Here is a 230,686-nt window from a genome sequence, read left to right as displayed (position 1 = left end):
AAATGAAAGCGAACCATATCTCAACTGCTAAGAGAAACCATCTATTGAAATGAATCACAGCACAACCCTAAAACAAGCCGCAATCGCTTTAATTTTTTTAAACTAGCAATATCCTTTAATTGAACTCAAACCAGCTATTAGCATGGCTTAAAGATGGTCTAATCCCATTTCATACGGCAAGTTAGAGGAGCCTTGAATACCTACGTAACTCCTTTCAATTTTTCAAAAATATCCATAAAAAAAGCGCCCATCATTTTGATGGACGCTTTTGTGTACTCTAGCAACGGGTTAAGGCTGCTATTTCTTTTACTGTTTAATTAGAAAGAATATCTAACACCTACTTGAAGCTTCCAAGTTTCACCGTAGTAGTAGTTATAGTCGAATGTATCCACTGGATATTCACCTTTCACTTTTACAAAAGAGTACGATGGCACGTTGCTAGCATCTTTTCCTTCATATTTTAAAATTCTACTGTTGTTTGAGACCGCATTTCTTTGAGAAACACCCCATTCAGAATTTATCATATTACCAATGTTCAGGAAATCCAAGCTAAACTGCAAAGTATTTCTTGTTTCGCCGATATTGATATAATACTCACGTACCAATCTCAAGTCAAAATTATGAACCCATGGGCTACGAACCGCATTTGCTTCAGCGTATTTACCTTTATTGTTTTTCAAATATTTATCTTGTTCCATAAAGTTGAAGAAGGCATCTTCATCAGCAGTACTGACAAATTTGATATCGCCTCTACCACTTGGGATATAAATCAAATCCGTAGAAGCACCATCGCCGTTCATGTCATTTGAATACGTATAGCTGTATCCATTAGGAGAAAAACCTGAATAGAATACATTGATCAACGTTGCAGATTTTGCGAAGTCATTAGACCAAGGCAATTTATATCCTGCAGATCCAATCAATTTACTTGGTACAACATACTGTGAACGTTGAAGTTCTGGCAAGTGTGCTCCGTTAACTCCAACTAAATTGGTATAGGCTGATGAAGCATTACTACCTGGCATACCAGAAATCTCTTTTGATTCGGTATAGGTATATGCAAGCATCAATCTCAAATCTTCAACTGGTTCTGCATTAACGGTAATATTACCTATTGCTCCCCAACCTTTACTTGTATTTGACAACACATAAGCGTTTCTAGAAGTATAAGTAAGATCAGTACTAGCTGGATAAATATATCTGTCATCAGAACCTGAAAAACGATCCCATGATCCATCAGGTTGTTTCAAGTTATAATTTTTAAGCATAACACCATTCATGTTTTTTGTGTATATACCTTCCACTGTAACTGACAATGGGAAAGACACTGGAACATCATAATCAAGAGCCAAAGATGATTTCCATACTTGTGGCATTTTGAAATCAGGATCTACACCATTCACATCACGTGGCAATAGACCATCTTCAGGTCTAATCGTACTTGGCAAGTTCAATCTATCAATCATTTCAGCCACATCAGTAATCATAGGTCCTTGCAAACCAGCTAAAGCAGGACTTTGTGATTTTATTGATCCATCAGAATTATACGTCGTTGTCGCAGCATAACTTCCTTGTACCATTCCAGAGTTGGTTGGCATATTCGTGAAGAACACCAATGGCAATCTTCCTGAGAAAATACCTGTTCCACCACGAAGTTTCATAGTTTGATCACCTTTGATATCCCAGGTGAAACCAACTCTTGGAGACACTTGAACATTGGCATCTGGCCATTTCCCAGTATCAATTTTTCTACCTCCAAAATCTAACTCATAGATGGCGTTGTTTCTAATAAGATTGTTTTCATACTTTAAATAATCAGCACGAATTCCGTAAGATAATTTGAAATTTGGATTCACTATCCCAATCATCCTGAAGGTAAACTCCAACCTGGTTAAAAGCAACCTCAGCAGTTGGATTTCTTTCACCATCGTAACCATAGGTTATAGCAAAATCTGTTGGTGCAGCTTGACTAAGGAAATCCTCAATACTGGCATAACGATAATAACCTGTACCATTTCTCATATAGGAGTTGTTTGCCAATTGGTGCTCAAAACTTAATCCTCCTGTAATTTTATGATTATCTAAATAATAGGTTAAATTATCAGTAATTGTAAAGGTATTGTTGTTAACAGCATTGTTCCATGTGAACAGTTCATAACCAGCAGACATATAAGGCTCAAGAATTTGATTCCCATCTGCAGTTTTGCCGTTCATAATATCAATGAATGGAAATGGAGAAGAACCAGTACCACGTGCATCTTTTATTTTAGAAGAGGTCACAAGCAACTGATTAGAAAGTTTATCTGAAATTCTACTATTTAAATCTAAGGATATTGAATTCACAATATTATCCATAGAATACGTAGAATTAGAGAATGCCATTGCATATTCTGAAATACGGTTAAATCCATTAAAACGGTAACCAGCATCCGCTGAGTTGCCATTGGTACCATTCCATCCTTGATTTTTAGCGTAGTTATAACGTACACTCAATTTGTTGGTAGCATTGATATTCCAGTCTAAACGAACAAGAATTTTCTTATTGCTTTCATCTGAAGGATAATTAGTGTATGATCCTGGATCATAACCATAGTTAGAGATTAAATGCTGTTTTACGCGTTCCATATCAGCGATACTGGTACGTGAAAGGGACAAATCAAGATTGGAAACACCATCTTCCGAAGGTCTATAAGATACAACCTGTCCTGGACGTTTTTCTTGCTCAGCATTCACGAAAAAGAATAATTTATTCTTGATGATCGGACCGCCTAAAGTCAAACCATAAATCGTTTTTGACTGATCGTCACGATCCCCAAATTGAACATCACCAATACGGTTACCTCGCATATCTTGGTTGTTAAAATAAGTGTAAGCAGATCCTTTAAATCTGTTGGTTCCCGATTTAGTAATCGCATTGATACCACCACCAATAAAGTTTGATTGACGCACATCAAAAGGAGCAACTACAACTTGAACCTCTTCAATAGCATCTAATGATATTGGACTTCCACCAGCTGGTAAGCTAGAGCTCAATCCAAAGTTATTGTTAAAGTTTGCACCATCTACCGTAAAGTTACTTGAACGACCGTCACCTCCAGCAATACTCATTCCATTTGAATAAGGAGAAAGTTTAGCAATGTCAGTAATACTTCTGTTAATGGTTGGCATAGCAGTCAACTGCTCATTTGAGATGTTGGTAACTGCCCCAGTTTTCTCTGTTGAAAACCTTGTTCTTTTAGCAGAAATGACCACCTGACTTAAGGAAACCGTTTCTTCACTTAAAATCACATCGTGAAGATAACCAGCACCAAGACTGATTACAATATCACTCGTTGTGTTTGTCCCATATCCAATATAAGACACTTCTACTGTGTATGGTCCGCCAACACGCATCCCAGGTAAATTGTATCGACCGTCATCATTGGTAATCGATCCGTAAGTCGTTCCTGAAGGTACGTGGGTAGCAATAACTGTTGCACCCATAACCGGACCTTCAGCATCCGTAACCCGACCACTCATGCTGGAAGAAGTTACTTGAGCCGTCATGACTGCAGTAGTTAGTAAAGCTACAGCCATCATTAAGAATTGAGTAAGTTTTTTCATTTTTAATGTTTAAAATTAGATTTTAAATTTTGCGCAAAATTAAGCCATTATTATGATTTAATATGACTAAAACGTTAAGAAATTTTTAACAAGACGAAGTTATGAGCTTTACAGGATGTAATGCGTGCATAATAAAATAAGTTTTACAAAAGTTTTAAACAAACTTTAACTAAAACTCTTATAATACTCTAATAAATTGAGGGTAGAACTATCATGATCCGCAATTTGAGCTGAAGCATCAAATTCCTTTAATATTTTAGTAGCCAGCTGTTTTCCAAGCTCAACCCCAAATTGATCATAGCTAAAAACATTCCAAATGACGCCTTGCACGAAGATCTTGTGCTCATAAAGGGCTATTAGTTTGCCTAAGCTTTCAGGGGTCAATTTATCAATCAATAAGGTATTGGTCGGTTTGTTGCCCTCAAACACTTTAAAAGGTGTCAATTGCTGTATAGTTTCTTCAGAAGTGTTTTGACTTTTAAACTCACTTATCACCTCTTCTTTCGACTTTCCATTTAAAAGTGCCTCAGTTTGAGCTATAAAGTTTGACATCAATTTATCTTGATGGTCTTTATTGCCGTGAAGTGATTTCGCAAATCCGATAAAATCGGCAGGAATGAGCTTTGTGCCCTGATGGATCAATTGAAAAAATGCATGTTGCGAATTGGATCCAGGTTCTCCCCAAACGACATTCCCAGTTTGATAGGCGACCTTGTTGCCATTTCTATCGACGCTTTTGCCGTTGCTTTCCATATTGGCCTGTTGCAAATACGTAGCAAATTGATTTAAATATTGTGAATAGCCAATGACAGCTTCGCTTTCAGATTCAAAGAAGTTGGTGTACCAAATACCGATTAAGGCCAGTACGACTGGAAGATTCTTATCAAAGCTTTCTGATTTGAAATGTTCATCCATGGCATGCGCCCCAGATAATAACTTATCAAAATTGTCATAACCCGTGGCTAAACTTATGGATATCCCAACAGCACTCCACAATGAAAAGCGCCCGCCAACCCAATTCCACATCGGAAAAATATTGTTTTCATCTATTCCAAAACTTTTGACATTTTCAATGTTTGTGGATACCGCCACAAAATGTTTGGCGACATCGTCTTTAGAAGCCGATTTCAAAAACCATTCTTTGATGGTATTGGCATTGGATAAAGTTTCTTGTGTCGTAAATGTTTTGGAAACAATGACAAAAAGCGTGGTTTCCGGATGGAGCTTTTTCAAAACCTCGTTCACATGATCACCATCCACATTGCTCACAAAATGGGTGGTCAGGTGATTCTTGTAATATTGAAGCACATCTACCACCATGGCAGGTCCTAAATCAGAACCACCAATACCAATGTTCACAACATCTGTGAATGCTTTATTGGTATAGCCTTTTCTATTTCCTTCAACAATATCGGCTGTAAAGTCTTTAATTTTTGTTTTTACCTCATGGATCTCAGGCATGATATCCTCACCTTCTACTTTTATGTTAGCAGATTTTGGACTTCGCAAAGCGATATGCAAAACTTCTCTGCCTTCTGTTTCATTGATGACATCACCTAGAAACTGTTTTTCAATCGCAGACTTTAACTGTGTTTCTTCCGCAAGTTCCAATAGCAATTCCATAGTCCTGGCATCCATCCTGTTTTTAGAATAATCCAGATAAAAATCTTCCCATTTGATGGTCATTTCCTTCGCACGATTTTCATTTTCAGAAAACCAGTGGGTCATGTGCACATCCTTTATACTTTTATAATGTTCTTGGAGCTTTGTCCAGGCTTCAGTATGTGTTGGGTTGATTTTTGGTAATGCCATGAATTAGTTTTTAGTAATGGAGTAACCTTGTTCTATCGTTGATTCATTCTGATATTCGTAAGGGATTTTGTCCAAACGCTCTCTTAAAGGAATAATGAAATCTTGGTACTTAACAACCAGATGATTTGGAATCGACTCAGCAGTTGGTAGTTTTTCCTTAAAGGGATCTACCTGTTGGCCATTTTTCCAAAAACGATAACAGACATGTGGTCCACCGGTATTTCCGGTCATGCCCACATAGCCAATCACATCGCCTTGCTTTACATATTGTCCTTTTTTGACCGCTTGATTGCGCATATGTAAATATTGGGTGCTGTAAGTGTCACTATGTTTGATCTTCACGTATTTCCCATTGCCACCTTTTTGAGTGGATTCCGTGACCGTCCCGTTGGCCGTGGCCAAAATAGGCGTCCCAATTGGTGCAGCAAAGTCGGTACCTTTATGTGGCCGTAAAGCATAGCCATAATAGGCAATCCGTCGATTGAGGTTGTAGCGTGATGAAATGCGGCTAAACTGAACGGGGGCCTTTAAGAAGGCACGCTTTAAACTCTTGGCTTTTTCATCAAAGAAATCCGCACTTTTTGTAACAGAATCCGTTTCAAATTTAAAGGCGTAAAAATCTTCACCTTTATGTTGAAAATAGGCAGCATCTATACCTTCCAATCCTGCATAAATTGAATCTTCAATATAACGTTGTCTGTAAACAATCTTGAATTTATCGCCTTTTTGAAGTTTCCAGAAGTTAATGGTCCAGGCATAAATATCTGCCATTTCTCCAATCAACGATTGTGGTAAGCCTTGAGAATCCATGGTTACGGACAGACTATTATTGATTTCACCAGAGGCCTCTTTCGTCACAATCGTAACTGGTTTTTTCTCTTTATAGGTCACGATCGAATCCGCAAAATGGATCACTACGTAATCTATATTATTCTCCTGATAAATAAAACATTGTGGGGTTTGCAAACTGTCTTTTGACATTAGCAAGGTATAAGGCCTTCCTATTTGGAGTTTTCTGATGTCGTAGGAATCCTTGGCACTTTCGGCAATTTGGTAAATTTTTGGATAGCCTAAATTATTCCTTTGTAAGATGGTTCCAAAACTATCTCCCGATCTAATGGTGTCCCGTTTTACGATATAGTCATTGAGATTAAACCCAAATTCTCTTAATTCAACAGGTGCTATATACGTTTGAAAAGGTTCTGGATTATTATCTACATCTTCTTTGCACGACCACATCACCAATCCTAATAAAACTGCTACTACTATACTTTTTTGATACATTAACTCCTTCATTTTTATAATTCCGTTCCCCAATTTTCCAATTCCTTTTCTGTCCAAAGTTGAGGAAAAAATATGCGCCTTTGGTATTTTGGATGCATGTATTTTTTCCAATCACTTCCTCCGGTACCTTCACCACCTCCAGATCCACTTTCTATATAGTGTTTGGCCGCGTAATAGTGTGCAAACACCCAAGTTATATTTACGGTATGATCATAATGCCGCATGGCTTTCACCAAATCCTCATTCTCTTGGTCGGCTTTTGGCAGTTCTTTAAATCTGGTCCAGAGATTTTTTGTGTTATGACCTTCCATAAATCTTAAAAACTCGTCTTTATAACGGTTTTCAAAATTGACCAATGTGGTGGATTTCTTACCAGTGTGATAATCCTTACCAGCTGCTTGCCAATACAAGTGCTCAAAGGCATGCGTATAAGGCGTATTTCTATCAATATCCTTACGGAAACGATAATCAATGAGATTAATCAACTCAGTTGAAGCAAATTCAATCAATCGGTACTGTGCACTTTGAAATCCGCTGGCAGGCGTTAAGGTGTTTCTGAATTTCATGTATTGATCCACATCCATACCTTCTCTCATGATATTGAATGACGTGGTCAGCATATCAAAATACCTACTGACCCGCATCAATTTGGATGCAAAAAACTCAGTGGTCAGTGCCGTGCTCTCTGAAACCTGCTCTATTTCCCAAAGAATCATTTTAAAAAGCAATTCGTTGATTTGATGGTAACCAATAAACACCATTTCATCAGGAAGAGTGGTCCGCTGTATTTGTAAATTCAACAGCGCATCGGTTTGGATATAATCCCAATAGGTCATAGGCTTACTGTAAAGCAAGCCTTTTAAATGGGTTTGGGTATCCTGGTCGATGGCAGCATATTTCTGCTGAAGTTCCTTTAGGATAGGGTCTAAATTTTCTGAATTGGACATGCGTTTTAAAACTGTACTTTAAATGAATGTTTTAAGCCTTTAAAGGCCTCTAAATCTGCTCTCAAGGAACCCACAGCCAAGTCGGCTTGAATTCGCAACGGAATTTTATTGTCGTCAGCACTGACCCATAAGGTCAAGCTTTCCTGCTCCTTAAATACCCGGCCCGCCATAACATAGGGCCTAAACTTAAGGGTATTTATGGTACCAAATGCGGTTTTCAGCTCTTCCCTTCCTAGAAACTTGAGCTTGAAATTATAATTCTCTTCATCAAAAAACATATTTAGACTCACCACATCACCTTCCTTAATCGTCTCTGTTTTATAATTGTTTCTCAAATAGTAAAACGCCGACACCATGTCTTGAACGTTCTCTTCAATAGCGTATGATTGTTTTGTTTTTGTTTTTTTATTATTGACATGTGCCTTTGAAGACGCGTGGTCAAATTCAATTTCAATATCCTTGGTATGCCCGCCTTCATCAATATTCCTGATAAACTTATAAGGCATCCCTGTTTTTTTGTCAAAATAGCTTTCATACCGGTCCTTTACCTTGAAAAACCATCTGATTGCTCCTGTGGTCCACCCTTTGCCCACCACATGAAAAACATCTCTTCCGTTCAACCGAGATTCCTTTACTTCCAATGTAGCATTTCCTGCTTTTAGGAAACCACTGTAACTCATTTTAAACTTGAACCATTCTCCTTCTTGAAAAGCATGTTTTTCTTGAGCAGTGACGCTGAGGATTACGAAGAATAACGCTATAACTAATTTTAGTTTTTTCATATTTTAAATAATTGTAAATAAAATCTTCACTAAGATTTCGTATATATCCTCAAGAATTACAATTAGTGTTCCAAAAGTATTAAAACAATAAAACTCCGTCAAATTAATGCGGAGTTTTAAACGTTAAATATTTGTTAGCGTTTGGCTTATAAAGTGCCTCGTAATTCCTGCTCTCTTTCAATGGATTCAAAGAGCGCCTTAAAATTACCCGCTCCAAATCCTTTGGCACCCATACGCTGGATGATTTCAAAGAACAAGGTTGGTCTATCCTCCACCGGTTTGGTGAAAATTTGTAAGAGATACCCCTCTTCATCGGCATCAATCATAATGCCCAAACTTTTTAGTTTTTCGATATCTTCACGCAATTCATGGCTATACGTTTCCAAACGTCCAGGAACCGCATTATAATATTCCTCTGGTGGTGTGGACAAAAACTCAACACCTCGTGATTTCAATTGGGAAACCGTGGTTATGATATCATCGGTGGCAACGGCGATATGCTGCACTCCCGGACTTTCATAAAAATCGAGATATTCTTCAATTTGCGAACGTTTTTTACCTTCCGCAGGTTCGTTGATCGGGAATTTGATGCGGCCGTTGCCATTGCTCATCACCTTACTCATCAAGGCTGAATATTCGGTATGGATCTGTTTATCATCAAAAGATAAAAAGTTAACAAAGCCCATGACGTCTTCATACCATTTGACCCAAGTATCCATTTCACCCCAACCCACATTACCGACCATATGATCTATGAATTTAAGACCCACAGATTCTGGATTGTAATCAGACTTCCATTCTCTAAACCCTGGCATAAACGTACCTTTATAGTTTTTACGCTCCACAAACATATGGACGGTTTCACCATAAGTGTAAATTCCGGCAGTGACCACTTCGCCATGTTCATCTTTTTCAACTTTAGGTTCCATATAAGATTTGGCACCGCGCTTGGTAGTTTCTTCATAAGCACTTCGAGCATCATCCACCCAAAGGGCAACAACTTTTACGCCGTCGCCATGCTTGACAATATGATCATTGATTGGCGATTTACTATTTAAAGGCGTGGTCAATACCAATCGGATTTTATCCTGTTTGAGCACATAACTTACCTTGTCCCTTGATCCCGTCTCCAATCCTTTATAAGCATAGGATTGAAATCCGAAAGCCGTTTTATAAAAATGCGCCGCCTGTTTCGCATTCCCTACGTAAAACTCTACGTAGTCTGTTCCAAGAAGAGGCAAAAAGTCTTCTGCGCCTTCAAAAATTTTCTCTAGTCCGTATTCTACTGATTTCATAATAAAAAGCCCCTCTTAATCTCCCCGAATGGGAGAAACTCAAACGTGGGCAAAAGTTCGAATATTTGGTTATACTTAAATTAATTTTACATTTCTAAAGTCACCTTCATGATTTAACGGCTTCTAAGCCCTCCCTTCGGGAGGGTTGGGTGGGATTAAAGCCACGATTTAAAATAATCCTCATCCGCTATTTTTAACGCTTCTTCCGTGATTTTTAAAGGCTTGAAGGTATCGACCATCACGGCCAATTCATCGGTTTTTGTTTTTCCGATGCTGCGTTCTACTGATCCTGGATGCGGTCCGTGCGGAATGCCCGCAGGGTGTAATGAAATATGGCCTTCATCAACGTCATTTCGGCTCATAAAATCACCATCCACATAATAGAGGACCTCATCACTATCAATATTACTATGATTATAAGGTGCAGGAATGCTCAACGGATGGTAATCATACAACCGCGGTACAAAACTGCACACCACAAAAGCATCCGTTTCAAAAGTTTGATGGACTGGGGGCGGTTGATGGATGCGTCCGGTGATTGGTTCAAAATCGTGGATTGAAAAGGCGTAAGGATAATTGTATCCGTCATATCCCACCACATCAAAAGGATGCGAGGCATAGACCATTTCAAAGATATCATCCTGTTTTTTAACCTTGATCAAAAAGTCTCCTGTTTCATTATAGGTTTCCAATTCTTCCGGGCGTCGGATATCACGTTCGCAATAGGGCGAATGCTCGAGCAATTGTCCAAACCAGTTTCTGTAACGTTTAGGCATATAAATTGGTCGGCGGGATTCTACGATAAACAAGCGGTTGTCTTCCGTATCAAAATCCATTTTATAGATGATGCCTCTTGGCACTAACAGATAATCGCCATATTTAAAATCGAGATTCCCGAGATGCGTTCTTAATTTACCAGTGCCTTTATGAACGAAAATCAATTCGTCCGCATCGGTGTTTTTATAGAAATAGTCTTTGGTGGACTGTTTGGGTGCTGCTAAAATAATACTGCAATCGGAATTGGTAAGCACTGTTTTTCGGCTTTCCAGATAGTCATTTTGTGGTTTTACCTCAAAGCCTCGCAAACGGTACGATTGGACATGATTGGCTTTGGCAATTTTGGGCGCCACATTATATTGCTTTTGAATGGCTTTTACCTGTGTTGGGCGCTGTTCGTGATAGGAGTTGGTGTACATCCCATCAAAACCGATCGTTCCAAACAACTGTTCCGCATACAAAGTCCCATCCGGCTTCCGGAATTGAGTATGTCTTTTTGGGGGAATTTTCCCGAGTTTATGATAAAATGGCATTTTTTCTTGAGTTTTGAGTTATGAGTTCCCGCCTTCGCAAATGCTGCGGACGGGCAAGCTGAGTTATGAGTTCAAAATTATTTTTCAATTTCAACTTCAACTTCGATTTCAACTTCCCGCCTTTGAAACAGGCAGTAAATTTTCTACAATAATAGAATGTTGATTATAAAGATACGAAATTGATGAGATTCCTGCTTTCGCAGGAATAAAAATTGGTGAGATTAGCTTGCGCTGAACCTAAAAGGTTTCCTGCCTTCATTTCGACAGGCTCAATGCAAACGCAGGAATAAAACAAGGCGTGCTTATTCTGGATTCCTTTTCATAAGGAATTGAAGATAAAGAAGTAAACCGGTCCAGGATTGTGTGGTCATGTCACAAATATAGAAAAAAGAATTTGAAATAATCTAAATTCTATGCTTGCAGAAAGTTTTTTCTAAAACAATCTAAAAATAATTCCGATTACGGTTTTCCCGTAGTTCTCAGCACTGATGATACTTCGCAAGGCTAAAAAACCTAACCAATTTATTATCAATATGAAACACTAAAATAAATGCAAATAAAACTTGTATTTATCGTTTTTTTTTTTTATGTTTGACACGTTGATGATGGTTTTTGGAGTAATTACAAAGTCACTTCTTGGCCATTTGAAACAAACTGGATTGATCCAAAACCAGCTGGTTTATTTTTTTAAGACTTTGTAGATTTTGACTTTGTAAAACACGACTTTGTAATTTTTAAGACTTTGTAGGAAAAACAAATTAATAACCAAACCTATTAAAAAAATGTAGGTTTTAAAAATTTAGAAATTATGAAAAAAGTATTAAGTTTATTAGTCGCAGTTCTATTTTTTACTAGCTCCTTTAATGCAAACGCTTCTATGATGAATAATCAAATTGAAGATTCACCTGGAGACTGTTTTGAAATGGCAATGGGTATCTATGAAGCAGCAGTATTCACGTGGAACGACAGGGCGCGAGCTTTAGAATTGGGTGCCTGGGTCTATGAAGACTGCATGGAAAGCGAGTCTGGACCTTATTAAAATAATAAATGAAAATTAAACTAACTTTTCTATTACTGTTTTTAACATTCATTGGGTTTTCTCAAAATCAAGAAAACTCCGGATCTGTTTTTTATAAAATCAATGCTTCTAAAAAGAAGAGCGATCAGGGTGTTAAAGACAGTAATATTGACTTTTATAATAGAACCATTTCCAGATTGGATGAGTTAAAATATCATCTTGAATTCAATAAAGAAAAGTCTCTTTTTAAAATAGAGAGTGCTTTGGTTAATGATACTGACAAAAGTGATTTCTTTCTGAAATCTGCCAAGTTATTAGGCGGTGAGGAAATTTACTACACAAATTTAAAAAATCAAAAAGTTACCATTCAAAGAACAATGCTTGGTGAGATCTTTTTAATTGAGGATGCGATACGAACAGATTGGAAACTGACTTCTGAAACAAAATTAATAGCAAACTACAAGTGTTTAAAAGCAGAGATGATCCTTGAGAAAAATAAAATCTACGTCAATGACATTAAAATTACGGCATGGTTTACCACGGAAATCCCGCTGCCTTTTGGCCCAAGAGGTTACAGTGGACTTCCAGGATTAATTTTAGAATTAAACTATGGTGATATTAATTATTATGCAACAGAGATAACCTTTGAAAACCAAGTGCAAATCAATAAACCGACTCAAGGAATCAAAATAACATCTGAAGAATTTGAAGCCTACATTTCACAAAAAATTGACGAGTATGGTTTTGAGAACAAATCTAAAAATTGAAGTTTTGTGAAATTATTTCATATAAAAAACACAATCCTGCTACTTTTAGCAGGATTTTCTTCTTATGCCCAACAAGTCAAAGTCTCTGGCAAAGTCACAGACACCCTTCAAAATCCATTGGCATACGCAAACATTTTAGCCATTCCTGAAAATGATAATGAGGAGGTGCGTTTCGCCATTACCGAATACAATGGCAGCTACCAACTTAGCCTCTCCAAAAACCAAACCTACAACCTTACCGTAAGCTTTCTTGGTTTTACACCTCATACCAAGGTTTTGACCACCACAGAAGACAATCTCATACAGAATTTCGTCCTTAAAGAAAATCCAGACCAATTGGATGAAGTCACCATTAACTACACGCCTCCCATTGTGGTCAAAAAAGATACGATCACCTATGATGTAAGCAAATTTGTTACCGGTGAAGAGCGAAAACTACGTGATGCGCTTAAAAAATTACCAGGAGTGGAAGTTGATAGAGCGGGCAACGTTACCGTACAGGGCAAAAAAGTGACCAAGGTGCTGGTGGAGAACAAAACCTTTTTTACAGGCGATAGCAAATTGGCGGTCAATAATATTCCTGCAGACGCGGTTGATAAAGTAGAAATACTTGACAATTATAATGAGGTTGCCATGCTCAAAGGCTTACAGGACAATGAAGACATGGCCATGAACATTAAACTAAAGGAAGACAAAAAGAAATTTACCTTTGGAGACATTGAAGCCGGTGCGGGTATCAAAGACCGTTATTTGATCAACCCAAACTTATTTTATTATAGCCCTAAAACCAATGTCAATTTTATTGGAGATCTCAACAATCAAGGCATTAAAAGTTTTAGTTTTAGGGATTATTTGGAGTTTGAAGGTGGTTTTGGTAAACTCTTAAGTGATGCCAGCAGCTATTTTGATCTTTTCAATAGTGATTTTGCACGCTACCTCAACAATCAAGATTATACCGCAAATACCAATCAATTTGGGGCTTTAAATATTAGACAGGCCATCAACAACGTCACGGATGTTAGTGGTTACATTATCAGTTCAAATAGTAAGACCGATACCGAGAGCCATATTACAAATGAGTATTTGAACAACGAAGACCCCTATTTTGAAAACCGTACCACGACCAACAACTTCAATAACTTTTTCACCATTGGTAAACTCACCTTGAATTATAAGCCAAGTTTTGAGGAAGATTTTGCCTACAATAGTTTTATTAAAGTCACCAATAATGACAGCAAGGGATTGATCAATACCATCAACCCCATTCAAAACAATAGCATTGCCAGCAATACTGATATCAATGCCCTAAACCTTAAACAGAACATTACCTATAGCCGGAAACTATCCAAAAACCATACGGGCACGTTAGAAGCTACCTATACCTTTCAAAATGATAAACCGCTAACGGAATGGTTGACCAACCAACAAATCCTACAAGGTTTGATTCCTTTGGAAGAGGATGAACTTTATGATATTTTACAGACCAAACGCAGTAGCGCACACAGCGTCAATGCCATTGTAAAAGACTATTGGGTACTCAACAATTTTAATCATATTTATACAAGTGTGGGCGTCAATGCCGCTTTTACCGATTTTTACAATCAGGATGTACAACAGCTGAGCAATGGCACCATCAACAACTTTAATACGGCAGGTTTTGGCAATGATTTTGGATATGATTTCTTGAACACCTTTGTGGGCTTGGAATACAAATTCCAGTTCGGGATTGCTACGTTCAAACCGATGCTATACACCCATTTTTACAGTTGGCAGACCCAACAGTTTGATGAAAAAAGCAATCACACCAAAGCTCTGATATTACCCCAATTTACCACCAAAATTGAATTCAATAACAGCGAAAAAATCAATTTCAAATACAGCTTCAATGCACGTTTCCCGGGTATTGAACAATTGGCCAACAATTTCGTTTTGAACAATTTCAATAGCGTTTATAAAGGCAATGCCACTTTGGAAAATCAATTATACCATACGGTGAGTTTGAACTATCACAAGTTCAGTCTATTTAGAAACCTGAACCTTAACCTCAATACAAATTTCAATAAAAAGGTGGAACACTTTAAGAATGTTACCCAATTACAAGGCATTGAACAATACAGCACGCCTGTTTTCTTTGATTTGCCAGAACATAGTTGGAGCGTTAACGGCGCCATTTCAAAAAAAATCAACAAGATTCGTTACAAATTACGAAGCAACTTCAACTATAATGACTTTTACCAAATTTTGAACGACGACACGGATCTGAATATTTCAAAATCCGTTTCCTCAACAGTCAGCGCGGAGACTTTCTTTAAAAAATTGCCAAATATAGACATTGGCTACAAAAAAGATTTCAATGCTTACCGATCTTCAAATGTGATAAGCAATTTTGAAAACGATAATTTTTTTGCCATTCTACAATATGATTTTTTAAGGGACTTCATCTTTAAGGCAGATTATGCCTTTGATAGCTATCACAACAAAAGTAACAACACCAAAAACACCTTTGACACAGCCAATGCGTCCTTATTTTATCAATTGGAGGATAGTCCGTGGGGCTTTGAAATCAACGCTACAAATTTATTTGATATGCGGTTTAAGCAACAGAATTCATTCAACAGTTTTTTGATCAGTGACAGTAAAACGTTTATAATGCCGAGAATTATAATGTTTAAAGTGGCTTATAAGCTCTAAAATTTTAAATAGTTGTCACCCTGAGCGCAGTCGAAGGGCTGGATAGGCCAAATTATGGTTTAAGATTACAAAGGGGTTCGACTGCGCTCACCCTGACATTGACGCTCACACTGACATCGGACTGTCACCCTGAGCGCAGTCGAAGGGCTGGATATGCCAAATTATGGTTTAGGATTATAAAGGGGTCCGACTGCGCTCACCCTGACATTGACGCTCACCCTGACATTGACGCTCACCCTGACATCAGACTGTCACACTGAGCGCAGTCGAAGTGTTAAAACCAAAACCCTAAGTTGAACAACCAAATACTTTCACCAAGTTCAGGAGAATAGGTGTATTTTGCTTCCAATGGCCCTAAAAATGTTTCCAGTCCATAACCAAGTGCATACCCCGAATAAGTAGGAGATGAGAACCAAGTACCCGACTCAAAGAGACCATAGCCTATGTTGGCATAGTTGGCTGCGACGGTAATATGGTGCTTTTTAAAAAGCTCATAATCCAAACTCAACGTGGTTTTTACAAAACTATCTCCGGTGAGGGTGATATAATCATAGCCATAAAATGAAATAAAGTTATTGATGAAATTATTGCCATAACCGCCCAAAGCAAAATCGAGCGACTGTGTATTGTTATCGCCAATTTTAAATCCACCTTGGGTAAAAATATTGGTTGATAATTTATCGGAGATTCCAAAAGCATAGCCTATATCCGCTTTGGCAATAGAGAAATTATTGAAATCTTTATTGAAATGAGATGCGTGAAGATAAAGATGAAAATCCCCACTAAAATAAAAACCTGTTTTTGGATAGTATTTATTGTCATAAGTATCCAATCTTAAGGTTCCAAAAACGGACAAATAATCTGTATTTTCAAAAAATCGTGTCCCACCTGGGATATTGGCAGACACAGTTTCCGATTTTATTTTCAAGCGCTTATGTTCTCCGCCTAAACTTAGTGCGAAATCTTTTGCAAACATGGTTTGAATATAAATCTGGTTGGTTTGATCCTCAATTTCAACACCAATCTTGTTTAATCCCGCCAAGGATTGCTCTTGATCATTCAAAAACAATTTCACATTGACATTTCTGTTAAATTGATTAAATCTTGAACGCAGGCCAATACTCCAGTAAAAGCCCTTATCTATATAATACTCAAAATTATAGCGTACCTGATCGCCCAAGATCAAATCTAAGGACACGACATCATCATCTAACAAAGCCCGTTTTTTAGTAAAATTCACCAACGCTGCACTTTTATATAGATCATCATAATGGATCCCAAATTTTAAAAAGTTGGTAACATTACTTTCATCCAGCGTAGCCAATAAATTAAAGACATTGGGTCTATCGGTCTTTTCAAATTCAAAATAGAAGGTGGTAAAGTTATTGGTCGCTACCAAGTTATTTACACCCTCATTAAAATTAGCATAACTCACTTTAGTATCTTCAACAAGCTTCAATTTCCCCAAAATATAGGCGCGAGTATATCTATTATTTCCATATATCTTAATCTCGTTAATAGCGATACTATCCTTAGAAGTAAGGTCCATCTCTACGCCTCTTGAGCTTTTGTATTTTGGAAGTTGTCCTAATTCATCAAGTTTTATGCGCGTTGCCCTTGCACCACTTTCAATAATTTTTTTGCCTTCGCTAAAGGACACCACGGTATAATCGGTTATATCTGGCTTAATGTAGATGTCGGTTTTTTCAACTTTCTTGATCATATCACTAATAGTCCGATAGTTATTGATCTGAAGTAAAATTGAAGGTGCCGAATTTAAGTCTTCCCGTTTGGCCAAACCGTCCTGCACATCCACGCCAATAATTAAATCCATCCCTTTGGCCTTCAGCTCATCAATAGGATAATTATTAATGACACCGCCGTCAATAAGTACACGATCATCTATAATAACCGGCTGAAATAAAGAGGGGAACGCCCCGCTTGCCGTAACAGCTTGGGCTAAATTTCCATGATCCAAAATAATAGCTTTCCCCGTTTCCACATCGGTAGCCACACAAAAGAAAGGAATTGGCAACTTGTCAAAATCGGGAATATCGGTGACATGCAAGGTTAGTTTCGATAACAGATTAAATACATTTTGACCTCTTGATAGCGCTGAAGGCAGTTTCAGCTTGAAGTTTGTAAATGGCAGCGTCACGGCGTACCGTTCTGAATTGTCCCGCTCATAAAATGTTTTGGCAGACCTTGGAAGATTATCGTTAATAACGTCATCAAAATTGAGGGAACTAAAAATAGAATCCAATTGTTTTCCAGAATAGCCAGAGGCATATAATGAGCCTATGATGGCACCCATGCTGGTTCCTGCAATATAATCAATCTTAATACCCAAGCTGTCAATCACTTTTAACACGCCAATATGCGCAAATCCCTTGGCGCCACCACCACTCAAAACCAAACCTATTTTGGGCGTTTTTTGTGGTTTCTGCGGAATGCTGTCCTGACCGTTCATTGATAGGGAAATGAAAAGGGTGAGAACGATTATGTACGTGAGTTTTTTCAAATTATTTATTTTTTAAACCTCCAACTCCAAATACTTTCAGATGTGAATCTTGTAGATTAATTTACCTCCCGACATTTCGGGTTCTGTAGGTTACTTATTATAAAAATCAAGGATTTTCTTTGCTCTGGATGCACCAACAACTTGCTGCAATTCCTCAAAGCTCGCATTACTGATTTTTTTAACGGTTTTAAAATGTGTCATCAAATCAACTATAGATTGTTCACCAATGCCAGGTATCAACTCCAACTCCGTGGTCAAAGCGCCTTTGCTGCGTCTGTTACGGTGGTGTTCGATCCCAAAACGATGGGCTTCATTACGCAATTGCTGAATAACTTTTAGTGTTTCGCTTTTTTTATCTAAATATAACGGAATTGGATCATCTGGATAGAATAATTCTTCCAAACGTTTCGCAATTCCGATGATTGCAATTTTTCCTCTTAAATTTAAAAGATCCAGACTTTTTAAGGCGGAAGACAATTGGCCTTTTCCACCGTCAATAATGATGAGATGTGGCAAGGACTGTTCTTCTTCCAACAAGCGCTTGTAGCGTCGGTAAACGACTTCTTCCATGGAGGCAAAATCATCTGGTCCGTCCACGGTTTTGATATTGAAATGTCGGTAATCTTTTTTACTAGGCTTCCCATTTTTAAAGACCACACAAGCCGCCACTGGGTTAGTGCCTTGAATATTGCTGTTATCAAAACACTCAATATGTCGGGGTTCTTCCTTAAGACGTAAGTCGACCTTCATTTGTGCCATGATTCTGTTGGCATGGCGATCGGGATCAATAATTTTGACTTGTTTAAACCGCTCCAGACGGTAATATTTGGCGTTGCGCTCTGACAGGTCAAGAATGCGTTTCTTATCACCCAATTTTGGAATACTGACTTTAAGGTCTTCACCCAAATCCAAATCAAAAGGGACATAAACCTCTTTGCTTGTAGAATGGAAACGCTGTCTGATTTCAGTGATGGCCAATGGCAACAATTCTTCATCAGTTTCATCCAATTTCTTTTTAATTTCCATGGTATGGGATCGGATGATGGAACCGTAAGACAACTGAAGGAAATTGATATATGCATAACCTTCATCAGAAACTATTGAAAATACATCAACGTTACTTATTTTAGGATTGACCACCGTAGATTTTGCTTGGTAATTCTCAAGAATATCAATTTTTTCCTTGATGCGCTGTGCATCTTCAAATTCCATAGCCTCAGCATGCGCTTTCATTTGTTGTTTGAATTGCGACAAGGAATCTTTAAAATTCCCTTTTAAAATTTCTCTGATCGCTGTGATGTCTTCTTGGTAATCGGCTTCAGATTGATAGCCTTCACACGGCCCTTTGCAATTGCCCAGATGGTATTCCAAACAGACTTTAAATTTACCCGTATGGATCTTCTCCGGAGCCAAATCATAAGTACAGGTTCGCAACATATAAACCCCTTTGATCAGATCGAGAAGCGTTTTTACCGTTTTCATACTCGTATAAGGTCCAAAATACTCAGAACCATCCTTAATCACTCGACGTGTTGAAAATACTCGCGGGAAACGTTCTTTTTTGATGCAGATCCATGGATAGGACTTATCATCCTTGAGCAATACGTTATAACGGGGTTGGTACTTTTTGATGAGATTGTTCTCGAGAAGCAGGGCATCGGTTTCCGTCTCAACCACAATATGTTTAATGGTGACAATTTTCTTGACCAGTACTTTGGTCTTGCCATAATCATGGTTTTTTGTAAAATAAGAACTGACACGTTTCTTAAGATCCTTGGCTTTACCTACATATAAAATCTTATCATTGACATCAAAATATTGATACACTCCAGGTTCATGGGGCAATGTCTGCAATTGGATTTCTAAAGTAGGCTTACTCATATACCAAAGATACTATATCTTCAAAACTTTTCAATAGAAAGCATTTTAAGACTTTCAATAAAAGAATGATTTTTTATTATCTTGCAACCCAATTGTAATTAAGACAGATGCCCAAAAAAACTATAGGCAGAATTGACAAAGCAGATTTCCCAGCACTCGATCTTTTTGATATTGACGTCAAAATAGATACAGGTGCCTATACCTCCTCCATCCATACCCATAAAGTATGGATAGACAATGAAGAGTTGGTGTGTTTGTTTTACGATAAAGGCCATCCACATTATAACGGAAAGGAGATTCGATTTAAAGAATATACCTTGGCAAAAGTCAAAAGCAGTAATGGTGTTGTTCAAAACCGATATAAAGTAAAGACCAACATTATTTTATTTGAAAAGAAATACAATATCTCGCTTACTTTAAGTACGCGGGAAGACATGAGATTTCCGATTTTAATTGGTCGGAAATTCATAAGTAAAAAATTTATCGTGGATGTCACACAAAAAAACATATCTTATAACAACAAAAACAAATAAGCATTGGGTGCGCATCTTTATGCGATCACATTAATCCTTATCACTAAAAATTTAAAGCAAATTAGACCCAATGAACATTATTATTTTATCCAGAAACCCTCATTTATATTCTACTCAACGCCTCGTGGAAGCTGCCAGACAGCGCAAGCATACTTGTGAAGTGATAGATCCTTTAAAATGTGATATTATTATTGAAAAGAAAAATCCTGCCATTTTGTATAAAGGCCGGGTTTTAGAAAATGTCGATGCCATTATTCCTAGAATTGGCGCTTCAGTGACTTTTTATGGCACTGCAGTAGTACGACAGTTTGAAATGATGAAGGTGTTTTCAGTGGTTGAATCCCAAGCTTTGGTAAGGTCACGCGACAAACTGAGAAGTCTTCAGGTACTTTCTCGTGCGGGATTGGGAATGCCAAAAACAGTGTTTTCAAATTATACCAAAGATGCTTCTGAGGTTATCGCATCAGTGGGCGGGGCGCCATTGGTAATCAAACTTTTGGAAGGCACTCAAGGGTTGGGCGTTGTTTTGGCCGAAACCAACAATGCCGCAGAATCTGTGATTGAAGCTTTTCACGGGTTGCAGGCGCGCGTCATCATTCAAGAATTCATCAAGGAAGCTAAAGGAGCAGACATCAGGGCTTTTATAGTTGATGGCAACATAGTTGGTGCCATGAAACGACAAGGTAAAGACGGTGAGTTTAGATCTAACCTTCACAGAGGTGGCACTGCAGAAATCATTCAATTGACTGACGAAGAAGAAAACGCTGCCTTGAAAGCTGCTAAAGCACTCGGATTGGGTGTTTGTGGCGTGGACATGTTGCAATCTGCGCGTGGCCCATTAATTTTGGAGGTCAATTCTTCACCAGGTTTGGAAGGGATTGAAGCGGCCACCAAAAAAGATATCGCCAAAAGTATCATAAGATATATTGAACGTAACGTTTAACTTTATTCATGCTGAAAGAAAATAGAAATACAATCACCATTTTAGGGGAAGAAATTCCATTGGGCGCCTCACGGGAAATCAATTTTAATATTGCTAAACTCCATACCGCCACAAAGATCGAGATTCCCATAATCATTGAACGCTCCAAAACACCGGGGCCGACTATTTTGTTTTCTGCAGGCATTCATGGCGATGAAATTAATGGGGTTGATATTGTCAGGCAATTGATTGCAAGACGTATCAACCGCCCAAAACGAGGCACGATAATTTGCATGCCCATTTTGAATATTTTTGGATTTTTAAGTAGCAAACGCGCCTTTCCAGATGGTCGCGACTTGAATAGGGTGTTTCCAGGTTCTTCCAATGGTTCATTGGCAAGCAGGGTAGCACACCGGCTGATGCATGAAATTATTCCGGATGTCGATTTGATCATCGATTTCCATACGGGCGGTGCCAGCCGATTTAATGCTGCACAGATAAGAATCGTCAGAAACCAACCAGAGCTGAATGATTTAGCGCGTATTTTTGGCGCGCCATTCGTCTTATATTCCAACCATATTGGCAAGTCTTTTAGAAATGCCTGTTTTCAATTAGGGAAACCGATTTTACTTTATGAAGGTGGAAAATCATTCTTTGTAGATGACAACATCTCGAAAGTTGGTGTGGAAGGCGTCAAACGCATCTTGGCACATTATGACATGTTGCATCATCGGATTAAAGCAAATCCCCCAAAGTTGCCGACGGTGTTTATAGAAGAAAGCAAATGGATCAGGGCCAAACAATCTGGGATGTTCAAATCGATAGTCAAGGTAAACACAAAAGTTAAGGTGGATGATGTTTTAGGACAAATCACGGATCCCTACGGCAAAGTCTACCATGAAGTTAAAACGACACTAGATGGCTATGTGATTAATGTGAACGAAGCTTCATTGGTCTATCAAGGTGATGCACTTTTTCATATAACGAAGGTGGTAAGCGACTAATGACATGGCAATGAATAAATCAGAATTAAGACGGATTTACAAACAAAAGCGCAAGGAATTTTCTTCAGAAAACATTGAAACGAAGAGTTTGGCTATTTCTAACCAATTGCTGCAACTTCCAATTTGGAATCTTTCTTTTTATCATATTTTTCTGAGCATCACTGAGCATAAAGAAATCAACACGGATTATATTCTCAATATTTTATCGGGGAAAGATAAAAATAGTGTGATTTCAAAGACCCATTTTGAAAGTTTGAAAATGATTCATTATCTCTTATTGGACACTACCGTGATCAAAAAAAACTCCTGGAACATTCCGGAACCGGTTGATGGTATTGAGATTGATTCCGCTAAAATAGATGTGGTTTTTGTGCCGCTGTTAGCTTTTGACAAACAAGGCCATCGGGTGGGCTACGGGAAAGGTTTCTATGATAAGTTTCTTTCGGAATGCAGACCTGAAACTCTTAAAATAGGGCTGTCACTTTTTGAAGCCGAAGAAAAAATTGAAGATGTTTCTGAGAGTGATGTGGCTTTAGATTATTGCGTCACGCCACAAACCATTTATTCTTTTTCTACATAAACAGCCTCAGCAATTTCTTCTTCATCTTGATGAAAGGCCTTTTTATTGAAGACGATCAACATGCCAATTCCAGAGCTTATTGCCATATCTGCCACATTGAACACCGGTTCAAAGAAGGTAAAATAATCACCACCATAAAACGGAATCCACTCTGGTAGAACACCTTTCCAAATTGGAAAATGAAGCATATCTACCACCATCCCATGAAATAAGGTATCATAACCCGTTTCTGGCAGAAATGTCGCCACTTGGCTATAACTGTCGTCGAATATGATGCCATAAAAAACAGAATCAATGATATTACCCAAGGCGCCGGCGAAAATTAAGGCGATGGCCACAATAAGAATATGAGGCCCTTTTTTCTTTACCGAAGTGACCAACCAATAGCCAATTCCAATCACCGCAACAATACGAAAAATTGTTAATGCCAATTTTGCGGTGCGATCTGAAATCCCAGCGATAAAATCACTCAGCTTTGTACCCCAAGCCATCCCATCATTTTCTACAAATAAGATATGAAACCAGTCAAACACTTCAATTCTATGGTGTAGAGCAAAGTGGGTTTTAATGTAAAATTTACTGACTTGATCAATCACTAGGATGATGATGATCAATAAGGTCGCTTTTTTTAGGGACATAACATTTCCCACGAAAGTGAGACTCTTTTTTAATGACGATTACAGTTCGGCTATCTTATGATTCTAATGGCAGCCGTCTCATTCTAAATAAAGTGCAAAAATAGCATTTTTATTGAAAAACCTGCTTTTATGATATAACGTATCAAACAAAAAAACACCTCTATTTTAGAAGTGTTTTTTGTTTAAAAGCAATGCAAATGTCTTTTCACGAGAACCGCTAGGCTGAATCTCTGATTTCCCATTTTCATGGGAATGTTACTGTTGCATGTTTTTAGCTTCAATACTTAAAGTAGCATGAGGCACCAATTTTAAGCGCTCCTTACCAATCAACTTACCAGTTACGCGACACACACCAAAGGTTTTGTTCTCTATGCGTATCAAAGCGTTTTTAAGGTCTCGAATAAATTTCTCTTGACGAATGGCCAACTGTGAGTTAGCTTCCTTACTCATGGTTTCACTACCTTCTTCAAAAGCCTTAAAAGTAGGCGATGTATCATCCGTACCATTATTAAGGTCGTTCATGTACGCACTTTTGATAAGGTCTAAATCACGAATTGCCTTCTGTATCTTTTCTTGAATCAATACTTTAAATTCTGCTAAATCTTTATCAGAATATCTAACGTTTGCATCTACATTCATAATTTTAAATTTTTTTAATAAACAACTTGGTATTTACATCATCAAAAGCAATTTCTATACCATTATCTAAGTGTTCCAGAATTTCCAACTTTTCGGTTAAGGTTTCGGTTTTTATGTAATCTAAGTTTTTGTTTATTGCGTTAATAATATGTTCATCTTTCTGGAAGTGTACTACAATCCTGTCAGTAAGCTCATAACCCGAATCCTTTCTTAAATTTTGAATACGGTTTACCAACTCTCTTGCAATCCCTTCTTTTCTTAATTCATCTGTAATTGTCACATCTAGGGCAACTGTCAATGGACCAGAACTTGCAACAAGCCAGCCCTCAATATCTTGTGAGGTAATTTCTACATCTGAAAGTTCCAATTTAATACTTTTTCCATTAACTTCCATATCTAAACTACCGTTTTGTTCGATTTCTTTGATATTCTTGGCGTCAAAACCTCCAATCGCCTGAGCCACTGCCTTCATGTCCTGTCCAAAACGAGGTCCAAGCACCTTAAAGTTAGGTTTTATCTGTTTGACCAAAATATCAGAAGCATCTTCCAAAACCTCAATTTCCTTGACGTTAACCTCAGATTTTATTAAATCTGCCACCGCTAAAATCTCTTGCTTCTGTGCTTCACTTGAAATAGGAATCATGATTTTTTGCAGGGGCTGACGTACTTTGATCTTTTCTTTAGCTCTTAAAGACAATACTAAAGAAGAGATGTTTTGTGCAGCTTCCATTTTACGCTCCAATTCCTTATCAACAAGCGCCTCATCATAAACGGGGAAATCTGATAAATGCACACTTTCAAAAGTTTCCTTTTGAGTGACCGCATTTAAATCGAGATATAGTCGATCCATATAAAACGGTGCAATTGGTGCGCCAAGTTTTGCAATGGTCACCAAACAGGTGTACAAGGTTTGGTAGGCCGATACTTTATCTTGTTGATAATCGCCTTTCCAGAAACGTCTTCTGCTCAATCGCACATACCAATTACTTAAATGATCTTGTGTGAAATCTGAAATGGCACGAGCAGCCCTTGTCGGTTCATAATCTGCATAATACTCATCAACCTTTTGAATCAAGGTATGTAGCTCAGATAAAATCCAACGATCAATCTCGGGGCGATCTTCCAAAGGGATTTCAGCTTCAGAATAATTGAAATTATCGAGATTAGTATACAGTGTAAAGAAGGAATAGGTATTGTAAAGTGTTCCAAAGAACTTGCGTTTTACCTCTTCAATGCCTTCCAAGTCAAATTTTAAATTATCCCACGGATTGGCGTTAGAAATCATATACCAACGTGTGGCATCGGCTCCGTAATCATCCAAGGTGGTAAAAGGATCTACAGCATTTCCTAAACGTTTGGACATTTTCTGTCCGTTTTTGTCCAATACCAATCCGTTAGAAACCACATTTTTATAGGCCACCGAATCAAATACCATGGTGGCAATAGCATGCAAAGTATAAAACCAGCCACGGGTTTGGTCAACGCCTTCTGCGATGAAATCGGCAGGAAAAGCTTTTTTATCATCGATAAGATCGGCATTTTCAAAAGGATAATGCCATTGTGCATACGGCATAGCGCCAGAATCAAACCAAACATCAATCAAGTCCGCTTCACGCTGCATTGGTTTTCCTGTCGGCGAGACTAAAACGATGTCATCAACGATGTTTTTATGTAAATCTATTTTTGCGTAGTTCTCTTCCGATTGGTTTCCAACCTCGAACTCTTCAAAAATGTCTTTTGCCAAAACGCCTGCTGATACAGCCTTTTGCATCTCAGCCTTCAATTCGGCAACCGATCCAATACAGATTTCCTCCTTACCATCTTCGGTTCTCCAAATTGGCAATGGAATACCCCAATAACGTGAACGAGATAAATTCCAATCGTTCGCATTGGCCAACCAATTCCCAAAACGCCCCGTTCCGGTAGATTTTGGTTTCCAATTGATGGTTTCATTCAGTTCAAACATTCTGTCCTTGACATCAGTTACTTTAATGAACCAGGAATCTAATGGGTAATACAGAATTGGTTTGTCGGTACGCCAGCAATTTGGGTAACTGTGTTTATATTTTTCGACCTTAAAAGCCTTGTTTTCATTTTTTAATTTAAGTGCCAAGCGCTCATCAACACTCAAATACTCTTTAAGATTGGAAATCACAGATTGCAAACTCACTTTCTGTTTTTCGTATTCAGAAACTAGTTCGCCATCTTCTAAATATTCCGATTTCACATATTCGCCAGCAAAACCATAAAGTTCATCTTTGACTTCTTTTCTAAATCGCCCTTGTAAATCTACAAGTGGCACCAGATTTCCGTTTTCATCTTTTACCAACATTGGTGGGATTTCCGGAACGGCCTGTTTGGCAACCAAGGCATCATCCGCACCAAAAGTTGGTGCTGTATGGACAATTCCTGTACCATCTTCAGTAGTTACGAAATCCCCAGCAATCACTCTAAAGGCATTTTCCGGATGGTCGTTTGGAAGTGCGTATGGTAATAACTGCTCGTAGGTAATTCCGACTAAATCTTTTCCTTTGAATTCCTTAACAATGAAATATGGGATTTTTTTGTCGCCTGAAGTATATTCCAACAACTCTGGTTTCGTTTCAACTCTTTTGAATTTCCCATCAAATTGATTGTTAACCAATGGCTTGGCAAGAATGACATTTAGCGGTTCAAACGTGTATTGATTATAGGTTTCAACCAAGACATAATCATTTTTTGGTCCAACGGTCAAGGCCGTATTACTTGGCAATGTCCATGGTGTGGTCGTCCAAGCCAAAAAGTAGATATCACCTTCATCTCGTAAAAAATCTGGAAGTGAATCGGCATTGGCTTTAAACTGCGCCACTGCTGTGGTATCCGTCACATCCTGATAAGTACCAGGTTGATTGAGCTCGTGACTGCTTAATCCTGTCCCTGCTTTTGGCGAATACGGCTGAATGGTATAGCCTTTGTATATAAGTTGCTTGTCATAGATTTGCTTGAGCAACCACCAAACGCTTTCCATATATTTTGGCTCATAAGTAATGTATGGATTATCCATATCTACCCAATAGCCCATTTTTTCAGTAAGCTCATTCCACGCATCTGTGTAACGCATGACTGCTTTACGACAGGCAGCGTTGTAATCTTTTATGGAAATGGTTTTGCCAATATCTTCTTTGGTAATTCCCAATTCTTTTTCCACACCCAATTCAATTGGCAAGCCGTGGGTATCCCATCCCGCTTTACGCTTTACCTGAAAGCCCTTCATGGTTTTATAACGTGGAAAAATATCTTTAATGGCGCGCGCCAAAACGTGGTGTACTCCAGGGAGTCCGTTTGCTGAAGGAGGCCCTTCAAAAAATACGAATGGTTTGCTACCCTCTCTTGTGGTAACGCTTTTATCAAAAATGCCGTTTTCTTTCCAATACTTGCCAATTTCCTCTGCAACGTTCGGTAAGTCAAGCCCTTTATATTCAGTGAATCTCATGATATCATTAATTCTAATCGAAGTGCGAAATTAATGATTTTTGAGAAATTAGAAGTCCTAAATGTCGGAAAAAGAAAACTGCGGGATTTGAGGCTGAAAAGTATCCTTTGAGGCTTTAGATTTGTTGGTAAAAAAGACTGAAAAAGGCAGGTTATTTAGATTTGTTGGTGGAAAACACCAACAAAGGCAGATTATTAACGCTCTTTATTGAAGTTTTTCTGGAAACGCTTTGCCTTTTCCAACAACAGCTTTTGGGTTTCGGCATTCGTTTTGGTTTCGGAAATAACTTTATACTTTTGAACATACATTTTATTGGATGCACCTCCAAGGTTGGTGTCTATGAACATTAAATCGCCATCTTTAAAATAATAAGTCTCAGAAATGGTTTTATCGGTCATTTCAACATTTTTTATTTTATACAGATGGTTGCTCTGTCCATCAAAATATACGGTATACTTGAATTTACCAATATCCTTAAAACCTTCCAAATCGGTCAAAGCACCTTCAATGGTTTCTTCTTTTAAATCGGAATTGGCATCAACGTGTGAAATATAAGTATCAATTTCTTTTGTGATATCTGCAATGGATTTGCTAGGTTTTGGTCCGCAGGAGGTGAATAAAACAATAGCAAATAGGATTTGAACGGCTTTGAATTTCATTTAGTGGTTGTTTAAGTATTTTTAGAAATTTGATATTATTCTTGATTGCGTTAAAAATGATGCATTGGAGTTTCTCGACTATGGTTTTAATTCCTCAAACCAAAAAACTCACCAAATCCTCAATTTTAGAAATCAATTGGATCTTGATTCCTGTGTTTTTAAGTGCGATTTTATTGTATTTGGATACAAAAATAGTTGAAAAACCTAGCTTTTCCGCCTCCAAAATCCGCTGCTCTACCCGTTGTACAGGACGGATCTCTCCAGAAAGTCCAACTTCAGCGGCAAAACAAAAATCTTTAGGAATGGCAACATCTTCATTTGATGATAATACCGACGCTACAACTGCCAAATCGATGGCAGGATCATCCACTGAAATTCCTCCAGTAATATTCAAGAAAACGTCTTTAGCGCCCAATCTAAATCCGGCACGTTTTTCTAACACTGCCAAAAGCATGTTTAAGCGTTTGGCATTAAAACCGGTCGCGGATCTTTGTGGCGTTCCATAAACGGCTGTACTGACCAACGCTTGCACTTCAATCATGAGCGGACGCATGCCTTCTAAAGTAGAGGCTACGGCATTTCCTGAAAGTTCTTCGTCCTTTTTGGAAATTAAAATTTCTGAAGGATTGGAAACTTCTCGAAGCCCAGATCCTTGCATCTCATAAATCCCCAGTTCATTGGTAGATCCGAAACGGTTTTTATGGGCTCTTAAAATCCGAAATACATGGTTGCGATCGCCTTCAAATTGGAGGACAGTATCCACCATATGCTCCAAAATTTTAGGACCGGCAATATTCCCATCCTTGGTAATATGTCCAATTAAAATGACTGGGGTTCCCGTTTCTTTTGCGAATTTTATAAGCTCCGTAGTGCATTCCTTTATTTGAGAAATACTCCCAGCAGACGATTCTATATATTCAGTATGTAGGGTTTGAATGGAATCTATAACCACAATATCTGGCTCAAGAGCTTCAATTTGCTTAAAGATATTTTGGGTCTTTGTTTCGGTCAGGATATAACAGTTAGCACTGCTAGGATTGATGCGTTCTGCCCGCATTTTAATTTGTTGCTGGCTTTCTTCACCAGAAACATACAGGGTTTTATAAGGCAGTTTCAATGAGATTTGAAGTAGAAGTGTACTCTTTCCAATCCCCGGCTCTCCTCCCAACAAAATCATTGATCCGGGAACAATGCCGCCGCCAAGAACGCGATTGAATTCCTCATCTTCAGTGTTCATTCGCGCTTCCTGGGTCACATCAATCTCAGTGATGCGCAAAGGTTTGGATGCGCGTTTTACGGCTGAGGAAGGGCTTTTCCAACTGGATTTTTCTTCCTTTTGGATGACCTCTTCAACAATGGTATTCCATTCTTTACAAGCCGTGCACTGACCCTGCCATTTAGAATATTGACTGCCACAATTTTGACAGAAAAAAGTTGTTTTTATTTTAGCCATCCTTTAAAGTTTGAGCTAAATTAAAACTATTTGCGGTATTAGTTCTTATTATAAATCCTAATTCAGGTTTTATTAGTCAATATCACTTTCCTTATCATCACCGGCTACGGCAAGGCCTTCTACTTTTAAAAGAATGAGATCTTTGTTGATATGTGGTGTGGACTCTAAATCTAGCGCAGATTCGTATAGCTTTTTAGCACGTTTAGTTTTGCCGATTCTTTCAGCATGGAGCGCCATATAATAGGTACCGTAAGACGTAGTTGGATCTTGTTTGTTGGCCAATTTCCCAATTTTTTCTAGAGATGCAACATCATCGCGTTGCTCAGCTGCTTTTACTATTTTCTCAAATTCATCTTCCGAAATAGGCTTGGAGATTCCAAACAAATCCTCAATTTTTTTATAACGCTTGCTGATGTAGGTATCCAATGTGCCCTCATAAGTAAGAATGTCCTCTTTAAATTCCCGATCACTGATGGGTTTATAAAGCTCAAATATCTTATCCAAAGCTTGGGATAAACCGCCAGTCACCAACGTATAGTGAGAGTGGCCTTCAAAATCATCGAAATAGTACTTCAAAGCCTTATTGTCAACTTGATTCAATTTTTGATTCGCTTCAAGAATGCCATTTCGAAGCGGTGCAACGTCATCACTACTGGTGACCATATAGTAAAAAACATCTTCTTTTAACCATTTCAATCTGTTGCTGATATTCTCATCCATATCCCCTTTAAAATCTGGACTTAAATTGACATAGGCCTTAAATATCGGATCATCTTTCAACAAGAACGCGTTCATAAAATTAGCCATGAGATCATGACCAACAGCCACTTTAAATTTACTGGTCTTATAATTACGATCAATGTGTGGGATCAATTCTGTACTGATGAAATCGTAAAATCGAGCACCAAACTCAATAGGTAATCCTGTCACTTCATCATGATAACTATCATAGAAGCGATCTTTTCCTTGTACGAGGCCCACCACAATGGATTCCGGCATTTTGTCAAAATAAGTTTGGAAAGCGACTTGTCCTACAACAGGTTCAAACAAGTAATCGCCATCAAAAACTATAATCACTGGGTACTTCAAATTGGATGAAGGATCGTAGTTATTTGGAAGTCGAATTTTTAAATCTCTAGTTGTATTTAATTTTCGGGACTGAAAGCTTTCATAAATTGTTTGTGCATTAATAGATATAGCGCACAGCATGATGAAGAGAAAAAGTAGGGCTTTTTTCATCGTAAGTAGGTTTAAGGTTTGGGATGGTAAATATATACAAATATAGTTGATCTGTATAAATTATTCGATGAAATGCACGAATGCGGCTAATTTTTATCTTTTATAGTGTAGATTTTGTCTAATAACATATCCTTGTCAATAAAATCAGAAGCATTTAAAAGCAGTCCTTGTTGATAGTTGTGCAAGGCCTTTTTAAGATTATTTTCATTTTCATAATACATTCCTGTATAATAGGCACTGATCATGGAATCTGGAAATTCCTTTCGCGCCAATCTCGACAAATCCCTCAAGGCATCACGATCATCTTTCTTCAGTGCAGCCGCCGCGACTGCTCTGATATCGTTCTCAACCACTTTCTTTTCAAATCCGTAAAAGAACTTGATGTCTGCATACTTCTTTTCGAGATATTTAAACGGCCCTTCTGGATAAGTCATCACAAGGTCTGCATATTCTTGTTTGTTGATAGGCTTGTATAGAGAAAATATTTCATTCAGGGCTTTTGGAATGCCCAAGCCCACCAGTGAATAATGGTCGGCGTCCTGAAAATCATCAAATCTATAATGCACTTTTGGATTATTAACAGCTCCCATTTGCGCATTATGCGAAACAATTTTTTCTTTTAAATCAACAATATCATTATCAGCTGTTGCTATATAGTAGAAGGTGTCGGTTTTAATGGTTGAAAGGCGCTCTTGAACCCTAACGGCCATTTCTGGTGCCAAGTCTGGACTTAACAAAATAAACGCCCTAAAAATTGGGAAGTCTTTAAACAAATAATAATTAATAAAATTCGCGCTCAAATCGTGTCCCGCCACAATTCTGAAATTTGAAACATTGTATTTGCTTTCTATGTATGGGATAAGTTCCATGCCTATAAACTCAAAAAAGGAAGCCCCTTCATGGGCAGGAAAATAGATTTCCTTGTCATAAAAAAGGTCCTTCTCACGACTGTTTCTTTGGTTGACACCAACCACAATTGCTTTGGGCATCTCTCCCCAATAAGCCTGATAATCGGCATTTCCGGCAAAAGGTTCAAACAAATAATCGCCATCCAAAACAATTATTAAAGGGTATTGTATTTTATCCTCAGGATCATAATTCCGAGGTAACTGAATCTTAAGTTCTCTCCTTTCGCCCAATTTTTCGGAATCAAAAGGTTGATAAATAACCTGGGCACCCATTGAGATGCTGATGAGAAACAATAGGACAAGGGTTATCTTTTGCATATAATTTGTGATTAATATTAGCTACGGCAAGGTAAAAAAATATTCGGATTGTTTCACCACGCCATTTTAATTGTTTAGTAAAGACTCAACCTTTCTTGATCGCCTTTTGCTTCGCATTATAGACCGGCAAAAACAAAAAAGAAAGACTCCCCAGCACAATAATCATAAGGGTTTGAGAGACCCACATGATCCACCCAAAGGCAATACTTGGATTTTCTGGAATATCAAAAATAGAAAAAGCTGCACCAATAGCCAGTGGATAGACAAAAATACCGCCATTAGTTGCGGCTATGGTAAAACTGCCTGCAATAAATGCGATTAGCAATGCACCAATGGAAACACCGCTTAAATCATCTACCGCTAAAGTGGTGATATAAAACATCAACACATACATGGTCCATATAAACAGGGTATGGAAAATGAAGAGCCACTTATGCTCCATCTTAAAAATACTCAAGATCCCTTCCAATAAACCACGGGCAAAATTTCGCACTTTTAAAGCTATTTTGGATTGGCTTTTCTTTAGATAGACAAAAACTAAGATCGAAAAAACAATCCCAATGGTTCCAAAAATAATGAGCTTCTTTGGCTGAAAAGCGGTCTGTAAAAGTTCATAAATAAAATCAAACTGGATTAAAAGCGTGATGGCAACAATGCTTAGGAGTATGATCATATCTGCCATCCGTTCTGCTATAATAGTGCCAAAAGCCTTCTGAAATGGGACGTCCTCATAATTTGTCAAAACTGCAGCCCTTAGCACTTCGCCAGATCTTGGGATACCGAAATTTGCCAAATAAGCAATAAAAACGGCCATGATGCTGTTGGGAAGCTTCACACTGTAGCCCATAGGCGTCAGTAAATATTTCCATCGGTACGCTCGAGATAAATTACTGAGCAAACCAAGAAGCATCCCTAAAACAATCCAACCATAATTTGCCGATTTGAAATACGGTATGATTTGATCAATAGGTAATTTTGAAAAGGTATACCAACCAAAAAAAACGGCCAATAAAACCGGGAGCCCGATCCTTAATGTTTTTTTGGTCTTGGCGTTCAATACTATTTGAGTAAGTTGGTAGCTTCATCAGGAAAAACCAATGAAGGCTTAAAGGTTCTGGCTTCTTCTAATTCCATAAACGCATAAGTAATTAAAATAAGGGTATCTCCAACCGCTACTTTTCTTGCAGCAGCGCCATTGAGGGTTATTTCACCGGAATTTCTCGGCCCAGGAATCACATAAGTGTCCAAGCGTTCGCCGTTGTCATTATTGACAATCTGTACTTTTTCGCCTTGAATAATATTGGCAGCATCCATTAAATCTTCGTCAATGGTTATGCTTCCTATATAATTAAGCTCAGCACCTGTACATTTGACACGGTGTATTTTCGATTTTACAACTTGTATTTGCATTTGGCAAAGGTAATTAATTAAGCGCTATATTATCTATAAGTCGGATATCTCCGGCATAAACAGCAATAAAAGCTCTATATGATTTAGTTTTAGTTTTTCTTTGGATGGTTTGTAAGCTTGCTTCATCAGCAATGGTGAAATATTCCAAGGTCAGCAAATCCTGTTCAGCAAACTGTTTTTCAACCCATTCCGCAACTTTCTTTGCACTTTCCGTGCCAAAACGATTTTTGGCAGTTTTTAGTGTTTTGTAGATAAAAGGTGCTGCTTCTCGCTGCGCTTTGGTTAAGCGTTCGTTTCTTGAACTCAAGGCCAAACCATCTTTATCTCTGAAAATTTCAACACCTACGACTTTAATAGGAAGATGATGTTTTTTTATTAACTCTTGAATAATCCGGAATTGCTGAAAATCCTTCTTGCCAAAGTAGGCCGTATCTGGTTGTACGATTTCAAACAAACGTTTTACAACGGTCCCCACGCCATCAAAATGGCCTTTTCTAAATTGGCCTTCCATTTGATCTTCCAAACCATTAAAATTAAAGTGTTCAGACGAAATACTATTTCCATAAATATCATCGGCCGCCGGAGCATAAACAATCACATCTTTTGAAAATATTTGCAATAGTTCTAAATCGCTTTCTATGGATCTCGGGTATTTTTCGAGGTCCGCGGTGTTGTCAAATTGTGTCGGATTAACAAAAATGCTCACCACCATTCGAGCGTTTTCCTCTAGTCCTTTTCTAATTAACGACAAATGTCCGTCATGCAAAGCACCCATTGTAGGCACAAAACCAATGGTTTGGTTTTCACGCCTCAGCCCATCTACAACCTGTCTTAAATCTTCCTTTTTATGGCAAATTATCATTATATAACAAAATATTAACAGCGTGCAAACTTAAGATTTTACTATCAATCTGCATAAAATTTTGTACTTTTGCGTGTTTTAAATTTTAATTTTTTTAAACTCCGTGATTTATGAAAGATAAGAGGATATTGTACGTGTCTTCCGAGGTTGTACCTTATTTACCTGAAACTGAAATTTCTTCAATGTCATTTGAAGCTCCAAGAATGGTGAATAAACAAGGAGGACAAATACGGATATTCATGCCCAGGTATGGAAACATAAATGAACGTAGACATCAGTTGCATGAAGTAATAAGACTATCAGGGATTAATTTAGTCATCAATGACTTGGATATGCCTTTGATTATAAAAGTGGCCTCCATTCCTAAAGAAAGAATCCAGGTTTACTTTATTGACAACGAAGAGTATTTTAAGAGAAAAGCCACCTTAACGGATGAAGATGGAAGTCTTTATCCTGACAATGATGAGCGTGCCATATTTTTCGCCAAAGGCGTTATTGAAACCGTAAAAAAACTCAATTGGGCACCGGACATCATCCACGTTAATGGATGGTTGGCGTCTTTACTTCCTGTTTACCTCAAAGAATATTATAAAAATGAGCCTTTGTTCACCGACAGTAAAATTGTGACCTCCATATACGATCAAAGTTTTGAAGGCACGTTAAGTACTGGGATGATTAACAAAGTGAAATTTGACAATATTGATGACGCAGCAATTAAAATCTTAGAAAAGCCAAGTTTCATCAATTTGATGAAGATTGCGATTGATTACTCTGATGCCCTCATAAAAGGCTCTTATGAGCTGGATCCTGAATTGGAGGATTATTTAAAAGCATCGGAAAAACCGGTTCTGGACTATTATTCCCAGGAAGACTTTGCTGAACCCTATGCAGATTTCTATAACACCAAAGTTCTTAAATAGTATAACAACACACTATTCGCTTCTAAATCCACTTACAGATAGTAATGAAAAACAAAAAAATCGCCTTAAAAAACCTATTTATCCTTGCTGTATTGATGACAGCATTCATTGCATGTGACAAGGATTTTGTATCTCTTGATTCAGATATTTCTGGTCTAAATAACTTTGATGTGGCTGACCTCAAGTATGATGTCATCGCTTATACCAATAAGCTAGAGCCTGTTCAGACCAACAATTTACCGTCCAATTTATTTGGTTTTTACAAAGACCTGGTGTACGGAAATAGCACCGCTAGTTTGGTTACGCAATTGTCGCCAGTCACAGCAGATCCACAATTTCCTAAGAAAATAAGATTGGATTCTGTAGTATTGACTATTCCTTATTTTAGTAAATCTACTGGAGTTGAGAATGATGTTACCTCTTATAAATTAGATTCTATTTATGGAAATGGTCCTATCAACTTTAAACTTTATGAGAACAACTATTTTTTGAGAAGTTTTGATCCGAATGCAGGATTTAACCAGCCTCAAAAATATTATTCTAACCGATCAATGTCTGCGTCAAGTCAAATCCCTTTAACTTCCTTACAAGGCACATTATTGAAAGATTCTATCAATTTTAAACCAAGTAACAAGGAAATCATACTTAAAAAAGGGGAAGAAATCACACGTTTGGCGCCATCGTTACGCTTTAAAATGGACACCACATTTTGGTCAAATAAAATTTTACTTAAGGGAGGTGACCCAGTATTGAGCAACGAAAATAATTTTCAAAATTATTTTAGAGGTATTTATTTTGAAGCGGAAGCTATCAACAATGATGGCACTATGATGATGCTTAATTTTGGATCTACCAATGCCAATATCACTCTTCATTACAGTTCACCACCTGCAGAAACAGCAACTGATGGCGTGCGGATTACAGGAACTTATAGATTAAATTTCCCGAGTTATAATCCAAACCCAACTAGTCCGACAAGTAATATCATTAATTTTTTAGATAACGATTTCTTTTTGAATATTCCTAATGGCAACCCAATTGCTGGCGATGAGAAATTATATCTGAAAGGCGGACAGGGCGCCATGGCCGTTATCAAACTATTTGAAGGTACTGATATGGATGCGAACGAAGGCACAATGACCGCTTTTGAAACGTTCAAAAACGATTTTGTTCAAACAGATGCTTCAGGAAAATTTGTAAAAGCGAAAAGGTTGGTCAATGAAGCCAATTTGATTTTTTATGTAGACCAAAGCCTTACGCAAGGTCAAGAACCAGATAGAGTTTTTATATACGATACCAAAAACAACATTCCCTTGGTGGATTATTACTTCGATTCTGCGGAGATTTCCAGAAGCAATCACCTTGGCGTGTTACAACGTGTCAACGACGAAGCTAATTCACAAGGTGTTAAATACAAAATCAAAATTACTGAACACATTAAAAATCTTTTACTGAAGGATTCCTCAAATGTTAGTTTAGGATTGGCGGTCTCTACCAATGTTAATGTAGAAGACGCCATATCACAAGGTTCTGTTCTAACTCCAACTAACAATTCTACCAAAAAACTACCTGTAAGCTCCATTTTATCTCCAAAAGGCACTGTCTTATACGGAAGTAACATAATAGGTGCCAATGAAAATAAAAAGTTATATTTGGAGATATTTTATACTGAACCAAATAACTAATAATCAACTTAATACCTAATAAAAGATGTGCGGAATTGTCGGATATATTGGCCATAGAGAGGCTTATCCTATTGTTTTAAAAGGATTGCAACGCTTAGAATACAGAGGCTATGACAGCGCTGGTATTGCTTTATATGATGGTAAAGACCTCAACTTATGCAAAACAAAAGGTAAAGTTGCTGATTTAAAGGAACTCTTAGAAAAAGAAATGTCCACCAGTGGAAAATTGGGCATTGGACATACACGTTGGGCCACTCACGGTGTTCCAAATGATGTCAATTCACATCCCCATTATTCCAATTCAGGTAATTTAGTGATCATTCATAACGGGATCATTGAAAATTACGATTCGCTAAAAAAAGAACTTATCAAGCGTGGGTTTACGTTTCAATCAGATACAGACACTGAAGTGCTGATCAATTTGATTGAAGATGTCATGAGCAATGAAAAGATCAAACTTGGAAAAGCAGTCCAATTGGCTTTGAACCAAGTTATTGGTGCCTATGCCATTGCAGTATTTGACAAAACAAAACCCAATGAAATTGTTGTAGCAAAATTAGGAAGCCCCTTAGCAATCGGGATTGGTGAAGGTGAGTTTTTTATCGCCAGTGATGCTTCTCCTTTCATCGAGTTTACTGACAATGCCATCTATCTTGAAGATCATGAAATGGCAATCATCAGATTAGATAAAGACATCAAAATCAGAAAAATACAGGATGACTCTTTGGTCAATCCATATATCCAAAAACTTCAACTCAATTTAGAACAAATCGAAAAAGGTGGTTACGACCATTTTATGCTTAAGGAAATTTACGAACAACCTTTAGCTATAAAAGATACTTATAGAGGCCGCTTATTGGTGGAAGAGGGCATCATTAAAATGGCTGGTATTGAAGACAATATGAAGCGTTTTCTAAATGCCGACCGCATTATTATTGTCGCCTGTGGCACCTCATGGCATGCAGGATTGGTGGCTGAGTATATCTTTGAAGATTTGGCAAGAATTCCTGTTGAAGTGGAGTATGCGTCAGAATTTAGATATAGAAACCCCGTTATTACTGAAAAGGACGTGGTGATTTCAATTTCCCAATCTGGTGAAACCGCAGATACATTGGCAGCTATTAAATTGGCAAAATCAAAAGGTGCTTTTGTATTTGGTGTCTGTAATGTTGTAGGCTCATCCATTGCAAGAGAGACCGATGCTGGTGCTTACACCCACGCAGGTCCTGAAATTGGGGTTGCCTCCACAAAAGCATTCACAACTCAAATTACAGTTCTCACCTTAATAGCTTTACGTTTAGCAAGAGCAAAAGGTACGATGTCAAGTTCAGACTATCGCAGACAGTTGATAGAATTGGAACTTATTCCAGAAAAAGTAAAACAAGCTTTAAAAGCGGATAAACACATCCAAGCCATTGCAGAATTGTATAAAGATTCGCGTAACATGCTTTATTTAGGAAGAGGTTATAATTTCCCTGTAGCTTTAGAAGGCGCCTTGAAATTAAAGGAAATCTCCTATATCCATGCCGAAGGCTACCCTGCTGCAGAAATGAAACATGGTCCTATTGCACTTATCGATGAAAACATGCCTGTCATTATCATCGCTACCAAAAAAGGACACTACGAAAAAGTCGTCAGTAATATTCAAGAAATCAAAGCCAGAAAAGGTAAAATTATAGGTATTGTAACTGAAGGTGATGTGAGTGTTAGAGAACTCGCGGATCACGTGATTGAAGTTCCTGAAACTTTAGAGAATTTATCGCCTTTATTAACTACTATTCCATTGCAACTATTGTCGTATCATATTGCAGTCCTGCTAGGAAAAAATGTAGATCAACCAAGAAACCTTGCAAAATCTGTCACTGTAGAGTAAGAATTCACATCGTGTTACTTTTACAGTAATGGCATATAACATCAGGCTAAAAGCTACTTTATAGTGGTTTTTAGCCTTTTTTTTGTTGTAATTGACAAATAGCTGCCACCTTTATTGCCAAATAATACTATGCATGCATAATTTTTTATGAAAAACAATTCAAAGTATCATTTTATTATTTATATTGGTATCCAAAATTAACTAATCTCCTAAAATGAAAACAATTCTTAAGATTATGATGCTGTTAAGTGTTACCCTCACTTATTCGCAAACCACAGTATCCGGAAAAATAACCGATGGAACCGGTCAACCCTTACCAGGTGCCAATGTTATTATTGTAGGCACGTCAACTGGTACAATTTCAGACTTTGATGGAAACTACAGTTTAACCACTTCTCAAACACCACCATTTTCAATTCAAGTAAGTAGTGTAGGATTTGAATCGGGAACAAAACAGGTGACCACAACAACCCAAAACCTTGACTTTCAGCTTCGCGAAGGCACGTCTTTGGATGAGGTGATTATTTCAGCTTCCAGAACACCGGAGCGCGTTTTTGAATCGCCAGTAACTGTTGAAAGATTTGGTCTTAAAGAAATTAAAAACACAGCATCTGCTGGATTTTATGATGGACTGGAGAATTTAAAAGGCGTTGATGTCAACACGAACAGTTTAACGTTTAAATCCATTAATACCAGAGGTTTCGCAACTTTTGCAAATACACGTTTTATGCAACTGGTGGATGGAATGGACAATTCCTCTCCTGCTCTGAATTTCCCAATTGGAAACTTAGTTGGAATGAATGAGACCGATGTATTGAGCGTCGAGTTATTGCCTGGTGCCGCATCTGCTTTATATGGTGCGAATGCCTTTAACGGTATTCTCTTTATGCGTAGTAAAAACCCTTTCGATTTTCAAGGTATCAGTGGTTACCACAAACAAGGTATCACTTCTCAAGATGCCAGTGGAGATAACACCTATAGAGATTCGGGTTTAAGGATGGCTTATAAATTCAGCGATCATTTTGCCGCAAAAGTAAACTTTGGATGGTTAAAAGGAACCGATTGGACCGCCAATAACTATGGTGGAAAACCTAGCGGTGGTGCCACGAGGGCAAGTATAGATTACGATGGTTACAATATTTATGGTGATGAAGTATCTACCAATATTAGAGCCGCTTCTGGAGGTTTAGGAGTTATTCCGGATGTTATTGTGAGCAGAACAGGATATGGAGAACGTGATTTAACCGATTACAATGCCGAAAGCATCAAAGCCGACTGGGGTCTTTATTTCAGACCTTGGGCCAATGATTTTGAAATTCAATATGTTGGTAAAATTGGTACAGGTTCTACTATTTACCAAGGAACAAATAGGTATGCCATTGATAATTTCACACAGCAACAACATAAGATTGAAGTAAGGAATGACAATTTCTTCGTAAGAGGTTATGTGGTTGCCGATAATGCTGGAGATTCATATGACATGGTTTTTACGGGGATTAATATTAACCGTGCTTGGAAACCCGATGCACAATGGTTTGGAGAATACATTCAAACTTATGCCGGCGCAACTTTTAGTGGTGCAACAGAAGCACAAGCCCATGCCGCAGCAAGAGCAGTTGCAGAAACAGGAAGATTAGAGCCAGGCACACCTGCTTTCCAATCGGCTTTCGATAGAATTATTAAAGATCCTGATTTTGCTACAGGTTCTCAATTTAAAGATCAGTCCAAATATTATCACGCTGATGGTAACTACAACTTCAGTCACTTATGGGATGTCATTGACGTTCAAGTTGGAGGGTCTTACAGAAAATATGAATTGAATTCTTCAGGAACAATCTACACGGATTTTGACGGCTCTATTCCTTATTCAGAATTTGGTGTCTATACCCAATTACAGAAAGAATTTGACTTAGGCGCAGAAATGAAATTGAAATTGACAGGTTCTGCACGTTATGATAAATCGGAATTTTTTGATGGTTTTCTTTCTCCTAGAATCTCTGCAGGTTTTACGGTGAACCAAAATCATAATATTAGAGCTTCTGTACAAACAGGTTTTAGAAATCCAACTACTCAAGATTTATTTATTGGTTTAGATGCCGGTCGTGCCGTATTGGTAGGTTCTGCCCCAAGTAACTTAGACCGTTACGTTAGAGATTATCCAGTGAGTGCTTCAGGTCAGATTGGATTCGGACAACCAGCTCAAATTACCCAAACAGGAGGTGCGGCGTATACAAATTCATATTTAGCATCTTCTGTAACTGCTTTTGCCCAATCTGAAAATCCTGCCGATTTAAAAATTGGAAATTCAGCACTTGTAACTCCAGAAAAGATTACAACTGCCGAAGTTGGATATAGAGGTAAGCTCAATAGCGTGATCGTTGACATGAGCGTTTATTACAACAAGTACCAAGATTTCATTTCCGGTGAAGTTGTAGTTGCTCCTTTATATGGAACTGCTGGCGACAATGCCTTATCTATAGCTGCTATTGCCAATGGGGATTATAAAGTTTATCAAACCTACACCAACTCAAGAGCAGATGTTAATTCTTATGGTGGTTCTATTGGTGTATCAACAAAGGTTTTTGGAAATTTTGATTTGGGTGGCAGTTACACTTATACAAAACAAGATTTTGACCAGGCAGCATTCCCTGATTTTAAAACAAGCTTTAACACTCCAGAGCATAAAACGAAAGTCAATTTCGGAAACACGGAGTTGTTTAAAAACTTTGGATTCAATACAGCTTGGAGATGGAGTGACGATTACTACTGGCAAGCTACGTTCGGAGATGGTGCAATCCCAGCCTATCATTCACTTGACGCACAAATTAACTTTACCGTTCCTACGATAAAATCTACATTTAAGGCAGGTGCAACCAACGTTCTTGGTAAAGAGTACTTTACGGCTATTGGTACCGGGTCAATCGGATCTATGTATTATGTGTCTTGGACTATCAACAACCTATAAAAAAACGATATAATGAAAAATATAAAATATTTACTACTGTCCGCTATCCTAGTTGCTTTTACAGCTTGTAGTGATGATGACTATGATTACAACCCAGCGCCCGAACCATTACCGGAGCTGACCGCTGGTTCCGTTGACTTTTCAAAATATGTAGCGGTAGGCGCATCTTTTTCTGCCGGATATACAGACAATGCTCTTTTTATCAAAGCGCAGGAAAACTCCTTCCCTAATATTCTATCTGGAATATTTGCCAATGTTGGTGGAGGTGCATTTACACAACCATTAATGAAAGATAATATTGGAGGCTTTGTTATGGGTTCTACTGTAGCGGTAGCACCGAGACTCTATTTAGATTTAACAGGAGCCAGTCCAGCGCCAAAATTGCTAAATGCTGTTCCAACAACTCAATTAACTGAAGTGTTATCAGGTCCGTTTAACAATTATGGCATCCCTGGAGCTAAAAGCTTTCATTTAGGGATCCCTGGATATGGTGCTTTAAATCCTTATTTTGGACGTATGGCGTCTAGCGCGTCAGCCACTGTTCTTGGTGATGCTGTAGCCCAGAACGCAACATTTTTCACACTTTCAGAAATTGGTGGAAATGACGTGTTGGCTTATGCTACTTCAGGAGGTACTGGAATCTATCAATTAGGCAACTTAAATCCTGCAACTTACGGCAGTAACGACATTACAGATCCAAATGTGTTTGCCGCTTCATTTTCGGCCGCAGTCAACGCATTAACAAGTAATGGTGCAAAAGGTGTTGTTACCAATGTACCTTACATTACGAACTTAGCGCATTTTACAACCGTACCACACAATCCATTAAGCCCAGCAAATCCTGCTTTTGGTCCTCAAATTCCAATGTTGAATAGCATTTTTGGAGCTTTGAACCAAATTTTCGCGGTAATTGATCCGTCCAGGGTTATCGTTTTTTCAGAAACGGCCGCAAGTGCTGTGGTTATTAATGATGAAAGCTTAACGAATATTGCACCACAAATTGCAGGCGCTTTAAATGCGAGTCCAACCTTTCCTGCATTTATCGCACAATTTGGTTTACCACCTCAAGCAGCACCATTAGTAGCTAATTTATTAGCGAGCACTTATGGTCAAGCAAGACAAGCTACTGCCGGTGACTTATTGGTTTTACCAAGCAGCAGCGTTATTGGTACTGTAAATATGGCATCTGTAGCCGCTCTAATGGCTCAAGGATTACCTCAACAACTTGCCGGACAGTTTTCTGTAGAAGGCGTTACTTTGCCTTTAGCTGACAAATGGGTACTTATCCCAAGTGAGCAGGCAAATATCAAAGCAGCTACTGATTTATACAACCAATCTATTGCAGCCATAGCTGACCAAAAGGATTTAGCCTTAGTAGATTTTAAAGGCATTCTACAAACTGCAACGGAAACTGGTTTTTCTGATGGTGACTTTATATTCACTACAAAATTAGTTAGTGGTGGATTGATAAGCTTAGATGGCGTCCACTTAACATCAAGAGGGTATTCACTCATGGCTAACGAATTTTTAAAAGCTATTGACGCCAAGTACGGCTCCAATTTTGTTGCGGCTGGCTATAAAGCTAAACCAGGAGAATATCCAACAAACTATAACCCAGCATTAAGATAATTGAGACTAAGACTCATAGATTAAAACACCTTTCAAAAGAAGGTGTTTTTTTTTGCTTAAAAAACGCCGAAAACCACTTTTTAATTAGTTAAAAAATCATATCTTTGCAGCGCGAAAAACGAAGTACCCAACTTGATTGGGTAAGTATATTTTCGCTTTATATTTAATTCAACATTAAACAGATAAGTAATGTCAAAAGTTACAGGTAAAGTTGCACAAATCGTTGGCCCAGTAATCGACGTAGCGTTTGAAGCGGGTTCAGAGCTTCCAAAAATCTATGATTCTTTAGAAATTAAAAGACCTGATGGTTCTTTATTAGTATTAGAAGTCCAATCTCATATTGGTCAGGATACTGTTCGTACCATTGCGATGGATTCGTCTGACGGACTCAGCAGAGGTACTGAAGTACTTGCTACGGGTGCTCCTATTCAAATGCCAATTGGTGAAGATGTTTACGGACGTTTGTTTAATGTTATTGGTGATGCTATTGATGGATTGGGTGATTTACCTAAAGCCGGCGACGCTGGTTTACCTATCCATAGGCAAGCCCCTAAATTTGAAGATCTATCAACTTCAACAGAAGTACTATTCACAGGGATCAAAGTAATCGACTTGATTGAGCCTTATGCAAAAGGTGGTAAAATTGGTTTATTTGGTGGTGCTGGTGTTGGTAAAACGGTTCTGATCCAAGAGTTGATTAACAATATTGCAAAAGGTCACGGTGGACTTTCAGTATTTGCTGGAGTTGGAGAAAGAACTCGTGAAGGAAATGACCTTTTGAGAGAGATGTTAGAGTCTGGCATTATTAGATATGGTGACGACTTTATGCAATCTATGGAAGAAGGCGGATGGGATTTATCTAAAGTGGATAAAAACATCATGAAAGAATCCAAAGCAACTTTCGTATTTGGACAGATGAACGAACCTCCTGGAGCTCGTGCGCGTGTGGCATTATCAGGATTGACTATTGCTGAGTATTTCCGTGATGGTGCTGGTGAAGCGCAAGGAAAAGACGTGTTGTTCTTCGTTGATAACATTTTCCGTTTTACACAAGCGGGTTCTGAAGTATCAGCATTGTTAGGTCGTATGCCATCTGCGGTAGGTTACCAACCAACATTGGCAACTGAAATGGGTGCCATGCAAGAGCGTATTACGTCAACAAAAAGAGGTTCCATTACATCAGTACAAGCGGTATACGTTCCTGCGGATGACTTAACGGATCCTGCACCTGCTACTACGTTTGCCCACTTAGATGCTACTACTGTATTGTCTCGTAAAATTGCTGAGTTAGGTATTTATCCTGCGGTGGATCCATTGGATTCTACTTCACGTATCCTAACTGCTGAAATTTTAGGGAACGAGCATTATACCTGTGCACAAAACGTAAAAGAGTTATTGCAACGCTATAAAGAATTACAAGATATTATTGCTATTCTAGGAATGGAAGAGCTTTCTGAAGAAGATAAAATGGCTGTTGGACGCGCAAGACGTGTACAACGTTTCCTTTCACAACCATTCCACGTTGCTGAGCAATTTACAGGGATTCCTGGAGTGTTGGTTGATATTAAAGAAACCATTAAAGGATTCAACATGATCATGGAAGGTAAATTAGACCACCTTCCGGAAGCAGCCTTCAACCTTAAAGGAACAATTGAAGAAGCTATTGAATCAGGCGAGAAAATGCTTGCTGAAGCGTAAATGAGTCCTCAGTCTTCAGTTTTCAGTCTTCAGTGGCTGCAGACTGAGGACTGTAGACTGCAAACTATAGAAATATGTATTTAGAAATTGTATCCCCTGAAGCCTCACTTGTTAGTGGTAATGTTGAAAGCGTTACCGTTCCAGGTATTGAAGGTGAATTCCAAATGTTGAACAATCACGCCGCTATTGTTTCCATTCTTGGAAAAGGTCCGGTGAAATTCAAGGGCAATGCTACTATTGCGGAAGGACAGGAAGCAAACTTCACACAAGAAGACGGAAGTTGGGTTATGTACATTAACAGTGGTACTGTTGAAATGAAAGACAATAAAGTGATTGTATTGGTTGACTAATCAAAACTCACTTATTTTGAATAAAAAAAATCACGCCCGAAAGCGTGATTTTTTAGTTTTAGACTTTAGAATTTAACCAAGTCGCACGGTTCTCTTTTATCTTTTTGGTCAGTTCCTTGGCGTTATCTTCCATCAGCTTCAGTTCGTAAACCACATCTGTGGCAATGGTGAGCATTTTTTCATTTTGAGATCCAAAACGCTCATATATTACCGTAATCTTCTCTCCTACTTTAAACGTATCTAATATGGAATTGATGCTTGCATTTCCGTCCAAGTTAATTTCTCCAATTTTGAGAATTTTATCCCCTTTTTGAAATCCCGATGTATAAGCGGAAGATCCTATTTTAGGATTGGTCATAATTCTCTGACTCCTAACTGACGCACCAAAATCAATCTCGTTTTTGATTTCCAAGCTCAAGCCCACCTGTTTAAAAGCCTTTTTGTAATCTGGCATGCCACTTTTAAAAATGTAATTATTAAAAAAGTAATCGCCAAATTCCTTTCCTGCAAACTGATTTAAACTTTCATGCAGGTTCTCGACGGTATAGGGAATTTCAGTTTTCCCATAGGCGTTCCAAACCAAGGTCATATAATCATCAAGATTCAAATTCTTTTCTCTTAAGGATAAATCCAACGCCAATCCCAACATACTTCCATATGAATAATAGGAGATAAAGGTGTTTTCTCTGTTGGTATCATCCACTGATCTCGCAGCATCTACAAAAGGCGCTTGGTAGCTCATCTCAATAGGTGTAAAAAACTGTCTTCCCGGAGAAGTCCATACATAGTTAAAGGTTCTTACCAGTCCGTCAATATATTTTTCCTGACTCATAATTCCAGATCTCACCAAAGACAAATCATCATAATAACTGGTAAACCCTTCAGCAAACCATAAATCGCCACTCATATTAGCTCTTGAAAAATCAAACGGTTCCAAGGATTTTGGACGCAGCCGCTCCACATTCCAAATATGAAAAAATTCATGGGCAACAGTTCCAATATTCATTTCAACACCTCCTTTTGACAAACTTCTTGAACTTGGAATTGACGTAGAATTCCGATGTTCCATCCCATCTCCAGTAGCATTTGGCATATAACAGGCCAAGAAAGTATATTCACCATAATCAAAGCGTGGTAATTCACCAAATACTTGCTTCTGTTCTAAAACCACGTTTTTGACTTTCTCGAAGTAAGCATCCAATTGTTCATCAGAAGCGGCATCATCATGTAACACAAAAACTATGTTTTGATCTTTTACCTTAAAAGCACGTGTTCTGAAATTGGCAATCTCTACTGGACTGTCCATTAAATATTGAAAATTCTGAGCATAATAGGTGTTATCTTGTTGATGCTTGAGTTGGGTGGCAATTTTCCAATTCAGATCTTCCCTAATATCGAAAGTCACCTCTATTTCTTGTGCTTCAAGTTCTGGAACATAGATAAAGGTGGCTGGTAAATTTAAATGGGCATGTGTTTCGTCAATCTGTGCATACGTGCCATCGCCGTGATTGGCAAATAAGGTATAACTCACCTTAATGGTACCATCATGACCTTTAACCTTCCAAGAGTAAGGATCTGGCCTCGTCGCTATCAGTTCCTTTCCTTTTCCGTCGGTTACTTTTACATTGTAAACATTCTTCGCAAATTCATGCAAGGCGTATCGACCAGGTGAAGAACGACTCATGGCAAAAGTAGCTTCATCTGCTTGAAGATTAGTAAAGGTTGCGTTGATGTTTGCTTCGTGATGTGTCGCATTTTCAAAAGAAATCTTGTATTTCGAAGAGATTTGTGCCTGAAAAGCAAAGGAAGACAGAAAAAAAATGAAGGAGAAAATAGTTCGAATCATGGATTTTGACATTTTGATTCTCAAAGATACAATGTTTTTTAATCCTTTTCAGACCTACAACTCCCGATGTTATTTGATAAAAAACCTCGCAGAACCGACTTATTTCTCAGAGGTTCTCGAAACTGGCGAGGTCTAAGGGAAGTTAATCTTTAATGAATTCCAAAATATCACCTGGTTGACACTCTAAAGCTTCACAAATAGCTTCTAAAGTTGAAAAACGGATTGCACGTGCTTTGCCTGTTTTTAGGATGGAAAGATTGGCGGTGGTAATGCCTACCATATCGGCAAGTTCATTACTTTTCATACCCCTTTTCTCAAGCATTATATCTAGATTAACTATTATCGGCATGGCTATATCGTTAATTCGCTGTCATCCTTAAAATTCTTTGCATTCAAAATGACATCACTTTGGATGATAAAAAATAAGCCAATAGTGATTATAAAAAAAGATAGCGTGATGTCAGAATCATATAAGGCTATCTTTCCCGTCATAATTTTAACTAACCAAACCATTAATAATAGTACTAAACTAAAAATACCCGTTACAACAAAATATAATCCACTCCTTTTTAAGTGGTTCACAACTATCAAATCAAAATACTTATTTACTAATAAATATCTGGCCACTTTCCTTAAATGGTAAAGCCCCAAAATAAAAATGATATAAGTCAAAAAACTTAAGATCAAAACCAGCCATAAGGCCCAACTCCATTCTACGACAGGCTGATCAATCATTTGAATTTTAGTATCTCCAAAAGGCATCACAATAACAAGAGTAATAACACCAATGAATTGGAAGATAAACAAAACATCTACCAGCGTTTTAAAAAGTATATTTCGTTTCATAATTATATCGTTAATTCATTGTCTACCTGATTTGCCTGAGCTTGCTTAAATATTTCTGCTAGGATATAAAACGCCAATCCAGCCGGAATCAATAATGAAAAGCCTTCTTTCAATTGCTCCATCGCTACAAATCTGCTTCCCTCCACAGCGGCCAAAATCATTTTTAGTATAAAAACATTTATGGCATACCCAATGAATATATTACCCACCTTCTTAAATGAGCTTATATTTTTATCACTAAAGTAATTGCCTTTTTCTATTTCTTTTAAAATCGAAAGAAAATAAGTAAATCCATAAATCAAATAGCCTCTCCAGAAAAAGAGTCCCGCGCTTATAGCATAATAACTCCATTGCAAAGCGTTTTCTGAAGTCCACCATGGCGCATTCTTATCCGCTGTTAGTGCCCAACTTTGAAACTCCTTGAATTGCTCAAAATTGAACTCTCGTAGTTCATTCAATAAAATGGACACCGAAGTCAGAATAACAACATAGGTGACAATACTCAGGATTTTGGTATGATCTTTCATAAAATTATCGTTTAACAATAACGAATGTAAATAAAATTATCGATAAACAATAACATTAAAAATTTATTTTATAGGCAAGTAGATTTTAAAACCATCTAAAGGCCTCGTTTCTTAATGAAATCATACACAAAGAATTAAGTGCAGACGAGGATTTCACATAAGCAAAAACATTTTCTGTCATTCTTATAGCATGGTTTATAATATATAATAATTTTATAAATCCATTTCCTATATTTGTTTTATGGCTGATGCTCATATAATTGTTTCAGGTAGTAAACGTCCGTTTTGGCAAATTTTTATTGCCTCGCTCATTTTCACCTTCGCTGCCGTACTTTTGTTATGGATTATTTATAACACTTTTCTTAGACCAGAAATATACTTAACCTCCATTATCTCATCAAGAGTTGTAATTTATCTTATTGCTATAGGTACTTTCTTTTCTTTTAGAAAGAGTGTATATATTGATCTCGGTCAGTCCAGGTTCCGATCAACATTTGAAATTGGCCCTGTAAAACTGGGACAATGGAAAACCATCCATAGTTATGAATACGTCTCTGTTTTCCATCAACCATTAAAAAATGGTGACAGAATTTTTGAAATAAATCTATGGTATGACACTAATAAACATTGGGAATTATATGAAAAAAATAACGCCAAGGAAGCGTTTGAAATAGGCTATGAAATTTCAGAGTATTTACAGATCGATCTATTGGATGCCACGGTTCCCAATGACTTTCGATTTATAGATAAATCACTTTTAAGACAGAAAATAAATGGTGAAATAAGTTAAAAAAATACACTATAGATTAATATTTAGACCAATTAAAAATCCATTTTTTCAATTAAATAATCCTCTTCAAATGGAGGGTTTGTCCTCTAAGGATTATCTAGGGGCTTATTTTCAACAGAAAACTACCCTTGTCCTATGAAAACCGAAACATTTACAATCGTTGCGATATTTCAATATTCTACGGAAGCACAGATCATCAAAGGCAGATTGGAATCGGATGGCATTAAAGTCTTTCTATCTGATAATCTTACCATTGATACAGATCCATTGGTCAGTAAAGCCATTGGAGGTATTAAACTGAAAGTCCTCTCCCACCAAGCCATAGAAGCTCAAACAATTTTGAATTCCATTCAACCCTACTCTTTGGATGATAAAGGAAACTCGATTAAATGTCCGAATTGCAGGAGTACTCACGTCGAACTATTCTCTACGATTAAAGACCTGAAATCACTTTTCTGGTTTCTTTTTGGAATCCTATTTTCATCACTGCCATTTTATACCAAACATAAATATAGGTGTGAAATGTGCGACACAGAGTTTGATTTAAAATAAAGTAACCTCAGCCAAACTCAGAAATCAAATTAGAAAAACAACATCTTCTGTAACAAAAAACCGAATTTTACTACCTATAAATAGAAGATTGACAATAACCTTGGAACTTCTCCTTAAAAAAAATTGAAGTGACGGTTTTAATAGTCTTACATTAGAAATCTAACCCATGTTTCTATTGAATAGAATTACCTAAAGCATTGGAAGATCATGGTGAATACGCTTTCAATATTATTATCAAAATAAATGGTCTAAGATTTTTAAAGTCTTATATTCCATTTTTAAATTAAAAATTATCCGACTATGATGGAGTGGTTTTCAGATTTAGAATTGTTCGCCAAGTTTTACTGGGTCATCGCCCTTATTGGCTCTCTCGTGTTCCTTTTCATTGTTATCATGACCCTTATGGGATTTGATGGTGGCGAGGATTTTGATGATGTTGACACATCGATTGATACCGATACTGGCATTGAATTTCAATTCATTTCACTTAAAAATCTCATCGGTTTTTTTACCATTTTTGGATGGACGGGAATTGCCTGTATTGGCGAAGGATTTTCAAAACCCATTACGGTCTTAATTTCGGTAATTGCCGGTTTGATCATGATGACCATTATGGCTGCGATGTTCCATTATATGAAAAAACTCACCGATAGTGGCACACTCGATTATAAAAATGCCATTGGCGCCATTGGCGAAGTTTATTTGACCATTGGCGAAAACCGTTCAAGAATGGGCAAGGTCAGTGTGCGTGTTCAAGGCACTTTGAGAGAGCTTGAAGCACTTTCAGATTCCTTTACCGAATTGAAATCTGGCACCATTATTAAAGTTGTGGATGTCACCAGTAACGGTATCCTAATTGTTGATCAAACCATTAAACCAATAGAACCCTTTAAACCAAAAACCTATGAGATTCCTGCTGACACAAGAGACGTTTAATTTAGGACTGCCCATTGCAGTCGTTGTTGCGATCCTCTTTATTTTTGTATTTTTAATCATCCTTATCAGACGCTACAAACGCTGTCCTTCTGACAGAATATTAGTGGTTTACGGTAAAGTTGGTGGTGGCCAATCTGCCAAATGTATTCATGGTGGCGCTGCCTTTATTTTTCCTGTGATTCAAGATTATTCGTTTTTGACCTTGACGCCTATGTCTATTGAGGTCAACTTGGTAAATGCACTTTCAAAACAAAATATACGGGTCAACGTCCCTTCCAGATTTACCATTGGTATTTCAACAGAACCGGGCGTAATGCAGAATGCTGCCGAACGTTTATTGGGTTTAGGAATGAGTGATATCCAAGAATTGGCCAAAGAAATCATTTTCGGTCAATTGCGTTTGGTTGTAGCTTCCATGGACATTGAAGAAATCAACAACGATAGAGATAAATTTTTGACGAACATTTCACAAAGTGTAGAATCGGAATTGAAAAAAGTAGGTCTTAAATTGATCAACGTCAATATTACTGATATTGTTGACGAATCTGGATATATTGAAGCTTTAGGAAAAGAAGCTGCCGCCCATGCCATCAATGCGGCTCGTAAGTCGGTTGCCGAAAAAGTAAGAGATGGATCTATTGGTGAGGCCAATGCCGTACAAGACCAAAGATCTCAAGTAGCTGCGGCGAATGCTCAAGCAGTTGAAGGTGAAAATACGGCCAAAATTGCGGTTGCAAATTCCGATTCCTTAAGACGTCAACGTGAAGCAGAAGCAGACCGTGTGGCTACCGCATCTGAAAAAGTACAAACAGCAAAAGGACTGGAAGAATCCTATGCTGCCGAGAAAGAAGCGGAAATAGCTAGAGCGGAACGCGTGCGCTCCTCTCAAATGGCTGACATTATTGTACCAGCCGAAATAGACAAACAAAAAGTAGAAATTGATGCCGAAGCTGATGCAGAACGTATCCGTAGAAGAGCGAAAGGTGAAGCGGATGCTATTTTATTCAAGGCGCAGGCAGAAGCCCAAGGTCTTTACGAAGTCTTGACCAAACAAGCAGCAGGTTTAGATCAAATTGTGAAAGCCGCCGGTAACAACTCCAAAGATGCGGTATTGCTATTGATTGCTGATAAACTACCAGAATTGGTAAGAACACAAGCGGAAGCCATTAAAAACATCAAAATTGATAAAGTAACCGTGTGGGAAAACGGCGGCAACGGCGATGGGAAATCATCAACTGCAAATTTCCTTTCAGGCATGTACAAATCAGTGCCACCATTACAGGACATGTTCAATATGGCCGGAATGGATTTACCAGAGTATTTAAAAGGAAAAGAACTCTCTGATGTCCAAAAGGAGGCTCCAAAAAGTAAAAGCACTCCAAAAAAGGATGAATAAGCATTTTTAAAGAATGAAATATGCTGTTTTATTTGGATTATTAACCACTTTGGGATGTACGACTATGAGTCCAGTTAAAAACGCCTTATCTTCGGATGATGTCAAAATAAATAGAATAATGAAAGACCTGCCTTCGCACGAAGTGCAGGTTTTCTTTTCTGAAGTCGTTCGTGATAAAAATGGCCAGGTCAGCTTTAAGGAAGATCAATTTCAGGTAAACGATAACAATTATTTTTATCCTGCCAGTTCTGTGAAATTACCAATAGCCATATTGGCTTTGGAAAAGTTGAACGAAAACAAATTGCTCGATAGAAACACGACCTATCAAATAGAAGGAGATAGCCACACCTCAACCTTCTCCAAAGATATTATCGAGATTTTTGCGGTAAGCAGTAACGCTGCTTCCAACCGATTATTTGAGTTTTTGGGTCAGGATGAGATCAACCTTCGACTTAACGCTAAAGGCATTCCCGCTAGAATCTCACACCGTTTGTCCACACTAAATTCTGACGATTTGGTGACCAAGTCTCTTTCCTTTTACAATGATGAAGAAATTATTTTGAAGACAGAATCCCTCAACAACCTAGCCATTGCTCCCTTGTACTTGAATCTGATAAAAAAAGGCATTGGATACACCGTTGGCGACAGTTTAGTCAATCAACCGATGGATTTTTCAGATAAAAACTATTTGCCAATAAGTTCCCTACATGGCATTCTAAAGCGGTTGATATTCCCAGAACTGTTTCCTAAAGATCAGCAATTTCATCTCTCAGAAAATGATCGGCAATTTTTGATTCATGCCATGGGAATCCTTCCAAGAGAAGCCGGTTATATTACAGAAGACTATTATGATAGCTATGACAAGTTTTTCGTTATTGGCGATAGTAAAAATCCCATCCCTGAACATCTGAAAATTTATAATAAAGTAGGTTATGCATATGGCTATTTAACCGATTGCGCCTATATCGTAAATAGCAAGACAAAAAAAGAATACCTTATCACAGCCACCATCCATGTCAATAAAAACAAAATTTATAATGACGGTATTTACGAATATGATGATGTCGGCATTCCTTTTTTGGCAGCATTGGGGCGGCAATTGGTTCTGGAAGGTCATTGAAAATGGAGAGTTTTTGTTATTTTCAAAACAAACGGATATAACATACAGACCAACTGATGACTAGCGTGAAAACACCCAAATATTTAACATTCCTTTTCAACCATTCAGCTACGATTGCTTAACTTTGCAAGCTAAACCTTAATGTATTGGCACTAGATCTACAAGACATCCCTCGTGTAAAAACTATTACCAAAGAGGATTTTATAAAGCACTATTTCAAGCCACAAAAACCTGTTGTGATTGAGCGCTTTATTGAAGAATGGCCTGCCTATGAAAAGTGGCGACTAGACTACATCAAGGAGATTGCAGGAGATAAGATCGTACCACTTTATGACGATCGTCCTGTACATCATAAAGATGGATTTAATGAGCCTCATGCCAAAATGAAAATGGCAGATTATATCGATCTTTTAAAACGTGAACCGACTAAATTTCGAATTTTTTTATGGAACGCCCTAAAGGAAATACCTCAATTACAAAAGGATTACTCGTACCCTGATTTTGGGCTAAAGTTGATGAAGGGCTTACCTATGCTATTCTTTGGCGGCGAAAACTCTCATACATTCATGCATTATGACATTGATCTCGCCAACATTTTCCATTTTCACTTTGAAGGAAAAAAACTGTGCATTCTCTTTGATCAAAAGCAAAATGATTATCTCTATAAGATTCCACATTCGCTGATTACCCGTGAGGACATTGATTTTTCAAATCCAGATTTAGAAAAATGGCCAGCGCTTAAAAAGGCAAAAGGTTATAGAACAGAATTAAAACATGGCGAAGTACTTTACATGCCAGAAGGGTATTGGCATTATATGAAATATCTCACTCCAGGGTTTTCAATGAGTTTACGCGCTATTGCCAGAAACCCAAAAAACTTTGGGCAAGCCGTTTATAATATTGTGGTCATGCGGCATTTTGATACTTTAATGCGCAAGCTACAAGGTCAAAAATGGATTGATTGGAAAAATGAAAAAGCCATTAGCAGAACCCTAAAGAGTTTAGGCTAAATACTTAGTGCAGTATTAAAAACATAACTATCTTTGCACGAAATTTTAATCAAATATTTTTATAATGAAAAAACTGATTGTAATCTTAAGTATCCTAAGCGTTTCGTTTGCAAATGCACAGGCTTTTAAAGGAAATACTGATAATAAATTCCAAATTGGTGCCAACTTCCAAGATAAGGCCACAGGGATTGGTGTAAGCTATGATTATGGTCTTGGTGAAAATATCTCTATAGGTATAGTAGGTGCCTACGCTTTAGGTGTAAAGGAAGAATTGAATGCTAGTTTTGGTGACCGTTTTGATGTTAAGGGCCGTTTCAACGCGCATTTAGGAAGCGTTCTTAATATTGATGAAAATTTTGATGTTTACCCAGGCTTGAACTTAAGTTTAAAGAATTTTGGTGGCCATGTGGGTGCACGTTATTTTTTCTCTAATGGATTCGGAATTTTCACAGAGGCAACTTTCCCAATTGCTAAATACAAGACCAACATTACCAATCCAGCGGAATATATCTACAATCAATTTGTACTTAATATTGGTGCGTCATTTAACTTATAAACAACATTCTAATTGATATTTAAAACTGTATGGTTCTTCGGAATGGTACAGTTTTTTTGTTGGTGGTGGTCCGTTGTCAAAAATCAACATTCTTCAACCCTTAACCTGGCTCTAAAAAATGGTACATTCAGAGAATTCGATAATCAATCTTGGCTACTTTTCACTCACCTCTGAATACTCCTCTCTAATACCTAATTCCTCATCCCTAATCCCTACTCAAAACACCTCATTCACCTTATCATAAACCAAATGACTTTCCCATCCTCTATAAAACAGATAATCTGCCAACTTTTTCTTTTTCTTTAAGACATTCGTTTCTTTGATACTTTCTGCCTTCTTTTCAGCTAGAGCATGAAAGGTTTCCATATATTCTTGGTCGGATATGGTTTGAAGCGCCATGGTAATTAAGGTTTTACCGATATCTTTTTGTTTCAGCTCACGAGTTAAACGCTGTTTCCCCCATTTTTTAATTCTGAATTTTCCGCTGACGAAAGCTTTGGCGTAACGCTCTTCATTTAGAAAATTGTCCTGCATCAATTTTACCACGATATGGTCAATAGCTTCAGGAATCATATACATGTCACGCAGTTTTTGGATGACCTCCTTATGACAGCGTTCTTGATAACTGCAGTAGCTCTCCATTCTCTTCAAAGCTTCATCGACGGTATAGGTTTTTTTTGTGAACATATGCAAAAATAGTAACTAATTCATTAATACCCATAAAAATGTAACATGTTGATTGTAAGACTTTTTAGCTTATATTTGATGACCTGTGTTAGTAATACGTATTAATTAATTTCCTCATGATTAAAAAATACACCCTCTTATTGGTAGCATTCTTATGCATTGGTTTGTCTGGGTATGGGCAAGGCTCGGAGAGTTTTACGAACATTCCAACATCAAGTCCTAATACCTATCAACCCCGAAGTTGGACGGGAGATGATGGAACAACTATTTGGAATGCGACCAACGCACGCACGGATCAAATATTAAATGGTAGAGCAATTTGCCTAAACAATACTGGATCCATAACCTCTCCAATTTATTCTGGAGGAATTGGAATGTTATCCTTCACCTATGCAAGAGCATTTACAGGTCTAGGTCCACGTAGCATAACGGTTTGGATCAATGGGGTTCAGTGGGGCTCTGAGATTATTGTTTCACCAAGTTCTGACATTCCGACAATATACAGTAGTAATGTAAATATTGTTGGAACAGTATTCCTTGAATTGCGCACTTCAGGTAATCAGATAAAAATCGATGACATTTCCTGGACAGCAGCGTCTACAGCTACGGTAGATTACTGCAACCTCCAGTTTCCTCAAAATGGAAACATCACAGTAGGAAACGGATTTGATGTTTATGCCCAAGTTTACAAAGCTGGAATCACCGAAGCTGCGGGACAGGGTGCTGGCATTTCGGCTTGGATCGGCTATAACATCCTAAACAATAATCCAAACTCAGCAGAATGGACATGGCTGCCTGCAACTTTTAACGGACAATCAGGAAATAACGATGAATATGTTGCCAACATCGGTACGACATTAACTTCTGGAACCTATTATTACGCAAGTCGATTTCAATTAGATGGTGGACCATACAGCTATGGTGGTTATAGTGGATCAGGTGGTGGTTTTTGGGATGGTACCTCCAATTTGAGCGGCGTATTGAGCGTGGATACCGTCGATTTCTGCAACCTACAATTCCCAGGAATCGGAACCATCAATTTAGGAGATGCTTTTGATGTTTACGGACAAGTATATGAACAAGGGATCACCCCAGGAACTGGCCAAGGCCCTGGTATTATAGCAGAGATTGGTTATAGTCCTACAAACACCAATCCAAACACATGGACCAATTGGATTCCTGCGACTTATAATGCCGCTTGTTTAGATTGTAACGATGGACAGAATGATGAGTATGCCGCTAATTTAGGTGCTGCCATTACCAGTCACGGAATCTATTATTACGCCACACGTTTTCGATTGAATAGCGGCATCTGGTCATACGGTGGCATTATGGCGGATGGTTCAGCAGGCAGCTTTTGGGATGGGTCGACCTATATTTCTGGAGTGTTGAATGTGATGGCACCTGAAATTAGGGTGGAGGGTAACTTAGGCACATTCCCTGAGATTGTTAATGGGGATAATTCCCCGCAGGGTACTGATAATACATTATTTGCTGCTCAATTTATAGGTGCTACCCAATCCAAATCCTACCGCATTCAGAACCTTGGCAACTTTGATCTAACCGTTTCCAACGTTACGATTATTGGCGCCCATCCTGGAGATTTTACAATAATCATAAATCCCGCTGGATCAATTTTTCCTGGAGAATTTTCAATTTTAGAAATTGAATTCTCGCCTTTAGCGGCTGGTAATAGAAATGCAGTCGTGTCCATCTCTAATAATGATCCTGATGAAAACCCCTATACTTTTGACATTCGAGGCACAGGACGTTGCGTTACGACGACCAGCTCAGTTAGTCCATCGATAGGACCCATTGGAACCATCGTGACTGTTACCGGAACAAATTTTGACGGCTCTACCCTTGCTAGTATGAGCGGTATTGCAATGGCAACAACCTTTATCAATTCGACCACCATTGAAGTGACCATTCCAGTTAATGCGGCAACGGGTCATATCGTAGTGGTCAACAGCATTGGATGTATCAGTACCATCCCATTTACTATTATAGACAACCTCATTGGAGGTTGCGAAGGAAGCGCTAGTCTTTCTGATTTATTTATCAGCGAGGTTACTGACGCCACAGTAGGCGGGTTAAGTTATATTGAAATCTATAATGGTACAGGCGCAACGGTACCATTGGGAGAGTATTCTTTAAGCATCTATAACAATGGATCAAGCGCTCCCACTCATACGTTTTCACTTCAAGGTGTCCCTTTAGCAAACAATTCAACCTATGTCGTAGCCATTGGGGTTGCTACAAATCCAACCAATTCGAACTCATGTTCACAAGAAGGTGCAAATGGTCAATTTGCGGCTTTAACAAACACTTTTATAAGCGGCATTAACAAAAAAGATAATGAACACGACCTCATCAGATTATTAAAATCCAATGGGACGGAAGTTGTTGATCAATTTGGCGTATATATGGATAATACATGGATGGATGCGACACTGATTACCGGAGATCGAGGATTTAACTTTAGACGTTTGAATACTGCTTCTTTGCTCCCAAATCCCACTTTTAATCTTAGCGAATGGAATATCATTGATTGGGTAGGTTCAGGTCCCAGCTCATGTGGCACAAATGATTATTCAGATATTGGACACTACGATTATTCAGGAGGCGCCTCGCCTATGCTAAACGTTCAGCCAATTGCACCAAACTCAAACTGCATTTTAACGGCAACATTACAGGTTTCGGGAACAGAAGGTGTTCCGGGTGGATTTCCGTTAACCTATCAATGGTATTATAACGCACCTGGAACCGTAAATTGGGTCGAAATATTGGAAACAAATCTTGACTACTCCGGTCAACAAAGTAGTGCTTTAACCATCCTGAGAATCCTTAATTTGGACGGTTATCAATATTACGCGCAAATCCGTGAGAGTAGTGCAACATGCTATTCTGCCAGCAATGCCGTTAGATTGGAGATCAATCAGACAACCTGGGATGGCTTAAATTGGAATCCGTCAATTCCAGACCAACATACAACTGCAATTATTAATGGGAATTATACAACAAGTCCTACATCTGGAAACTTTACTGCTTGTAGCCTCGTTGTAAATTCTGGGTTTACCTTAAATATTACGGATGAGTATTATGTGGAAGTAATGACTGATGTGCTTGTCAATGGAAATTCGCCTATGAACTTTGGTGAAATCGTGGTCGAGAGTAAAGGAGCGTTTGTGCAACGCGGGGATGACGGCGATGCAGGACGTTTTACATTGGAAATCCCAGCCTCTGCAAGGGTTAGAAAATCTACTGCACCAAAGCAGAATTGGTATGACTATACCTATTGGAGTTCGCCCGTAACCAATGAATCCGTCGAATCTGTATTGAGTATGGCATCTCCCAATAGACGGTTTTATTTTGAGGCTGCAAACTATGAAGACATCAATGGTGATGATGTTGATGATAATGGTGACGATTGGCAGTTAGCCACCGGAAGTATGATTCCGGGTGTAGGCTATGCCTCTACTTCTAACAACTCCGGAACATTCCCGCGAATTGATGCCACCGTGTTTAATGGCGAATTCAATAACGGAAATATCTCAGTCACCATTCATACAAATGCCATTGCGACCGACAAGGACTGGAATTTTATTGGGAATCCATACCCATCTGCTATTGATTTTAAACTCGTTCATAGCCAAAATTCGGATGTCATATCTGGCGCAGCATATTTATGGAGTCAAGCCAGTCCACCTTTGGCAAGTAATCCCGGCAATCAAGTGCTTAACTTCAATAGAAATGATTATGCCATAATTACTACTGGAAGTGGAAATACAGCTGGTGGAACAGCCGAAATGCCCTTGGATTATATTCCGACAGGTCAAGGCTTTTTTGTTATAGGAATCAATGACGGCGGCATACTAACCTTCAAAAATTCCATGAGGATGGCCGACGCCAATAGCAACTCTCAGTTTTTCAGAAATGCTCCTTCAGACGTACCAAATAAATTCTGGATTAACCTTACCTCAGATAATGGGGTCTTTAATCAAGTTTTGGTGGCTTATGTGGATGGTGCAACTGATGGGGTTGACGGATTTGCCTATGATGCTGAGCGCAATCTGTCAACGGGTTTGAGTGCCGTCATATACACGGAAATTCCTGAAAGTAATAAGAAATATGCCATTCAAGGAAAAGCAGTTAACAGTTTAAGTTTAGAAGAAGAAATTCCCTTAGGATTGAAGACTTCAATTTCACAGCCAACCTTGTATAAATTGTCCGTTGCCCAGACTCAAGGTCAATTTTTTGACGAAAACAATCTCTTTCTAAAAGATGAATTCCTGAATATTCATCATAATCTATCGGTCTCTGATTATAATTTCACCTCAGCAACTGGCGACTTTAACAATCGCTTTGTTATTGTATTTCAAAACAAAACCTTGTCCGCGGTCAACTTTATTATGGACACCAAAGATTTATCTATTATTGAACTTAGTAACGCCCAAGTTGAATTCTCTGTTGGACAAAATCTGAGTATCATATCCGTAGAAGTTATGGATATATTGGGTAGAACTCTAAATCAATTCAAAGGTAACAATACCACTGAAATTTACGATCTAAGCCATTTAAGTCAAGCTGCTTATATTGCCAAAGTCGAACTTTCCAACGGACAAATTATTACCAAACGGTTTGTTTTAAGTTCTGGGTTCTGAGCTTTTAAGTTTCGAGTTTGGCATTAAATTGAACCGTCTTGGTTCTTGAATCCAAAGTCTTAAAGCGTATATTTTAAAGCCACTATAAAATTACGACCGGGAGCCGCAATTCCTGACGAGTAAGGTTTATAGCGTTGGTCGGTAATATTTTCCAGACTGGCAGTTAAAGATATGGCATCGCTAAATTCATATTGGGTTCTTAAATTTACTGTGTACCATGATGGTGCATAAGGATTGCCACTAGCATCCAATGCGTAGATATAATCCTTACTCTGTTCAGAAGGCGCCAATTGATTATAAGACAAGGCGGCATTATATCTAACAAATCCATCCACTTGGAATTTTTCATTTTGCCATATTAAATGGGTGGCACCAAACTGTGGCGCAGCGTGGCGCAAGGGTTTTTTTTCGCCATTATTGCCCTCTTCTTCACCTCCAATGATGTTATAATAAGATTTCAATTTTAGCGCTTTGGTAAAATTGACATGCATTCCAACTTCAACACCATATATGCGAGATTCTGCTGCATTCTGAATGGCCTGCACAGTGCTCAACTCGCCATCATACATAATTTCGGAGGCACCATTCAATGTGAAATCACGTCGTACCAAAGTATTGTCCAAATGTGTATAATATGTCGCCATATCTAAAATAAACACATTTTCGAAATTCAGTTTGACACCCAATTCAAGTCCGTAAGCATATTCTGGTTTTAGATTATCATTTGGGACCACTACTGCTCCAGGTTCAGAATCAAAGACTTTTCCAAGATCATCTATATTGGGCGCTCTAAATGCCGATGATGTATTTAATCGTATCCCAAGGGTTTGGTTTGGGTTCCAATTGACACCTGCCGTTCCCGTAAAAGCTCCGGTATTGATTCTGGTGGCAGTATATGGCAACTTGAGATAGGCATTGTTTTCTGTAAAATCTGCATGGACAATCACATGATTGTAGCGAATGCCTGTTTGAAATACAAATTTTTGATTGGGTTTGAACTTAAGACTTGTATAAGCGGCCATTGATTGCCAATCTGATCCATTGGGATAGCGCGAAACTGTTGGGACACTCGTACCTGTTTGGATGTTTTCTTGCATCCCGCCAGAAATGACCTGATTGTAAATATATTCCAATCCGTAAAAAAATTCCGTTCTTTTTCCAAATTGCTTTTCAAGATCCAAATTAAATGATAGGGCATCTACTGCTTCCTCCTTGATATGTCTTTCAGTTTTACCGAAATCTCTATCCATTCTACTTTCCTGAAAATTTTGATAGGCTACTGTAGATTGTATTTTATCATAAAGATTGGAATTGCTACTTAATTTTGTCACTTGCAAATTCCCCATAAACCAACGTTGTGGTCCATAATTCCATTCCGCCGAGCGTAAAGTTCCATTTTTGTAACGAAGCAATCGGTCATATCTTGAATACTCGGATGTGGTAGTATAATACAAACCTAAATCAAAGCTCCAATCTTGTTTGGGCTCATATCGAATCTTCTGTAAAAGGTTAATTTGGTCATAACCAGTAGGAATTTGTATTAGAGGATCATCATTTGCGACGATCCGGTCAACACCCTCAGAAGTTTGCACATATTCTGACCGGATATAATCTATGGGACCATGGTTTCCCATTCGTAAATCATCAAAATCAGTATAACTCACACTGGTGAAAAAAGCCCATTTTTTTAATCCGAAATTCAAATCAATATGTCCAGTTTTCTCCTTGTTGGCCGTGGCATATCGTCCTACAACACTTCCTTTAAAATATAGCGAATCAGAATAAGACAGTTGTGGCGTTTTTGTGTAGAAACTCATCACTCCGCCAATGGCATCACTTCCATAAACCACTGAACCCGCGCCCAAGGTGACCTCTGTATTTTGAATGGTAAAGGGATCAATAGAAATTACATTTTGTAAATTACCGCCTCTAAAAATGGCGTTGTTCATGCGTACCCCATCCACCGTCATCAAAAGACGATTGGCAGACAAACCTCTTATCATCGGACTTCCACCACCCATTTGACTTTTTTGAACAAACACATTGCCGCTATTCTCCAATAGATCTGCACTGGTTTGTGGGTTTGAAAATCCTATGGCCTTTGCATTGATATTGATAATTTTTTGTGGAATATCTCGTTTACTTTGTTGAAATTTTGAAGCCGAGACCACAATTTCATCCAAACCTTCAATTTTCGGTTTTAAATAAATTGTTCTATTGGAAATATCCGAAGTGATATAACTGCCGCTTTTATAAAGCAAGTGCTCTATAAAAATCAATTCATCTGCTAAGAATCGGCTCAAATTGGCAACACCATCAATATCTGAAGTTGTTGATCTGCTTTTTGAAGCATTGTAAATAGCCGCTCCAGCAATTGGAAGGTTTGTGAATTCTTCTAAGATTTTAACGTTCTGTGATTGTCCCGAAGCCATAGCGATTAGGAAAGCACTTATCAAAAAGAAAAATCTCATAGTGTAAAACTTGGTTTAACGAAACACTTCATTAAATACTTGAAGTGATTTTGGTTTTCTAAAATCGGATAGGTGTAATTCAAAATAAAGCAGTAATAAATTCAGAAAGGCCTGTCTTTGTTTTGAATGCAGCTTTAGAGAGTTCAGACCATCAAACTTTATGCCCAATAGCTGTTTCATGAGTATTAAATTTTCGCCTGAGATGGTGTAAGGTGTTTGTTGCTTGAGCTCGAAACTTCCGGAGCGTAAATTAAAGTATGGAAAGTCAGATTGTGAGGTGTCTGGATAAAAACCCAGATGTTTAGAAAGTTCTAATAAAAACAACAAATGGAAGTTCGCGAAATCGGTTTCATGATCCAACCACTGAAGCGTGGTTTCCAAAAATTCATACAAAGACGGATTTGCTTCTTCTTCTTTTAAGGTAGTCGACAAAACTTCTGACAAAAACATAACTATCGCGCCTTTTATGATATTGGTATGCATGCTATGGTAGACCACACCTAGTTTGACATCAGTAATATAATGCAAGGACTGGTTAGCCCTGTAATTCTCTTCAATTTCTAATTGTGATAAAGGCTGGTAATACGCAATTTTAGAATTACTTCTTTTGCTTTTTAAAACACCGCGCAATAAATAGCTGACAATACCTCTGTTTTGGGTATAGCATTTTACGATCACATCATGGTCTCCATATCTTATCTTGGAAAGAACGATCGCGTTGGTTTTAACTAACATAGTCTGTTCAAATGAGTGGGTTACCTGATGATCAATAATTTTAAGACCTTGGTTTCAAAAGAATCCAAGTCAGAAATCAAAATCAAATAAACTCCTGAAGCCACAATATTATTGGCTAGGTTTTTACCGTTCCAAATGGCAGTTCCGCCATCAATTGCAAAATTATAGTTGGAACGAGAAGCTCTTAAATTGGTTCTTGATTGCGCTTCAGCAACGAGATTACCTTCAATATCGGTGATTTTTATATTGACATTTTCAGTGATGCCTCTAATTTTGACACCTTTATTAATATCATTCAAACTGCTGGCACCAAGAATATCATATTCTGGCCTTACAGGATTTGGATAAACAAAAGCACTTGCCAATTCCTCTTCTGGTTTGGAACCTCCAGAAGAAAAAGACACCAATCCTTTTGATGTCGCAATATAAACTTTGCCATTTTGCGCATCAATAGAAATGTCTTTAATAAAATTGGAAGGTAATGGGGAGTTTTTTGTGGTAAAATGGTAGATGGTTTGTTGTCCATCAGGAGAAAAATAAAAAATGCCGGCATCTAAAGTTCCAATCCACTTATTATTGGAGCCATCCACTTTAATATCTGTAATATATTGGCTGGACAATAGCTCCTGCGGAATGCCATCGTCAAGCACTACAATTTCCTTCACACTCTGGTTGGGCGAATCGAAAAAACCACCAGTGTTATAAAGCACTCTCAAGCCTTTTATTGTACCAATCCACAGTTGATTGTTGTTATCCACTGCAACCGCTGAGACCACCTGGTCGGGCATATTCTGCTCTTCAGAATTTATATAACCTATCTTGTTGCCGTTTTCGTTAAAACCAATGAGGCCTTTCTTATACGCACCAATCCATTTGGTGCCACTTCTATCGATCACCAAATCACCAAAGCCAAATTCGTCAAGAAGAGGGTTTTGAATGATTTCACTAAAACTATAACCCCGCCATTGTCCAGTGCTTGGGTTGTAAGACTTTAAAGCCTTATCAACACGACTGGTCATGGTCCATAATACCCCATTCCTATCAAATTGAGACCCCGTTTGTCTGACGGAAGGATCGTTAGCAGCAATAGGTTCCAAGCCACTATTGTTCTGATCCAATAATACGGTTGCCACTTCATTATTGAGCTCTAAAATTCCTTGTTGACAGGCGCTTATAAATACTTGGGTCGGATTAAAGGGATTCACAGCTATATAATTCAGGTTCTGGGCATTTAAAAGACTGCTAAAAGGCGTGTTTATCCAATTTTCCTCAACTAAATGACTAAGACCGTAGCTACGCAATGGGTATGGATTGTAGGAAACGGTATAATCTCCATAGGTGACCCACAAATTGTTATTCCCAGCTTCAATTTTAAAAGCATCATTCATAAGTGGTCCTTCTGGCCTGACCACATCGTAGGCCATCGTATTTGAAAAGTTGGTTTTTAAAACACCTGAACTGCTTGTTCCTATATAAATATGATTTTCAGTGATTGTGGCAGTAGTAAAACGCGTGTTCAACTCCGATTGAAGCGTCGCTGTAGCCAATGTGGCAAAATTACTATTGTAAACATACACATGGTTTCCAGTGGTAATTACTAAATTATCATTTACAGCTTTTGTATCTAATGGCAAATCAGAATATGTAAATAAGTTAGTGAACCCACCATTGGAAACTTCGTAGACTACATTATTAGCGTTGATGGCATACAATCGACTACCGACACTTTCAACCGAAACAAAACTCCCGCTGCCTAAGGTTTGCCACTGCTGATAGTCTATAAGATTCGGATTAGATAATGCTGCTGCTTTTATAGCATTATTATTCCCACAAGCCGCGTAAATGGTATTATTCAGCACCGTAGTTTGGTTCACATTAATTTGACTCCCACCATTACCAATAAAATAGGAATCCCCAAACTCCAGCCGTTGCAAGTTATAAATCGAAATACCAAAGTCAGTAGAGATATAAGCCAATCCATCAAGAACATTAAAATGATTGATGCGCTTAAGGTTTGGAGGAATGGTTTGTTTATCAAGAATATCGACCACCGACAGTATTTCATTTTCTGGACCTGAAACTATTTCAATGAGACCGTTTTCGTAGCCAATCAATAAGGTGTCATAAGCGTCACTATAGGCAATCGTAGAAATGGTTTCTCCGGATAAGCCTTCTATTGTGGTTATGGTTTCTATTTGATTGGATGACAAATCATAGGTGAAAATTGCATTCTCAGAAGCTCCATAAACTTTATTGTCACCAATAGCAATATCCTTAATATTATAATAGGAAAAATAACCTTGCCATAATGTTGAAAAATCCTGCGCCTGGGAAGAAAGCACTAGGAAAAATAAAAAAACGGAGGTCACCTGTTTTATCATAGAATACTAATAGATGTCAAAGATATTTATTACTAACGACATTTTTAGTCTATTCATATATTAAGAACATAAATAAGGCTCCAATAACATCTTATTGAAGCCTTTAAATCAGTCATATTTTAATAAATTATACTACACCTTGTGACAACATAGCATCTGCTACTTTAACAAACCCGGCAATATTTGCACCCTTCACATAATCAACAAAACCATCTTCCTGCTTTCCGTAAGTTACGCAAGACTGATGGATATCTTCCATAATGGTCACTAATTTCCCATCAATCTTCTCTCTATCCCAAGAAAGTTTTAAAGCGTTCTGGCTCATTTCCAAACCAGAAGTTGCAACGCCACCTGCATTTGCTGCTTTTCCTGGTCCAAATAAAACCCTTGCCTTTTGAAATACCTCAATTGCTTCTGGCGTACATGGCATATTGGCGCCTTCGGCAACGACGATAACATTATTTCTTACAAGTAGCTTAGCTTCTTCCTCATTCAATTCATTTTGTGTGGCAGATGGTAAAGCGATATCGGCTTTTACTGACCAAGGTCTTCCTTCGTGGAATGTTGCCGATTTATACGTTTCTGCATATTCGCTTATTCTTCCACGTTTCACATTTTTTAACTCCATAATAAACGCGAGTTTATCAACATCTATTCCATCCCGATCATAAATATACCCAGAAGAATCAGACATGGTCACTACTTTCGCACCAAATTCCGTTGCTTTTTCACAAGCATATTGTGCTACGTTTCCAGATCCTGAAATGGATATCGTTTTTCCTTTTAAGGTTTCATCCTGAATCGCCAACATGCTTCTTACAAAATATACGAGTCCATACCCGGTCGATTCCGGTCTGATCAAAGAACCACCATAAGACAATCCTTTACCGGTCAAAATTCCGGTGAACTCATTTCGCAATTTTTTATATTGCCCAAACATATAGCCGATTTCTCGAAAACCAATACCGATATCGCCAGCAGGAATATCTGTACTCTCACCGATGTGTCGGTATAATTCATTCATGAAAGATTGACAAAAACGCATGACTTCGTTGTCACTTTTCCCTTTAGGATCAAAATCAGACCCCCCTTTTCCACCTCCCAAAGGAAGCGTAGTAAGCGAGTTTTTAAAGGTTTGTTCAAATCCTAAAAACTTTAGAATACTTAAATTTACGGTTGGGTGAAATCGCAACCCTCCTTTATAAGGTCCTATTGCCGAATTGAATTCAACCCTAATGCCTCTATTTACCTGAATCTTGCCTTTATCATCAACCCATGGAACCCTGAAAATAATTGTGCGCTCAGGTTCAACCATGCGCTCCAATAGCATCTTATCTTGGTATTTTGGGTTTACTTCTATGTAAGGTAAGATGGTTTCTGCTACTTCGTGGACTGCTTGTAAGAATTCTGGTTCATTGGGATTATTTCTACGTACATAATCTAAAAAAGATGCTGTTTGCTCTGTCATTTATTAACTTATTATCAGTATTTATTGCATTTAACCCCGCAAATATAGGCATATTAAAGATTTTAATGAATTTTTCTCAATGAAATAATAAAACATTTATTAAAAATTATGATATCCATAAATCTATGGTAATCCATTGAGCAATTTTTATATTTCCACCTAAAAAAGTAAGCAAATAAATCAATATCATAACAATCAAGATTTTTTTTTTGTTATAATCTTCACGTTGCTAATGTTTTGTTTGGAACTTAACTCAGTTTTCATATATTTGTTAATACCAACTCCGTTAAATAAACAACACTATATGGCGCCTAGTTTGAAACAGTTATCCATAGTATCTGTATTTATTATGGGTATTTCAACAGGCTTTTCTCAAAACAGATTCACAAATGAACTCGGTATTATTGTTGGGCCTACAGCTTTTCAATCGGATTTCGGGGAGCGTCGTGATTTTGAAAGTACCGCAGGAAACACAGGTTTTGGGATTGGGATTGTCCACTTCATGAATTTTGAGGATACCCCTGGATACAAGCCTTATGATTATTTTAACCATCACTTTAAATTACGCAGCGAACTTTCTTTTAACACCACCAAGCTTAAACATTTTGGTAAATGGGCAGATCCCTCAAAAACAGGGGTAAATGCCGATAAATTAAGAGCACATACTGGAGAAACCCAAAATATTGATATTGGGATGCAACTGGACTACTTTCCTTTCAGTCTTCGAGAGTTTTCCTATGCCACGAATTCCTTCACACCATTTATAAGTTTTGGAATACATTATACTTTTTATAATCCTAAGGTTTCCACCTCGTACGGCGATGGCAATGCGAAAAACTTGGATAACTTTTATGGCCCATGGCACCGTTATTCTAACGGAACAATTAGAGATACTGAGTTTGTAAATATTCAAAGTGGAACCACTTTTTCCCTTGTGGGAAGTGTCGGCACCCGATATAAAGTTTCTTATTACTCGGATTTCATGCTCGACCTAAGATGGCAACACTATTTTAGCGACAAGGTGGATGGCTTAAACCATATATTACCTTCTAATAAATCCAATGATTATATGGTATGGTTAAACATAGGTTTTATCCATTATTTTGACTAAAATCAAATAATCCACCCATTAATTTCAAAATCGGTTCCTGTTATTAAATCAGATTTCTTTAGCCTATGGCCTGTTTTAAATCGGCAATCAAATCTTCTTCATCTTCAATCCCAACACTCAATCTTATTAAGGAGTCCACAACTCCAATTTTTTCACGCTCCTCTTTCGGTATGCTGGCATGCGTCATACTAGCTGGATGCCCTGCTAGAGATTCAACACCGCCTAAAGACTCTGCCAAAGTGAAGATTTTCAAATTTTCAACAATCTTGATGGCTTCTTTGTAATTGTTTCCTTTTGTGGTAAAAGATACCATTCCACCAAAGTCTTTCATCTGAGCTTTTGCAATATCATGATTCGGATGGTCTGAAAAACCTGGCCAATACACGTTTTCAATCTTTGGATGCTGTTTTAAATACTCAGCTACGGCCTTTCCGTTTTCACAATGACGCTGCATTCTAATGTGCAAGGTTTTAATCCCTCGCAACACCAAAAAACTGTCTTGAGGCCCACATACCGCACCGCTTGCATTTTGGATAAAATACAATCGATCTGCGAGCTCCTTATCTTTTACAATCAGCGCTCCCATCACCACATCACTATGGCCTCCCAAATATTTTGTAGCGGAATGCATTACGATATCTGCACCCAAGTTCAAAGGTTGTTGTAAATAAGGTGTCGCAAAAGTATTGTCAACCGCCAATAAAATATTATGCTTTTTTGACACTGCCGCTGTGGCTTTAATGTCTATAATATTCATCATTGGATTTGTGGGTGTTTCCACCCAAATCAGCTTTGTATTTTTGTTGACATAAGATTCAATCTTGGAGGCGTTCTCCATCCCAACAAAATGGAATTTGATTCCAAAACCTTCAAATATTTTTGTAAACAAGCGATAAGTACCGCCATAAAGATCATTTGTTGAAATGACCTCATCTCCAGGTTTTAGAAGTTTCATGACCGCATCAATAGCAGCCAAACCAGATCCAAAAGCCAAACCATGTGTGCCGTTTTCGATACTTGCAAATGAGTTTTCCAATGCCGTGCGCGTTGGATTACCGCTTCTTGAGTATTCATACCCTTTATGACCTCCAGGCGTGGTTTGCGCATAGGTTGTTGTTTGATATATTGGCGGCATCACAGCACCATAAGCTTTGTCATACTCCTGATTTCCATGAATGGTTTTTGTGTTGAATTTCATAACAGAACATTTTGTTGACAACAAATTTAAGCTTTAAGTGCTTGGTTACAAAAGGATGTAATATCTTTATTGATTGTTTAACAAAACCTCAAATACCTTGAAAAAACTAAGTTTATTTCTGATGATAGCTTTGCTGATATCAGCTTGTAACAAAGACGTCAAATTAACATTCAAAACCCAACACATCGAAAAATCAACTGATGCAATAATTGTTATTGACTATCCAAAAGCCATAGGAACAAAAGATGTTTCCCATAAAATAAATCAGCAGATAGAACACGTCATTGCCAATGAAATGAATATGGCCGACACTCCAGAAAATGACATTTCTATTTCTGAAGCCGTTTCACAATTTGACAAAGAATATAAATCGTTTAAAAATGATTTTCAAGACAGCAGTCAAAAATGGGAAGTTAAAGTGGACGGTCAAGTAATTTATGACGCTCCAGAAATCATTTGCGTAAGTCTTCAAACTTATACGGATACTGGCGGTGCCCATGGAAACGGAAGAACTACATACTTAAATTTCAACCCAGAAACAGGAGCTCTATTTGAACAAAAAGATCTTATCAAGAACTTAGACCAGTTTAAAAAAGTTGCTGAAAAAGCATTTAAGGATCAAACGAAACCAAAGGATAATGATGAGACCATGGAAGATTTTTTCTTTGGTGAGGATTTTCAGTTACCATCAAACATAGGCTACACCAATAACGGCTTGGTATTACTTTACAACAATTACGAGATTGCATCTTACGCGCAAGGTATAACAGAAATCGTCTTGCCTTACGATCAAATCAAGGAACATCTAAAAGTGAATCCCTAGTATTTTACTTTAAAACAGTCCGGAGTTATTTAAAATCGCGCCTATTTCACCAAAAACTTCAAGAAATTGACATCGCAGTTGAAGTGGCTTTATTTTGACGACCATCATTTTAAACCTTAAAACAAACTATTTTGAAAAAAATATATCATTTAAAATCGTGCAGTACGTGTATCAGAATCATCAAAACACTTGAATTGCCTTCTGATTTCGTTTTTCAAGATATTAAGAGTGATGAGATTACTACCGAACAATTGGAGGAACTTCACATGTTATCGGGCAGTTATGAGGCTTTATTTAGCAAAAGAGCGCAACGCTATAAAGCCTTGGGTCTTAAAGACAAAAATCTGACGGAAAAAGATTTCAAAAATTATATACTTGAACATTACACCTTCTTGAGCAGACCCGTTGTGGTTTATAACGATCAGATATTTATTGGAAACAGCGCCAAAACCGTAGAAGCTGCAAAGAAAGCAATTCATGAAAGCTAAAGCACTTCAATCTGTAACTCTCAGAAAGAACACTAGAACCTAATTATTTTCGAGATTCCGTCCGAAAAGGGCGAAATATAAAACATTAATCGAGTCACCAAAAACCTGAAAGTCTTAACTTAAGTTTATTGGCTTCTTGCCAAATTTACGCGTATCCTCCTTGGTCAAGATTTTAAAATCCTTGGATTTAGGGAAGGTATCCATCTCTTCCAAAAATTCTGCCGGCAACCCCGTTAATTGACGGGATTTCAAATTAATCCAAGCACCTAAAAGCTCACAATTTGCCAAGTTCTCTCCCTTTTGATTGTAGATATTATGTTCAATCCTAAAAAACATACCGTCTTCACTCAAACCCGTAACTTCAAGACTTACACGTATTGGCGTGCCCAAAAAGGCTTCCTTAAAATAAAAGATATGCTCATAAAAAACAACAGGGCTGATTTGAAATTTTGCGAGATTAGTCAATGAAAACCCATGGTCTTCAAAAAAAGCCACACGCGTATGGCTCATAAAATTTACATAAGCAGAATTCGCCAAATGTCTGTTGGCATCAACATCACTCCATCGTATTTCAAAATTCTTTAGATACATATTTTTCAGAATATAGATGATAGATTTTAGAACATAGAGCTGATTTTAAAGTCTTAAAAATCACCACTAATTCAATAACCCTATCTCTTGGTTACAAATTAAAGAATACAAATTTAGAATTTTTAAATGTCTAAGTCACAATTCCATCGACTTATTAGCTCAAGAAAACTGATGATTTTCATTACCTTTGTGCAACTTTTAAAATAAGTCCATGATACAATCCATGACCGGGTACGGAAAATCTGTAATTCAGCTTCCTACTAAAAAAATATCTATAGAGATCAAGTCGCTTAACAGCAAAAATCTCGACCTGAATACCAGAATGCCATCTTTATACAGAGAAAAGGAATTGGATATTCGCAAATTAATCGCTTCAAAGTTGGAGCGTGGGAAAGTTGATTTTTCATTGTATATGGAGATTACTGGCGAAGAGACTTCAACACAAATCAATAAAACCGTAGTTAAACAGTACATCAAGCAATTGAAAGAAGTGGTGGATGGAGACGAAACAGAATTGCTCAAAATGGCCATTCGTTTACCAGATGCTGTGACTACGGAACGTGATGAGATGGATGAAGACGAATGGGGCGAAATTGCAGCAGAAATTAATACGGCTTTAGATAAAATTCAGCAATACCGTTTGGATGAAGGCAAAAGTTTAGAATCCGAATTTTTTGATCGTGTTGAGAATATATCCGATTTACTGGAACAAGTTATTGCCATGGACCCTGAGCGTATTGAAGCGGTGAGAGAACGTTTGCACAAAGGTGTTGCAGAATTAAAGGAAAAAGTAGACGAAAACCGATTTGAACAGGAATTGGTTTTTTATATCGAAAAATTCGACATTACTGAAGAAAAAGTACGCCTAAAAAACCATTTGGACTATTTCATTAAAGCACTTAAAAGCGATGATTCCAACGGTAAGAAATTAGGGTTTATCAGTCAGGAGATGGGACGTGAAATCAACACCATCGGTTCAAAAAGCAACCATGCACCTATGCAGAAATTGGTGGTTCAGATGAAAGACGAATTAGAAAAAATAAAAGAGCAACTGTTGAATGTTCTGTAGTCGGTAGTTGGCAGTTGGCAGTCCTCAGTAGACAGTCTTCAGCAGGCAGTTGACGGCTAGAAGTAATTGGAAAACCATATATTAAAAAAACACTTAATTAGTGACAAAACTTAAAGACATCCCAGGTCAAGGGAAACTCATCGTATTCTCAGCGCCTTCTGGCTCAGGCAAAACAACACTTGTGAGACATCTACTCCAACAAGAAGAACTTAATTTGGAGTTTTCCATTTCGGCAACTTCAAGAGAAAAAAGAAATAACGAGACCGACGGTAAGGATTACTACTTTTTAGACGCGCAAGCATTTAAAAACCGGATTAAAAATGATGAATTTTTAGAATGGGAAGAAGTTTATCGTGACAACTTTTACGGCACCTTGAAAACCGAGGTGAAGCGCATCTGGGCCAAAAGAAAAAATGTCATCTTTGATATTGATGTTTCGGGAGGTTTACGTATCAAACGAAAATTTCCTGATCAAACCATTGCCATTTTTGTAAAACCACCAAGTATAGACGAATTAAAGATTCGTTTAAAAAAGCGTCAGACGGAAAGTAATGATAAGATCAATATGCGCATTGCTAAGGCTTCCGCCGAATTGGCGACTGCACCTTTGTTTGATGTCATAGTAATTAACGATGATCTTGAAAATGCCATTTCGGAATCGTACAAATTGGTATCCGATTTTGTCAACGGAGAAAATAAAAAATAAATTAAATTATAGAGATGAAAATCGGACTCTACTTTGGCACGTTTAACCCCATTCATATTGGCCATCTCATCATTGCCAATCATATGGCTGAACATAGCGATCTTGACCAAATTTGGTTTGTGGTCACGCCCCAAAGTCCGTTTAAAGTCAAAGCGTCCATGCTTGATAATCATGATCGTTTTGAGATGGTGTATCGAGCCACGGCAGACTACCCTAAATTACGCGCCAACGATATTGAATTTGGAATGCCTCAACCCAACTATACCATAAATACACTTGCCTATCTTCAAGAGAAATTTCCAATGCATGAGTTTGCATTGATTATGGGTGAAGACAATCTAAAAAGTCTCCACAAGTGGAAAAACTACGAATTGATTTTGGCCAACCACCATATTTATGTGTATCCAAGATTATCAGAAGGGAGTGTTGAAACTCAATTTGATCAACATCCTAAAATCCATCAGGTTTCTGCTCCTATCATGGAATTATCCTCTACGTTTATAAGACAATCCATAAAAGAGGGCAAAAACGTTAAACCCATGTTGCCCGAGCATGTTTGGGAATATCTGGATGAAATGAATTTTTATCGTTAAAATCACTGCCTTTCGACTGCGCTCAAGATAAACTACAGCAGGGATCTCAAATAAACTCGAAATAACATAAAAACCTCTCAGGCTTTCAAAACCTGAGAGGTTTCCCCAATTACAATACAGGAATTTCAATCGTATTTATCTCGTTCTTATAAATGATAATATCAGATTGAATCTCATTTTTATTCAAATGAAACGTTTCTTCAAAAAGACCTTGATAATATACAATCCCCTCTAATAAATTACTCTTAAAAGCCGACCATTTCTTGATGTTTTTAATAGTTAGTTCATCAGTAAAGGTCGCGATATCATTTTTCAAATAATCAACATACATTTTTAATTCCTTAACAAACATATTCGGTCGGTAAGCTTGCGATAGAACCGACGTTCCTCCATAAATATGCTGAACCATTTGAGACAATGAGACTTCTTTATCAAAATAAGCTAAATTGGGTCCTGGACAGATGACCACACCTTGTTGCTGGCCTTTTATAGGAATTTCGTTTTCAAGATAGGAGGCATTGGCCAAACCAACACAAAGACATGCCTTTTCTGTAATTTTACTTTTAGCGATTTCATACTGCGAAGATGCCATAGTCTCTTTTTTCAAATCCAATTCTGATAGTTTCACATCTTGATATTTCTTTGATGCGGTGCAAACACCTTCCGCTCCAAACTCTTTGCTTAAAGCCAAAAACTTTTTAGGGCATGAACTACCTGCTTTATTACTATCAATCCGCCCTTGCTTATAAAACTCATTTGAGGTGCCTTTAAGTGTATTAAAAGGCACACCCAATGGCGAAATGTTACTTAAATATAAATCCGCTTCCTTAGCATCTGCCATAAGTTTTCGCGTTTCATTATCTACAGAAGTCGCTTCTGGAACTAATAGGAAGGGTGTGCCCCAACCTACAGAATCCACCTGATAGTTATCCATTAAAAACTCATGTTCAGCCGCAGTACCAACGCCGCCTTGAACCGTAATCTTGATTTCTAAAGGATGTTCGGGAACATCTATCTGTTTATCTACCAAGGTCTTTACAAAAACATCATGTGTATCTTGTAGTAACTCCGCTTTTTTCCTTTTAAACTCCTCCAAAATTGGTCCTAATAAAAACCCTTCGGTTGCAAACGCATGGCCACCACAATTCAAGCCGGACTCTACACGGTATTCTGAAACCCAAAGTCCTTTTTTGGCTAAATATTTGCCTTGAATCAATGCGGAACGGAAATCGCTCACCTTCAAAATAATTTTCTTTTTTAATTGGCTTTTGCCATCCGGATAAAAATCCTTGAAATTTTCAAAATAACTATATAATCTTGGATTCATCCCAGCAGAAAGCACAACGGAGGACGACAAATTACTATTTGCAAAACCACGGAGCGACGCATGGGCATCATTAAATTCTACCGGTAATTGCTCAGATCCCTTGAAATTATCTTTATCAATTTTGGTCATGATGTTCACATCAATTTCTCCGGCAGACAAATGCGTATCGATATAGTTTTTAATAGTTTCCTTTATCAGCATTCCCTCTTCCAGCATTGTTGAAAGGCCTTCTTTTATGCTCGATTTATTAGGAAGCATGCCTACAAAGTTTTCTAGGGCAGATTTACTCTCTGATAATTCTTCCTTGAATTTCCCGAACTTGTCTTTAACGATGGTGTCCACTAAATTTAAATACGCCGTGATGCGTTTGGCGCGATAATCTTCTGCTTTTTTGGAAATCTCCTGATAGGGTAAACTGAATTTCTGACTATAAAAAGCATTCATTTTTTCTATAAGGTCGTCATCAATAATAGAAATGACGGACGAAATACCGAATTGCGCAACGCGAATGGGACTATCTATGGTATAAGCTAAACCCATGACAGGAATATGAAAACTGTGGGCTTGTTTGATGACTATCATAATATATATATGTGATTTTAACAATAAATAAGTCCCAAAATTGGTAAAATTATTTAATCCATAAGATGACAATTATCATGCGTTATTCCGTATTAATTGCTTTATTTTCAGAAAGATGAACCTAGGTTCAGATTTTGTAATATCCTTTATAATTTGAAACTTATAGAAGGATCGAGATACATGCCAAGTTTTTTATGCTGCGAGCTAACATTATAATGAAGAAAGATTTAAAGGGAAAATAATAGAATTTATAAGATTTATAAAACCATTAAGAATGTTAAATAAGAAAGGTCTAAAATAACAAAGCATTTTAAATTAAGGATAAAAAATCTCAGAGGTTCTATACCTGATATTCAAGCGAAAACTGCCTTAGTAGGTGTTTTAAAAGTGATAAAACGCATTTTCATAATGCGTCAATTCTTCCTTTGTTTTATTCTTCAAAATGGCGATAATATCAAATCGTGATTCCAAATCAATATCGTTTTCAATGATAAAAGCATCCATCGCTTTGACCAATAGTTTTATTTTACTTGGCGTGACAAAATCTTGGGGATCACCGAAAAAATCGGAATTTCGGGTTTTGACCTCCACACAAACCATCATATTATTATGCTTTGCTATAATATCAATTTCAGCTTTTTGGAAGAAATAGTTTTTGCGCACAATCTCGTAACCTTTTGAGAGAAGGTATTCTGCAGCTAGTTTTTCGCCAATTTTCCCGAGTTCGTTGTGATGTGCCATTATTCCTGCGAAGGCAGGAATCTCCTCCTGCTATTTTGAACTAATTTAAAATGTCACGAATATAGTTTTCAGTGTAAAGTCAGCAGTTAGCAGTCGGCAGTGAGCTACTAAGAAAAACTCTACTTGTCAAATTTCACCGTTGATGCCGCTTTCCCAACGGAAAGTTCAATGTTCCGACCAAAAATCATCGCTCTATTATCATCTTCATGTCCGGCCGGCATTTTAAATGCAATAGGAAAATCATAATCAGCCAAGGCGTCTAAAATCAATTGTTCAATAGAGCTTCCCCATGGGGTAGGGTTTTCCCTGACTTTAGAGAAATCGCCCACAATAACACCTTTACAATTATCAAAATAACCGGCACGTTTTAAACTTTGCAACATCCTATCGGTATGATAGGCATATTCACCAATCTCTTCAATAAATAGGATTTTTCCAGAAGTATCAATGCTGGTATTTGACCCTAACATACTATGCAATAGTGTCAAATTCCCACCAACCAATTCGCCGCTGGATGTTCCCACTTTGTTATACTCGGATGCTTCCAAAGTATAGGCCAAAGGTTTTCCGAAAATAGCATCCTTAAAAGTGGTCACGGATTCTTCAATGCCTTTCAAGTCTTTAGAAATGCCTGCAGCCATGACCGCATGTATGGTTTCAAACCCTAAAGTGTGCAATTGACTGTGTAATGCCGTAATATCCGAATAGCCTATCACCCACTTCGGTTTCTTCTTAAATTTGGTATAATCCAATTTATCCAAAATCCGTACGGTTCCGTAACCGCCACGTGCTGCCCAGATGGCACTAATGGTTGGATCGTCCATCGCCTGTTGAAAATCGGCACATCGCTCCGCATCGGTTCCTGCAAAATGATTACTTTCAGAATATAGGTGTGCTCCCAATACGGTATGCAATCCCCAACTCGCCATCAAATCTTGGGCATTTTGGATCTCTGCATTTCTATTTTTGAGAACACCAGACGGTGCCACAATAGCCACTGTGTCTCCAGCCTTTAAATATGCAGGACGCACAAGCGTTTGTTGTTTCATAAATGACGATTTTTCTTGTGCAAACACGTCTTGTGGGCTTAGCCACAAAACAAGGCAACTTAAAACGAGGGTAAATGAGATTTTCGACATAATGTAAAAATACATTTTTTTTCCAAATAGAGGTCAAAATGCGTACTTTTGTGGCTTCTAAAAACAGTGCGTCGTGGTGAGTGAAACAAAGCAATCTGTCAGTTCAAAACTGCAGTTTGCAATTCAACTTACTCATTTCAATGACCCATAATTAAAATACTATTTGATGAATCAACCTAAAAAGTCTGCCTCTTCGCCAGACAGGTATACCATTACAGCAGCATTGCCCTACACCAACGGCGCCATCCATATTGGTCATTTGGCCGGAGTGTATGTGCCTGCCGATATTTATGCGCGCTATTTAAGACTCATTGGAAAAGACGTGGCCTTTATCTGCGGAAGCGATGAACACGGCGTCCCCATTACTATAAAAGCAAAGAAAGAAGGCGTGACACCTCAGGATATTGTTGATAAATACCACGCCATTATCAAAACATCTTTCGAGGATTTCGGAATCAGTTTTGATAATTATTCACGAACCACGTCTAAAATCCATCATGACACGGCCCAAGAGTTTTTCAAAACGCTGTATGATAAAGGTGAATTTATTGAAGAAACTACCGAACAACTTTATGACGAAGAGGCCGATCAATTTTTGGCCGATCGTTTTGTAACGGGAACTTGCCCAAAATGTGGTTATGAGGAAGCCTATGGCGACCAATGCGAAAAATGCGGAAGCAGCTTAAATGCTACGGATTTGATCAATCCAAAATCGGCTATCAGTGGCAACGTACCCACTTTAAAACAGACCAAACATTGGTTTTTACCTTTAGACAAGCACGAAGCCTTCTTAAGAGAATGGATATTGGAGGGGCATAAAAAAGATTGGAAACCTAACGTCTACGGACAAGTGAAATCATGGATTGACGATGGTTTGCGCCCAAGAGCAGTCACCAGAGATTTAGACTGGGGCATCCCTGTGCCTGTTGAAGGTGCTGACGGTAAAGTTTTATATGTGTGGTTTGATGCGCCTATTGGCTACATTTCCTCTACCAAGGAATGGGCCGAACGTGTTGGAAAAGATTGGGAACCTTATTGGAAGGACGAAAACACCAAATTGGTGCATTTTATAGGAAAAGATAATATTGTGTTTCACTGTATCATTTTCCCCGCAATGTTGAAGGCTGAAGGTTCTTACATTTTGCCTGATAATGTTCCGGCCAACGAATTTTTGAATCTGGAAGGGAATAAATTATCCACTTCAAAAAACTGGGCCGTTTGGTTGCCAGAATATTTGGAAGATTTTCCAAACCAGCAAGATGTCTTGCGTTATGCATTAACAGCCAATGCACCAGAAACTAAAGACAACGATTTTACTTGGAAAGATTTCCAGGCCAGAAACAATAATGAATTGGTGGCCATTTTTGGGAATTTCATCAATCGTGTGGTGGTATTGACTGATAAATATTATAACGGCGTTGCTCCTGAACCATCAGACTTTAGCGTTGTTGATGAAGAAACATTGGCAGCAGTAAAGGCTTATCCAGATGTCATTGCAAGTTCTATTGAACGTTACCGATTTAGGGAAGCGAGCCAAGAACTCCTTAACTTAGCCAGATTAGGCAATAAATACTTGGCAGATGAAGAGCCATGGAAATTAGTTAAAACTGATGAAGCGCGCACCAAAACCATCATGTTTGTGTCTCTTCAAATAGCGTCGGCTTTAGCAACATTGAGTGAACCGTTTTTACCATTTACGTCTGATAAATTAAAAACCATTCTGAACATTCATTCCGGTGATGTCAAAAACTCATGGACGGATATCTCCTCCAAAAAAGTATTACTCCATACAGGACATCCTATTGGAAAAGCAGAACTCTTATTTTCAAAAATTGAAGACGATGCCATTCAAAGTCAACTGGACAAACTTATTGCCAGCAAATTAGCCAATGAAGCCGCTAATAAAAAAGTTGAACCACAAAAAGAAACCATCGCTTTTGAGGATTTCTCGAAGTTGGATATTCGAGTGGGCACTATTTTGGAAGCTGAAAAAATGCCGAAAGCCAATAAATTATTGGTTTTAAAGATCGATACTGGCATTGACATACGGACCATCGTTTCTGGAATTGCTGAAAGCTTTACTCCGGAAGAAATCATTGGAAAACGCGTCACTGTATTGGTCAATTTAGCGCCAAGAACTTTAAGAGGTGTTGAAAGTCAAGGGATGATTTTGATGACAGAATCTGAAGACGGAAAACTGGTTTTTGTCAATCCTGACACATCATCTGAAGCGAAAGTTCCTAACGGATTGCAGATTAGCTAAATTAACAATTTTACGTAAACAGCTATTTTATTTTGTAAATGGCTTAAAACAGTTCCTTAACTTTGATAAACAAATTAATAAATACGTCTACCATGAAAAATCTTATACGTTTATCATTTTTGACTTGCATACTACTTTTTAATTGTAAATCGCAAGTGCCACCACAAGAGCCTTCCAATAAAGGCGAAACAACTTTTATTGGCACAAAATGGGTATTGACAAAACTCAATGGAGACGTGTTGAATCTCACCAAAACTGAATTGGAACAACCTTATATAAAACTTAGTGCCAAAGATAATGGCGTAGGTGGCAATGGCGGTTGTAATTCATTTGGAGGTACATTTACATTAAAAGATGACCAACAAATTGAGTTTTCTCAAATGATGGCAACAATGAGATATTGTGAAGGAAGCAGTATTGAAAACGTGTTCATGGCCAATTTACAAAAAGCAGTCAGCTACACCATAGTGAATGGCGAATTGACCTTTAAAGACGAAAATGGCTATGTTTTGGCATCATTCGAGCAAGGTGAGGAAAAAACAGACTAGTTAAACTGGCGGTTAAAATTCACTTAAATCTTTTCCTTTCTTATCAAATTTCAATAAATTAGTTAACATTAAAACACTTAAAATGAATAAAACTATCATCAACACCTTATGTATCACCCTTGTTTTCCTCATAACAAGTTGTAATTCTGGAAACAAAAAAGAAACACAAATAACTGAAGAGCCACAACAAGAAGTAGAAATGGAAACCACTGGCGACAACAGTATGACCTCCTTAGATTGGGATGGCGTATATGAAGGCGAATTGCCTTGTGCAGATTGTGAAGGCATCAAAACCGTAGTCACAATCAACAGCGACAAGACCTACACCATCCAAGAAACTTATTTAGGAAAAGAAACCACGCCAATTGAAACTAAAGGTACTTTTGAATGGGATGATCAAGGGCAAAAAATCCTGTTATCAAATGACAGAAATCCGTACTTTGTAGGTGAAAACACCTTGACCTTATTGGATCGTGATGGCAACAAAAACACTGGAGAACTAGAATCGTTTTACGTATTGAGGAAAGTGATGGATTAATACAAAACCTCAAAATCATAAATTTAAGAACTGTTTGAAATTTCAAGCAGTTTTTTTTATCTTCTTATCTTTACAACTCATTCCTTAAAATCTACACATGTCATTGATTTCTTTTATCATTTCCCAAACAAAACTTCCAGAACTCTCTGTAAAAAATACGGTCGAATTATTAAATGAAGATGCCACCATTCCGTTTATTTCACGATATCGAAAAGAACGTACTGGCAATCTTGATGAAGTTCAGATTGGCGATATTGTAAAATATAAGGAACAATTTGAAGCGCTTGAAAAACGTAAAACGGCAATTTTAAAAGCGATTGAAGAGCAAGATGCCTTAACTCCTGAATTAAAACAAAAGATTGAAACCATCCAAGATTTGACGGCGCTGGAAGATTTATACCTACCTTTTAAAAAAAGCAGAAAAACAAAGGCTGAAACGGCGCGACAAAACGGATTGGAACCTTTGGCCAAAATAATTATGAGCCAAAATGCGTCGGATTTGGAATCGATTGCGTTTAGATATATTAAAGGTAATATCGCTTCCGCAGATGACGCTCTGGAAGGTGCACGACATATTATTGCAGAATGGATCAACGAACGTACCGACATCAGAAATAACATCCGCCACCAATTGGAACGTTTTGCGATGATTTCCACAAAAGTTGTTAAATCGAAAGCAGAAGATGCTTCGACTGGGCTCAGCACAAGTGAGAACGCACAAAAATTCCGCGATTATTTTGATTGGGAAGAGTCATTGAGTCGTATACCATCGCATCGCTTGTTAGCTATTTTGAGAGGCGAAACCGAAGGCTTTATCAAATCTAAAATCACCATTGACGATGAAAAAGCTCTGGCGAAAATTGAAGATCGAATCATCCGCTCAAACAACGAAAGTACTGAACAGATTCAAATCGCCATTCAGGATGCTTACAAACGATTGCTGCTGCCTTCACTTTCAAACGAAGCCCTTCAAAATGCCAAATTAAAAGCTGATGAAGCCGCCATTTCGGTATTTGCAAAGAACTTAAAGCAATTGCTTTTGGGTTCTCCCTTAGGGGAAAAGCGCATCTTGGCCATTGATCCCGGATTTAGATCGGGATGTAAAGTGGTGTGTCTTGATGCTCAAGGCGGATTGCTTTACAATGAAACCATTTATCCGCATCCTCCAAAAAACGATACGCTGGGAGCGATGAAAAAAATAAGCTCGTTATCCGAAGCTTACCAAATTGAAGCTATCGCCATTGGTAATGGCACCGCATCTAGAGAAACAGAAGCTTTTATCAGAAAAATCAGATTTAAAGACGACATTCAAGTATTTGTAGTCAGTGAAGCTGGAGCGAGTATTTACTCGGCTTCAAAAATTGCTCGGGATGAATTTCCCAATTATGATGTCACTGTTAGAGGATCGGTTTCCATTGGCAGACGACTGCAGGATCCCTTGGCAGAGTTGGTGAAAATTGACGCCAAGTCGATTGGTGTTGGACAATACCAGCATGATGTGGATCAAACAAAGCTTAAAAAAGAATTGGACGTCGTAGTGGAAAGTTGCGTGAATGCCGTTGGCGTTAACCTCAACACCGCAAGTGCAAGTTTGTTGAGTTATGTGTCTGGAATCGGCCCGAAATTAGCGGAGAATATCGTCAATTATCGCGACGAACATGGCGCTTTTTCATCAAGAAAAGACATCCAAAAAGTGCCGCGCCTAGGTGCTAAAGCTTTTGAACAGGGTGCTGGATTTTTAAGGGTCAAATCAGCCAAAAATCCGTTGGACGATTCTGCAGTACATCCTGAAAGCTATGACATAGTTGAAAAAATGGCGAAGGATTTGGGTAAGAAAGTGTCTGATTTAATTGGCAATACATCTGATCTCCAAAAACTGGATTTGAACAAATACTGTACAGATACTGTTGGAATGCCTACGCTTCAAGACATTATTAAAGAATTGGAAAAACCAGGATTGGACATTCGGGAGCAAGCCAAAGTGTTTACGTTCAACCAAAATATCAAAACAATTAATGATTTGGAAGAAGGTCAATTATTACCTGGAATTGTTAACAACGTGACCAATTTTGGTGCCTTTGTAGATATCGGCATCAAAGAAAGTGGCTTGATCCATGTGTCTAATTTATCGGATACTTTCGTTACGGATGTGAATGCGCATGTTGCCTTACATCAACAAGTGATCGTTAAAGTTTTGGATGTGGATATTCCGCGAAAGCGTATCCAACTAAAGTTGCACAAATAACAATTTATTGTAGCTCCTTGCCCACAAGATACGTGGTGTATCCAATAAATACCAACAAAAGAACGCCGGATTCCCATCGGTCTAAAGTTTTTTTCTTACCCGTAAACATGGCCACGAACAAAAACAGCGTTCCGCCCAATAAGAGGTAAATATCGGTATTGAAAACTGAACTGAAGGTAATTGGGTTTACAAGTGAACTCACTGAAAGAATTAGAAAAATATTAAAGATATTGGAGCCAATAATATTTCCGATGGCAATATCACTATTCTTTTTCATGGCCGCCACTACTGAAGTCATCAACTCTGGCAAAGAAGTGCCAGCCGCAATAATGGTAAGTCCGATAATTTTCTCGCTCACGCCCAAATCGCTAGCGATGGTAACCGCATTGTCCACAATTAATTTCCCACCAATAACCAAACCGATCAAGCCTAAAACAATCAATCCCCAAATTTTATAGTTGGAGGCTGTAATGATCACGACCTCTTCGCTAGAGGGATCACTTTTCATTTGCTTATAGATATAAAACAAGAAAAGTAAAAACATTAAGAGTAAGATTATCCCGTCAATTCTTGACAATCCGATATCAGAAAACAAATAGCCATTGGCAAGTACCAAAAAAACTACAGCAGCTAAAAATGAAATGGGAATTTCCTTCCAAACTGTCGACGATTGGACAACAATTGGAAAAATAAGTCCTACAATCCCCAAGATCATAAAGAGATTAAAGTTATTGCTCCCAATAATATTGCCTAGGACAATATCAGAATGGTTTTCAAAAGACGCCACAGTGTTTACTACCAATTCTGGAGCAGAAGTTCCAAAAGCTACAATGGTCAACCCAATGGCCAAATCTGGAATTCTATTCTTTTTTGCCAGCAGCGTAGAACCATTGACCATCCAGTCTGCACCTTTTATTAAAAGGACAAAACCCACAATAATAAGAAAACCATCGAGCAACATAATCTATTTATTTGACTTCAAAAGTAGCGGATTAATTGACACGAAATATTGTGTTATAACTATTTTATATAAAAAAAACCATCCCTGTATTTCTTCCAATTTGAAGGTATCAAAAGGCCGAAAAGAGATGGTTTTTTTGTGTCAGCGCTATTTATGCCGCTACGACATTATTCTTGCTGTATTTATGCTCATTTACAAGTGCCAACCATTTTTCGGCGCGCGCGACCTCTTGATTTTGTGAGAAATTATCGTCATTATTATATAACGTAATGTTCACCGGCGGTCTATTGGACACAAAAGTGAATTCTAAATCAAGACGCATCATTTCAGAATAGTGCTTATCACCATTTTTATAATCTTTGTTAATTTTATTGATGACACATTTTCTGACATCATCCAGCTCTACTTTTTCAAATTCAGAATCTGGTGTATTTAAGTTGTTATGTAGTAATGTGTTTTCTTGGGCATCATAACCCAAGCAGTGATTATTCCAATATTCTACCTGCGATAGGTTTAGATTTTGTGCCTTGGCAATTTTTTGAAATGCTTTCTTCTTTCTAGAAATGGCACTTCTTTCAGCCATGATAAACCAGGCGAAAGGTACGATAACGATGAGTACGACGACTAACATCACCACATTTAATGAGATATCCATTGTTTTATGTTTTTAAATTATAATATAGACTTGAAGAGATGCGATTAGGCATCTAATAGATTTTAAACGAGAAGAAAACTCAGTCTATGTAAAACAATGAAAAGGAAAAATAATGTCCTTTATAGTGAAGTTGACCACGATTTGTTGGCCAATGGTGTAATAAGAAAGCGAATAAGATGATGGAGCAGTTGCGCTGCTATATATTTTACCTAGCTGGGTAAAGGTTTTTACTGGTGGCGTCTCGTGGGTGGACGACTGGTTGACCTCAAAAACCGCATCCAAAAATAACGGACTATGATCTTGGTTATCTGTGGCAACAATGTTGTCTACAGGTGTATATGACGCGCTTGGCAATGTTGCTAGATCATTAGATCCGAACAACATCAACCAACCAAAAAGATAAAATATAACACCTTTTAAAGCGAACATCATCGTAATTTTACGTCACAAAGATAACTTATAGGAATGTTAAAAAAATCAAAACATCTTTAATTTATTTAACCTCAATAAACAAGCATCCCTAGATCAACTTTGGCGCCAATTTAGTTATCCTTTTTTTCATCCAATATCTAAGATAGATTTTATATTTTGCACACCTCGATTTTTGATAAGAGACCATCATTTAATCCCATTCCACAAGTTATTGCTTATGCTTAAAATCGCGTACCATCCTATTTACAACCATCCACTACCGGAAGGGCATCGGTTTCCAATGCTTAAATATGAATTGCTCCGGGATCAACTGCTGTATGAGGGCACCTGTACCCGCAATAATTTTTTTGAGCCTACTGCCCTGGATGATTCTTTTATTCTGAATGTTCATACAACCGACTATTTTAACGATTTAAAAAACCTCACCTTAGACGCAAGAGCGGCACGAAAAATCGGATTTCCGCTAAGCGAAGAATTGATCGCACGCGAAATCATTATTGCAGGTGGCACTGCAAAAGCTAGCGAATTCGCCATAGAAAACGGTATTTCTATGAATATTGCCGGAGGTACCCATCACGCCTATTCCAATCGAGGTGAAGGATTTTGTATGCTGAACGATCAAGCTATCGGCGCGCGCTATCTTCAGGAAAAGAAGTTAGCGGAAAAAATTTTAATTGTCGATTTGGACGTTCACCAAGGCAATGGCACTGCTGAAATATTCCAAAATGATCCGTCGGTTTTTACGTTTTCGATGCATGGAAAAAGCAATTATCCATTTAAAAAAGAAGTCAGCGATTTGGATATTGCACTTGAAGATGGTTGTGATGATGACACGTATCTTTCGATCTTAAAAGATATTTTACCAAAATTAATTCAATCTGAAAACCCAGATTTTATTTATTATTTATGTGGTGTCGATGTGATTGCTTCTGATAAATTGGGAAAGTTGAGTTTATCCATTGAGGGTTGTAAAGAACGCGACCGTTTCGTACTGCAAACTTGTAAAGATCGTCATATTCCTGTCATGTGCAGTATGGGTGGGGGTTATTCACCAGAGATCAAAACTATTATTGATGCCCATGCCAACACGTTTCGATTGGCGCAAAGCATCTTTTTCTGAAATTTAATTAATATCCCTAAGAAGAGCCAAAAAATATAGAACGGTAAAACTTTTTCAATTGCTAATCAAAGGTCACAACTCTGATTGATGGCTGACAAGTTAAAGTTGAAATCCCGCTAAAAAGCCGGATTAGTTAACCATCAAAACCTAATGCGCTTTGCTTTTAAGTTTTGCCTGCCTGTCGTCAGACAGGGTTTTTACTAAAAAAATTCCAAATCCCAATGGTCTGCATTGGAATTTGGAATTTGCCTGCCTGTCGGCACACAGGAAAATTGGAAATTAAATTTCTCTTATTTCCCTCCCAAGAGCAACAGTTCATTACAGTAGACTTCCGTTATATAATGCTTCTTGCCATCTTTATCATCCCATGAGCGGTTGGTCAATTTACCTTCAATGGCAATTTCTTTACCTTTGGCCACATATTTTTCTACAATTTCTACCAGACCACCTCTTACGATAACGTTGTGCCAATAGGTGCGTTCCACTTTGGCGCCGTCTTTATCTTTATAGCTGTCATCTGTAGCCATAGAGAATTTTGCCATTTTGTTCCCGTCAGGAAAGCTTACAATTTCAGGATCTTGTCCTAATCTTCCAATCAACTGTACTGTGTTTCTTAATGCGTTCATGATTTCTAAATTTAAAGGTTAAACAGTTAATACTATTGAATATCGTTCGGTCAATTCAACATTACAAAGATGCAATGGCTTCCTAACGTTATTCGGTTGTTAACTATTTAAACTCGTTTGTAAATGCTTGTAGTCGTTTGTAAACGGATAATATTTAATTTAAAAAATCATATTCCAACATAAAGGCTTAGTTGAGACCAAGTACTTATCGCTAACTTTACATGTAATTTAAAAATATAATATTATGGCAGTAATTATGCACGTTGATTTTCCACATAAAGATATTTGGGAAAAAGAAATGGCAACTCAAATGAAAGAGCTTGCGGAAAGTATTAATAAGGAACCTGGTTTTATCTGGAAATTTTGGACAGAAAGCAAGAAAGATAATATGGCCGGAGGTGTTTATATGTTCGATTCTCGAGAACATGCAGAGAACTATCTCAAAATGCATTCAGCAAGATTAAAAGAATATGGATATTCAGATATCAGAGGAAAAGTTTTTGAAATAAATGAAGAACTTTCTAAGATTTGCAAAGCTCCTTTTTAATTGATTTGCCCCCATGGAGCGAAAAATAAGAGATGAGCATTAGGTCCAAAAACAAGCTAATTTTGAAGTTTCAGTGGTAATATTTAACCATTCGTCAATTTCTTGATTTGATTCTTCGTGTATCAAGTAATGGCCTTGGGTTATTTGTTTCCGAGCTTCTGCAATTGCCGATTTCTGTCCAGAATTGAGTTTATATGCCTCTTGAATTTCATTCTAAAGGTTAAGAAATCGAAAAACATCATTTTTCTGCTAGGCAGCTTGTGACTATCGATTTTGCAGTATACCGAAAATAACAGCCAATAGAAATTTGTATTGAATTGCTAAAATCTATTCCACACCCCTAAGCGCCTCAAAAAGCAATTTGGCTTTCTTGCCTTCAATTGTGCCGCGATCTGAATAGACTATGGTGCCCGCACTATTGATAACAAAATACGATGGAAACGATCGCAAATCATAATGCTGATCAAAGATAGCATCGCCTTGTAGAACCACGTAATTGATCTTTTCAGTTTTAACTGCCTGCTTGGTTTCTTCTAGGTCATAATCAAAATTCACCGTGACGACTTTAATCTTGTTCCCAAATTCATTTTCTATTTCCTTGACTTTTGGAAGGGATGCCATGCAATGGCTGCATGACGATGTCCAAGCTTCCAAGAAGATTGGGGAACCTCGAAAATCTTTTAAAGACACTTTTTTGCCATCCAAATCCAACAAGCTCCAATCGGGTGCTTTTATATTGAGCATCGGCTCTTTTTTAATTCCGAAAACGGAAGAAACATAGCCATCCTTCTCTTTATGGGTAAATACATCCTCATCCATAGGCTCATTAAATACAAGAGAATCATAGACTATTTCTTTTTTACCAGAACTCCCATTAGCTATTTCAAGTTTCAATGGTGTCGCCAATTGGGTGTCTAACCAAATTTTGTATTTATCAAATGTATAGACATAGGCTGTTCTATCATTAAAATCCGTTTGTTCAACATAGACAATGTCATCTTTAAATTGATTCATGAGTTTTGCCGTCACCAATAGATTGTCATCGTCTCCCATATACGCCTCCAAATATCTTGGAATAGAGCGGTCTTTGCCATAATCAAAAATGGTTATTTTATTCTTTTTATCTTCTACCACAGCCAAAGAAGCGAGTTTGTAGAAAATGGAGATGTCTTGGTTCATTTCCTTGAAGAAGAACAGTTTTAAATGTGGCTCATAACCAACCTTCTTTAATTTATAAACCGTTTGGGTAGTCGGTTTGGAGGTATTGGTTGTTGTCGCTGTAAAACTTAAGGTCTCCCAACTATTCAATTTTTCCGAAGTTTTAGACAATACCTCATCTGGAGATGACATTTTTTCCTTTCCTCCACAGGAAAATAAACTAAGAACGACGGATAATACAAGCACATATAATTTCATGAATTTCAAATTTTTACCAAAAATGAAATTTACAGCCTTATTTACTATTAAAAAAACCTGAGCTTATTCTTTTGAATAAATCAAATAGGTTCCCTCCTTTTACAGTTCTAGAAAGAACTGAAACATAACATAATAAAAATGCAAAATAGAATTTTTAGCCCACCCTTTTACGCGCACTCCAAATGGATTTGAACTTCTTTGTAGTCAAGGGCATCCGTTTTAGATAAGCCAATAAAAATAAACCTACTTTAACGAACTTTTTATATATTTAAGAAAATTTAGCCATTATGGACTCCAGAGTTTAATAGTGTCGTCACTTTCAAGATAATAAATCGTGTAACCTAGCTCCAGAATCGTCCGCATAGTTAGGGAAAGATTAAAAATAAACACATGGAATTATGAAATTAACTTCAAGAGAAACAGAAAAACTCATGCTCTTTTTGGCTGGTGAACTTGCTGAAAAAAGGAAAGCGCGGGGTTTAAAACTAAACTATCCAGAATCCATAGCTTTGATAAGCGCAAGGCTTCATGAATTAGCCCGAGATGGTAAGAAAGTAGCAGAACTTATGCAATTAGGAGCCACTTTTCTTACGCGGGAAGACGTGATGGAAGGGGTTCCTGAAATGGTCAAAGACATTCAAATTGAAGCCACTTTTCCTGATGGAACCAAGTTGGTAACCGTCACTAATCCTATCCGTTAACAAGATTCATAAACTATGATACCAGGAGAATATATTTTAAAAGAAGAGGAAATTGTCTGTAATGCAAAACAGGAAAGTATCACTCTAAAAGTTATTAATACGGGAGATCGACCAGTACAGGTTGGGTCGCATTTTCATTTTTTTGAAGTCAATAAGGAAATTTCGTTTGATCGCGAAAAAGCCTTTGGAAAACGCATGGATATCCTGTCGGGAACCGCCATACGTTTAGAGCCAGGAGAAGCTACTGAAGTCCAGTTAATAGATATTGGTGGAAGCAGGAAGTTTTACGGTGCCAGTAATCTTACTCAAGGTGATACAACCTCTAAAGAGAGCTTGGCAAAAGCCATGAAGAAAATGGAAGCAGAAAATTTTAAAAACATCAAATCATGAGTTTTAAAGTAAACAGAATAAAATACGCCAATAGCTACGGCCCTACCGTTGGTGATAAAGTACGCTTGGGAGACACTGAACTTTTTATTCAAATTGAAAAAGATTTCAACAGTGACCATTATGGGGAAGAAAGCACGTTTGGTGGCGGTAAGAATGTTCGAGATGGGATGGCACAATCGTCAACCAAAACTAGGGATGAAAATGTTTTAGACTTTGCAATATTAAACGTCATTGTGCTCGATCATTGGGGAATCGTAAAAGGTGACTTAGGAATTAAGGACGGAAAAATTGTAGGTCTCGGTAAGGCAGGAAACCCAGACACCATGGACGGCATTTCAGATAACATGATTATTGGAGCTTCTACAGAAGTGCATTCGGGAGCCGGTCATATCTTAACCGCTGGCGCCATAGACACCCACGTCCATTTTATCAGTCCACAGCAAGTTGAACATGCCTTATTTAGTGGTGTAACTACAATGATTGGTGGCGGATCTGGTCCTGCAGATGGCACCAGCGCCACTTTAGTAACCTCTGGCGCATGGCACCTAGAGAAGATGATCCAAGCTACAGAGAATTTCCCTATGAACGTCGGGTTCTTTGGAAAAGGAAACTGTAGCACCACAGCTCCATTAATAGAACAAATAGAGGCTGGAGCCCTTGGATTAAAAGTTCATGAAGATTGGGGTGCTACCCCTGCAGCCATTGATGCATCGTTAAGGGTAGCCGATAAATATGATATACAGATTGCTTTACATGCCGATAGTCTGAACGAAGCCGGATTTTTAGAGCACACTGTAGAAGCTATTAATGGACGCGCCATCCATACATTTCACACCGAAGGTGCTGGTGGTGGCCATGCTCCAGATATTATGAAAATCGCATCGCATCCCAACGTGCTACCAAGTTCAACCAATCCAACCATGCCTTACACTGTCAATACCATTGATGAGCATTTAGACATGCTCATGGTAGCCCACCATTTAAAAAAATCCATCCCAGAAGATGTGGCCTTTGCAGATTCAAGAATTAGAAAGGAAACTATGGCCGCCGAAGATATTTTGCATGACTTGGGAGTTATTAGCATGATGAGTTCAGATTCTCAGGCTATGGGAAGGGTTGCCGAAGTTATTATTAGAACCTGGCAAACTGCCCATAAAAATAAAGTACAGCGCGGATTTTTAGAGGAAGACAAAAAAATTGAAGCCGACAATTACAGAGCTAAAAGATATGTGGCTAAATACACTATCAATCCCGCGATTACTCATGGTATTTCGGAACATGTAGGCTCGATTGAGCCAGGTAAAATGGCCGACCTTGTATTATGGAAACCCGCTTTTTTTGGTGTTAAACCAGAAATGGTAATTAAAGGCGGCATGATTGCAGCCAGTAAAATGGGCGATCCTAACGCGGCTATCCCAACGCCACAACCCGTTTTAATGCGAAATATGTTCGCAACCTTAGGGGCTGCCGTGCATAAAACTTCGGTAACTTTTGTTTCACAAGCAGGAATTGATAATAATATTGCTGAAAAATACCGTGTTAAAAAGAAACTATTAGCTGTAAAAGGCTGCAGAAGCATCGGTAAAAAGGACATGGTTCTCAATAACGCTATGCCAAACATTGAAATCAATCCGGAGAATTATCAAGTAACTGTGGATGGGAAAGTCATTACCTGTGAGCCTCTAGATGTAGTTCCATTAGGTCAACTATACTTTCTTTTTTAGAGCGTAGATTCTTAAAGTAAAACTATGATTTGTAAAGAAGTAATTGGTAATATAGAAACATATCCCATTGGTAATAAAACTAAAGATACACTAAACCTGCAATGGTTTGAGACTACTAAGCGCATTATGCGTAAACGGTCGGAAGGGAATCAAGAGGTTGTCATTAAATTTCTAAAGGAAGGCACACGACTTAAAGAAGGGGATATTGTTTATGAAGATCCTGAAAAAGTCGTGGTCGTAAATATTTTGGCTTGTGATGCCATACAAGTAACTCCAAGATCTATTTACGAAATGGGAACGGTTTGTTACGAAATAGGAAATAAACATTTGCCACTTTTTATTCAAGGTGCCCATGTGCTTATTCCATACGAAAAACCTTTGGAACGTCTCCTTCTAGCTACTGGATATGAGGTAACCAAAACCCATTGCAAATTGCTCAATATGCTAAAAGCCAACGTAGAATCCCATCAGCATGGGAAATCGGGAAGCTCACTCTTTTCAAAAATTCTTGAATTAACAACTAAAGAGTAGAACAATTATTAGATACTGCTGCCTGAGAAAAAAACTTCTTGGGCAGCAGATTATTTATAAGAACAAATGAAATGAATAAGAACACAACCAAACCTACAGCATTGGGTTCACTTATTGAAATACTACATATTACGGATCCTACTCTACCCATTGGTGGGTTTTCGCATTCAAACGGCTTGGAAACCTACGTTCAGCAGAATTTAGTAAAGGACGCTTCCACCACCCAAGAATTTGTCGAAAGCATGCTGAAAAACAACTATAAGTACAATGATGGCTTAGCGGTAAAATTGGCTTATGAATTCACGGAGCAAAACAACTTAGAGGACATCCTGAAATTAGACAATGAATGTCAAGCTTTGAAGGCACCTATAGAAGTGCGCGAGGCAAGTCAGAAATTAGGTAATCGACTTATAAAAATATATGCTAAGTTATTAGACGAGCCATTTTTAAATAACATTAATAATCTTATTGAAAACAAGAAGATGCAGGGTCATTATTCGGTCATTTATGGAGTCATTACGGCACTATTAAAAATAGATAAGGAGAAAGCAACCTGTGCGTTTCTTTACAATGCTGCTGTAGCTCTGGTTACAAATGCTGTCAAGCTTGTGCCACTTGGTCAAACAGATGGTCAGCAAATAATTTATAACGTTCAAGGTCTTATCGAAGCGTTGACTTTAGAAATAATGAATGTCGAAAGAGACCTACATGGGGTGTGCAATACCGCTTTAGACATCAAGTGTATGCAGCACGAGCACCTCTATTCAAGATTATACATGTCCTAAAAAACTAACAATAAAAACTAATGGAAGAAAGAAAATATATAAAAATTGGCGTTGCAGGACCAGTAGGTACTGGAAAAACAGCGTTGATAGAAAAAATAACAAGAAAAATTGCAAAAGAGTATAGTATTGGTGTTGTCACGAATGACATTTATACAAAAGAAGATGCAAAATATCTTGAAAACAATTCATCCCTGGATGCCAATAGAATTATTGGTGTTGAAACGGGTGGATGTCCCCATACTGCTATTAGAGAAGATGCCAGCATGAACCTTGAGGCGGTTGACGAAATCGTTAATAGACATCCAGAGGTAGAAATCATCTTTATTGAAAGTGGCGGAGATAATTTATCTGCGACGTTTAGTCCTGACCTTGCCGATGTCACCATTTTTGTGATTTCCGTAGCGGCAGGATCTGATATTCCTCGAAAAGGAGGTCCTGGCATCACGCGTTCAGATTTATTGGTTATCAACAAAAAAGATTTGGCGCCTTATGTCAATGCCGATTTGAAGCTCATGGAAGACGATGCGCGCAGAATGCGAAATGGGCAACCGTTTATTTTTACAAACCTTATGACCGAAGAAGGCTTAGACAGCGTCATCTCATGGATAAAGCGTTACGCTTTGGTTGAGGAGAAAACTGAAGAACCTCAACTCCTTAGATAATGGAAAAATACAGTCTTAAAACTGGACTAAGGGAACAAACGATACTAAAGGACGTCTATTTTACGCCGCCGTTTAACTTGGTCGAAGTTAGAGAAAATAAAAAAAATCCCTTGTTAGAGATGATGGTCATGTCGTCATCACCTGGCATCCTAAACGACGACTTTTACGATATCAATATTGAAGTGATAGATGGCTCTTCATTGAATTTACAGACACAATCGTACCAACGGATATTTGTTTCTGAAAAAGGCACCAACCAGCAAATGCATATTTCAGTAGGAGATCGTGCTTATTTTAGCCATGTGCCCCATCCTGTGGTACCTCATAAAGGAGCACGTTACACAGCTAAGAGCACAATTCATCTCAAAAACAACAGTACGTTATTATGGGGCGAAATATTAACCTGCGGACGTAAATATATGGGAGAAGGAGAATTATTTCAGTTTAAAAAGCACCACGCTATTACAGAAATATATCAAGAGGATGTTTTGATTTTCAAGGACAATCTCTACATCGTTCCTGAAGAAATAAATCTTAAGGAATTCGGTCAATACGAAGAGTATACCCATCAAGGAAGTTTATTCTTTATAGCTCCGGCAACCGATGTTACCGAACGCATGGACAACATCTCCAACAGATTATCAAAAGAAGAGGGCATCAGTTACGGCATATCTAAGTTGTTAGATAACGCCTATGTACTCAGAATTCTGGGAAATGAAGGTCAACAACTCTATAAGTTATTTACTGAAATACGTTTAGCCGAAGACAAATTAATTAACCAGAGCGTAAGCATAAATTAACCAAATGGAAACAGAATTAAGCATTTTATTGGTCACGGCCGTTTCGGTAAGTGTATTGCACACCGTTTCAGGTCCGGATCACTACATTCCTTTTATAGCCATCGGGAAAACAAAGGGTTGGAAACTTCCAAAAATCGTCATGTGGACTATCATTTGTGGTACGGCACATGTTATGGCTTCTGTATTAATAGCCTCAGGAGGTGCCGCATTAGGATTCTCTTTGAGTAAAATAGATGGATTGAACGAAATTAGAGGTGGTTTGGCAAGTTGGGCCATTCTCATCTTTGGACTTCTCTATTTTCTGTACGGCCTTTATGGGGTATATAAAGAGAAAAGACACAAACATTTTGATGTCTATGACGATGGTTCAGTTTATGTCTTTGAGCATGATCACAAACAAATGACCTATCCATCAAATCGAAAAAAAGTGACACCATGGGTTCTCTTTTTGATTTTTTTGCTAGGGCCATGTGAAGTCCTATTTCCATTGTTGACGTATCCAGCAGTAGAACAATCTACATTAAATATGTTTATATTAATTGCAACCTTCCTGTTTACCACCGTTTCAACGATGGTCTTGGTGGTGATACTCATTTATTACGGTTTTAATTTTATAAAAACTGAATGGTTAGAAAAATACGTGACGCCAATCTCAGGTCTCTCCATTGCTCTATGTGGGGTAGGAATGGTTTTTTTAGGATGGTAAATTTCATTTATATGGAATAGTTTCAGTCTCCATTTGTCGGGTATACTCCTTAATGGTTGAGCACATGTTATTATATTTTTTAGCAATTCCATTCGGGCTTTTCCTTTCAAATTCCTTATAAAATTTGGCGGGCATTAGAATGTAAATAAATTGCATATTGATTATAACTATTTTTATATTTGAAGTATGTCCAAAATTCTAAGCTACCTCTATCCTATTACAAAAAAAATTCAATCCGAATTTAGCGGCATCTTGGAAATCACTTGGTACAACGGAAAAAAACATCTCAACACCAAAAACGCCAATTATTCTTACGGCTCCCTCCAACGAATTTTGAAGTTTGGATTGGAGCACATCGATTTGAACAAAGTAAATTCGGTATTACTATTAGGTCTGGGTGGTGGCAGTGTTGTTGAAACGCTACGTCAAGACTTCTCCTTTTCCAAACATATCACGGCGGTGGATATTGATCCAACCATCATAGAAATTGCCAAGAATGAATTCCAGCTTAAAGAAGATGAGCATTTAAAAATCGTTTGTGCAGATGCCTTGGATTTCATGCGATTAAATAGCACTCAATTTGATTTGATCATCATCGACTTATTTATAGATACTGAGGTACCAAAAGCATTTTTGGCGATTCCATTTTGGAAAGACATTATTAAAGCTTCATCTACAAATGGCACCATTTTATTCAACGCCTCATTGGCTAAATCAAAAAGCAATGCTTTAAATGAGGTTATCGAATTTTTAAAATCACATATGTATCACACCGAAGTTTTTGAAAAAGTCAACGCGACCAATACCCTTATTTTATCAAAAGGATTATAAACCATTCAAAACGAATAATTTGTATCTTGTTCTTATGTTAACTTCTGAATTATGAGCAAAGCGTGTTTAGAATGTGGAGAAAGAATTGTCGGAAGAGCCGATAAGAAGTTCTGCAGTGATGCCTGTAGAAATTCCTATAACAACACCATCAACAAGGATAGTAAAAACCTGATCAGGAACACCAACAACAGATTGCGAAAAAACTATCGGATATTGGAAGATTTAAATCCAGACCAAAAAACGAAGGTTTCGCGCGGGAAATTGATTGAAAAAGGATTTGATTTTAATTATTTCACAAGTATCTATACCACTAAAGTTGGCACAGTGTACTACTTTGTATACGATCAAGGCTATTTACCACTTGAAGGTGATTTTTATGCTTTAGTGAAACGGGAAAGTTGATCAACTTCAGGAATCACTTAACCGTCGAATTCCAGTTGTGCCCTTTCATTTCCAAGGCCGCCTTTAAAACATCCATTTGACTGATTTGCCCCACCAATTTTCCATCTTCAAGAATTGGGAATCTCCGGTGTTTTGATTCTAAAAAAATACTGGCCGCATCAAAAACATTCATATTTCCGTCTAAGGTGTCGACATTGGTCATCATGCGCTCGCCAACTTTATCTTTTTCAGAGGGCATATTGTAGTACCTGCTGTCACTGATCTGTTTTAAGCAATCGCCTTCAGAAATAATCCCAACCAACTCATTCTTTTCGTTGACTACGGGACCGCCAGAAATTCTATGTTTGATCAGAATTTCAACAACTTCAATGATCTTTTGATCCGGTCTGAACGTAATCAAATCTCGCGTCATATAATCACTCACTTTACATGACAACTGCTCGGTAACTTTTTGCTGTTGCCTTCGTGCTCCTTGGAAACTCTTGATAGCCATATTTTTATAATTTAGTGAACTTTAAATTTAACAAAAATTCACCATTTAACCTAACCCTTATTTACACCAAAATAATTTTGTAGATTTAACAACCAACCAAACCCGTCTCTCATGCTCAAAAAAGCAATTGCCGTCGCCTTAATTATCTTGGCCATTTATTGGAGTTTTTTCGCCTTGATGCCATCCCATATTTCCGATTTAAATACCAAACCCACCGCTTTTTCTTCCGAACGTGCCTTGGTGCATCTCAAAAATATTTCTAAAAAACCTCATTATGTGGGTTCTAAAGAACATGAAGTGGTCAAAAATTATTTGGTCAAAGCATTGAATGATTTAGGTCTCGAAACCCAAATTCAAGAAGGATATAGCCAAAATAAAAAATGGGGCAGCATTGTCAAACCCCAAAACATATTAACGCGAATTAAGGGCAGCGACAATTCCAAAGCCCTAATGCTACTCACACATTACGACAGCAAATCGCACGCATCCTATGGTGCAAGTGATGCGGGTTCTGGCGTCGTTACCATTCTGGAAGGCATCCGCGCCTATTTAAGCGAAGGCAAAACACCTAAAAATGATATCATCATCCTTTTCTCTGACGCCGAGGAATTAGGGTTGAATGGCGCCGATATTTTTGTAAATCAGCACCCGTGGGCAAAAGACGTTGGTCTTGTCCTAAATTTTGAAGCTCGTGGAAGTGGAGGACCGAGCTATATGTTGATTGAAACCAATGGCGGCAATCAAAACCTGATCAATGGTTTTAAAGCAGCAAATCCTGATTATCCTGTCGCTAATTCGTTGGCTTATAGCATCTATAAAATGTTGCCCAATGATACAGATTTGACCTATTTCCGGGAAGATGGTGATATAGACGGCCTGAATTTCGCCTTTATTGATGATCACTTTGATTACCATACCGCTTTAGACTCTTACGACCGTTTGGACAGAAAGACTCTAGAACATCAAGGCAGTTATTTTATGCCGCTGCTCGCCTATTTCTCAGAAGCTGACCTTAGCAGTTTAAAAAGTGATAAAGATTCGGTTTATTTTAATGTGCCACTCTTTAAAATGGTCAGCTATCCCAATTCCTGGATCGTCCCGATGCTCATTTTTGCAATCCTCATATTTCTGGCATTAGTGTTTTATGGCATTAAAAAGAGACGCTTAAACTCCAAACATATGGCTTTGGCTTTCCTTCCGGGGATAGGTGCCTTGCTCATCAACGGCATTGTAGGCTATTTTGGATGGAAATTGCTTCTGGTCATTTATCCGCAGTACGCAGAAATCCTTCATGGCTTTCCGTACAATGGCCATCTTTATATCTGGGCTTTTGCCTTGTTTTCCACAGCGGTATGCATGTGGCTTTACAATAAAGTTTACAAACCAGAAAACACAGCAAGTTTAGCGGTTCCGCCGTTGGTATTATGGCTTATTATTTGCGCCGTTGTGGCATTTAAACTTGAAGGCGCCAGTTTTTTTATTATTCCTGTGTATTTTGGATTGATCAGTCTTTTTGTCCTGATCAGGCAAAAACGTCCTGACATCCTTTTGATGACTTTTTTGCTCTTTCCACTTTTAATGATCATGTCACCATTTATCAAAATGTTCCCGGTGGGGTTGGGACTAAAAACCATTATCGCCTCAACACTTTTAATCTCCATCATGTTTTCTCTGTGTATTACGGTTTTCGGATTTTCACGCTACAAAAACCGATGGGCTTACCTTCTTTTTATCGCTGCTTTCGGATTTTTTATTGCGGCACATACAACATCAGATTTTAATGAAGAACGTCCAAAGCCAAACAGCCTCGTTTATTTGTACGACGCCGATAAAGACACTGCGCTATGGGCAACCTATGACCAAACCTTGGACGATTGGACGAAAGCCTACCTAACGGATGAACCAGACGTTTTTGACGTTTCCAATATCAACTTTGACAGTAAATATGGGACAAAGTTATCTTACAGTAAAAAAGCCGATCTCAAACCTCTTAAAAAACCTTATGTGGATAAGCAGAAGGATACCATTATTGGAGACGTCAGGTATCTTCAAGTCTTTGTTTCGCCACAACGTGCGGTGAACACATTGGAGTTCTATTCCGATGAATCGAACAAATTCCTAAGCTTTAATATCAATGGATTGGAAATAGAGAAAAACAAAGATGAGACGCATGTTTTTACCCATCGCATAAAAAACAGATTGTTCAGTTATGTGGTGACCGAACATAAAAACATTGAATTGAACTTTAGCGTTCCTGCGTCGCAAAAAACAACTTTCGACGTTTTTGAGGTTTCTTTTGATTTAATCGATAATGATTTGTTTAAAATCCCAAAACGTTCAAAAACAATGATTCCGAAACCATTTGTATTAAACGACGCTATAATCATAAAGAAAACCATCACTTTTGAATAAACACATCAGCATTATTGGTTGTGGCTGGTTAGGACTGCCGCTTGCCGCGGAATTGGTTAAAAACGGCCATTCCGTAAAAGGCTCCACTACTTCTGTGGACAAAATGGCGCTATTGAAAAAGGTAGGCATCCTTGCGTTCTTGGTTTCTATTTCTGAAGAGGGCATCACAGGACCTATAGATGCCTGTTTGAAAGACAGCGAGATTCTTATCATCAATATTCCGCCAGGTTTACGAAAAAATCCTAATGCCGACTTTGTAAAACAGATGGAATTCCTCTGTAAGCACATTGAAACTTCCACTGTTAAGCAGGTGCTTTATGTAAGTTCAACTTCGGTATATGAAGACGATGTGAAGCTGTCCATGATTACAGAGAAAAGTCCAACCAATGGCCAATCGGCAACTGCAAAACAACTCATCGCTGCCGAACAGATTTTTAAAACCAATCCTAATTTTGAAACAACGATTTTAAGGTTTGGCGGTCTGATTGGCGAGGATCGTAATCCCGCAAAATTCCTGTCGGGAAAGACTAATGTTAAAGACCCAGAAGGTCCGGTCAATTTAATCCATCAAAAAGATGCTATTGGCATTATAAAAGCCATCATCACTGATCAACATTGGAACACCGATTTTAATGCTGCGTCTCCTCAACATCCAACAAGAAAGGCCTATTACACCTCACTTTGTGAACTTCAAATTTTACCAGTACCGCAATTTGAGGATTCAGGCTCAAGTATCGGAAAAATCATTTCCAGCGAGAAAGTAGAACGGATTTTGAAATATGACTTTCAGCACCATCTGTAACAATTAGTAAGCTTTTAAGAGTTTATTTTATTAATTTTTATAGATTTGGCGCAATTAACTAAATAACGGCCTGATTTAAAGGCACGAATATCTAATTTGAAAATGAAAAAACTAATACTACTTGTGGTTGTGATGAGTTCTTTAAACGTCGCTGCCCAAACAAAGACAGAACTTCAAAAGCACTTTGAAAAGTACTACCAACAAATGAAAAAGCAGGGTGATGTTCAAGGCGTCATCAATGCAATGACCCACTTGGATGTCATGGCGCCAAGTCAGGCTAGAAAAGATACTTTGGCTTATATTTATGTATCTGAAGGCCGTAACATGGAAGCTCTCAACACTATTGGTATCGAATCAAGTGGCACAGATTCTGATTTGAATACTGAAATTAAAGCGATTGCTTTAAACGCTTTGGGCGAACGTGCACGTGCTTTGGAGTTTTATCAAAAACTATATAAAAAACAAGCCAGCCCAGTATTGGCTTATGAAATAGCCGATTTATTACTGCAAACAGGTGATATCGCTGGAGCCCAGGAAAAAGTTGAATACGGTCTGGCAAATGTAACGGATGAGATGAGACGCACGTTTTATGAAACACAGCAACCTTATCAAACGTCTCTAAGAGCCGGATTTCTATATTTAAAAGCAATTCTTACTTATAGTGAGGATAAGGATGCCAATCAGGAAGTTGCTATTGCAACTCTCAACCGTGCACTTGCCATAGACCCTAATTTTAATTTGGCTAGGATCAGCAAAGAAGCTTTGCTAACGCGCAAGAAAGGCGAAGATTAAAACCCTTTTAAACCATTTTAAAACACCTTTAAATGAAAAAGCAGCCTCATCTCGAAGCTGCTTTTTTATTTATAATTGTATTCAGAATATTACCAAATTCTCACACGTTTTTCAGGTGCCAAATACATTGGATCCCCTTCCTTGATATCAAAAGCTTCATAAAACGCATCAATATTTTTCAATGGCTGCGTTGCTCTTTGAATTCCTGGAGAATGCGGATCTGTTTTAATCTGAGTTCTTAAGGCATCTTCTCTAGATAAGGTTCTCCAAACAGTAGCCCAACTCATGAAGAAACGTTGTTCAGGCGTAAATCCATCAATGTTTTCTGGACGTCCGTGTTTTGCAAAATGCAATTGTAATCCATCGTAAGCACCAAGCACACCACCAAGGTCGCCAATATTTTCACCTAAGGTAAATTTACCATTGATAAAAACACTGTCCAGAACCTCAATTCCGCTGTACTGTTCTGCCAAAGCATCGGCACGTTTGGTAAACTCTTCCAAATCGTGTTCTGTCCACCAGTTTTTCAAATTCCCGTCGCCATCAAAACGTGCGCCGGAATCATCAAAAGCATGAGAGATCTCATGTCCGATGACCGCACCAATGCCACCATAATTTACGGCATCATCAGCAGTGTAATTATAAAAAGGAGGTTGTAAAATAGCTGCTGGAAACACAATCTCGTTGTTACGCGGATTGAAATAAGCATTCACCGTTTGTGGTGCCATTCCCCATCGCTTTCTATCCACTGGCTCATTGATTTCTGAGAAATTTTTCTCTCTTGCCCAAGTTCCAACCGCTCTCATGTTCTCAGCGTAAGTGTTGCCTTCTTTTATTTGAAGATTTGAATAGTCTTCCCACTCATCAGGATAGGCAATCTTAACCGTGAATTTATCTAACTTTTCAATGGCTTTTTCCTTGGTTTCTTCAGTCATCCAATCCAATTTCTTGATTCTATTTTGGAAGGCTCCAATAACATCAGCAATCATTTCTTCTGCTTTAGCTTTAGCTTCTGGTGGAAACTTAGCTTCTACGTACAATTTCCCGATAGCTTCACCAACAGCGCCATCAACTGTTCCTAAAGCACGCTCTTCGGCTGGACGTTGTTTTTGTACACCATTAAGGGTTTTTGCGTAAAAATCCCAATTTGCTTTTTCGATTTCGGTAGATAAATAATTTGCAGAACCATTAAGCGTATTCCATACCATTAAAGTTTTGATATCTTCAATAGGCGTTTGTTTTAAGAATTTTTGCAATGATGCCATATATTTTGGCTGCATGATATTTAAAGTATCGATCTTTTTATCAATGCCCAAATCATCAACCAATTTTTGCCAATCTAAGGCTGGTGTCATTTTTTGTAGATCTGAAAAAGCTACCGGATTGTTATAATTCCGTGCATCTCTCATGGCTACTTTATCCAATCTTGGCTCCGCCAATTTTGTTTCCATTGCCAACACTTTTTTAGCGGCAGCTTGCGCTTTTGTTTCATCATAATTGATAAACTGAAGCATTCTGGCAATATGATCAACATATTGCTGTCTGATTTCTTTTGATTTGGCATCTTGATCCAAATAGTAATCTCTTTGTAATCCAAGATTACCAGGATAGATCCAAGCCATATTCATACTACTGTTATTAAGATTTGGTGATGCACCAAGTCCTGCAAAAGGTGCTCCTACTCCATCAACAGTGGCGTAAACAGTTTGCATGTCATTTAGGTTTTTGATGCCTTCAATAGCTTCCAATAATGGTTTGATGGGTTCAATACCTGCCTTATTTCTGGCTACGGAGTCCAACTCACTTTGAAAAAGCAACAAGGCTTTCTTTTGGTCGGTACCATCGGCATAAGTGCCTAGTTTGTGAGCATTTCTCACAATATCCAGAACGTCTTGACGCGTTTCTTTTCTCAGAACTCCAAAGCCGCCCCAACGGGTTTCGTCATCAGGAATCGTGGTGTTTTTTGCCCAGTTTCCATTGACATAATTGTAGAAATCGTCTTTTGGACTCACAGTGGTGTCCATGTTTTCAAGTACAATTCCAGGAATTTTTTCTTCTGCCATGGCGGTCTCCTTTTTTGGTTCTTCTTTACAACCAACGATGGTTATAAAGACTAAACCGGTAGTTGCCAATGCATACTTAAGATTGGTTTTCATAGTGTTTAAATATTTAATTTGACTAAAATTAGTTATTAATATGAAGCTTGTTCTCGGTATTTGTTACATCTTAACAAAAGATTAAGAGAAAACGAGTGAATTTCAAAAACTCAAAATTCCAAATTCCAAATTCCAAATCTCTTGTTTCTATTGTTTCCAGTTTAAGGTTTCCCTCCTCCGCAAAAGCTGCGGGCGGACAGACTTGTTTTACTCACACCTCTCCCCACTAATCCCTAATCCCTAATGCCCAATCCCCAACCAACAACATCTCAGCTACTCTGGTCTAACCGGCAATTGAATTTGTTGTGCTTCCTTTTCAAACTTTTTATTTATTTGAAGGATGAGATTCACATTGGCAACCAGCAATTCCTTAATGCTTTCCAAAAGATCTTTTTTCTTGATATTATCAAGATTGGCAAGATCTTGAAGCCTTAGCAGCGTGGTTTCCAAAACGGTCATTCGCGAACGAATTGCCGGTGTCGTAACGGTAGGAGGCTGTTCAGCCTTCAATTCCGAAATAAACTCCGCCATGATTTCTTTCTCGACCTTAAAAAAAGAAAGATCGCCATTTTTCAAAAGTTCTATATGCCCTTGTAAATCTTGGAATTTCTGCCAATCCAAAACAGCCTGCTGGCTATTTGAACTTAATATGTAATCGGTATAGTTTAATTTTTCGATATCCTCTGCGGTAATAACATAGGTCTTTTCCTGATTCTCAGTAGCAGTTTCGTCAACCTTTGGTTCAGATTTACAGCTCATAAAAATTAAAACACTTAGTAAAAAGAGTTGTTTCATACCACAAGGAAGTTTTGAAAATTGATGATTAGAGTCCAAATATAATTAAACTAAAGGGATCTGCTTTATTGTTATTTCATTCCTTGATTCCGCCAATCTTATTTTTTTCGACATAAATCAGTTGTAATGGCATCAGCATTGAAGGACATTTTTTATCTTGCCTCACCTTTTCAAATATGTTTATGAGATCATCTAACAGAAAAATCACTTTTAAGGTGCTTTTCGGATATATCGCTCTTGGAGTTTTAGCAGCAATTTCTGGATGGTTGATCTTTACTGAATTGGGAAATTTTACCGCAACCCAGACTGACGATTTAAAGGAGCGCCATAAACTCATCAAAATAAGCGGATTGGTGGCGGATATTTATGAGAACGAAAGTTTGGCCCGGGCGGCACTTCAGCTCAATACTACAGAAAAATTCAACGCTTATATTTCTCAGAATGACAGTCTGATTACGACTATCGACACCTTGCGTGTTTTGGTCAATAACGAATATCAGAAGGCATTACTGGACAGTGTCAAAGTGATTTTTGATAAGAAACAGCAAGATCTAAACGAATTGCGACTACTTAAAGACAACAACACCTCTGAAAAATCGATTGAACAGACCATCAATAAACTAAAAACCATTGATCCTATTCTAGGAAAATTGACTTTAGAGGATTATGTGGAAAACCCAACGGAAGTCAATCCGAAAGTAAAAGAGGTTTTAGAAGGTTGGATTCAATTTTCAAACGAATCTAAAGCAAAGGATTCAGTGAGTAAGGTAGATCAAAAGCAGATAGATTCCATCGTGACGACCTCACGGAACATGCTCCGAAGAATTCAGCAGGAAGTCGCTTTGCAAAGACAATCGTTAATGGTTAAAGAGCGTGCATTAGTTGAAAACGATTTAAATACCTCACGACAATTACGCAATTTACTGCGAACCCTTGAACGCGAGATGGTGGCTTCATCACAGAGTATCATCGCCCAACGTCAAAAAGCATTAGATCGCGGCACCAGCATTATTTATTTCGCCGCCATAATCAGTTTTATCTTAGTGGTCATCTTCTCGATTGTTATTTTAAACGATTTTTGGAAAAGCCAAGAATATCGCGATGAACTCGAAAAATCGAACGCCTATACCAATTCGCTCTTAAAAAGCAGGGAGCAATTGATCAATATGGTGAGCCATGATTTAAGATCGCCATTGAGTACTATTTCGGGCTACAGCGCATTGCTGCAAAAAACAGCGCAAAACACAAAAGAAGGCAATTATTTAGACCATATTAAAAATGCGTCCACCTATATGAGCCAATTGGTAGATGATCTTCTGGAGTTTTCAAAATTGGAAGATGGCCATATCACCATAGAAAGTATCCCTTTTAATCTTAAAACTGTTTTAGACGAAACCAGTACAAACATTAAAGCAATTTATGCCGACAAGCCTATTGCACTCCTTGTCAAACACGACCCAGCACTGGACATCACTATTGTTTCTGATCCGTTTAGGATTAAGCAAGTACTTTATAACCTCATCGGAAACGCTTACAAGTTTACCGAAGAAGGCAGCATAAGCATTACCACGAAACTACATTCAACAAACTATAAATACAGCGTAACCATTACCATTACGGATACTGGCATTGGGATTAACAAAGAAAAACAAAAAGATATTTTTAATGCCTTTACCCAAGTCAACCAAAGTAATAATGCCAAACATTCTGGTTTTGGTCTGGGATTGGCCATTTCAAAAAAATTAGTGAATTTATTAAAAGGCGGATTGACATTGAATAGCATCCCTGGGAAAGGCAGCACTTTTGAAATTTCGTTCCCGGTAAAACTTTCTTACGAAGAAGTGGAAGAAAAACCTATCATCCCAGAAGCTTCCCATTTCAAATTAAAGGCCATTGTTGTAGATGATGATGCCTCTTTACGCCAGCTCATCGCCGATATTTTAGAACAGCACCAAGTGGTCACCTATACTTTTGAAGACGCCAAAGCAGCACTTTCGGCTTTGAAAGATCTTACTTATGATGTGATTATAACAGACATTCAATTACCAAAAATGAATGGCTTCCATTTTATGGAAACCGTGAAACAATTGCCATTTTATAAGCAACAGCCCATTATTGCTATGACTGGGAGAATGGATATCAACACCGAAAACTATATTGAGAGTGGATTTTCTAAAGTGGTTTATAAACCATTCGAAACCCATATTTGGTTTGATATTTTAAGTGAGTTGTTTCCCGAAAGCATTACAAAGCCAGAAGAAGATTTCAAAAAGACGACCTATCGCTCAGACTATTTCGACACGAATTCCATCGCTGGCTTTTTAAATTACGATGAGGAAGCGCTTAAATCGTTGTTGGAAATATTCTTAAAGGACACCAAAAAGCACATGTCCGAGTTAAAACTGGCACAAGAACAAAAGGATCTCAAAACCATTAACGATTTGAGCCACAGAATGCTGACCATGTTTAAACAATTAAATGCCAAAACGGTAGTTCCGCATTTAGAAGTTTTAGAACATATCACCATTGTGGACAACCAAATTCTGGACGCTCTGGAGGTAGAACTCAAGGCTTTCTACGAAGACATGCAGGCGTACATTACTCCAAATTATACTCCTTAAGTTTATTGTAAAGTGTTTTTCTTGAAAAATTGAGAAGTTTTGCCGCCTTCGTTTTGTTGTTATTGGCTTCCTGTAGAACTTTTACAATCAAGTCCTTTTCGTTGGACTTGGCTGAAAAGGAATGTGGCGCGGCATCTTTTGAAGGAGCAACCGATAATTCAGGAGGCAGCACTTCTTTTTGGATCACCTCTCCAGTAGTTAATAATGTAGCACGTTTGATGACGTTGGAAAGCTCTCGTAAATTCCCTGGCCAGGTATAATTTTGGAATATTTTCAACACTTCAGAAGAAAATCCGATGATGGATTTATTCAATTGCTGATTGGCATTCTCCAGAAAGAATTCGGCATAAAGGATCAAATCATCTCTACGCTCTTGCAAATTGGGTACTTTTATAAAAAATTCATTCAACCGGTGATAAAGATCTTCTCTAAAATCGCCGTCCTCAACCGCTTGTAACAAATCTTCGTTAGTGGCCGTCAATAATCGGATATCCACTTCAATCTCTTCATTGCTTCCAATAGGTTTGACCCGCCTCTCTTGAAGAGCTCGGAGCAATTGAATTTGATTTTCATAAGATAAATTCCCAACCTCATCCAAAAACAATGTCCCACCATTAGCCGCTTCAAAATGACCAATCTTATCATTGATTGCGCCAGTAAAGGAGCCTTTTTTATGTCCAAAAAATTCACTCGAAGCAATTTCCTTCGGAATAGCGCCACAATCGACCGCAATAAAAGGTTTGTTTTTTCTTGAGCTTTTTAGATGAATGGCCTTGGCGACAACTTCTTTACCCGTGCCACTTTCACCAGAAATCAATACGGACATGCTTGTAGGTGCGACAAGATTAATGTGGTCATGCAAAACTTTGGACGAAGCGCTTATGCCAGATACAAATCCGGGTGTCGCCGCAGACGGAGTTTTTGGAACCGAAGCTGTTTCTGCTTTCGGCTTTTTTATTTCCTGCTTCTCTTTTAGTGCATTTTTAACCACTTGCAAGACTTCTTCAGGGTTAAAAGGTTTGGAAATATAATCAAAAGCACCTTCCTTCATCGCCTTAACCGCTGTGGACACTTCGGCATAACCAGTCATCAACACTACGGGAATAGACGCATCCTTAGTTTTAATATGGTTCAATAAGGCAATCCCATCGCCATCTGGAAGTCTGAGGTCTGCAAATACCAAATCAAAAGAAGTGTTTTTCACTTTATTTTTGGCATCTTCAAGCGTATAAGATAAAGTCACAGTATGCTGGTGCCGCTCTAAAAAACGTCGTAACATCTCAGAAAAACTCACATCATCTTCAACCAAAAGAATGGCACTCATAGTTTATTCGTTTTTACAAAAATATCAAGTTAAACTCAGTAAACCCTTTAAAAAAAACATAAAAAAAAGGACGCTTCCTTAAAAACGTCCTTTTCCAGCTTAAATAAGTGATGAATCCTTATTCTTTTTCAATCCAGTTTCCATCCTTATCAGCATATACTGTTGATGCCGCTCCATCAAGAGTAATTTCCAATTTGTATTCTTGCTTATCATTGACGTAAGCTTTATCGAGAGTGGCGGTCTGAAAATCTGTTGCCAATGCATCTTTCACAGCTTGTGGAAGTGTTTCAGCTTTGATTTCTTTAAATTCTTCCTGTGCTACAATTTCAATTTTATCTGTTGTGTTCATAGGAAATGCAGATGTTGCATAAGTTGATAATCCTCCTAAAACAATTGCTACTGTTAAAACTACTTTTTTCATAATATTTTATTTTTAAAATTTGATTTAATTCTATTTAAGTGGGGTGTATTACCCTAATAAGTGAATCCTTATTCTTTTTCAATCCAATTTCCGTCCTTATCGGCAAATACCGTTAAAGGTTCGCCATCAATCGTAAGATCCAATTTGTATTCTAGAACTTGCTTTTCGCTTACAAAAGCTTTATCGATAGTGGCGGTTGGAAAATCTTTTGCCAATGCATCTTTCACAGCTTGCGGAAGTGCTTCAGCTTTGATCTCTTTATATTCTTCTTGAGCTATCAGTTCAATTTGAGGCGTTTGGTTCATTGCAAATGCCGATGTCGCAAATGATGATAATCCTCCTAATACGATTGCTACTGTTAAAACTACCTTTTTCATAATATTTTATTTTTAATGTTTGTTTGTTATTCTGTTGTGCTACTGTTCTAATAAGAAATAAACATGCCACTGAAAGGAAGATCATGTTTCAGATTATTAAAAAGCTGCCCCACAGCACATTATGTGTATTCCGTTCTTTTATAAATTATTTTATTGTGTGTAAATCTTCCATTTCAAGATCACATTTTGTGTAAATTCTATACAATTACCACTACAGAACCGGATTTTATGTTTTTATGTGAAATAGTTAAAGGGGAAATTCATTCCATTAAACATCCTATTCTTCCTGAAAAAACTTTGTACTTTTGCATCAAAATCAAACAACAATGTCTCAAAAGATTCTCATTATTGGAGCATGTGGTCAAATTGGCTCCGAATTAACCTTCAAGTTACGGAGTATTCATGGTGATGAAAATGTTATTGCATCGGACATCGGCTATAACAATCTTGACGTGGTCAATTCAGGTCTTTTTGAAATTGTTGATGCCCAGGATTATGGCTCCATCTTACACTGTGTAGAAAAATACCGAATAGACACCATATATTTAATGGCTGCTATGTTAAGTGCCACCGGAGAAAAATTTCCGATGAAAGCATGGGATTTAAATATGAGTTCTTTATTTCATGTTTTAAATCTCGCAAAAGCCAAATTTATCGATAAAATATTCTGGCCTTCAAGTATTGCAGTTTTTGGTCCAACAACCCCTAAACACGATACGCCACAACATACAGTTATGGCTCCTACAACGGTTTACGGCATTACCAAACAAGTTGGCGAGCGCTGGTGTGAGTATTATTTTGATAAGTATGGCGTTGACGTGCGCAGTATCCGCTATCCTGGAATTATCAGTTGGAAAACAATGCCAGGCGGTGGCACGACAGATTATGCCGTTGAAATTTACCACAGAGCCCTTACTGATGGACACTATTCAAGTTTCCTGTCTGAAGATACAGAACTACCCATGATGTTTATGGATGACGCCATTGATGCTACCGTTCAGATTATGGATGCTCCGGCCAACCAATTGACCATAAGATCTTCCTATAATTTGGCGGCCATGAGTTTTACACCCAAAGATATTGCGGCTGAAATCCAGAATCATATTAAAGATTTCATCATTACCTATAATCCCGATTTTAGACAACAAATAGCCGATTCTTGGCCAAAATCAATTGATGACAGCGTTGCCAGAACCGACTGGAATTGGAATCATAAATTTGATCTCAAAAAAATGAGTGAAGAAATGTTGACACAATTGGGAGAAAAGTATGCGACTTCTGAGAGGTGAGAGGAAATAGAGGTGAGACGATAAATTACGAAATTTGATTAACGATTGACGACTCGCCCGAACGTGCCATTTTGATACGGGCAGGTTGAAGAGTGTTGATTTTTGAATAGCACATAACCGTCTACACTAATAATGGAAGTACAAAAACTCCTGAACTCCTAAACCCTGAACTCATAACTTTAAACTTTTTTTAAAAAAAGTGATGACATTTTAATTAAAGTGCGATGATGTAGAAAAGAAACATCATGAAAGCACTATTTCCATTTATTTTTACCCTGCTGATATGTTCCTCTTGTCTGGATACGCAATCTCAAGATGCGAGAAGTGCTTCAAAATCAGACTTGGGATTATTTACACAGTCTACACAAAAACACTATTTTGTTGACGGCAAAACTGGACTGGTCGTATTTGAAAAGGAATATCCTGCTGTCTGGGACATCTTGAGCCGACCTAATTATAACCTCGACAGCGATTTTCCTTCCTTCCTATACCTGATGCAAAATAAAAAAGGAATGAAGGCCTTCAACACGCCAATCCACCAATTTGTAGCCTTTCAAAATCCGCAATATGCCCAAATGATGAGAAGTTACGGATTGACTAATGAACGGCCATTGATTTCTCCAACTGATTTTATTGAAAGTGAAATCAGACCAATGATGGAAAGACAAGGCTTTAAATTTCTATCCCACAGGGAGTTTCCCGAAATCACGGCATACATTGAACAACAGAAGAAAAGATTAGGAATTCAAAATATGGATTTCATAGCTTACTCTACTGAATGGGTCAACGGTGACAATATTAAAGCACTGGTAACTTTCAACCAATTGATTTTACACTATGATCCAGCGCTCACAGGTGGAGAAGACATGAAAATATGGAACTATCAAATGGGCTATTTCTTCGCACCTGCGAGTAACTATGAGGCCGATATGAAAATTGCCATAAATGCCGATTTCAAAAAGATTGATAGTCCCAATTGGCAAAAATATCAGATGCAAGTAAATAATTTCAGACAGCAGCAACAGACTTTAGAACATGAAAATCGCATGCGGAATCAACAAATACAATTTGACCAACACCAGAAGATGATGAACGACCGATACGCAGCCAATGATGCAAATCACGCGCGTTTTATGGATAATCTTAGAGGTACAAACACAGCATCCGGCTATTCATCAAATTCCAGTCACAGCAACTTTATTGACATGATCAGAGAAGAGCAGAATGTGAGCTTAAACGGAAAAACCTTTAAGGTCAATGCAGGGGCGGATAATTACTGGATGAATAGTGATGGCAAGTACATTGCTACCAATAGTCAGTTTTATGATCCAAATAGAGACCCTGTCTATGACCGTCAACAATGGGATTTGACCACAAAGAATTAAAATTAAAAAAAGATAAATCGTATAAAAGATTAAAAAAATGAGAAATACAGAATGAAAAAGTCGTTAATCGTGTAAATAGCTCATTTGATGCTTAGTGTATTTGATGTGATTTGAATTAATTGTATATTCATCGTGTTTTGCTATAATTTATGGAACACCTTTACAATCCCGATTCACAACTTCAACTTCTCAACGCTATCAAAGACAACGACTCCGTAGTTTTAAAGCAGCTTTACACTACCAATTATTATAAGATTGAAGCTTTAGTGCTAAAAAACAATGGCTCCAAAGATCACGCAAAAGATGTTTATCAAGAAGCATTTATTACGGTTTGGAAAAATGTGAAAAACGATCGGTTTATTCCTGAAAACGAAACCGCCCTGCAAGGGTATTTGTATCAGATTGCTAAAAATAAATGGATGGATATCTTAAGATCACCACGTTTTAAAAAAACAAAAATGATTCAGCATGAACTTAATGTTTTAGATAAGAACATTGACCAAAATGGCCACGAAAAAGATGAGGAACATGAGTTTTTTAGAAAGAGATTAGAACAAACTATGGAGGCTTTTAAAAACCTAGGTGCTCCATGTAAAGAATTATTGACTGCTTTTTATTATGATAAAGCATCCTTACGTGACATAGCAAATAAATTAAAAATTGAGGAAAATACAGCAAGGACGAAAAAATACAGATGTATGGAAAAACTGCGTCAGTTGGCTTTAGCCTCGAAAAAATAAGAACATTGAAAAATAATAGCAACATTACCCCCGAATTACTTGAAACTATTGAACGTTATCATAACGGATCAATGGTGCAAGAAGAACGTATAGCCTTTGAAGAACAGCTCAGCCAAGATGCTGATTTGAAATTAGTAGTTGAAGATATTAAAATAACGCTCTTAGGTATAGAAACCCAAGCATTAAAAGAACGAATGGACGAGTTTCATAAAGAAATTCCTGAAAACCGTTCTGTTCAGACCTCCACGCCGAAAGTACGCTTTTTAAGTTTCACTAAAATAGCCATAGCAGCAGGGATCATTATTGCTTTGGGCATGTTTTGGCTTCTCAATGGTTCAACCAATGACAGGCTTTACAGTAAACACTTTAAACCTGATCCAGGATTACCAACCACGATGAGTTCTTCAGACAATTTCGTGTTTTATGATGGAATGGTCAACTACAAACAAGGCGACTATAAAAAGGCCATCTCAAAATGGGAAAAACTAGATAAAAAATCGCCTGGTAATGACACCATCAATTACTTCTTGGGTGTCGCTTATTTGGCAGATAAAAACGCCGATGAAGCCGTGTCTTATTTGAATAAAACCATAGCCAATTCAGAAAGTGTGTTTTTGGAAGATGCGCTTTATTATTTAGGATTGGCTTATTTAAAATCGGATAGAACGGAAGCAGCGATCCAAGAATTTCAAAAAAGCAAATCCGAGAAAAGTCAGGAAATTTTAAAAGACTTAAAATGAGACCATGGCAAAAACTATACAAATCAACGCCTGTGTTTATCTATCAAGCACGCTTATCCTTCATATTGATTGTGGGAAAATATAAAAACTCTTATACAGTTGCACAATAAAGCGACATGTTAATTGAATCCTTATACAGTTTTCTCGAAAAGCTTGGGCTAAAGACAAAGCATTAGAACACGCTGAATTGGATTTTATTTCTAATGCAGAAGCCTAACTGCAAATCCCCAATATTAACCGGGATTGGTTTTAAGCAGGGTTACTCCATCCATTCCAATGTCTATCTATCCGAATCTTATCTATTGGATTTTAGCTTCTATTTTGCTCATGGCCGTCCTTTTGATCTCTCGGAAGAATCTATTAAAAAGAAGAAAATGAAAGATATAATTTAGTATCTTTATTTTTTGATGATAGCAAAACCCAGTAGTTAAACTTCTTTTTATTAATCCAACCTGATTATGAAGAACTTCTTATGCTATATCACTTATGCCTTTTTTTTGGCATTATTTTTCATTCAATCCCCTTCTTTTGCTCAAGAAAAAAACCACTTAAATACCAAGGTCATTGATTCGTTTATGTTGAATAAACACATTCAAAAAGCCGATTCAGCATTAACCGCACAAATAAATTATCTACAAAACAAAAACCTCAACGACTCTTTACATAAATATCCTTATTATGTGGGGAGAATCGAACTCCTGAAATCCAATTCAATCACTGCTGCCAACAAGGCAGATGCGTTTTTGAATACCATATTCCTATCTACCAATAACCAAAGAACACATTATAAATCGCTTTTAAGTCTGTCTAACTTTTACGATGAGATAGGCAATAATGCAAAATCCTTGGAGCTGACCAAATCAGCTTATACCGCCATTCTAAAAGTAAAGGACGCCACCCCTGAGGAGATCGGTAAAGTTGAATATAATGTAGGCGCCACGTTACTGGCTTTGGGTAATATCAGTGAGGCCAAAACCTATTTTAAAAGTGCTCTAAAAAACTTTGAATCGTACAAAGCAACTAACAAGGGGCAATTGTCCGATGGTTACAACGCCGTTGGCGCCATCATGTGGATGTCAACAAAATTGGACAGTGCCAAATATTTTTATACAAAAGCCTTAAAAACCATTGAAATTGCCGATGGTAATCCCTTATATAATTCCTACTTGGCAACCGTTATTAAATCAAATTTATCCTTATTGGAATATTCACAAGGGAATTTGGCCGAAGCAGTTGCCATTCAAAATGAAGTCATCACCAATTATGAAAAGGTCATTCAGAATTATACGGATGAAAATGTGGTCTCCAAAGCCAAACGTTTTCAAGTAAGAGCAATCTCCAATCTTGCCGTTTTCTATAATGAGCAAGGCGATTTAAAAAAGGCAAATGACATTCTCATCTATGCTCATGACAAGAGAAAGAAAATTGTAGAAGCCAATGACTCCAGCTTAGGGTCTTCATGGATCCAAATTGGGCAATCGCAAATGTCGCTGCGTGAATATGACAAGGCGATAGAGAGCCTCAAGCTAGGATTAAATCAGTTGAACAGGATAGAAGATGACAATCCATATTGGAAAGCTGCCGGATTGCATGGCTTGGCTGAGGCTTATAGCGCACAAAACAACACGGTTTTAGCCAATACGTATTATTCCGAAAGTGAACCTCTTTTCAAAAAAGCATTGAACAATGTCTACGATATTGAATTCTTGAATTTTCTCCGAAATAAATCCTACTTTTTAGCAGATAACGGCGAACCCGAAAAAGCCATTGCCATCGCCACAAATGCTTATGATTATGTAATAAAGTATGGCGGGGAAGATAATTTTTCAGAATTCAAACAGCTGTTAAATTTGGCCGAGGTCAATTATAAGATCCGGAATTATAACAAAGCCCTAGAATGGGTGCAAAAAGCAGATGATTTTTTAAATGAACGCTCCAATAAAGCCGATTCCATTCAAATTGAATTCCACAAACCTCAATTGATTCTTTTAAAAGCACAGTCAGAATACGAACGACGGGATCAGATGGATACGCTCTTTTTGCAGCAACAGCTCAAAAATTTGGATAAAGCAACCGATATCCTCGAACAGCGTAAGACCACACTTTACAAATATGAAGACATCAACATTTTAGTGTCCAACTACCAATCGGTTTCTTCCTTGGCGGTACAGCTGAATCTAAAATTATACGACCTCACCCAAAACCCGAAGTATTTGAATCAGATGATGAAATTACACGAATCGGGAATTTATAATCGCATCCGTTCACGCCTGAACCTTCGCAACAATATTGCTTTCAGCGGTGTGCCTAAAACCATTTTGGAACGTGAAATTCAACTTAAAAACACCATGGCGAGTTCTCTTGAAGACAGTGAAAATATGACCGCATTTTTTGATTCCAATTCAAACTGGAAACATTTTTTGGACTCTTTAAAGCAACAGCACCCAAAATACTACAAAATGCGTTATGCCACTATTGAGGAACCTCTTAATGAACTTCAAAAGAACATTCCAGCCAATACTACTGTAGTACGTTATCTATATGTCGAAACCGTACTTTACGCGTTTGTTGCCGATAAAAACGACATCAAAATATTTAAGCTGAATTCCGAAGGGATAGAGCAATATATCGCAGATTTAAGTGAAAATAATCTTAAATTCGCCACAACAGCGACTTTACTTTCAAAACTTTACGAACAGCTTTGGTTTCCATTCGAAACTAAAATGACCAATGAGCACGTTGTTATAATTCCCGATGGCGTACTTTTCAATTTGAGCTTTGAAAGCTTGACACCTTCAAAAATCACAAAACCTAAAGATCTTGCGACCACTAGTTTGTTATCAAAACATTTTATTTCTTATAACTATAGTTTACTTTTACTAAATAAAAAACAGGAGTCCAGTTCATTTGAAAAGAACTTCGTGGCGTTTGCACCAGAGTTCAACGATGCCATGAAAAGCGGCTACAAAAAAACCGTTTCTGACTCTTTGATTATAGATCATACCTATTTATCATTATTGCCCCAACCTTTCAGCATTAGTTTAGCCAAGAAATATTCCAAAGAATTCAATGGGCGCTCCTTTGTGAATGACATGGCTTCAAAACGCAGTTTTACAAAACACGCAAAAAACCATAAGATCATCTATATCGGAACCCATGCCGAATCCAACAACCTATCACCTGAATTGTCACGATTGGTTTTTGCAAAATCGTTGGACACTTTAAACGCTGAGGACAATTCGCTTTATAGTTACGAAATATACGATACCGATTTAGAATCCAACCTTGCCATTTTAACCGCTTGTGAAACCGGAAAACCTAGCTATCAAGCTGGAGAAGGCATGATCTCCTTGGCACACGCTTTCAATTATGCAGGAAGTGAAAGCATATTGACAAGCCTTTGGAAAATAGATGAACAATCAAGCGCCACGATTATTGAGTCTTTTTATGATTATCTCAAAAAAGGTTGGACAAAAGATAAAGCGCTACAACAAGCTAAGCTCGATTATATTTCTACTGCCGAAGGACGCACGGCGCATCCTCAATATTGGGCGGGATTGGTGCTTATTGGGGATACAACACCTATTGAACTCGCTTCTTCTCCAAATTATCTTGTTTGGATTCTTTTGACATTAATGATTCTTGCAATAATCTATTTCTTAAGAAGGAAATCAAGAAGATAAAGAACTGACTTCACCTTGTTCATCTCCTCTTATCTAAAATACTGCATTGCTATTCGTTCGGGAAAATAGAATTCAAAAATTACATTTGGGGATAGGTATTGATTTCAGTTTCAATAACCTTTCCGTATTTTTCAGCAATTGCCTTTATTTCCGAGGCTTTTCCTATGATGACTAGCTGTAGATGGTCTTTAGGAAAGTAGGTCTCAATAATTTCATTGGCTTTTTTAAGATCGAGTACATCCACCTTTTTTTGAAAATTATTGATGTAGGACTTATCTAAATCATACCAAAACATTTCGCCAAGCAAGCCTGAAAGTTGACTGACCGTTTCATATTTTGGAGGAAACTGCCCTTTGACATAATTTTTGGCAGATGCTAAAGACTGCTCATCTAAACCTTTGCTATGCAGGGTGTTTAAAACTTCAAAGGCTTTATCCAATGCAGCTTCGGTGGTTTCATTGGCCGTAAAGGTTGAAATGGCAAAAGAGCCGCCGTATTTCAAAGGCTCAAAACTGCTTCTTGCCCCGTAGGTCAATCCGGAGTTCACCCTTAATTCATCATTTAACATGGAGGTAAATCGACCGCCAAATAAGGTGTTGATAATTGAAATATCCACAAACTCTGGATTGTTTCTGTTAATACCTTGAGATCCTATATAGAATGTTGATTCTTTTGCATCGTCTTTGTTAACCAGCAATACTTTAGACTCAGAAATCTTTGGCAATGGTTTTGAAGCCAAATTGTCTTTATCGCTTGAAGATTTTTTCCATTCTGAAAACAATTTGGTAATCATGGCCTTCATTTCCTTGCTTGAAAAATCTCCTACGATACTCATCGCTGAGCCATTCGGAATATAATTGGCATTGTAGAAAGCTTTTAAATCCGAAGTTTTTAACGCCCCTAAACTTGCTGCAGTCCCTTGGGGAATATTCCCATAAACGTGATTTCCATAAATCAAGAAATCAAAATAAGATGGAATAATACTTCTCGGACTTTCTTTCTGTCTGTCGATCGCAACAAGTGCACGGTTTTTTTCCTTCTCAAATTCGGTCTCATCGAAGGTAGGATAGAGCAGTATTTCCTTAACAAGATTGAGGATGGTTTCCTTATCCTTTGCAGCAAACTTTGCATATAAAGAAGCATATTCTTTTTGTGCAAAGGTATTTAGGTTGGCACCAACAAAATCCAATGCTTGATCCAGTTGGGTTTTGGTGTAATTCTTGGTTCCCAATTTAAGAGCATCGGCAGTAAGAGAAGCCAATCCCGCTTTCTCGCCATCGTAGATGGCTCCCGCTGGAAGTATGATGTTAACGGCAATTACAGGAACCTCCTTCTGCTCCATTAAGTTCACTACCAAACCATTGGGCAAAGTAAATGTGGTGTATTCCGGCAATTGAAATGACTGTGCCACTATAATTGCCGGAGTTACCAGCATGACCATTATAACTAAGATTACTTTTTTCATCTGATTTCTACCTTAATTTTCAACGTTTGATTTTAAAACTCCCACCGTTCTGTTGCTTTTCGAAAAATATTTTTTTGCCACCTCTTGAACGTCTTTTACCGTGACCTTGTTATAGTTTTCGGGCGCACTGAACATTTTTTTATAATCTCCAAAAAAGAGTTCATAAGTCCCCAACGTATTGGATTTTCCGTTGATTGTTTCCACTTGGTTATAAAATTCCATCAATTTCTGATTCTTGATCTTCTGAAGTTCATTTTCAGTGATTCCATCAGTTTTTATCTTATCGATTTCCATGTAGATAGCATTTTCCAAATCGGATTCGTCAACATTTTTATTTGCAACGGCACCAATGGAAAACAAATTAGGATCAAATGAAGTTCCAAAGGATGTAAAAACCTGTGTGGCCAATTGTTTTTTATCCACCAATTCCGAATATAATCGGGAAGATTGTCCACTGCCCAGAACAGAGCTCAACATGTTGAGGGCATAATAATCCTCATGCTGCGTTTCAGGGGTATGGTAGGAAACCATAAGATAAGGCGTGGCCACTTCTCTCTGTTCGGTTATTCTCCGTTCTCCCGTTTGTGGCGGCTCAACGCTATGTACTTTAGGTGGCTCTGGCTGTGACGGAATGGGCGCCATGTATTTTTCGGCCAATGCTTTTACAGTCTCAAACTTAAGCGCTCCAGAAACTATCACTACACAATTGTTGGGAGCGTAATAGGTTTTAAAATAGCGTTCCAAATCACTTTGCGTCCAATTCTTCATATCATCCTCATAGCCAATCACCGACCAGTGATAAGGATGTTCCTTAAAAGCGGTCGCCTGAACGCTTTCGGAGAGTTGTCTCCAGGGAGAATTCTCAAGGCCCGTTCTGCGCTCACTCAATACAACGCCACGTTCACTTTCAACCATGGAAGGTTCTATACTCAAATCAGCAATTCGATCACTTTCTAGATCGAACATTACCTCCGCTGCGGAGGCAGGAAACCAATTGGTATAGACCGTTACATTTTGGGTCGTATACGCATTATTAGAACCCCCGTTGAATTCCATGGTTTGATCGAACATTTTTGGACCGTATTTTTTGGCGCCATTAAACATCATATGTTCAAAAAAATGTGACAATCCAGTTATGCCTTGATATTCGTTACGGCTGCCAACTTTGTAGAACAAGTACATATTTGCATTTGGAATGGAAAAATCCTCAACAACCAAAAACTTCATTCCATTTTCCAGGACAAAAGTTTTAACATCATCTACCTTCATTTGGGCGTTGCCTAATTGAAAAGCAGCCAGAAGGAATAAAAAAATCATTTTTTTCATAGGAATTAGCGCGGATTTATGAGACCTTTTTTAGGTTGGTAAACAAAATTTAATCAGAACGCAATATTAAATTGTGCTCTGTTTCATTTTAATAATAGTGCCATAATTAAACATATTTATAACACTTCAAAATGTCGAAAATAGGCATCTTTACAACAGTTAAAGTTAACTCTATTTTTTCAGACCACAATTTGTTTGCATTGATTTTGTCGCATTTAAGGATGGAAAATTCTTAGAGGCAACACCTTTTAAAAAATCGACCTAAACAATTGTCAATACGCGTTATGATCGCATATTTTGAATAGCTTCAATATAAAAGAGCCATTATTTCTAATGACTCTCTCAACAATAAACCAAAAAACAATCCCCTGAACTAATAGCCTCTGGCTTATTACTATATCATCGTTAAGTATAAAAAATGTCAGCATAAAAAAAAGCCACCAACCTAAATTGATGGCCTTAATAAAAAAACTAAAACTAACCTTATCTTATTATTCTTTGACAATACGTTTGGTAATGGCACCATTGGCACCATTTATTTTCAAGAAGTACATGCCACTGGCATAATTTTCCAATGAAATCTCTTTGGTGATTCCCATGTTTTTAAGATCATAAGTGGTAATCACTTTTCCTGTGAAATCTATGATTTGACCACTTTCTAGTTCTAAATTGTTGGTGTTCTTAATAGTCAATAAATTTCTAACTGGGTTTGGGTATAATTTTATACTTGATTCCGCCAACTCAAAATCATCTATTCCTAAAACCACACTTTGTAATCTAAGAACAACTTGTTTACCATTTCTACAGGACACATTAAAAGTATAAAGCCTACCGTCAAATTCCGTTGAAGTTGTCGTCGCTAAATTGCAGGTGCTAATTGTACCAGAGGTTGTGGCCACAATAAATTCAGCATTCACAGTTGGTGCAAAATTCAAGGTCACGTTAACACGTCCATTAAAAATAACATTGGTTCCGGTAATGGCCAAAAGGTCATATTCTGTCCCTTGTACAAGACCGTTCAACTCAACATCCAATATAGAAGTAGCTGATGATTTATAGGTTCCCACTGCAGTCAATGTTCCCGGAGAGCCACCAGGTGCAAACGTACCATCATTGGTGAAATTGGCAGGAGGTGGTAGCGTGATAGTTGCTATACCTTTGATAATACCATCTACGGTATTGGTTTTGGCAAGCGATCTCAAATTTAGGTTACCGCTATCTGCGCTTATTGTTCCTGAATTACTCAAATAACTATCAATGTGGGCGGTGCCGGTTCCTCCCGATTTCTTAAGTAAACCTAAATTATTAAAATTATGAGCTCTAGAACCATTATTATCAATTACAGCATCTGATTGTAAATCGAAAACACCTCCAACCTGATTGTTCAAAACGGAGGTATCATAAAACCTCAGGTAACCACTTTCAGGCATCGTTATGATTCCAGTGTTGTTCAATTTAGTGTCTCCTGAAATATAGTGTACACCACCAGTGACCAAACTTATTTTACTGGCATTGGTCAAAGTTCCGCCATCTATAAGACTGCTATTTGCCCATTGCACCTGAGTGGTGCCAGTAAAACTAAAAGTTGCATCAGTTGGAACAGAAACATTGCCCGCCCAATAGAGAGATCCGTTAAGTAAACCTTTGAGTGTACCGCTAACATTGATTTGTGAATTAAATGACAAAAAATTTCCAGTTGTTACATTATAAGTTCCACCATTGAAGGTTTTGGCAAGTGATCTCATATTTAAATTGCCACTTTCAACAGTTATGGTTCCTGAATTGCTTAAATAACAGTCTATGTACGCTACTGCAGTTCCTTTTGATTTTTTCAACAAGCCTTGGTTATTAAAATTATGAGCTTGAGATCCATTATTATCAATTACAGCATCTGATTGTAAATCGAAAACACCTCCAACTTGATTGTTCAAAACGGAGGTATCATAAAGTCTCAAATAACCTTGATCAGGCATCGAAATCACACCTGTATTGTTTAATCTGGTGCCATCAGAAATATAGCGCACAGCACCAGTAACTAAACCTATTTTACTCATATTGGTCAAAACACCACGACCTAAAAGACTGCTGTTTGCCCATTGTACCTGTGAGGTTCCGGTAAAGTTAAAGGTTGCGGCATCAGCTACAGATACATTGCCAGCCCAATAGAGAGCACCGTTAAGTAAGCCCTTAAGTGTACCGCTGACATTAATTTGTGAATTAAATGATAAAAATTTTCCTGCCGTTACATTATAAGTACCGCCATTGAAAGTCTTAGTTAGTGATCTCATATTTAAATTGCCACTTTCAACAGTTATGGTTCCTGTATTACTTAAAAAACAGTCTATGTATGCTATTGCAGCTCCATTTGATTTCTTCAATAAGCCTTGGTTATTAAAATTATGAGCTTGAGATCCATTATTATCAATTACAGCATCTGATTGTAAATCAAAAATGCCGGTAGACTGATTGTTCAAAATCGAGGTATCATAAAGTCTCAAATAACCAGAGTCAGGCATCGTAATTAGTCCTGTGTTGTTTAATCTGGTGCCTCCAGAAATATAGCGTACACTACCAGTGACCAAACTTATTTTACTGGCATTGGTCAAAACACCGCCACCTACAAGACTGCTATTTGCCCATTGTACCTGTGTACTTCCAGTAAAATTAAATTCAGCAGTATTAGCAACAGAAACATTGCCAGCCCAATAGAGAGATCCATTGAGGGCGCCAGTGAGTGTGCCACTAACGTTGATTTGTGAATTAAACGACAAAAAATTTCCTGCCGTCACATTATAAGTTCCGCCATTGAAGGTCTTGGCAAGTGATCTCATATTTATATTGCCACTTTCAACCGCAATCGTTCCTGAATTGCTTAATGAGCAATCAATGTAAGCGATACCATCACCACTTGATTTTTTCAATAAACCTTGGTTATTAAAATTATGCCCACTTCCATTATTATCAATTACAGCATCCGATTGGATATCAAAAACACCATTTGACGCGTTGTTAAAAACTGCTTTGTCATATATACGCAAATAGCCACCATTTGGCATGGTAAACAATCCGTTATTAATAATAGTTGTAGCTCCTGAAATATATCTGACGCTACCTGTTGTTAAATTAACTGTTCCATTATTGGTTAACGTGCCACCACCAGTGAGTGAACTGTTATTCCAATTAACGGTTGTATTGGCACTAAATGATGACGCATTCGTAAAACTTAAATTATTGCTGATGGTAATGGTTGAGGTTCCTTGCACCACAATGGACTTTACGGACGCGGCAACATTAATAATAACTGTTTTCCCAGTAGGAATCACAACATCATTGGCAACCGTTGGTACCGCTCCCGAACTCCAGTTGCCAACAGTATTCCAATTGGCATTAGCTCCAGCACCGGTCCAGGTGTTGGTTTGCGCATTCACTGTCATGTACGAGGCACAGAACAGTGAGAAAATTAGTAAGATTTGTCTCATGATTAATAGCTTTTATATGGTTAAAAAAATACATCGGAGGAATTTTTAAATGTGAGCATCCTTTTTTCGAAAATAGTTTAACAAAACAAAAAATATTTATATTCGTCAGACAAACGACTCGTTACGAGCTAAAAACATTTTGCTTTATTATAAAACCTCGTCGTTGGGAAATGAACTTAGAGGTATCCACTTATTAGCAGAAAAACCCTCAGATTCCAACAATCAGAAGTAGTCGGTAGGAAATTCATGAAATTTTGAGCCGATCATCAAAACCCAATGCGCTCCGATTTTGGGTTCTGCCTGCCTGGCGGCAGACAGGGGTTTAGATCCCGCACGAATGCGGGATTAGTTCAACCAGCATATTCCAATGCGTCTCCGGCTTTTGGAACATGGGTTTAGATCACGCACGAATGCGGGATTAGTTCAACCAGCATATTCCAATGCGCCTCCGGCTTTTGGAATATGGGTTTCACTAATAAACCCTAAATTTCCCTAGCTGATTAATAGCATTATGAGGTTAACTTTTAGCACATCGGGAAAGCTTAAAAACGTTAATATTTAGGACGTATTGAAATCATTTTTCATTTTTAAAAATTGTCATGACTATGCCCTTGTTTGCGCTCGCTCTGTACCATACTTGAATGTTTAATGGCCTAATGAATAATTAAATAAATCATCTACGAGCTTCCAAAAAACCATTCAATTGGATATTTTAAAGGGTGCTTTAACATTCTTTAAGAAAACAAAACCTCAATGTTAATCCTATCCCAAATAAGATTTCTTTAAGATAATTTAGGTTCTGATCTTTGTAATTTAGTGATGAACTTAAAAATTATAAACTCATGAAAACCTCATTAGAAGAAGCTAGAGAACAAACACATAAAGATACCGTCAATGTTTTACAAGGTATCATAGAAAAGAATTACGACGCCGAAAAAGGCTATAAAAAAGCGATGCAGGATGCTAAAAATCCAGCATTAAAAAACTTTTTAAAACAACAAGCCTTGCAACGAAGCACCTTTGCTACGGCAATTGACAAAGAGTTGCGCGATTTAGGTGAAACTCCTAAAGAAAGTGGCAGTGTCACCGGAACTTTACACCGTGCATGGATTGACATTAAAAGCTCTCTAGCCGGGAATGACGATGAAGCTGTTTTGGAAGAAGTGATTCGTGGCGAAAAAGCGAGTGTTGATGAATATGTCGATGCGATAAAAGACAAACCTTTGTTACCTAAGGTGCAAAGTGTATTGCAGTCACAATTAGATGATATACAAGGCACGCTCAATCGCGTAAAAACGCTTGAAGATATTGCGTAATTGTAAATTGAAATAGAACATCATATTTGAGAAACCTCCTTTTTAGGGGGTTTTTTCATGCTTTCTAATACAGTTTTAAATAATCATACCTACTTACCAGCTACCGCCACCGCCACCGCCAAATCCACCTCCCGATGAACCTCCACCTCCAGAAGAGCCACTACTGCTTGGTGAACTCACCATGGTCGATTTTGCCGATGACATCGTATTTGCAAATGAATTGGAAAAACTGTTCATGGTCAAAGGCATTGTAGAGGTTGAACTATACCATTGTGGTGGTGGTATATTTAACGCATCAAACTTATTGGCCCATTTATCAAACAGTCCAAAGGCCAGTGCATATCCCATAGTCGTTTCAAAATAGGAAGGGTCTTCCGCAATCAGCATTTTTAATTTATTAAGCTCGGCTACTTTTATGAATTGTTTAAAACCTTTCAATTCAGAAAATACAGTATTCCCCTTGGCATTCTTTTTTATCATATGCTTGTTCATAAAGAATAAGAACACCGTTAATATAACAACTGCAAACATGGCCACAAAGCCCCAAACAAATAACAACAGAGGCGCCAAGGCCAGAGCCAATAAAACAAGCATTACATAGGTAACAATCTGAACCTTTCTGGCCTGTGAATCATAATATGGTTTGGCGGCTTTTTTTAATGTACCGCGCGCACTGCTCATGGTGGTATAGAATTTATTTTTTAAACTACTGATGAGAACTTCCGTAGTATCTGGAATGATGGACCTACCAAACAGCCCCTCAAAAATGGTCTTTTCATAGCTGGAAGCGTCGTCGGGCAAAGGTTTTAAAGCAATTAATTTGGTATCCGCAGATGAAAACCAGCCTTTTTTTGGAATCTCCTCAATTCTTAAGATCCCTTTGGAACCCCAATAGGGAATCAAGGAAATTAGATCGGAAATATCATCGGCATCATTGATCAAGAATCCAGCCATGGCAGGATCCATGCCGGCTGGTGGAAAATAACTGGTGATGCTGATCACTTTATCATCCTTTCCAAATCGCAACCAAGTCATATAAAAACCTCCAAGCAGCACCGCCAACACAAATACCCAACCATAATCCGTCCAAAAAGGCCATAACGGTTTAATTTCTGCAATGGAATTTGGTGGCAAATTTATTAAGATGGTCACACTTTGCCCTTGATAGGAATTAAAGTTAGGTTTGCTTCTGCCTTCTACTTGGTTATTTGCTACAGTAATTTCAATTTCCTGACTCGGTGCAGTTTCTCCTACCGCACCGGAATATACAAACACATCCTCTGAGCCTACCGCAACTGAAGATGGTAAATGGATCTTAAATTCAATAGTATTAAAAGTAGTTTGCCAATCGCTAGGTTTTAAGTTCCAATAGAATTTGACTCCATCGGTTTCATATAGAAAAGCGTTGTGCACACGGTATCTGATTTCATACTGTTGCGGTCCCATAACAGTGTTGTCAGCATCTCCAATTTTTATTTGATAAGTTCCCGTCAACTTCTGTTCAAATCCGAAGGGTGTTTTAAACTTATGATCAGGCACGGCAACATCACTAATTTCAATCTTTCGGATGTCTTGGTTGCCAGCTTCAGTCAAAAGATCATACTTGGTTTGGATGTCCCTATAAATCCCGTGTTTTGGCATTTCGAAAGTCAAATCGTATTTTTCTATCACATCAAAATAGCCTTCTTCATGGATGGTGATATCCACCGTATAATGATTGACCGTAAAATCTTGGCCATACCCAAAATTTAGGCTTAGAAAAGCGAGAAATAAGACGAATAGCTGTTTCATTGACACAGGTCTAAAGAAGGCAGAAATGGTGCGCTTCAAAAATTAGCATAAGGAAATGCCGCGGGGATTCAAAGATAATTAAGTTGCTAAAAACTCACTTTCACGTTTTCACGGCTAGCGGCATCGGCTTCAAAAAAGTCGAAATGTTGGTATTTGAGGACACTAGCAAACAAAGCACCTGGAAGACTTTCGCCATAGGTATTGTTCTCGCGGACCGTTCCGTTATAATAACGGCGACTACGTTCAAGATTTTCTTCAATCTCGTTGAGTTTGTTCTGCAAATCGAGAAAGCCGGCGTTTGCCTTTAAATCGGGATAAGCTTCACTAAGCGCAAAAATACTGCGCAACGTTTGTTGCAGTTGGTTTTCTGCCTTTATCTGAGCATTGATATCGCCATCCGGAACTTGCATGGCCGCATTACGTGCTTGAATGACCCTTTCCAAGGTTTCTTTTTCGTGTGTGGCATAGCCTTTTACTGTTTCCACAAGATTCGGGATCAAATCGTAGCGGCGCTTCAGGGCCACATCAATATTGCCCCACGCATCCTTTACCACATTTCGGTTTTTGGCAAAGTTGTTGAACACTGAAACCATTAAAAAAACAAGTAGGACAATAACGCCCAAAACTATATATCCAATCATAAACAGGTGGTTTTTAACGGAAAATCCATTTTAAAACAGAAAATTCGTTCATTTACAGGACACTAATATAGTAATTTTGCTAATAATATTTCTTATAAAATTCCGGCCAGTGGATTTATATCTTTTTAATTTCGATACGCCTGTTTTTTGCTTTTCCATCATCGGTACTGTTGTCCTCAAGTGGTTGGTCCTGTCCAAAGCCAACAGTTTTAATTTTATCCGGAGCGATGCCCTTATTCACTAAAGCCGATTTTAAACTTGTAGCGCGTTGTTCTGACAAGGTCTGATTGGAAGTTTTGTTGCCCACATTGTCCGTATGGCCTTCCACTAAAATATGGAGTGTTGGGTTCTCATACATCATTTGGTAAAGCGCTTCAACTATAGGTTCAGATTCGCTTTTTATGGTGGATTTTCCAGTTTCAAAATGAACATAAAGTGCCAACGGAAGGCCAGAATCTATTTTTTCAAACATTTCATTGGCTGTAATTTCCTGCGTCATTCCTTCAATGGTCAGAAGAACTAAAGTAAACTGGTCCACCGGATTATTGATTAAATTGTAAATTCCCAACCAATATTGGGTGCCATCCTTTTGGAGATGAAATGTCGCGCCCGTCCAACCACCATCATCGGTAGTTCTTGAATACACTTTCTTCCCACCCATTTTGGCAACCGCATTTTCGTAGTTTCTGATGACCTGTAATTTGCTCGGTAAATTCGGACCGAAAGGGCCATCATAAGTGTAAAGAATATCAATGAGATTGCCTTCCAAGGTTTGGGTTTTGTCATTGCCCATCATGAACTCATATTCATTATAATTCTCTTTACAGCCGTCGATATAATAGTTTTCAAGGCGATTGAAAAACGGATGGTCTTTACACCCCTCGGCGTCCATTTCCTGAGCAAAAAGAGGATTTGTAACACAGGCCATTACAATCAGAATGCTCAATTTTAATCTCAAATTTTTCATGGTGTTATTTTTTAGGATTTGAAATTCCATTTCGCTAGTTCTCCAAATCCTCCAAAATTATTGTCATGAAAGGAAAAGGAAATCGGATGCCACTAAGCACATTAGGCTGAAATGATTTTTATTAAGGCATGAAGTTATACTAGACAGAATTTCTTTGATTGGAAAAAAGTCTCAATTATTTTCCGTTGTCTTCCCTGAAAATAGTTTCACAATACTGAGATTACGATTAAAAAAATAACCTGGAGTTTCACCAACAATGGCCTTGAAGTCGTTTATGAAATGGGACTGATCGTAATAATTGCCATCAAACACCAAGCTTTGATAATCCACGGCATGCTCATCTCTTATTTTTGCCCATAAATAATCTAATCGAACAATTCTGGCGAGGGTTTTTGGACTCACGCCTGTACGTTTGACAAATTTTCGGAGCAACGTACTTTTACTGGCATGGCACTCTTGTATAATTGTCTTTAACGGCGTTGTAATGCTCTTTTCGACAATTTTATTGTAGAGCATGTCCACGGCATCTGGACAATAACAGCTCTTTTGTACTGCATTAATAAACTCCGAGAAATAAGCAATGCGCTCATCGGTGGTGGTCAAATCTGCAAGCGTTTGCCATAGCTGATAAAAGCTAGGTTGTGGCAAATTTATACTTCGCTTGGAAACGGGTGACAAATCGACCTCAAAAACCCGCGAAAATACTGTAGCATTGCAAGCTACTGCCAAGCTATCCATCTCTCCCTGAAAGGTCAGTGTGAACGCTGCAGGAACAATGGGCGCCACAAATAGTGATTCTAATTGTATAGGTAGATCTTGAGTTATGAAAGGCCGGTCTTTAAAATGAAACATAAGATAGATATACGGACGGGGAATAAATTTATCAGATACCGACGGACCACAAAACTGATAAGATTCATAGCGCCTAATTAGCCAATCGCTGTTTTTATCACCATCAACATTATTTATGCTAATCATCTCACTACCTTATATTGTGGATTAAAAATAACATAAATTCCGCCTCATTTAACAAAGTCACGAACTCAAATTCAAAATTGTGAACATAAAATTATATACCATTGATAAAGTACTTTGATAGGTCCATTTACGCTTTGTTTTATCTTCCAAGAACTTGAAACCCCTTCTAATCTTTCACTATTCTGACAAATCAATGAAGTAATCTAAACCCGACTCAAGGTAATAAGACCGATTAGGCTGTTATATAGTTATTACGTAGCATCATATAAATTAAAAATACACGAAAATCAATCTCAGCTCACAATACCAAATTAATTACTACTTTAGTGCTTCATAAATAAATATTGTAATGTTTCCACATCTGCATATTGACCGCAGGTAGGATGTTTCATCGGACGTTGGTGCTGTCTTATTTTTACAAGTAACTTTTCAGTTTTAATACGCACACCAAAATCTATTGTTTTTAAAAAATAGTAAGTTCTTAAACCAAAAAAACCACACGATTTTTAAAACAATTTTGCTCGAATATTAATAAAATGGAAAACACAAAACTACACCTCTTACTTGCAGATGATGATATTGACGACTGTGATTTTTTTAAGGATGCCATAGATGAAATCTCAGGTGTTTGTGAGCTCACCATATTAAATAACGGGGTGGAACTCATGAAATTTTTAGTAAACGATCCCGATTCCCAGCCAAACGTGATTTTTCTGGATCTTAATATGCCAAAAAAATCGGGCATGGAATGTATCGCAGAAATTAAAGCTTCCAATGTCTTATCACATATTCCTATTATTATCTACTCTACTTCTCTTGACCATACCGTTGTCAATGATTTATACGAATTGGGCGCTCATCATTACATTCAAAAGCCAGCAGAGTTTGGAAGTATAAAAAGTGTCATTAAAAAAGTAGTGGCGCTATTTGGTACAACAACAATTCAACCACGTTCGAGAGATAATTTTATTATTCAACCTTAAGTTAAAGCATGTCTATTAACAGTTCAACATATCATTTTCTGGAAGGTGGTGGCGAAATGGGTAAATTCATAAGAGCCAAAGACTGGCGTCAAACGCCCTTAGGCGACCCAGAAACCTGGCCAGAGAGTTTAAAAACTATGGTAAGTGTTATGCTCAACAATCCTTTTGGGATGTACATAGCATGGGGCAAGGACTATACCCAAATTTATAACGACGTCTATTGTCCAATTTTAGGTGACAACAAACATCCTCAAGCTTTAGGGAGCAGCACAAAGGAATCCTTCTCAGAAATTTGGGATACGGTAGAACCAATGTTTGATGGCGTCATGGAAGGAAAACCGATAGGTTTTTCAGATTTTATGTTGCCATTGAACCGAAACGGGCAGATTGAAATCTGTTATTTTGATTTTGCATACAGCCCAATAAGAATGTCTAATGGCGAAGTGGGCGGTATTTTGGTGACCATCATAGAAACAACCAAAAAAAAGAAAGCTGAAGACGCTTTAAGAGAGAACAAAAACGAACTGGAATTTGTTATAAACTCCGTTCAACTAGGCACTTTTGATTATAACCCTGCAACCAATAAATTCTCTGCCAATACAAGGTTAAAAACGTGGTTTGGCTTACCTCAAGCAGAACAAATTCAACTCAACCACGCTCTTGATCTTATCGTAGAAGAAGATAAGGAACGCGTCATCAAGGCCATTGCCAAAGTCTTGAAAGATCCGTCTTCCGATAGTTACGACATAGAGTACGGCATTTTAAGTCCCAATTCAAGTAAACCCATTATTGTTCATGCTAAGGGCAGAGCATGGTTTAACGAAGAAAAAGTTGCCTATAGATTGACCGGCACTCTGGAAGACATTACCAATAGGGTATTGGAAAGAAAAAAAATTGAAGAAAGCGAAAGACTGCTTCGACTCATGATTCTTCAAGCTCCTGTTGCCATAGCTATAATGAGAGGTGTTGACTATCGCGTGGAAATTGCCAATAAACTAGCGCTAGAAATTTGGGGAAGAACAAAAGAACAGATCTTAAATAAACCCATTTTTGAAGCCATGCCAGAACTTTTGTCACAAGGCATCAAAAACTTTGTTGATGATGTGGCGAAAACCGGAAATCGTTTTTCAACTCCTGAAATGCCGGTAACATTTTCAACAAATGGGGAATTGCAAATGTTTTATATTAATTTTTCATTTGAAGCACTTTATGATAGTGAAGGGAAAATTAATGGGATAATGGCTATTGGCGTTGATGTGACGCCGCAGGTGGAAGCACGGAAAAAGGTAGAAGAGAGTGAGCAAAATATGCGCGCCTTGGTTAACAGCGCGCCCTTTCCTATTGGAGTTTTTGCAGGCGAAGAGATGCGGATATCGCTTGCCAATCAATCCATTATGGAAGCTTGGGGAAAAGGACATGATGTGGTAGGAAAGTTGTATTCCGATATCCTTCCAGAATTTGGAAGCCAACATATATTTGATCAGATCCGTAGTGTTTTAGCAACCGGCATTCCCTTTCAAGCCAAAAACCAGAGAATTGAAATCGAAATAAACGGCGAATTGCATGTTTTTTATTACAATTACAATTTTACGCCATTGCTTGATGCCTCTGGTCATGTACATTCTGTAATGAATACAGCTGCCAATGTGACCGAACTCAATGAAGCCAAACAAAAAGTAGAAGAAAGCGAAAAAAGATTCCGTGATACTGTTATGCAGGCGCCCTTAGGTATTGTCATTTTCCGAGGACCAGAAAATATAATAGAAATGGCAAATGAAAATTACTTACAATTAATAGACCGAACGGAAGATCAATTTGTAGGGAAACCGCTTTTTGAGACCCTACCTGAAGCCAAAGAAACGATCGCACCAATCATTGCCGAAATCTACAAAACCGGAAATCCATTCCACGGATTCGAATTCCCAATTCGTATCAACCGATATGGTATGACAGAAACGGGCTATTACAATTTTGTTTACCACCCATTAAAAGAAAATAATACCATCTCTGGAGTTATGGTAGTCGCTACAGATGTCACGGCTACTGTAAAGGCTAAACATTTGATAGAGGAAAACGAAGAAAAACTAAAACTTATAATTGAAGCCAGTGAACTTGGCGTTTATGATGTCAATTTAAAATCTGGCGAAATTGTCGCCTCTAACCGTTGCTATGAGATTTTAGGCTTTCCTGAAAAAACACAATTGACCCATAAAGATATTATTGCCCATCTCCATCCAGAGGATCTTATCATAAGGAAAAAAGCCTTTGCAAAGGCTTATGTAGATGGCGTTCTTCATTATCAATCAAGAGTAGTCTGGAAAGACCAATCTCTACATTGGATAGATGCCAAAGGCAAACTGTTTTATGACGACAAGAAGCAACCTTACCGCATGCTTGGAACGGTCAGGGAGATTACTGAAGAACGGACTTTTCAACAACAATTATTGGAGCGGGAAGAAAAGTTCCGGCTTTTGGCCGACTCTATGCCACAGCATGTTTGGACCTCAGATCCGGAGGGCAATCTCAACTATTTTAATCAATATGTTTATGATTATTCAGGACTGACTCCTGAACAAATAAATACAGAGGGATGGATCCAGATAGTGCATCCAGACGACTGGAAAAAAAATATCAGACAGTGGTCAAAAGCGGTCCGTACCGGTAAGGATTTTTTGATTGAACATCGTTTTAAAAAGCATACTGGCGAATTCCGTTGGCAGTTAAGCCGTGCCATCCCACAAAAGGATCCCGACGGGAACATAAAAATGTGGGTGGGATCAAGTACCGACATCCAAGAGCAAAAAATGTTTACCACGGAGTTGGAAAATATGGTGCACTTACGAACGAACGAATTAAAAGAAAAGAATATAGATCTTGAAAAAATAAATAAGGAATTGCAGTCCTTTGTTTATATCTCCAGCCACGATTTACAGGAACCTTTACGGAAAATCCAAACTTTTTCATCCCGTATTCTAGAAACCGAATATGAATCGCTATCGGATAATGCCAAGAAATACTTCAATCGGATGCAGAAGTCGGCCTATAGGATGCAGAATCTAATTCAAGATTTAATCGCCTATTCCAGAACCGGCGTTCAAGAACTAACATTTGAAGCTGTTGATCTTTCAGAAATTATTGAAGATGTAAAAGAAACCTTAAGTGAAGAATTTGAGGAAAATCATGTGACTCTTAAACTTCATAACGTCTGTACACTTCAGGCTATTCCTGTACAGTTCAAACAAATCATGCATAACTTGATCAGCAATTCCATGAAATTCGGCAAAACAGATCATCCTGTAATCATAGAAATTAATTGCGAAAAAGTAGAAGCGAGTAATCTGGCCGTCGGTTCATTAACAGATTACGACCATTTTTATCATATCAGCTATTTAGATAACGGCATTGGTTTTGAACCCGACTACAACGAGAAAATATTTGAGGTATTTCAACGCCTTCACAGTAAGGACGAATATTCTGGAACGGGTATTGGCCTTGCCATCGTTAAACGAATCATTGAAAATCACGAGGGCTATATTTTCGCAAAAGGAAAGTTAAATGAAGGCGCTAGGTTTGACATCTATCTGCCTGCTGAATAACCTGTATTTAGAAACGGGTATTAGAGTATCATATTTGGCTTTTGAGATAAAGAGAACATTTTAAAAACCTAAAATATGTTTAAATTCGACAGCGCCCACAAACTCTTAATAGGAGTAGGTTTTAGTAGGGAAAGATGGTGTTTAAATTTAAAAATATTTTTTACATTCGCAATCAATTTCGCACGATATGAAAATCTTTATTAAATTTGATTTTAAGCGCATCTGTACCAAGGTCATTGAAGAGAAACTGACCGGACTTGGTATTAAGTACCGGATGTTGAATTTTGGCGAGATCGAGTTTTTAGAAGAAGTCCCTGATGATAAGATGAAAGCATTTAACGCCATTCTTAAAGATTATGGCATTGAAAAAATAGAGAATCAAAAGGTGATTTTGGTGCAGAAAATAAAAGACACCATTATAGATATGGTATTGAATGCCAACGAGACCATGAATGTGAAAAGTTCGGTTTATCTATCGGAAAAATTAGGCCATAGCTATGGCTACCTTTCAAATCTGTTTTCGGAAGTTACGTACACCTCCGTTGAAAACTTTATCATCCTTCAAAGGATTGAACATGCAAAATCGCTGATGATCAATACTGACTTATCCTTAACGGAAATTGCCTATAGATTACAATATTCTAGTGTTGCACATTTAAGTACCCAATTTAAAAACACAACCGGCATTACGCCCACCACCTTTCAAAGAATTATTGCTAAAAGAAGAGAGTTAAGTTCCAATAAGAATTAATTATTAACACTATGCGGGAAGAATACACTTATGTAGTATTGGCAGATGATGATGAAGATGATCGCCTATTTTTTACAGATGCCTTTGAAGAATTGAAGATGCAGACCAAAGTGGACGTCTATAAGGATGGTATTGAACTCATGAACGCCCTAAATCAATCCGATTCAATTTTACCAAACATTCTTTTTTTAGATTTGAACATGCCCATGAAATCAGGGTTAGAATGTTTGAAAGAGATTAAAATGAACCCAAGGTTTAAAAACTTATCCATTGCCATATATTCTACCTCCGCCTCTGAAGAGGATATCGAGGATACTTTTGTAAATGGCGCCAATATTTACATCAAAAAACCTAACGACTTCAAGATTCTAAAGAAAATTCTGGCCGATGTGGTCACCATGAATTGGCAATACCACACCAGTGGGTTAAATAAAGATAATTTTTTATTACGCTTATAAACATGCTTCTCAAATCTCTTTATAATTCTGAACGCTTCTTAAAAATCATTTTCGGTTTGAGTTTGTTCATTGTTTTGGTCATGGGAGGTTTTGCGTACAAATATGTTAAGGAACTCTCAGAATCTTTTGATGAGGTTCAGGACGCTTATCAATTACATATTGAACTGGAGAAGTTACTCTCGGCTCTAAAAGATGCTGAGAGCGGAAAACGCGCGTATATTATTTCTAAAGACTCTACGTTTTTAGAACCTTTATTGGTGAGCGGATCTGAGTTGGATAATAGTTTAAAACGCTTGAAGGACCTTACTAAAGACCAACCCGAGCATCAAGAAAACATTGCCGAATTAGAACTCAAAATTGATAATAGTTTAAAGATTTTTGAAAAAACCCTACAACTTGCCCAAAATAATGAGGTAGAATCGGCTGAGTTTATTTCGGCTTTTAGAGAAGGTAGACAAACCATGAACAGTGTGCGATTTAAAGTGCTAGAAATGACCACTCATGAGAATGAATTGTTGGGTTCCAAAAAAGCAAGAAGTTCAAGGAGCCTTTCAAATGCTCCTATGTTTGTCTATTATATTTTAATAATCTCACTCTTAATTCTGCTCCTCACCTACCTTCAAATAAGCAAGAATTTAAAAATTTTAAAGGAAAAGAATGAGCTTTTAGAAACTTTTAAGGAATCCACCACACAATCTGAAATTATCAGTAAACATGGCAATTGGATTTGGCATATTGAGGACAATACCTTTGAGTATTCAGACAACCTCTACCGATTATTAGGTGAAGAACCGCAATCTTTTGAACCTACACTTGAAAATTTTATAGCCTTTACGCATCCTGATGATTTGGACAAACTCATGGAACAAGTCAACAAAATGATGGAGAACGAAGATTTGCCTTTCATACATTATCGCATCATCCAGAAGAATGGTACCATCAAACATTTTAAGGCTTATGGGAAAGTTTTAATAGATTCCGATGGCCACAAAAAGCTATTGGGAACTACAGCAGACATTACCGACGAAATTGTAAATTACCGTTTGATTGAAGAAAGAAACCTTGAATTGGAACGAAATAATAAAGAGTTGGCCTCATTTAACTATGTTGCCAGCCACGATTTGCAAGAACCACTCCGAAAGATCCAAACTTTTATATCAAGGTTGGAAGAGAAAGAACAAGATAATTTATCCAGTAATGGAAAAGTATATATCCAGCGGATCAAATCATCTTCTGGGAGGATGCGCTCCTTAATAGACGACTTACTCCAATTTTCAAGGACGAATAAATCGGAAGAAGCTTTTGAAGATTCCAACCTCAACATCTTATTGGAGACCGCCAAACATGATTTGGCAGAAATCATATCGGATAAAAGAGCACGGATCTCATCAGATTCTATTCCTTCTATGAAAGTCATCCCATTTCAGATCAAACAACTCTTTCTAAATTTGATGAGCAATTCTCTAAAATATAGTCGTGAGAATGTTGCGCCGGTCATAACCATAAGTTATTCCCAAACCGATATAAGCGATCTACCTAAGGTGAAATTCTCCAAACACAACCGCTACCATACCATTACGGTCAAAGACAACGGGATTGGATTTGACCAAGAATATGCAGAGCAAATTTTCACCCTGTTTAGCCGACTGCACAACAAAAACGAATACTCAGGCACAGGCATTGGACTCTCCATTTGCAAGAAAATTGTTGAAAACCATCAGGGGTATATAATAGCAGAAAGCCATCTAAACCAAGGCGCCACTTTTACAGTTTACCTTCCAATTACATCCTAACAACTTCCTAACTTCCTAAATTTCAAGCCATTTATGATCCATATAGGCTGATTTTTCATGCTTTTATGGGAATTCTATAATCAATTCTGAAAATGCTGTAAGAAAGTATACGGTATGTTGGTCCATCTTTGTAATGAAGAAAAGAAGGTAAAAAGATGAATCATGATTTCACAATGAAAACGATTTTTTACACGGTATCAATTCTCATGATAGTTGCATGGGCAGTAAGTTACTTTGTGTATGCACTAAAACCTTCGATTCATTTTTTATTATTAACCGCTGTTCTATTAGGAGTAGCAGGATTTTTGGAAAAAAAGTAAAATCAGATATATAAAAACAACCTTAAAAAACCAAAACCCTATGAAAACCAATCCAGAACAACAAGAAAAACAATATGCTAGAGTAGCACGGGTTTTTCCTAAAAACATTCTTTCTACGACAAATGCTCGCATAAGAGTATTGGACACGAATCAGAGTCAAAAGTAGAATCTAAACACCGTATTAATTAACCAGAAAAACAACACGCCATGATAACAATTGCATCCAAAGTAAACGATCTTAATTCTTTTTTCGATACACTTCAAAGTAAAATTGGTGGTACGTTAGCAAAAAGTACAACCGAGTATAAACTTGACATCAAAAATAACTTTGCAACCGGAAGCATCCGTTCCATCCTATTGGAAGACGGGCTATCTGTACTTGAATTTAATATCGTCGCTAGTGAGCGCATAGAGATCACTATTGACGCACTCCTTGCAACTCATGTCAATTTCATGTATTGCTCAAAAGGAAAAATATCCCATTCGTTCCATAAGAATACAGAAGAGGACACTGACAACAATCATACGAACGCTATTGATGCCTTCCAGACGAGTATTGTCGCCAATATCATCTCTGGTCAAAACATCATTCTTATAGAAAAGGATGTTGAAACTGTGGCCACTCTCATTTCGGTCAACACACAAGTAAGCCAGGACTCTTTATGGAGCACCAGTTTAAAAGAAGCTTTTATTGCCGATAAAACGGACGACTATGTATACGTGGGTTCTTATAACCTTAAAATAGCCGAAAGTATCAAACAATTACAAAGCATTCAACAAGAAGGTTTGGTTAGAAAATTATTGACCAAGGGTATTGTCAACGTCATTTTGGCGCTTGAAATAGAGCACTATAATAAGGATATCGCCAACTTGGAGATGGAGCCAACCTCCTTAACCAAAATGGAAATAAAAGCTATTGCAGAACTCACCGAATATATCAATGAGTTCCCTGACTTAGACCATAAAGTAGAAAACTTGAGCGATCGCGTTGGTTTGTCTGCTGCCAAGTTGCAAGAAGGTTTTAAGTTTCAACACGACTTGACGGTTTGCGAATATATTCGTTCTGTGCGATTGACCAAGTCTGAAGACCTGATCATCAATACCGACTTGAATATTTCAGAAATTGTGTACAGTGTTGGATTTACAAGCAGAAGCTATTTCTCGAAAATCTTCAAGGAACGTTTTGACTGTACACCAAGCGATTACAAAAAAAATAAGTTAGCTGTTTCAGCATAATATATATTATGTACTTCAAGGGATTTTTGTACTTAATTCAAGAGAGCTCTGATGAAAATCAGGGCTTTTTTATTTTTATTATCTTTTGAAAGTTGATTTTTTATAAAAGAAAGCTCTCTTTGTGCGCTTGCCAAATTATTTATCAGACTCCTACATGACCACGGAGAGATCTTACCTTATATCATATTTCTTGAAACAGACTCCTTGATTTTATTTATTTGGATAATCAACAGTCAAGGTAGAGTCTTCTACTTTAAACTCAATTCTGCATCACAATCGCTTAAACTTTATTCAACACTTCAACTCCCTAGAGATCAGAGTTTACTATTTGGAATGTCCCTATTAACAGCACAAGAAATGACTCTCTAGATTAATTCCACTTAAGTTTTTGAAAAACTTTTAAATCCCTCCAATTTATTTAAGCTCAAATTTTCTCTTTCTAATAATACCATCCAAAATCAAGATAATTATTATACTTTTAAACAGTGAGTAATTATGCCAATGTAAATATGTATGTATTTTGAAGTGTATTATATGAGCCTAATCAAAACCAACAATCCATTTAGACATTTACTATTAGCATCTCAGGCTGAAGAAAGTCAAATAGATAATAATTTTAAGAGTGAGTTTAAGTTACGAGTTGTTTTATTATTTCTAATTAAAATGAAATCGAATTAAGTGTTCCAAATGGATATCAATAGTGAAAAAACACTTATCGAAGGTTTAAGAAAAGGAGACGAAGATTCATACAAACATCTTTACAACCTCTTCTACCCAGAGTTAAGAGCGTACCTCAATACTGTTTCTGGTAGTATAGAGGTTTCAAAAGACTTATCACAACAGGTGTTCATCAAAGTTTGGAAAAAGAGAGCATCACTATCTATTAATTCTTCATTAAAAAATTATATTTTTAGAATTGGCTATAACCTCTTCATAGACCTGCAAAGAAAAAACAAAAAAGACCTTCAACTTTTAGACCAATTAAAACATGATGCCCTTCATGAAATAGTGGATTTGCCCAATGACGATTTAGATAAAAAAATCAGGTTAGTGCTATCTGAGATAGACAAATTACCTGAAAAGTGTAAAAACGTGTTTTTACTTGCAAAAAAAGATGGACTTAAATATTCAGAAATTGCTGAGGAACTGAACATCTCAATTAAAACCGTTGAAAGGCATATGACTAAAGCATTACGTAGGCTTAGACAGGGACTTAAGAGATAATGACACTTCCATTTTCTACATTTATTTCATAACTTTCTCACACTTTTTAACACAAAAATTAAATAATTCTTAATATTTTCACAACAAGAGTGGGGGTTTATAGTAATAACGCCGTCTTGTAGGTAAGATTAACAATTGTTTAAGAATTAGTATGAAGGAATTTAATGCCAAAAAGATTATTGTCAAGTATTTGGCGAATGAAGCCTCACGTATAGAAACCGAGCAGCTTATTGATTGGGTAAGTTCCAAGAAAAATGAGAAGATTTTTAAAGAATTTGTAAAGGCACAGCAGCTCTCTGATATCGCGTATGGCCATAGTGACACCAAAACTGCCTTTGATGATTTTTTAAAGCAAATACATAATTTCAAACATCAATCAAACTATAGTATCAAAAGGTTTGTTCCTTACTTTAAATATGCGGCTGTCCTTGTAGGTATCTTGTTGTCAACAGTTTATTTCCTAAAGAAAGAAAGCCACGTAGCTTCGTTTGTTGAGATGAAAGATCAGGTGACCTTAGAACTAATTAATGGTGATAAGCAGTATTTTAATATTGATGCAGACAAAATTATTAAGACGAAAACCGGTTACGAAGTTGCCATTGTGGAAAATGGAGTTTTAACGTATGCAGCTCAGTCAACCAACAGTAAGAACAAACCCGTTCAAAACATCCTTAAAGTTCCTTATGGAAAAACATTTAATGTGATGTTGTCAGATGGGTCATCAATACTATTAAATTCAGGAAGTACGCTTAAATATCCGAATGTTTTTATTGAAAATGAACCAAGAGAGGTCTTTCTAGAAGGTGAAGCGTTTTTTAAAGTCTCCAAAGCGTCGAATTCCTCTTTTACTGTGAACTCTAAAAATAGCATTACCAAGGTTCACGGTACGGAGTTCAATGTGTCCTGTTATTCAGAAGATGATAAGACAGAAATAGTTTTAGTTGAAGGTTCAATTGGGGTAAAATCAAATTCCTCCATAAAAGGTAAAGTAGACTATCAGATGATGATCCCATCCCAAAAGGCCTCACTCTCTAATAATTCGGAAGCTATTGAGATTACCACCGTAAATATCCAGAAATATATTTCTTGGAAAGAAGGCATATTAACTTTCGAAAACGACAAGTTTGAGACTATTCAAAAAACTCTCGAACGTCACTATAATGTTAAGATTATAAATAATTTCCATGACATTAAAAATTTAAGATATAACGGAACTTTTAAAAATGATAGTATTGAAAAAATCTTAAATACGATTAAGACCCATACTAACTTTTCTTTCCAAAGAAAATGCGAGACGATTACGATAAATAACCCTAAAAACCCTCAATAATTATGAAGTAAATTAATTATCATCAGTAAGCTAATCAATAACTAAACTCAAAATTTATAAAAAGTATGACGCAAATAATTACAACACCAAGAGCAAAAAACTTGACGAGAGCCTCTCTATTCTTTTCACTGCTTTTTTGCGTAAATGTAAATGCAAACATGTTATGCGCACAGAATGAGATTGTGTCTGTTAACATCAAAAACGAACCTTTAAAAAATGTCTTTAAGACTATTTCAGATTCTGTAGGGTACATGTTCTTTTATGAAACATCAGATATTGAGACCCACCAGAAAGTAAATCTTGTCACTAATGAAGTTCATTTATCAGAATTGCTAAAAGAACTTTCTAAAAACTCAAATTTGAATTATGCAATCACTTCTAATCAAATTGTAGTTACAAGAAAAACTGCCAGTACACTCGATTCTGAAAATATAACAGAGAAGACCAATATCAAAATTCAGAATAGGCTTAAAGGAACTATTTTAGATGAATCTGGAATGCCTTTAATAGGAGCAACTGTTCAAGTAAAGGGTACCGGCGTAGGCGTGGTTTCTGATTTTGATGGTAACTTTGAAGTGGACATATCCAACAGCACAGAAATCATAGTATCCTATGTTGGTTATAAAACTCAAAATATTTCTGTTGAAGGAAAATCGAACATAACCATTACCTTGGTTCCAGATGCGGCAGCATTGGACGAGATTGTAGTTGTTGGTTATGGTACTTTATCTAAGAAAAGAGTTACAGGTGCGGTTTCGTCGATATCGCCACAAAGCATCGTAAATATTCCTGTAATAAGTGCAGAGAATGCCATTATTGGTCAGGTTGCAGGTGTTCAGGTCCAAGAAACATCTGGCGAGCCAGGTTCAAGCCCAAACATACGGATTCGTGGTTCAGGCTCCATATCAGCTGGTAATGATCCATTATTTGTTGTAGATGGTATTCCTATTTCAAAGAACCTAACAACAATAGGAATTCAAGGCGATTTGGCTAAAAGAGGTGGTAATTTTCAAGCCCCTCCAGTAAACCCACTGGCAACTATTAACCCTAACGACATTGCCTCTATAGAAATCTTAAAGGATGCTTCGGCAGCTGCTATTTATGGCTCTCGAGGTGGTAATGGTGTGGTTTTAATTACCACAAAAAGCGGAACATCTTCTGATGAGGGTGTTTTTTCCTTTGATTCTTTTTACAGCACTCAAAACGTTGCCAATAAAGTGGATTTAATGAATGCTCAAGAATTGATTGACTATACAAGAGACGCTAGAAACAATGCTTACCTGCAAGATAAGCCGGGAGCATCTGCGAACGATCCAATTGGACCGGGAGATAGAGGAAATGCGAATTACGAAATGCCTATTTCTTTTATTAATTGGGATGGCACAGATACAGATTGGCAAGATTTAGTTTTTAGAACGGGAAATGCACAAAGTTATAATTTTTCTTACGCCTCTCCTTTAATGAATAAAACCAGCTACCATGCTTCTACGGGCTATTTTAAACAAGACGGTATTATTCCTCAGTCCAATTTTGAAAGATATAACTTGATGCTTAATTTAAATTCTCAAGTAAGTGAAAAACTTAATTTGGATTTAAGAATTGCACCAACCATTACTGAAAACAAAAGACAGCCAGGATCTGCACCTTATTTTGCAACTCCTCCAGGTATCGTTTATTCGGCCTTGGTTCATTCACCAACGGTTAAACCTTATAATGAGGATGGTTCATATAACCAAACAGACAATCAATCTCACTTAGGTGGCGGTACCACTTCGGCAAGTAATCCATTGGCAATTATGGATGCCATTGACGACAAGTTATTTCAATTTCAAACAAGAGCGTCTTTAGGCTTATCCTATAAAATAATGCCTGAATTAACATTCAGAACTTTTGGAGGTACTTATATCAATGTTTATAATAGAGATTTTTATAGAGCCAACACACTTCTTTTTCGAGAAGCCACAGAAGGTGTATCGTATGCTCAGGCCTCTTCTTCAACAGAAGTTAATTGGCTTTGGGAAAACACCTTGAATTGGGAAAAAGAAATTGATGTCCACTATTTTAATGCTATTGCAGGATATACTGCTCAAAAAGATAATATTGGAATAAAGCAAGTGATGGCAGATAATTTTCCAGATGATTTGGTGCACACTATTAGTGGAGGCCAAGTATATGCAGGGAATTCAATTAAAGAGCAATGGTCTTTAGTTTCTGCCTTGTTTAGATTGAATTATAGTTATGATGATAAATACTTATTTACAGGAACCTTTAGATCTGATAAGTCTTCTCGTTTTGGGAAGGACAATCAAACAGGATATTTTCCATCATTTTCTGTCGGCTGGAGAGTTACTGAGGAGGAGTTTATGCAATCTGTAGAATCAATTTCAGAGTTAAAGTTTAGATTCAGTTGGGGAGAAACAGGAAATTTTGAAATTCCTAACTATGGTGCCATTGGTCTACTCTCACCAAACAACTATAACATTAGCGGCAATGAAATAAACGGTTTGATACAATCAACTATTCCTAATCCAAATTTAACTTGGGAAAAATCTCAACAAACAAACGTCGGATTAGAACTAGGTCTAATAAATAACAGAATATTCCTATTGGCAGATTATTACCGAACAATTACTTCAGATTTACTTTTAAATGTTGGTATTTCGGGCGTTTCAGGTTTTCAAACCACCTTACAGAATATTGGTGAGGTAAAGAATGAAGGATTTGAATTGGCTATAAAAAGCAGAAATATTGTAGGGGAATTTACTTGGGACACAGATATTAACTTCTCCACAAATAAAAACGAAGTATTGTCCCTTAACTCCAAAGGTGAACCTATCTTTTCTTCAGGACAGGCAGGAATCAGGCATATTACTCGTGTAGGGGATCCAATAGGAAGTTATTATGGCTACGTTGTTGACGGCATTTATCAAAACACACAAGATATCGCAAATTCTCCTGTAGATACCCAAGCGCCGAATCCTGCGCCTGGAGACTTAAAGTTTAAAGATATCAATGGTGATGGAAAAATCACACCGGCCGATAGAACGGTAACAGGGAGTTATTTTCCAGATTACACTTGGGGGATGACAAACAGATTTGGTTATAAAGGACTTGATTTCAGCTTCCTAATTCAAGGAGTTCAAGGCAATGAAATTTTAAATTTAACTAGCAGACACTTGAAAAATGGTGAGGCAAACTTCAATTCATACGCGATTTTCAATAATAGATGGAAATCTGAAGCCGAACCTGGAGACGGAAAAACTCATAGAGCTGACAGGCTTTCAGGAAATCACGGAAATAACCAAAGACCTTCCTCTTTTCAGGTAGAAGACGGATCTTTCGTGCGATTAAGAAACATGACGCTTGGTTATACTTTACCGGCTAAGGATCTTTTTGGAGCAAGCATTAGCAGACTGAGAGTTTATATGACTGGTACCAACTTATTCACTAAAACGGACTATTTAGGATACAATCCAGAAGTAAGTGCAAGCCCAAATAGTAGTTTAACTCCTGGTGAAGATTATGGAGCTTATCCATTGACAAAGTCATTTACTGTGGGACTGAATCTTAATTTCTAACTTAAAAACGAAATAAAATGAAAAATATAATTATAGTATTTCTATCAATGGTAGTCTTAAGTTCTTGCAGTAGTGATTTTACTGACTTAGCACCTATTTCTAACCGAAACGAGGCAGACTTTTATAACACCGAAAACGACTTCATTTCAGCTATTAACGCCAGTTATGCTGGTCTACAAGACAACGGTGTCTATGGACGAGGCTATTGGACAATGTTTGAAATGAGAAGTGACAACACCGATCAAGGTCCAGATGCTACCGGTTTAGCAAGAGTATATGCTGAAATTAATGCATTCACGGAAGACCCTTTAAATGAACAGATTACTGCTGCATGGATGGGTTCTTACGCTGTTATTGCAAATTGTAACGTCATCTTAGATCGCATTGATGGCATACAAATGAATGCGGATGTTAAGAATAGAATTATTGGCGAAGCCTTATTTTTAAGATCGCTTATGTATTATCACCTAGCCGTAGCTTATGGAAATATCCCATTGCAATTAACACCATTTACTGTAGGAGATGAATTAACTCAAGTGGATGCGACAACAGTTTTAACTCAGATAAGCGCAGATTTAGCATTAGCTGAAAGTAATTTATCAGTTTCTTATTCTGTTGGAGATAAAGGTAGAGCTACTAAAGGTGCAGCTGCAACTTTATTGGCAAAGGTTTTATTGACGCTCAACAAAAAATCCGAAGCTGAAGTAGCCTTAAGACGGATTATAACGTCCTATGGCTATGAATTAGTGAGTGATTATTCTAATCTATGGGGACAGGCCAACGAAAATAACAAGGAATCTATTTTTGAAGTCGAATTTATGAGTGGTGGGATAGGTCAAGGTAGTTCATTTACTAACGATTTTTCTCCTAACGCATTTTTACAGACAGGTCAAGGTTTTGGTAGAAACAGACCAACAGACGCATTGGTAGCGGCCTACGCTCCAGGCGATTTGAGATTGGACCCTTCTTTAGGAACCACCTATGTCAATGCTGCAGGCGCCACGGTGGTAGCTAAGTATATCAAAAAATACTGGAGTGATCCACCAACTGAAAATGATGCAGACAATAACTTTGTAGTATTCAGATATGCAGATGTACTTTTAATGCTTGCTGAAGCTTTAGGCGAATCTCCTGAAGCTTACGATTTAATTAATGAAGTAAGAACAAGAGCAGGTTTGGCAGATATTGACGCATCTACTCCTGGTACTTTTGCTGAAAAGTTGCTTCATGAAAGACAAGTAGAATTAGCTTTTGAGAACCATAGATGGCCAGATTTAAAAAGATTTGGGGTAGCGGCTAAAAAAATTCACGAAGCAGAACCATTCATTGCAGAATCTTCGGTTAGAAGCTTATTCTTCATACCACAAAGAGAAATGGATATTAATACAAGTTTTGTTCAAAACACAAACTAAACGCCATTGGAATTGGTCACACACGACTATTGTGTGTGACTAATTTTTATTGACATCTTAATTTAACCTCTAAATTTTAGATTTTGAAAAATAAAATTATTCAATTGATGGTTTCATCGTGCTTTATTTTTAGCCTTACAACCACCACTGCACAAGAAAAAGTGAATGAGCCGCTAAATATTATTGTATTTGGAGCGCATCCCGATGATTGTGACAATAAAATGGGTGGAACAGCGGCACTGTTTGCCCAGATGGGACACCGAGTTAAATTTGTATCCGTCACCAACGGCGATGCAGGCCATTATGAAAAAGGAGGTGGTCATCTTGCAAGAATTAGACGCGCTGAGGCACAGGAAGCAGGAAAGAGATTAGGGATAGAATATACCGTACTGGATAATCATGATGGCGAACTGTTCCCAACCCTTGAAGTCAGACATCAAATTATTAGAGAAATAAGACAATGGAATGCCGATGTGGTACTTACACATAGACCTGTAGATTATCATCCAGACCATAGATATACTGGCGTTTTGGTTCAAGATGCAGCTTATTTGGTTATCGTTCCTAATGTCACGCCAGATACGCCACCTTTAAAAAAGAATCCAGTTTTTCTCTACCTACAGGATCATTTTCAAAAACCAACGCCATTTAAAGCAGATATCACTGTTGATATTACCAGTGTTTTTGATCAAAAAATGGATGCTTTGGATGCACACCCATCCCAGTTTTACGAATGGTTACCTTGGACTGCAGGAAGACTATCAGAAGTTCCTAAAAGTGAAAAGGAAAAAAGAGAATTTCTCATTAAAGGTTGGAGCAGGCCGGTTTCTGATAATGCGAGAGCGTCTTTAACGAAATGGTACGGATCAGAAAAAGCAAATAAGGCCAAACATGTGGAATCTTTTGAAGTGTGCGAATACGGAAAACAACCTACTTACGAAGACATCAGACGGCTTTTCCCAATGTTAAATAACTAAAATATAACACGATGAAAAAAATAGCATTTTTATTATTCACCCTTTTTATGAGCCTTCACACCTTTGCTCAAGAGAAAACGAATGCACCGTTAAGAATTATTGCCATTGGGGCTCACCCTGACGATTGTGATTTTGGTGTTGGTGGAACAGCGGCATTATATGCTAAACTTGGTCACAAGGTCAAATTTCTTGCGCTTACCAATGGTGATGCTGGGCATCAAGATATGGGAGGTGGCGTATTAGGAAAAAGAAGACGAGCGGAAGCTCAAAAAGCTGGAGAAATATTAGGCATTGAGTATCAGGTTTTAGATAACCATGACGCCGAATTATTTCCAACCTTAGCGGTCAGGCATCAAGTCATTAGAGCCATTAGAGAGTGGGATGCAGATATTGTTCTTGGACTACGACCTAATGATTATCATCCGGATCATAGAAATGCCGGGATTGCGGTTCAAGACGCTGCCTACTTAGTTATTGTTCCAAATGTCGCACCAGATACACCACCGTTAAAAAAGAATCCAATCTTTTTGTATATGCAAGATAACTTTCAAAAACCCTATCCTTTTTCTAAAGACATCGCTGTGGTTATAGATGATGTTATGGAACAAAAGCAAAGAGCCTTTGCAGCACATGAGTCACAAGTATTTGAATGGATGCCATGGGTTATGGGAATGGATATGAATACGATTCCTAAAGGAGAAAACGAACGTTTAGAATGGATGAAGAATGTTTTTCTGAAGGGAAGACCACTAGATAAGACCGGCTTAGAGGCTTTAAAAAAGTGGTATCCAAATGCCGATACGTCCAAAGTAAAAAACGTAGAGTTCTTTGAAATCTGTGAGTATGGCAAACAGCCTACTGAAGAAGAAATTAAACACTTCTTTCCAATGCTAAAGCAATAAAAGCACTACAACATTAACACCTAACTATCCAACTAAAATTAATAACTGAACATGACGAACCAAGACAAAGCAACAAAGAGATTCTACCATATCATATTATTAGTAATGTTAGTTTTCTTTGTAATTTCTTTTATAACAAATATTCTTAACTCTATAATTGTAGATGTTAAACAGAGTTTTGATTTAAGCCTAACTCTAACTGGCTTACTCCCATTTTCATTTTTTATTGCTTATGGCGTAATGTCCATTCCTGCTGGTTTTCTATCAGAAAAATATGGCAATAAAACCTTATTGGTAGCGTCATTTTTTGTAATGACCCTCGCTTCATTTTTGTTTGCGATCAACCCGAGCTATATCACTTTTACCATCACCTTATTTAGTTTGGGATGTTGTATGGCGGTCCTCCAAGTTGTTATTAACCCAATGCTTAGAGTTGCTGGAGGCGAAGAACATTTTGCATTCAATTCGGTATTGGCACAACTGGTATTTGGTTTGGCGTCTTTTGCAAGTCCTTATTTATATAAGTATTTAGTAAGTGATGTCAGTTCAAATTCACAATCCGTTGCTGGATTATTGAGAGACTTTGTTCCGTCAGACTTGCCTTGGGTATCCTTATATTTTGTCTTTTCATTTATTGCATTGATCATGCTGATTGTGGTTCTTTTTATTAAGTACCCACAAGTTGAAAAAAATGAAGATGAAAGAGCTGGAGATAAAAGCTCTTATATGAGTCTTTTGAAAAATAAGTGGACCATACTTTATTTTTTAGGAATCTTCTGTTATGTAGGTACTGAGCAAGGTATAGGCAGCTGGATCTCTCAATTCTTATTGGAGTATCATAATGTTGACGCACAAACCATTGGTGCAGATACAGTTTCATATTTCTGGGCAATGCTCACTATAGGCTGTCTTTTAGGGCTATTGCTTTTAAAAGTTATGGATAGTAGAAAGCTCCTTATTTTGGCGACTGCAATTACCATCGTTACAGTTATAGTAGCTATTACTGGCTCTCTTAATGTAGCATTAATAGCTTTTCCTCTAATTGGGTTTTTTATCTCAGTGATGTGGTCCATTATTTTCTCTTTGGCACTTAATTCTGTTACCAGTCACCACGGATCTCTATCAGGAATTTTATGTACTGGGATAGCTGGCGGTGCTATTGTTCCTTTTATCGTTGGTTGGTTGGGTGAACTTATAAGTTTAAGAGCAGCATTGTTTTTCCTTATCATTCCTTTACTGTTCATTCTATCTATTGGATTCTGGGCCAAGCCTTTAGTAAATAACAAAACCATTAACCTTAAGAAAAGCAATTAAAATAGGGATTATGGACATATTAGGTGTAGATATTGGAGGAACGACAATTAATGTTGGAACAATTCAAGGTAATTCCATTAAAAATGAAGCTCAGATTTCAGTCGACAGCACTGCAACTGCCGATGTCACTCTGAAAAATTTGATACAAATTATACGCCAGAATCTGAGCTCAAAAGTTGACGCCATTGGGGTTGGCGTTCCTGCAGTAGTAGATCCTGTCAATGGAATTGTGTATGACGTGCAAAACATTCCCGCTTGGAAGGAAATTCCGTTAAAAAAAATACTTGAAAAAGAATTCAATCTCCCGGTTTTTATAAACAATGATGCCAATTGTTTCGCTTTAGGAGAATTTACTTATGGTGAAGCCAAGAAGTACGCCAATGTTATAGGACTTTCATTGGGCACAGGTGTTGGGATGGGCATCATTATCAATAGAGCGCTTTATAACGGTGTGCTTTGTGGGGCTGGCGAAATAGGAATGCTGCCCTATAAAGATAGTATTATCGAAAACTATGCTGGAAGTTTCTTCTTTTCCCAACATTATAATTCAACCGCTAAAGATGTGGCAACAAATGCACGAAAAGGACAAAAATTAGCATTGGAAGCTTTTAAAGAATATGGAAAGCATTTGGGTGAAACCCTTATATATATCCTGTATTTGTTCGCTCCAGAAGCCATTATTTTAGGAGGCTCTATTAGTAAGGCCTATCCTTATTTTAAAGACTCAATGTTTGAAAGCTTAAATTCTTTTGCTTATCAAAAACAAATCGAAAATTTAGTAATTGAAGTATCCACTACAAAAGGATCGGCAATATTAGGTGCAGCGTCTTTGTGCATCCAAAAATCAAATAATAATACGATATAAATAGCATATGAAAAATAGAATATTATTGTTGTTAGCACTAATCATAACATTTAATCTTAGTGCGGCAATCCAAAAACAAATACCTATAAAAATTGAAAACAATAAAAAGGGAGCTCCGATAACCTTAGGAATTCCGTTCCCGAAAGGTGAATTGTTTTCAGTTGATAATGTTAGAATGTTAAATAGTAAAGGGAAAGAAATTCTATCACAAACTACAGAAGTCACAACATGGGAACCGGCAGACAACAGTATTAAATGGATTTGGGTTTTCTTTTTTGCAGATGAAGCATCTGATTATACTTTGGAATATGGTGAAGGCATCTATCCTATGGAACCAGAGAACCGAATTGTTTCTACAAACAATATGAGACCTACTGGAGGTATTTCAGTAAATACTGGGACCTTAAAGTTTAATATTAATAAGAAAGGACATGGATTTTTAGATGAAGTATATATAGATAAAAACGGTGACAAAGAGTACTCAAATGATGAATTGATTGCTTCTGCACCGGAAAACTACAGAGGTACTTTTCTGGATATTTTAGACGATTCTGGAATTGATCTTTCAAAAGCCATTGTCAATGAAGTTTTCAGAGAAAAAGGCTCCGGACCTTTACATACCATATTTAGAATAGAGGGCACATATAAATATAATCAAGGTGACAATAACGATTCGCCTTTCACAATAAGAATTCACGCCTATGCGGGAAAGAGTTACATTAAAGTAATGCACACGCTTACTTATACAGGTGTACCAGATAAACATAAAATTCAAGAAGGTGAATATGCCAATATTGCCACTCAAAATAAAAACATTATTTCAGAAGCTTCAACTGATGACATAGGCTGGACCCAACCTAATGATCAAATTGCTGGATGTGGTTTAACTTTTAATTACCATTTAGATAAAGAGGTTCAGTTTTCTACATCAACCAATACCGACAGGGATTTACATACCACCCAAGCATACGATGCCTTTAATGCGCCACTTGCCAATATGAAAATGGGAGTTTTACAAATAGGTCCTCAACAAAAGAAGGCTATGGAAACCTCCACGTCCATGGAAAAAGAAAAAGGATTTTCTGCAACGATTTTCAAGGGTGAATCTCCTCTCGTAAATGCAGAAAGAGCAAAAGGTTGGATTGATGTTTCAGATCGATCAAAAGGAATTAGTGTGGGTATTAAAAACTTTCTTCAAGAATATCCTAAAGAATTAGAAATTGATCCTACCAGAAACTCGGTTAATGCATATATATGGCCTGCCAGTATTGACCCGATGAGTTTTGAACGGGCAAACACAAAAATAGACAGTGAAATGTTAGCAAACTTCGCTCAAGGAATTTCAAAAACAACAGAGTTTATTTATTTCTTTCATACTGCAGAGAAAATCGACGTCATTGAAAATACGATGGATTATGTTTTAGATCCTCCTATTGCGCATGCAAGCCCAAAATGGTATACCGACTCCAAAGTTTATGGAAACATGGCGCCTTACAGTACTAAATTTCCAGAATTTGAAAATGCTCTACAATACAAGTTCGATTGGATGGCCTTTAATCAAGAATGGGAATCGTGGTACGGCATGTTTAATTATGGCGATATGAAAACCTATTATTTCAATGATCAATGGCATATGTGGACTAACAATGAGCCTACCGCCGATTTTAGTTTATGGACAAATTTTATGCGAACAGGCAATCCTAAATACTATCACATGGCTGAAAGCATGAGTAAGCATACCATGGATGTCGATAATATCCATTGGCCTAAAAAACGAACCTACTTAGGAGAAGTCAATGAGTCCATTGATTTTTGGAACTATCTAGACGAACCAGAATCCACGCCCTATTTAGGCGTTGGTCTCAGGCACGCAAGCGAGCATTGGAACGCCATCCTAAGCGCCCATGTTTGGATTCAAGGGTGGATTGCCTCGTATTATATAACAGGAGACCAAAGAGCCTTGGAAGTTGCCAAAATGACTGGAGACACTTATATAAAGAGAATCTGGGGCGATCACGATTTACGCGGAAGAAGGTTGTATTTATCTGTTCTTAATTTGATGGAACTATATGACGCTACCAAATTGGAAAAATATAAGAATGAACTTGATGATCGTGTACGAATATTGTTGGACCTTCAAAAAGAACAAGGCGGGAATATTTTATTAGACCGTTATGGCTATTCGCAAACCTATGTAGCTCAAGGCTTGTACAAATATTACCAATTAACTGGTAGCGAAGAAGTGAAGAAGGCGCTCATTGACCATGCCAGATATGTTAAAAACGTACCACCACTGAACCACAAAATGGAATCTTACTTAGCTACCATCTATCCACTCATTCTCGGGTATGAATTGAGTGGGAATAAAGCCTATTTTAATGAAGCCCAGAAAAGAGCTGAAGTCTTAAAAGTATCTAAACTGCCTATTTCCATAACGAATAAAACCACTCAAAAAGAGTTTAGCGATGCTTTATTGGAAATTTCAAGACTTCCGGAAGACTCTGATAGAGCTGCGATTTGGGAGTTGAATATGGGGCTTCGCGTTTTTGGATGGACCCACGCAAACAATATCCCCTACCTATTGTATTGGCTAGAAAAATATGACACTAAAAAGGTTGCGAAATAACCTTATTTTTCATCTTTGATAGAAAAAAGCCATACCCAAACGTATGGCTTTTCTGTAACTTGTATTTTATAATCCCTTATATTAAATCGCACTCCGAAAAAAACCAAACGAAAGATCTAGTAAGCAAAATTCCAATAGGACATTATTTAAGGGGCAATATCATATAAAATAGAGGCTAACAAAAAGTACTCAAGTATTTAAAATGAAAAAGGTGATATACTTAAATACCACCTTGAATGTTTTCACAACGGAATAATCCTTATTGTGAATTGCTTTCAGAATCCAAACATATAAATAAAACTCTTCAAAGAACGTTTTGACTGTACGACAAGCGATTACAAAAAAAATAAGGTAGCTGTTTCAGCATAATATATATTATGTACTTCAAGGGGTTTTTTTACTTAATTCAAGAAAGCTCTGATGAAAATCAGGGCTTTTTTTTGTTTATCACATTATTTTTTATCCATGATTTAAGATAAAGTAAAACGATCTCAAACAGTCCGATTAAATTGTCATAACCAAATCATGGAAATCCAAATAAAATCAACACTTGATGTAAGTGGTATTATGCAGCATTGCACCCCTTTTCTGCAGGTGGTGAATATTTAATATTATTAAAGACGGAGGACAGGAACGCATAAAGGCAGTTATAAATACGATAGATTGGTTAACATTAAAGTTATTTAAGATCCTAAGAATTTATTCATTCTATAAATTCGTAGTCAATATCTAATTTCCGTAAAGATCTTAAGGCAGAACCACTATCTTTATCATTAACCTCAATTTCTACAGCATCGCCTTCTAAAAGTATATCTGTAAGTTCATTTGCCAAAGATTCACTAACATCTATTGAAATTCCTACAATACATTGGGCTATCGCTCTTCTATCTGGCCTTTGGGAATCACATGATAATAAGTTTAATTTCATAGTAGTAATTTATCTATGCAATATACTGAAGTTCAGATTTGAAATTTTAGTTTTTTCCAGATAGTTAACGGGATCACAACGTTAAGTTGATTTATGCCATTGTTGGTGTTTTCCACCAACAATAATTACTAAGCATTAAAGTTCACATAACTTTTCTCTTGATCTCAACAATTTTTGAGTGAACACCATATTTAGGATTAATCCGAACTCAGAAAACTAGACATTTATGCCATTGTTGGTGTTTTCCACCAACAATGTTTGCAAGCATTAAAATTCACATAAATTTTTGACTTGATACCAACAATTTTTGCACAAACACATTATTTAGGATTAATCCTTTTAAAGTGTTGTCATCCAATCGAAACCTACAAAAACAAAAAAGCCGCTACTTTCGTAACGGCTTTGTTTGGTCCTCTTCTTGGGCTCGAACCAAGGAAGGTTATTACTTGACTTACACGTATTTATCCCTTTATCTAGTCCATCCGAATTGTATGCCTTATTATATTATGTGTTGATTTTTTGTATGTTAAAATAGCTGTTAATTAATTATCTAAACATGCAAATAATGAACTTTCTACCTTAATATTTGAATTGTGGGTTGTAATGCCAATTCAAATTTAGGCAAGTATGTTACTAAGAACTCAATCATTCTCTCCCAATCAGCCCTATCAAATAAATTGACACCTTTAAGCTCATATTTGATACGGCTCATTTTATTATCGGGCAATTCTTCCCACTCTAGCTGATTTCCAAAAGCAGTCTCAATTGAATCCTTTTGATTATACAAAGTTCTGAAGTATTTTTTGTTGGTTTCTTTACTTGAGGTGATAATACTTAATTCAATCCTAGCATAATTACCTGTTACAGCGAATGTATAATTTACTCCAGAGACACCAGCCCCAGCACTTAACCATGAATCCTTTGAGGGATTTACATTGCTAAATATCTCAGTATCATGTAGTAATGGAAGCAGTTGTTTCCAAAATTCTTTACGCACACTAAAACGAGGTGCAGATCCACCAATATTATGGCTATCTCCATATTTAATAATTAACTCATCTTCTAGCTCGAATAATGTTAGAAGTTTTTTAAGTATATTAAATTTTGCATCACTACCGATATTTGATTCTACAAAATAACCACTCTGCAATCTTTGTGCATCCCTAAAGTCAGATTCATTTCTTGTGATTTTTAAAATCTCCTTAGCCTCTAGTAATAGTTGAGGATTTTTATCATATAATTTCTCAATCACATAGAAATACATTCGAGCTATAATTTCTTCGTCCACCTTAGTATTTTCAAAAATAAAATACTCTAATTTTTTATAGGTAGGAGCTTCCGCACTAAACAAAGTCTCTTCTGTGTTTTCTGAGACTGGCGCAATGACATCAGGATATTTACAAATGTTTAGAAAACGATTATAAATCAAATTAAAACGCTCATTATAGTTTTCTATAGTCCAATTATCTATCGTTTTTAAGTAATCATTTAACCACAGGCGGCTAAAATCATAACCTTGTTCCTCTCCTTGCCTGTTCATAGTTTTCTTATCTATAAAACTCCTGTTGCCAAGCGCTCCATTGTTTCCAGAAAGTGTAAGATTAGCAATGGTATTGAGATACTTTTCCTTAAACATGAAAAAGTCATCTGGCAGTAAGTCCTTATTCCAATCCTCATGAGGCGTTTGAGGGAAAATATGCTCTATAGTTATATGTTCATTTGAAGTATCCACATGTTCTCTATTATTGAAATTCTCCAACATCTCAAACATGTAATTCCTATTTTTAGACTGAATATTATACAAGTCTTTATCTTTTAGAGCACTCTTTAAGTCCTCATCCGTTGGAAATTTAGCACTACCACGTTTTGTAACCAAAGCCAAGGCTATAGAATTGTAATAGTCTTCAGTATCCACTTCTGAATACAAGGTCATAAAAATTTTATTCAGAGCGTTAGTTGGCAAGCCTACAACAAACCTCCTCCAAGTATAAGTTTGGATCAGTTTTAATATTTTGATTAAGTCACTATTGGTGATCAAGCCATTTTCCGCATCTTCAAATACCTGTAGCAGAAAAGGAAATGCCACATTAATCTCAAGACGTGAAATATATTCTAACTCTCTACGAATGTTATGGTCGTGTACGGAAGATGGATTAATAAACTTCTTATAATGCACAGATAAAGATTTAATATTCTCTAACTCTTGCATATAGGATTCGTCTTTATCACTATAAAGCTTTTTGAATTCCAAATACACTTTGTTTTTATTAGGAATCTTTTTATTACGTAAGGTCAAGTAATCTCTAATGTAATCTGATACCACAGACTTCTGTCTTACAAGATCCCTCGCATTTTCTTCAATAGGATTCCAGATTTGTTCAAAAATCTTGTTTTGGCTCTTAGGATCTAAATCCATTAAAATAAAATTTCTAATTAAATCCGATTGTGATAAATCTAAGCCAGTGGAATTTAAACTTTCAAAGATTCTCTGTGGGTCGTCCTTGCCTCGTTCTAAGGAAATCTCAACAAATATTAAGCGCTTTAATCCATTTAAAATAACATGAAAATCATCCTTTGTGATTATACTCTTAAAGTAATTGAAGTTCTCAATAACATTCGAGTAATGGTTAAATTCATTTTCTGTACCATTCATTATAGCTTTAAAAGCTAATGAGTTGGTATCAGTTTGCTTTAACTTAAGCTTGTTGGATTCGTGCTGTACATATTGATTAGTTAAGAACATGTTGAACAACATGTCAGCTTCATTTTGCATACTGTTTTCTCTCGCAAAACGGTAGAGCGCTACATATATAATATTGATAGTGGTAAGGCGCTGTTGACCATCAATAATCACTAATTCTTTAACTTCACTGGTGCTATATGTTCCTTCATGAATGAATACAATACTTCCAATAAAATGCGTGCCTCTATCGTGTTTTTCAACAGCAATAATATCATTTATTAATTCTTTACATTCATTATTAGTCCAATCATAATTTCGCTGATATACAGGTATTACAAACTGCACATTTGGCGCTTGTAAGAAATTGGTAATGGGTAGTTCGTTTGCTTTCATTATAGAGATATTTAGATCCTACTGCTTATTGACAAAAACTTGATTATAATCCTCTCTAGTTATAACAGTATCATAACCTCCAACATCCTCTCCTTCATGTTTATTAATACCTATGTATTCGAGACTTGCATCTTCATATCTTTTGAATTTAAAAACAGCATCATTCATCAAAGAGCTATTAAACACTCCAATACTCACAAGCAATTCAAAATCTTTAACATCCAAGCCTGTTACTTTTTTAAATAGTCCAGGTTCTAATTGAGTAATTACGTCTTTCAGACTACGCTCCCTATAGTCAGTTAAATACATAAATATGGGAATACGAGTCGCAAACTTTATAAGTTTTTCTTGAATTTGTTTTCTTAAACTTTTATACTCTTTTTCTTCTTCTGATAATGCTTGTTTTTCTTTTTTAGTTAATTCTTTATCATTGGCTTCTTTTTTTGCTTTTTTTACTGATTCAGATTTATTAATTATTGTCTCAATATCTTGATTTAAATTTCTAAATCCCTCAATATTTAGCAACGCATCAAGAGCATCTTGATTTGCCATTAAGCGAGCTAACGTATTATTGTCTACATTTACTAATAATGCACTTTCCCATCGTCTTGCCAACAATGTAGCTGTTGTACCACTCATTGCAATATCTAAGACACCTGCTGCATCAACTTGTCTCATAGAACTACCATCATAAGCTAAAACAGGTAAGAAATGAATAAATTCAGCAACATTTTTTTCTGGATTCGATTCATTTATATTTAGACGACATGCATAATCAGCTATTTGACTTAACGCCCTGTTTGGAGCAAAATCAAAGACGTAGCATTCCTCTTTCATAATCTCCTCTTCATTAGGAGACATGCTATCAGGATTTTTAATTGTCCATGGTGTTTGCACTCTAAATGCCGCTTGAAAGTAAGTTTCTGGACTTGATGAATTACGTAACATAAAAATTCCTGACCACGGCTTTACAGAAACTCCTGTTGTTAATTTACCGCAGGACAGAGTTATTGTTTTGGATTCTAAAGGGTTATCCATTGCTTCTAAAACTGGTGTTAAGGCATTAACACCTATACCAGCACTTGCTCCTGCTGCAACAATTATTTCGAAATCATGATAAAAGTTATTTTGCTTTTGAGACATTAAATTTTTCATTGCATGACATGATGCGACTGATGGTAAAAACCAAAAAGTATGTGTCAAAACATTTAGTAACCTTATGTCAGAAAATGGCATTGGTGGTTTTTGAGTTCCTTGCTTTAAATTATCTAAAGTGGTTTCCCTAAAGCCTCCTCTAATTAAATCTAACCATTTTTGAACATCACTTTCTAAATTGAATTTAGCATTCTCCTTTTCACCAACTGCGGTAAAAAAGGTATTTAAATCAAATTCATTATACTCACCTCCTAAAGCTATTTCTCTAATTGAATCGGGTAGTTGATAGGTTAGCATTACCATTCTTGGTAAAGTGGCATAAGGGTTATTTTCACCCTTCCACTCCTCCTTTGCCTTTTGCTCATCAGAATATGTCCAATTGAAAATTTCTTCTTCAATAAATTCACCTGAACTTAATGCTTTAAAAGGTGTACCAGATAAATATAAAAATGATTCTGTTGTAATTGGAATAATATCTTCGTCAAAATTTTCAATCTTATCTACATATTTCAAATCTTCATCTTTTCCATCTTCATATAATTCATTAAACAGTCCTTTAGCGTTGTCATTCCAAGCACCATAGTGATACTCATCAAAAACCACACAATCCCAATGCGTAGCATGTACCCATTCATTGCGCGTTTTTATACCACCTGTAGTTGTGTTTTTGCCTAAATAATCTTGAAAAGAACCAAAACAAACAAACGGTCTGTTTTTATCCGCCTCTTCATAGGTTAAACCGTCTTTTGATATAAATTGCCAACCTTCAAAATCTACATGAGACATTAGATCTTCTTTCCAAGAACTTTGGACAGCTGGCTTAAATGTCAAAACTAAAACCTTTGACCAATTTTGTTTTTTTGCCAGTTGATAAGTAGAAAAGGTCTTACCAAAACGCATTTTGGCATTCCATAAAAAATGAGGAGTACTATTGTGATTTTCCTTCTTATAATTTTTGAAATATTGAATTGTTTTATTTACAGCTTCTTCTTGCTCAGGGCGCATTTTAAAATCAAGCGATCTGTTTTCTTCATTTAATTCACCTCTTTTAACAGAAATTATTGCAGCTTTAACATCTTTTAACGAGCATTTGAACCATTCACCATCTGGGTTTTTTATCCCTTTTTTGCGCAAGTATCTGTGTATTTCATGATCACGAAAAGAATTACCATTTTTATAAACAGCAGATTCCTCATAAACAATATTAAACTGCGAACGGGTAGCACCAATTTGTTCTTTAATACGTTCTTTCGCTGACCTATTCGTGTCTCCTATTTTTAATTGACCTTCCCGAGTAATATCATTAGGTAACTCATAGGCATAAATAACCGGTTTCGATTTCGGGCGTTGTGGGAAAAACTCTTTACTCATATTATCATTTATTATTTATTAATTCTGTAGCTTTTATTTTAGAATCAATAAATGCCCATTCTTCATCAGTTATATCCCATCTTTCTCGCAAAATTTCATCAGTAAACTCCATATCATATTTTTCTAAATGTGGTATAAAAACAAATTTATCTCTTGGAATATCCTGAGAAACAACAGTTTGAAGCAAAAGAAAACGAACTATTTTAGTGAATAAATAAGATTTAAATGATACAACCTCTTCTTTAGTTGAAAATGCACAAGCCACTAACCAAGACTCTGTACAAATTTCATCAGGTTTTGCAATTCGTGTATTGCCATCATAATAAAAACCAACTGGTTTAGAAAAATCTGTTTGTCCTGCTATTGGTGCTCTTGGTATTAAGAGTTTCCATTTTTGCCTAATTTTAAATCTATCTGTAACATCAGCTGGATTGGCATATTGTAAACCTAACTTTTGAGTGAAATGACACTTTATTCCTTTTTTAGTAGGCTTATAATTAGTTGGTAATGAAAAAGGTTTTCTTGGAGAAACAACTTTGTTTAAATTGTGTTTCGCATTTTCTATTTTAAGTACTTTTCTTATTACAGGAACAGCTTGACTGTGTCTAATAAAAACATCAAATTCATTCAAAGCTCTTTCTGAAGTAACTTTTACGCCATCATAAAGATTCGTTATTTCACATAAACCTTTATTATCTCTTTCCCATAAAAAATAACAAATACCTCCTGCTATATCAACTCCAGGAAACACATCAGATGAGTTTTCAAAATCAACTAATTTTCTAATTCTATCATCATTTAACATTCCATTTCTAAAATCATCTAAACCTTTACCACCAGCATACCAGCGCGCAGGAATAATCATTGTTAGATAACGTGGGTTAAGCTTTTTAGCTTGTTCTATAAATTTGTGATAAATAGGACTCGCGCTTCTACCATGTCCGCCATCACTCAATTGATATGGTGGATTACCAATTATAACGTCAAATTTCATATTGAAAATATTTTCAGGCTTATCAGTATGTATAAACTGATAAGCATAGGTTTCTAAATCGTCTTTTCTTGAATATACCTCTTCACTAGCATTACAGTAGGTACATTTTCCATTTTCCCATGTATGCTGAGTGTAATCAAATTTTAAGTTTCCTTCTTCATTATCAAAAGTTTCACAAATAGAATATTTTCCATTAGCATATTTAGAACAATACATACTTCTACGAGACAACAAAGAGGTTAGTTCTGTAACAGCAATACCATATAACTGGTTTTTAAAGATGTGATTAATCCGTTCTTGTTTATCAGGAATAGTTTTTTCTAAACCTATCATTAGTCTTTTCGCAATCTCTCTTAAAAAAACACCCGTTTTTGAAACAGGGTCTAAAAAGGTTATTTCTTTATTTTCAAATAATTCTCTAGGTATTGAATCTAAAATTTCGTTCACTAACTTTGGAGGTGTAAAAACTTCATCGTTGCTTAAATTAGCAAGACAAGAAAGCACATCAGGATTATAATTTATCTTAAGCATATTCTGCAATTTTTAGAAAATGGGTAACTGGAAACTCTTGTATAGGCTCATCTATAACCGAAAAATCTCCAAGGTCATTCACATGGTCACTTGAATTTGATTTATCAACTAGAAAGCGGTATCTGAAATCTCGTCTTTTCAATAAACTTCCAGTAATAAAAGTCCATTCAGAAAAAACAATTGGTTCGTTTGTTTCAGGGTTTGTGTAATATAGCGCATCACCTAGCATTATATTTTTACTTAATATAAATTTGATTGATTGGCGACACTGTTCAGTACATTTTTTTCTATATAACTTGGAGTATTTGGAGTCAAATATTTCGAAAAGACGTTCTCTACACTCTTTTACATTATCATTTAGAATATCAACACCATAAATACTTGAGATTGCTAAAACTGAATTACGCTCATATTCTAATTGGCTCCTTCTAAAAATACTTTCCACTACTCGAAGTTTTCTGTTAAGAACTTCAACTAGAAAATTTCCTGAACCACAAGCAGGCTCAAGAAAACGTGAGTCGATACGTTGTGTTTCTTGTTTAACCAAGTCAAGCATATCATTAACCTCTCTTTCAGAAGTAAATACCTCACCATGGTCTGAAACCCTTTTTTTTGATTTGACTTGTATATTATTTGTTGACGGCATCATTTCTCTATAATGTTGAATAAAATTAAACAGCAGTTAAAAATAGAAATCTTTTAATGGAAAAGTCTCCATTCTACTAAAAAAAAGAGGCAACATATCTGCTACCTCCTTTAGTTCTAAATGTACTTCCAAATATAACCACCTGACTGTTTTCGTTCACCTCTGCATACTTTGCTAATACAGGATTTAGATATCCCTGTTTGCCTTGAAGCTTCTGCAACTGATTCATATTCCGCAATAGGAAATAGAGTCAGAATTATAACCATCTTGCTGAGATTAGTCCACTAAAATACAATTCTGAAAGCAATTCATAACCAAAACCCTGAAGAACATGAAAAAACAACAGTATAGTTATTTTAGGACTATCAACTACTTTTGTATAACTATAATAGGATTTAATTAGTAAACTGTATAGATATTTTAGGACGAATCATACAGCATACTTATAACGTGCTTATAGCATACTTATAGCGTGCTTAAAGCGTGCTTACAACGTATTCGTTTCGTATTACACCCATAACGACCCCTACTCATTCCCTAATAAACCCCTTGGATCATTTCCTGCAAAGGTAAATAAAGGACATAGCAGGGTGCAATACAAAAGGTCGGAGAACGACTTAAGGACGGAATCCATTAATAAAAGTTGCGTCGTTACCAAAAGATTCGACAGATTCTTTTTTTGGAATGCCATAAGGTTAGATGAGTCCCTTTAAAACAAAAGTGGACCATTAATTGGATCCCTTTTCAGCCGCTCTCAACAGATAAGTTAACAAATTGCCATTGGATTAAATACCTTGAGTACTGCTGTAACCCATCGAAACTATTAAAAACAAAAAAGCCGCTACTTACGTAACGGCTTTGTTTGCTCCTCTTCTTGGGCTCGAACCAATCCCGAAAGCTTTCGGGACTCGTTTAACGGTCATCAAAAATGGCTATATTATATTAATATCTTTATATTTCTCCAACAACTTAGTAGTAATCTCTGGATACTTTATCAAGTTCTCAATATAAATTCTACTTTTCATTCTTTTAATATGACCTTCAATTGACTCGCCTTGACTTTTACTTTTACAATCTATTTTATAATAAAGTTTCCAATCACTGGCATTGTAAGTAAACTTCCTGGGTTCTGATTTTTCATGAAAAACAAGACGAATGTCTAAATCAGAACTGTAACCAATATAATAACGATTGAGTTTTTTAGAATATAATATGTAACAACAGTGATTCATATAGTGAATATAAAACAAGAAAACATTATTTCATAGTACTTCTTTCATCCACCACCTTGTTCCTAAACCCGAACCAATCCCAAAAGCTTTCAGAACTCGATCAAGAGCCACTAAAAGACTGAAATTACCAAAAACAAAAAAGCCGCTACTTACGTAACGGCTTTGTTTGCTCCTCTTCTTGGGCTCGAACCAAGGACCCTCTGATTAACAGTCGGTTCTATTGGTTTTGCATATTCTAACTTATATTAACATATAAGCTGATTTTCAGCGCAATACACTTAATTCATTTTCATTTGATTTTATTTAATTGCATCTATTATACCTAAATGTTTGACCTATGTTTGACCTGGTTAAATTAAAACTCTTATTCATCCTAACAAATACTTCTGTAAGTATTGAAATTTAAAAACCTCATTTTTAAGGTGGTTCAAATTGTTAAACATAGTAACGCATCTGATATATCTCTATGCATTATAATGGGAAGGATAAACTTTATATAAAGTCCAAATATTCCATTTCCTCAAAAATCCTCTTGAATTCTATGGCATGCATAAAATCATTTTTATCTATCTTAATTAATATAACTTTATATGGGTCATCATGATTACTTACTCTCACATCTACTACTATACCAACAGAATCAAACTCCAATTTATATCTGATTTCTTTAAAATAAGACCTATTGTCTCTCACCCATTCTATTACAGATTCATTCTTTAGTTTATGACTAGAGAACCTAATCAACTGTTCTGCATAAAACTCCTCTCTCCTATTTAATTCTGAAATCTCTAAAAGTTGATGATATAGCTCAATAAAAATACAGTCTGGCTCCCTAATAGGACAGGCACATGGGAACACAGGAGTTGAATTGTCTTTTACCCATTTGCTCCACTTACCACATTCAGACTCAGAAATAGCCTTATAAAAGTCAGTTTCATATTTCTTTAGCCACGAATTCACATCTTGAATACTATAACTTGGTCTACTCTTGCTATCTAATATTTCATTTCCTAACTCACTTATCATTAATACTCATTTTTTAATTGATTTATATTTGGCATAAATGAAAAACAAAATTATTCCTCCCACAACAAGATACCAATACTCTATGAGAGCATAAATACCTCCCATAATAAGAGAAGCTACAACCATTAATCCTAAAATTCCTACTAATATTATAAGGGCATTCTGAACAGTTTTTAGTTCAAGTAAGCCTGATATAAGTGTTTTAAACTTTAAGATTATTTGCCATAAATCATCAATTACTTGTTTTAATTCTTTGGACTTAGAATAATAATGATTCAATCCAAAAAATGAAAATACCAATAGCATTCCTGACAATTTGTAAACTTCATTATAATATCCCCAGAAATAAAACACTCTGCCATCTGAGAACATGCGAAATATAGATTCAATTATAAAATATAGAACCAAAATACACATCAAAATGATTCCTAAATACTCAATAGATTGAAGCTCAACCTCAACATCAGGTTTCTCTTCAATCTGCTTATTCCCGATATTATTGTTGGCTTTTTTAAACATTTCCATTGCATTCTGATGACTTACTTTAGGATGGTTTATTTCATCAACATAAATCACTTTAGAATAGTCCTCTCTCAGAATAAAATACTCATTATAAACTTCATCAGCTTTAGATATATCTCTACCTGATAATTCCCACATGTATTTTAAAGAGTTGAATACATCATATACTTTCTCTTTTCCATTCCCTTGAATAGAGTCTTTAATCATGTCCTTAAAAGAAGGTTCTTTATCTAAATCTCTTTTAATACTATCTGCATAATTGTTTGTAGCAGATATAATATCTTCTTTTTGTGCCTCTGTAATATTGGCTGGATTAAATTTCCTTGACATATAAATAATTCAATGTTGCCATATATGGCATTAAACAAAGTAAATATAAACCTTTCCTTGACTTGTCAAATATGCCAAGATTGGAAAAGTCAGATTTACAAAAAATTGTTGGAGCACGAATTCAAAAATTACGTGAAGAAAGAGGCTTTACACAAGTTGACTTAGCTGGTAAGATTGAGGGTGTTTTTGATACTACCAATGTATCAAGACTTGAATCTGGCAGAACCAACCCTACATTATACAATTTACACAGAATAGCTGAAGCTCTTGAAATCTCACTTTCTGAACTTTTAGATATTTCAGAAGAGTAACATTTAGCTATTAATGAGTTAGAGTTGTAAACCTGCTATATCTCTAGGTTTAAGAATATATCAAATGTAACTAATGACATAACCTTAATTTAAGCACCCAAAACATCACAATTTGGCTATAATATTATATCTCCATTATAATTTCTAAATCCCTAGAGCCCTTGAAATGTGAAATAAGGTCTCACTCACATGTAGATGCATTTTAAAAATTACTACCATATTAAGAATGAGGTAAGGGTTAACCTTACAAAATGGCATGGGTACTCTATAGTAACAACACCAAAATGTAAGGTCATAGCAATCCCTCATCCTTAAAGCTTAAATAACCATCTTTTGAAATAATTAAATGGTCAAGTAAACTTATATCTACTATATCACAAGCCTGCTTTAACTTTGTGGTAATACTCTTATCAGCTTCACTTGCTTTTAAGTTCCCACTGGGGTGATTATGGATTAACACTATACTTGAAGCAAGGGCTTTTAATGCCACACTTAAAATAAGTTTTATATCCACTACACTGGCTGTAAGTCCACCTCTTGAAAGTTCGTAAATCCCAATGACCACATTGGCTCTGTTAAGTAGGACAACTTTCACTTCCTCCTGAAGTTCAATTAAATTGTAATCCCAATGATATTTTACTAATTCATAGACACTATTACTGTCCTGTATTTTCACTTTGACAGGATTCTCATTGGAATACGAAACTCTAATTTCTGATACTTTCATAATACTCCAATTTAAACACGTCCCGTTTTGCAGTCATACTATATAAGTAACAAAACAATTCAGGACGTGTTTTTAATTAATCAACAAGCTCTCCTTTATAAACTCCATTTTGAGAAAAGCTACGCTCTCCTGCAAAGAGGTTTTGAATAGCTCTGTCCTCAGCAGAAGAAGATTGAGCTTCTGGCATATACACATATCTGTGATTAAGGACTATCACCTCCCCAGTCTCTTTAACTGTGTATTCAAAGGGCTCACATTCTTCTTTTTCAATCTTTCCAGGCATTGAAGTTCCAACTAAAGCCATACAGGTTTCTTCATCAAATGTTGAAGTAATGAATGCTTTCTTAGCTGTTGCATAAAACTGGTTGGTCTGTTGGCTTTTTACCATTTCAACACCACCTTGTAGTTCAAGAACAAAGAAGATTCTACCATCTTCTACTTTTCTTTCTTTGTAGTTAATAATACGTACCATAAAATATAATTTTTGAGTTGAGATAAGAACCCACTTAAGAAATCAATCTCTACGCAGGAAAAGATTACAGCTATCAACTTGAATCTAATCTGTGCGCAAAAAAATAAATTTCTTTAAAATAGGCTCGGGGGAGATTTTCCCGCCAAGAATAAGTGGGGGTATATCTTGAGGAGGAGTGCGTGGGGGTGATATTGCCATGTCAGAAATTTTTTAATAGAAATTTTCTATAGTTTATTATGTTTAGCTTTAATCATTTGGCATTTGTATATTTAGAGTCCAAACTAAACACTCATTAATGCCATTATTCCAAAATACAGTTGTAACAAAGTATCTCCAATCTCAGGATAAAGTAGAAATAGAGTCAAAATGGGAATTATTTAAAGCTTATTTCCATAACCTAGAGATACAGGAAAATATTCGAAATAGTAAAGAAGAGCAGTTTCAAGAAGGTTTTTTAAGAGAGCTCTTTGTGAAGATATTGGGTTATACTTTGAATCCACAACCTAATTTTAACCTTACCACAGAGCTCAAAAATGTAAAAGACAGCAAGAAGGCTGATGGTGGCATACTTGTTAAAGACAAGGTTATTGGGGTAATTGAACTAAAAGGTACTAACACAACAGATTTAGGCAAAGTAGAGGACCAAGCTTTTGGGTATAAAAATAACCAAGCAGGATGTGTATACGTTATAACTTCTAACTTTGAAAAGTTAAGGTTCTATATAGATAATGCCATTGAACATATAGAGTTCAACTTGTTTACAATTTCTGAGCAAGAATTCAAATTGCTCTATTTGTGTTTAGGTTATGAGAATATAAAGAATAACATTCCTAAGAAACTCAAAGAAGAATCATTAAGTCAGGAAGAATTAATCACTAAACAACTCTATAAAGACTACTCCCTATTTAAAAGAGAATTATTCCAAAATCTATGTGTCTTAAACCCACAGTTTGAGCCACTGGAGCTTTTCAAAAAATCTCAAAAACTTTTAGATAGATTTTTGTTTTTATTCTTTGCAGAAGATAGAAATCTGTTACCTCCCAATTCTGTTAGAGTAATTCTTAAACAATGGAAACAGTTAAAAGAACTTGATGCTTATACACCATTGTATGACAGGTTTAAAAAATACTTTGGGTATCTGAACACTGGGTTTAAAGGAAAGCAATATAATGTTTTTCCATATAATGGCGGGCTCTTTAAACCAGATGAGGTCTTGGATACCATTCAAATAGATGATGACCTTCTATACAAACATTCCTATCAGCTTTCAGAGTATGATTTTGAAAGTGAAGTAGATGTAAATATCCTTGGTCATATTTTTGAGAATTCCTTAAATGAATTGGATGAAATCACAGCCCAATTAGAAGGAAAGACTATTAATAAGGCAGACACAAAAAGAAAGAAAGATGGTGTGTTTTATACTCCCAAATACATCACCAAATACATAGTTGAAAACACAATTGGAAAACTTTGTGAGGAAAAGAAAGTAGAACTTGACATTACAGATGAAGCCTACCAACCAGCAAAGCAAAGAAGTAGGAAAAGATTGGATAATCTCAGCCTTTATAAAGATTGGCTATTACAACTAACTATATGTGACCCTGCATGTGGTTCTGGAGCATTCCTAAACCAAGCACTCGACTTTCTAATCAATGAACACAGATACATTGATGAACTCTCTGCCAAGTATAACAAAGATGCCTTTGTATTAAGTGATGTTGAAAATAGCATTTTAGAAAACAACCTTTTTGGGGTTGACCTAAATGAAGAATCTGTACAGATAGCAAAATTATCTCTATGGTTAAGAACAGCTCAACCCAATAGAAAGCTAAATGATTTAAGTGATAATATAAAATGTGGCAACTCCTTAATTGATGATGTTAGTGTAGCAGGAGATAGTGCTTTTAATTGGCAAGAAGAATTCCCCCATATATTTGAAAAAGGGGGATTTGATGTTGTAATTGGTAATCCTCCTTATGTATTTGCAAGAGACAACTTTAGTCAAGAGGAAAAAGACCTGTATGTCAAAAAATACCTATCAGCAAAATATCAAATCAACACATATTTACTCTTCATTGAGAAAACAGTACAAATATTAAAAAAGAATGGTGTATATGGTTTAATTATTCCAAATGCCTGGATGATGGTTTACTCAGGTGAAGGGCTTAGAAAGTATTTATTAGATACATGTAATTTATATCAAATAATTAATTTAGAAGGTTATTCTTTTGAAAGCGCTAGTGTGGAAACTGTAATATTACTTGCTAATAAAGAAATTGTTAAATCTAAAAACTCATTGGAAATATATCTAAATAATGGCACTGAATTCTATTTGTCTCATATAAAAAATCAGGTAGACTTTAAGTACAATGATGGATTTGAGTTTAAAGTATTCTTAGATGATGAAACTGAATTTATCAACTCAAAAGTGATTTCTGAAACTATTCCATTAGATGATTTAGTTGAGATAAAGGCAGGGCTTCAAGCCTATGAGAAAAACAAAGGAGAGCCTAAACAAACAGCTGAAGATGTTAAAAATAGACCATATGATTATTCCTTTAAGTTTGATGAAAATACACATGAATATCTGGAAGGCAAAGATGTAGGAAGGTATTATACGAATTGGTCTGGAACATACCTTAGATATGGTGAAAATTTAGCTGCTCCAAGAACATTTAATTTATTTGAAGGTGAAAAAATTATAGTTAGGGAGATAACTGGTAAATACCCTAAGTGTATAGTATCTACTTATTCAGATAAATTATATCTATATAACAGAAGTAATATTGGGATAGTTGAAAAAGAAAATTCTGACATTTCATTAAAATACATATTAAGTCTTCTAAATAGTAGTTTATTATCATATTATTTTATGAAGAACACAGCTAAATCTGTTAGGAAACTATTCCCTAAAATTATTCTCAATGATTTAAGAAAGTTTCCTATTAAAAAAATCAACTTTTCAGCTCAACAACCTTTTATTGAAAAAGCAGAAAGAATGCTTTCTTTGAATAAAGACTTACAGGAGACTTCTCAAAAACTCATTAGAACACTTCAAAGAAAGTTTGAAGAATTAGACAAGCTATCTAAAAAGCTAGAAAATTGGCATGAACTAACTTACTCCGAATTCATTAAGGAGCTTAAAAAAAAGAAAGTAACACTATCATTAAGTGAAGAAGCACAGTGGGAAGATTATTTTTTAGCTGAACAGGAAAAAGCACAACAGCTTCAAAACCAAATTACCTTAACTGATAAAGAAATAGACCAAATGGTTTATGAGCTTTATGGGTTAACTGATGATGAAATAGAAATAGTAGAAAACATTTAATTAATATGTACAGCCGATTCAAAATAAATCAAAATTCCTTTGATAACATTTATATGTCATCCATTGACAAGACAGCTGGTAAGCAAATGACTAGTTCTTACAAAACTAAAATCAAAGAAAGCCTATCACTCAAATTCAAAAAGGGTGAAATAATTGATGGGAGCGCTACTCAAAACGAATGGTTTCCTCAAATTGAATGTGATATATTCCTGTCTCATTCTCATAAAGATTTGGAAAAAGCCAAACATTTTGCTGGATGGGTAAAAAATAAATTTGGTTTAAAAGTCTTTATTGATTCAATCATTTGGGGAAATGTCAATGACCTTTTGAGAGATATTGACAATGAATATTGTTATGATAAAATAAATAAAACGTATTCTTATGAAAAAAGAAATGTTACTACAAGTCATGCTCACATGATGCTCATAAATGCCATTTCGGAAATGATGGACAAGACAGAATGTCTAATGTTTTTCGAAACAATCAATTCCATTTCTATTAAAAAAGCTATCCATGAAACTGAATCGCCCTGGATTTACAGTGAAATATTTCTATCAAAAATTCTAAGACAGAATAAGGATTTTTCAAGAAGAAAAACAATACATCTTTCTCATTCTTTAACTAAAGCTTATAATTTAAATGAGAATTTTGAAATTAATTATGAAAGTGATACATCTCACTTGAAAGATTTATCTAGTGAAGATTTAAAAACATGGCTAGAGCTAAATATAAAAGAGGAAAATAGAAATTCACATCCATTGGATATATTATACATAATTAAAAAAGTTACTTAAAATGACAGACCTTAACTCTTATTCTATGCAACATAGAGAGTTTGTTCAAACTACTATAATCAGAATGAATACAATTTCATTTCAATTGAAAGGAATGATGATTACAATTTTGGCTGCTTTTCTGGCTATTTATGCAACCAATCCTAAAATTATATTGATTGTAATCCCTATCCCAATAGTAACCACCTTCTGGTTCTTTGATGCCTATTATCTTCAGTTAGAAAGGAAATTTAGAGGTATTTATAATGACATATGTAATTTGACTCCTGAAAAGGATATTAAAACGAAAAAACTATTTGAAATGAATCCAAAATTATATACAGGTGGCAATTATAATTATTGGAAAGTTTTATTCAAATCTTCTATAACACCATTTTATATAATAATCAATCTTAGTTTAGTTGTCAGCTACTTTATTTTAAATGCAAATTAGATTCCCCCACATTAAAAACGATAATTTATGAAAGAAAAAATTGGACAAACAATATTGTCATTAGAACTTACTAACTACGAATGGAAATTCCTTAATTCCTAACATTTCTGGATTTTGTATATTTTGAGTTTTGTTTGATACTTGGATTGTTGTTAAAAACATTAATTCATTTATTTTTAATATTTGAGAGTGATTTGCTCGATTTAAATGCCAGTTTTTTCCAATTTGTAGTAAGGTACTCGAATAATAAAAGTTTGAAGCACTTTCATTACGACTGCAAGCAAGACAAATTACCAATCCGTCTTCGCATTTATTAAGTTGTTCGAAATATAAATCTTTAGATTTTTCTCGACTTATTGGATTTGTGTAAGTTCCTCCATCACGAAATTTAGGGGTTTTATCAGATAAATCAACAGTTTGAATATCTGTAATTTCATCTCGACAACTCTCAAGAATTATAATTTGTTTTTTAAAATTAAAATCAAGTTGACCAGCTTTAATAATTTCGATTTTATTTATTTGAAATAACTGATTATTCTCCTTTGTTGCTCCGTGACCAATCAAAATAATAATTCCGAAATCTTCGTTTGAACTGTTAATTTCAGATTTTAAAATTTCTACTGTTGGCTGATTAAAAATAACGATTTCTTCATTTTCATATGCTCCACCAGATATATCATTGAAGAAAATCCGATAATAATTAGAAAATTTCTCAAAACTATCTCTTTGCTCGTTATTATGTGGATGTCCAACAATAATAAAAACTTTTCTCTTCATATATTTTCTTGAAGTTGATTGGTAAAATTGCTCACAACAATGCGTATAAAAAAATAGTATATTAAGTTTTTTAATAATTACAAACCTCTGTGTATGAGCTACTTTTTATACACTCGTACATTGGAAACTGCCTTCTATATTATGTTTTAAACTTCCATAGTAACGATGTTTTAATCTGGAATTTGTTTTTGGCGGGCGTATATTTTTGTAATATACCTCTTATCAGAGTGTTCAGATCTTGTCATATTAGTACTTAATTCTAATCTGCTTTTTGACTTATCAAGAAACTTATATGCGTAAGAAGATGCTTCATATTTATAAAAATCTAAATTTACTGAATCTGGATAATGTAAGCGTATATAATTATTGCCATGTGTTTTTTCTATTTTAAAAGACCCTGTCCTAATCAAAGGGTGAGTTTCATTTCTTTTTACATATTTTTTTGAAAAAGTACTATCGCTATTAATTTGAAACAAGGTATAATTACCTGTTTGTGAAGTATAAATTGTTTGAGAAAATGTTAAATTATAGCTTTGCGTTGAATAAAGTTCTTCCTTCGTAGAATATTCTTTCCATAAACCTTCTATGTCGTCTAATTTATTATTGTCTTCATCATTAACAATATCTTCACTACTACTTTCATTATCAATATCTTCAAAACCATTATCATTATTATTACATGATAAGGTAAAAAGAAATAAAATTAAAATTAAATGTGGTGATTCAAATAAATATCTACTCATAATTAAAATTTTAATTGTTGATACAATTCGTATGTTTTCTCAAGTTTATTCTTTTAATCATATCTTTTTTATTTTCGTCTTGTCGCTAACTTATTGATAACAAGCTAAATATACGGATAAGACCCAAATTAGTCAGTATATCCACATTTTTAACGCCTTAATTGAGTTAGCAATATAATCTAATTTCAAATTTTTTATAATTTAATCAATTAGTTTATCTTAATGATGAAACCATCTTTGAGGTAAACTACCTTGACATCCAAATTTATAGTAAATATTGGATGGAATTTCAATTGCAGTAGGTTTATTTGATTAAATTTAGAATTTTTAATTGGGTTTAACCTTTTCAGTGATTATTTTGAAAAAGTTGGTTCAATATTAGCATCCTATCTTTTCTATTCTTCCTATTTGTTGCGTCGCTTGTATCTTATTATCTTTTTCTATTAACAAAAAAATGGCTAACTATTGGATTAGATGAGAGTGAGAAAGATGGGGCAGTATCAATTTTAGCAATTATAGTTTATGGTTCAATAATTTATGCTCTCTATTATTTCATATCTCTCTATAGTGATGAAATTGAATCTGTTTTCTTAAGCCTAATAAGAATTATTGTTGGCACTTTTATAATTTATGGAATCCTAATTGTATTTTTTGAAAAAGCACTTAAAGCCATTAACTTAACCACAAAAAACCTCTAATCCTATTAGCAGTATCCCTGATATTATGCATCATTATTGACTACCTTTTTAGAGACATTATAATTTCATGGTTAACGAGCAACCGGTACTATTTAGTAGGAGGAGTTGTATGGATTACCTTAATTTCTATTATTGATAATAAAAAAAACCCAACCCCTAACTAAATAGAGGCTGGGCACTACTCAACTCAAAAACCAATGATAGTCTCCACCACCATTGAGAGTCTTAGCCAACCCACTTGAGAACTCAAATGCGTTGACATTTCTATCCAAGAAGGTATCTATATAAGAACTCTTATTGGCTTGTGTAAACAGGTTAAAAACACTCCATAGATTAATATCTCCATTTTCATTTCTACAAAAGCTTTCATCATGGTAATAGTCCTTGGCAACAGTTGTAATCTGCCCATCATTAAGTAGCAATTCTGGAATTTCAAGTTTATCCTTCTTAGGTAAGTAATTATAAAGCCTTGATTTTCCAATGAGCTGGGCAAACTGATGTTCTGTTAGATTTTCATATGATAACTGCTTTAAACTATTGAAATGGTTTTCAGCTTGATAAGCATATAAAACCTCTAATAGTTTTGCCCTCATCCCACTATAACTATCAGCACGCAAGTCCTCCACATACCCATCACTTGAAACACACATATTACAACATACCAAGTTTTGAAAACCTATAAAGAACTTGAACTTTTCAAAAGACTTTTTTGAGTATAAGTTCTCTTGATTATAAGCCCTTACCCCTCCAATGGTCAGAGCAATCTCATTACCATTAATAGTTTCTGTTATACTTGGAATACGCATTATAAATGCCATCCTTTCATAATAGATGGTCTTCTCATGGTCCAAAAGCTCCTTCACAGACTTATTGATGGCAGAAGGTGTTCTACCCTTAATCTGATGACTTACTCTAATTTCTGGAGCATCAAAAATGTGATTAGGAAATACCTCTTGTGCACATTCTTGAGCTATCTCTATAAACTCCTGATGTGCTATTGTCCTCTCATTATCTTTTGAGAAAACTGGAATGACACAATCCTGTTTTAGATGCTGTATCTCTATATCAATAGTATTAGCTTCAATAAATGGTTTAAGCTTGAATAGAGGCTTCTGAGGTATATTTAAAACTCTATCCTTTCTTTCCCCTAGAGATACTTGATTTAATTGTAATTCTTGCCTAGGCATTATGACTTGTAGTTCCATTTGTACTAAATGTTTTAGGGTTTAACAATGATTGTTTTGATACAATGGTATCTTTTTGAATCTTGAAATCATATTCAAGTTCTTCACGCCAATTACCATAATGGGCATAAAGCTGTCTTAAGGACTCCAATTCTTTGCACTCTTTAATCCTTTCTCTGGCTTCTTCCAGATTAGAACCACTATTGCACCAATCCAAGATTTTTCTTCCTGTTGAGGTGTTAATTGTAAATTCAGGTTTACCAGAAAACAGATTTGTCCTGTCCTTACTTGCTACAGCAAAATGTTTGATATCTATATCAAACACTATAGTAAACTCATAATCTACACCATCTCTTTGAATTGCCTTAAGCCCAACTTTTTCAGGTATATACTTTCCATCTTTTTGTTGAAGCACGTAATCCTGTTTGGTTCTCATGGTTGCAATAATATGAGCAGGAGCTTGAAGTATCTTGTCCATGAAAGCTTTTTGCCTTGGAGTTACTTTGTTCCAATTGGTAAAACTATTACCTGGCAATTTGGAGTGAAAATCCAATAATTCATCCCATACTTGAGATATAGAGTCTAATATAATCACCTCCATGTTGGCTCTTAAACACACATCAATTGCTTGAATGTACTTTTCTGGTGTAAATGGTGGCTCTAAGGTGAGCACATTATACTGACCTAAGTGGGCATACAAATCTGCTGAACCATTTTCAGTATCTATTATAGCTACCTTGGTTAAGTCTTTATTTGTAAGTCCTTGTGCCAACATTAAACTGGAATATGTTTTACCACTTCCAGCACTTCCTTGTAGAGCTAATTTTATCTTAGCTCTTTTACGTTCTGATTGTCTTAATTTCATTATTTATAAATTTTAAGGTTAATATGTAATTAGTTTAAACTGAAAAAGCATCTTACTGAAGTAGTAAAATGCTTTCTTTTTTTTATGATTTTCAAGAAATAGCTATTAGCCTTAATCTTTCTTTTGGACTTGTATGCTATTTTTCAAACCCTTAACTTTGTGTAGCTTTCAGTACAAAAGATTAAGCTCTTTGCAGACTTCCTCGTCCAGAGCTCCTGCGTTGCTAAATTATATAATTTTGAAGGGGTAGGAGATTATTAAGAGGAGGGGAAACTTTTGTGAAAGCTTCAGAACCAAATCATATTGATTGGAATTTAGTTAGCTATTCTGTAAGCATACTCTTCAGTATCCTCTTCTAATAATTTCTCCATTGCACTATCCAGAACCTCATTTTCAAATTCCTTTAAGTAAGCCCTTGTTACATTAACATTTTGATGTCCCATTGTTTCTCCAATTACATCCATTGAAATTCCAGCATACTTTAAATTCGTTGCAAAACTATGTCTGATGGTATAACTAGTTACATTAGAATTTATTCCTTGTATTGAGGCAATCTCCTTTAATTGCTTGTTAAATTTTTTCAAGGTTTTTAACTTTCTATTTTCAATTTGAATTGGTGTAAGTTCATCACTTAAAAGAATAGGAAACACATATTCAGTCTTTCTGACCTTTTTTCTATAAAAATCAATTACTTTTTTAACAGGTGGCATTATTTTAACTGAAAACCTTCCTTTAGTTTTTGACCTTTTATATAGAATTCTATCTTCCTCAATGTTTGACCATTTAAGTTTCATCATATCTACAAAGTTCATACCCCCTGTGTAATAACTGAATACCATATAATTCTGAGTATCCATTAAATGAGGATGTTGCTCTGTATCAAGATTCTCCATTAGCTTAATTTGCTCTCTACTTAGAGCTTTTTTAATATTATTACTCTTTAGTTTGGACACCTTATAAATTTTAAATGGATAATATTTTTCATTCGTAATTCCACGTTCTATTGCCTCATTAAACAATGCTCTTAGTTCTCGCATCTTTACACCAATACCTCCATCCTGATTACCATTAGTTCTCAAATATGTTTCATATCTGAAGAGTAAATCAGGTGTAATTTGATGGAATTTTAATGATTTACTCTTATGGAACTTAAAAAATGAAGTATATGTATCTTTATGAGCTCTGGCATTCCCAGTTCTGCCCACTTGAATTAATTCCTCAATCTTATGATTCCAAAATTGGGAAACTGTCATATTATTCTTTCTGACGCCTTTCATTTGCTCTTCAAACTGTTCTAAGGTAAAGTCAGTATCAGTTGCCATAAAGTCATCAATAATCTTGAGAGCCTTTTGCTCAAGTTCTAATATAATTCTATTCCTTTGGTTCCAATTTGGATGACTTCTTTTAAATTTATTTGCTTTATCATCCCAATCCGCTAAAGGTGTAGCTATTCCTAAGCTTATTAATTTGGATTTTCTGTCCTTTACAATGCGCATAACTATAGGACACTCTCCTTGAATATTTGGTTTTTTTCTTAATAGTATTTTGATACTTGCCATAATTTTTTTGATTTTATTGAGAGTTATGAATTCCCCATATAGAAAGTGGAGAATACCTTACTCTTTGATTAAAAATTTATAAGTTGTAGATATTTATCCCATAAAAGTTGTCTCAAATATCTTTTAGTTTTGAGAAGGTCATATTTACCAAGCAAGATGTTATAATCTCTAAGATGCCTCATTTTAGTTGTTCCAGAGTACCTATTTATAGTGGTTTCCCAATAGTAGGGATTATTATAAATCATTAGTCTATTTAAATCTGAAGTAGCTATTTGAGTTTCATCAATATGGTCTACTATAATTAGTTCATCAAACCTTTTCATTAGATGTAAGAATAATAGCCTCAGTTTGTATTTGTCTTTTAAATGATCCAATTTAAATATGCCAAACTGCTGAAATTCTACTGCCTTCTGAAATCTAATTTCAAATCTCAACAGATTTTGAGATAAATTATACTGCTTTGCCTTGTCATAGATTTTCACAACATAATTATGATGGTCAAATTGCTTTAGCTTACCCCTTCCATTAAATAATCTATTGTGATTAGGTGCTTTTGCCTTATGCATCAAAACATTATTTGTAATAATTTCTTCGGCTGGTATTGGTGTACTTAAATTAAATCCAAATTCAAATTGCGTAAGGTTTGCATTAGTTATATCAGTCAATTTTTGATTAATATGTTCTATCATCTCACATATTGCAGAGTAAGAAAAATCATTATAATTATGAGTTACTCCTAAATGTATATTATTGTATGACTTATGAATTGAATTAAACACGTAAGCATACTTAGAAGTAATTTTAACCTCCATTTCATTAAAACGTGTTCTATAAGGGTATTTAATTTCACCCGTGTGATAACCATAAATGGTATCAAGTTCAGTAAAGTTCTCCTCTTGACACACGAAGTGTTCAAGCATCACTTTGTCTCTCCAAAATAGTCTTAGATAGTCTACCATGACCCATTTAGTTTTGAGTTAAGAGGTAGATGAAGTTTTTCTAATATTTCACAATCTGGAGCTACTCTTCCCATTTCAATCCATGCATCAACTTCAGTTCTTTTGAAGTAAATTTTTTTACCTCCTGGATTGTAATGTGGTATCTCTCTCCTACTTGTGATTTTATAAATGGCAGATTTAGAAAGCTGTAAATAATCAGCTAATTCCTCTACTGTCATAAAATCTTTTAAAGGCTTTAAAATATCAGCCCAAATTTCTTGTATCTGTTGTATTTGTTCTTGTGTAAAAACTATTCCTTGAATGTTTTCCATAATCTATAAGATTTAGGAATGTGCGCACATTCTGATTAATAATTACACAAAGTAAGGTGGAAGATTACTCTAATATTTTGATGTGTAAGGAGGGTGTAAGATGAAGTGTAAGATTACTATAGATCTAAAATCTGTTGTAGTTCCAGTTTTAAACTTTTTAGCTTTTCGCTGTCTTTAAGTCTTTTTTTACTTGTGTTGTAGTTACTCTCTGTCAAAACCAGTCCTTGTTTGGTTAAGAATCTTTGAGATTTTTCTATTGTCTTTGGATTTAGGGAAGTAAAAAAAGGTCTTAAAGATTCTAAAAATGTTATAGCCAATCCATTGTTACAACTAAACTGAATAACTACACTTTTATCACTTGGGTTTCTGAGAAAAACATCCAAAAAGGTTCTTTCATCTACAACATCATACTCTATCAATTCAAGCCTATCCGAAAGGTCATATAAATCTTGAAATAACTTTTCAGAAACAGCATCCTTAACTCCAAAATAAGATTGCTTTTCATTTATAACTACTTTTGAAAATGGTTGAATTTGATATCTAAGCAATAAATGACTTTCTATTGACTTTATAGCTCTTTTCAATTCAGGATATGTTGGGTATACTTTATCTGCCTTTATAAAGAGGTAATGAAGTTCTTTACTTATATTTTTCAGTAGAGCATTATAGGATTCTTCTCTTTCTGATTTTTGATATATTAATTCATCAATGGAACTAATTGCATCCTTGATTTTTTCTAAAAGCTCCAACTTATGTTCTTTATAAAAATCATATGTAACTAAACCCTCTATAGAATCATTTGTACTTTGGTTATAAAATAATTTAAAGTACTTGATTATACCCTTTTCTTTATCAACAGAATCTACATATTCTGAATATTTAATTTTAATCTCTTCAATAGCAGTATCTTTTAAAAAGGGGAGTTTATTGAACTTTAGAAGTTCTTTAAAATAATCAAGTATAGTATGTGGAGATATTTTAGTCATTCAGCTAAGCAAATATAAAAATGTTTGACCTATGTTTGACCTATACAAAAAACAAAAGCCACTCAATTTCTTGAATGGCTTTGTCCAATTACGCTCCTCTTCTTGGGCTCGAACCAAGGACCCTCTGATTAACAGTCAGATGCTCTAACCAACTGAGCTAAAGAGGAAGGTTAATTTATATGTTTTTAAGCTATCTGATCATCCAGAATATTGCTTGTTGTTTAAAGAACGTTTTCCGAAGCGTTTGTCGCACTAAGGAATAAGATATAATACCTTATTTTGAGGATGCAAATATATTGCTATTTTTAACTTCCGCAAACTATTTTGAAATATTTTTAATCAGTTAATGCTTTAAAAATATCATTCCCATTGGCAAACAATACTAACATGATGATAATCATGAATCCAATCACTTGGGCACGCTCTAAAAACTTTTCACTTGGCTTGCGTCCAGAAACAATTTCGTACAGTAAAAACATGACATGACCGCCATCTAAAGCCGGAATTGGCAATAAATTCAGCACCGCCAGCATAATGGAAAGGAAGGCTGTAATGCCCCAAAAATATTCCCAGCTCCAAACACTTGGGAACACATCATAAATGGCTTTAAACCCACCTACACCTTTATAAGCGCCCGTACTTGGACTGAAAATTAATTTTAACTGCGTAAAATAGCCTGTTATCTGACTGGTAAATTTATCATAGCCAACCACAAAGCTTTCGCCAAGCGTATAGTCTTTCTTAACGATATCAAAATAACCTAATTCGGCATATGTATTAAAAGGCACGCCACCGGTCTCAATGCCCAACAATCCGTTTTCGTCAACTTGGAGATTGATCTGTTTCGCCTGGCCATCTCTTAAGATTTCCGCTGACACCGTTTGTCCCTTAAAAGATTGCAATACGTTTTGAACCTGATCAAAATACTCTACAGATTGGCCTTCAACGGTCTTGATAAGATCTCCTTTCTTTAAATCGGCTGACTTGTTTAAGGAAGTATCACTGACTTTGGACACCAAAAAAGGCAGTCGCAATTCAAATAGCCTTCGGTTTTTACTGGTTGAAAGTTGCCCTAAAAAATCTTCAGGTAAGGCTATGGTTTTTTCCTCACCATCACGCTTAACCGTAATTTCTTTGGCGCCAATTAAATTTGCCCTGACCTCCGATTCGTTGACCACTTTTGTATCGTTAATCTGTACAATGTGATCACCGGTCTGGAAACCTAAATCCGTAAGCAATGGATTGTCTACTAGATAGCCATCTTTTATGCTCGCCGTGGCAATATCAGTGTCTCCATATCCAAAAGACATAAACACGTAAATTAAATAGGCCAAAATAAAATTGACGGTGACGCCACCCAACATGATTATTAAACGTTGCCAAGCCGGTTTAGAACGGAACTCCCAAGGTTGTGGTGGCAGAGCCATTTGTTCCTTATCCATGCTTTCATCAATCATTCCAGCTATTTTGACATAGCCACCAAGCGGCAACCAACCAATACCATAGACGGTGTCGCCTATTTTTTTCTTAAACAAACTATACTTGATATCAAAAAACAAATAGAATTTCTCTACGCGGGTCTTGAATAATCGTGCGGGTATAAAATGCCCTAGCTCGTGCAACACGATAAGCAGGGACAAACTCAATAAAAATTGAGAAACTTTAATTACAAACTCCATTGATCTCTTTTCAAAAAAATTATAAGGCACAAAAGTAGTCTTTTAAGCCCATTTAGAAAACTAATCCGATTCTATTAGCTAGTTTTTTAACAGCGATTTATTAATGCTGCCCTTGTTTGTTTGGAGTTCCACAAAAAATAGGCCTGTAGATAGCATAGACACATCAATACTTGGATTCCAAACCGATGTGTAAATAAGTTGACCGAGTGTATTATAAATCCGAATTCGATCCACGGTTAGGAGCTCCGGTTTTTTAATATGGAGCGTTTCTGAAACTGGATTGGGATAGAAAACAATTTCCATGTCCCTAGGACGCTCATCCGTGCTTAGAACAACGGTATTGTTCTTTGATATAATATCAAACTCAGGATTGATCAATACCTCAGCAACTGTGAAATTAACGGGATGGGTGAAACTTTCTAAATCGACCGTTTGATCTAAAATCAGATCGAGAGTTTCTCCAGCTGTGCCAACCAATCGTATGGGTAATTGCACTTCAAAAAAGGAGACGGATGCATGGCTCTGAATTTGTTCTAAATTAAATTCTATTTCTGTAGGAGAAGCTTGTGCCCATTCCAAGTTGAAACTAGGATAACCTTCCCCGTAAAGCCAATCTCCAAAAAACTCAGATAAATCCTCACCAATGGTGCTTTCCATGATCCTGATAAAATCTTCAGATTTGGCGTACCCATAGGCATGATCTGGATGGTTTAAATAATTCCTCAGGCCTTGAAAGAAATCCGTGTCTCCCAACTTTTTTCTGAGCATGTGCAAAACCATCGCGCCTTTATTATAAGACAAACGCTGATTAAAAATTCGGTTGACACTCAACGTATCCGCATCAGTCAAATAAACTGCGCCAGCAGGAGCATTCGTAACGGACGTAACCATTTGCTGTTTCCAATTTTTAAACGGAATAGCACCATCTAAATTTTCTACTACAAGGCCAGACATATAAGTTGCGAATCCTTCATTGAGCCAAACGTCTTTCCAACTGCCGCAGGTCACTTTATTTCCAAACCATTGATGGCCGAGTTCGTGTGCAATTAAATTCCGTCCAAAACTTCCCATAAAGGAAACCGTGGTATGCTCCATCCCGCCACCCCATCCAAATTGGGCATGGCCGTATTTTTCATCGGCATAAGGATATTCGCCAAAAAGAGTACTGTAGAGATTCATGATATCCAAAGTTACCGGAGTTTGGGCTTGTACGACTGCCAATTGTTCTGGGTAAACGTAATTTATAATCTCAAAGGGGTTGCCGCTATTGGAAACGGTGTCAGAGTACACCGCATAATTAGTAACGGCAATTGCCACCAGATAGGCTGGAATGGGATAATTATGTCTAAAATGAGTGGTTTTACTGTTGGCATGTATCACTTGTGATTGTTCCAAACCATTGGAAACTGCCACATACGCATCGCCATCAGCATTGGCTAAAGGGGAAGTAATATACACATCAATGCTATCGATTTTATCTATAAGGTCTTGCTTACATGGCCACCATCCTTTTGCGCCGTAAGGTTCAGAAAGTGTCCATAGAACTGGCTTTCCTGCATGAGTATTGACCTCAAAGGAACCAAATCCGGAGCTTACAGGGTTCCCGGAATAGGTGATGGTCAAGGAATCCAAAACACCAATATGTTGTTCTTGTGAAAGCGTAATGACCACTTCATCAGTACTGTTTTGAGAAAACAGCAACGGATTTCCACGTTGTGAAACTTGCGACACCGTCATATTGGTAGTCAAATCAAAGACGATTTGGTTTAAATTGGATGTCGCCTCAAAATAAGTGGTCACCTGGCCGTTTATATAGGCTACTGCAGGATCTACCTCAAGCTCCAATCGGTGATATTTTACATCATAATTGCCTGTATTGGCGTTGGGACGGAATTGCATTCGGTTTAAAGCGGATTTCAACTCTGCTTCTCTTATCTCATTCATTTGATGATCTTGAGCGTATAATGATGAAAAAATAAATAAAAAAAGAAGACTTATACTGTTTCTCATATCCCAAATTTTAAGATTAAAAATACCCCTTTTGATTCTTATCTGTTGTACTTTTGTAAACAAATCACACACAACATCCTCAAAATCATTAAAAATGTTATCTTTTTTTAGAGAATATAAATTTTTTGCCATCTTTTTTTTCTGCTTATCTGCAATCATCATGACCATCATGTACAAGGTACTGCAACCTAAAAAGGTGCTTCCCATTTACCAGCCTTCCATGGTGAATTATGAAATGGTGGACAGCACCATTCAGTACCAAAGTAAATATCATAAGATTGCCGATTTTAGCCTGGTCAATCAAAATGGTGAAACCGTAACCCAGAAGAACTACGAAGATAAAATTTATGTCGCCGATTTCTTTTTTACAACCTGTCAAACCATTTGCCCAATCATGACGGACCATATGGTTCAAATCCAGAATGCCACACAAACGGATGAAGATGTGATGCTGCTCTCCTATTCCGTGACGCCACAAATTGATGATGTAGCGCAATTAAAGCGCTATGCCGTTGAAAAAGGTGTGAATGACAAGAAATGGAACTTAGTTACCGGTGATAAAAAACAAATCTATGAACTGGCCAGAAAAAGCTATTTGGCAGTCAAAACAGATGGTAATGGCGATGAATATGATATGATCCACACAGAAAACTTCATGCTCATTGACAAAAAGCGACAAATCCGCGGTTATTATGATGGCACCAAACCTGATGATATCGAAAAGTTATTGAAGGATATTAAGGTGTTGAAGGGTGAAGGATAGAACGGAGGGAAATTGAGGAGTTTTGATTAACGATTAACGATTACTGATTTTTGATTAACGATTAACGATTGAGGATTTTTGATTAAGATTATAGGATTTAAGATCAGTAACAGAACCCTTAAGAAACTTCTTTTCTAAACTTTGAATACCGAATGTTGAAGTTAGAATTCCCGGACTACTCTTTAAAAGCTATGACACAGAGGTTCACAAACCTGCCTATCGGCGAGGCAAGGGAGACACAAAGCTACCCCAAAGACATAAAATTCCCATCCGGACTATCCACTGTCCTCTATTAACTATCCACTCTTCGCTTTTGAAATCTTAATCATTTCCCGCAGATTTTTGCGAAAACTCCCCTCTACTTACTCCTAACTCTAAACAAGAAACCTTAAGAAACTTCTTTTCTAAACTTTGAATATCGAATAATGAAAGACCTCATGGTTCATTAAATAAAATGAAACCGACAGAATTTGAAACATATGTTGATAGCTTAACCGATCAGCATAAACCGAAATATAAGATAAACTATTAACCAGAAAAAAGGCAACCTTATTCAGGCATGCTCAATGCACAAACTTTAAACTTTAAACCTGAAACTCAATTAGGACTTCCGATGCGGCAACAACGGCGGCGGTTCGCCATTAAACGGATTCCACCTGCCGATGGTTCGGGCTTCCATTCCGGCAGCACTGACCACCGCCCTGTCGCCATAACGTTCGCGCATTTTATCAATAGCGGTGTTTAAGTTGAGATATTTGGTGTCGTCGTCAAACAAATTGACCTGATGCCCGCCTTCTACCAAATGGCTGAATTTAACCCCAATCAGTCGTACTAAAAGTCGGCGGTTATAAAGTTTTTCAAACAAATCGAGCACTACAGGAATGATGTTATGGTCCATGGCACTATACGGAATGCGTTGCTGCTGTGTATAGGTCTGAAAATCAGAATAGCGGATTTTAAAGGTGATACATGCCGATAACTTATTGCCGCGTCGTAATTGATAGGCTAGGTTTTCAGCCATCGCAATGATAATACCTTTCAATCTGGTCACATCTGTGGTGTCTTTATTGAAAGTGCGTTCTGTGGATATGGATTTGCGTTCTTGATATTGAATCACTGGAGAAGGGTCAATGCCGTTGGCTTTGTTCCAAATGCTCAAGCCGTTTTTTCCAAGCACTTTGTACATGAGTTCCATGGGCATTTCCTGAACGGTCCGGATTTGTTTGATCCCCAAATCGCATAAAGATTTATAAGTGACATCGCCAACCATCGGGATTTTATTAACGGATAACGGTGCCAAAAATGGTTTTTCATCACCTGAGAGAATACGGATTTCATTATTGGGTTTTGCTTCTCCAGTGGCAATTTTGGAAACGGTTTTATTGAGCGACAATCCAAACGAAATAGGCAATCCGGTTTCTTTGATGATGCGTTGGCGCAATTCAGATGCCAATTTGTGGCACCCGAAAAACTTGTCCATCCCCGTCAAGTCAATATAAAACTCATCAACCGATGTTTTTTCATAAAGAGGCACGCTGTCTTTGATGACCTCCGTAACATTTTGGGAAAACTTGGTGTAAGTACCGGCATCCCCACGAAGAATGATGGCTTCGGGACATAATTGTTTTGCCATGCGCATGGGCATCGCGGAATGGATGCCAAATTTCCGTGCCTCGTAACTACAGGATGCCACAACGCCTCTATCACTCGTGCCGCCAATAAGAACAGGTTTTCCAATCAGGCGACTGTCGAGCAGGCGTTCGCAGGACACGAAAAAAGTATCTAAATCCATGTGGACTATGGAGCGTTGGTGGGTCATTTTTTTTTTAAAAGAATTAAGACTGTTTTTAGAAGAAGGGTGTTTTTGCGAAAGAAAATCAAGATTTGTTTTCGACTCATTAATGAATAACGTTTTTTAGATACATTATTTTACTAGGTGTTAGAGTTGCCTTTCAAATACATTTCAGGGGTCATTATGGCTAATGTGCTTTTTTTAAAATCTTTTATATTCCTTGTCAAAATGACTTTGATTTTTCCTTTTCCTATAGCAGAAAAATTTTGTAAAGCATCTTCAAAATCCTTGAATTGAGAATTTAGCGCATTTAAGACAACTGTTTTATCCATCTCAGCAATGTCGATAATGGTTAGAAGCTGTTTTAATCTTTCAATAATTATCTCATGCTTCCCAATTTTTCTCAATAAATAATAAATATTTGAAATTGCTACAGGAGTTATAAATCCTTTTATTTTTTGTTCTTCACATAAGCTCAAAACCTTTGCGGCATATTCGGAATAGGGTTCTCGATCAAAGAAAAAATCCAATATGACATCGGTGTCTATAAGTACATGATCCATTTTATAAGTATTTTTCTTCTAATCGTTTCACTAATTCTTTCTTGTAATCTATTTTTTTAGATGTTTTAAAAGAGCCTTTTAGGGATTCTACAATTGGATGAAGAGTTTTCTCGCTTTGTTGACGTTCTTCCATGGTTAATATTTTGAGATAATTTTCAATAATATCGGATAGACTACGATTTTTCTCTTTTGCATATTTTTTTGCCTTTTCTATGACTTTCTTTTCGATTGTCAATGTCAATTTCGTACTCATAACTTGTCGTTTTTTATAAAGATAGCAAAAAAACAAATGCACGTATATTATTTAATATATTTATACGTATTTTTAATGGTTTTATAGGTCTCGACTTATCTACCTATCGGAAGCGACCGTATAAATATGCGATCTTTTAGATTTTAGTCTCCCTCTCGGCATCATTCCGTCCTGAAAGTCCTCTTCCTCTCGGGAAGGGGATTTAGGGGATGGGCTTTTATACCTCGGATCTTCAATTACCGCCAAGTGCTCCATGCTGCTCACTTCAATAGTTACGCAGTCGAATTCAATCATCACTTTGCCCGTAATGCTGTAAATACCTTTACCTCTAAATGGAAATCTCGCTGCCACCGGTGGAAAATGAACGGTGTCTACAAAATCGCCATCACGATCTAAAAAATTTCCAAAATGCATGATTTTACCGCTGGTCGTCTTGGTGTTTTTGGCGGTGATGAGGTAACCTTCAATGGTGACCGTCTTTCCTTCCAAGGATTGCAAATCTTTTGCTCGCAATGGATTTACAGAACGTTTTTCCAAGAGATGAAACGGATTGCAAAGTGGAAATCCCAACAACTCAATTTCGTCAAAAGCATTTTCTAAGGCTGTACTCGGCAATTCGGGCGTTTTATAATGGATACGTTCAGTTTTAAAAAGTGTGACAACCTGTTCTTGCGCCACGTGTTTACTGATTTTCAAATGCGCTTCCCAGAGCAGTTCGCGTTTGTTGTTTCCTGTAAATCGGAAGGCATTGATTTTTATCAAAATTGAAATCTGTTCTATGGAGATCGGAATCCGTTCAATAAAGTCATCCAAACTTGAAAAATCTCCATGTGTCTGGCGTTCTTTCACGATGCGTTTGATGGTTTTAGATTCCAAGGATTGCAGGAACATAAATCCGAGGTAAATGGTTTTGCCATGAATGACGGTTTGCGTAAAACTCGTGTTGATGCATGGTGCTTCTATGATGCCACCATCCATTCGCGCTTCATGGACATAGAGTTCTGTGCTGTAAAATCCGCCAAAATTATTAATGGTTGCCACCATATATTCCAGTGGAAAATAGGCTTTCAAAAACAAACTTTGGTAACTTTCCACCGCGTAGGACGCCGAATGGCCTTTTGCAAACGCATACCCGGCAAAACTTTCAATCTGTCGCCAAATATCTTCAACCAAATCATCGGGTTTTCCTGATTTTTTACAATTGTCAAAAAATTGTTGTTTCACTTTCATGAACTCATCACGCGATCGGAATTTTCCGGACATGCCACGACGCAACATATCTGCTTCTCCAAGCGTGAGGCCGCCAAAATAGTGTGCTACTTTTATAACGTCTTCTTGATAGACCATCACGCCAAAGGTTTCTGGCATGAGATCGAGCAAGACTTTGGGTGCATCCTTTCGGCGATCTGGATCGCGATGCCGCAGAATATATTCCCGCATCATGCCACTTTTGGCAACGCCAGGACGAATTACGGAACTTGCCGCCACCAAGCCCAAATAACTATCCACTTGCAATTTGCGCATCAACATGCGCATGGCTGGTGATTCTACATAAAAACAGCCGATGGCTTTAGCGTTTTTAAGTAAATATTTGATGCGTGCATCTTGTTTGAACCGTTGGATATTATGGATGTCGATTGGTGGTTTTTCGGGATGGTTATAGGCAACAATCTCTGTGGCTTCCTTGATTTTACCAAGGCCGCGCTGGCTTAAAATGTCAAATTTGTACAGACCGATATCTTCCGCCACGACCATATCAAATTGAGTGGTAGCGTAACCTTTTGGCGGCATAAAAGTAGCGCCATAGTAATGAATGGGTTTTTCCGAAATAATAATACCACCGGCATGAATGCCTAAATAATTAGGAAAACCTTGAATATACGTACTGTATTTAATAACGAGTTGCGAGAGGTTGTCCAATTGATTAATATGGTATTTCCCTCTGGTGAGCATGTCCATTTCCGATTTTGGCAAACCAAACACTTTCCCCAATTCCCGCACGGAAGCTTTAAACTTAAAGGTGTTGTACACGGCAATCAAAGCGGTATTTTTAAATCGGTTGAAAATAAAATCGGTGATATCATCTCTGTCTTTCCATGAGAAATCAAGGTCAAAATCGGGTGGATTCTGTCTGAAAACGTTAATAAATCGCTCAAAATAGAGATCGAGTTCCACCGGATCCACATCGGTTATCCGAAGCAAATAAGCCACAATACTATTGGCACCACTGCCACGGCCTACGTAGAAATAATTCTTGCTGCGGGCGTATTTTAAAATTTTCCAATTGATCAAAAAATAGGATACGAACCCTTTTTGTTCAATGATGGACAGTTCTTTTTCGATACGTTTGAAAATACGCTCTCCAGGGTTTTTATACCGGTAGTGAATTCCATCATAGGTCAGCTTTTTAAGTAATCTAAAATCCAATGCTTCATTATGGGTGTAGCAACGTTGGTTGTTGGGATTTTCATGTGAAAAGTCAAAATCGATCTGGCATTTTTCAAGAATGGACGCTGTGTTCTTTAAAAGTTCGGGAAACTCATTATAAGTATCGCATAATTCCTGATACGGCAACATTCTGTCCGTTTCTTGTCCCTGCTCACTTTTAGCGAGTTTGCTTAACAAAGTATTGTTGTCAATCGCTCGTAATAAACGGTGGGTGTTGAAATCCTTTTTATTCTGAAATGACACGGTTTTTAAGACGACCAATTTGTTCCGTAGGGTATTCCATTTGGAGAATTTGAGATGGTTCAAATCCTTGGGTTTGATGCCCAAGAATTCGTGCTCCCTAAGTTGGTATGTTTTTTTATGGATGTACGGGTAGATTACAAAGACATCTTCCAATTGGGGAGCAATTTCAGGGATTTCCAATTCAGAGTCGTGCAAGAATTTGGAGAGGTAATCGTTGATGTTCTTAAACCCATTGTTGTTTTTGGCAATAAGGATAAATTGCTGTTGGACACCATTCCTAAAATCAATGCCCAAAACCGATTTGATCTTATATTTTGAGGATAATCTCACAAAATCCAGACAGGCGGATGTGCTGTTGATATCTGTCAATGCTAAGGTCTGCAAGCCATTTTCTGAAGCAATGGCAAGCAACTGCTCGGGCTTAATCGTGCCGTAGCGAAGGCTGTAGTAAGTGTGGCAGTTGAGGTACATTTTTTCTTATTTATTGATATTTTTCAAAGTTAGCTATTATATGTAGTATTGATTGCTTACATTTGTAGTAAGTCGTAGAATCAGGATTTCCGCCTCCGTAAATGCTACCCGCCTCTACAAAAGTTTCGGGCAAGCGGACGGGCAGGTAGGATTTGAATAATATGGTGGAGTTTTAGAGAAATAATAAGAATGAAAAACAGATGTTTTTATCTGAAAAATAATTTAATTTGGTAATTATGAAAACAGAAGCTTTGAAAATCAATGTAGCACAGCGTATTTTGAGTATTTCCGATAAGGAATTATTGCAAAAAATAAAAAATCTGTTAGACAAAGAAAATGTCTTTTCTTATGATGCGGAAGGTAATCCCATTACCGGGAGTGATTATATTAAAGATTTGGATGCTATCAACAAAGAGATTGATGGGCAGACAGCCAAATTATATACTACCGATGAGGTTTTAAGACGTGTTGCAGATGATAATAAGTTGGCACTCTAAAGCGGTTGAGGATCTCAGCTAGAAGTTGGAAAAAATTAAATTGTTAAGTTCCTGACTCCGATAAAGCTTGAGACATACAGACAAGATTGAAAATAGTTTAAAAGTCTTTTAATAAAATAAAAAAGCAAACTTTAGTAATACATGATATGATAATATTCGTATACCCGCTTAAGCAGTCGGGCAGGTTCGTGGCAGAAATAAGTGCAAAACAAGAAATCAGAAAATGAAACATATCCAAGCAAATATCAAACACCTACGTTCTTTAAAAGAACTCTCGCAAGAGCGTTTTGCAGATGAGTTGGGCTGGTCGCGATCCATCGTAGGGTCTTATGAAGAAGGACGCTCTGAGCCGCCCATTGACCGACTGATTGATCTGTCCAATTACTTTAAAATCCCCATTGATATTTTGGTCAGAAATGATTTGCGCAAAGCCAAGGACACGTCCTTTATTGACATTGGTAGCAAGCGTGTGCTCTTTCCTATAACGGTCAATGAAGACAATGAAGACCTCATTGAGATTATTCCGGCAAAAGCATCGGCAGGGTATTTGTCTGGATATGATGATCCCGAATATATTGAGCAGTTGCAGAAAATCAAATTGCCCTTTCTTCCTACCGGAACCCATCGTGCTTTTCCTATCAAAGGCGATTCCATGTTGCCTGTAAAAGATGGCTCGTTTGTGGTTGCGAAGTTTGTGGAAGATATTCAAGATGTGAAAAATGGACGTACCTATGTTGTATTGACCAAAGATGATGGCCTTGTTTATAAACGTGTCTATAATTTGATAGAGGACAAGAAAGTTTTGTTGTTGAGCAGCGACAATAAAGTGTATCAGCCTTATGAGGTTCCTATTGAGAATGTATTGGAGCTTTGGGAATTCACCTGCTGTATCAACACTCAGGAATACGACGAAAAAGAACTAAAAATGAGCAGTATTATGGCGATGTTCCAAGAGTTGAAAGTGGAATTGGAAGCAGTTCAAAAAATGGCATAATGGCAAAACCCAAAACAACATATACCATTATTGATGTGGAAACCACTGGGCGTGGCAACAAGATTACTGAAATTTCAATTTTCAAACATGATGGTGAAAAAGTTCTAGAAGAGTTCACCTCGCTCGTCAATCCGCAAGCGTTAATTCCAGATTACATTACCGCATTAACGGGAATTGATAATGCGTTGGTTGCCGATGCGCCAACCTTTGCAGAGATTTCAGAAGCCATTCTTTCCATTACGGAAGACAGCATCTTTGTGGCACATAATGTCAATTTTGACTATAACGTGATCCGTAATGAATTTAAAGCCATCGGCGGCGATTTCAGACGGCGGAAATTATGTACGGTGCGCTTATCCCGAACCTTATTCCCAGGATTCCGATCGTATAGTTTGGGGAAATTGTGCAATTCCTTAAATATTACTTTGGTGGATAGACATCGCGCACGAGGTGATGCCGAAGCAACCGTGACGCTTTTCGAAAAATTATTGGGTCATAATAATTCGGATACCGTTTTTGCCGACTTTTTGAAAAAAGGTTCTAAAGAAGCGACGCTGCCTTCACATTTACCAAGTGCGATTTTTGAAGGTATTCCCAATGGCCCAGGTATTTATTATTTCAAAAATAAAAAGGGAAAGATCATTTATGTAGGAAAGGCCATCAATCTTAAAAAACGGGTCTTAGGCCATTTCTACGATAAAAAAGAAAAAGAACTCAACCTTTGTAGGGAAACCGCCCATATCGATTTTGAACTATCAGGGAGCGATCTCGTGGCTCGATTGATGGAAGATGCCGCCATAAAACATCATTTTCCAATATACAACCAAGCGTCCAAACGGGTGCCAAAACCATTTGCGGTATTTAATTATGAAGATCGACAGGGCGTGCAGCACTTGGCATTCAATACGCTGAAAGCTACTCCATATCCGTTACAGATTTTTCACAGCATTCGGGATTGCCGACTTTACTTGGAGCACGTATGCGAGCAATTTGAACTATGCCCAAAATATTGCCATTTGCAAGAAAATGTCTGGACTTGCTCACATTACAAATTGACCACTTGCAAAGGCGTCTGTAGAGAAGAAGAATCGGTGGTGGCTTATAATGAACGCGTAAGTTTGGCAATTGATTATATGGCCAATTCCAATCAGAATATGGTTTTAAAGGAAAAAGGCCGCCATCTGGAAGAAGAAGCTTTTGTGCTGATCAAAAACGGACTGTATCTTGGGTATGGATTTGTTGAGAAATCAGAACAGATTGTAAATACCGAGGATCTGGATTCCTTCCTAATTCCGCAGAAAGAAACGACGGAAGTCCAAGGGATTTTGAGGAAATTGCTGTTGCAGTCTTCAGGTATTGAAACTTTAGAAATTCAATCCCATTAAATATATTAAAAAAGGCATTTTCTAAATTTAAAATGCCTTTTGTCGTGCTATCTCATCATATTTCAATTCGTAACCCGATACCATTTTTGGGTTCTGTAGAAAAATGCCACGTAGCCGCGTACGTTTAACGTGTTGGGTTCCGCTTGGTCAATCCACATTTTGCATTTGTATTCCTTTCCTTTTTCGGGATCAAAAATAGTGCCTCCTTCGCAGGTATTGTCGTCCTTATCTTTAGTCAATTCTTTGGCAATGACTAAACCTTCAATAGGTTGGTTGTAGTCTTTGCCTGTACATTTTACGCACAATTTGCCTTGGTCTTCTGGTATTAACAATTTGATAATCTTTCCGTATAATTTTCCGTTGTCCTTATAAAGTTCAACAATGGATTTTGCCTGACCTGTTTCATCATCAATCGTTTTCCATTGCCCAACAATAGTTTGTGCCTGACTTGCTGAAACACTAAACAGTACAAAACCGAGACCTAATAGATATTTTTTGATCGTTCCCATACCTTTTAATTAATTGTAAACCTGATACCAAAATTAATACCTGTGCCACTGGCATTCACAAATTGTGTGGGAATTTTTCGTGGCTCGTTTTGGTTTGGAACGGTTGTGCTACTTTGGGCAAAATCGTCTGTAAACTCAAATTGCTTTTCGTAAATGGGAAGATCGGACAATTGCTTTCCTGGCACTAACTGCGATTGTCCATTAGAAATGGCTGTGGTAGCATATTCGGTAATTTCAGCCGATTTACTTTTTATGCTCAAATTCTTGATTTCAACTTCGGCAAAAATGCTCAAGTTATCATTAACAGGATAGTTAAGGCCCATGGCTCCAAAATATCCTACACTGAAACTTGCTTTTACTTCACTTTTGGCTTCTACCATAATATCCGTGCCTGGCCCGCCTGCATTAGCTTGTTTGGCCCTGGTTTCAATATTTAACTCTCCGGCAATGGGAACAATCAATCCCATACGTGCATAGGGATTTATTGTTTTAAAATTGGGGGTTAGAACAATTCCAGGTGCCACGTCAAAACCTCTTAAATAAGTATTTTCCTCAGAGACGACCTGCGGACTTCTTAATCGGCCGATTAAGGTTTTATCGCCATGGAAATAGCTAACACCTAATTCGGCACCAATATATGGGTTGAACATATATCCAATAGTGGCATTGGCTTTAACACCGGCACCCACAGTTCCGTTGAGCGCTTTTACATTCACTGAGCCATCGGCATTAACAGTAACATCGGTAGATTGCATAATTCCTGTAAGACCATTTGGATCGGCATTATTGAATTCCGTTTTACCGGATTCAAAACTATAACCTGCGCTGACTCGAAAGTAAAATTTTTGTGAAGTACCTAGGTTGATGTCGTCCTGAGCTTGCACTACATAACTTGTAGAGATGAGTATGCAGATCACTAAAGCTTTGAGTGAAATTTTCATAATTCTCGATTTTGGATTTATAATTTTCTTTTAAATATAATTGGTGAGTTTAATTCAGTTTCTGTAGCATCTCTTAAAAGTACGTAGAAAAAAAAGCTGGATTAGAATAAATCTTGACCCATATAAGTAATTGAAATTCAAAAATGTAAAAATTATTCTAACGAAAGTAAATAATCGAATTGCATTATTTCGTTTCCATTTAGAATGTTTGCCAAAAAAAATAACTACCAGTACCCACCAGTTTGTTTATGTGATAAATTCTTATAAATTTGTTATATGAGAATTGTTGCGGTCAAAGAAAAATCTGGAATTCCCAAGTACAAACAAATCGTTGCTTCTATTGAGGCGGCAATTCTTGACGGTACTCTGAAAAAAGGAGATCGGCTCCCTTCCCTAAACCACATCAAGAATCAAAATTCACTTTCAAGAGATACCGTACTTACGGCGTTCAATGAGTTGAAGACACGTGGTATCATCCATTCCATCGTTGGAAAAGGCTATTATGTCAACAGTGAAGATGTGGAGGTTAATCAAAAGATATTTTTATTATTTGATGAGTTCAATTCCTTTAAAGAGGATTTGTATAATTCATTTCTGTCCAATTTAGGTGAAAACATCCAGGTCGATATTTTCTTTCATCATTTTAATCCTGAGATGTTCAGCAAGCTGATCAATGACAATGTAGGCGATTATACTACCTATGTGATCATGCCGGCCAATCTTAAGGACACATCACAAATCATCGAGAGATTGCCAAAGGAAAAAGTTTATATTTTAGACCAAACAAATCCAGACCTAAAAGAGTACCCGTCCATATTTCAAAATTTTAAGAAAGACATTTATCAAGGCCTTGAAACGGCACTAAGGCAAATAAAAACCTATAAAAAAATGGTTTTGTTATATCCTGCAGCGCGGCAACCTGAAGGAATTTTAAGCGGATTTAAATTATTTTGCGAGCATCACGCCCTAGATTATGACGTAATTGATAACTTTACCAATAGAGAATTGACGCGGGGGGAACTTTACATCGTCTTGGACGATAAAAATTTAATACGTATTATCAAACGTATTAAAGAACAAGGTCTATCCATTGCTAAGGACATTGGACTGATTTCTTATAATGATACCTTATTGAAGGAAATTGTTGAAGGAGGCATCACCACCATCTCCACCGATTTCAATCTCATGGGACAACGATTGGCGCAAATGATTTTAAACAAGGAGTTTGCCCAAGTAGAAAACCCGAACCGTTTAATTATTAGAAAATCGATATAAGCGCTTGTACACACTCACTGAAAAAGCAGAAAATGGATTGCAATTTATAGAAATTGGCAATTCCCAGAACGCCTCAAAAGCTACGCTTTGTCTTAATCAAGGTGGGAGATTGAGTGGGCTGGAATTTGATGGGATTAAGGTGCTTGCCGATTTCCATCCATCTACTTACGGGAAAAGTTACGCATCGTCTATCCTGTTTCCGTTTGCGAATAGAATTAAGGATGGGAAATATACATTTGACGGCACTGACTATATTCTAAACTGCAACGAAATCGATAAAAACAATGCGCTTCATGGGATGGTGTATGATAAAATGTTTGATCTCGTTGACCAAGAACTAACTTCAGATGCGGGAGAGATTACATTACAATTCACTCATAACGGCACAAATAAGGGTTTCCCCTTTCAGTTTCAGATCCAATTGATTTATAAATTGACTCGAGATGAGTTTAGCTTAGCCACAGAAATCATCAATTTGGATACAAAGCCGTTCCCATTTGTTCTTGGATGGCATCCTTATTTTGTGAGTAAAAATCTGGAGGAAAGCCATTTAAATTTTGAAAGTAAGACCCAGTTTTTACATGATGAGCAACAGATCATTTCTGGTACAATCCCTTTTGATATGGACATGCCATATCAACTTAAAGACGTCAAATTAGATGATGGATATATTCTCGAATCCAATAAAGTGGAGTTTTTGACGCCAGAATATCGCTTGGAAATAAGTTCCACCTCAAAGGAGAATTATTTACAGTTATATACGCCGGACACACCAAATGTTATTGCCATTGAGCCGATGACGGGCGCAAATAACAGTTTCAATAATAAGATAGGCCTTCAAATCCTATCTCCAGATAAACATTACCATGTCAAATGGACTATTGCTTTTGAAAACAGAAAGACTAAAATAAAAACTAACCAACTAATCACATAATTATGCAATTTCTAACCTTTGTAGGTTTTACAGCACTTGTCGCCGTAATCTCATATTTAAAAACAAGAAAAACCGACGAGTCCTCTTCAGATGGGTATTTTTTAGGCGGACGTAGTTTAACCGCAGGCGTCGTTGCTGGGTCATTATTGCTTACCAATCTATCTACAGAACAGTTGGTTGGACTCAACGGTTCAGCTTACCAAAGCGGATTATCGGTAATGGTTTGGGAAACATTGGCAGCAGTGGCCATGGTTTTGACTGCTATATTTTTGTTACCAAGATATTTAAAAGGAGGTTTGACCACCGTACCTGGCTTTTTAGCGGAACGTTTTGACGTGACGACCAAAACATTGACCTCGGTGTTGTTTCTTTCTGGTTATGTTGTGGTTTTATTGCCTGTTATTTTATATTCAGGATCGCTTGCCATCAGCGGCATGTTTGATGTGCCCGAATTACTTGGCGTGACGCAAGCACAGTCTATTTGGATTTGTGTTTGGGGGATTGGTATCATCGGTTCTATCTATGCGGTTTTTGGAGGTTTGAAAGCAGTAGCAGTATCAGATTCTATCAATGCCATCGGATTGTTGGCAGGTGGTGTGTTGATTCCAATTTTTGGTTTGATGATGATTGGCGATGGCGATATTTTGGCTGGATTATCAGAAGTAGTCACTGAGAATCCTGATAAATTCAAATCGATGGGAGGACCGACAGACCCGGTACCATTCTACACGATTTTCACAGGAATGATGTTGGTCAATTTATTTTATTGGGGTACGAACCAACAAATTATTCAGAGAGCGCTTGGTGCGAAAAACTTGAAAGAAGGTCAAAAAGGATTGATGTTGGCAGGATTTATCAAAATATTGGGACCAATCATTGTGGTTTTACCAGGATTGATTGCCTATCACATGTTTCAAGGAACTTTAGAAAATGCTGATAGTGCCTACCCGATGTTGGTAAAAAAAGTACTGCCTTCGGCATGGGTCGGTTTTTTTGCAGCAGTAATCTTTGGTGCTATTTTAAGTTCGTTCAATAGCGTGTTGAACAGTTCTGTCACCTTGTTTGGAATTGACGTTTACAAGCAGCACATCAACAAAGACGCTGATGAGAAAACGGTGGTGAAGTATGGTAAAATATTTGGAATAATCTTGGCGATAGCGGCGATGTTTATTGCGCCATTTATTGCCAACGCGGGCAGTTTGTTTGCTTACCTACAAGAAATTAACGGTATTTATAGCATCCCTATCCTTACAATTATTGTGGTTGGATATACCACGAAACGTGTTCCTGCAATTGCGGCCAAAGTGGGATTGGTCTCTGGGTGTGTTTTATACATCATCAGCCAGTTCTTCCTTCAACCTTATTTTATTGGAAATGCTCTTGATAAAGCTGCTGCTTCTGGTATTACGGATGACGCGGCATTAGCGTTAGTGGAAGCTCAAGCGTATCCTCACTTTTTGGATATTATGGCGATTTTATTTGTGATGAACATCGCCATCATGTTGATAATCGGGAAATTAAGACCAAGGAAAGAACCTTATATACAAGAATACACCAAACAAGTGGACATTACCCCATGGAAATATGTTAAACAGGTAGGTGTTATAATTTGCTTACTTGTTGTAAGTATTTATATTTATTTCGCTTAGATATGAAGAAGAATGAACTCATAAATGAAGTCACCATTAGTTTTAAGGACCAATTTAATTCTGTGCCTATAATCGTATTTTCTCCAGGGAGAATCAACCTTATAGGAGAACACACGGATTATAATGAGGGTTTTGTGTTCCCAGCTGCCATAGACAAAGGCATTGCATTGGCCATTCAAAAAAGCGACGCGAACACCAGTAAAGTATTCGCCTTAAATAAAGGTGAACTTTATGAGTTTGCTTTAGATAACATCAAACCTCTAAAAAATGGCGATTGGCGAAACTATATCTTGGGTGTTGTAGCAGAATTACAAGTGCTTGGGAAAACTTTTGGCAATTTCAATGGGGTTTTTTCTGGAAATATTCCCGGTGGCGCAGGGATGTCCTCATCTGCGGCATTGGAAAATAGTTTTGTGTTTGGAATCAATGAGCTTTTTAGTCTCGGCTTGTCTAAAGAAGACATGATTTTGGTGTCCCAAAAAGCAGAACATAATTATGCCGGCGTAAAATGTGGCATAATGGATCAGTACGCGAGTATGTTTGGCATTGAAGACAGTGCGCTGCTTCTCGATTGTAGAACTGTGACCTCCAAACCCTATGAAATCGATTTTAAGGATTATGAGTTAATGCTCATCAACACCAATGTCAAGCATGATTTGGCTGAGACCGCCTATAACGACCGTCGTGAAGTTTGTGAAAAAGTATCCGAGTTACTTGGAATTGTGGCTTTGAGAGATGCTACAAAAACCGATTTAGATACTATCAAACAAGAGATATCCACAGAAGATTATCAAAAAGCGCTCTACGTTATTGAAGAAAACAATCGAGTAAAAAAGTTCGCCGAAGCGATTGAAAAAAATGATTTGGGAACTTTAGGGAATTTGCTTTTCCAATCTCATGATGGTTTGAGCATTCAATACAAAGTGAGTTGTACTGAACTCGATTTTTTGGTAACCAAAGCACAGGGGAGTTCTGATGTTATTGGCGCGCGAATGATGGGAGGTGGCTTTGGTGGCTGTACCATCAACTTGGTTCGAAAGAGTGGAATGGAGACGTTCAAAAATCAAGTTTCAGAGCAATTTAAAGAGGAATTCGGAAGGGAATGTTCTTTTTATGAGGTGAAACTTTCGCAGGGGACGCATTTGGTTTAGTGAAACGAGAACAAAGTAAAAAGAATCAAGAACCAAGATTCAATACTCAAGACTCAAAACTCTGCTCTTCCGATAAACTGGGCGTCACATCCAAAAATCATTATTCGTTGAGATCTATTTGAATTAGAGAAGGACGATTGAGAAATACTAATCATACAACATAATACCATGGACAATAATTTGCAAGACTATTCACATAAGCGCTATAACATCCTTACGGGCGAATGGGTGTTGGTATCGCCGCACAGAGCCAAACGACCATGGCAGGGTCAGAACGAAGCTGTTGCCAATGAGGAACGCCCTACGCATGATCCAAGTTGCTATTTATGCGCTGGTAACACTCGCATTAATGGCGAGCAAAACCCAGATTATAAGGATGTCTTTATTTTTACCAATGATTTTGCCGCACTACAGACCACATCACCCGAGTTTTCTGTCAACGACGGTTTATTTATTGCGGAAAGTGAGCAGGGGATTTGCAAAGTCGTTTGTTTTAGTCCGGACCACTCCAAGAGTTTGGCAGATATGGAAGTGGAGGACATCAACAAGGTTGTAAAAGCATGGCAAAAAGAATACCTTTTGTTGGGGTCAAATCAGCTTATTAATTATGTGCAGATCTTTGAAAACAAAGGTGCGGTGATGGGATGCAGCAATCCGCATCCACATGGTCAAATTTGGAGTCAATCCACACTTCCGAATGAAGTAGAGAAGAAAAATCAGCATCAAAAAGCCTATTACGACAAGAATAAAAGCAGTCTCTTGGGAGATTATTTAAAGCAGGAACTTGAAGTAGATGAGCGTATCATTTATCAAAATGATGAGTTTGTGGTACTTACCCCATTCTGGGCCGTTTGGCCTTTTGAAACCATGATTGCACCTAAAAAGAATTATAAAGACATTTCAGAACTCTCCGAAAGTGAAAGTTTGGCTTTTGCAGAGGCTATTTCAAAAATTACAAAAGCTTATGATGCTTTGTTTGAGGTTTCATTTCCTTATTCGAGTGGCATCCATCAAGCGCCAACCAACGGAGATTCCAATGCGCATTGGCACTGGCATATGAGTTTTTATCCGCCATTATTGCGAAGCGCCACGGTAAAGAAATTTATGGTTGGCTATGAGATGTTTGGGTCTCCACAACGCGATATCACTGCAGAGCAAGCTGTGGATAGGCTGAAAGCATTAATCGTATAGATTTTTTTTTGTATGGCCTAAATGAAATTGTCTTGGAACCTGTCGAATGCTTTATAAAATTGAAGGAATTAATCTTTAACTTCTTGATTTCATTAAATTATAGATGCGTTTAGAAAGTTCTTTCATCTGAGGCAAAACGAGCTCTTCCTTTATCGGTAAAAAGCAGGCAATGATATAAGATGTTTCTCCATCATCCACAATTCCTACATCATTGGTCCAATAGGACCACCAGCCGGTTTTGTGGTAAAACATAGCATTATCAGGAAGTCCTGCGGCGAGTTTACTTTTGTCTAATTGCCGACCCAATAAAACTTTCATTTGCATACTTACCCAAGGATTTACCAATTGATTGGTTTGAACTTTGTACATAAAGTCCGCGGCATGCAATGCACAGGTCATCGTCCCTTCAGCTTTTACATATTCGGGATCTTCAAATTTTCTGCTCAAAAACTTTCTAGTCACCTCGCTTCCCTGCCAATTATAATGATGCATCAGGGTATTGATTTTTGGACGTTGCGCCAAATCAATCAAGCAATTGGACGCTGTGTTATCACTGCGGGTAATCATCAGGTCCAAAAGGTAGTTGACCGTTACGCTATCGCCCTCTTTCAGAAGAGCTCTGGGATCGTTCTGAATTTCCTTGTTCTTGTCCACATCGTTAGGAGATTGTACCACATAAGGATCATCGAGATGTAGGTTCTCAGATGTGATTTGGTGCAAGATTTCTGCTCCAACATATATTTTGTAAACTGAAGCAGGGTAAATAAAGTTGTCATAATTGACCCCGCCCAACTTTGGTTTCTCTCCATTCAGATCAATGACTGCTAAGGAGATTTGTTCCGTGCCATCTTCGCCAACGTTAAAATCTTTATCTAATCCTAGGTCTTTCACAATGTCCATCAGTTTTTCTGAAAGCCCAGGGTCTGATTCATAATAGTTAGGAACGGTTGCCTCTTGTGCGAATAAGTTTCCACAGATGGTAAATATCATTAATAAAGATAATCTAATTCTCATAACTGCAGCTTTCAAAAATGAATGATTTGATAATCAATATCTCAGTCCAGTCACCAAATCCGCAAATCCGGAAGCAGGCTTCCAATCTGATTCTGGTTCAAAATACTGCCATAGATAGGCCGAAATAGCTCTTTGTAATTGCCAAGCCTTATTATCAAAATCCCAGGATTCATCGGCATTGTTTTTAGTAGCGATATAAAACACATAATCGCCACTTGGCGCATTGACCATGACCAATTCAGATCGTGACTTATTGACCATGCCCTGTTTGGCAGCGGTTTGAACGTAAGGTGGAATTTGCGATAGCGAATAGTCCGTATAATAAGAATTGGACATAATGCGGTACATTTCATCGCTCGACGCGGCATCAACCAACGTCCTATTTCTCATTTTAACTAGTAAAGAAGCCATTTCACGCGGTGTGGTCTGTCCCCAGCCATAGGTTTCCCAATCTTTTGTTCGACCTTCTGTCCGGCTGTTTACTCTGGTGTGCGCCAAGCCTAAATCGGCCATAGTTTTATTGATTTCCATGCCTCCGCCCACAAGTTCCTGACACCACAAAGATGTTGTGTTGTCGCTTACGGTGATCATCAGTGACGCTAAGGTGCGAAGATCGGTTACGGTACTGTCCTTATAAAACTGCATCAACCCTGAACCGCCATATTTTCTTTTGGCATCATAAACCAAGGTGTCCTTCAGATGCAATTTTCCTGCTTTGATCTGGTTGAATACTTCAATCAAAATAGGCACTTTTACCACACTGGCCGTCGGGAAAATGGTATCGGCATTGACCCCGGCTTCTTGATTTGTTTTTAGATTATAAACGTAAATACCTACATCACCTTCAAAATCCTTTACAAGATTTTGAAGTCCTTTTTCAAGGTTCTTATCGGTTTGCTGAGCATTCAAAAAGTTATTGAATGACAAAATGAGAATTAGGGTAAAGAATACTACTGATTTCATGAGCATTTAGTTAAAAACGGAATTAATTTACAAAATTTTATTCGGACTCCTTCGCTTTGATGAATTTTGGGTTGATATACAGTTTTCCATCTTTTAATTTCTGCCAATAAATTTTCATGTCGGCACTTATTTCAGGAGCCATGATATACAATCCTATAATATTAGGAAAGGACATGGCGAGGATCATCATATCGGCGAAACTTAAAACAGCTCCTAAACTAACTGACGCTCCCAATACCACAAAAACGAGATACAAAACTTTATAAACCAATTCTAATTTTTTACTTCTTCCAAAGAGGTAGCTCCAAGATCGCATACCGTAATAGGACCAGGAGACCATGGTAGAAAATGCAAATAAAAACACCGCCACGGCCAGTACTGCAGGAAACCAAGAAATAACGGATCCAAAAGCATCAGCAGTAAGTTCCACGCCACCCATACCTGTACTTGTTTCATGTTTACCAGTAAAAATCAACACCAATGCGGTCATGGTGCACACCAGCATCGTGTCAATCAACGGTTCAATCAAGGAGGTAAAACCATCGGCAACGGGATGATTGGTCTTGGAAGCACTATGGGCAATGGCGGCAGAACCTACGCCTGCTTCACTGGAAAATGCCGCACGTTGTAAACCTATGATAAGCACTCCAATAAAGCCACCTTTCATAGCTTGGGCAGAAAACGCACCATCGAAAATGGCTACAAATGCACCACCCAGAAATTCGATATGATAGCCAATCACCACTAAACAACCAATTACATACAAAACGGCCATCACAGGAACTACTTTTGCCGTCACTTTCGCAATAGTTTTGATGCCGCCAATAATCACGGCACCAACCAACAGTGCAAAGCCAATTCCGAACCAAAATCCCTGTCCTTGTAAAACTGGGATCTGTTCTGATACTATTTTAAAAGCTTGATTTGACTGCAACATATTCCCACCACCAAATGAGGTACCAACCCCAAGAACGGCAAAAAGTATCGCCAAGAACTTCCCTAAACGTTTGAGGTTTTGCTTTTCAAGACCATAGCGCAAATAGTTCATAGGGCCGCCAAATATGCGTCCTTCCTCATCAATAAAGCGATACTTGACGCCTAAGGTACATTCGGCGAATTTCAAGGACATTCCGAAAAAGCCTGCCAAAAACATCCAGAATGTTGCGCCCGCACCACCTAAAGAAATGGCTACGGCAACGCCAGCAATATTCCCTAATCCCACTGTTGCGGACACAGCGGTGGCCATCGCTTGAAAATGCGTTATCGTACCGGGAGCATCCGGATCGTCATATTTTCCTCTTGCTAAATCTAAAGAATGCCTGAAACCACGAATATTCACAAACTTTAAACGCAGCGTAAAGAAAATACTGCCTAAAATAAGCCAGACCACGATAAAAGGAATGGTGCTGGTTTTTACATCCCCATTAGGATGCAAAAGAGGTTGTGGTGTTTGAAAGTTGATAGTTGCCAAGAGAGGTACATTATAAGAACCTTCATCCGGTGTTCTGGAAATTGAGGCTCCTTCTTCTATAACGTGTTCAAGAATGCCCGCAGCAGGTGCATAAATAGCTAATTCTTCGTTGTGATGGTTTACCAATAAGGCGATTTTTTCGCCTGATTGAACTTGGCTTCCGTCTGCAACCAACCATTTTTTTAATTGGTATGCCGCATTGTTTTTACTGGCTTCTAACGGCAGCTTAATGTTCCTATGAGACGTATAAACCACAGGGTCATATATGCCGAGGGTAGCAAAAGCATCCCAGAAAAGCACGGCGCCCAGGACATCTACGGCCGGTTGGACGCCACTATTGAAAATTTCTGTAATTGATTTTGCAGGGATGGTAAATTGTTTTGTAACTGTTTGTCCATTGGCATCTGTAATGGTTACAGAGTGCTCCATGCCCTCAATTAACCCAACGGACTCTGAAGCGTCCAACGGCGTATCTACATTGCTCCATTTGTATTGATAGGGCGCAGATCCCCCATGCACCGATACTTTTGCAATGCCGTTATTAATTTCTGAAGAAGGGTTGAGCAGTTCTAACTGTACGGTCATAACCTCCTGAGATGAAACCTGAGCTGCTAAACTTGTGAAACTTAGAAATACGAGCGTGAGAAACGTGAAAGCCTTGGATTTTATCATCAAAATTATTAAGAGTTATCGGTTTTTAAATTGAAAAACACAATTTAGTGATAAGTCAAAGTCCTCCCAAGATATTTGAGTTCTTTTTTTGAGAGTGCGCAATACAAGGATTGAAAATGTGGTTTTCTAGGCGGAATTATTATAAGACTTGTTCGACATTTTTTTTCTTCTCTTTTCTAAATCTAATGTAGGAATAGACTACCGGAACTAGGGCGAGGATGGTGGTGGTGATAAGAAATAAAGTAAAATTCTGCTTATGGTCTAACATCAAGCTCGATAGAACCACAATAATTCCTCCTATGAACCACATCTTTCCGCCTAATCTATGAGTGTCTTTCCACACGGTTTCATTTTCCAGCGTCCATGGCGTTCTGATGCCTATAAAGTAATTTGGCTTTATTGTTTTAAAATAATTTCCGAGAATAATATATAATACCCCAATTAACAATATCATATAATTGGGATTATCAAACGATTGGTTCTTGGCTGAATAAAGTATGAACAACGCAAGTACAGACATTAAAACGACCATTAAAGTTTTGATAGTTTGAAGTTTGTTTCCCATTTGATGGAGTTTGTTTTTAGGGTCAATTCTCGGGACGATCAAAAAAATGACATATACCAATAAGGGAAGCAGAATGGGAATAAGTAAGAGTTCTATTTTCTCGCCATACCGGTCTATTTCACCTAAACTATTCCAATGTACAGGAACCTTTTCAGGCAACTGATTCCAGATATAAGCTAAATAAATAAAAGGCAGTAAAACAATGGCAATGATTGGCAATTCTTTTTTCAGTTTCATAGTTCAGTTTTTTAGAGTGAGAATCCAGTTTATCAAATCTTCTAAGATGCTGGTGTTTAAAGAGTATTCCACAAACTGACCTTTTTTCTCGCTGGTGATCAAATCGGCGCGTTTTAGAATATCAAGATGATGGGAGATACTGGGTTTTGAAATATTGAATTGGTCTGCAATTTCTCCTGCATTCATATCTCGTTCCTTTAATAATTCTACAATTTGCCTTCTGGTTTCATCATTAAGAGCTTTAAACAAGGAATTCATTTTCATTTAGGTATTTAGACAAATATCTAAATATTATTTTATATGTCAACGTGTTTTGGTTTTTAATTGCATATAAATTATCAGAAAGTCACGTCTTATTTCAAAAAACCATGAGGTAGGAGATCCATTGAAAATATTATTCCACGATGACTTTTACCTGAGTTTTACCTTCTTCGTTTGGGATTTCAGAAACTAAAAACACCGATTTATCCTTTTTAAATTCCGAAAACTCAAAGTTCTCAAGTCCAGTATAGGTGTACCCTTGCGCAAGTAGTTTATCCTTAATTTCTTCAACTTTATAATTTTTTGCAAGCGAAATATCTAAAGCATTGGAGTCGTCATTTGATGAAATAACCGTGATGACAATAGTATTATCCAAATCATGTTTATAAGTTCTTCTATATTTATTTTGGAGTTCTTCCTTTTGATTTTTGATTTTCTCATAGCCATAATAGTCAATCATATACGTGTCTATTGAAGCAAAAGATTTGGTCGTCAAATTTTCCAATAAGGTGATATCTAGATTTTGCGAAAGCGCCGTAGTCGCTATTGAAAGACATAATACTAAGGAGAGGATATTTTTCATAAGGAGGGATTGTTAATGTACTATAGTGTTCGTTCTTAAAAAACTAATGGACTAAGCCAGGATGTTTGAACGTGTAAATTAAGGATAATTGAGGAAATTTAGTTGCGTACGGCAGGTTTTAACTTTTACGATTCTAGATGACATAAGCTTAAATAAACTTATGACACTAAGACATAGGACATATCATGACTTCTACTGCTCAATTTTTTAGTGAAATAGTGTTAAACTTAGATTCCGAAATCAGGTTCATGTGCCGTCTCAGATTTTCGATTTAGGAAATTTCAGAAAGAATTTGGGATAGATCTAGAGACCTTCATCCTTAAGTTGGGATTTAATGACAATTGTCACAGTCATGCGCATCACCAAAAGCTCTTTTCTTTTTTGATTTTTTCCAAAAGAATTTCTTGACCAAGAAACTTAGCGCAAGTCCCAAGGCTAAAAAAGCCAATATGTTTTGAATGGTATCGTTCATTTTTTTAATCTTCGATTTTCAGTTTTCACTCTCAGGTATCGAACTAACTATTCTCAAATCATGTGTTTTCAAGTAAACCATCGAGTTGTACTTTTTCCTTTGAGAAACTTCGTGTCCCCTATGAGGAACTTAGCTACATAACTTTTTAAAGGTTGACATCAACAGCATTTAAGCATTTGTTATTTAAGAATCCCTAACCTTCCCGTCACCCGTCTTCGGTCACCTGTCTTATAACTACTTCAAAACCTGAAACGCAATCAATGCTATAATATACGCAAAAGCACTCATAATTACAAGCTGTAATATGGGCCATTTCCAGGAATTTGTTTCACGTTGCACAATGGCCAAGGTGCTCATGCACTGCATCGCGAAGGCGTAAAATAAGAGCAAAGAAATTCCTGATGCGAAGGTAAACAACGGTCCTCCCAAAATTGGATTCACCTCTCCGGCCATCCTGTTCTTAATGGTTTCTTCGTCATCACTTCCTACACTATAGATGGTGGCCAAGGTACCTACAAACACTTCACGAGCCGCAAAAGAGCTGACCAAGGCGATTCCAATTTTCCAGTCATAACCCAGAGGTCTGATAGCAGGTTCAATAGCACGCCCTGTAATGCCAAGAAAAGAATGTTCTAATTTTTGTGAAGCCACATGTTCATGAAATTCTTCGATGCTGAGCTTCTGATCGGTGAATTCAGTGGTGACAATGTCTTCAGCGTTATTGAACTCATCTCCCGGTCCATAAGAGGCCAAAAACCAGAGAATGATAGAAATTGCCAAAATTATTTTTCCCGCACCAAAAACAAAGGCTTTGGTTTTTTCAATCACCGTCAAGACCACATTTTTGAGCAATGGCAACTTATAGTTTGGCATCTCCACCACAAAAAAAGTTTTACTCTTAATTTTAAGGATTTTATTCAAGATCATGGCCGAACCCAAAGCAGCGCCAAATCCGATAAGGTATAACAACATTAAGGTCATGGCTTGATACCCTAAACCAAAAAAACGCTTATCGGGAATGACCAAAGAGATGATAATCAAATAGACCGGTAATCTTGCGGAACAGGTCGTAAATGGTGTCACTAAAATAGTGATCAACCGTTCTTTCCAGTTCTCAATGTTTCTAGTGGCCATAATCGCAGGAATCGCGCATGCTGTCCCAGAAATTAAGGGCACAACACTTTTTCCACTCAGACCAAAACGGCGCATGCCGCGATCCATTAAAAACACCACGCGACTCATATAGCCGCTTTCCTCAAGCACAGAAATAAATAAAAACAGGAAGGCAATCTGCGGGATAAAAATCACAATTCCGCCCAATCCTGGAATAATGCCCTCGGATAATAAATTAGTGAACGTGCCTTCAGGAAGTGCATTTTTTGTCCATTCGCTCAAGGATGCAAAAGTGGAATCAATAAAGTCCATTGGAATGCTGGACCAGTCATAAATCGCTTGGAAAATTAGCAATAGAATGAGAAAGAAAATCACATAGCCCCAAACTTTGTGAGTTAAAATGAGGTCTAGTTTTATACGCAGATCTTTAGCGGTCGTTAAATCGATGGTCTGCCCTTGCTTAAGCGTATCGTTGATAAACTGATAGCGTTTAATGGTTTCCTTTTGCTGTAAACGTTTTAAATCGGCTTTGGATTTGGTTTTAAAATCGGCAACCGCCTCAATTTCATTTCTATCGGTTTTACCAAAATTGACATCTTGGGTAATGACCAACCAAAGTTTATATAAGGACTGATTAGGAAAAGCTCTCTGCAAACTGTCAAAATAGTCCTGGTCAATTGCCGAAGCATTCATACAGGGTGCTGTTGAAAGTTCTTTATAATTGGTAATCAAGTCCTTTAATTCATCAATCCCATAGTTTTTTCTGGTACTTACCAGTGCAATCTTGGTATTGAGCTGTTCTTCTAAATGCGGAATATCTAAAGTAATACCCTTGTAACGCATTCTATCCGCCATGTTGATTGCCAGAATACAGGGGATTTCCAAGTCTTTAATTTGTGTGAAAAGCAGTAAATTTCGTTTGAGATTTTCCACATCGCTCACCACTACCGCAACGTCAGGAAAGTCTTTGTCATTTTTATTTAGAAGCAATTCGATAACGACGTTCTCATCTAAGGAAGAAGCATTCAAGCTATAGGTTCCTGGCAAATCGATGATATGCGCCTTCACGCCACGAGGCAACCTGCAAATGCCTTCTTTTTTTTCAACCGTAATCCCTGGGTAATTCCCCACCTTTTGGTTCAATCCGGTAAGGGCATTAAAAACTGAGGTTTTACCTGTATTTGGATTTCCTATTAATGCAACATTGATCTGCTTACTCATTAGAGGATATCTATTAAAATATGAAGTGCAGTCTCTTTCCTTATGGCCAAATGAGTACCATTGATGTTGAGATACATGGGATCAGAAAAGTAAGCCACCTGTACAAGCTCTACAAAATTGCCAGGTAAGCAGCCCATTTCTAAAAGTTTTAATGGGATGTAAATCGATGAAACATCAGTAATGATACCGCGTTGCCCTTTTTTTAGATGTGCGACTGTTGCTTGCAAGCTTATTTAGATTGATTTTAAAGAAGCAAAAGTAATGGAAAAAATTTATTCTTCAATAATTAGGTGGCTTAAAGTTTAAAGTTATCGGTGGGTAGTGGGTCGTTTTGCGAAAATCTGCGGAATCTGCATGAGCTAATAAAGAAGTCAAAGGCGTTTAGAATTCAGTAAACGTAAAGCAAAATGAACTCCTTAAGACTCTGATTTTACGGCTTTTTAAGGCCCATTGTTTTCTATAATATAGTTTTGCAACTCAGCCCGTTCATCGTACCTTTGAAGCATCCCAAATTACAAATTTATGCTCGACAATTTCTGGTTTAACGCAACGTACGGCATGAACCATGTTTTGGATATCAACGCATATGATCATGTCTTGTTTTTATTGGTGCTTACCGTACCTTATATGTTCAAAGACTGGAAACGTATCATCCTGCTTGTCACTATGTTTACTTTAGGCCATACCATCAGTTTAGTGTTGGCTGTGTACGGTATTGTCAGTGTGAGTGCCAATTTGATTGAATTCCTGATTCCCATAACGATCATGGTCGTGGCGCTCTACAATGTTTTTACTGCGGGGAAAAAAGCGCCAAGTGAAAAAATTGGGATTCTGTTTTTATCGACTTTATTTTTCGGACTGATCCATGGGTTTGGTTTTGCGGGCGAATTTAGAATGTTTGTAGGAAAAGCGGAAAGTAAATTGATGCCCTTGGTAGAATTTGCCTTGGGTATTGAATTAGCACAAATAATCATTGTTTTTGTAGTCTTGTTTTTAGGTTTTCTTTGCCAAACCATCTTCAGGATTTCAAAACGCGATTGGATTGTAGTGTTATCGGCAGTGGTTGTTGGTTTGGTCATCCCGATGCTGATCAACAATGAGTTATTTACATAAGCGCTATAAGAATCGCTAAAATTTAACTCTAAATTTTATCAAATTAAAATACGAAGCTTTTATATTCGTTGTAGGTTTGCACGAGGAGCATCGACTAAATAATTAAATTAATTAATGCCAAAGAAAAAACAGTTACGCTACGATAAGGCGTATTTAAGAATCGCGGAAGAATGGGGTAAACTATCCCATTGCAAACGCAAGCAGGTTGGTGCACTTATAGTTAAGGACAGAATGATTATTTCTGATGGTTATAATGGCACACCTACAGGTTTTGAAAACTATTGTGAAGATGATGAAGGTTACACCAAATGGTACGTTCTTCATGCCGAAGCCAACGCGATTTTAAAAGTAGCGGCCTCAACACAATCCTGTAAAGGCGCCACCCTATACATTACCTTATCTCCTTGCAAGGAATGCAGCAAATTGATCCATCAAGCTGGCATCATTCGTGTTGTATATCACCAAGGTTACAAAGACGATTCCGGTCTTGAATTTTTGGCCAAAGCCGGCATAGAACTAGAACTTATTGAAGAATTAAGCACAGAATGACTTCTAAGAAAAAATACATCCCATTGATTATTGGTGTTGCCATTGCAGCTGGCGTTTACGTTGGTGGGAAACTCAATTTCACGGATAATTCTGATCGTTTATTTACTTCAAACAGCAAAAAAGACAAGCTCAATAGGCTCATTGATTATATTGATTTTGAATATGTCGACAATGTAAATACCGATAGCATTGTGGATGTGACCGTCAATGGTATTTTAGACAAACTCGATCCGCATTCTGTTTACATACCAAAAAACGAAATGCAACGGGTCAGTGAAAACATGAAAGGCGATTTTGTGGGAATTGGAGTCAGTTTTTACACTTACAAAGATACCATAGCGGTCATCCGATCGCTTCCTGGAGGCCCTAGCGAAAAAGCAGGAATAAAAAGTGGTGACCGAATTATTATGGCCGATGAGGATTCTATTTTTGGACGTCAATGGAGCAATGAAGACATCATTAAAAAGTTAAAAGGCGAGAAAAACTCTAAAATAAAACTGAAAGTCTACCGAAAAGGCGAAAAAGATCTACTCGATTTTACCGTGAGGCGCGCAAGCATTCCCATCAACAGTGTGGATGCTGCTTATATGATTACAAAAGACCTGGCTTATATTAAAATCAATCGATTTGCCGAGTCCACTTATAAAGAATTCAAAAGAGCCCTGGACGGTCTTCAAGATGAAGGTGCTACCAAATTAGTACTGGATTTAAGGGATAATCCCGGCGGTTTCTTGGGAATTGCTGAACAAATTGTGGACGAGTTTTTGGAAGATGGCAAGTTGATTCTTTTCACAAAAAATAAATCCGGGCGGATAGAAAACAGTTATGCCACCCGTAAAGGTGATTTTGAAGAAGGCGAAGTGTTTGTACTGATCAATGAAAACTCAGCTTCTGCCAGCGAAATTATTGCTGGCGCTTTACAGGATAATGATAAAGGCACAATTATTGGCCGCAGAAGTTATGGAAAAGGCCTCGTACAACGAGAAATGGCATTGGGTGATGGCAGCGCAGTGCGTTTAACCGTATCCAGATATTATACTCCTACAGGACGATCCATACAACGTCCTTATGATAATGGCCATAATCAAGAATACTACAACGATTATTACAAACGTAGAAGCAGCGGTGAACTTAATGATGAAATCAACATCAAAGTAGCCGATTCCTTAAAGTTTACCACTCCAAAAGGAAAGATTGTTTATGGCGGGGGCGGCATAATTCCTGATGTTTTTGTGCCTTTAGATTCAAGCATCCAAAACGAAACCCTAAATTACATCAGACAAAGTGGTCTTATCAGTTATTTTGTTTTTGAAGAACTTGATAAAGATCGAGGCAGCTATAACGGGGTCACCCAGCAGGATTTTATCTCTAATTTTGCGGTCAGTGATGATATTGTTATCAGATTTCAGGACTATCTGAATGAAAGACATAGAGCAAACGTCACTTTTGTGGCCTACAATAAAGAAATGAAACAACTTATCAAAGCCGCTTTGGCTGACCAATTATATGGCTCAAATGCTTCTGAAGAAATTCTAAATGCTACGGACGATATGATTGAGGAAGTGATGAGATTGATTGAGAATAAGTAGCGGAAATATTCTTTATTTTCTATGAATATCATTTATTAACGATATCACTCTTTTGCACAAAAGCATTGAGGGATTTTCATTCGACTAGTAAACTATATCTCCTCCAATATGGATTCGCCACTCGATTTGTCACCGGAAGTCCATTGCCATGTTTCATGAAGTCTGATTTTTTCCATTTTTTTGGAATTCGGGTTTTGAATGACAAACTCCAGTCATTAATTCTCCCTTGACATTGACTTGGTGGTAACGCATTTCGATATGCCCATTTTCGTCCACCAATCCTATTAAATGACCTTTTACTATTTGACCACCTTTATAATCGGAAGTTAGGATATTGCCAGTCTGCTTATATTCAAAAATAGTTTCCTCTGAAGTTTCTCCATTTGCAGAATTCTGAATTGGTCGGAATTTTTTAGTGTTGTAGTTCATTTAAATTCGGTTGTTGATGATAATAAACAGATCTATCGTAGTCATTGATATTCTGTAATTATCAAAGAGAAATCACTGCCTATCGGTTAAACCCGCTTTCTCCGTGTTCCGTTCTTAAGTTTTATCATGGACATGGGCATCATTTCCATCATTCCAAAGTGTCAAAATATCTGTTGCAACTTGGGCGCCGCTACCCGAAGCAATCGCAAACTGACTTCTCCACCCGGCCAAAGTACCCGCCACATATAAACCGTCCGCTACCAAATGATTATCGTTTTTCAACCAAATACGTTCTTTTGCAGCTGGAGCTCTTGGATGTGGCTCGATATAGGTCTCTAAACCTTCAATAGTGATCAAATTTGTATAGCCTACAGCCACAACGACTGCTTTGGCCGTGTAAGAGTTTTTATTGGTGGTCACCGTAAAACCTTCCGCAGATCTCAGAATGGCACTTACCTTTTCATTTTTAATTTGATCCACATGTGGATACAAGGTGCTGAGTTGTGCTTTGCCCTGAAACAGAATATCAGAACCCAAAGTGCCCGAAGGAAAACCCAAAACATTATTGAACAAGGCCGTTTGTAAATGGGAAGTTCTCTGGTGAGTAATCAAGCCAATCCGCTTATGCTCCGCAAAGGATTTTGGTTTTGCTGATCCTAAAACCAAGGCACAAGACATACCAGCAGCTCCAGCGCCAACAATTAACACATCATACATTCCGATTTTGTTTGGAAAGTTTCTCAATACGTTTCGAAATTCTTAAAATTTGCAACAGCACAATGGCGCAAAGCGCTAAGATAATTGTAACCACTGCCACAAAACTTTCGCCTTGCAATAAGCCATTAAAATTGAGCTCTCCAAAATTGAAAGCAATAAGTCCCAATGCAATGACCGTTAGAATTATAGTGACTATTTTCATATTCTGATTATTGATTTAATTAAGACAACTCAAACAAGGTCTTGATATTATGGGCAAATAATTTTACGGCAATTGCCAACAAAATAACACCAAATATCTTTCTGATGACATTGATGCCACTTGGCCCAAGAAAACGTTCAATTCTCGAGGAAGTCTTTAAGACGATAAAGATAACAACAACATTCAATAAAACCGCCACAATGATATTCTGTACGGAATATTCAGCCCGTAAAGACAATAAGGTGGTTAAGCTTCCAGGTCCCGCAATTAAAGGGAATGCCAAAGGAAAAACAGTTGCCGTCATGCTACCGCTATCTTCAGTTTTATACAAGGTAATCCCCAAGGTCATTTCTAAGGCAATGAAAAAGAGAATAAACGCACCTGCAACCGCAAAAGAGTTGATGTCGATACCTATTAAAGATAAAATATTTTGACCTAAAAACAGGAATGTAATAAGGATAAGTCCGGCAATTATAGAAGCTTTCCCACTTTCTATATGACCGAATTTCTTTCGCAGATCAATGACGATTGGAATATTTCCAATAATATCAATAACCGCAAAAAGAATCATAAATGCGGTAAAAATCTCTTTGAAATCAAGTTGCATAAGATTAAGCTTTTAAACTTTTTGCAAAATTAGAATATTAATACCGATTTTAAAGGTTAATAACTATAAATTTTAGCTATTTTTGCAGCCCACTTTTTTATATAATTCAGCTCATTTTTAAGCCCATAGACCATGTTTCAACTAGGAAAAACCATTGTTTCAGAAGACATCCTTGAAAAGGATTTTGTATGCAATTTAGCAGCATGTAAGGGTGCTTGTTGTATTGATGGAGATGCAGGTGCTCCTTTGGAATTGGAGGAGACAAAAATCATGCAGGCTATCTATCCTAAAATCAAACCGTTTTTACGTCAAGAGGGCATTGATGCCATTGAGGCACAAGGCACGTTTATCACTACGGAAGATGGCGAATTTGAAACGCCATTAATTGATGGCGCAGATTGTGCTTATGTGATGTTTGACAAAAAAGGAACAGCACTTTGTGCCTTTGAAGAGGCCTACAACCAAGGTGAAACGGACTGGAAGAAGCCCGTATCCTGCCATTTATACCCGGTTCGGGTTAAGGAATATTCTGAATTTTCTGCCCTTAATTATCATAAATGGGATATTTGCGATGCTGCTTGTACTTTAGGCAAAGAACTTCAGGTTCCGGTCTATAAATTTGTCAAGCAGGCACTCATCAGAAAGTTTGGAGAGGATTGGTATATGGAGCTGGAAAAAGTTGCTGAAAGTCAACGTTAACTTCCATTTTTGTTCCATCCACACATTATTCACTACAATCCATACATTGCTTTATACTTAATTCATTTGTTTTAATAATTTTAAGTTTCACTTAATTTAATTAATCTCACTACAAATGAAAAATTCAGTATTTAGAGTCGGCTTATGCCTTTTATTTCTATGTTCATCAACTCTCGTTCTGTCCCAGAATGGTTCGAAAGAACTTAAAGATGCCTATGATTTTGACTATATCTATAAACTTAAAATGACCAACAAAAAGGATCATATTCAATTTGACTATTATCTCAAAAAAGATGCAGGATATTTTGGTTTTGATATTTCAGAAATTACAAAAGGACAGGAAGGCATGAAAATGTTTACCGTTATGGACAATGATAGCGGTACCACCGGTATGTTCATGGAAATGATGGGTAAAAAAATGGTCCAAAAATCGAAAATAAAGCTCAGCGATTTTGATTCAGATAAAAATGATTCTGATTTCACATTTACACAAATAGGCTCCAAAACTATTTTGGGATATAAGTGCGACGGATTCATTATGGAAAACAAAGACAGTCACATCACGGTTTACATTACTAATGAAGCCCCGGTAAGTTTCAGCAAAATGTGGGACAATAGTAAAACCAAGATGCCAAAAGGCTTTGACGCCTCTTGGATGAAAAAATATGGAGAAAATGGCCTCATGATGGAAATGAAGTTTGTTGATAAAAAGAAAAACAAGAATAACACGACCATGGAGTGTGTAGGTTTGGAGAAAACCAATTTCTCAATCCAAGCTTCAGATTATGGTTCTATGTTAAGTGCTTTCGGAAAATAAACACTGTATTTGATATTGGTACCGTTCCCTCAATCTAAAAGGCATTTCACACATTGAAATGCCTTTTTTGCGCAATCATGGTTGAGAATGCTTTTGATTGTCTCTATATTTGAGAACATTTGAAACAAACTTCATGAACCTATTGTTAAGTATCCTATTTGCAACATTCTCATCTACTTCTGTCTTTTCAGACGAAATTATGGCAACTGTCATTTTTGAAAATTTAACTGATAAAACCTCTATTTCTGGTGTGTTTTATATTTCAGAAACCAATCAAAGTTTTCAAATCAACTCATTGGAGGAATTCACAATCACGCTTCCAAAAAGAGGGAAGTATCAATTTAAATTTTATTCTGAAGACGTTAATGCTTTCACCTCTTATCCAATTAGAATTACTGAACGAAAAAACACGGTGACCATAAGATTGGAAAACAAAACAACGAATGCTGAAACACTAGCGAGAACTTCTACCATAAAAGACATCTCAGGATTTTCAAATGAACAAATTGAAGAGGGCGTTAACAATGGCACGATTAACTTTATTGTGCACGGTTTGGTCGCTCTTAGCCCTGAAGCCATAAAACCATTTAAAGATGTTTTTGGAGTAGGTTTTATAAGCGAAAACTGTGTGGTAGATCCAATTTCGTTTAGAACGGCGATGAACACCAATAAAAAAATTCAAGATTACTTGACTTTGAAATTTGGCGAGGTTTGGAAAGACAAATTGCCCGCACAACCTTTTGGACTGTAATGACATTCAAATCGTATAGAATAAACTACTATAAGCTGGACATCCTAAGTTTTATATTGCCATGCTGAAAGTCTGCTTCGTGAAATGGCCGATAAAGCATATGAAAAATCATATAATTATTCGTGCACCCGCCTGAACGGACGGGCAGGTTGGTGGTTAAAGCATTTATAGAAACTAAGTAACTACAACCAATAAAAGCAATTCTCAAGAACTCACCAATAATCACTTATGCCGATTTCAACTTATTGGAACGGATTGGGATATGTACCACCACCCTAGTTCCAAGTGGTCTTTCTTTTGCATCATACAGGTCTTCGATATCCATTTTATAATCATTAGTAAATCGTTTAGAAAAATTAGCCAATCGCGCTTTGGTTATGGCTAAGCCCACAGACTTACTTTTCATTACTCTGCCATCGTTTATTATTTCTGAAGCCTTTCTGCCAATACCATTATCAGTAATAGAAATATTAATAAAATCATTGTTTTCCTTATAAACCCTTAATTGAATCTGCTTGTCCTCTTTTTTGGAAGAAAGACCGTGCCATAATGCATTTTCAAGAAAAGGCTGTAAAATAAGTGATGGTACTTTAATGACCGAAATATTAATACCTGGCTCTACCTCTATCGTGAAATTGATTTCGTTGGAAAATCGGATATTTTCAATATTCATGTAGAGCTGCATGGTATCCAATTCGTCTTCCAAAGAAATCTCCTTTTCAGTGGATGCGATCAATATTTTCCTGATAAATTTTGAAAACTTATTCAAATAATAAACGGCATTCTCCTTTTCGTTATTAATGATATAAAGCTTTATGGAATTTAATGAGTTGAAGATAAAATGCGGATTCATTTGGCTCCTCAACATATCCTGTTCTAAAGTCAAAATCTGCTTTTCATGACTTAATTGTCTGTTTCTGTTAATGGCAATCATAATGCCCGCAACAATTGCTAAAGTCAAAATAGCGGCCCAAAATATGGTTTGATTCCGTTGTAATTTTGATCTTACCAATTCATTTTCATTGGCAAGCTGAATGATCTGGTTCGTCTTAGCTTCGTTTTCATACTGAATGATAATATCACTCACATATTGCATATTACGCTCCGTGAAAATAGTTTTTTCAAGTTCAACAGCTTTCTCAAAATGTTCTAAAGAGGCCTTATAATCTTTTTTCTTTCTATATAACTCAGATAAATGTTTGTAGGCATCAACAGTGGAGGTTTTTAGTCCGTAGGTTCCAGAAACTTCCAGTCCCTTCTTGAGATTGATTTCTGCTAATTCATCCATTTGCAGTTCCTGTTGAACCCAACCTAAATTAATATAGGCATAAGAAATATAATATTGATCGCCCAATTTAATCGCCTTCTCTAAACCTCTTTCAATGATCGCTTTTGCCTCTTTGTATTTCTTTTGTTTGATATAAATCTGTCCAATACTGTTGTAACAAATAACGCGACCAACTTCAGAATCAATCTGTTCATTATAATTTAACGAACGTTCATAATTTTTTAGGGCAAGATCTAAAAGTCCTTTGGCCTCATCAGCATAGCCCAGATTATGGTAGTTAATGGCCAAACCTAATTTATTTCCCAATTGATTTTCAATGACCAGCGATTTTTCAAACTGATCAATGGCGAGATCATACTGCTTTAGGGTTAAATAAATATTTCCCATACTATTTTGGGAAACCGCAATACTGAGCATCAGCTCTTCGGATGGATTTTTAATGGATTTCGCAATGTCCAAAGCTTTTTTATGGTAATCCAGAGCAGGTTTTATAAAATCCATCCGTCTGTAAACCACGCCCATCATGTTGAGACTAATAACCTCCAATTCAATGTTATTGGCGATTTTTGCCAATTCTTCAGCCTTTTGGTGAGATTTTAATGCAGCATCATAGAGCGATTTATTCCTATAAATTTCTCCCAACTTATTCATGGCATAACTCTCAACTTCCAATGAGTGCGCATCTGAGGCTTTAACCGCCAAGCGCTTCATAATCAAGCTGTCACGTGTAAACTTCGAGAATAAGGAATGGATTTCAGAATAATCTTTTGGCCAAGTACTCTCAACTTTTTGCAATGCAGCGTCAAACTCAGCATTGTTTTGATTTTGGGCTTGAAGTGATATGATGGCGCTAAAATACACCAACCCTATCGCAAAATGCTTTAAGGAATTTTTTAAAACCGCTATTAGTTTTAATGGAAGATGTCGCATAAGTTTATAACTTTTCCAAAAAATCAGATTTTCGTTGTCTTGACACAGGGATTTTAAAATTTGACGCCATGACGACATAACCTTCACTTTTTAGAAATTCTTTTATTTTTTTAAGGTTGATAACATAAGAATTGTGAATTCTAAAGAATTGATTTTCTGGCAAAAGATCGTTCACTTCTTTCAACTTCTTTGTGATGACAATCTTTTGGGCATTATCCATGACAATTGTACTATAATTACCGTCTGATTCTACGTATTCAATTTCTTCAGCATCCAAAAAAATAAGTTTCCCATCGGTATTGATAGTGATTCTTTTTTGATCAAATCTTGCATTAAAATTAAGCAGCACTTCTTCAATCTTATTGGAATTCACCAATTTGGACGTGTATTTTTTAACTTTCTTGATGGTTTCTTCCAAGTCATCAGAATCAATTGGTTTCAATAAATAATCTATGGCCTCATTCTTTAACGCTTTAATGGCAAATTCATTATATGCCGTAGTAATGACCACCGCAAAATCTTTATTGGTAAGTTTCCCCAATAGCTGAAATCCATCCATCGTTGGCATTTGAATATCCAAAAACAAACAATCAAGAAAATTGTTGTCTATATAGTCAATAGCCTCTTCAGGACTCGTGAATGTTTTAATCACTTCTATCTCATCACTAAAACCGGAAAGTTCCCAAGTGAGACTTTGTATCGCCTTAGGCTCATCATCAATAATTACCGCTTTTATCATAATTTAAATATAATACTATTAAGGTTGAAACTTTCATAAAAATGTATGCTTAGTAGCGTTTAATGTGTAGTGTGTTCATTTTATCACATTTTTGGAAATTTGGCACCATGGATTTACCAAAAATCACGTCAGAATTACCATCTACACATTATTTCATACCATCCATACAAATCCTCCTCGTAATGAGATTAATTTTTCTGATATTTGATGAAGGGATTTATTAATTACCCCAATAACAAAAGTGATCGTGGGGATTCACTTTTAGATTAAATGCTATTAATCAATTAGAAGTCAGGGTTCATCCCTGGCTTTTTTAATAAAAATCCCTGTTATTAACAATTATCTTAGTTAGTTTTAGTTAATTATTAGGAAAAGCATCTCTTTCTCATTTTTGAAAGCGATGCTTTTGCTTTTATTTGGGTCGAGAACACGATATTTGAGAACTCTAATCGATTAGCTTAAAAAATGGACTTCAAAAATAGGGTAATTCCTGAAGAAATGCTCGCCAGTAAAACCAAACGTTTCATTAATAACCTCATCGATTTAATTCCGTTTTACATCATGAGTTACGGTCTAATCTATGGCGTTTTCTACTTAGGTGACTATTTGGGCAATCAGGAACTGAGCCAGTTTCTAATAGATCTATCGTTCATTGAGGAATCACTAATCGATTTTATCTTAATTGTCTTTTATTACTTTGTTTTCGAAAGTCTGACCTTCAGATCCTTGGGCAAATACGTCACAAAGACCAAAGTTATAATGACTAATGGCGCAGAACCAAGACCTAAAGATATTTTAATTAGAAGCCTTTGCAGGATTATTCCTTTTGATGGGCTGTCTTTTCTTGGAGCAAAAGGCAAAGGTTGGCATGATGCCATTTCAAAAACTTATGTGGTGGATATTGATAAGTTTGAAAAGGAACGAATTTTGTCAAATGAAATCGAGCAGATAGGTCAATCCACTGAATAAATTCACTAAACATCAGATATAAGTAAAACCCAACAATTGTTTTCTCTTTTTATTTGATACTCATATAACTTCATTAAATTTGCACTTCAATTTTTCATACTATGTACAGAAGTCACAACTGTGGTGAGTTAAGAGCATCACATATCGATAATGAGGTTACACTTTCAGGTTGGGTGCAGAAGGTGCGCGATAAAGGATTCATGCTTTGGGTAGATTTGCGCGACCGCTACGGCATTACACAACTTGTTTTTGACGATGAACGCAGCTCAAAAGCTCTAATGGAACAAGCGCAAAGCTTAGGCCGTGAGTATGTCATTCAAGTTAAAGGAACTGTTATTGAGCGTGCTTCCAAAAATGCAAATATTCCAACAGGGGATATCGAAATTCTAGTTTCAGAGTTGACCATTTTAAATTCGGCAATTCTACCTCCGTTTACCATTGAAGACAATACCGATGGCGGTGAAGAATTACGTATGAAATACCGCTATTTGGATATCCGAAGAAATCCTGTAAAAAACAGTTTGATCTTTAGGGCCAAAGTAGCACAAGAAGTCCGCAATTACTTATCAAACGAAGGTTTTATAGAGGTAGAAACCCCGTATTTAATAAAGTCAACGCCAGAAGGCGCACGTGATTTTGTGGTACCAAGCAGGATGAATGAAGGGCAATTCTATGCGCTGCCACAGAGTCCGCAAACTTTCAAGCAATTGTTGATGGTGGGTGGCATGGACAAATATTTCCAAATTGTGAAATGTTTTAGAGATGAAGACCTTCGCGCCGATAGACAACCAGAATTCACACAAATTGACTGTGAAATGGCATTTGTTGAGCAAGAAGATATTTTGAATGCTTTTGAAGGCTTGACGCGTCATTTATTGAAAGAAATCAACGGGATTGACATCGAAAAATTCCCGCGGATGACTTATGATGACGCCATGAGAACATACGGAAACGACAAGCCGGACATCCGTTTTGGGATGGAATTTGGTGAGTTGAATGACGTTTCTCAGCATAAGGACTTTGGTGTATTCAACAGCGCTGAATTGGTGATTGGTATTGCAGTTCCTGGTGGCAACACGTATACACGTAAAGAAATAGACCAATTGATTGATTGGGTAAAACGTCCGCAAATTGGTGCCTTGGGCATGATTTACGCACGTTATAATGAAGACGGCACGTTTAAATCGTCCGTTGATAAATTTTATGACCAAGAAGATTTGGCTAAATGGGCCGAATTGACCGGTGCAAAACCTGGAGATCTTATTTGTGTGCTTTCAGGAGATGCCCATAAAGTAAGACCGCAATTGAGTGCTTTACGCATGGAATTGGCAACCCGTTTAGGCTTGCGCAATCCTAAAGAATTCGCACCATTATGGGTGGTCGATTTTCCATTATTGGAATGGGATGAAGATACAGAACGTTACCACGCCATGCATCATCCGTTTACCGCTCCAAAACCAGGACAGTTAGAACTTTTAAAAACCGATCCGGGCGCTGTAAAAGCAAATGCCTATGACTTGGTAATGAACGGGAATGAAATTGGTGGTGGATCCATAAGAATCCACGACAAGAAAACCCAAGCACTGATGTTTGATTATTTAGGGTTTACACCTGAAGAAGCCAATGCGCAATTCGGGTTTTTAATGGATGCCTTTCAATATGGCGCACCACCACACGGTGGATTGGCCTTTGGCTTGGACAGATTGGTCGCCATTTTGGGCGGACAGGAAACCATTCGCGATTTTATTGCCTTCCCAAAAAACAATTCTGGCCGTGACGTCATGATTGATGCACCTGCACCAATTGATGAGAAACAACTTGAAGAACTAAGCTTAAAACTTAATTTAAAATCAAAATAATATATGTCCTGCGTTATGCAGGACATTTTGTATAAAGCAATGCCAAAGCATAAGTCATTAAAACGGTTTTTAATTTTGAGATATAAATATATTTCACAAAAAAACTATGTTTATGTTCTTTGTATTATTGTAGGTTTAATGGTGGGTTTGGCGTCTGTGGCATTAAAAAATATCACCTTCGCCATCCAACAAGCCTTGCAGCACGGCATTATTTTTTCCGAAAACCAACTTTACTTTATTTTGCCATTTATCGGACTGCTGTTGGTATATCTCTTTAGAAAATACTTCGTACGAAATGAACTGGTGCCATCAGTACCGCCATTTCTAAAACGTGCTATTCCATCGCTGTTATATTCGCTTTTGAGGCAAAAAGGTCTACTGTCCTATAAACTTATTTATCACCCTTTAATCTTGGCGCCATTGACCGTAGGTTTTGGGGGATCTGTGGGATTATTGGGGCCAGCAATTACATCAGGTTCTGCTTTGAGTTCCAATTTAAGTAGGCTGTTGCATGTGGATAGAAAAACAAGAACCTTGCTCATTGCCTGTGCCACTGCCGGCGCAATGGCATCTATGTTTAAGTCGCCCATAGCGGGCATCGTTTTCGCCATTGAAGTATTTAGTCTTGATCTTACCTTTGTTTCCTTATTGCCCTTGTTAATAGCTTCTATATGTTCGATTTTAACCTCTTACTTCTTTTTGGGAGATGAGGTGCTGTTCAACTTTGTGGTTTCAGATAATTTTACAATTTCTGATACGCCATTCTATATCATATTAGGAATCGGTACCGGGATTGCCTCATTGTATTTCACGAAAATATATTTCGCGATTTACGCTTTCTTTGACCGATTTAAAACGCGCTTCGTAAAGTTGTTGGTTGGCGGTTTAGCCATAGGGATCATGCTGTATTTTATTCCACCACTTTATGGAGAAGGACTAAGTTTTACCCGAGACCTGTTCAGCGGTAATTATTTAAACGCTTTGGGTTCCAATCCGTTCGATAAGTATCTCGATAATATTTGGGTAGTCATTGTCCTGCTTCTCGGTTTTACGGTTTTTAAGGTTGTTGCCATGACCACCACTTTTGCTGCGGGCGGTGTAGGTGGCGTTATCGTTCCAACCATGGTGATGGGGAGCGCCTTAGGAAATGTTATTGCCAAAATATTGAACAATGTTGGTTTAGGGTTTCAAGTTTCTGAAGCTAATTTCACCTTGGTAGGAATGGCAGGATTAATTGCAGGAGTTATTCACGCACCATTGACCGCGATATTTTTGATTGCTGAAATCACCGGAGGTTACGCTTTGTTTTTACCCTTAATGATTACGGTGGCCATTTCATATATGATTACCAAAAATTATATGGAACATACCATTTACACACGTGAATTAGCTGAGCGCGGCGATTTATTAACTCATGACAGAGATAAGAATGTCTTGACCTTGATGCGACTTGAAAGTGTTATTGAGAAAAACTTTATTTCTTTACATCCAAAAATGACTTTTGGTGAAATGCTCCATGAAGGCGTATCAAAATCAACTCGAAATTTATTTCCCGTAACCAACGCCGACAATGAATTTTTAGGAATTATTTTGTTGGATGATATCCGAGAATTGTTGTTTGATCAGAAATTATATGACACTACTTTTGTTGAAGATTATTTACATAATCCTCCAAATATAATTATTTTTGAAGAAGACACGATGCAGACCGTGATGGACAAATTTCAAAGTTCAGGCGCTTGGAACCTTCCAGTATTAAAAGACGGAACATACTATGGTTTCGTTTCAAAATCTAAACTATTGACTGCTTATAGACGTCAATTGATTAACTTTAACAAATAATGAAATATCTCATAACTTTTCTAGCTATAGCTGCTTTAGGGAGCATTGCCGCAGGATTTATTTTTGAAAGTGACTATTCCCAAAAATTCATCGGTTTTGGAACTATGGGACTATTTGTTCTGGTATTTCCATTATTTGCCTATTACCGATGGAAAGACAAAGACTTTAGGGATTATATGTTGACCAAGGAAAATCTCGACAAGATGCGCGATAAAGAAAAACACAAGTTCTAATTCAGATTTCGTTTTTCAATAAAAAAACGTTTTAGCAATCGCGAAGACTCTTCTGCCAAAATGCCACCAACCACCACCGTTTTTGGATGGAGTTTGGTGTTCAAAACACTACAACCTCTTTCCTCATCTTTTGCCCCATAGACAATCCTGCTTATTTGGCTCCAATACAAGGCACCAGCACACATCTGGCAAGGCTCCAAGGTGACATATAAGGTACAATTAGTGAGATATTTCCCTCCTAGAAAATTGGATGCCGCAGTAATGGCCTGCATCTCGGCATGGGCTGTTACATCAACCAAAAGTTCGGTTAGATTATGTGCTCTTGCAATGATTCTGTTATCAATCACAATGAGCGCACCTACAGGAATTTCGCCCTTATCAAAGGCATATTCTGCTTCCTGTAGCGCTTTTTTCATAAAATAGATATCATCAAAAGGATTTTCCACTGAACAATCTTCAAAGGTTAAAAATCAAAAATACAATTTCAAATGCTACATTTGTACTCTGATGAAAAAATTATTGGATCATATCCATTCCCCTTCTGATTTAAGAACCTTAGATCAAGAAGATTTGCCGCAGCTTGCCAAAGAATTGCGCGACTTTATTATTGATATTGTCGCTACCAAAGAAGGGCATTTAGGCGCTAGCCTTGGCGTAGTGGAACTGACCATTGCACTCCATTTTGTTTATAACACACCAGAAGATTTATTGGTTTGGGATGTTGGTCATCAAGCTTACGGACATAAAATTTTGACCGGCAGAAAGTCCATTTTTCACACCAATAGACAACTTCATGGCATCAGTGGATTTCCAAAACGGGATGAAAGTAACTATGACACGTTTGGTGTTGGGCACTCTTCCACCTCTATTTCTGCAGCTTTGGGAATGGCCATTGCCTCGCAATTAAAAGGTGAAGACAGACATCATGTCGCCATTATTGGCGATGCCTCAATTGCTAGCGGGATGGCTTATGAAGGTCTCAATCACGCAGGTGTAACCGATGCTAATTTATTGGTGATCCTTAATGACAATGCTATTGGGATTGACCCAAGTGTAGGTGCATTAAAACAATATTTGACCAACGTCAAAAAAGGCACTGAAAAACAAGACAATATTTTTGAGGCTTTAAATTTTGATTATACGGGTCCTATTGATGGGCATGATCTTAATGCCATCATTAAGGAACTCAAGCGACTCAAATCCGTAAAAGGCCCTAAGTTTTTGCATGTCATTACCACCAAAGGGAAAGGATTGAGACAAGCTGAAGAAAACCAAGTCACTTATCATGCTCCCGGAAAATTTGATTCCGCCACTGGAGAATTGGCTATAAAAACGGCGTCTTCACTCACAAAATTCCAAGATGTTTTTGGGTTGACCATTGTGGAATTGGCAGAAAAAAATCCGAAGATTGTAGGAATTACCCCTGCCATGCCAACTGGAAGTTCTTTAAAATACATGATGGATCAAATGCCAGATCGGGCGTTTGATGTAGGGATTGCAGAACAACATGCCGTTACACTTTCCGCAGGAATGGCCACACAAGGCATGATGGTTTTTTGCAATATCTACTCCACCTTTTTACAGCGTGCCTACGATCAAGTCATTCATGATGTCGCCTTACAGAATCTGCCGGTCATTTTTTGTTTGGATCGTGCTGGTTTAGTTGGTGAAGATGGCGCCACCCATCACGGTGTGTTCGATTTGGCTTATTTGAGATGTATTCCTAACCTCATCATTTTTGTACCGCGCAATGAAATCGAATTGCGAAATATTATGTATACGGCGCAATTAGGACTTCAACATCCTATCGCCATCAGATATCCTCGTGGGTATGGCGTGATTCCAGATTGGAAACAACCTTTTGAAAAATTGGAGATTGGAAAAGGCGAATTACTTACAGAAGGCAGAGATATCGCTATTTTAACGGTTGGATTCATTGCGGAAAACGCAAAAGAAGCCATTTCACAATTGAATGGTAAAACGAAGGTTGCACATTATGATATGCGATTTGTAAAACCTTTGGATGAAGCACTTCTACATGAGATTTTCAATGATTCCAAATATCTCATCACCGTTGAAGATGGTACGATCATAGGCGGATTTGGATCGGCAGTTTTGGAATTTGCAGCAGAACATCAATATTCCATTCCCATAAAAATATTAGGCATTCCAGATACTTTCATGGAGCACGGGAATGTTGCACAATTACAGCATTTGGCACACTTAGACGTCAACGCTATTATCAAAACGGTCGAAGCAGCGTTACTCTTTATCAAGACCCACCAAATCTGAGTGTTGATGGGTTTGATGGTTCTTTGCATGGGTTGGTTGCTCTTTTGTATGTGAAAGATCATTAACCACAAATAAAAAAGCGACAGTTATACAAAGAATAACGATGGCGGTAAACGCATTCTTTTTCATAATAATTGAGTTAGGATTCTCCCAAATATACAAAATTATCGATTAAATGCAAGTTTATCCGATTAAATGTATTTAAAAATGCGTCCCTTTCAATTTCTTATGAGTTAAAATCGCTTTACTATCAGAGAACTTTGAAACGTAATTACAAATGCCCAACAAGTTATTGTATAAGTTTTCTTGATTCAGATCCAAGGTTTTCGGGAAGATTTTAAGCACCAATTTATGATAGTTACTTAAAGTTCCTTGATGATGGTTACTGATGGTGTCCGTAAACACATCCAAAATACCGTCAATAATTTTAAAACCTGCAATTTCCTTATCCACCACTTCTTCCGACTGATACACTTTTTCAACACTTAGTTTGATGATATCATTGATCTGAGCTTGATATTTGGAAACGTCCAATAATGCCTTATCAAATTTCCCGCTGAGAATATCTTCTTCATGGCTCATGAACAATTCCACAGCTTCATTGATCAAGGTACTAATGGCTAAAGCGCGCAAATAACTAACGCGGTCTTCGGTGTTGGACAGGGCATAGTAATTTTTAGAATTAATGGTGTTCTTCACTAATTTGATGAGATATTCCAGTGCGAATTCCTCTTCAATCAACCCTAAATTAATCCCGTCTTCAAAATCGATAATCGTATAGCAAATGTCATCGGCAGCTTCCACCAAAAAAGCCAAAGGATGTCTGGCATAGCTTAAATCTTGTGGAGTTCCCCGATTTACCAATCCGAGTTCCTGTGCAACATCTACAAAAGCCTCCTTTTCACTTTGGAAAAATCCGTATTTTTTATCGGCGATATTCGACGTTGGTTTTTTAGGTAAGGATTCTTTCGGGTATTTCATAAAAGCGCCAAGTGTAGCGTAGCTTAAACGCAGACCACCGAGTCGTCCTACACGACTTTCAGTCAATATTTTAAAACCGTTGGCATTGCCTTCAAAATCACATAGATCTTGATATTCCTTATCCGTCAAATCTGCTTTGAACCGTTTTCCATTGCCATTTTTAAAAAATTCGCCAATAGCTTTTTCACCGGAATGACCAAACGGCGGATTTCCGATATCATGAGCCAAAGCTGCCGCAGCAACAATAGCTCCAAAATCGTTGGGCTGATACCCATGGATATTTTGGAGATGCGGATATTTAGCCAAAACTTTCTGGCCTACACTCCTACCCAAACTTCTACCCACAACACTTACTTCCAAACTGTGGGTCAAACGGGTATGGACAAAATCAGTTTGCGATAAGGGAATCACTTGGGTTTTATCCTGAAGACTTCTAAATTCCGAAGAAAAAATGATGCGATCATAATCCACTTCAAAGCCCAAACGGGTTTCATCCTGTTCTTTACGAATTCTTTTATGTGAATCGCCAAATCGTTTTAATGATAATAATTGCTCCCAGTCCATAGTAAGGTTTTATGCGTTGGCAAGATACATTTTTCAATGTTAAATTAAGATGTCCATTTTGTAATAATTTACTTTAAGCTAACATTCGCCTAACTTTATTACAACCTAGGTTTCATCTTAGGTTAACCTCGTTCTTGGACATCATGACTTTCTTTGCAGTGAATATTTATAACCAGAAAATGAAGAAGATTTTAATAGCATTGCCATTTATTTTCACCTCAATATTGAATGCACAATCTACAGCATCTATTGCAGGAAAATTGATTGATAAAGAATATAACAATGAGCCACTAGCGTTCGGAAACGTGCTCATAAAAGGCACCACTATTGGAACGACCACCGATATGGACGGCACCTACGTGTTTGAAAATCTAAATGAAGGGCGCTACACCCTTGTTTACAGCTTTGTAGGCTATGAAACAAAGGAAATGGAAGTGGCATTGATAGCAGGAAAAGCGGTTAGCATTGATGTTGATATGGTGGCAAGCGCTGCAAGTCTAGATGAAGTGCTCATTACTGCAAGCACGAGAAAAATAAGTGAAAAGGCGTTACTAATGGATCAAAAAAAGGCCATTGAAATCAAGCAAAGTATCGGCATAGAGGAATTATCAAGAAAAGGGGTAGGTGATGTTGCCACTGCCGTTGCCAAGACTACAGGTGTTTCCAAACAAGAAGATTCAAATTCAATTTACATACGTGGTCTTGGAGATCGTTACAATTCCACTTCCATAAACGGTCTGCCCGTAACTTCTAATGATCCTGAAAAGAAAAATATAGATCTGGATCTTTTCTCAACGGATATCGTCGAATACATAGCGATTGACAAAGTTTATAATCCTAAAATTTCCGGGGATTTCGCAGGCGGAAATGTGGATATTACTTCCATCGACTATAAAGGCAAAGGGATGCTTGAGTTTTCTTTAGGTTCAACAATAGGAACTAATGCCATGCATAAATTTAACGATTTCCAATTGCAGGATGGTCCAAACAGATCAGGTTTTTCTTCTTATGGTGTTCCAAATGATCCGCTTGGAGGATACCATTTTGAAAACAGTTTAGCGCCTGTAAAAGAAAAACCCTTAGGCAGTAATTTCGGATTAAAAGCAGGCAAATCCTTTGATATTGGAAATGAGGGCAAACTCAACCTTTTCGCCACTGCCAGTTTTGACAATGATTTTGAATATCGGGAAGGCATCAACCAAAGCGTCAGTGCGCAAGGCGCCAAACTAAAATCTTTTCAGCAAGAGCGTTTTTCTTATAATACCACTACCACGGGAATGTTTAATGCCAATTATCGTCTGAATCCGAACCATAACATCGCCTATAATTTTTTGATGGTTAACTCTTCAAATCAAATCAGAGATTCTTATCAAGGGTTTATCCGTGATATTGCTGAAGATGATAACGGTTTGATCCAACGCAGTACTTATATTCAGAACACCTTATTGATCCATCAATTATTAGGAACCCATAAACTGTCGGACAAATTTGATTTGGATTGGGCAGCTTCCTACAACAAGGTAGAAGGCGATATGCCAGATAGAAGTCAGAACACCATGAAGTTTTCTGACGATGCCAACGGCTATATCTTTGCGCAAAATACGATTACGGATAACCACCGCTATTATCAAAATCTGGTTGAAGATGAGTTGGCAGCCAACCTGTCCGTAAGTTATCTACTGAATGAAGATAGGGATGGCAATTCTAAAGGTAAATTATCCTTTGGATATAACGGTCGACTTAAAAAACGCGATTTTAAAGCCATTCAATTTAATTTCAGGATTTCCGGATCTCAATTAAATTCACCTATAGATCCGGACAATCTCGATCTGTTCTTAAACCAACAAAATTTTGATCAAGGTTTATTTGATAATGAATCCTTTGCTGGTCTCACCCCTCAAACCTATGACGGCGAACAGACTATTCACGCAGGTTTTGCAAGTTTGGAATATAAATTTTCAGATAAACTCACTGCCATGGGAGGTTTGCGATATGAAAAAGTAGAACAGACCGTGTCCTGGAGAACGCAATTGGATGCTTCGGGAAAAAGCAACACATTTAATAGAAATGAATTTTTGCCAAGTGTCATTTTAAAATATGAATTAAATGACCAACAGAATTTACGATTGGGTGCCAGCAAAACCTATACGCTCCCACAGTTCAAAGAAAGAGCCCTCTTTATTTATGAAGATGTAACCGAGGTCAAAGTTGGTAACCCAGACCTCTACCCTTCACAAAACTACAATCTCGATTTAAAATGGGAAATGTTCCCTAAAAGCTCAGAACTTTTATCAGTCACAGCGTTTGGGAAATATATTTTAGACCCAATCAACGAAATCACTTTAGCCTCTTCAACCAATGACATTTCCTTTATAAACACAGGAGATAACGGCTATGTGTATGGTGCTGAAATAGAACTAAGAAAAGAAGTTTTCAACTTTGATGGAGTCCATTCCAATAGCCTTTCGGCAGGACTAAATGCCACTTATATGCAAACGCATCAAGATTTAGATTCTGAAAAAGTAAGGGAAGAAACAAATTACAACACCAACCTAACCCACGACACTTCCAGCTTTACCGGAGCTTCCGACTTTTTATTGAACGCCGATGTATCCTATCTCAAAGATTTTAATGGTGATGCTAATTTGATGGCTACGTTGGCATATTCCTATACTTCGGACAGACTTTACGCCCTTGGTGTAGAAACGAAAGGAAACTTGGTTGACAAAGGTTTTGGCTCCTTGGATTTCATCCTAAAATCCAAAATAAACAAAAATCTAGCAGTTGATTTTTCGATCAAAAATCTTCTCAATCCAGCGGTTGAAAGGGTTCAAGAAAACACCTCCGAAACCATCACCGTGCTGTCATATAAACGTGGTGCTTTTTTCAAACTAGGACTGCGCTACAAGCTCTAATATATCAACTCCAATAAATAGTAATCAATAATCAATTAATTTAAAATTTTAACCAAAAAAAAATTAACACGTAACATTATGAAAAAAACAAATTCGAAACTTTTAGGAACCGCACTTTTATTTGCTTTAATATTTACAACGGCATGTTCAAGTGATGATGACTCTACATCTGACGATACTGGTGGAACTACCTTTGTCTTAGACCGTGAGAATCTTACAGGAGAAATCAATGAAGGTGAAGTCATTTTAGAATCAGGAACATATAAATTAACCGGAAAGTTAATTGTAAACGCCGGTGCGAAACTTACGATTAAAAGTGGCGTTAAAATAGAAGCTACTTCTGCTACAAGTGGTGATTTTTCCGCAGTAAGATACATTGCGGTTGCCCAGAATGGTAAAATAGATGTACAAGGCACTTCTACCAATCCAGTGGTTATGACGGCTGCAACTCATGCTCCAGGCGCTTGGGGTGGACTTGTATTATGCGGAAATGCTCCCATAAATAAAGGTACAACAGCCTCAGCAGAAGTATCCGACTTGACTTACGGAGGTGGCGATGCAAATGACAGCTCAGGATCTCTAAAATATTTAAGAATAGAATACTCCGGTTTTGCTTACAATTCAGAAAAAGAATTCAATGGGCTCTCACTTTTCGGCGTGGGTAGTGGTACAACCATAGAATATGTTCAAGTTCATGAAGGTTCAGATGATGGGTTTGAGTTTTTTGGGGGTACAGCTCAAGCGAAATATTTGGTTGTGAGTAATTTCTCAGAAGCTGTAGGTGACGATTTATTTGACTGGACTGAAGGTTGGTCAGGAACTGGTGAAAACTGGTATGGCATCAGAACAAATGCTGGCAATAGAGGTATTGAAGCAGATAATAACTCTAACAATCATTTGGCGACACCAATCTCCAACCCTACCATCAAAAATCTCACTTTAGTAGGTTTAGGAATGGCTGATACAAGTTCTGAAACACAAGCCATTAAGTTAAGAGTGGGCACTCAAGGGCAATTTGACAATGTGGTATTGAGCAATTGGAAAACAGGTTTTGACGTCCA

191 protein-coding genes and 1 tRNA gene (1 of these 192 cut by a window edge) are annotated in these 230,686 nt (G+C 37.1%); 95 read left to right on the top strand and 97 right to left on the bottom strand.

Annotated elements, in window-relative coordinates:
* Positions 1-317 precede the first annotated feature (317 nt).
* From ESZ48_RS19485 to ESZ48_RS03395, 8 genes are all read right to left on the bottom strand, one after another.
* Positions 318-1,868 (bottom strand): hypothetical protein, encoded by a 1,551-nt coding sequence (locus ESZ48_RS19485; protein ID WP_223266344.1) that lies wholly within the window; start codon positions 1,866-1,868, stop codon positions 318-320.
* The gene (locus ESZ48_RS19480; protein WP_223266343.1) at positions 1,816-3,603 is read right to left on the bottom strand and encodes a TonB-dependent receptor; all 1,788 of its coding nucleotides are present in this window, start codon (positions 3,601-3,603) and stop codon (positions 1,816-1,818) included. Before ESZ48_RS19480 ends, ESZ48_RS19485 begins: the two co-directional genes overlap by 53 nt.
* A gap of 165 nt (positions 3,604-3,768) precedes the next feature.
* Positions 3,769-5,415 (bottom strand): glucose-6-phosphate isomerase, encoded by a 1,647-nt coding sequence (pgi, locus tag ESZ48_RS03420; protein ID WP_129015890.1) that lies wholly within the window; start codon positions 5,413-5,415, stop codon positions 3,769-3,771.
* A gap of 3 nt (positions 5,416-5,418) precedes the next feature.
* On the bottom strand, positions 5,419-6,699 hold the full coding sequence (locus ESZ48_RS03415; RefSeq protein ID WP_129015889.1) for a peptidoglycan DD-metalloendopeptidase family protein: 1,281 nt from the start codon (positions 6,697-6,699) through the stop codon (positions 5,419-5,421).
* 14 nt (positions 6,700-6,713) lie between these two features.
* The gene (locus tag ESZ48_RS03410; RefSeq protein ID WP_129015888.1) at positions 6,714-7,646 is read right to left on the bottom strand and encodes a tryptophan 2,3-dioxygenase family protein; all 933 of its coding nucleotides are present in this window, start codon (positions 7,644-7,646) and stop codon (positions 6,714-6,716) included.
* 5 nt (positions 7,647-7,651) lie between these two features.
* The gene (locus tag ESZ48_RS03405; RefSeq protein WP_129015887.1) at positions 7,652-8,428 is read right to left on the bottom strand and encodes a DUF3108 domain-containing protein; all 777 of its coding nucleotides are present in this window, start codon (positions 8,426-8,428) and stop codon (positions 7,652-7,654) included.
* 146 nt (positions 8,429-8,574) lie between these two features.
* The gene (hppD, locus tag ESZ48_RS03400) at positions 8,575-9,723 is read right to left on the bottom strand and encodes a 4-hydroxyphenylpyruvate dioxygenase (RefSeq protein ID WP_129015886.1); all 1,149 of its coding nucleotides are present in this window, start codon (positions 9,721-9,723) and stop codon (positions 8,575-8,577) included.
* Between the two features lie 155 nt (positions 9,724-9,878).
* A complete protein-coding gene (locus ESZ48_RS03395) occupies positions 9,879-11,033 on the bottom strand; it encodes a homogentisate 1,2-dioxygenase (RefSeq protein ID WP_129015885.1) in 1,155 nt (384 codons plus the stop codon).
* An 808-nt stretch (positions 11,034-11,841) separates the two neighbouring features.
* On the opposite strand from ESZ48_RS03395, the gene ESZ48_RS03390 reads away from it, so the two are divergent.
* From ESZ48_RS03390 to ESZ48_RS03380, 3 genes are read left to right on the top strand one after another with little or no spacing between them, the layout of a single operon-like run.
* Positions 11,842-12,072, top strand: coding sequence for a hypothetical protein (locus tag ESZ48_RS03390; protein ID WP_129015884.1), 231 nt, complete (start codon positions 11,842-11,844; stop codon positions 12,070-12,072).
* An 8-nt stretch (positions 12,073-12,080) separates the two neighbouring features.
* Positions 12,081-12,818: a GLPGLI family protein gene (locus ESZ48_RS03385; RefSeq protein WP_129015883.1), complete on the top strand. Its 738-nt coding sequence runs from the start codon at positions 12,081-12,083 to the stop codon at positions 12,816-12,818.
* Between the two features lie 6 nt (positions 12,819-12,824).
* A complete protein-coding gene (locus tag ESZ48_RS03380) occupies positions 12,825-15,509 on the top strand; it encodes a carboxypeptidase-like regulatory domain-containing protein (protein WP_223266342.1) in 2,685 nt (894 codons plus the stop codon).
* A gap of 274 nt (positions 15,510-15,783) precedes the next feature.
* On the opposite strand, the gene ESZ48_RS03375 is transcribed toward ESZ48_RS03380, so the two are convergent.
* Both ESZ48_RS03375 and uvrC read right to left on the bottom strand, forming a co-directional pair.
* The gene (locus ESZ48_RS03375; RefSeq protein ID WP_317127978.1) at positions 15,784-18,030 is read right to left on the bottom strand and encodes a patatin-like phospholipase family protein; all 2,247 of its coding nucleotides are present in this window, start codon (positions 18,028-18,030) and stop codon (positions 15,784-15,786) included.
* Positions 18,031-18,120: 90 nt separating this feature from the next.
* Positions 18,121-19,911, bottom strand: coding sequence for an excinuclease ABC subunit UvrC (gene uvrC, locus ESZ48_RS03370; RefSeq protein WP_129015882.1), 1,791 nt, complete (start codon positions 19,909-19,911; stop codon positions 18,121-18,123).
* Between the two features lie 107 nt (positions 19,912-20,018).
* On the opposite strand from uvrC, the gene ESZ48_RS03365 reads away from it, so the two are divergent.
* The 4 genes from ESZ48_RS03365 (at position 20,019) to ESZ48_RS03350 (ending at position 22,950) form a co-directional block, all read left to right on the top strand.
* Positions 20,019-20,444 (top strand): ATP-dependent zinc protease family protein, encoded by a 426-nt coding sequence (locus ESZ48_RS03365; protein ID WP_129015881.1) that lies wholly within the window; start codon positions 20,019-20,021, stop codon positions 20,442-20,444.
* Between the two features lie 70 nt (positions 20,445-20,514).
* On the top strand, positions 20,515-21,387 hold the full coding sequence (gene rimK, locus ESZ48_RS03360) for a 30S ribosomal protein S6--L-glutamate ligase (RefSeq protein WP_129015880.1): 873 nt from the start codon (positions 20,515-20,517) through the stop codon (positions 21,385-21,387).
* Between the two features lie 8 nt (positions 21,388-21,395).
* The gene (locus ESZ48_RS03355) at positions 21,396-22,370 is read left to right on the top strand and encodes a succinylglutamate desuccinylase/aspartoacylase family protein (protein WP_129015879.1); all 975 of its coding nucleotides are present in this window, start codon (positions 21,396-21,398) and stop codon (positions 22,368-22,370) included.
* Positions 22,371-22,380: 10 nt separating this feature from the next.
* Positions 22,381-22,950 (top strand): 5-formyltetrahydrofolate cyclo-ligase, encoded by a 570-nt coding sequence (locus ESZ48_RS03350; protein WP_129015878.1) that lies wholly within the window; start codon positions 22,381-22,383, stop codon positions 22,948-22,950.
* Here ESZ48_RS03350 and ESZ48_RS03345 read toward each other — a convergent pair.
* From ESZ48_RS03345 to panC, 10 genes are all read right to left on the bottom strand, one after another.
* The gene (locus ESZ48_RS03345) at positions 22,932-23,588 is read right to left on the bottom strand and encodes a lipoprotein signal peptidase (RefSeq protein ID WP_129015877.1); all 657 of its coding nucleotides are present in this window, start codon (positions 23,586-23,588) and stop codon (positions 22,932-22,934) included. The two genes, ESZ48_RS03350 and ESZ48_RS03345, sit on opposite strands and share 19 nt — an antisense overlap.
* A gap of 255 nt (positions 23,589-23,843) precedes the next feature.
* Positions 23,844-24,227 carry a TraR/DksA family transcriptional regulator gene (locus ESZ48_RS03340; protein ID WP_129015876.1) on the bottom strand — a complete coding sequence of 128 codons (384 nt, stop codon included), beginning with the start codon at positions 24,225-24,227 and terminating at the stop codon, positions 23,844-23,846.
* A gap of 4 nt (positions 24,228-24,231) precedes the next feature.
* A complete protein-coding gene (gene ileS, locus ESZ48_RS03335) occupies positions 24,232-27,699 on the bottom strand; it encodes an isoleucine--tRNA ligase (RefSeq protein ID WP_129015875.1) in 3,468 nt (1,155 codons plus the stop codon).
* 194 nt (positions 27,700-27,893) lie between these two features.
* Entirely contained in the window at positions 27,894-28,358 is a 465-nt protein-coding gene (locus ESZ48_RS03330; RefSeq protein WP_129015874.1) for a hypothetical protein, read from the bottom strand.
* Positions 28,359-28,452: 94 nt separating this feature from the next.
* Positions 28,453-29,811 carry a DNA repair protein RadA gene (gene radA / locus ESZ48_RS03325; RefSeq protein WP_129015873.1) on the bottom strand — a complete coding sequence of 453 codons (1,359 nt, stop codon included), beginning with the start codon at positions 29,809-29,811 and terminating at the stop codon, positions 28,453-28,455.
* Positions 29,812-29,883: 72 nt separating this feature from the next.
* On the bottom strand, positions 29,884-31,050 hold the full coding sequence (locus tag ESZ48_RS03320) for an alpha/beta hydrolase (protein WP_129015872.1): 1,167 nt from the start codon (positions 31,048-31,050) through the stop codon (positions 29,884-29,886).
* Between the two features lie 86 nt (positions 31,051-31,136).
* On the bottom strand, positions 31,137-32,276 hold the full coding sequence (locus ESZ48_RS03315) for an alpha/beta hydrolase (RefSeq protein WP_129015871.1): 1,140 nt from the start codon (positions 32,274-32,276) through the stop codon (positions 31,137-31,139).
* A gap of 85 nt (positions 32,277-32,361) precedes the next feature.
* Positions 32,362-33,333 carry a lysylphosphatidylglycerol synthase transmembrane domain-containing protein gene (locus ESZ48_RS03310; protein WP_129015870.1) on the bottom strand — a complete coding sequence of 324 codons (972 nt, stop codon included), beginning with the start codon at positions 33,331-33,333 and terminating at the stop codon, positions 32,362-32,364.
* 2 nt (positions 33,334-33,335) lie between these two features.
* Positions 33,336-33,686 (bottom strand): aspartate 1-decarboxylase, encoded by a 351-nt coding sequence (panD, locus tag ESZ48_RS03305; protein WP_129015869.1) that lies wholly within the window; start codon positions 33,684-33,686, stop codon positions 33,336-33,338.
* A gap of 13 nt (positions 33,687-33,699) precedes the next feature.
* Positions 33,700-34,548, bottom strand: a complete 849-nt coding sequence (gene panC / locus ESZ48_RS03300; protein ID WP_129015868.1) for a pantoate--beta-alanine ligase — start codon at positions 34,546-34,548, stop codon at positions 33,700-33,702.
* A gap of 110 nt (positions 34,549-34,658) precedes the next feature.
* Here panC and ESZ48_RS03295 point away from each other — a divergent pair, with 110 nt between their 5' ends.
* From ESZ48_RS03295 to ESZ48_RS03265, 7 genes are all read left to right on the top strand, one after another.
* The gene (locus ESZ48_RS03295) at positions 34,659-35,468 is read left to right on the top strand and encodes a glycogen/starch synthase (RefSeq protein ID WP_129015867.1); all 810 of its coding nucleotides are present in this window, start codon (positions 34,659-34,661) and stop codon (positions 35,466-35,468) included.
* A 44-nt stretch (positions 35,469-35,512) separates the two neighbouring features.
* Positions 35,513-37,153, top strand: coding sequence for a DUF4270 domain-containing protein (locus ESZ48_RS03290; RefSeq protein ID WP_129015866.1), 1,641 nt, complete (start codon positions 35,513-35,515; stop codon positions 37,151-37,153).
* A 25-nt stretch (positions 37,154-37,178) separates the two neighbouring features.
* Positions 37,179-39,026, top strand: a complete 1,848-nt coding sequence (gene glmS / locus ESZ48_RS03285) for a glutamine--fructose-6-phosphate transaminase (isomerizing) (RefSeq protein WP_129015865.1) — start codon at positions 37,179-37,181, stop codon at positions 39,024-39,026.
* A gap of 214 nt (positions 39,027-39,240) precedes the next feature.
* The gene (locus ESZ48_RS03280) at positions 39,241-41,991 is read left to right on the top strand and encodes a TonB-dependent receptor (protein ID WP_129015864.1); all 2,751 of its coding nucleotides are present in this window, start codon (positions 39,241-39,243) and stop codon (positions 41,989-41,991) included.
* A gap of 12 nt (positions 41,992-42,003) precedes the next feature.
* Positions 42,004-43,620 carry an SGNH/GDSL hydrolase family protein gene (locus ESZ48_RS03275; protein WP_129015863.1) on the top strand — a complete coding sequence of 539 codons (1,617 nt, stop codon included), beginning with the start codon at positions 42,004-42,006 and terminating at the stop codon, positions 43,618-43,620.
* Positions 43,621-43,809: 189 nt separating this feature from the next.
* Complete coding sequence (gene atpD / locus ESZ48_RS03270; RefSeq protein ID WP_129015862.1) at positions 43,810-45,318, top strand: F0F1 ATP synthase subunit beta; 1,509 nt, start codon at positions 43,810-43,812, stop codon at positions 45,316-45,318.
* 74 nt (positions 45,319-45,392) lie between these two features.
* On the top strand, positions 45,393-45,668 hold the full coding sequence (locus ESZ48_RS03265; protein WP_129015861.1) for a F0F1 ATP synthase subunit epsilon: 276 nt from the start codon (positions 45,393-45,395) through the stop codon (positions 45,666-45,668).
* A gap of 58 nt (positions 45,669-45,726) precedes the next feature.
* On the opposite strand, the gene ESZ48_RS03260 is transcribed toward ESZ48_RS03265, so the two are convergent.
* The 4 genes from ESZ48_RS03260 to ESZ48_RS03245 form a co-directional block, all read right to left on the bottom strand.
* Positions 45,727-47,514, bottom strand: coding sequence for a M61 family metallopeptidase (locus tag ESZ48_RS03260; RefSeq protein WP_223266341.1), 1,788 nt, complete (start codon positions 47,512-47,514; stop codon positions 45,727-45,729).
* A 142-nt stretch (positions 47,515-47,656) separates the two neighbouring features.
* On the bottom strand, positions 47,657-47,863 hold the full coding sequence (locus ESZ48_RS03255) for a helix-turn-helix domain-containing protein (protein ID WP_129015860.1): 207 nt from the start codon (positions 47,861-47,863) through the stop codon (positions 47,657-47,659).
* A 2-nt stretch (positions 47,864-47,865) separates the two neighbouring features.
* Positions 47,866-48,360 (bottom strand): DUF2975 domain-containing protein, encoded by a 495-nt coding sequence (locus tag ESZ48_RS03250; RefSeq protein WP_129015859.1) that lies wholly within the window; start codon positions 48,358-48,360, stop codon positions 47,866-47,868.
* A 2-nt stretch (positions 48,361-48,362) separates the two neighbouring features.
* Entirely contained in the window at positions 48,363-48,887 is a 525-nt protein-coding gene (locus tag ESZ48_RS03245; protein WP_129015858.1) for a DUF2975 domain-containing protein, read from the bottom strand.
* Positions 48,888-49,128: 241 nt separating this feature from the next.
* Here ESZ48_RS03245 and ESZ48_RS03240 point away from each other — a divergent pair, with 241 nt between their 5' ends.
* The 7 genes from ESZ48_RS03240 (at position 49,129) to ESZ48_RS03210 (ending at position 55,247) form a co-directional block, all read left to right on the top strand.
* On the top strand, positions 49,129-49,677 hold the full coding sequence (locus ESZ48_RS03240; RefSeq protein ID WP_129015857.1) for a hypothetical protein: 549 nt from the start codon (positions 49,129-49,131) through the stop codon (positions 49,675-49,677).
* A gap of 135 nt (positions 49,678-49,812) precedes the next feature.
* The gene (locus ESZ48_RS03235) at positions 49,813-50,229 is read left to right on the top strand and encodes a DUF2007 domain-containing protein (RefSeq protein WP_129015856.1); all 417 of its coding nucleotides are present in this window, start codon (positions 49,813-49,815) and stop codon (positions 50,227-50,229) included.
* A 300-nt stretch (positions 50,230-50,529) separates the two neighbouring features.
* Positions 50,530-51,165 (top strand): hypothetical protein, encoded by a 636-nt coding sequence (locus ESZ48_RS03230; protein ID WP_129015855.1) that lies wholly within the window; start codon positions 50,530-50,532, stop codon positions 51,163-51,165.
* The gene (locus tag ESZ48_RS03225) at positions 51,134-52,561 is read left to right on the top strand and encodes a flotillin family protein (protein ID WP_129015854.1); all 1,428 of its coding nucleotides are present in this window, start codon (positions 51,134-51,136) and stop codon (positions 52,559-52,561) included. Before ESZ48_RS03230 ends, ESZ48_RS03225 begins: the two co-directional genes overlap by 32 nt.
* Before the next feature lie 13 nt (positions 52,562-52,574).
* The gene (locus ESZ48_RS03220) at positions 52,575-53,681 is read left to right on the top strand and encodes a serine hydrolase (RefSeq protein ID WP_129015853.1); all 1,107 of its coding nucleotides are present in this window, start codon (positions 52,575-52,577) and stop codon (positions 53,679-53,681) included.
* Positions 53,682-53,827: 146 nt separating this feature from the next.
* A complete protein-coding gene (locus ESZ48_RS03215; RefSeq protein WP_129015852.1) occupies positions 53,828-54,691 on the top strand; it encodes a cupin-like domain-containing protein in 864 nt (287 codons plus the stop codon).
* Between the two features lie 64 nt (positions 54,692-54,755).
* Positions 54,756-55,247 carry a DUF6646 family protein gene (locus ESZ48_RS03210; protein ID WP_129015851.1) on the top strand — a complete coding sequence of 164 codons (492 nt, stop codon included), beginning with the start codon at positions 54,756-54,758 and terminating at the stop codon, positions 55,245-55,247.
* 216 nt (positions 55,248-55,463) lie between these two features.
* Here ESZ48_RS03210 and ESZ48_RS03205 read toward each other — a convergent pair whose 3' ends face one another.
* The gene (locus ESZ48_RS03205; RefSeq protein WP_129015850.1) at positions 55,464-55,934 is read right to left on the bottom strand and encodes a regulatory protein RecX; all 471 of its coding nucleotides are present in this window, start codon (positions 55,932-55,934) and stop codon (positions 55,464-55,466) included.
* Positions 55,935-56,050: 116 nt separating this feature from the next.
* Between ESZ48_RS03205 and ESZ48_RS03200 the strand changes: the two genes are divergently transcribed.
* Positions 56,051-60,598, top strand: a complete 4,548-nt coding sequence (locus ESZ48_RS03200; protein WP_129015849.1) for a choice-of-anchor D domain-containing protein — start codon at positions 56,051-56,053, stop codon at positions 60,596-60,598.
* Positions 60,599-60,657: 59 nt separating this feature from the next.
* Here the strand turns inward: ESZ48_RS03200 and ESZ48_RS03195 are convergent, their stop codons facing one another.
* The 4 genes from ESZ48_RS03195 to gdhA form a co-directional block, all read right to left on the bottom strand.
* Positions 60,658-63,069: a TonB-dependent receptor gene (locus tag ESZ48_RS03195; RefSeq protein ID WP_129015848.1), complete on the bottom strand. Its 2,412-nt coding sequence runs from the start codon at positions 63,067-63,069 to the stop codon at positions 60,658-60,660.
* Between the two features lie 15 nt (positions 63,070-63,084).
* On the bottom strand, positions 63,085-63,804 hold the full coding sequence (gene recO / locus ESZ48_RS03190; RefSeq protein ID WP_129015847.1) for a DNA repair protein RecO: 720 nt from the start codon (positions 63,802-63,804) through the stop codon (positions 63,085-63,087).
* Positions 63,805-63,824: 20 nt separating this feature from the next.
* Entirely contained in the window at positions 63,825-66,185 is a 2,361-nt protein-coding gene (gene porZ, locus ESZ48_RS03185; protein ID WP_129015846.1) for a type IX secretion system anionic LPS delivery protein PorZ, read from the bottom strand.
* Between the two features lie 127 nt (positions 66,186-66,312).
* A complete protein-coding gene (gdhA, locus tag ESZ48_RS03180; protein ID WP_129015845.1) occupies positions 66,313-67,653 on the bottom strand; it encodes an NADP-specific glutamate dehydrogenase in 1,341 nt (446 codons plus the stop codon).
* Between the two features lie 304 nt (positions 67,654-67,957).
* Here gdhA and ESZ48_RS03175 point away from each other — a divergent pair, with 304 nt between their 5' ends.
* Entirely contained in the window at positions 67,958-68,764 is an 807-nt protein-coding gene (locus ESZ48_RS03175) for a THC0290_0291 family protein (RefSeq protein WP_129015844.1), read from the top strand.
* A 58-nt stretch (positions 68,765-68,822) separates the two neighbouring features.
* On the opposite strand, the gene ESZ48_RS03170 is transcribed toward ESZ48_RS03175, so the two are convergent.
* The gene (locus ESZ48_RS03170; protein ID WP_262707954.1) at positions 68,823-69,983 is read right to left on the bottom strand and encodes a cystathionine gamma-synthase; all 1,161 of its coding nucleotides are present in this window, start codon (positions 69,981-69,983) and stop codon (positions 68,823-68,825) included.
* A 76-nt stretch (positions 69,984-70,059) separates the two neighbouring features.
* Between ESZ48_RS03170 and ESZ48_RS03165 the strand changes: the two genes are divergently transcribed.
* On the top strand, positions 70,060-70,785 hold the full coding sequence (locus ESZ48_RS03165) for a DUF3298 and DUF4163 domain-containing protein (protein WP_129015842.1): 726 nt from the start codon (positions 70,060-70,062) through the stop codon (positions 70,783-70,785).
* Between the two features lie 131 nt (positions 70,786-70,916).
* Positions 70,917-71,273 carry an arsenate reductase family protein gene (locus ESZ48_RS03160; RefSeq protein ID WP_129015841.1) on the top strand — a complete coding sequence of 119 codons (357 nt, stop codon included), beginning with the start codon at positions 70,917-70,919 and terminating at the stop codon, positions 71,271-71,273.
* A 114-nt stretch (positions 71,274-71,387) separates the two neighbouring features.
* On the opposite strand, the gene ESZ48_RS03155 is transcribed toward ESZ48_RS03160, so the two are convergent.
* Positions 71,388-71,864, bottom strand: coding sequence for an acyl-CoA thioesterase (locus tag ESZ48_RS03155; RefSeq protein ID WP_129015840.1), 477 nt, complete (start codon positions 71,862-71,864; stop codon positions 71,388-71,390).
* A gap of 211 nt (positions 71,865-72,075) precedes the next feature.
* Between ESZ48_RS03155 and ESZ48_RS03150 the strand changes: the two genes are divergently transcribed.
* From ESZ48_RS03150 to nadD, 3 genes are all read left to right on the top strand, one after another.
* Positions 72,076-72,933 (top strand): YicC/YloC family endoribonuclease, encoded by an 858-nt coding sequence (locus tag ESZ48_RS03150; RefSeq protein ID WP_129015839.1) that lies wholly within the window; start codon positions 72,076-72,078, stop codon positions 72,931-72,933.
* 100 nt (positions 72,934-73,033) lie between these two features.
* Positions 73,034-73,639, top strand: coding sequence for a guanylate kinase (gene gmk, locus ESZ48_RS03145; RefSeq protein ID WP_223266340.1), 606 nt, complete (start codon positions 73,034-73,036; stop codon positions 73,637-73,639).
* A 14-nt stretch (positions 73,640-73,653) separates the two neighbouring features.
* Positions 73,654-74,232: a nicotinate (nicotinamide) nucleotide adenylyltransferase gene (gene nadD / locus ESZ48_RS03140; RefSeq protein WP_129015838.1), complete on the top strand. Its 579-nt coding sequence runs from the start codon at positions 73,654-73,656 to the stop codon at positions 74,230-74,232.
* Positions 74,233-74,341: 109 nt separating this feature from the next.
* On the opposite strand, the gene ESZ48_RS03135 is transcribed toward nadD, so the two are convergent.
* From ESZ48_RS03135 to ESZ48_RS03125, 3 genes are all read right to left on the bottom strand, one after another.
* Positions 74,342-76,141, bottom strand: coding sequence for a hypothetical protein (locus ESZ48_RS03135; RefSeq protein ID WP_223266339.1), 1,800 nt, complete (start codon positions 76,139-76,141; stop codon positions 74,342-74,344).
* A 381-nt stretch (positions 76,142-76,522) separates the two neighbouring features.
* Positions 76,523-76,882, bottom strand: a complete 360-nt coding sequence (locus ESZ48_RS03130; protein WP_129015837.1) for a YraN family protein — start codon at positions 76,880-76,882, stop codon at positions 76,523-76,525.
* A 119-nt stretch (positions 76,883-77,001) separates the two neighbouring features.
* Positions 77,002-78,021 carry a S66 peptidase family protein gene (locus tag ESZ48_RS03125; RefSeq protein ID WP_129015836.1) on the bottom strand — a complete coding sequence of 340 codons (1,020 nt, stop codon included), beginning with the start codon at positions 78,019-78,021 and terminating at the stop codon, positions 77,002-77,004.
* A 166-nt stretch (positions 78,022-78,187) separates the two neighbouring features.
* On the opposite strand from ESZ48_RS03125, the gene metG reads away from it, so the two are divergent.
* The 4 genes from metG (at position 78,188) to ESZ48_RS03105 (ending at position 83,615) form a co-directional block, all read left to right on the top strand.
* A complete protein-coding gene (gene metG / locus ESZ48_RS03120) occupies positions 78,188-80,284 on the top strand; it encodes a methionine--tRNA ligase (protein WP_129015835.1) in 2,097 nt (698 codons plus the stop codon).
* Between the two features lie 92 nt (positions 80,285-80,376).
* Positions 80,377-80,832, top strand: coding sequence for an META domain-containing protein (locus ESZ48_RS03115; RefSeq protein ID WP_129015834.1), 456 nt, complete (start codon positions 80,377-80,379; stop codon positions 80,830-80,832).
* A gap of 82 nt (positions 80,833-80,914) precedes the next feature.
* Entirely contained in the window at positions 80,915-81,370 is a 456-nt protein-coding gene (locus tag ESZ48_RS03110; protein WP_129015833.1) for a copper resistance protein NlpE, read from the top strand.
* A gap of 97 nt (positions 81,371-81,467) precedes the next feature.
* The gene (locus ESZ48_RS03105) at positions 81,468-83,615 is read left to right on the top strand and encodes a Tex family protein (RefSeq protein WP_129015832.1); all 2,148 of its coding nucleotides are present in this window, start codon (positions 81,468-81,470) and stop codon (positions 83,613-83,615) included.
* Positions 83,616-83,619: 4 nt separating this feature from the next.
* On the opposite strand, the gene ESZ48_RS03100 is transcribed toward ESZ48_RS03105, so the two are convergent.
* The 3 genes from ESZ48_RS03100 to ESZ48_RS03090 form a co-directional block, all read right to left on the bottom strand.
* Positions 83,620-84,576, bottom strand: coding sequence for a calcium/sodium antiporter (locus ESZ48_RS03100; protein ID WP_129015831.1), 957 nt, complete (start codon positions 84,574-84,576; stop codon positions 83,620-83,622).
* A 151-nt stretch (positions 84,577-84,727) separates the two neighbouring features.
* Positions 84,728-85,231: a hypothetical protein gene (locus ESZ48_RS03095; protein WP_129015830.1), complete on the bottom strand. Its 504-nt coding sequence runs from the start codon at positions 85,229-85,231 to the stop codon at positions 84,728-84,730.
* Between the two features lie 84 nt (positions 85,232-85,315).
* Positions 85,316-85,663: a hypothetical protein gene (locus ESZ48_RS03090; RefSeq protein WP_129015829.1), complete on the bottom strand. Its 348-nt coding sequence runs from the start codon at positions 85,661-85,663 to the stop codon at positions 85,316-85,318.
* A 217-nt stretch (positions 85,664-85,880) separates the two neighbouring features.
* On the opposite strand from ESZ48_RS03090, the gene ESZ48_RS03085 reads away from it, so the two are divergent.
* Positions 85,881-86,783 (top strand): histone deacetylase family protein, encoded by a 903-nt coding sequence (locus ESZ48_RS03085; RefSeq protein ID WP_129015828.1) that lies wholly within the window; start codon positions 85,881-85,883, stop codon positions 86,781-86,783.
* Positions 86,784-87,073: 290 nt separating this feature from the next.
* Here ESZ48_RS03085 and ESZ48_RS03080 read toward each other — a convergent pair whose 3' ends face one another.
* Complete coding sequence (locus ESZ48_RS03080; RefSeq protein ID WP_129015827.1) at positions 87,074-87,409, bottom strand: single-stranded DNA-binding protein; 336 nt, start codon at positions 87,407-87,409, stop codon at positions 87,074-87,076.
* A 244-nt stretch (positions 87,410-87,653) separates the two neighbouring features.
* Between ESZ48_RS03080 and ESZ48_RS03075 the strand changes: the two genes are divergently transcribed.
* Entirely contained in the window at positions 87,654-87,956 is a 303-nt protein-coding gene (locus ESZ48_RS03075) for a monooxygenase (protein ID WP_129015826.1), read from the top strand.
* 327 nt (positions 87,957-88,283) lie between these two features.
* Here the strand turns inward: ESZ48_RS03075 and ESZ48_RS03070 are convergent, their stop codons facing one another.
* Entirely contained in the window at positions 88,284-89,372 is a 1,089-nt protein-coding gene (locus ESZ48_RS03070; RefSeq protein ID WP_129015825.1) for a TlpA family protein disulfide reductase, read from the bottom strand.
* A 398-nt stretch (positions 89,373-89,770) separates the two neighbouring features.
* On the opposite strand from ESZ48_RS03070, the gene ureA reads away from it, so the two are divergent.
* From ureA to ESZ48_RS03020, 10 genes are all read left to right on the top strand, one after another.
* Positions 89,771-90,073, top strand: a complete 303-nt coding sequence (ureA, locus tag ESZ48_RS03065) for an urease subunit gamma (protein ID WP_129015824.1) — start codon at positions 89,771-89,773, stop codon at positions 90,071-90,073.
* 15 nt (positions 90,074-90,088) lie between these two features.
* Positions 90,089-90,463: an urease subunit beta gene (locus ESZ48_RS03060; protein WP_129015823.1), complete on the top strand. Its 375-nt coding sequence runs from the start codon at positions 90,089-90,091 to the stop codon at positions 90,461-90,463.
* Complete coding sequence (gene ureC / locus ESZ48_RS03055) at positions 90,460-92,187, top strand: urease subunit alpha (protein WP_129015822.1); 1,728 nt, start codon at positions 90,460-90,462, stop codon at positions 92,185-92,187. The genes ESZ48_RS03060 and ureC overlap by 4 nt, the downstream gene beginning before the upstream one ends.
* Before the next feature lie 24 nt (positions 92,188-92,211).
* The gene (ureE, locus tag ESZ48_RS03050) at positions 92,212-92,718 is read left to right on the top strand and encodes an urease accessory protein UreE (protein WP_129015821.1); all 507 of its coding nucleotides are present in this window, start codon (positions 92,212-92,214) and stop codon (positions 92,716-92,718) included.
* 71 nt (positions 92,719-92,789) lie between these two features.
* Positions 92,790-93,503, top strand: coding sequence for an urease accessory protein UreF (locus ESZ48_RS03045; protein WP_129015820.1), 714 nt, complete (start codon positions 92,790-92,792; stop codon positions 93,501-93,503).
* Between the two features lie 20 nt (positions 93,504-93,523).
* Positions 93,524-94,165, top strand: coding sequence for an urease accessory protein UreG (ureG, locus tag ESZ48_RS03040; RefSeq protein WP_129015819.1), 642 nt, complete (start codon positions 93,524-93,526; stop codon positions 94,163-94,165).
* Positions 94,165-94,965, top strand: coding sequence for an urease accessory protein UreD (locus ESZ48_RS03035; RefSeq protein WP_129015818.1), 801 nt, complete (start codon positions 94,165-94,167; stop codon positions 94,963-94,965). The genes ureG and ESZ48_RS03035 overlap by 1 nt, the downstream gene beginning before the upstream one ends.
* A gap of 4 nt (positions 94,966-94,969) precedes the next feature.
* Positions 94,970-95,671 carry a hypothetical protein gene (locus ESZ48_RS03030; protein WP_129015817.1) on the top strand — a complete coding sequence of 234 codons (702 nt, stop codon included), beginning with the start codon at positions 94,970-94,972 and terminating at the stop codon, positions 95,669-95,671.
* A gap of 186 nt (positions 95,672-95,857) precedes the next feature.
* Positions 95,858-96,502, top strand: coding sequence for a spermidine synthase (locus ESZ48_RS03025; protein ID WP_129015816.1), 645 nt, complete (start codon positions 95,858-95,860; stop codon positions 96,500-96,502).
* A 51-nt stretch (positions 96,503-96,553) separates the two neighbouring features.
* Positions 96,554-96,904 (top strand): hypothetical protein, encoded by a 351-nt coding sequence (locus ESZ48_RS03020; RefSeq protein WP_129015815.1) that lies wholly within the window; start codon positions 96,554-96,556, stop codon positions 96,902-96,904.
* A gap of 13 nt (positions 96,905-96,917) precedes the next feature.
* On the opposite strand, the gene ESZ48_RS03015 is transcribed toward ESZ48_RS03020, so the two are convergent.
* On the bottom strand, positions 96,918-97,397 hold the full coding sequence (locus ESZ48_RS03015; protein WP_129015814.1) for a CBS domain-containing protein: 480 nt from the start codon (positions 97,395-97,397) through the stop codon (positions 96,918-96,920).
* 111 nt (positions 97,398-97,508) lie between these two features.
* Between ESZ48_RS03015 and ESZ48_RS03010 the strand changes: the two genes are divergently transcribed.
* The 3 genes from ESZ48_RS03010 (at position 97,509) to ESZ48_RS03000 (ending at position 101,403) form a co-directional block, all read left to right on the top strand.
* The gene (locus ESZ48_RS03010; RefSeq protein WP_129015813.1) at positions 97,509-99,809 is read left to right on the top strand and encodes a M28 family peptidase; all 2,301 of its coding nucleotides are present in this window, start codon (positions 97,509-97,511) and stop codon (positions 99,807-99,809) included.
* The gene (locus tag ESZ48_RS03005) at positions 99,802-100,611 is read left to right on the top strand and encodes a Rossmann-fold NAD(P)-binding domain-containing protein (protein WP_129015812.1); all 810 of its coding nucleotides are present in this window, start codon (positions 99,802-99,804) and stop codon (positions 100,609-100,611) included. The genes ESZ48_RS03010 and ESZ48_RS03005 overlap by 8 nt, the downstream gene beginning before the upstream one ends.
* A gap of 102 nt (positions 100,612-100,713) precedes the next feature.
* Positions 100,714-101,403: a hypothetical protein gene (locus ESZ48_RS03000; protein WP_129015811.1), complete on the top strand. Its 690-nt coding sequence runs from the start codon at positions 100,714-100,716 to the stop codon at positions 101,401-101,403.
* An 89-nt stretch (positions 101,404-101,492) separates the two neighbouring features.
* Here ESZ48_RS03000 and ESZ48_RS02995 read toward each other — a convergent pair whose 3' ends face one another.
* Entirely contained in the window at positions 101,493-103,559 is a 2,067-nt protein-coding gene (locus ESZ48_RS02995; protein WP_129015810.1) for a M13 family metallopeptidase, read from the bottom strand.
* Between the two features lie 273 nt (positions 103,560-103,832).
* A complete protein-coding gene (locus ESZ48_RS02990; protein ID WP_129015809.1) occupies positions 103,833-104,354 on the bottom strand; it encodes a hypothetical protein in 522 nt (173 codons plus the stop codon).
* Between the two features lie 182 nt (positions 104,355-104,536).
* On the opposite strand from ESZ48_RS02990, the gene ESZ48_RS02985 reads away from it, so the two are divergent.
* Positions 104,537-106,975: a hybrid sensor histidine kinase/response regulator gene (locus tag ESZ48_RS02985; RefSeq protein ID WP_190246183.1), complete on the top strand. Its 2,439-nt coding sequence runs from the start codon at positions 104,537-104,539 to the stop codon at positions 106,973-106,975.
* Here ESZ48_RS02985 and ESZ48_RS02980 read toward each other — a convergent pair.
* The 3 genes from ESZ48_RS02980 to ESZ48_RS02970 all read right to left on the bottom strand — a co-directional run bounded on the left by ESZ48_RS02980 (position 106,953) and on the right by ESZ48_RS02970 (position 109,097).
* The gene (locus tag ESZ48_RS02980) at positions 106,953-108,299 is read right to left on the bottom strand and encodes a sigma-54-dependent transcriptional regulator (protein ID WP_129015807.1); all 1,347 of its coding nucleotides are present in this window, start codon (positions 108,297-108,299) and stop codon (positions 106,953-106,955) included. The genes ESZ48_RS02985 and ESZ48_RS02980 overlap by 23 nt on opposite strands.
* Before the next feature lie 118 nt (positions 108,300-108,417).
* Positions 108,418-108,720 carry a hypothetical protein gene (locus tag ESZ48_RS02975; RefSeq protein WP_129015806.1) on the bottom strand — a complete coding sequence of 101 codons (303 nt, stop codon included), beginning with the start codon at positions 108,718-108,720 and terminating at the stop codon, positions 108,418-108,420.
* 68 nt (positions 108,721-108,788) lie between these two features.
* Positions 108,789-109,097 carry a hypothetical protein gene (locus tag ESZ48_RS02970; RefSeq protein WP_129015805.1) on the bottom strand — a complete coding sequence of 103 codons (309 nt, stop codon included), beginning with the start codon at positions 109,095-109,097 and terminating at the stop codon, positions 108,789-108,791.
* Positions 109,098-109,423: 326 nt separating this feature from the next.
* On the opposite strand from ESZ48_RS02970, the gene ESZ48_RS02965 reads away from it, so the two are divergent.
* The 5 genes from ESZ48_RS02965 to ESZ48_RS02945 all read left to right on the top strand — a co-directional run bounded on the left by ESZ48_RS02965 (position 109,424) and on the right by ESZ48_RS02945 (position 116,934).
* Entirely contained in the window at positions 109,424-110,386 is a 963-nt protein-coding gene (locus tag ESZ48_RS02965; protein ID WP_129015804.1) for an NAD-dependent epimerase/dehydratase family protein, read from the top strand.
* A gap of 245 nt (positions 110,387-110,631) precedes the next feature.
* Positions 110,632-111,771 (top strand): hypothetical protein, encoded by a 1,140-nt coding sequence (locus tag ESZ48_RS02960; RefSeq protein ID WP_129015803.1) that lies wholly within the window; start codon positions 110,632-110,634, stop codon positions 111,769-111,771.
* A gap of 149 nt (positions 111,772-111,920) precedes the next feature.
* Positions 111,921-112,511: an RNA polymerase sigma factor gene (locus tag ESZ48_RS02955; protein ID WP_129015802.1), complete on the top strand. Its 591-nt coding sequence runs from the start codon at positions 111,921-111,923 to the stop codon at positions 112,509-112,511.
* Between the two features lie 5 nt (positions 112,512-112,516).
* Positions 112,517-113,251 carry a tetratricopeptide repeat protein gene (locus ESZ48_RS02950; protein WP_190246182.1) on the top strand — a complete coding sequence of 245 codons (735 nt, stop codon included), beginning with the start codon at positions 112,517-112,519 and terminating at the stop codon, positions 113,249-113,251.
* A gap of 458 nt (positions 113,252-113,709) precedes the next feature.
* Positions 113,710-116,934 carry a CHAT domain-containing protein gene (locus ESZ48_RS02945; protein WP_129015801.1) on the top strand — a complete coding sequence of 1,075 codons (3,225 nt, stop codon included), beginning with the start codon at positions 113,710-113,712 and terminating at the stop codon, positions 116,932-116,934.
* A gap of 79 nt (positions 116,935-117,013) precedes the next feature.
* Here ESZ48_RS02945 and ESZ48_RS02940 read toward each other — a convergent pair whose 3' ends face one another.
* The 3 genes from ESZ48_RS02940 to ESZ48_RS02930 form a co-directional block, all read right to left on the bottom strand.
* On the bottom strand, positions 117,014-118,399 hold the full coding sequence (locus ESZ48_RS02940) for a M16 family metallopeptidase (RefSeq protein ID WP_129015800.1): 1,386 nt from the start codon (positions 118,397-118,399) through the stop codon (positions 117,014-117,016).
* A 12-nt stretch (positions 118,400-118,411) separates the two neighbouring features.
* On the bottom strand, positions 118,412-119,716 hold the full coding sequence (locus tag ESZ48_RS02935; RefSeq protein WP_223266337.1) for a M16 family metallopeptidase: 1,305 nt from the start codon (positions 119,714-119,716) through the stop codon (positions 118,412-118,414).
* Positions 119,717-120,216: 500 nt separating this feature from the next.
* Positions 120,217-123,204 (bottom strand): T9SS type A sorting domain-containing protein, encoded by a 2,988-nt coding sequence (locus tag ESZ48_RS02930; RefSeq protein ID WP_129015798.1) that lies wholly within the window; start codon positions 123,202-123,204, stop codon positions 120,217-120,219.
* Positions 123,205-124,046: 842 nt separating this feature from the next.
* Here ESZ48_RS02930 and ESZ48_RS02925 point away from each other — a divergent pair.
* The gene (locus ESZ48_RS02925) at positions 124,047-124,520 is read left to right on the top strand and encodes a ferritin-like domain-containing protein (RefSeq protein WP_129015797.1); all 474 of its coding nucleotides are present in this window, start codon (positions 124,047-124,049) and stop codon (positions 124,518-124,520) included.
* Positions 124,521-124,613: 93 nt separating this feature from the next.
* Here ESZ48_RS02925 and ESZ48_RS02920 read toward each other — a convergent pair whose 3' ends face one another.
* The 4 genes from ESZ48_RS02920 to ESZ48_RS02905 all read right to left on the bottom strand — a co-directional run bounded on the left by ESZ48_RS02920 (position 124,614) and on the right by ESZ48_RS02905 (position 128,897).
* The gene (locus tag ESZ48_RS02920; protein WP_129015796.1) at positions 124,614-126,311 is read right to left on the bottom strand and encodes a DUF2207 domain-containing protein; all 1,698 of its coding nucleotides are present in this window, start codon (positions 126,309-126,311) and stop codon (positions 124,614-124,616) included.
* A gap of 86 nt (positions 126,312-126,397) precedes the next feature.
* Positions 126,398-126,952 carry a LemA family protein gene (locus ESZ48_RS02915; RefSeq protein WP_129015795.1) on the bottom strand — a complete coding sequence of 185 codons (555 nt, stop codon included), beginning with the start codon at positions 126,950-126,952 and terminating at the stop codon, positions 126,398-126,400.
* A gap of 115 nt (positions 126,953-127,067) precedes the next feature.
* A complete protein-coding gene (locus ESZ48_RS02910; RefSeq protein WP_190246181.1) occupies positions 127,068-127,919 on the bottom strand; it encodes an OmpA family protein in 852 nt (283 codons plus the stop codon).
* A 171-nt stretch (positions 127,920-128,090) separates the two neighbouring features.
* Entirely contained in the window at positions 128,091-128,897 is an 807-nt protein-coding gene (locus ESZ48_RS02905; protein WP_129015793.1) for a helix-turn-helix domain-containing protein, read from the bottom strand.
* 536 nt (positions 128,898-129,433) lie between these two features.
* Between ESZ48_RS02905 and ESZ48_RS02900 the strand changes: the two genes are divergently transcribed.
* The 15 genes from ESZ48_RS02900 (at position 129,434) to ESZ48_RS02830 (ending at position 152,262) form a co-directional block, all read left to right on the top strand.
* Entirely contained in the window at positions 129,434-129,880 is a 447-nt protein-coding gene (locus ESZ48_RS02900) for a response regulator (protein WP_129015792.1), read from the top strand.
* 8 nt (positions 129,881-129,888) lie between these two features.
* Positions 129,889-133,476 (top strand): PAS domain-containing sensor histidine kinase, encoded by a 3,588-nt coding sequence (locus ESZ48_RS02895; RefSeq protein ID WP_129015791.1) that lies wholly within the window; start codon positions 129,889-129,891, stop codon positions 133,474-133,476.
* Positions 133,477-133,663: 187 nt separating this feature from the next.
* On the top strand, positions 133,664-134,227 hold the full coding sequence (locus ESZ48_RS02890; protein WP_129015790.1) for a helix-turn-helix domain-containing protein: 564 nt from the start codon (positions 133,664-133,666) through the stop codon (positions 134,225-134,227).
* Positions 134,228-134,238: 11 nt separating this feature from the next.
* On the top strand, positions 134,239-134,685 hold the full coding sequence (locus ESZ48_RS02885; RefSeq protein ID WP_129015789.1) for a response regulator: 447 nt from the start codon (positions 134,239-134,241) through the stop codon (positions 134,683-134,685).
* A gap of 2 nt (positions 134,686-134,687) precedes the next feature.
* Positions 134,688-136,478 (top strand): CHASE3 domain-containing protein, encoded by a 1,791-nt coding sequence (locus ESZ48_RS02880; RefSeq protein ID WP_129015788.1) that lies wholly within the window; start codon positions 134,688-134,690, stop codon positions 136,476-136,478.
* Between the two features lie 527 nt (positions 136,479-137,005).
* Entirely contained in the window at positions 137,006-138,034 is a 1,029-nt protein-coding gene (locus tag ESZ48_RS02875) for a helix-turn-helix domain-containing protein (protein ID WP_129015787.1), read from the top strand.
* A gap of 687 nt (positions 138,035-138,721) precedes the next feature.
* On the top strand, positions 138,722-139,258 hold the full coding sequence (locus tag ESZ48_RS02870) for an RNA polymerase sigma factor (protein ID WP_129015786.1): 537 nt from the start codon (positions 138,722-138,724) through the stop codon (positions 139,256-139,258).
* A gap of 151 nt (positions 139,259-139,409) precedes the next feature.
* Complete coding sequence (locus tag ESZ48_RS02865) at positions 139,410-140,588, top strand: FecR family protein (RefSeq protein WP_129015785.1); 1,179 nt, start codon at positions 139,410-139,412, stop codon at positions 140,586-140,588.
* A gap of 65 nt (positions 140,589-140,653) precedes the next feature.
* Positions 140,654-144,166: a TonB-dependent receptor gene (locus tag ESZ48_RS02860; RefSeq protein ID WP_129015784.1), complete on the top strand. Its 3,513-nt coding sequence runs from the start codon at positions 140,654-140,656 to the stop codon at positions 144,164-144,166.
* A gap of 17 nt (positions 144,167-144,183) precedes the next feature.
* Positions 144,184-145,578, top strand: coding sequence for a RagB/SusD family nutrient uptake outer membrane protein (locus ESZ48_RS02855; protein WP_129015783.1), 1,395 nt, complete (start codon positions 144,184-144,186; stop codon positions 145,576-145,578).
* A gap of 83 nt (positions 145,579-145,661) precedes the next feature.
* The gene (locus ESZ48_RS02850) at positions 145,662-146,555 is read left to right on the top strand and encodes a PIG-L deacetylase family protein (protein WP_223266336.1); all 894 of its coding nucleotides are present in this window, start codon (positions 145,662-145,664) and stop codon (positions 146,553-146,555) included.
* An 11-nt stretch (positions 146,556-146,566) separates the two neighbouring features.
* Positions 146,567-147,457 carry a PIG-L deacetylase family protein gene (locus tag ESZ48_RS02845; RefSeq protein WP_129015782.1) on the top strand — a complete coding sequence of 297 codons (891 nt, stop codon included), beginning with the start codon at positions 146,567-146,569 and terminating at the stop codon, positions 147,455-147,457.
* Between the two features lie 51 nt (positions 147,458-147,508).
* On the top strand, positions 147,509-148,771 hold the full coding sequence (locus ESZ48_RS02840) for an MFS transporter (protein ID WP_129015781.1): 1,263 nt from the start codon (positions 147,509-147,511) through the stop codon (positions 148,769-148,771).
* Between the two features lie 10 nt (positions 148,772-148,781).
* Complete coding sequence (locus ESZ48_RS02835; protein WP_129015780.1) at positions 148,782-149,636, top strand: ROK family protein; 855 nt, start codon at positions 148,782-148,784, stop codon at positions 149,634-149,636.
* Positions 149,637-149,643: 7 nt separating this feature from the next.
* Positions 149,644-152,262: an exo-rhamnogalacturonan lyase family protein gene (locus ESZ48_RS02830; RefSeq protein WP_129015779.1), complete on the top strand. Its 2,619-nt coding sequence runs from the start codon at positions 149,644-149,646 to the stop codon at positions 152,260-152,262.
* A gap of 703 nt (positions 152,263-152,965) precedes the next feature.
* On the opposite strand, the gene ESZ48_RS02825 is transcribed toward ESZ48_RS02830, so the two are convergent.
* The 9 genes from ESZ48_RS02825 to ESZ48_RS02785 form a co-directional block, all read right to left on the bottom strand.
* Positions 152,966-153,190 carry a hypothetical protein gene (locus tag ESZ48_RS02825; RefSeq protein ID WP_129015778.1) on the bottom strand — a complete coding sequence of 75 codons (225 nt, stop codon included), beginning with the start codon at positions 153,188-153,190 and terminating at the stop codon, positions 152,966-152,968.
* A gap of 574 nt (positions 153,191-153,764) precedes the next feature.
* Positions 153,765-156,266: a DUF4268 domain-containing protein gene (locus ESZ48_RS02820; protein ID WP_129015777.1), complete on the bottom strand. Its 2,502-nt coding sequence runs from the start codon at positions 156,264-156,266 to the stop codon at positions 153,765-153,767.
* 18 nt (positions 156,267-156,284) lie between these two features.
* On the bottom strand, positions 156,285-158,792 hold the full coding sequence (locus ESZ48_RS02815) for a GIY-YIG nuclease family protein (protein WP_129015776.1): 2,508 nt from the start codon (positions 158,790-158,792) through the stop codon (positions 156,285-156,287).
* A 4-nt stretch (positions 158,793-158,796) separates the two neighbouring features.
* Positions 158,797-160,317 (bottom strand): Eco57I restriction-modification methylase domain-containing protein, encoded by a 1,521-nt coding sequence (locus ESZ48_RS02810; protein WP_129015775.1) that lies wholly within the window; start codon positions 160,315-160,317, stop codon positions 158,797-158,799.
* Positions 160,310-160,966, bottom strand: a complete 657-nt coding sequence (locus ESZ48_RS02805; protein WP_129015774.1) for a DNA methyltransferase — start codon at positions 160,964-160,966, stop codon at positions 160,310-160,312. The genes ESZ48_RS02810 and ESZ48_RS02805 overlap by 8 nt, the downstream gene beginning before the upstream one ends.
* 113 nt (positions 160,967-161,079) lie before the next feature.
* Complete coding sequence (locus tag ESZ48_RS19750; RefSeq protein ID WP_394345717.1) at positions 161,080-161,229, bottom strand: hypothetical protein; 150 nt, start codon at positions 161,227-161,229, stop codon at positions 161,080-161,082.
* A 666-nt stretch (positions 161,230-161,895) separates the two neighbouring features.
* The gene (locus ESZ48_RS02795; RefSeq protein WP_129015773.1) at positions 161,896-162,195 is read right to left on the bottom strand and encodes a GIY-YIG nuclease family protein; all 300 of its coding nucleotides are present in this window, start codon (positions 162,193-162,195) and stop codon (positions 161,896-161,898) included.
* Between the two features lie 492 nt (positions 162,196-162,687).
* Positions 162,688-163,221, bottom strand: a complete 534-nt coding sequence (locus ESZ48_RS02790) for a hypothetical protein (RefSeq protein WP_129015772.1) — start codon at positions 163,219-163,221, stop codon at positions 162,688-162,690.
* A gap of 6 nt (positions 163,222-163,227) precedes the next feature.
* Positions 163,228-164,073: a hypothetical protein gene (locus tag ESZ48_RS02785; protein ID WP_129015771.1), complete on the bottom strand. Its 846-nt coding sequence runs from the start codon at positions 164,071-164,073 to the stop codon at positions 163,228-163,230.
* Positions 164,074-164,153: 80 nt separating this feature from the next.
* On the opposite strand from ESZ48_RS02785, the gene ESZ48_RS02780 reads away from it, so the two are divergent.
* On the top strand, positions 164,154-164,384 hold the full coding sequence (locus ESZ48_RS02780) for a helix-turn-helix domain-containing protein (protein WP_129015770.1): 231 nt from the start codon (positions 164,154-164,156) through the stop codon (positions 164,382-164,384).
* 292 nt (positions 164,385-164,676) lie between these two features.
* Here the strand turns inward: ESZ48_RS02780 and ESZ48_RS02775 are convergent, their stop codons facing one another.
* On the bottom strand, positions 164,677-165,111 hold the full coding sequence (locus tag ESZ48_RS02775) for a JAB domain-containing protein (RefSeq protein WP_129015769.1): 435 nt from the start codon (positions 165,109-165,111) through the stop codon (positions 164,677-164,679).
* Between the two features lie 76 nt (positions 165,112-165,187).
* Entirely contained in the window at positions 165,188-165,583 is a 396-nt protein-coding gene (locus tag ESZ48_RS02770; RefSeq protein ID WP_129015768.1) for a hypothetical protein, read from the bottom strand.
* A 295-nt stretch (positions 165,584-165,878) separates the two neighbouring features.
* On the opposite strand from ESZ48_RS02770, the gene ESZ48_RS02765 reads away from it, so the two are divergent.
* The 3 genes from ESZ48_RS02765 to ESZ48_RS02755 are packed head-to-tail and all read left to right on the top strand — an operon-like array spanning position 165,879 to position 170,138.
* On the top strand, positions 165,879-168,911 hold the full coding sequence (locus ESZ48_RS02765) for an Eco57I restriction-modification methylase domain-containing protein (protein WP_129015767.1): 3,033 nt from the start codon (positions 165,879-165,881) through the stop codon (positions 168,909-168,911).
* 53 nt (positions 168,912-168,964) lie between these two features.
* Entirely contained in the window at positions 168,965-169,705 is a 741-nt protein-coding gene (locus tag ESZ48_RS02760; protein WP_129015766.1) for a hypothetical protein, read from the top strand.
* A 1-nt stretch (position 169,706) separates the two neighbouring features.
* Positions 169,707-170,138, top strand: a complete 432-nt coding sequence (locus ESZ48_RS02755; protein WP_129015765.1) for a hypothetical protein — start codon at positions 169,707-169,709, stop codon at positions 170,136-170,138.
* Between the two features lie 60 nt (positions 170,139-170,198).
* Here the strand turns inward: ESZ48_RS02755 and ESZ48_RS02750 are convergent, their stop codons facing one another.
* The 11 genes from ESZ48_RS02750 to ESZ48_RS02700 form a co-directional block, all read right to left on the bottom strand.
* Positions 170,199-170,915, bottom strand: a complete 717-nt coding sequence (locus ESZ48_RS02750) for a hypothetical protein (protein ID WP_129015764.1) — start codon at positions 170,913-170,915, stop codon at positions 170,199-170,201.
* A gap of 170 nt (positions 170,916-171,085) precedes the next feature.
* Entirely contained in the window at positions 171,086-171,658 is a 573-nt protein-coding gene (locus tag ESZ48_RS02745) for a hypothetical protein (protein WP_129015763.1), read from the bottom strand.
* 880 nt (positions 171,659-172,538) lie between these two features.
* Positions 172,539-173,561 carry a DUF3871 family protein gene (locus ESZ48_RS02740; RefSeq protein WP_129015762.1) on the bottom strand — a complete coding sequence of 341 codons (1,023 nt, stop codon included), beginning with the start codon at positions 173,559-173,561 and terminating at the stop codon, positions 172,539-172,541.
* Positions 173,536-174,405, bottom strand: a complete 870-nt coding sequence (locus ESZ48_RS02735) for an AAA family ATPase (RefSeq protein ID WP_129015761.1) — start codon at positions 174,403-174,405, stop codon at positions 173,536-173,538. Before ESZ48_RS02735 ends, ESZ48_RS02740 begins: the two co-directional genes overlap by 26 nt.
* Positions 174,406-174,719: 314 nt before the next feature.
* Positions 174,720-175,964, bottom strand: coding sequence for a site-specific integrase (locus tag ESZ48_RS02730; RefSeq protein ID WP_129015760.1), 1,245 nt, complete (start codon positions 175,962-175,964; stop codon positions 174,720-174,722).
* A 68-nt stretch (positions 175,965-176,032) separates the two neighbouring features.
* The gene (locus ESZ48_RS02725; RefSeq protein ID WP_129015759.1) at positions 176,033-176,923 is read right to left on the bottom strand and encodes a hypothetical protein; all 891 of its coding nucleotides are present in this window, start codon (positions 176,921-176,923) and stop codon (positions 176,033-176,035) included.
* Positions 176,917-177,234, bottom strand: a complete 318-nt coding sequence (locus tag ESZ48_RS02720; RefSeq protein WP_223266335.1) for a helix-turn-helix domain-containing protein — start codon at positions 177,232-177,234, stop codon at positions 176,917-176,919. Before ESZ48_RS02720 ends, ESZ48_RS02725 begins: the two co-directional genes overlap by 7 nt.
* A gap of 116 nt (positions 177,235-177,350) precedes the next feature.
* A complete protein-coding gene (locus ESZ48_RS02715) occupies positions 177,351-178,220 on the bottom strand; it encodes a DUF6617 family protein (protein ID WP_129015758.1) in 870 nt (289 codons plus the stop codon).
* A 93-nt stretch (positions 178,221-178,313) separates the two neighbouring features.
* Positions 178,314-178,387, bottom strand: a tRNA-Asn gene (locus tag ESZ48_RS02710).
* 168 nt (positions 178,388-178,555) lie between these two features.
* A complete protein-coding gene (rseP, locus tag ESZ48_RS02705) occupies positions 178,556-179,899 on the bottom strand; it encodes an RIP metalloprotease RseP (protein ID WP_129015757.1) in 1,344 nt (447 codons plus the stop codon).
* Between the two features lie 78 nt (positions 179,900-179,977).
* Positions 179,978-181,909 (bottom strand): M1 family aminopeptidase, encoded by a 1,932-nt coding sequence (locus ESZ48_RS02700; RefSeq protein WP_129015756.1) that lies wholly within the window; start codon positions 181,907-181,909, stop codon positions 179,978-179,980.
* Between the two features lie 94 nt (positions 181,910-182,003).
* Here ESZ48_RS02700 and ESZ48_RS02695 point away from each other — a divergent pair, with 94 nt between their 5' ends.
* Positions 182,004-182,672, top strand: a complete 669-nt coding sequence (locus ESZ48_RS02695; RefSeq protein WP_129015755.1) for an SCO family protein — start codon at positions 182,004-182,006, stop codon at positions 182,670-182,672.
* A gap of 601 nt (positions 182,673-183,273) precedes the next feature.
* Here the strand turns inward: ESZ48_RS02695 and dinB are convergent.
* The 4 genes from dinB to ESZ48_RS02675 form a co-directional block, all read right to left on the bottom strand.
* Positions 183,274-184,491 (bottom strand): DNA polymerase IV, encoded by a 1,218-nt coding sequence (dinB, locus tag ESZ48_RS02690; protein WP_129015754.1) that lies wholly within the window; start codon positions 184,489-184,491, stop codon positions 183,274-183,276.
* Positions 184,492-184,604: 113 nt separating this feature from the next.
* Entirely contained in the window at positions 184,605-185,027 is a 423-nt protein-coding gene (locus ESZ48_RS02685) for a type II toxin-antitoxin system VapC family toxin (protein ID WP_129015753.1), read from the bottom strand.
* Between the two features lies 1 nt (position 185,028).
* Positions 185,029-185,280: a DUF6364 family protein gene (locus ESZ48_RS02680; protein ID WP_129015752.1), complete on the bottom strand. Its 252-nt coding sequence runs from the start codon at positions 185,278-185,280 to the stop codon at positions 185,029-185,031.
* A 99-nt stretch (positions 185,281-185,379) separates the two neighbouring features.
* Positions 185,380-188,442, bottom strand: a complete 3,063-nt coding sequence (locus ESZ48_RS02675) for a DNA polymerase III subunit alpha (RefSeq protein WP_129015751.1) — start codon at positions 188,440-188,442, stop codon at positions 185,380-185,382.
* Between the two features lie 236 nt (positions 188,443-188,678).
* Here ESZ48_RS02675 and ESZ48_RS02670 point away from each other — a divergent pair, with 236 nt between their 5' ends.
* The 3 genes from ESZ48_RS02670 (at position 188,679) to ESZ48_RS02660 (ending at position 191,318) form a co-directional block, all read left to right on the top strand.
* Positions 188,679-188,939 (top strand): hypothetical protein, encoded by a 261-nt coding sequence (locus ESZ48_RS02670; RefSeq protein WP_129015750.1) that lies wholly within the window; start codon positions 188,679-188,681, stop codon positions 188,937-188,939.
* A 223-nt stretch (positions 188,940-189,162) separates the two neighbouring features.
* Positions 189,163-189,933, top strand: a complete 771-nt coding sequence (locus ESZ48_RS02665) for an XRE family transcriptional regulator (protein WP_129015749.1) — start codon at positions 189,163-189,165, stop codon at positions 189,931-189,933.
* Positions 189,933-191,318, top strand: a complete 1,386-nt coding sequence (locus ESZ48_RS02660) for an exonuclease domain-containing protein (protein ID WP_129015748.1) — start codon at positions 189,933-189,935, stop codon at positions 191,316-191,318. Before ESZ48_RS02665 ends, ESZ48_RS02660 begins: the two co-directional genes overlap by 1 nt.
* Before the next feature lie 62 nt (positions 191,319-191,380).
* Here ESZ48_RS02660 and ESZ48_RS02655 read toward each other — a convergent pair whose 3' ends face one another.
* Both ESZ48_RS02655 and ESZ48_RS02650 read right to left on the bottom strand, forming a co-directional pair.
* Positions 191,381-191,827 (bottom strand): DUF2147 domain-containing protein, encoded by a 447-nt coding sequence (locus ESZ48_RS02655; RefSeq protein ID WP_129015747.1) that lies wholly within the window; start codon positions 191,825-191,827, stop codon positions 191,381-191,383.
* Between the two features lie 5 nt (positions 191,828-191,832).
* Complete coding sequence (locus ESZ48_RS02650; RefSeq protein WP_129015746.1) at positions 191,833-192,768, bottom strand: outer membrane beta-barrel protein; 936 nt, start codon at positions 192,766-192,768, stop codon at positions 191,833-191,835.
* Between the two features lie 276 nt (positions 192,769-193,044).
* On the opposite strand from ESZ48_RS02650, the gene ESZ48_RS02645 reads away from it, so the two are divergent.
* The 5 genes from ESZ48_RS02645 (at position 193,045) to ESZ48_RS02625 (ending at position 198,968) form a co-directional block, all read left to right on the top strand.
* Positions 193,045-194,043, top strand: a complete 999-nt coding sequence (locus ESZ48_RS02645; protein WP_129015745.1) for a GntR family transcriptional regulator — start codon at positions 193,045-193,047, stop codon at positions 194,041-194,043.
* Positions 194,044-194,047: 4 nt separating this feature from the next.
* Entirely contained in the window at positions 194,048-194,977 is a 930-nt protein-coding gene (locus ESZ48_RS02640) for an aldose 1-epimerase (protein WP_129015744.1), read from the top strand.
* A 2-nt stretch (positions 194,978-194,979) separates the two neighbouring features.
* The gene (locus tag ESZ48_RS02635; RefSeq protein WP_129015743.1) at positions 194,980-196,626 is read left to right on the top strand and encodes a solute:sodium symporter family transporter; all 1,647 of its coding nucleotides are present in this window, start codon (positions 194,980-194,982) and stop codon (positions 196,624-196,626) included.
* A 2-nt stretch (positions 196,627-196,628) separates the two neighbouring features.
* Positions 196,629-197,777: a galactokinase gene (gene galK / locus ESZ48_RS02630; RefSeq protein WP_129015742.1), complete on the top strand. Its 1,149-nt coding sequence runs from the start codon at positions 196,629-196,631 to the stop codon at positions 197,775-197,777.
* Positions 197,778-197,945: 168 nt separating this feature from the next.
* Entirely contained in the window at positions 197,946-198,968 is a 1,023-nt protein-coding gene (locus ESZ48_RS02625; protein ID WP_129015741.1) for a UDP-glucose--hexose-1-phosphate uridylyltransferase, read from the top strand.
* A 75-nt stretch (positions 198,969-199,043) separates the two neighbouring features.
* Here the strand turns inward: ESZ48_RS02625 and ESZ48_RS02620 are convergent, their stop codons facing one another.
* The 9 genes from ESZ48_RS02620 to ESZ48_RS02580 all read right to left on the bottom strand — a co-directional run bounded on the left by ESZ48_RS02620 (position 199,044) and on the right by ESZ48_RS02580 (position 207,767).
* Positions 199,044-199,982, bottom strand: a complete 939-nt coding sequence (locus ESZ48_RS02620; protein WP_129015740.1) for a serine hydrolase — start codon at positions 199,980-199,982, stop codon at positions 199,044-199,046.
* A 33-nt stretch (positions 199,983-200,015) separates the two neighbouring features.
* Positions 200,016-200,945 carry a serine hydrolase gene (locus tag ESZ48_RS02615; protein WP_129015739.1) on the bottom strand — a complete coding sequence of 310 codons (930 nt, stop codon included), beginning with the start codon at positions 200,943-200,945 and terminating at the stop codon, positions 200,016-200,018.
* Between the two features lie 37 nt (positions 200,946-200,982).
* The gene (locus ESZ48_RS02610; protein ID WP_129015738.1) at positions 200,983-203,088 is read right to left on the bottom strand and encodes an amino acid carrier protein; all 2,106 of its coding nucleotides are present in this window, start codon (positions 203,086-203,088) and stop codon (positions 200,983-200,985) included.
* 139 nt (positions 203,089-203,227) lie between these two features.
* Positions 203,228-203,890 (bottom strand): SdpI family protein, encoded by a 663-nt coding sequence (locus ESZ48_RS02605; protein ID WP_129015737.1) that lies wholly within the window; start codon positions 203,888-203,890, stop codon positions 203,228-203,230.
* 3 nt (positions 203,891-203,893) lie between these two features.
* The gene (locus tag ESZ48_RS02600; RefSeq protein ID WP_129016054.1) at positions 203,894-204,148 is read right to left on the bottom strand and encodes an autorepressor SdpR family transcription factor; all 255 of its coding nucleotides are present in this window, start codon (positions 204,146-204,148) and stop codon (positions 203,894-203,896) included.
* 136 nt (positions 204,149-204,284) lie between these two features.
* Positions 204,285-204,734, bottom strand: a complete 450-nt coding sequence (locus ESZ48_RS02595) for a hypothetical protein (RefSeq protein ID WP_129015736.1) — start codon at positions 204,732-204,734, stop codon at positions 204,285-204,287.
* Positions 204,735-205,065: 331 nt separating this feature from the next.
* The gene (locus ESZ48_RS02590) at positions 205,066-205,206 is read right to left on the bottom strand and encodes a FeoB-associated Cys-rich membrane protein (protein ID WP_129015735.1); all 141 of its coding nucleotides are present in this window, start codon (positions 205,204-205,206) and stop codon (positions 205,066-205,068) included.
* Between the two features lie 234 nt (positions 205,207-205,440).
* Positions 205,441-207,540: a ferrous iron transport protein B gene (gene feoB / locus ESZ48_RS02585; protein ID WP_129015734.1), complete on the bottom strand. Its 2,100-nt coding sequence runs from the start codon at positions 207,538-207,540 to the stop codon at positions 205,441-205,443.
* On the bottom strand, positions 207,540-207,767 hold the full coding sequence (locus tag ESZ48_RS02580; protein ID WP_129015733.1) for a FeoA family protein: 228 nt from the start codon (positions 207,765-207,767) through the stop codon (positions 207,540-207,542). Before ESZ48_RS02580 ends, feoB begins: the two co-directional genes overlap by 1 nt.
* Before the next feature lie 295 nt (positions 207,768-208,062).
* Here ESZ48_RS02580 and ESZ48_RS02575 point away from each other — a divergent pair, with 295 nt between their 5' ends.
* The 3 genes from ESZ48_RS02575 (at position 208,063) to ESZ48_RS02565 (ending at position 210,791) form a co-directional block, all read left to right on the top strand.
* Positions 208,063-208,653 carry a HupE/UreJ family protein gene (locus ESZ48_RS02575; protein WP_129015732.1) on the top strand — a complete coding sequence of 197 codons (591 nt, stop codon included), beginning with the start codon at positions 208,063-208,065 and terminating at the stop codon, positions 208,651-208,653.
* A gap of 114 nt (positions 208,654-208,767) precedes the next feature.
* Positions 208,768-209,202 (top strand): deoxycytidylate deaminase, encoded by a 435-nt coding sequence (locus tag ESZ48_RS02570; protein WP_129015731.1) that lies wholly within the window; start codon positions 208,768-208,770, stop codon positions 209,200-209,202.
* On the top strand, positions 209,199-210,791 hold the full coding sequence (locus ESZ48_RS02565; RefSeq protein WP_129015730.1) for a S41 family peptidase: 1,593 nt from the start codon (positions 209,199-209,201) through the stop codon (positions 210,789-210,791). Before ESZ48_RS02570 ends, ESZ48_RS02565 begins: the two co-directional genes overlap by 4 nt.
* Positions 210,792-210,944: 153 nt before the next feature.
* On the opposite strand, the gene ESZ48_RS02560 is transcribed toward ESZ48_RS02565, so the two are convergent.
* The 4 genes from ESZ48_RS02560 to ESZ48_RS02545 all read right to left on the bottom strand — a co-directional run bounded on the left by ESZ48_RS02560 (position 210,945) and on the right by ESZ48_RS02545 (position 212,746).
* Positions 210,945-211,220 (bottom strand): n-acetylglutamate synthase, encoded by a 276-nt coding sequence (locus ESZ48_RS02560; protein WP_223266334.1) that lies wholly within the window; start codon positions 211,218-211,220, stop codon positions 210,945-210,947.
* A 114-nt stretch (positions 211,221-211,334) separates the two neighbouring features.
* Positions 211,335-211,937 carry an NAD(P)/FAD-dependent oxidoreductase gene (locus ESZ48_RS02555; RefSeq protein WP_129015729.1) on the bottom strand — a complete coding sequence of 201 codons (603 nt, stop codon included), beginning with the start codon at positions 211,935-211,937 and terminating at the stop codon, positions 211,335-211,337.
* A complete protein-coding gene (locus tag ESZ48_RS02550) occupies positions 211,930-212,139 on the bottom strand; it encodes a hypothetical protein (RefSeq protein ID WP_129015728.1) in 210 nt (69 codons plus the stop codon). Before ESZ48_RS02550 ends, ESZ48_RS02555 begins: the two co-directional genes overlap by 8 nt.
* Positions 212,140-212,158: 19 nt before the next feature.
* Entirely contained in the window at positions 212,159-212,746 is a 588-nt protein-coding gene (locus ESZ48_RS02545) for a MarC family protein (protein WP_129015727.1), read from the bottom strand.
* Between the two features lie 132 nt (positions 212,747-212,878).
* On the opposite strand from ESZ48_RS02545, the gene ESZ48_RS02540 reads away from it, so the two are divergent.
* From ESZ48_RS02540 to ESZ48_RS02530, 3 genes are all read left to right on the top strand, one after another.
* The gene (locus tag ESZ48_RS02540) at positions 212,879-213,445 is read left to right on the top strand and encodes a DUF3109 family protein (protein ID WP_129015726.1); all 567 of its coding nucleotides are present in this window, start codon (positions 212,879-212,881) and stop codon (positions 213,443-213,445) included.
* 115 nt (positions 213,446-213,560) lie between these two features.
* Positions 213,561-214,262 (top strand): DUF4412 domain-containing protein, encoded by a 702-nt coding sequence (locus tag ESZ48_RS02535; RefSeq protein ID WP_129015725.1) that lies wholly within the window; start codon positions 213,561-213,563, stop codon positions 214,260-214,262.
* A 133-nt stretch (positions 214,263-214,395) separates the two neighbouring features.
* Positions 214,396-215,013, top strand: a complete 618-nt coding sequence (locus ESZ48_RS02530) for an FEKKY domain-containing protein (RefSeq protein ID WP_129015724.1) — start codon at positions 214,396-214,398, stop codon at positions 215,011-215,013.
* 226 nt (positions 215,014-215,239) lie between these two features.
* Here ESZ48_RS02530 and ESZ48_RS02525 read toward each other — a convergent pair whose 3' ends face one another.
* On the bottom strand, positions 215,240-217,231 hold the full coding sequence (locus tag ESZ48_RS02525) for a tetratricopeptide repeat-containing sensor histidine kinase (protein ID WP_129015723.1): 1,992 nt from the start codon (positions 217,229-217,231) through the stop codon (positions 215,240-215,242).
* A 4-nt stretch (positions 217,232-217,235) separates the two neighbouring features.
* Positions 217,236-217,970 carry a LytR/AlgR family response regulator transcription factor gene (locus ESZ48_RS02520; RefSeq protein WP_129015722.1) on the bottom strand — a complete coding sequence of 245 codons (735 nt, stop codon included), beginning with the start codon at positions 217,968-217,970 and terminating at the stop codon, positions 217,236-217,238.
* Between the two features lie 465 nt (positions 217,971-218,435).
* Here ESZ48_RS02520 and ESZ48_RS02515 point away from each other — a divergent pair, with 465 nt between their 5' ends.
* From ESZ48_RS02515 to ESZ48_RS02500, 4 genes are all read left to right on the top strand, one after another.
* The gene (locus ESZ48_RS02515) at positions 218,436-218,939 is read left to right on the top strand and encodes an RDD family protein (RefSeq protein ID WP_129015721.1); all 504 of its coding nucleotides are present in this window, start codon (positions 218,436-218,438) and stop codon (positions 218,937-218,939) included.
* A 101-nt stretch (positions 218,940-219,040) separates the two neighbouring features.
* Positions 219,041-220,798, top strand: coding sequence for an aspartate--tRNA ligase (gene aspS / locus ESZ48_RS02510; RefSeq protein WP_129015720.1), 1,758 nt, complete (start codon positions 219,041-219,043; stop codon positions 220,796-220,798).
* A gap of 39 nt (positions 220,799-220,837) precedes the next feature.
* Positions 220,838-222,640 (top strand): chloride channel protein, encoded by a 1,803-nt coding sequence (locus ESZ48_RS02505; protein ID WP_129015719.1) that lies wholly within the window; start codon positions 220,838-220,840, stop codon positions 222,638-222,640.
* On the top strand, positions 222,640-222,873 hold the full coding sequence (locus ESZ48_RS02500) for a hypothetical protein (RefSeq protein WP_129015718.1): 234 nt from the start codon (positions 222,640-222,642) through the stop codon (positions 222,871-222,873). Before ESZ48_RS02505 ends, ESZ48_RS02500 begins: the two co-directional genes overlap by 1 nt.
* Here the strand turns inward: ESZ48_RS02500 and ESZ48_RS02495 are convergent.
* Positions 222,870-223,319, bottom strand: coding sequence for a nucleoside deaminase (locus ESZ48_RS02495; RefSeq protein WP_129015717.1), 450 nt, complete (start codon positions 223,317-223,319; stop codon positions 222,870-222,872). The two genes, ESZ48_RS02500 and ESZ48_RS02495, sit on opposite strands and share 4 nt — an antisense overlap.
* Before the next feature lie 61 nt (positions 223,320-223,380).
* On the opposite strand from ESZ48_RS02495, the gene dxs reads away from it, so the two are divergent.
* Entirely contained in the window at positions 223,381-225,165 is a 1,785-nt protein-coding gene (dxs, locus tag ESZ48_RS02490; RefSeq protein ID WP_129015716.1) for a 1-deoxy-D-xylulose-5-phosphate synthase, read from the top strand.
* Between the two features lie 201 nt (positions 225,166-225,366).
* Here the strand turns inward: dxs and ESZ48_RS02485 are convergent, their stop codons facing one another.
* Positions 225,367-226,710 (bottom strand): deoxyguanosinetriphosphate triphosphohydrolase, encoded by a 1,344-nt coding sequence (locus tag ESZ48_RS02485; RefSeq protein ID WP_129015715.1) that lies wholly within the window; start codon positions 226,708-226,710, stop codon positions 225,367-225,369.
* 179 nt (positions 226,711-226,889) lie between these two features.
* Here ESZ48_RS02485 and ESZ48_RS02480 point away from each other — a divergent pair, with 179 nt between their 5' ends.
* Positions 226,890-229,625 (top strand): TonB-dependent receptor, encoded by a 2,736-nt coding sequence (locus tag ESZ48_RS02480; RefSeq protein WP_129015714.1) that lies wholly within the window; start codon positions 226,890-226,892, stop codon positions 229,623-229,625.
* A gap of 78 nt (positions 229,626-229,703) precedes the next feature.
* A protein-coding gene (locus ESZ48_RS02475; protein ID WP_129015713.1) for a hypothetical protein crosses the window boundary here: on the top strand, positions 229,704-230,686 show its 5' portion. Its footprint extends 211 nt past the window's final position; only the first 983 of its 1,194 coding nucleotides appear in the window; its start codon is at positions 229,704-229,706; its stop codon lies off the right edge, out of view.

It is taken from the genome of Gelidibacter gilvus (assembly GCF_004115975.1).
GTDB lineage: Bacteria > Bacteroidota > Bacteroidia > Flavobacteriales > Flavobacteriaceae > Gelidibacter > Gelidibacter gilvus.
The sequence above is the reverse complement of the archived record's forward strand: the minus strand, read 5'-3'. Positions and strand labels throughout refer to the sequence as shown.

What these genes read in the sequence shown, in the direction of transcription:
- ESZ48_RS02540 (WP_129015726.1), top strand. Translation starts at nt 212,879, where the DNA reads ATGTTTCAACTAGGAAAAACCATTGTTTCAGAAGACATCCTTGAAAAG.
- ESZ48_RS02505 (WP_129015719.1), top strand. Translation starts at nt 220,838, where the DNA reads ATGCCAAAGCATAAGTCATTAAAACGGTTTTTAATTTTGAGATATAAA.
- ESZ48_RS03385 (WP_129015883.1), top strand. Translation starts at nt 12,081, where the DNA reads ATGAAAATTAAACTAACTTTTCTATTACTGTTTTTAACATTCATTGGG.
- ESZ48_RS02520 (WP_129015722.1), bottom strand. Translation starts at nt 217,970, where the DNA reads ATGATAAAAGCGGTAATTATTGATGATGAGCCTAAGGCGATACAAAGT.
- ureE (WP_129015821.1), top strand. Translation starts at nt 92,212, where the DNA reads ATGATTTGTAAAGAAGTAATTGGTAATATAGAAACATATCCCATTGGT.
- ESZ48_RS02885 (WP_129015789.1), top strand. Translation starts at nt 134,239, where the DNA reads ATGCGGGAAGAATACACTTATGTAGTATTGGCAGATGATGATGAAGAT.
- ESZ48_RS03020 (WP_129015815.1), top strand. Translation starts at nt 96,554, where the DNA reads ATGAGCAAAGCGTGTTTAGAATGTGGAGAAAGAATTGTCGGAAGAGCC.
- uvrC (WP_129015882.1), bottom strand. Translation starts at nt 19,911, where the DNA reads ATGAGTAAGCCTACTTTAGAAATCCAATTGCAGACATTGCCCCATGAA.
- ESZ48_RS03330 (WP_129015874.1), bottom strand. Translation starts at nt 28,358, where the DNA reads ATGAAATTCAAAGCCGTTCAAATCCTATTTGCTATTGTTTTATTCACC.
- ESZ48_RS02810 (WP_129015775.1), bottom strand. Translation starts at nt 160,317, where the DNA reads ATGCTTAAGATAAATTATAATCCTGATGTGCTTTCTTGTCTTGCTAAT.
- ESZ48_RS03345 (WP_129015877.1), bottom strand. Translation starts at nt 23,588, where the DNA reads ATGTCCCTAAAAAAAGCGACCTTATTGATCATCATCATCCTAGTGATT.
- ESZ48_RS02995 (WP_129015810.1), bottom strand. Translation starts at nt 103,559, where the DNA reads ATGAAAACCAATCTTAAGTATGCATTGGCAACTACCGGTTTAGTCTTT.
- ESZ48_RS03155 (WP_129015840.1), bottom strand. Translation starts at nt 71,864, where the DNA reads ATGTATCTAAAGAATTTTGAAATACGATGGAGTGATGTTGATGCCAAC.
- ESZ48_RS03030 (WP_129015817.1), top strand. Translation starts at nt 94,970, where the DNA reads ATGGAAACAGAATTAAGCATTTTATTGGTCACGGCCGTTTCGGTAAGT.
- ESZ48_RS02555 (WP_129015729.1), bottom strand. Translation starts at nt 211,937, where the DNA reads ATGTATGATGTGTTAATTGTTGGCGCTGGAGCTGCTGGTATGTCTTGT.
- aspS (WP_129015720.1), top strand. Translation starts at nt 219,041, where the DNA reads ATGTACAGAAGTCACAACTGTGGTGAGTTAAGAGCATCACATATCGAT.
- ESZ48_RS02900 (WP_129015792.1), top strand. Translation starts at nt 129,434, where the DNA reads ATGGAAAACACAAAACTACACCTCTTACTTGCAGATGATGATATTGAC.
- ESZ48_RS02865 (WP_129015785.1), top strand. Translation starts at nt 139,410, where the DNA reads ATGAAGGAATTTAATGCCAAAAAGATTATTGTCAAGTATTTGGCGAAT.
- ESZ48_RS02840 (WP_129015781.1), top strand. Translation starts at nt 147,509, where the DNA reads ATGACGAACCAAGACAAAGCAACAAAGAGATTCTACCATATCATATTA.
- ESZ48_RS02960 (WP_129015803.1), top strand. Translation starts at nt 110,632, where the DNA reads ATGAAAGCACTATTTCCATTTATTTTTACCCTGCTGATATGTTCCTCT.
- ESZ48_RS02720 (WP_223266335.1), bottom strand. Translation starts at nt 177,234, where the DNA reads ATGGAAAACATTCAAGGAATAGTTTTTACACAAGAACAAATACAACAG.
- ESZ48_RS03115 (WP_129015834.1), top strand. Translation starts at nt 80,377, where the DNA reads ATGAAAAATCTTATACGTTTATCATTTTTGACTTGCATACTACTTTTT.
- ESZ48_RS02770 (WP_129015768.1), bottom strand. Translation starts at nt 165,583, where the DNA reads ATGGTACGTATTATTAACTACAAAGAAAGAAAAGTAGAAGATGGTAGA.
- ESZ48_RS03045 (WP_129015820.1), top strand. Translation starts at nt 92,790, where the DNA reads ATGAATAAGAACACAACCAAACCTACAGCATTGGGTTCACTTATTGAA.
- ESZ48_RS02670 (WP_129015750.1), top strand. Translation starts at nt 188,679, where the DNA reads ATGAAAACAGAAGCTTTGAAAATCAATGTAGCACAGCGTATTTTGAGT.
- ureA (WP_129015824.1), top strand. Translation starts at nt 89,771, where the DNA reads ATGAAATTAACTTCAAGAGAAACAGAAAAACTCATGCTCTTTTTGGCT.
- ESZ48_RS02750 (WP_129015764.1), bottom strand. Translation starts at nt 170,915, where the DNA reads ATGAAGAGAAAAGTTTTTATTATTGTTGGACATCCACATAATAACGAG.
- ESZ48_RS02860 (WP_129015784.1), top strand. Translation starts at nt 140,654, where the DNA reads ATGACGCAAATAATTACAACACCAAGAGCAAAAAACTTGACGAGAGCC.
- ESZ48_RS02935 (WP_223266337.1), bottom strand. Translation starts at nt 119,716, where the DNA reads ATGATTTTTTTATTCCTTCTGGCTGCTTTTCAATTAGGCAACGCCCAA.
- ESZ48_RS02645 (WP_129015745.1), top strand. Translation starts at nt 193,045, where the DNA reads ATGAGAATTGTTGCGGTCAAAGAAAAATCTGGAATTCCCAAGTACAAA.
- ESZ48_RS02660 (WP_129015748.1), top strand. Translation starts at nt 189,933, where the DNA reads ATGGCAAAACCCAAAACAACATATACCATTATTGATGTGGAAACCACT.
- ESZ48_RS03280 (WP_129015864.1), top strand. Translation starts at nt 39,241, where the DNA reads ATGAAAACAATTCTTAAGATTATGATGCTGTTAAGTGTTACCCTCACT.
- ESZ48_RS03275 (WP_129015863.1), top strand. Translation starts at nt 42,004, where the DNA reads ATGAAAAATATAAAATATTTACTACTGTCCGCTATCCTAGTTGCTTTT.
- ESZ48_RS02730 (WP_129015760.1), bottom strand. Translation starts at nt 175,964, where the DNA reads ATGGCAAGTATCAAAATACTATTAAGAAAAAAACCAAATATTCAAGGA.
- ESZ48_RS02825 (WP_129015778.1), bottom strand. Translation starts at nt 153,190, where the DNA reads ATGAAATTAAACTTATTATCATGTGATTCCCAAAGGCCAGATAGAAGA.
- feoB (WP_129015734.1), bottom strand. Translation starts at nt 207,540, where the DNA reads ATGAGTAAGCAGATCAATGTTGCATTAATAGGAAATCCAAATACAGGT.
- ESZ48_RS03060 (WP_129015823.1), top strand. Translation starts at nt 90,089, where the DNA reads ATGATACCAGGAGAATATATTTTAAAAGAAGAGGAAATTGTCTGTAAT.
- ESZ48_RS03010 (WP_129015813.1), top strand. Translation starts at nt 97,509, where the DNA reads ATGCTCAAAAAAGCAATTGCCGTCGCCTTAATTATCTTGGCCATTTAT.
- ESZ48_RS02625 (WP_129015741.1), top strand. Translation starts at nt 197,946, where the DNA reads ATGGACAATAATTTGCAAGACTATTCACATAAGCGCTATAACATCCTT.
- gdhA (WP_129015845.1), bottom strand. Translation starts at nt 67,653, where the DNA reads ATGACAGAGCAAACAGCATCTTTTTTAGATTATGTACGTAGAAATAAT.
- ESZ48_RS02610 (WP_129015738.1), bottom strand. Translation starts at nt 203,088, where the DNA reads ATGATAAAATCCAAGGCTTTCACGTTTCTCACGCTCGTATTTCTAAGT.
- ESZ48_RS02820 (WP_129015777.1), bottom strand. Translation starts at nt 156,266, where the DNA reads ATGAAAGCAAACGAACTACCCATTACCAATTTCTTACAAGCGCCAAAT.
- ESZ48_RS03260 (WP_223266341.1), bottom strand. Translation starts at nt 47,514, where the DNA reads ATGATTCGAACTATTTTCTCCTTCATTTTTTTTCTGTCTTCCTTTGCT.
- ESZ48_RS19485 (WP_223266344.1), bottom strand. Translation starts at nt 1,868, where the DNA reads ATGATTGGGATAGTGAATCCAAATTTCAAATTATCTTACGGAATTCGT.
- dinB (WP_129015754.1), bottom strand. Translation starts at nt 184,491, where the DNA reads ATGACCCACCAACGCTCCATAGTCCACATGGATTTAGATACTTTTTTC.
- ESZ48_RS02890 (WP_129015790.1), top strand. Translation starts at nt 133,664, where the DNA reads ATGAAAATCTTTATTAAATTTGATTTTAAGCGCATCTGTACCAAGGTC.
- hppD (WP_129015886.1), bottom strand. Translation starts at nt 9,723, where the DNA reads ATGAAATCAGTAGAATACGGACTAGAGAAAATTTTTGAAGGCGCAGAA.
- ureG (WP_129015819.1), top strand. Translation starts at nt 93,524, where the DNA reads ATGGAAGAAAGAAAATATATAAAAATTGGCGTTGCAGGACCAGTAGGT.
- ESZ48_RS03295 (WP_129015867.1), top strand. Translation starts at nt 34,659, where the DNA reads ATGAAAGATAAGAGGATATTGTACGTGTCTTCCGAGGTTGTACCTTAT.
- ESZ48_RS03105 (WP_129015832.1), top strand. Translation starts at nt 81,468, where the DNA reads ATGTCATTGATTTCTTTTATCATTTCCCAAACAAAACTTCCAGAACTC.
- ESZ48_RS03070 (WP_129015825.1), bottom strand. Translation starts at nt 89,372, where the DNA reads ATGAAATTATATGTGCTTGTATTATCCGTCGTTCTTAGTTTATTTTCC.
- ESZ48_RS02605 (WP_129015737.1), bottom strand. Translation starts at nt 203,890, where the DNA reads ATGAAACTGAAAAAAGAATTGCCAATCATTGCCATTGTTTTACTGCCT.
- ESZ48_RS02915 (WP_129015795.1), bottom strand. Translation starts at nt 126,952, where the DNA reads ATGATTGGATATATAGTTTTGGGCGTTATTGTCCTACTTGTTTTTTTA.
- ESZ48_RS03410 (WP_129015888.1), bottom strand. Translation starts at nt 7,646, where the DNA reads ATGTCCAATTCAGAAAATTTAGACCCTATCCTAAAGGAACTTCAGCAG.
- ESZ48_RS03245 (WP_129015858.1), bottom strand. Translation starts at nt 48,887, where the DNA reads ATGAAAGATCATACCAAAATCCTGAGTATTGTCACCTATGTTGTTATT.
- ESZ48_RS02570 (WP_129015731.1), top strand. Translation starts at nt 208,768, where the DNA reads ATGCCAAAGAAAAAACAGTTACGCTACGATAAGGCGTATTTAAGAATC.
- ESZ48_RS02990 (WP_129015809.1), bottom strand. Translation starts at nt 104,354, where the DNA reads ATGAAACAACTCTTTTTACTAAGTGTTTTAATTTTTATGAGCTGTAAA.
- ESZ48_RS02930 (WP_129015798.1), bottom strand. Translation starts at nt 123,204, where the DNA reads ATGAGACAAATCTTACTAATTTTCTCACTGTTCTGTGCCTCGTACATG.
- ESZ48_RS03225 (WP_129015854.1), top strand. Translation starts at nt 51,134, where the DNA reads ATGAGATTCCTGCTGACACAAGAGACGTTTAATTTAGGACTGCCCATT.
- ESZ48_RS03415 (WP_129015889.1), bottom strand. Translation starts at nt 6,699, where the DNA reads ATGTATCAAAAAAGTATAGTAGTAGCAGTTTTATTAGGATTGGTGATG.
- ESZ48_RS03200 (WP_129015849.1), top strand. Translation starts at nt 56,051, where the DNA reads ATGATTAAAAAATACACCCTCTTATTGGTAGCATTCTTATGCATTGGT.
- ESZ48_RS02835 (WP_129015780.1), top strand. Translation starts at nt 148,782, where the DNA reads ATGGACATATTAGGTGTAGATATTGGAGGAACGACAATTAATGTTGGA.
- ESZ48_RS02685 (WP_129015753.1), bottom strand. Translation starts at nt 185,027, where the DNA reads ATGGATCATGTACTTATAGACACCGATGTCATATTGGATTTTTTCTTT.
- panD (WP_129015869.1), bottom strand. Translation starts at nt 33,686, where the DNA reads ATGCAAATACAAGTTGTAAAATCGAAAATACACCGTGTCAAATGTACA.
- ESZ48_RS02855 (WP_129015783.1), top strand. Translation starts at nt 144,184, where the DNA reads ATGAAAAATATAATTATAGTATTTCTATCAATGGTAGTCTTAAGTTCT.
- ESZ48_RS02530 (WP_129015724.1), top strand. Translation starts at nt 214,396, where the DNA reads ATGAACCTATTGTTAAGTATCCTATTTGCAACATTCTCATCTACTTCT.
- ESZ48_RS02785 (WP_129015771.1), bottom strand. Translation starts at nt 164,073, where the DNA reads ATGTCAAGGAAATTTAATCCAGCCAATATTACAGAGGCACAAAAAGAA.
- ESZ48_RS03205 (WP_129015850.1), bottom strand. Translation starts at nt 55,934, where the DNA reads ATGTTCACAAAAAAAACCTATACCGTCGATGAAGCTTTGAAGAGAATG.
- ESZ48_RS03315 (WP_129015871.1), bottom strand. Translation starts at nt 32,276, where the DNA reads ATGCAAAAGATAACCCTTGTCCTATTGTTTCTCATCAGCATCTCAATG.
- ESZ48_RS03235 (WP_129015856.1), top strand. Translation starts at nt 49,813, where the DNA reads ATGAAAACCGAAACATTTACAATCGTTGCGATATTTCAATATTCTACG.
- ESZ48_RS02830 (WP_129015779.1), top strand. Translation starts at nt 149,644, where the DNA reads ATGAAAAATAGAATATTATTGTTGTTAGCACTAATCATAACATTTAAT.
- ESZ48_RS02940 (WP_129015800.1), bottom strand. Translation starts at nt 118,399, where the DNA reads ATGAAAAAAGTAATCTTAGTTATAATGGTCATGCTGGTAACTCCGGCA.
- ESZ48_RS03350 (WP_129015878.1), top strand. Translation starts at nt 22,381, where the DNA reads ATGAATAAATCAGAATTAAGACGGATTTACAAACAAAAGCGCAAGGAA.
- ESZ48_RS02880 (WP_129015788.1), top strand. Translation starts at nt 134,688, where the DNA reads ATGCTTCTCAAATCTCTTTATAATTCTGAACGCTTCTTAAAAATCATT.
- ESZ48_RS02500 (WP_129015718.1), top strand. Translation starts at nt 222,640, where the DNA reads ATGAAATATCTCATAACTTTTCTAGCTATAGCTGCTTTAGGGAGCATT.
- ESZ48_RS02655 (WP_129015747.1), bottom strand. Translation starts at nt 191,827, where the DNA reads ATGGGAACGATCAAAAAATATCTATTAGGTCTCGGTTTTGTACTGTTT.
- ESZ48_RS02515 (WP_129015721.1), top strand. Translation starts at nt 218,436, where the DNA reads ATGGACTTCAAAAATAGGGTAATTCCTGAAGAAATGCTCGCCAGTAAA.
- ESZ48_RS02700 (WP_129015756.1), bottom strand. Translation starts at nt 181,909, where the DNA reads ATGAGAAACAGTATAAGTCTTCTTTTTTTATTTATTTTTTCATCATTA.
- atpD (WP_129015862.1), top strand. Translation starts at nt 43,810, where the DNA reads ATGTCAAAAGTTACAGGTAAAGTTGCACAAATCGTTGGCCCAGTAATC.
- ESZ48_RS02545 (WP_129015727.1), bottom strand. Translation starts at nt 212,746, where the DNA reads ATGCAACTTGATTTCAAAGAGATTTTTACCGCATTTATGATTCTTTTT.
- radA (WP_129015873.1), bottom strand. Translation starts at nt 29,811, where the DNA reads ATGGCTAAAATAAAAACAACTTTTTTCTGTCAAAATTGTGGCAGTCAA.
- ESZ48_RS02565 (WP_129015730.1), top strand. Translation starts at nt 209,199, where the DNA reads ATGACTTCTAAGAAAAAATACATCCCATTGATTATTGGTGTTGCCATT.
- pgi (WP_129015890.1), bottom strand. Translation starts at nt 5,415, where the DNA reads ATGGCATTACCAAAAATCAACCCAACACATACTGAAGCCTGGACAAAG.
- glmS (WP_129015865.1), top strand. Translation starts at nt 37,179, where the DNA reads ATGTGCGGAATTGTCGGATATATTGGCCATAGAGAGGCTTATCCTATT.
- ESZ48_RS02590 (WP_129015735.1), bottom strand. Translation starts at nt 205,206, where the DNA reads ATGAACGATACCATTCAAAACATATTGGCTTTTTTAGCCTTGGGACTT.
- ESZ48_RS03390 (WP_129015884.1), top strand. Translation starts at nt 11,842, where the DNA reads ATGAAAAAAGTATTAAGTTTATTAGTCGCAGTTCTATTTTTTACTAGC.
- ESZ48_RS03240 (WP_129015857.1), top strand. Translation starts at nt 49,129, where the DNA reads ATGGCTGATGCTCATATAATTGTTTCAGGTAGTAAACGTCCGTTTTGG.
- ileS (WP_129015875.1), bottom strand. Translation starts at nt 27,699, where the DNA reads ATGAGATTCACTGAATATAAAGGGCTTGACTTACCGAACGTTGCAGAG.
- ESZ48_RS02775 (WP_129015769.1), bottom strand. Translation starts at nt 165,111, where the DNA reads ATGAAAGTATCAGAAATTAGAGTTTCGTATTCCAATGAGAATCCTGTC.
- ESZ48_RS02795 (WP_129015773.1), bottom strand. Translation starts at nt 162,195, where the DNA reads ATGAATCACTGTTGTTACATATTATATTCTAAAAAACTCAATCGTTAT.
- ESZ48_RS03340 (WP_129015876.1), bottom strand. Translation starts at nt 24,227, where the DNA reads ATGAATGTAGATGCAAACGTTAGATATTCTGATAAAGATTTAGCAGAA.
- ESZ48_RS03355 (WP_129015879.1), top strand. Translation starts at nt 21,396, where the DNA reads ATGCTGAAAGAAAATAGAAATACAATCACCATTTTAGGGGAAGAAATT.
- ESZ48_RS03125 (WP_129015836.1), bottom strand. Translation starts at nt 78,021, where the DNA reads ATGTCGAAAATCTCATTTACCCTCGTTTTAAGTTGCCTTGTTTTGTGG.
- ESZ48_RS02665 (WP_129015749.1), top strand. Translation starts at nt 189,163, where the DNA reads ATGAAACATATCCAAGCAAATATCAAACACCTACGTTCTTTAAAAGAA.
- ESZ48_RS19750 (WP_394345717.1), bottom strand. Translation starts at nt 161,229, where the DNA reads ATGGTTATAATTCTGACTCTATTTCCTATTGCGGAATATGAATCAGTT.
- ESZ48_RS02575 (WP_129015732.1), top strand. Translation starts at nt 208,063, where the DNA reads ATGCTCGACAATTTCTGGTTTAACGCAACGTACGGCATGAACCATGTT.
- ESZ48_RS02905 (WP_129015793.1), bottom strand. Translation starts at nt 128,897, where the DNA reads ATGATTAGCATAAATAATGTTGATGGTGATAAAAACAGCGATTGGCTA.
- ESZ48_RS03405 (WP_129015887.1), bottom strand. Translation starts at nt 8,428, where the DNA reads ATGAAAAAACTAAAATTAGTTATAGCGTTATTCTTCGTAATCCTCAGC.
- ESZ48_RS03250 (WP_129015859.1), bottom strand. Translation starts at nt 48,360, where the DNA reads ATGAAACGAAATATACTTTTTAAAACGCTGGTAGATGTTTTGTTTATC.
- panC (WP_129015868.1), bottom strand. Translation starts at nt 34,548, where the DNA reads ATGATAATTTGCCATAAAAAGGAAGATTTAAGACAGGTTGTAGATGGG.
- ESZ48_RS03135 (WP_223266339.1), bottom strand. Translation starts at nt 76,141, where the DNA reads ATGATAGTCATCAAACAAGCCCACAGTTTTCATATTCCTGTCATGGGT.
- rimK (WP_129015880.1), top strand. Translation starts at nt 20,515, where the DNA reads ATGAACATTATTATTTTATCCAGAAACCCTCATTTATATTCTACTCAA.
- ESZ48_RS02485 (WP_129015715.1), bottom strand. Translation starts at nt 226,710, where the DNA reads ATGGACTGGGAGCAATTATTATCATTAAAACGATTTGGCGATTCACAT.
- ESZ48_RS19480 (WP_223266343.1), bottom strand. Translation starts at nt 3,603, where the DNA reads ATGAAAAAACTTACTCAATTCTTAATGATGGCTGTAGCTTTACTAACT.
- ESZ48_RS03175 (WP_129015844.1), top strand. Translation starts at nt 67,958, where the DNA reads ATGGCGCCTAGTTTGAAACAGTTATCCATAGTATCTGTATTTATTATG.
- metG (WP_129015835.1), top strand. Translation starts at nt 78,188, where the DNA reads ATGAATCAACCTAAAAAGTCTGCCTCTTCGCCAGACAGGTATACCATT.
- ESZ48_RS02975 (WP_129015806.1), bottom strand. Translation starts at nt 108,720, where the DNA reads ATGAAAAAAGTAGTTTTAACAGTAGCAATTGTTTTAGGAGGATTATCA.
- ESZ48_RS02760 (WP_129015766.1), top strand. Translation starts at nt 168,965, where the DNA reads ATGTCATCCATTGACAAGACAGCTGGTAAGCAAATGACTAGTTCTTAC.
- dxs (WP_129015716.1), top strand. Translation starts at nt 223,381, where the DNA reads ATGAAAAAATTATTGGATCATATCCATTCCCCTTCTGATTTAAGAACC.
- ESZ48_RS02525 (WP_129015723.1), bottom strand. Translation starts at nt 217,231, where the DNA reads ATGCGACATCTTCCATTAAAACTAATAGCGGTTTTAAAAAATTCCTTA.
- ESZ48_RS02955 (WP_129015802.1), top strand. Translation starts at nt 111,921, where the DNA reads ATGGAACACCTTTACAATCCCGATTCACAACTTCAACTTCTCAACGCT.
- ESZ48_RS02985 (WP_190246183.1), top strand. Translation starts at nt 104,537, where the DNA reads ATGAGATCATCTAACAGAAAAATCACTTTTAAGGTGCTTTTCGGATAT.
- ESZ48_RS03095 (WP_129015830.1), bottom strand. Translation starts at nt 85,231, where the DNA reads ATGGATATCTCATTAAATGTGGTGATGTTAGTCGTCGTACTCATCGTT.
- ESZ48_RS02945 (WP_129015801.1), top strand. Translation starts at nt 113,710, where the DNA reads ATGAAGAACTTCTTATGCTATATCACTTATGCCTTTTTTTTGGCATTA.
- ESZ48_RS03000 (WP_129015811.1), top strand. Translation starts at nt 100,714, where the DNA reads ATGAAAAAACTAATACTACTTGTGGTTGTGATGAGTTCTTTAAACGTC.
- ESZ48_RS02965 (WP_129015804.1), top strand. Translation starts at nt 109,424, where the DNA reads ATGTCTCAAAAGATTCTCATTATTGGAGCATGTGGTCAAATTGGCTCC.
- ESZ48_RS02635 (WP_129015743.1), top strand. Translation starts at nt 194,980, where the DNA reads ATGCAATTTCTAACCTTTGTAGGTTTTACAGCACTTGTCGCCGTAATC.
- ESZ48_RS02620 (WP_129015740.1), bottom strand. Translation starts at nt 199,982, where the DNA reads ATGAGAATTAGATTATCTTTATTAATGATATTTACCATCTGTGGAAAC.
- ESZ48_RS03255 (WP_129015860.1), bottom strand. Translation starts at nt 47,863, where the DNA reads ATGCCGATAATAGTTAATCTAGATATAATGCTTGAGAAAAGGGGTATG.
- ESZ48_RS03320 (WP_129015872.1), bottom strand. Translation starts at nt 31,050, where the DNA reads ATGAAAAAAGCCCTACTTTTTCTCTTCATCATGCTGTGCGCTATATCT.
- ESZ48_RS02920 (WP_129015796.1), bottom strand. Translation starts at nt 126,311, where the DNA reads ATGAAACAGCTATTCGTCTTATTTCTCGCTTTTCTAAGCCTAAATTTT.
- ESZ48_RS03150 (WP_129015839.1), top strand. Translation starts at nt 72,076, where the DNA reads ATGATACAATCCATGACCGGGTACGGAAAATCTGTAATTCAGCTTCCT.
- ESZ48_RS03290 (WP_129015866.1), top strand. Translation starts at nt 35,513, where the DNA reads ATGAAAAACAAAAAAATCGCCTTAAAAAACCTATTTATCCTTGCTGTA.
- ESZ48_RS02715 (WP_129015758.1), bottom strand. Translation starts at nt 178,220, where the DNA reads ATGACTAAAATATCTCCACATACTATACTTGATTATTTTAAAGAACTT.
- ESZ48_RS03110 (WP_129015833.1), top strand. Translation starts at nt 80,915, where the DNA reads ATGAATAAAACTATCATCAACACCTTATGTATCACCCTTGTTTTCCTC.
- ESZ48_RS02675 (WP_129015751.1), bottom strand. Translation starts at nt 188,442, where the DNA reads ATGTACCTCAACTGCCACACTTACTACAGCCTTCGCTACGGCACGATT.
- ESZ48_RS03080 (WP_129015827.1), bottom strand. Translation starts at nt 87,409, where the DNA reads ATGAACGCATTAAGAAACACAGTACAGTTGATTGGAAGATTAGGACAA.
- ESZ48_RS02745 (WP_129015763.1), bottom strand. Translation starts at nt 171,658, where the DNA reads ATGAGTAGATATTTATTTGAATCACCACATTTAATTTTAATTTTATTT.
- ESZ48_RS02845 (WP_129015782.1), top strand. Translation starts at nt 146,567, where the DNA reads ATGAAAAAAATAGCATTTTTATTATTCACCCTTTTTATGAGCCTTCAC.
- porZ (WP_129015846.1), bottom strand. Translation starts at nt 66,185, where the DNA reads ATGATAAAACAGGTGACCTCCGTTTTTTTATTTTTCCTAGTGCTTTCT.
- galK (WP_129015742.1), top strand. Translation starts at nt 196,629, where the DNA reads ATGAAGAAGAATGAACTCATAAATGAAGTCACCATTAGTTTTAAGGAC.
- ESZ48_RS02870 (WP_129015786.1), top strand. Translation starts at nt 138,722, where the DNA reads ATGGATATCAATAGTGAAAAAACACTTATCGAAGGTTTAAGAAAAGGA.
- ESZ48_RS03025 (WP_129015816.1), top strand. Translation starts at nt 95,858, where the DNA reads ATGTCCAAAATTCTAAGCTACCTCTATCCTATTACAAAAAAAATTCAA.
- ESZ48_RS02680 (WP_129015752.1), bottom strand. Translation starts at nt 185,280, where the DNA reads ATGAGTACGAAATTGACATTGACAATCGAAAAGAAAGTCATAGAAAAG.
- ESZ48_RS02815 (WP_129015776.1), bottom strand. Translation starts at nt 158,792, where the DNA reads ATGAGTAAAGAGTTTTTCCCACAACGCCCGAAATCGAAACCGGTTATT.
- ESZ48_RS02650 (WP_129015746.1), bottom strand. Translation starts at nt 192,768, where the DNA reads ATGAAAATTTCACTCAAAGCTTTAGTGATCTGCATACTCATCTCTACA.
- ESZ48_RS03365 (WP_129015881.1), top strand. Translation starts at nt 20,019, where the DNA reads ATGCCCAAAAAAACTATAGGCAGAATTGACAAAGCAGATTTCCCAGCA.
- ESZ48_RS02695 (WP_129015755.1), top strand. Translation starts at nt 182,004, where the DNA reads ATGTTATCTTTTTTTAGAGAATATAAATTTTTTGCCATCTTTTTTTTC.
- ESZ48_RS02725 (WP_129015759.1), bottom strand. Translation starts at nt 176,923, where the DNA reads ATGGTAGACTATCTAAGACTATTTTGGAGAGACAAAGTGATGCTTGAA.
- ESZ48_RS02875 (WP_129015787.1), top strand. Translation starts at nt 137,006, where the DNA reads ATGATAACAATTGCATCCAAAGTAAACGATCTTAATTCTTTTTTCGAT.
- ESZ48_RS02550 (WP_129015728.1), bottom strand. Translation starts at nt 212,139, where the DNA reads ATGAAAATAGTCACTATAATTCTAACGGTCATTGCATTGGGACTTATT.
- ESZ48_RS02805 (WP_129015774.1), bottom strand. Translation starts at nt 160,966, where the DNA reads ATGATGCCGTCAACAAATAATATACAAGTCAAATCAAAAAAAAGGGTT.
- ESZ48_RS02755 (WP_129015765.1), top strand. Translation starts at nt 169,707, where the DNA reads ATGACAGACCTTAACTCTTATTCTATGCAACATAGAGAGTTTGTTCAA.
- ESZ48_RS02970 (WP_129015805.1), bottom strand. Translation starts at nt 109,097, where the DNA reads ATGAAAAAGGTAGTTTTAACAGTAGCAATCGTATTAGGAGGATTATCA.
- ESZ48_RS02790 (WP_129015772.1), bottom strand. Translation starts at nt 163,221, where the DNA reads ATGATAAGTGAGTTAGGAAATGAAATATTAGATAGCAAGAGTAGACCA.
- ESZ48_RS03085 (WP_129015828.1), top strand. Translation starts at nt 85,881, where the DNA reads ATGCTTAAAATCGCGTACCATCCTATTTACAACCATCCACTACCGGAA.
- ESZ48_RS03265 (WP_129015861.1), top strand. Translation starts at nt 45,393, where the DNA reads ATGTATTTAGAAATTGTATCCCCTGAAGCCTCACTTGTTAGTGGTAAT.
- ESZ48_RS03220 (WP_129015853.1), top strand. Translation starts at nt 52,575, where the DNA reads ATGAAATATGCTGTTTTATTTGGATTATTAACCACTTTGGGATGTACG.
- ESZ48_RS02535 (WP_129015725.1), top strand. Translation starts at nt 213,561, where the DNA reads ATGAAAAATTCAGTATTTAGAGTCGGCTTATGCCTTTTATTTCTATGT.
- ESZ48_RS03195 (WP_129015848.1), bottom strand. Translation starts at nt 63,069, where the DNA reads ATGAGATTTTTCTTTTTGATAAGTGCTTTCCTAATCGCTATGGCTTCG.
- ureC (WP_129015822.1), top strand. Translation starts at nt 90,460, where the DNA reads ATGAGTTTTAAAGTAAACAGAATAAAATACGCCAATAGCTACGGCCCT.
- ESZ48_RS02480 (WP_129015714.1), top strand. Translation starts at nt 226,890, where the DNA reads ATGAAGAAGATTTTAATAGCATTGCCATTTATTTTCACCTCAATATTG.
- ESZ48_RS02595 (WP_129015736.1), bottom strand. Translation starts at nt 204,734, where the DNA reads ATGAAAAATATCCTCTCCTTAGTATTATGTCTTTCAATAGCGACTACG.
- ESZ48_RS03090 (WP_129015829.1), bottom strand. Translation starts at nt 85,663, where the DNA reads ATGATGTTCGCTTTAAAAGGTGTTATATTTTATCTTTTTGGTTGGTTG.
- recO (WP_129015847.1), bottom strand. Translation starts at nt 63,804, where the DNA reads ATGTTAGTTAAAACCAACGCGATCGTTCTTTCCAAGATAAGATATGGA.
- ESZ48_RS02560 (WP_223266334.1), bottom strand. Translation starts at nt 211,220, where the DNA reads ATGAACTACAACACTAAAAAATTCCGACCAATTCAGAATTCTGCAAAT.
- ESZ48_RS02600 (WP_129016054.1), bottom strand. Translation starts at nt 204,148, where the DNA reads ATGAATTCCTTGTTTAAAGCTCTTAATGATGAAACCAGAAGGCAAATT.
- ESZ48_RS02615 (WP_129015739.1), bottom strand. Translation starts at nt 200,945, where the DNA reads ATGAAATCAGTAGTATTCTTTACCCTAATTCTCATTTTGTCATTCAAT.
- ESZ48_RS03015 (WP_129015814.1), bottom strand. Translation starts at nt 97,397, where the DNA reads ATGGCTATCAAGAGTTTCCAAGGAGCACGAAGGCAACAGCAAAAAGTT.
- ESZ48_RS03210 (WP_129015851.1), top strand. Translation starts at nt 54,756, where the DNA reads ATGAAAAAACTGATTGTAATCTTAAGTATCCTAAGCGTTTCGTTTGCA.
- ESZ48_RS03130 (WP_129015837.1), bottom strand. Translation starts at nt 76,882, where the DNA reads ATGGCACATCACAACGAACTCGGGAAAATTGGCGAAAAACTAGCTGCA.
- ESZ48_RS02895 (WP_129015791.1), top strand. Translation starts at nt 129,889, where the DNA reads ATGTCTATTAACAGTTCAACATATCATTTTCTGGAAGGTGGTGGCGAA.
- ESZ48_RS02735 (WP_129015761.1), bottom strand. Translation starts at nt 174,405, where the DNA reads ATGAAATTAAGACAATCAGAACGTAAAAGAGCTAAGATAAAATTAGCT.
- ESZ48_RS02740 (WP_129015762.1), bottom strand. Translation starts at nt 173,561, where the DNA reads ATGGAACTACAAGTCATAATGCCTAGGCAAGAATTACAATTAAATCAA.
- ESZ48_RS03230 (WP_129015855.1), top strand. Translation starts at nt 50,530, where the DNA reads ATGATGGAGTGGTTTTCAGATTTAGAATTGTTCGCCAAGTTTTACTGG.
- ESZ48_RS03075 (WP_129015826.1), top strand. Translation starts at nt 87,654, where the DNA reads ATGGCAGTAATTATGCACGTTGATTTTCCACATAAAGATATTTGGGAA.
- ESZ48_RS02910 (WP_190246181.1), bottom strand. Translation starts at nt 127,919, where the DNA reads ATGAAAAATTTGAGATTAAAATTGAGCATTCTGATTGTAATGGCCTGT.
- ESZ48_RS02765 (WP_129015767.1), top strand. Translation starts at nt 165,879, where the DNA reads ATGCCATTATTCCAAAATACAGTTGTAACAAAGTATCTCCAATCTCAG.
- ESZ48_RS03100 (WP_129015831.1), bottom strand. Translation starts at nt 84,576, where the DNA reads ATGTTGCTCGATGGTTTTCTTATTATTGTGGGTTTTGTCCTTTTAATA.
- rseP (WP_129015757.1), bottom strand. Translation starts at nt 179,899, where the DNA reads ATGGAGTTTGTAATTAAAGTTTCTCAATTTTTATTGAGTTTGTCCCTG.
- ESZ48_RS03395 (WP_129015885.1), bottom strand. Translation starts at nt 11,033, where the DNA reads ATGCCATTTTATCATAAACTCGGGAAAATTCCCCCAAAAAGACATACT.
- ESZ48_RS02980 (WP_129015807.1), bottom strand. Translation starts at nt 108,299, where the DNA reads ATGAGTGCCATTCTTTTGGTTGAAGATGATGTGAGTTTTTCTGAGATG.
- ESZ48_RS03035 (WP_129015818.1), top strand. Translation starts at nt 94,165, where the DNA reads ATGGAAAAATACAGTCTTAAAACTGGACTAAGGGAACAAACGATACTA.
- ESZ48_RS02925 (WP_129015797.1), top strand. Translation starts at nt 124,047, where the DNA reads ATGAAAACCTCATTAGAAGAAGCTAGAGAACAAACACATAAAGATACC.
- nadD (WP_129015838.1), top strand. Translation starts at nt 73,654, where the DNA reads ATGAAAATCGGACTCTACTTTGGCACGTTTAACCCCATTCATATTGGC.